Genomic DNA, 230,686 nt, shown 5'->3' with positions numbered 1-230,686 from the left:
AAAACACCACCATTAGCTTGGTGAACTAATCCCGCTTGTAATTTAATTGGACTGTTTTCTGGTTGGCGTACACAACCAAAAAGTTTTTCAATATCAACTACTGTTGCTGTTAAACAATTATCTTGAACAGCAAAATTATCTTGTTTACTTTTCGCTTGCGTTAATGTGATTTTATTTTCACTAAAATAATAACTATAACCTAGTGTTGTAGAAGTTAAACTTGCTTTAACCGATTGTTTAAGGAGATCAAAAAAAAGTTCGCTTTCAGAAGCTTTTAGTAGCATAAAACGCGAGCGATAATGTGTATTATTATTTTTACACAATAGTGACACGGCTGCGGCAACGCGAGGTTGCCATGATAGTACATTTGTTAATCCATCACTGAATAAATCTGTTTTAATATCGTTATTATTTAAAATGTAATTTATATCAGGTTGGACTTCTTGAGAGTTGAGTTGTTTGATTGCCAAAGTATTGTCTTTTCTATTAGCTATATTATTAAATTAAATTATAACAAGTATCGATTATAACGCCAACAAATAACCAATCTCTTTGTGCTAACAAATAAAAAAATTACAGAAAGATTTTTAAAAATCAGTTAAACTGTTGGGTAAATTTAGTTTAGTTTTTCTTGATTACTACCACTAACAACAATTAAATATGCTCAAACTCAAAAATAATCATATCAAAGACGATCAAACCTCGCAGATAGTCAGTTGGGGGCATTGGTTTACCCTATTTAATATTTTTGTTGTTATTGTACTTGGTAGTCAATATTTGTTAATTGCTGACTGGCCTCGAACTTTTATGGGGCGTTTTTATGCAATCATTAGTGCTATAGGACATTTTAGTTTTCTCACCTTTATAGCCTATCTGATTTTGTTGTTTCCATTAAGCTTTTTTATTCACTCTTCGCGTTGGCAACGAATTATTGCTACTGTAATCGCCACAATAGGTATTAGTTTACTTCTGATTGATATTGAAGTATTTTCTCATTTCAGAATGCACCTTAATCTATCTATATGGCAATTATTCACTTCGGACAAAACGTCTTTTTTAAATAGTGCTTTTATTCTTATTCCTTTTATTCTTTTAATTGAGATATTATTTGCCATATGGAGTTGGAAAAAGCTACGTAGCTTAAGTAAACGGAAACGTTATGCTAGACCTGTAGTTATTGGTTTTATTCTTTGTTTTGTTTCATCGCATTTAATTCATATTTGGGCCGATGCTAATTTTTATCGCCCAATTACTATGCAACGTTCAAGTTTACCGCTCTCTTATCCATTAACTGCTCGTCATTTTCTGGAACGTTATGGATTTATTGCCGAAAATGATTACCGAAATAGAACTATTCAGGAAGGTAATCCATTTGCAATTGCTATTGAATATCCACTCGCTCGAATTAGCTTTGATGAACAACAAAATAAGAAAAATGTTTTAATAATCAACATTGATGGTTGGAATAATCAATTATTGGCGAACAATATGCCTTGGCTTAAGGAATTTGCTAATCAGAATACTAATTTTACTAATCATTATGCTACTAGTAGTCAGGCTTATTTAAATAATTTCTCACTATTTTATGGATTAGATCCTAATTACTATAATAGTATCCTTGCCGGTCATAAGACATCGGTTTTATTCGATACAGTAACAAAACAGCATTATAACATCGGTTTATTCTCTGCTGACGGTTTTTCTGAACCACTTTACCGTTATGCGTTATTGTCTAATTTCTCAATTCCTAATGGTAAAAAACAAACTAATAAACTTACTACTGACTATTGGATGGCATGGCATGACGAACAAAATAAACTTGAGAATCATGCGCCTTTATTTTCTGTCATTCAATATTCTTTTGCGACTAAAAATAAAAAAATACCAATGGTTGAATTAGAAGCAGAAGCTAAAAAACTCGATCAATATTTAGAATCTTTGATTGCTTATTTAAAATTATCTAATGCATATGAGAACACGATAATAATCATTACTGGTTCAAATGATCTAAAAATAGATGAAGCCAAAAAATTAGTACAACGTAATACTGAAAATAGCTTTAATCGTGAGGTATTAAAAGTACCATTGATTATTTCATGGCCAGGAAGGGAAATAAAACAAATTAGTACTATTACCTCACAAACCGATATCTTAAGAACATTAATGCAAGATGCATTTAAAGTTACCACCCCAGCGCAGCAGTACAGTCAGGGGCGAAATTTATTTAATGAGTCTACTCGGGAATGGATTTTAGCAGGCAGTGAAAATCAAATTGCTGCGCTTTATGATTATAAAACAGTGGTAATTGATGCATATGGACGGTCTAAAATTTATGATTTAAATGGTAAGCAATTGAAAGACGAAAAAATTAGCTTACCAATCTTCTTACAAATTGTTACTGAAAATCGCCGTTTTATTGTTGTCGATAATTAAATACTAAATTAATAGGAGGTGATATTTATTTCACCTCTTTTCCCATTGCTTGTAAATCGGCATGATAAGAAGAACGGACAAACGGCCCACAAGCAGCGTGGGTGAATCCCATTGCTAAAGCAGTCCGTTTTAATTCTTCAAATTCTTGAGGTGATACATAACGTTCAACTGGTAAATGATATTTACTTGGTTGTAGATACTGACCTAAAGTTAACATAGTTACGCCATTACTGCGTAAATCTTTTAATACTTGAATGAGTTCTTCATTTGTTTCACCTAATCCAACCATTAAACCTGATTTAGTCGGAATTTTTGGATGTTTTTCTTTAAAAGAAGCAAGTAATTTTAATGATCCCTCATAATTAGCACCGGGGCGAATTTTTTTGTATAAGCGAGGAATGTTTTCTAAATTATGGTTAAACACATCTGGTGGATTTTCGCTTAAAACCTCTACTGCTTCATCAATACAACCTCGGAAATCAGGTGTTAATGTTTCAACTTTGATATTCGGGCTTAATGCGCGAATTTCTTGAGTACAAGCTGCAAAATGGCTAGCTCCTCCATCTTTTAAATCGTCTCGGTCAACAGATGTGATGACTACATAACGTAATTTCATCTCTTGAATAGTTAAGGCTAGTTTGCTCGGTTCTTCACGATCAGGTGGTAATGGACGGCCATGTGCAACATCACAGAAAGGACAACGGCGAGTACAAATATCGCCTAATATCATAAAAGTTGCTGTACCGTGATTAAAGCATTCAGCCAAATTTGGGCAAGATGCTTCTTCACACACAGAATGTAATCCATGCTTACGCATAGTGTTTTTAATATGGGCAATATTATCGTTATGAGCAGATAATTTAATTCTCATCCAATCAGGTTTTTTTAATGGAGCGATATCCTCAACTGTAATGGTTGGAATGAGACGCGTTTTATCAGCGTCACGATATTTGGAACTGCGGATTTGATTTTCAGTATTTTGCATATTTAATATCTTAGTTGTTTGGTAACTGATTAATAAAATTATCAGTTAATAACTGGTTAATCTCTTGACGATCAATTTGTGCAATATAATGCTTCATGTGAGTCATTTTTAAACCTGCATAGCCACACGGATTAATATAATTAAACGGTGTTAAATCCATATCAATATTAAGTGCTAAACCATGTAATGTACAACCATGCTTAATATGTAATCCTAGTGAGCAGATTTTTTGTTGATTGATATAGACGCCAGGTGCATCCGATTTTGAATAAGCGGTAATGTCATAGTGCTGTAAAGTTTGAATAACACTATTTTCTAAATAACTAACCACATCTCGTATACCTATTTTACGTCTTTTTAAATCAAACAAAATATACATAATTTGTTGGCCAGGGCCATGATAGGTAATTTGACCGCCACGATCAGTTTGCACCACTTGAATGTCAGTAGTGGTCAGTAAATGTTCAGGTTTACCTACTTTACCTTGAGTGAAAACCGGTAAATGCTCAACAAGCCAGATTTCATCTAAGGTTTGCGCATCACGCAGTTTAGTAAAATCGTGCATAGCTTGATAAGTTTTTAGATAAGGCAACATACCTAATTGTTTAATAACAACGTCTTTATTTGGCATATCCAACACTGGTTAAGTTGTAATTTATCAATAAATTTACATCTATATAGCAGATTTTGCTATAACTTGACAACCATCACTCATTCAATGTATAACTCATAACACAAGATTCTTACTATACCCACAAATTAAATTTGATTTTTATCAAATAATTATCATTTTTATCAAATTAATAATTGAAATAGTTGATTAATTTAATAGGAATTAACATTCTTTTATAACCGTCAGTTTACTTTACTTTTTTTAGGAAGATGGCAGACTTATAGCAATAAAGCATCCGTAATGCAAAGTTGGAGCTTATAGAGTTAGTTATGACGTCTGTTATAGCTAAGGATAGCAAAAACTGCATTTTTTAAAACAAAAAAGAGGTTTTTATATGTCGGACATGCAAGTGAATGATATTGATCCAGTAGAAACGCAAGATTGGCTTAAAAGTTTAGAGTCAATTATTCGTGAAGAAGGCGTAGAACGAGCGCAATATATTATTGAACAAATTGTAAATAAAGCCAGAGATGGCGGAGTTCCTTTACTATTTGGTTCATCAACTAGTAACTATATTAATACTATTCCTGTCGATGAACAACCTGCCTATCCAGGTGATTGGGAAATTGAAAGACGTATTCGTTCTATTGTTCGCTGGAATGCAATGATGATGGTTCTTCGCGCTTCTAAAAAAGATTTAGAACTGGGTGGTCACATGGCATCATTCCAATCTGCAACGACATTTTATGAAGTCTGTTTTAACCATTTTTTCCGTGCTCGTAATGAAAAAGATGGTGGTGACTTAATTTATTTCCAAGGTCATATCTCTCCGGGTGTTTATTCTCGCGCATTTATTGAAGGACGACTAACCGAGGAACAATTAGATAATTTCCGTCAAGAAGTACATGGAAAAGGATTATCATCTTATCCTCATCCAAAATTAATGCCTGAGTTTTGGCAATTCCCAACTGTTTCAATGGGATTAGGTCCAATTAGCGCTATTTACCAAGCTCGCTTTTTAAAATATCTGAATCATCGTGGATTGAAAGATACTACTGAACAAACAGTTTATGCATTTTTAGGTGATGGCGAGATGGATGAGCCAGAATCAAAAGGTGCAATCACAATTGCTACACGTGAAAAATTGGATAACTTAGTATTTGTAATTAATTGTAATTTACAACGCTTAGATGGGCCAGTTACCGGTAATGGCAAAATTGTTAATGAATTAGAAGGCGTATTTGCTGGAGCTGGTTGGAATGTAATTAAAGTGCTTTGGGGTGATCGCTGGGATAAATTATTACAAAAAGATAAATCAGGAAAATTAATTCGCTTAATGAATGAAACGCTTGATGGTGATTACCAAACCTTTAAATCTAAAGATGGTGCTTATGTTCGTGAGCATTTCTTTGGTAAATACCCAGAAACTGCAGAATTAGTAAAAGATATGTCTGATGAAGAAATTTTCAGACTTAATCGTGGTGGTCAAGATCCAGAAAAAATGTTTGCTGCATTTGCTAGAGCAAAAGAAACCAAAGATCGTCCAACAGTGATTTTAGCACATACTATTAAAGGTTATGGTATGGGTGCAGCAGCAGAAGCTAAGAATATTGCGCACCAAGTGAAAAAAATGAATATGGACGGTGTTCGTCATGTTCGTGATTTCTTCAATATCCCAGTTACAGATGATGCACTTGAAAAATTACCTTACATTAAATTTGAAGAACATACTCCTGAATACAAATATATTCATGAACGCCGTCAAGCCTTACACGGTTATGTGCCGTCAAGATTGACTAAATTCTCGGGAACTGTATCAATTCCTTCTTTAACTGAATTTGCACCATTACTTGAAGCGCAATCGAAAGAAATTTCAACCACAATTGCCTTTGTACGTGCACTTAACATTATGTTAAAAGATAAAGAATTAGCGCCTCGTTTAGTGCCGATTCTTGCTGACGAAGCTCGTACCTTTGGGATGGAAGGCTTATTCCGTCAGATAGGGATTTATAATCCACATGGTCAACAATATACTCCGCAAGATAAAGAACAAGTTGCTTACTATCGTGAAGATGAAAAAGGCCAAATCTTGCAAGAAGGTATTAATGAATGTGGTGCAACAGCATCGTGGTTAGCAGCTGCAACTTCTTATAGTACTAATGATTTACCAATGATTCCTTTCTACATTTATTACTCTATGTTTGGTTTCCAACGTATTGGTGATTTAATGTGGGCGGCAGGCGATCAACAAGCTCGCGGCTTTATGATCGGTGGTACTTCTGGTCGTACTACATTAAATGGTGAAGGATTACAACATCAAGATGGTCATAGTCATATTCAAGCGTTAACTATCCCTAACTGTGTATCTTATGATCCAGCTTATGCATATGAAGTTGCTGTTATTATGCAAGATGGTTTACGTCGCATGTATGGTGAACAAGAAAATGTTTACTATTATATTACTACACTTAATGAAAACTATGCTCAACCTGCAATGCCAGAAGGGGCTGAAGAGGGTATCCGTCGTGGTATTTATAAATTAGATACTGTTGAAGGACAACAAGGTAAACCTACTGTTCAATTATTAGGCTCTGGTTCAATATTACGCCATGTTCGTGAAGCGGCAGATATTCTAGCTAAAAATTACGGTATTAGCTCAGAAGTGTATAGTGTAACTTCGTTCACCGAATTAGCTAGAGATGGTCAAGATTGTGAACGTTACAATATGTTACATCCGAGTGAACCAGAGAAAGTTCCTTATGTTGCTCAAATAATGAATAATAATCCAGCAGTTGTTTCAACTGATTATATGAAAATTTATGCAGAACAAATTCGTGGATTTGTACCGGCAGAAAGCTACAGAGTATTAGGTACTGATGGATTCGGTCGCAGTGACAGTCGAGAAAATTTACGTCATCATTTTGAAGTCGATGCATCTTATGTTGTGATTGCAGCATTGGGAGAACTAGCTAAACGTGGTGATATTCAAACAAGTGTTGTTGAAGACGCGATTAAAAAGTTCGACATCAATGCTGATAAGCTCAATCCACGTAATGCATAAGAGGTAAAAAATAATGACTATTGAAATAAAATTACCCGATATCGGAAGTGATGAAGTTGAAGTAACAGAGATTTTAGTTAAAGTTGGCGACAAAGTTGAAGCTGATCAATCGTTATTAACGGTTGAGGGCGATAAAGCCTCAATGGAAATTCCTGCTCCACAAGCAGGAATTGTAAAATCAATCATTGTTAAAATCGGCGATAAAGTTACCACTGGTGTAAGTATTATGGAATTTGATGACAGCGGAACAGAGGCTGCAGCAGATAAACAAGAAACGACCGCATCAGTTGCTGCACCATCAGCCCCAAGTGCAAGCCAAGTGGTTGATGTTAACGTACCTGATATTGGTGGTGATGAAGTTGAGGTCACTGAAATTTTAGTTAAAGTTGGTGATTCAGTTTCCGTTGATGATTCACTTATAACAGTAGAAGGCGATAAAGCCTCAATGGAAGTGCCTGCTACTATTGCTGGTGTTGTGAAAAGCATTTCAGTAAAAATTGGTGATAAAGTTAAAACTGGCTCAAAAATTATGGAATTTGAGACAGTTGCTAGCAGTGCACCAGTAAAAACTGATGTTGCACCTGTGGCAGCAGAAAAACCAGCTATTGCAACTCCAGTTGCGAATACTAACAATAATTCTGCTGCGCCAGCCGCATCAGCAAATACCAATGAATTTGTAGAGAATGATGCTTATGCACATGCAACTCCTTCTGTTCGTCGTTTAGCTCGTGAGTTTGGTGTTAACCTTGCTAAGGTACAACCTACTGGCCCTAAACATCGCATTTTACGTGAAGATATTCAAGCTTACGTAAAAAATGCTGTAAAACAGATAGAAAATGGTGGTACCGGTGGTGCATTACCTGGTTTATTACCGTGGCCTAAAGTTGATTTTAGTAAATTTGGTGAAGTTGAATCATTACCATTAACTAAAATTCAAAAAGTATCTGGTGCAAACTTACATCGTAATTGGGTAATGATTCCACATGTTACTGAGTTTGATGAAACAGATATCACTGAATTAGAAGCTTTCCGTAAACAACAAAATGCCGAAGCTGAAAAGAAAAAACTGGATCTGAAAATTACGCCACTAGTGTTTATTATGAAAGCAGTAGCCAGCGCTTTAACAGCTTATCCTCGTTTTAATAGTTCATTGTCTGAAGATGCACAAACTCTTATCATCAAAAAATACATTAATATCGGTGTAGCCGTTGATACTCCTAATGGTTTAGTTGTGCCGGTATTTAAAGATGTGAATAAAAAAGGCATTATTGAACTTTCTCGTGAACTTGCAGAAATTTCCAAAAAAGCTCGCGATGGCAAACTTACCGGTAGTGATATGCAAGGTGGTTGTTTCACCATTTCTAGTCTAGGTGGTATCGGAACGACTTCATTTACACCAATTGTAAATGCACCTGAAGTAGGTATTTTAGGTGTATCTCGTTCAAGTATGAAACCAGTTTGGAATGGTAAAGAATTTACACCACGCCTAATGTTACCTTTATCATTATCATTCGATCACCGAGTAATTGATGGGGCTGATGGTGCACGCTTCTTAAGCCATATTGTTAATGTTTTATCCGACTTACGTCGATTAGTGATGTAGTGGGGGAAATTAATTATGAGTCAAGAAGTTAAAACACAAGTTGTTGTCTTAGGAGCTGGTCCAGCGGGTTATTCCGCTGCCTTCCGAGCTGCCGATCTTGGATTAGATGTTACCTTAGTAGAACGTTATTCAACTTTAGGTGGTGTTTGTTTAAATGTTGGTTGTATACCATCTAAAGCATTACTCCATGTTGCCAAAGTAATGGATGAAGCAAAATCATTGACTGAACATGGTATTCATTTTGGTACGCCTAAACTTGAATTAGATAAAGTTCGTGGTTGGAAAGAAAAAGTTATAAACCAACTAACTAATGGGCTTGCTGGTATGGCTAAAATGCGTAAAGTCAATGTTATTCAAGGTGAAGCACAATTCACTGGCAGTCATACTATGGATGTTACTTCATCCAAAGGTATAACTAAAATTACTTTTGATAATGCCATCATTGCCGCGGGTTCAAGACCAATAACTTTACCATTTATTCCACATGAAGATCCTCGTATTTGGGATTCGACAGATGCATTAGCATTAACTACTATTCCTAAAAAACTACTTTTAATGGGTGGTGGTATTATCGGTTTAGAAATGGGGACGGTTTATCATGCATTAGGCTCAGAAGTAGATGTGGTTGAAATGCTTGATCAGGTTATTCCAGCTGCTGATAAAGATGTGGTAAAAATCTTTACTAAACAAATTCAAAAGAAATTTACTTTGAGATTAGAAACTAAAGTAAGTACTGTTGAAGCTAAACATGATGCAATTTATGTCACCATGGAGAAAAAAGATGGAACCATTGAAACTCATACTTATGATGCGGTATTAGTTGCAATAGGCCGTACTCCAAATGGTAAACTAATCAATGCTGAAAAAGCAGGTGTAAATGTGACTGATCGTGGTTTTATCGAAGTAGATAAACAGATGAGAACGAATATGCCTCATATTTATGCTATTGGCGATATTGTTGGTCAACCGATGCTTGCGCATAAAGGTGTTCATGAAGGTCATGTGGCAGCAGAAGTTATTGCTGGTAAAAAACATTATTTTGATCCAAAAACTATACCATCAATTGCTTATACTGAACCTGAAGTTGCTTGGGTTGGCTTAACTGAAAAAGAAGCTAAAGCAAAAGGTTTAGATTATGAGGTTGCTATATTCCCATGGGCTGCATCAGGTCGTGCGATTGCTTCTGATTGTTCAGAAGGGATGACTAAATTAATCTTTAATAAAGCTGACAATCGTCTTCTTGGTGGTGCTGTCGTAGGGGCAAATGGTGGCGAATTACTTGGGGAAATTACATTGGCCGTTGAAATGGGTTGCGATGCTGAAGATATTGCATTAACTATTCATGCTCACCCAACGTTACATGAATCAATAGGTTTAGCGTCTGAGATTTATGAAGGATCGGTAACTGATTTGCCGAATGCGAAAGCAGTTAAAAAATAAAAACTATTTATTTTATTGTTATCATTGAAATAATGCCGTTAGTTTGCTAACGGCATTTTATTTTTCTAATCAAGATTTCCAATATTTCTAAGTTTACACGAAATAAGTGTATAACCGTAATAACTTTCAATTTCAATAATCATCTTGCTAAAGCGCTAACTTAATCTTTTAATTATTCATGAAATTATTGTTTATGATTGATTTAAAACTCATTTAATCTTAATAGAAAATTTTGAGGAAAGGGGTTTTTAATTAAAAATAACTGACTAATTATTAAAATAAATATTAAAAAACAACCTTATATTAACGATTATTCGTTTATTACGCTATCAAATCCAATAGATTGAATATATTGTCATACCAAATTTCCATAATTTTCTTGTGCTAAACATCTTTTGTCACGGTTTTGTAATTTGTTTTTTTGCATTTTGGCATGCCAATAAATGACATTTATCACATTTTTAGATATTAATGGAATTCCAATTTTGAATGTTGTGAGTAGGATCACAGATTACCTCCCTTATAAGTATTATTTTTTGATTGTCAAAGAATCTCACCTTTCCCCCTAATTGGAGATTGTAAATATGTCTAGAGTAAATGAAGTTATTGATAAACTAGGTAAATTTGCCAATAAATTTAATAGTTTAAGATATATAATGGCAATTAAAGCGGCATTTATTACTTTAATGCCAGTGATAATCGTTGGCGCTTTTGCGGTGCTAATGTCAAATATTGTTTTTGATAAACAAAATGGATTAGCTTATTTTGATTGTTTATCTTTTTTAGCAGTATTAAAGCCCATTGCTAGTAATTTAAATTATGCGACATTGAATTTTCTAACCATTGGCGCTGTGTTTTTAATCGCTATTGAATTAGGACGCATAAATGGTAATAAAACCTTATTTCCTGGATTGTTGGCTATTATATGTTTTATTTCCGTACAACCAACATTTACAGACGTTGTAGTTGAAGGCCAAAAATTTCAAGTAACTAATGTATTAGCACGGCAATTTACTGATACTAAAAGCCTTTTTCTAGGTATGTTTATCGCTATTATATCGGTAGAAATATACTCTAAATTATTAAAAGTAGATAAGCTAAGAGTAAAAATGCCAGATAGTGTTCCATCAAATGTCTCCGCTTCATTTTCAGCACTTATTCCAGCAATAATTACTACTTCAGCGGTAGCGGCTTTTGGTTTTATATTTTACAAATTAACTGGAATGTATTTGTATGATGCTATCTATATGGTAGTGCAACAGCCGCTTGAGTCTGTCATGCAAAGCCTGCCGGGATTATTGTTATTAATGTTTGTCGCACAAATATTTTGGGTTATAGGGATTCATGGTAATCAAATGATAAAACCAATTCGCGAACCCTTACTACTTGGTGCAATCATGGTTAATATGAGTGATTTCGAACAAGGTATTGAGCCAACCAATATTATTACTATGCCGTTTTGGGATGTTTACATGAGTATAGGTGGTTCAGGTTGTACGATTGGATTGTTGATTGCTATTTTTGTTGCAATAAAACGCAAAGAAATGAGAGAAATAGCAAAATTATCATTGGGTCCAGGTATTTTCAATATCAATGAACCTGTAATTTTTGGTTTACCAATAATGTTAAACCCAATTTTAGCTATTCCATTTATTATTACACCGTTAATTACTGGCACAATAGGTTATATCGCAACAAGTATTGGTTTTGCTGGTAAAGCCGTGGTTATGGTGCCGTGGACTACGCCTCCAATAATTAGTGCTTACTTATCAACAGCAGGATCCTTAGGTGCTGTTGTTACACAGATCTTCTGTATTATTGTTGCTATTTTCATTTATTTACCTTTCCTAAGAATAGCGGCTAAACGTTCTGAAATTCAATCCTAAATAGAATCAACATTCAAGGAGTCAATAATGAGTAAATTAACAATGGATATCCCTAAAAACTTTATTTTAGGCGCTTCAACATCGGCATGGCAAACTGAAGGTTGGTGTGGTAAGAAAGAGAATCAAGACTCATATTTAGATATTTGGTATAAAAACGATCGTGATGTATGGCATGAAGGTTATGGTCCTGCAATTGCTACTGATTTAATTAATCGCTATCAGGAAGAAGTAGATCTAATGAAAAAGGTAGGAATTACACACTATCGAACATCAATTAACTGGTCGCGTTTTTTAACTGACTACGAAAATGCAATTATTGATGAAGATTATGCTAAATATTATGACGATTTTCTAACAAAAATAGTCGAAAACGGTATAGTTCCAATGCTCTGTCTAGAACATTACGAAGTTCCTGCCGAACTATTCAATAAATATGGTGGTTGGAATTCGAAACATGTAGTTGAACTATTTGTTAAATTTGCTGAAAAAGTTTTTGAACGTTATCATAATACCGTTAAACGGTGGTTTGTCTTTAATGAACCAATTGTCATTCAAACACGAGTGTATCTTGATGCTGAACGTTGGCCTTATGAACAAAATACCAATAAATGGATGCAGTGGAATCACCATAAAAATTTAGCTACGGCCAAAGTTGTTCAGCTATTTCGTCACAAAAATTATCAAGGAAGCATTGGCACTATTTTAAATCCAGAGGTGACTTATCCTCGTTCTTCCTCTAAAGAAGATCAACAAGCTGCAAAAATGTATGATCTTTTTTATAATCGAGTTTTTCTTGATCCGGCTTTTAATGGTGAATATCCTCAAGAGCTTATTGATTTATTGGCTAAACATAAAGTTCAGTGGGATTATACCAATCAAGAACTTGAAATAATTAAAAAATTTCCAGTTGATGAAGTTGCTATTAATTTATATTTTCCTCATCGTGTTAAAGCACCTACAAAACAATGGCACAAAGATGCGCCATTTCATCCCGCGTTTTATTACGAATCCTTTACATTACCTGGAAGAAAAATGAATAAATCTAGAGGTTGGGAAATTTATCCTAAAATTGTTTATGATTTCGCAATGCGAGTTAAACAACAATATAACAATAAATCATGGTTTATTTGTGAAAATGGCATGGGTATTGAAGATGAGCAACGATTTAAAGATGATCAAGGCATGATTCAAGATGATTATCGAATTGATTTTATTTCGAAGCATCTTTATTGGACGTTAAAAGCTATCAATGATGGAGCTAATTGTGGTGGTTATATGCTGTGGGCATTTACAGACAATGTTTCACCAATGAATGCATTCAAAAATCGTTATGGACTAATCGAAATTGATCTTGAACAAAATAGAAACAGAAGGTTGAAGAAATCAGCGTTATGGTTCAAAGATTTATCTAAAACAAGACAACTAACTATAAATCTAGATGATGAAGATAAATAAGGAGTAAAAGATGAAACAAGTTATTTTTGCCTGTGCCGGTGGTATGTCAACCTCATTATTAGTCAACAAAATAAGAAAAGAAGCACTAGAACGATCGTTAGATTTTGATTTTATAGCAATAAGTGAGCAACTTTTATATCAACATCTTAATAGTGATAGTGATAAAATTATCGCGGTATTATTAGGACCACAAATGAGATTCGCCTTAGATGAGAGCAGAAAACAAACAGAAAAATATGGCATACCAATTGACATTATTGATCCAGTTGCTTATGGTACAATGAATGCTGGTAAAGTTTTAGATCAAATTTTGCAAATGATCGAAGTATAATCATAGGAATTAATACAAACATTAGAATATTCGATTTTAATGTTTGTATTTTTGTAGGAACAGGTGAATGTTAACGGACAATATATCGAATCAATATTCTAAAAAACAGTATCAAGAAATAGCAGAACTATTATTGGATAAAATTAGAATGGATGAATATCCATTAGGTTCTAAATTACCACCAGAAAGAACTATTGCCGATGCCTATGGCGTAAGTCGTACTATTGTTCGTGAAGCGTTAATCGCATTGGAAGTAAAAGGTTTTGTATCGATAAAGCAAAGTTCAGGTATTTATGTTATTAATAAACCTGATTCAAATTATTCTCGAGTACTCGGTCCTTTTGAACTACTACAAGCTAGCCAACTGATTGAGACTAATATTGCTTCTTTTGCTTCTCAGATGATAACCATTGCCAATATAGAAAGCTTAAAGAAAATATTAGAGAAAGAATTGCATGCGACTATGAATAATGAATTCAATAACAATAATGATTTCAATTTTCATCTCAATATCGCCGAAGCAACCCAAAATCAGATGTTAGTGAATTCAATTAAGAATTTATGGGAACACAAACAGAACTCATTTAATTGGCAGCAACTTACTGAACATACTAATACTAAAGGCTATCGACTAAAATGGTATGCTGATCATCAACAAATCTTAGCAGCACTATGTCGTCGTGACAGTGTTGGGGCTTATAAAGCCATGTGGCAACATATTGAAAACGAAAAAAATATTTTAATGAATTTATCTGATAAAACATCTATTGATTTTGATGGCTATATTTTTTCATCGATCAATTTATTTGAAAACTTTATCTAAAATATTAATTAGTTATTTAAAATTAATAATCCAATTAAATAAATCCCCATAGTATTACAAAATATTATGGGGATTATTAAATTGTTCAATAAAACAAATGTTGTTAATTAATTATTTTAAAATACACCGAGGACTACACCTACAGTGGTAATTGCGGTTAAAATTAAAATAACTTTGGTTGCTGACATCTGTTTTGCTGATACTAACCACCATGCTAATAACACCATGGATAATGGCAGTATTTTTGGAAAGATGCCATCAAGTACACTTTGTAATGATCGCATGCTTTCTCCCATCGGAATTTCCAATACTGAATTAAGTACAATATTACCGGCAGCTAAACCACCAACCACCATAATTCCAAGTATGTTAAATGCGTCGGTGATCCGTTTGACGTTATCACCAATAATATTATCAATTGCATTAACGCCTAATTTATAACCGTAATGGAAGCTAAGATAGGAAATTAAAGGGCCTAAAATACCATAAGATAAAATATAGAAAATAGGGCCTATAGCATTACCTCCTGCTGCCATTCCCATAGCAATTGATAACAAAATTGGCACAATAATACCTTGAATCAATGAATCTCCAATTCCAGCTAAAGGGCCCATTAGTGTCGCTTTAATATTTACAGGTAGTTCTTCTGGAACATTTTTGCCTAAAGCAATCTCTTCTTCCATTGACGCAACAATACCGTTAATAATTTGACCGGTTTGTGGTTCAGTATTATAAAACATAGAATGTCTAACTAATAAACGGCGTTTTGCTTCAGGATCATTCTTATAATATTTTTCGGCAAAAGGGATATAGGAAAAAGCCCAAGCATGTGCTTGTAATTTCTCATAGCTCATTGATGATAAATGAGTAAAGCCCCAACGATACCAAATTTGGCGTAATTCTCGTTTTGTTAAACGTTGTTCCTCAATTAATTTATCCATTTTAGTTCTCCTTTTTAGAACAAATCATCATCTTCAAAAACATCTGAATTTGGTGAATTTGTTTCTTTAATTGGTGTTGTTGCCGATTTATTGCTTGCAATAAAGTATAAGTAAGCAACTAAAGCGGAGATGAATACTAGTGCTATCATACTTAACCCTGCAAAAGCTAATAATACGAAACCAGCGAAGAAAAAGATCAGCTGAATTTTCGATTTAATCACGATATTCATAAGCATAGCGATACCTAATGCAGGGAGTACACCACCTAGCACTGAGATAATCTTGGTAATAACTTCAGGAACATTAGCTAATAACCATTCAACTAAACCAGAGCCAAAATAGATCGCTAAAAAGACTGGAACGGCACGCAATAAGAATGTTGTAACTTGAGGATAAAATAGATGATTAAGAACGATACCTCGGGTATTGTTAGTTTCAGCTGCATGTTGTGCTTTATTATTCCAGAACGAGTATAATGCCATTCGAGTATTGTAAAATATCAAACCGAAAGTCTGGCCCAATAAAACCGAAAGAGTTACCGCGACAGCAGGATCTTTAGTTGTGGCAAGCGCTAAACCAATTCCACCATAAGCTGCATAGGTTATTTCACTATTTGTTGCCCCTCCAGTTGATAAATTTGCAATAAAAACAGCTTGTACCGCTAAACCACATAATACACCGGCTTGTACATCACCAAAGGCTAAACCAACTAATAACCCAGCAACTAGTGGCCTACCAACTATATAAAAACCACCTGACATACCAAAAAGCCATGGTGATTCAATCGCGCCTAAGTAACAAAATATCCCTGTTAATAAAGCGGGAATAAAAAGAGTTGTTTCCATAATTTTTCCCTCTAAATATGAAAGTTATAAAGTGTCATATTTCTTTTTCATTACGTTCCAATTTTTAGCTTCATCATCTGGCAACAATTGAAATTCAATTTTAATTCCTTGACTTTCAATGTAATCAAATGCTTTATAATCATTCTCATCAATGGCAACAGTTCGTCCTAATACTTTTGCTCCTGCTCGAGTATTCATACAGCCAATATTTAAAGTTGATGGTAATTTAGCACCAGCTTTTAACAATTTTTCAAATGTTTGTGGTGAATCACTAATTAAAAAAAAGTTTTTATTTGACTCTGTACCTTGTTTTATTTTCTCTACACCTTGTTCTACTGTGTAAATACCAATTTTTAACGTTCCCGCAGCCGCTTTTAATACTCGTTTGCGTAACTCATCTGAAGCGATATTGTCACCCACTACAAGGATGCCATCGACAGGTCTGACTTTTGTCCAACGCGTCATGATTTGACCATGAATAACACGATCATCGACTCTGGTTAATGTAATTGCCATATTTATTCACTCCTATCGTCTCACTAATTAAAAATCTAAATCTTCACTACTATTTTCGGTTATTGGTGCAATGGATATTGAGGCTTGACCTGCTTCCAGAATTGAATTAATTGCTTCATCTATATTGGGCTCATTAATTATTGTTGCTGCTTGAATTAACATTGATAAATTTAATCCAGCCATAAGATAAACTTTATTTGGATTAGCCAGCATATAACGGAAAGTTTCGTTATAAGGTGTACCCCCCATGATGTCACTTAAAACAATGACAACTTCATTTTTCATAGTTTGTTCATCTAACACGGTTGTTAATCTTGAAGAAAAGTCGCTAATTCCCTTATCGTCAAGTTTGACAGAGATAAATTGAGATATATCACCCACAATCATTTGATAACTTGATAAGATCCCTTCGCATAATTCGCCGTGAGAAGTAACTACTATTTTCATTTGCAAGTCCCTCTTAAAATAATATTTAAATATATATTTACATATTTATTTTTTAAAACAAACATATTAAGAGTTATTTTTAATGAAATGAGATGTTTATCACATATTTGCTCTATTTTAATTGACGGCAAATAAATTTTATTTAAAATATGTTATTACATATAAAATTGAGGTAAAAAACATGAAAAATTATTCTTTACGAGATTTAAGTCGACTTATTGATCACACTAATTTAAAACCAGATGCAACAACGGCCATGATGAAAAAGCTATGTCAGGAGGCTAGTGACTACCATTTTAAAATGGTTGCAATCAATCAAGTTCAGTCAAAATTGTGTGCTGAACTACTAAAAGATACTGATGTAGATATTGGTGCAGCGATAGCATTTCCTTTAGGCCAAACAACGATAGAATCAAAATGCTTCGAAACGAAAAATGCAATTGAAATTGGGGCAACTGAAATTGATTACGTAATTAATATTTCTGAATTAAAGGCGGGAAATTTGAATTATATTGAACGGGAAATGTCAGAAATCGTTAAGATTTGTCGTCAATATAATGTTACATCAAAAGTCATTTTTGAAAATTGTTATTTAACCGATGAAGAAAAAATAGCACTTTGCCAAATTGCAGTTAAAGTTAAACCAGACTTTATAAAAACATCAACAGGATTTGGTCCTTCCGGTGCGACACTTGAAGATGTTAAATTAATGAAGCAACATGTAGGCGATGTTGTAAAAGTGAAAGCTGCTGGCGGTATTCGTAATGCCGATACATTTAAAAAGATGATTGCAGCGGGGGCGGAACGAATCGGAACAAGTGCCGGTATTGCAATTATTGAAGAGATAAAAAAAGATTTACAAACAACACAAGCGCAAACAATCAAAATTTAAACTTTAATATTTTTGTTGATTAATATACCCACTTATTAGTGGGTATATTTATTATATTAGCTGGAATGATTTAACTCAAAGATAAATGAATTAATATCACCACGATATTTAGATATTGAATATTCGATTGGAGTTCGATCGTGGCTATATCCAATAGAATGGAAATAGAAAATAGGATCTCCTTCTTCAATATCTAATAAATCACTAGTTGTTTCATCGGCTTTTAATACGTCTAATTTTCGACGTATTTGGAGAATTGGAAAATTCATTTTTTCTAAAACTGAATACAGTTTTTCTTGTTTAAAGTCATTATCTAAAAAATTAGGCAATGCTTTTACTGGCAAATAAGTTGTCACAAGTACTATTGGCTTGTTTTCGGCATAACGTAGACGCACTAATTTATACACAGCATCAAATTCATTGATGTCTAAATGTTTAGCAATATCAACGGTCGCTTTATCCAATTTAAAGGTTAAAACTTTTGTTTTAGGGTGAAGTCCCTTGCGATTCATTTCAGAATCATAACTTTCGATAATATGGGTAAATTCTTGATTAATTTTTTGTTGCTTAACTATTGTTCCTCGACGTTTGCGACGTTCAAGGTATCCATCGTTGACCAAAAACTGAATAGCTTGGCGAACAGTTGGCCGACTGACTTGATAAATATCTGTTAATTCAGATTCTTTAGGAATTAATTGCCCTTCAGCATATTCACCTGACTTGATTTTTTTTAATAAATCTTGCTGAATAAACAAATGGCGTGGAATTTTATTATTAGAATCCATGATGCTTATTTTTAATTATTATATTACTACATATTAATATATTAGTGTAAATATGTAAAACAACCATATTTAACCTATTAAAAAAACTTAATTTTTATTTTTATCCAAAAGCTAATCAAATGCTTTAGCTAATACGCCTAAACCTTGATAATGATATACATCAGTTTGGTAAGCGATTAAAGCCGATTCACCTTTGTGTAAAGTTAATGATTGTGATTCAGTTGATAAGGAGATTTTTCCATCAAGACATAACACAATTTGAGCACTATCTACTTTTTCACTACGCAAATTTTGGTCACTTTTTATGATCTCAAATTTAAAATCATTAACCGGTACGGGAAAATCAATTTTATTATCTTTGATAACTGGTTTAGTTAATAATTGATTTAACGCCATACTTTCAAAATTAGTATTATTAATTAGTTCTAAACTATCAATATATTTATGGGTGAGGCCAGCTCTTAATACATTGTCGGAATTAGCCATAATCTCTAGGCCGGTACCAGATAGGTAGGCATGCGGTGTTTTGGCTGATAGAAACATAGCTTGTCCTGGTTTCAGTTCAATTACATTTAATAATAATGGCATGAATAAACCAATATCATCAGGATAATCTTTAGCTAGAGTCTTAATGGTTAAATAGGGTTCGTCATTAAAAGTACTGATTTTCATCAAAAGCTGTTTAATTAACGCGGTCTTTGTTTGAGTTGGAAGAGTTAATAAGTATTCAAAAAAATGTTTTAATTGGTCAGGATGACGGTTGTTTTTTAATTGTGATATTGGGATAGTTAAATCGGATAAGGCAATTTTTTCAAACAACATGATAATTTCATCAATAGCACGGAATGAACGCATAGCTTTGAATGGAGTTAATGCATAAATAAGTTCAGGCTTATGATTGGGATCTTTATAATTTCGATTGGGTGCATCACTAGCAATATCTAGTTGGTTCTCTTTTGCAAAGCCAATTTTGGCATTTTCCAATGTTGGGTGAACTTGAATAGATAATGCTTTGTTTGCTGAAAGAATTTTGAATAAAAAGGGGAGTGAACCAAAATGCTGAAAGGTTTTATTACCTAAAATTTGCTGTGGATTGTCTTTTATTAACTTATCAAGCCTTATTTTACCTAGCTTTTCATCAATTGCTAAAGAGCAACCAAGTGGATGCATGCCCATCCAAATTTCAGCCATAGGTTCCGACGTCGGATTGGGAATAGCAAATAAATTGGTTATGCCATCGATACTCCCCCAATCATAGTGTTTGATAGTATTGTCTAGTTTCCATATAGTTTGGTTCATTTTCGCATCCTTTTAAAATTTTTTATCACAGTAATCTCCACCGGATATAATATAACTATACACTTGATATAATAACTTTCAATCAGTAATAAAAAACATTTCAGAATTCACTTATTAATCTGATTTTTAAGATATTAATTTAGATTAATCAATAAAAGTATTTTGATTTTATACCAATAACTTAATGCTTATCTTAGTAGTAAATGTCATTTATTTCTATCGGCTAAGAAAAAGGGGGCAGCTATTTCATTAGCAGTCAGTTTAATCATGATTGTAGATTCTGTTTTGGCAATTGGTTTTAATAATATTCGCCTTTGAAATATTACTATTTTGTTCAAATAAAAAAGGGTATAGATAGAGTTATTTTTCTTAATGACTTTATAATTATGATAAATCCCAATAGCTATTTAACTTTAAGCAATCATGCTATGGTGAATAGATCACAAAATTAAATTATGAAATGATTAGTCCGTTTAGCAAGATTTATCACTTTAAAAATCATTTTTCACTAACAAATGAAAGCTTTAATTAATATGGTTTTGGTTGATTTATTCTTGAATATCTAAAAATATTAAAAAATTTTGAAACTAACAAATAGAAAATTGCTGATACATGTAATCATTATTTAAAGAGACAATTAATTATTTAATACCAATATGTTGTTATTCATTGATTAATTTAGCTTCGTCATAAATAAGTAGGAACTGTATTTTACAGGCAATTAAGTATATAATGCCGAGCTAATTCATTTAATCATTAGCAAAAATACAGAGTTATGAAACCTTCAATTATCAGTAAGTTGGAAACGCTACAAGAGCGTTATGAAGAGGTTCAAGCATTACTATCTGATGCAGCGGTTATAGCCGATCAAAACCGATTTCGTACCCTTTCAAAAGAATATGCACAGTTAACCGATGTGGTTAAATGCTTTGCTAATTGGAAGCAAACACAAGAAGATATTGAAACTGCCAAAATGATGCTTTCTGATCCGGAAATGAGTGAAATGGCTCAAGAAGAATTAAACGAAGCATTAAGCCAAGTAGAGCAGCAAGAAAAACAATTACAAGTTCTATTGTTACCTAAAGATCCAAATGATGATTATAACTGTTTTGTTGAAGTGCGGGCTGGTACTGGTGGTGATGAAGCGGCTATTTTTGCTGGTGATTTAGCGAGAATGTATACTAGATATGCTGAATCTCGCAATTGGCGTGTCGAAATCATGAGTTCAAATGATGGAGAACATGGCGGATATAAAGAAGTTATCATGTTAGTAAGTGGTGATGGTGTATATGGACAGTTAAAATTCGAATCTGGTGGGCACCGAGTTCAACGTGTACCAGAGACTGAATCACAAGGACGAATTCACACTTCGGCATGTACTGTTGCTGTTTTACCAGAAATTCCAGAGGCTGAAATGCCAGAAATCAATCCTGCAGATTTGAAAATTGATACTTATCGATCATCGGGTGCTGGTGGTCAGCATGTTAATACTACCGATTCAGCAATTCGTATTACCCATATTCCAACTGGAATTGTAGTTGAATGTCAGGATGAACGTTCACAGCACAAAAATAAAGCTAAGGCGATGTCGGTATTAGCTGCCCGTATTCAAGATGCTGAAATGCGTAAACGACAACAAGAAGAAGCGTCAACCAGACGTAATTTACTCGGTTCAGGTGATCGTTCAGACCGTATTCGAACTTATAACTATCCTCAAGGCCGAGTTACCGATCATCGTATTAATCTTACTATTTATCGTCTAGATGAGGTCATGGAAGGTAAATTGGATATGTTGATTGAACCAATTGTACAAGAATATCAAGCAGATCAACTTGCAGCTTTATCGGAACAGGATGAATGACCTATTTACAATGGCTTAAATCTGCATCACAAACTTTAACCGACAGCGAAAGTCCAAAACGTGATGCTGAAATTTTATTAAGTTTCGTCACACATAAAACACGTACCTTTTTGATGGCTTTTAGTGAAACATTATTAACTGATGATGAACTAATTGCTTTAGATGGCTATTTAAAAAGACGTCAAGAAGGGGAGCCCATTGCCTATATCACTGGAGAAAAGGAGTTTTGGTCATTGAAATTTAATGTTTCAAATTCGACCTTAATTCCAAGACCTGATACAGAAAAAGTTGTTGAACTAGGTTTAGAATATTTGCCGAAAGTCCCTTGTGAAGTTTTAGATTTGGGAACAGGAACTGGTGCTATTGCTATTGCTATGGCAACTGAGCGACCAGATTGTTTATTTACTGCAATTGAGAAAAATAAAGATGCTTTGATTTTAGCCCAAAAAAATGCCAATCAAATAGGCGTAAACAATGTTTATTTTTTACAGGGTGATTGGTATAAACCAATTAAAAATCGTAAATTCTCAATGATCACTAGTAATCCACCCTATATCGAGCCAACTGATATTCACTTATCTCAAGGCGATGTTCGCTATGAACCTAGAAGCGCCTTAGTTTCTGAGGATGATGGCCTTGCTGATATTAAAGTCATTATTCAAGGGGCAACCAAGCATTTAAATCAATATGGTTGGTTGCTTATCGAACATGGTTGGAAGCAGGGTTTAGCGGTACAAACTATTTTTAAACAACACGGATTTCAATTAGTTGAAACCATCACCGACTATAGTGGCAATGACAGAGTCACCCTTGGTCGTTGGTTTAAACCTTAACTAGGAATAAATTTATGATTAAACAAAAAAGAGTAAAAGTCGGTAATATTACGGTAGCAAATGATTTACCCTTCGTGTTATTTGGCGGTATGAATGTGCTCGAGTCTCGCGATTTAGCGATGAGAATATGTGAGCACTACGTAACGGTAACCGATAAATTAAATATTCCTTACATTTTTAAGGCTTCTTTTGATAAAGCGAATCGTTCATCCATTCACTCTTATCGAGGACCTGGATTAGAAGAAGGAATGAAAATATTCCAAGAATTAAAACAGCAGTTAGGGGTTAAAATTATTACTGACGTTCATACTGAAGAACAGTGTCAACCTGTGGCTGATGTTGTTGATGTTATTCAATTACCGGCTTTTTTAGCAAGACAAACTGATTTGGTTGTTGCAATGGCTAAAACAGGTGCTGTAATTAATGTTAAAAAACCCCAATTTGTTAGCCCTGGCCAAATGGGTAATATTGTCGAAAAATTTGAAGAAGCAGGTAATGACCAAGTGATTCTCTGTGATCGTGGTAGTTGTTTTGGTTATGATAATCTAGTTGTTGATATGCTCGGTTTTAATGTCATGAAAAAAGCCAGCAATGGCTCGCCAGTAATTTTCGATGTTACCCATGCTCTACAATGTCGTGACCCAATGGGCGCAGCATCTGGTGGTCGTCGTGGTCAAGTTACTGAGCTTGCTCGTTCGGGAATGGCTGTTGGTATTGCAGGACTATTTTTAGAGTCTCACCCAGATCCGAGTAGTGCAAAATGCGATGGTCCTTCCGCATTACCATTAGCAAAACTTGAACCTTTCTTAAAACAGATGAAAGCAATTGATGAATTAGTGAAAAGTTTTGAAGAATTGGATACCGAAAATTAAAACAACTGTTTTCATTTTTATCTAAATCAATTATCAAGAGAAATGTTATACATTTCTCTTTTTTATTATTTGTTTATTATTGTTTTTATTCAGATATATATATTTTATAAGTTGGTTCCTTTTAAATTTTTTGGTTGAAGAATAATTAATTTTTTGTGTAAAAAAAGTGAGGGTAATTTTACTTTTAAAAGTTAAAAATTAATTTTTTTGGTGATTTAGATCACGGATTTAGATTAATTAATTTGCGAACTAAAATATGTTTATGCATTATAAAAATGCATATTTATCCTATTTCCACCTTAAGTATGTTTCATAAATGTTGTCTAGATAGCAATTCAAAGCAGTAATACATTCAGTTTGACTTATAAAAACCAATTAAATATTAGGGAATTTTGTGGTCAGTTACACAGTATAATTTTAGGGAAGCAACTATGAATCATAATAATTTACCGATTTTACCTTATCGTTTTAATCTTTTTACTAAGCTTTTATTATCTATTACCGTATTAACCTGTATATGTCCTGCACAAGCCGAATATACTAATAATTTTATTGATGATGCGTCATTAACTGGTAATGTATTTTTCTGGAATCGTGATCGCGAAAGAAAAAATCTTGTTGAACATAAATATGAAAAAAACCTCAGACATTCGTCATTTAATACTAATTTAGATTTTAGATCAGGTTATATCGCTGATCGACTCGCTATTGAGTTGGGCGGTTATGGTGCTTGGGAAGTCAGTAATGGCGGTAAAGGGCATCCAAATGAAATTGGTTTTAGTGGTGCGAATACTCGTTGGGAGGAAGATTGGAAAAAAGATGTCAGTGGCTTAAGTTTTTATAAAGCGCAACTTAACTTTAAGATTGATGAATTGTTTTGGATCAAAACTGGTTATATTCAACCGTCTGGGCAAACTTTACTAGCTCCACACTGGAGTTTATTACCCGGTACCTATCGTGGAGTAGAACTTGGTAGCGTTATTGATTTTGACGATGCGGGTGCTTTATCTATGTCCTATATGTGGGCGGATAAGTACAAAGCACCTTGGTATAAACGTGTTTATGAGTTCCGGCGCTGGGGAAAGGGTAAAAAAATCGATTTTTTACACTCAGCAGGTATGAAATATGATTTTAAGAATGATCTTGTACTTGAAAGTGCCTTTGGCCAAGCTCAGAATTATATGAATCAATTTTTTACTAAAGCTTCTTATAAAACTGATGTGTTAAATAATCCATTAACAATGAGTTATCAGTTTTATGGCGCTAAAGACCAATCTCATAAAGGTGCTAATGTTTATGATGGCTTAGCATGGTTACAAGCAGCTACTTTAGGTTACCAAGTTGGTCCAGTTGGTTTACGACTTGAAGGGGTGTCGGTAAAAGCAGAAGGTGAACAAGGGTTCTTTTTACAACGTATGACGCCAGATTATGCCTCATCTAATGGTCGGTTAGATATTTGGTGGAATTCGCGTTCTGATTTTAATGCCAATGGCGAAAAAGCCGCATTTTTTGAGGTGACATATGATTTAGGTCATCTAAATCATTATTTGACTGGTTGGAGAACCGGTGCATCTTACGCTTATGGTTGGAATGCCAAACCAAATTCAACAGTCAAAAAACAGAAGAATCGTTTAATTGAATCAGCTTATAATTTTGATTTGGGGTATACCGTCCAAGATAGTTGGGCTAAAGATACTTCATTCCAATTACACTATACCAAATATAATAATCATGAGAATCATATCAACAGCTGGGAAGGTGGTTATGGCAACATTTTCCAAGATGAACGTGATATTAAATTTATTGTCACTATTCCATTCACTGTATTTAACGCTAAACAAAAATAGGTAATCGTTATGAAAAAGTTTAAATCAGCTATGCTTGCTACTTCGATCGCATCATTATTAACTCTAGGAGCTATGCAATCGGTTAACGCATCACAAAAAATTGTTGACACGCTTAGTTCACAACTGCGTTTAAATTATCAAATAGTCGATAATAATGCCGTTAATGATGGGGTAGATTGTGCTGCATTAGGTGCAGATTGGGCTGCTTGTAACAAAGTTACTTTAACGCTTAAAAACACTGGCCCTGCAATAACAAGTAAAGATTGGGCAATCTATTTTCACAATATTCGAATGATTTTAGCAGTAAATAATGATCAGTATAGAATAACTCATGTAACTGGCGATTTACATAAATTAGAACCAACAGCGAAATTTACCAATATTCCTGCCAACTCAGTAGTAACAATCCCAATTATTGGTGAATATTGGCAGATCAGTGAGAGTGATGTCATGCCTCGCTGGTATGTAACTTCAACGGATGCTAAACCTAAAATAATTGCCAACACCAATACTGATTCTGATAATTTGTCGGCATTTGTGGCCCCACTAGGTGAACAATGGAAGATATCACCTAACGATCATAATATTTTAATGACCCCTGAAAGCCGTTACCAACGAAATAGTGACATTAAAAAAATTACAGCAGATTTATTGCAAGGCCAAATTTTACCAACACCAGTTAAATTAACGATTGGTAAAGAATCTATTACCCTAAATCAAAGTGGTGTTAATCTCATACTTAATGGCTTAGCAAAACCAAGCCAATTAGTATTAGAAAAGCATTTCAAACAATTAAATATTGCTGTGACAAAGCAAGGGTTTAAAGTCAATGCATCCATTGATAAAACTGCATTTGAAAAAGGTGTAAATGGCAGTTATAAGCTAGATATAACCCCACAAGGGGCAACTATCGTGGCATTTGATGAAAGTGGGATTTTTTATGCTGTAGAATCGATATTATCGTCAATAACAGTTAGTAAACCGCAAATTATTAACACACTTTCAGTTGAAGATGCTCCTCGTTTTGAGTATCGGGGTATGATGCTAGATATCGGTCGAAACTTTAAAAGCAAAAAAGCGGTATTACAGTTACTTGATATGATGTCAAAATATAAGATGAATAAATTCCACTTCCATTTAAGTGATGATGAAGGGTGGCGAATTGAGATTCCCGGCTTACCAGAACTCACTGATTTTGGTAGTAAACGTTGTCATGATTTAACTGAAAAACAGTGTCTATTACCGCAACTTGGATCTGGGCCAAACAGTGATAATAATGGCAGTGGCTACTTTACTCGCGCAGATTATATCGAAATTGTTAAATATGCCAATGCGCGATTTATTGAAGTTATTCCAGAAATCGACATGCCAGCACATGCCAGAGCAGCTATTTTGTCAATGGAAGTGAGATATCAACGCTTAATGAAGCAAGGAAAAACCGAAGCTGCGAATGAATATCGATTACTGGATCCTACAGATACTTCGAATACTACTACGGTGCAATTCTACAATCGCCAAAGTTATCTAAATCCATGTTTAGATTCTTCGAAAAAATTTGCTAATAAAGTTATTAGTGAAATTGCCAAAATGCACGTTGAAGCTGGACAACCGATTTCAACATGGCATTTTGGTGGTGATGAAGCGAAAAATATTCACTTTGGTAATGGTTATCAAGATATCCATGTAGCTAAAAAAGAGGCTGGTAAAGGCTTAATAGATCAAAGCGTTGAAGATCATCCATGGGCAAAATCACAAGCGTGCCAAACTTTTGTTAGTAATGGTGTTGTGGAAAATATCGAGCATTTGCCAAGTTATTTTGCTATCGAAGTAAGTAAAATCATCAAAAATAATGGTATTAATCGCATGCAAGCTTGGCAAGATGGCGTAAAATTTGCTACCAATGCAAAAGCTTTTGCCACTGATGATGTTGTTGTCAATTTCTGGGATAATTTATATTGGGGAGGATATGATTCAGTCAATGAGTTTGCCAATAAAGGCTACAAAGTGATAGTTTCAAATCCTGATTATGTCTATTTAGATATGCCTTATGAAGTTAATCCTAAAGAAAGTGGTTACTATTGGGCTGCGCGTTTCAATGATGAACGCAAGATTTTCAGTTTTGCACCGAATAATTTACCACAAAATGCTGAAACTTCGTTCGATCGCAATGGTGACGCTTTTGCAGCCAAAGGTACTATGGATTGGCCAGGAGCCTATGGATTATCAGCACAAATCTGGACTGAGAATATTCGTACAGAAGATAAAATGGCTTATATGATCTATCCAAGATTGCTTAGTGTTGCAGAGCGTGCATGGCATAAAGCTGATTGGGAAACCAATTATCAAAAAGATCGCGAATTTGAAAAAGGTAAAACAAAATATGTTGATCAGCAAAAACTGCTAAATGATTGGAATCAATTTGCTAATTTAATTGGCCAACGTGAGTTAACTAAATTAGATCTTGCAGCTATTGACTATCGTTTACCATTACCTGGTGCCAAAATTGAAAGCGGTAAATTAATTGCAAATGTTGTTTTTCCGGGCTTAACTATCGAATATTCGACAGATCAAGGTAAAAATTGGTATTCTTACAATGGCCCTGTAGCGATAAATAACAACGCTTCGGTTTCGCTTCGTACTGCAACGGCTGATCACAAACGAACTAGCCGTGTTGAACAACTAAATTAAATGTTAACACTATTCTTATCCGTCTGGTGGCGGATAAGAATAGTCATAATTAACAGTTGATTATTTATTAATGAATGGTCTCGCTAACGTCATCTTCATCGAATTGGTCATCACTACCATCTTCAAAATAGGTTCCCCAACCGTCATAATTAACACCAAATTGGTTTGCCAGAGTTATAATTTCGGCGATTTGAGCATTAATTAATTCCGCATTTAACGGACTTTCAGTAATAATATCAAAACCAATTACCACATTACCTGCATCGTCAACATCTTCATCAGGGTCGGTTGCTTCATAGCCTAATTTATAAGCTTCAACAGCGACTTTTTCTAGTTTATCAAAGTCTTGTGATGAAATATGATGTTCAATAATATACAGAGCATGTGGATCACTTCCATCTTCTAAAAGTTCTTGAATAATAGCTAGCGTATCTTGCTGAGCAAGCAGAATTTGATCTTTCATAATATACCTTTTAGTGGTCGTGCAAATTGTGTGGTATATTACACGTTTAAAAATAATTTTCGAGAAAAAAGTGATTGTTGACTTACATTCGCACACAACTGCATCAGATGGAATTTTAACGCCAAGTGAACTGGTCAAAAGAGCTGCTGATAATCAAATCAATATGCTAGCGATTACCGATCACGATACTATCAAGGGATTGCTAGAAGCGAAAGCGACCATAGCACGAGATAATTTGCCGGTTAAATTAATCTATGGGGTTGAAGTGTCAACAATGTGGAAGAATAATGAAATTCATATTGTTGGTTTGAATATCGATATTCAAAATTCTCACTTGCTTGAATTATTAACTGCACAAGAACAAAGTCGTATTGATAGAGCAATCAGTATTAGTGAAAAATTAGCTAAAGTAAGCATAGACAATGCTTATGAGCAAGCTCAACAATTTTCTAAAGGTGATATTGTATCTCGAGCTCATTTTGCGCGCTTTTTAGTCGCTAATAATTATGTTAAAGATATTAAACGAGCATTTAAAAAATATCTAGGTAAAAGTGGTTATGCTTATGTTCCTGCCAAATGGTGCAGTATTGCTGATGCGGTTAATGCGATACATGCGGCAGGTGGACAGGCGGTTTTAGCTCACCCGACACGCTATGATTTGACCTTAACTAAACTAAAATTATTAATTAGTGAATTTAAATCATATGGTGGTGATGGTATTGAAGTTTCTCAGAGTCGCCAAACTCAAGATGATTTACAACGATTAGCAAAACTGGCTAATGAATTTGAATTACTTGCGTCACAAGGTTCGGATTTCCATGATTTGCTTAATTATCTTGATCTTGGTAAAACTACACCATTGCCTGGTAGCGTTACACCTATTTGGCAGAACTGGATATAATAAATATATTGAACTAAAATAGTATCAATTAGCGCTATAAACCGTGATGAAAAAGCCCTTTCCTCACATTTTTTTAACCTGCTATCAATAAAGAAGAATATTATGAGCCAAACTTTTTATATTCATCCTGATAACCCTCAAACAAGGTTATTAGATCAAGTCGTCAAAATATTAAATGATGGTGGCGTCATTGCATTTCCTACTGATTCAGGTTATTCGCTAGGTTGTTTACTTGATAATAAATATGGTGTAGATCGTATTTGTCAAATCCGTAATCTGGATAAACACCATAACTTTACCTTAATGTGCCGTGATTTATCTGAGCTTTCTTCTTATGCTTTTGTTGATAACACTACCTTTCGATTATTAAAAAATAATACCCCAGGTAAATATGTTTTTATCTTACAAGCGAGCAAAGAAGTACCACGACGTTTGATGAATGAAAAACGTAAAACAATTGGATTGCGTATTCCTGATAATAAAATTGATTTAGCGCTTCTCGAATTATTAGGACAACCTTTAATGACAACTACGCTTATTTTACCTAATGAAAACGAAGCTCAATCTGATCCTGAAGAAATTGAAGACAAAATTGGTCACCAACTAGATGCTATTGTTCATGGTGGTTATATTAGTGAACAGCCAACAACCGTGATTGATTTAACTAACGATTATCCAGATATTATTCGTCAAGGTAGTGGTGATATCAAACCATTCGAGTAAACACATTAATAACATATCAATGAGTTATTGAGTTAACAAATGATACCTGAGAAGGTAACAGTGAGGATTATATGAAACAAAATAGATCTGCATTTTCCAAAAAACAACGTGGAGCAGATAAACTAATTGAGCAAGAAAGTGATATCGCTCGTAAAAAAAATACCAAATTATGCCAAACGTCGAATCGTAAAAGTTCACAATCAGATAATACTGAAAAATTACAAAAAGTATTAGCCAATTTAGGCAATGGTTCACGTCGTGAAATTGAAGCTATGATTGTGGCTGGAAAAATTAGTGTTGATGGCAAAATCGCGACTTTAGGTGATCGCGTAGATGTCAATGCTAGTCCAAAAATTCGTATCAATGGTCATTTAGTTCTGTTAAGAAGTAAAGAAAAAGAAGTTTGTCGTGTTCTAGCTTATTATAAACCTGAAGGTGAAATTTGTTCTCGAAATGATCCACAAGGGCGAGCAACAGTGTTTGAGCGATTACCTCGCTTAAAAAATGCACGCTGGATTAACATTGGTCGACTTGATATAAATACATCGGGCTTATTGCTATTCACAACGGATGGCGAATTGGCAAACCGCCTCATGCATCCAAGGCATGAAATTGAACGTGAGTATGCTGTTCGAGTATTTGGTAATATTACTGATCAACAACTTAATCAACTTCGCAAAGGCGTTCAGTTAGAAGATGGGCCTGCTGCATTTAACTCAATTAAACCTCAAGGTGGTGATGGATTGAATCAATGGTTTAATGTCGTTATTACCGAAGGTCGCAATCGAGAAGTCCGCCGTATGTGGGAAGCAATTGATGTTCAAGTTAGCCGTTTGTTACGCATTCGTTATGGTAATATTACTTTACCAAAAGGTTTATCTCGTGGCACATGGATCGAATTAGGTATTGATTCTGTTAATTACTTACGTGAGTTAGTTGGTTTACCTGCTGAAATAAAAAGCTTTACAACAAAATCTTCTGCAGACAAACGGATTGTTAGACCAAAACGTATTAAACTCAATCAGACCAGCAAAACTGCTCGTCAAAAGGTAAATAAAAAACCAACTCGAATTTAATATTTTTGCTGACCCTTACGTAAAATGGTTATTTTATTTAAGGGTTAAAATCATCCCATCCCATTTAAACTAATCATTTTATAAATCCTAATAAATCAGTTAATAGCATTAATTGTTAATAATTAACAAATAACAATTTGATATTAGCAAAAAAGGTTAATAAATACCTTCAAGTTTATAATAAACTCAGCTGACAGTTTTTCTTTAAACTAATAATAAATAGCCCTTTTTAATAAAAAGATGGAAATATAGAGTAATGAATGGAACGTTTTGAAAGGTAATTTATGCGCACGATTATTGCTATTTTTTGTATATTTTTATTAACGGCATGCCACACTCGAACAGCAGAAGATGCATTTAAGGAAGGCCGCTATATAGAAAGTATCAATCTTTTAACTGCCAGTTTGGATGAAAAAGGGCCTGCAAAGTTTGATCAAGAGGATGTTAAGCGCCTACAAACTATTGTTAGTAGTGTAATGCAGTTTTACGAAAAAGACCTAAATCATTTCCATAAATATGATTATCCACAAAAAATAGATGCATATAAGCATTTATTAACTATGAAAGAGATATTAAGTAATCGCTTTTACTCTGATCAGATCAGTTTTTTCAATGACAAGTATGACACTAGGCAATTAAAGCAAACTCTTGCTAAAGAATATTATGATTATGGTAATTACATCACAGGCACTGACAGTGAAAGTTATCGAACAAAAGCTGAATTATATAAAAATAGTTTGTCATACGACAATTATAAAAATGCCGCTACTTTATATAAAAATGCCAATACCAAATATATGCAGATGGCAGCCAAAAGTTACTATGAGCAAGGAAAACAATTCGAACAACAAGGAAACTATAAAGCTGCTGCTCAAGCTTTTAATCAGGCTTCATCAATACATAAACCATTAGGTAAATATAAAGACAGTGACAAACGCGCGATAGATAATGACAAAAAATATGCTACCCAGCAGGCAGAAGAGGCTTACCGAGAAGCCAAACAACTCGCAATGAATGCGACAAAGCGTTATGAATATCGGGAAGTTGCCAAGTATTATGCGCGAGCAGCATCTATTTATCGGCCATATGGACAATATTTTGATGCGAGTTCATTAGCTGAAACTTATGAGAGAAAAGGATTAATTAAAGTATATTGTTATTCTTCTTATTTCATCGATGAAATAAGAAACCGATTAAATGCGAATTATATTAAATTTGTTAACTACTCTCGGGATGCAGATATAGATATAAAAATTGATTATGACGACGATTTTGTCGCTAATGGGAAGTCGGTAGAAAACGAAACTAAAATTGAACAAATATTTGATAAATATGTTGAAGTTGAAGATAAAGATGGCAACAAAACTCAAGTAAAAACTTATAAAGACCAAAGATATGACTTGCAAACGGTAACGCATAGTAACAAATTAACCTTTACAACCAGCATCGAGGCTCATGGCATCTATAGTTATAGTAAATCCTTTAAGGTTGAAGAAACCTCATTTAAATATGACTATATTTATAGTGGTGATGTGCCAGCAAGATTTTATAATCATAGTAATGGTCGATTAAAATCGAAAGATGAATTATATACACAAGGCAAAAGAAATCTAATATCTCAAGTAAACTCAATATTAGATAATATAGCTAAAGATCTTTCATACCTATAATGGACAATTTTCAATAAGGAAAAACATGATGAGAATTATTATTGCCGGTTTATTAATGTTTTTATTAATGAGTTGTAGTCACGAACGAACATCTCAAGATGCTTATGCTGAAGGAAGCTATCTTGAAAGCATCAATCTATTAGCGGCAAAAATAGAGGAAAAAAGTGAAGTAAACTTCAAGCAAACTGATGCAGAAAAACTCAGCAATCTGGTTAATGATGTAATGAACAAATATGAGGATGAATTAGCCAGCACCAATAACACAGATTATAAAAAGCGCATTGAAATCTATCAAAAACTGTTAGAGATGAATAAGCGCTTAACTAACCGTTTTTACAGTACGGAATTAGTGAGCTTTTTAGATAAATATCCTGATGAAAGTTTGAGGCAAATTATTGCTAAAGATTTCTATGATTATGGTAATTCAATCACTGGTACTGATTCTGATAGCTATCATACAAAAGCTGAGTTATATAAAAGTGGTTTGTCATACTACAGTTATAAAAATATTGCTACTTTATATAAAAATGCTAATACCAAATATATGCAGATTGCCGCTAAAGATTTCTATGAGCAAGGTAAAGATTTCGAAAAACAGAAAGACTATAAAGCTGCGGCTGAGGCATTTAGTCAAGCATCATCAGTATATCAACCTCTAGGTAAATATAAAGACAGTGATAAACGCGCTTATGATAATGGTAAAAAATACGCTACTTTAATGGCCGAAGCGGCTTATCAAGAGGCAAAAATGCTGGCAAAAAGCGCTAGCAAACGTGTAGATTTTCGTACAGTTGGCGAATATTATAGGCAAGCCGCAAACGTATATAGTCGTTTTGGACGCTATAAAGATGCGGCTTCTTTAGCGAACACCTATAAAGACAAAGGGGTAATATCAGTTTATTGTGATGCCTACGAATATTGTCCTGATATAAGATCGGCTTTTTCAGCTGATTATATCACCTTTGTTGGTTCTCCAAATTATGCTGATATCAAAATTAGAGTAGCTAGTAATAGTTATTATTCTCACCCTCAAGTATCAGTTAGCAACGAAACAAAATTTGAAAAAGTATTTGATAAATATGTACAACAGACAGATGATCAAGGGCATACAACTCAGATCGAAACTTTCAAAGAACTAACTTACTATCAACAAACAGCGATCACTCGCAATAGCTTAACATTATCGACTGAAATAAGCGTTACAGGACTTCTTAACTCTAGTCGCTCATTTAATATAGAAAAATCTTCAGAGAAATATGAATATATTTATTCAGGAAATGTACCTTCACATATACATAACTATAACGAGGGTACATTAGATTCTCAATCTGATTTACAACAAAGAGCTAAAAGCGAACAAAGTGCTGAATTAAGATCAAAGCTAGAAAGTATTGTTCAAGAACTTTCATACCTATAAAGGACAATTTTTAATAAGGATAAATTTGATGAGAATAGTCATTAGCGCTTTATTTATTTCTTTATTAATAGGTTGTGCGCATCAACGCACATTTCAAGAAGCGTACGATGAAGGAAGTTATATTGAAAGTATCAATTTATTAGCGATAAAAATAGAAGAAAAAAGTGAGGCAAACTTTAAGCAAACTGATGCAGCCCAGCTGCGTCAGTTAGTTACCGAGGTGATGAACAAATATGAAAATGAATTAGCTAATACCACAAAGACCAATGATGAACAACGCCAAGAAACATATGAGAAATTATTAGAGCTTAATCAGCGGTTGAGTGATCACTTTTACAGTTCCGAATTAGCATTCTTTTTGGATAAATATCCTAGTGAACGTTTAAAACAAAATATTGCTAACTTTTATACTCAACAAGCAAATGCTATCCCAACTAATTCTGCTGGTGATTATGAAAAAAGAGCAGCGCTATATAAAAAATCTTTAGATAGATATTACGATAAAAATATCGAAAAAGCCTATATTCATGCGGATACTAAATATAGGCAGCTTGTGGCACAAACATTATACAATCTTGCTAAACAGGAAATACGTAGCGGTGATTATAATGCAGCGGTAGCTTGTTTTAGAACTATTATTGATATTTATAAGCCATTAGGTCATTACAAAGATACTGAAAAATTAGCTCATTACTATGAAAAAAAAGCGATCAGTCAAGAAGCGTTTAATTCTTATTCTCAAGGTGAAAAAATAGCTAAAAATGCGACTCGGAGTTATCAATATCGACAAGCAGCAACAAATTATCAACATGCCGCGAATACTTATGCAAAGTATGGTAATTATCGAGATTCGCAACAAAAAGCAAGAGACTATGCTAACAAGGGTAAAATAAGACTATATGTGACAGGAAATGCAAATTCATTTTCTAATTTTGTTGAAGATTATTTCAAAAATGATGATGCTATTATATTAGTTTACAACAGCAGTGATAGTAACATTACTATTAATCTTAGTGAAGATGAGCGATATTCTGAAGATGGCGGTTCAGTAACAAATGACACTAAAAAGAATGGTGAAAAAGAATATAACTTAAGAACTGAAACATTAGTAAATAATTATAGTTTAAACCTTAGCGTAAATGTTTCTGGATTAAGTGGTTATTATGACAGTTTTTTAGCTGAAAAAAGTTCAAGGCAAGTTAAGTATATTTATACAGGTGATAAACCTAGTTATGAATTTGATCGTACAGATGGTAATTATTATTCTCGAAGTGAATTAAGACAACAAGCTGAAGATGAAATAAAATCAAGACTTAGTAATTACTTTTCTCGGGTTTCTTCAGCAATTCATCAATTATAAACGATCGCCAATAAATAAAATCCCACTCAGTTATTCTCTAGGTGGGATTTTTATTATTAAGATGTTTAAATCTCAGCTAAATTTTTAATCAAACCATTATGCAAGACCTAAAACCATTCGTCCATTTCGTGTAGCAACATTAACTACATTATCTAAATCTGTATAACGACATCCAGTCACTAATAATTTAAGTTCTTCCCACATATTACCGGTTGAAAAAGGTAACATATAATCACTGACGTTATCAGTCCCAATAGCAACAGGTATCCCAGCTGCAGCAAGTTCATCGACTGGTGTTAATGAATTTCGGGTTGGGCCATGTTCTTCACGGCGCGGGCTATCGATCCAAGCAAATGGGCAAGCAATTACCATCATTTTAGCTTCTTTCATTTTTTGGTAGAGTTTTTGACGATATTCCAAACTATGTGCGGTAATTGAAATACTATGAATAGCCACCACACGACCATGCATACCATGCTCAATGGTTTTATCAGTAAGTTGCTCGGTTTCGATTTCATCTGATGAGTTAAATTGGTCAACATGGACATGTACCATTTTGCCTAATGTTTTACCGGTTTGCATTAACACATCTAAATGTTTTAATCCCATGCCTTCACCATGATCTCGCTCATCACGACGCGGCAAACCACCAATAATATCCACTAAATCAGCACCTTTATCAAACCAGTATCGGGCTTCTTTATCAATGACTCCTTTAAGAGTTTGATTGACTAATTTAATCGTAATATCGTTTTTATATGTTTCACGAGCGCGCAGAGCTCCTCTAATTGCTCGCTCTTCGGCAATCGGATCAATATCAACAAATGAACCCATGGCAGTAACACCTTGTTCAATCATGCGTTCAACCGCCATGCTAAAATGTCGATAATAATCATCTTCGGTCATTGCTGCTTTCACTTTATCAAGCGTGTCCCATTTTTCAATTAAAGTCTGTTTTTGGTAGACATCAAAACTATCTACAGAGATAGTAAAAGCACGATCAGCATGCATATGTGAATTAACCCAACCACCATTTTGTTTAATTTTGTTCATCAAATATGCTTTCAAACTCTGATCTCGACTAGTTGATAACATTTGTTTATTATCGGTCATAATGCGCCTCTAAAATTTGGTTACTATTAAGTTTTAATAAAAAATAGATAAAAAAAATCCCCCAAAAGGAGGATCAAAATAAACCAGTTAGGATATTTCTTATAGTAATGAAAATACAAGTTGTCATGGAAGTTTACACTTTATTATTATTCCTAAGTGGGAGAGATTTTAATGGATTCATTGTTAAGATCAAGTATTTTAATTTTGAAAATATTTAAATAAATGAAATGGTTAAAGTATTATTTTTTAGATTTTTCAAACTAAAAAAAAGTCTATTTATACTCTCAAAGAGTAAACTATTAAATTACATATGCCTAACTTACTATTTAATAATAAGTATAATGGTCGAAAAAATGAGATTAGCATGATTATTAAAAAGCTGTTTATTCTTAACAGTAGGATTTCAATCATTACAAAACAAATTTGCTTATAAGGGTAAAATATGTCACAACTAAACATTATTGCTACCATTACGATAAAACCAGAGTATCATGAAGCATTTAAACCTATATTTAAACGATTAGTTATCGGTAGTCGAGCTGAACACGGTTGTGTTCGGTATGAGCTGAATCAAAGTATTGAGAATCCAAATATTTATATAGTAGTAGAAACGTGGCAATCACAGCAGGCGATTGACTTGCATAATACAACGCCATATTTAGTTGAATTTGCTAATTTTGCTAAGGAGCGTGTTGATGGATTATCGATTTGTATAGCTAAACAGGTTGATGTCTAAGCGGATAAATAAACACCAATAAAACCACCGATATTTAATCATATCGGTGGCAAATAAGCTTACATTTTGTCAACGGTTTTAATGCCAAGCATATCTAAACCCGTTTTAAGCGTTTTGGCTGTTAATAAGGCCAGTTTCAATCTGCTAACTTTTAAACTTTCATTTTCTGCGGCCAAAATAGGGCAGTGTTCATAAAAACTTGAAAATAGGGTAGCGATATCATACAGATACGCACAAAGAACATGTGGCGTACCTTCGGCGGCAACAGTTGTGATTGTTTCATCAAATTGATTCAAACGAATTGCTAATACGCGTTCCTTTTCAGTACCTAAATCGATATGACCATCTAGATTGTCTTCATTGATATTTGATTTTTTAAATACTGAAAGTACACGGGTATAGGCATACTGTAAATAAGGCGCTGTATTGCCTTCAAATGACAGCATATTATCCCAATCAAATACATAATCAGTCGTTCTATTTTTGGATAGATCAGCATATTTAACCGCACCAATGGCAACTGCATCAACCACTTGAGCCAGCTCGGTATCAGAAAGATCAGGATTTTTGCTTTTAATTAATGTTGCTGCTCGCTCAGTTGCTTCATCGAGTAAATCATTTAGTTTAACGGTATCACCTGAACGCGTTTTAAATGGTTTACCATCTTTACCTAACATCATACCAAACATATGATGTTCAAGTTTTAAAGATTCTGGGACATATTTTGCTTTATGCACAATCGCCCAAACTTGTTCTAAATGTTGGTGTTGGCGTGAATCGGTATAATATAAAATACGATCCGCGTGTAGCGTTTCATAACGGTATTTTGCACAGGCAATATCGGTTGTTGCATAAAGATAACCACCATCTCGTTTTTGGATGATAACACCCATTGGTTCGCCTTCTTTATTTTTATACTCATCTAAAAACACAACGATAGCGCCTTCACTTTCAACGGCTAATTTTTTCTGTTTAAGATCGGCAACAATGCCCGGAAGCATACTGTTATAGATACTTTCACCCATGGTATCTTCTAGTGAAAGTGTGACATTGAGTCGTTTATATGTGGCAATATTTTGCGTCATGGTAATATCAACCAGTTTTCGCCACATTTCACGGCAATACTCATCACCACCTTGAAGCTTAACGACATAATTACGGGCTTTTTCAGCAAAGACTTCATCTTCGTCATAATGTTTTTTTGCTGCACGATAAAAAGATTCTAGATCCGATAGATCCATATCGTTGGCCTGTTCGTTTTGCATTTTTTCAAGGTAAGCGATTAACATACCAAATTGCGTTCCCCAATCACCAACGTGATTAGCTCGAATCACATTGTGGCCAAGAAAATTTAAGACTCTAACACTCGCATCACCAATAATCGTTGAGCGTAAATGACCAACATGCATCTCTTTTGCTACGTTTGGTGCTGAGTAATCAACCACAATAGTTTGTGGTTTAGCCGGTAAGGTGATATTCAATTTATCGCTACTTAATGCTACTTCGTTCTGCTCGGCAATCCAACTATTTTTTAAAAAGATATTAATAAAACCCGGTCCAGCAATTTCTACTTTATCGGCAATATCTTCAATATCCAGATGTTGTAATACTTTTTCTGCCAATGCGCGTGGTGGCATACCCAATTTTTTAGCGGTAGCCATGATACCATTTGCTTGATAGTCACCAAATTGAACTTTGGCTGATTGCTTGATTAAAGCATCACAGTTTTTATCTGCACCAGCCATAATCATTGCTTGCGAAACTCGTTGCGTTAATAGTTGTTGAATGTTCACATTGTACCTAATCAATAATCATAAAATGAGGCATATAATACCGACAAACACAACAATTGTCACTGATTGCCTGTAATCTTACCTTGTTTTAATTTGTCTAAATTTGTATTTATCAACACATCGCCTGTTTACAATTCTATTTGCTACCACTAAACTACTCATCGTTCTCAACGGGGTGCCCTGAAGGGCTGAGAGTGTCAGAAAAACTGACATAACTCGTCGAACCTGAACTGGATAATGCCAGCGGAGGGATTTGAGTTATTATATCTGCTCAAACCTTTTGTCTTTTACACATTACTTTGGAGGCAAAATGTTTCGTAAAAACTTTTTACTATCTGTTATATTTTCATTTTCACTATTTAGTCATCTAGCTAATGCACAACAACCAACTCTAACCGTTTATAGTTACAATTCATTTATGTCACAGTGGGGGCCGGGTGAAACAATTAAAAAAGGCTTCGAAGCGCAATGTCATTGCCAACTTGATGTTGTCACATTGGGAGATGGCGTATCTGTTTTAAATCGCATTCGCCTTGAAGGCGACAAAACAAATGCTGATGTTATTTTAGGATTAGATAACAATCTATTAGCACAAGCCAAGCAAGCGGATATTTTAATTCCGCATCAAATTAGTAAACCCGATAACCTCAATACCGATTGGTGGGATGATAGTTTTATTCCTTACGATTTTGGCTATTTCGCTTTTATCTATAATCAAGATAAGATTAAAAATCCTCCTCATTCATTACATGAATTGGTCGAAAACCAAGCTAATTGGAAAATCATTTATCAAGATCCTAGAACCAGCACTCCAGGACTAGGTTTATTGTTTTGGATGAAAAAGGTCTATGGTGACGAGGCGGCAAATGCATGGCAACAAGTGGCTAAACATACGGTCACAGTAACTAAAGGTTGGAGTGAAGCCTATGGTATGTTCTTAAAAGATGAGGCGGATTTGGTATTAAGTTATAGCACATCGCCGATAGCACATATTATTAATGAAAATAATCATAACTACGCCGCCGCGATTTTTGCTGAAGGTCACTATCGCCAAGTCGAAGTGGCTGGCATCATTAAATATAGCCAAGAAGCTGATTTAGCTCGACAATTTTTACGTTACTTGCTAACACCTGAGATACAACGTCAATTTGCTGAAAAAAATGTGATGTATCCAATTATTAAAACCGATCTACCCGATGCTTATAAGCAAATTAATACCATTGATAAATCGCTAGAATTTACACCGGAAGAGATTGAAAAACATCAAAAAGGTTGGATTCGTGAGTGGCAGTCAGCAATAAGTAAATAGTTAAGTATTATTAATGTTAAAATTCAGATCGTTATTACCAGGTATCAGTGCTGCTAGTTTAATTTTAATCATATTAAGTTCAGCACTTCTCGCTATCTGGAAATTTGCCTTGCAGTCAGGAAATTTAAGCATCTATTTTGATAGTTACATATTGCATATTATATGGATAACTTTTTACCAAGCTGTATTGTCGACATTATTATCACTAATCGCAGCCATATTAATGGCTAAGGCATTATCTTTAGTGGATTTTAAAGGTAAAAAGTTGTTATTGAAGATGATGCCTATTACCTTTATATTACCAACACTAGTTGTTGTGACTGGTTTACTATCGGTTTACGGGCGACAAGGTTTATTATCAAGTATCTGCCAAATATTACACATACCATTCTCATTTTCAATTTATGGTTTACACGGCATTTTATTGGCACATGTATTTCTGAATTTCCCTTATGCCTGCTGTCTATTTTATCAAACCTTACAAAGCGTACCTATTGAACAAAAACATTTAGCTGCGCAATTAAATTTTAGCAATGTAACTTTTTTTAAAATTATTGAATGGCCATTACTGCGTAGACAAATATTACCTATGGCGGCATTAATTTTTATGTTATGTTTTTCAAGTTTTGCCATTGTTTTAGCATTAGGTGGCGGGCCTAAATATACCACGCTTGAAGTTGCTATTTATCAAGCAATTCGTGATTTTGATCTGTTACAAGCAGCATTACTTGCCTGTTTACAACTAGTTTGTTGTATTGCCTTCATTGGATTAATGCAAAAGATAAACAGAATCGATAAAAAATTAACGGTAAACTTTACTCAAACAGACTATCGTTTACCTTTACCCAAAGGATTAAAAATTGTTAGTTCAGTGCTAATTTTGATCGGTGGATTATTTATATTGTTACCTATGCTGACTATCCTGTTTCAAGGTATCTATTTCTTTCAATTCTCATTGTTGACCTTTTCATTACAGCAAGCTTTACTTTTTTCAATCATTATTGCTTTTGGTTCATCAATTATTGCCATGATACTGGGGTTACTATTACTTTGGACCAATAGTCGATTACTGATAAATAGACAACCTCGATTGAGTAATGGACTATTATTAATTGCATCACTTATTCTAGCCATATCAAGTATGGTATTGGCATCAGGATTATTTTTATTACTATTTGACTATAGTAATAATGCCATTTTTATCTGCTTATTGATGATGGTTTGTAATGGATTGATGGCGTTACCATTTATTATAAAAAATCTTGCCGTACCAATGTATGATATTACCGCTCGATATTGGCGACTCACCCAATCACTGAATATCAATGGTTTAACTCACTTTTATTTAATTGATTTTAGAGGATTAAGAAGAATAATATTGATGAGTTTTGCATTTGCTGGCATATTGTCATTGGGCGATTTTGGTGTAATTGCCTTATTTGGTGGGCAGTCAGTCACCACTTTACCTTATTATTTATATCAACAGATATCGCATTATCATTACAAAGAAAGTATAGTAACAGCGGCAATTTTATTAATTTTATCATTTAGCTTATTGGTTGTTATGGATTATGATCGAACTTCAAAATACTGAGTATCAATATGATAACTTCAACATGCACTTTGTGCTTAATATTGCCGCTAAAGAAAGAGTGGTCATTGTTGGCCCAAGCGGTGCAGGCAAAAGTACATTACTCAGTTTAATAGCCGGATTCATTTTTCCCAATGGCGGACAAATCATTCTCAATCAGCAAAATGTTACTACCACTTTACCGGGTAAACGGCCGGTATCGATGCTATTCCAAAACAATAATTTATTCAGCCATCTTACCGTCGAACAAAATATAGCGTTAGGTATTAAACCATTATTAAAACTTAGCCGTGCAGAACAGACAATAATTGGTGACATATTAGTGCGTGTCGGATTGGAAGGCTTTAACCAACGTTATCCCGAACAACTTTCAGGAGGTCAACGGCAACGTGTTGCACTGGCACGCTGTTTAATACAACATCGTCCAATTTTACTCCTTGATGAACCATTTTCTGCGCTTGACCAAGCATTACGTTTTGAAATGCTAGCTCTTGTTAATCAAGTTTGTAGCGAATTCAACCTTACTTTAATGATGGTCTCGCATTATTTGGATGATTCTCTTCACCACTTCTCACGTTGCCTCGTTATTGATAATGGAAAAATTATTTTTAATGCAGCTCCAAATCAGCTTAATGAAAATCAAAAGATAGCGGAGTTATTAGGTATTGAAAGTTAGGATTTTAAGTTGAAAAAGTTGAGGAGAGTTTTTTAAATAATTAAAAACTGTGATTTAGCTGGTTATCTTACTAATAATATTTACAAAATTTAACAATTTAGCCTCAAAAAGTGGTTGCGAGTTTTTTTTATGTCTTTATAATTTTAAACAATTTTAAGTAGGATTATCGATCATTATTTAGTTAATCAAACTAACAATTGAAGATAAAATATCAAATTAAACATAAAGTTAATTGACAGGATGTCGAATATGCATTATAATTTTAAACACCAAACACCAAACACCAAACCTGCTCAACCTATAATTTAATTTCAGCTAATTACCTCAATTCAAGTTTACTTTTTCACGATAGTTTATCTTTTCACAGAAAATCCAAGTTAATATCTAGTCTTAGTCCATATCAATTTAGCCAAAGAACAAAAAAAACAAAACGCTGTTTAGTTCAGCCTTCACCTTGTAAAGGTTTCATAGCAAATACAATGCGTTGTATTTTTGCTTTAACAAATTCTTCATTATTATCCGTTTGTTTATCTCTGGTTAAACCGTTTATTTATATTTTATTTATTTTATGCTTTTTAGGCGTCAGTCAAAAAAGCCTAGCACTCACAGCACATAGTATAAATGTCATTATTGGTAATAAACCGAAAGTTGTCGATATTGAAGGGGCATCGAAAAAACATGGTTTTACTGTTAATGGTGTTTTATATAGTTCAAATACCAATAACTTAAGTGACACACAAATCAATCAGTTTGATGGTAATTTAACAATTAAGGACTTTATTATTAAGGATTATGCAATGAATGATTTAGATGTGACGGCTAATTATGATGATACCGATGGTGATGGCATTCGCAATAACACTCCGTTCACCGTAGAAAAAACAACCTATAGTTGGTTTGATAATAAAGGGATAAAAATCGAAAATAATGAAAAAATAATTGGTTGTGGTAGTGACATTTCCATGCCGTTAACTTTAACTATTACAACGAAAGTAAAAACCTATTCCGAATATGGTGTTCCTAATGAAAGCGAATATGTTGATATCACTCAAAAATATAAAATTATGGCTAAACCTGACATTTGTTATGCAAAACCAAATCAGATGATAACTTTTCCTACTATGACATGGGGAAGTGCCCGTCCAATTGAATACCAAGGTAGGATAGAATGTATTTTGACGGGTTATGCTGATAATGAATTTGAATTATCTTTGGATGAAGATTTTGTAGATCTTAGAGTGACAAGAGGTTGGAATTTTGATAATTCGAGAGTAAGAAATAGTTATTGCGGTGGTGGTTATAATGCGAATGTTTTTGATCCAATTAATGGTTTTAAAGTGTCAGCTTCTCCTCATTTCCCTACCACTGGTTTTCCAGGAGCGAAATTTCAATTAGTTATGACTGGTCATCAAGAGGATTTTGATTATAACGTTTCCGCAAATCCTAAAGATAGTGTGGTTGTTGATAAAGCGGGTAATGTTATGTTGAAAAAAAAACCAATAGGACTGGTGACTATAACCGCGAAGTTCAAGCATAGTGAACAAATACCCGAACAAGTCTATTCATTTAATTTATCAGGAGTTTGGGCTGTACCACATGGTCAAGGAGATAATCATTATACATATGAACAAATAGTACATTTGTGTGGAGGGGAACAAAATATACCTTCACGGGCAGAAATGTCAAATTCCCCGAATGCACCAGCTTCATGGACGAAATACCCACTGGCATGGGATGCATTTACTCGGACGATAGGTGAGGGATTGTTAAGTGAATGGGGAATGTCAACTAAGTATAGTTACCCGGATTCTGACTGGCCAAGAAGTGGATTACTTTGGTTTTATACAAGAGATCAATATGATGTATCATCAGATATAGCTAAAGGTTTGTCTGATCGGTTTGCTGCTGACGCATGGATTGGGCAAATAGGTGTTTGGGCCTACGCTCAACAACTAAGAGGCGTATGTATTCAATAAGAGAATAATATTAATAAAATACAATGTGGATGAATTTTAGTAATAATTTTCGTAGATGACTTTAATACATGGAATGAAATACGTTATTAAACAGTTGGTTAAGTGTCTAATAGTTAATGCATTTTCGAAAATATGGATTTTAGTTAAAAGTACTTATCATTTGAAACTTTTATTTATAAATTATTCCTCATAAAACCATCTTTTTCGGATGGAGGTCGTTATTGGCGTCATATTGGTGGAGGATTATTTAGTGAATTGGGGATGTCAATTAAATATAGCTATCCCGATTCTGACTGGCCGGACAGTGGATTACTTTGGTTTTATACAAGAGATCAATATGCAGTATCATCAGATATAGCTGCAGGCTTATCTGATCGGTTTGCTGCTGACGCATGGATAGGACAAATACAAGTTTGGGAAAAAATCAGTCTTTACGAGCGGTCTACAAAGAATAAATACATATTTAACTTAATATTACTATTAGAAAGTTTTAGTATAATTGTTACAAATAAAAAGGGTAGTAATGAATTTTATTCAAAAATTAGAAGAACAATCACAATTTGAAGGTGTTTTATGATTTAAAGAAGGGGTGTTTTTACGTGCATATAATCAAGGCGTGTATATATTAACTGAATTGCTAGGTTATCCATTTAAAGCTCGGGTGATAAAATTAAAAACACTTAAAAATAAATTGATAACGACCAGTACATTTCCACTCAATACACTAGCAAAACGGCTATCTAACGCTAATTTAACTGAATTTGGGGTAAGTTATCCGTATGCTTATAATCATGAAAGTTATAGTTTGTGGTTTCAGCGACATTGCCATGAAGAGAGCTTTGCAAACGAAACGGCAATAGCCCGCCGTGAGCCATTGAAAATGCGCGATCGGCGGGCGTCGGCGCTAGCGATTAAAAAATGCACTATAGAGAAAAATACTAACAGTATCTATCTAAAATTAAATCAAAAACAAATTAATTATCTTTCAAATTGGTAACAAGGCTGTTATTCGCTTGAAGTAGATTATGCATTTATCCGAAGTTTAAAAAATAAACTTAATTCTTGATCTAAAAATGATGATATTTATTATTAATATAAATCCAATCTATCCAAATTATTAGTATATTATTTAGCCGCTTTTCGTGGCTTTTATTTGCACTTAAGGTTTTGTTAATCTGATTTTGTTAGTTTAGTGACCATTATTAATTGTGAATAATGGTAACTATGCAAAAGTTAGATAATTCTGCAGGCTTTAATTGGCGTTCATTGATCTATGTAATTTTATTTTTTTGTTACTTTTCTTGTAGTTTGCAACTCTATATTGTTTTCTCTGGACATGCTAATTTTATTGGTTTACGCGATTCAATTATTTACAGCATGATTTGGTTGGTACCGGTATTATTTTTCCCTCGTTATACAAAAAAAATTGCTACTGTTTATGGCATTATAATTGGGGGATTATCATTAATTTCTATTGGTTATTTCACCATATATCGACAAGAGTTTTCACAGAGTGTTTTTTTTGTAATGGCCGAGTCCAATTATAATGAATCACATGAGTTTATCTCTCAATATTTAAGCATTAAGTTAGTTATAGTATTGCTGATCTATATTTTGCTTGGTTTTTTTCTATGGCTTAAAGTCAAACCTATTTATGTTAAAAATATGACTAAATGGTTAGTGTCTATATTCATTGTTGTTTATGCATTAATGCCGCTTTGTATTGGTGTTGTAATAAAAAAAATGTCATTTGCACAAGCCACTCAACATTTACAAGAACGTATGGAAACTACAGTGCCGTGGCAATTGATCAACAGTTATTTAGCATATCGTTCACAATTGTCGAATATGGAGAATATTTTAAATCATTTGCAAACATTGCCTAAGTTTGAAAACTTAACGGATGCTAATGGTGATACACCAAGAACATTAGTATTGGTGATTGGTGAATCGACTACACGTAATCGTATGGGGATTTATGGTTATGAACGCAATACTACACCGTTGATTGAACAATTTAAGCAAGATAATCCTGATTTTGTTGTGTTTAATGATGTGGTTTCATCAAGACCTTATACTATTGAAATATTACAGCAAGCCCTAACTTTGGCTGATGAACAAAATCCAGATTTATATCTTAGCAAACCATCTCTTATTCACCTTATGAAGCAGGCTGGTTATAAAACGTTTTGGATCACTAATCAACAGACGATGACAAAACGTAATACGATGTTGACTATGTTTTCTAAACAAGCTGATGAACAGTTTTATATGAATAACGATCGTAATCAAAGTTCACGACAATATGACTCATCGGTATTTGAACCATTTAAAAAAGTATTACATGATCCTGCTGAAAAGAAATTTATCGTCATTCACCTGCTTGGTACGCATATGAAATATGAATTGCGCTATCCTCAAAGTACTGATTATCAGCGTTTTAATAATAGATCAGATTTAGCATTTAAACTAGATGATGATAAGTTAAAGGTTTATAACAGTTATGATAATGCAATAACCTATAATGACTTTGTAACAACCAAACTATTTAATTTATTTAAAGATAGTCAGGAAAATGGTTTTATGTTGTATTTTTCTGATCATGGTGAAGATGTTTATCAGACCCCTCCGCATGATATTCTAGGTCGTAATGAAAAAGCGCCTACTAAGGTGATGTATACTGTACCATTCATGCTATGGCAGTCACCAAAATGGCTAGCTAGTCATCCTAATAACTATCAGTCCTATGTGAATAGAAAATTCAGTACTCAAGACTTGATTCATACTTGGTCTGATTTAGCTGGGCTTAGTTATAAATCCTATGCTCCAGAAAAAAGTATAGTAAATCCGAAATTTGAACAACCAATTCGTTGGATTGGCGATCCTCATGATAAAAAAGGCTTAACTGATTTTGATAAGTTAACTAAATAATAGTGAGTAATTTGCAGATAAAGTTAAGGTGTGATATTGTATATTTATACAGTTATTTTTTTAATGCTATTACACCTATTATGCGAAAAATTATTCATGTCGATATGGATTGTTTTTATGCCGCTGTCGAAATGAGAGACAATCCCCGTTATCGCAATATTCCTATTGCGGTAGGGGGTGATCCGCGTAAGCGAGGTGTGGTATCAACTGCAAATTACTTAGCTCGTCAATTTGGTGTCCATAGTGCTATGTCCATGGCACAGGCAATTAAGCTCTGTCCTAATCTTAAAGTTATCCCCGGTCGACATGCTGTTTATAAAGAAGTTTCTAATCAAATTCAGCAAATCTTTAAACGATATACTCAAGCTATTGAAACTCTCTCCCTTGATGAAGCTTATTTAGATGTGACTGATTGTAAGCTTTTTCACGGCTCAGCTACTTTAATTGCTCAAGATATCCGTCAAGCGATATATAAAGAACTCGAACTCACCGCTTCGGCAGGTGTTGCTCCACTTAAGTTCTTAGCCAAAATAGCTTCTGACATGAATAAGCCTAACGGACAGTATGTAATTACACCTGAACAAGTAGGGAGTTTTATTGAGCAGTTACCGCTAAAAAAAATTCCTGGTGTGGGTAAAGTAACTGAGAAAAAGCTAACTGAATTGGGATTATATACTTGTAAGGATGTGGTCAATTATGACCTAACAAAATTGCTTAATCAGTTTGGTAAGTTTGGTCGAATTTTATATGAACGTTGTCAAGGTATAGATGAACGTGAAGTTTGTAATGACAGACAACGTAAATCCGTAGGTGTAGAGCGTACTTTAGTTGATGATATTCATAGTTGGGATGAGTGTTTAGCTCAATTTGAACCGTTATTTGATGAACTCGAAAAAAGATTAAGCAAAGTTCGTGCTGATTTATCGATTGCAAGGCAAGGTGTCAAATTTAAATTTGATGATTTTCAACTGACAACCCAAGAGCATGTATGGTCAAAATTGGATAAGGATGATCTGATTGAACAGGCTTATAAAGTGTGGTCAGAAAGACGAAATAATCGAGGTGTAAGATTAATTGGTTTTCATGTCACTTTAATTGATCCTCAAGTTGAAAAACAGCTAATTTTTCAATTTTGATTGCTAACTGACGATTAAATAGTAATTTTTTACTGTTAGATCATGGTGAGATTTATTAATGATAAAGGATCTGATTTAATTTTGATAAATCAGATCCTTGATTGTTATTTTAAATATATAGCTAAATGATTATTTTAAATTTTGGCCATTAGTCTTAATTACATTTTTATACCATTCAAATGATTCTTTTTTATAGCGCTTCATGCTGCCGTTACCTTCATTGTCACGATCAACATAAATTACGCCATAACGTTTTTTCATTTCACCAGTAGTGAAAGATACTACGTCGATAATTCCCCAAGCTGTATAACCAATCACATCAACACCATCGTAATCCATCGCTTTTTGCATCGCTTTGATATGAGCGCCAAGGTATTCAATACGTGGTTTATCATGAATTTGGTTATCATGTTCTAGTTCATCTATCGCACCAAAACCATTTTCAACAATGAATAGGGGTAATTGATAACGATCATATAAACGGTTAAGAGTATAACGTAATCCTTCCGGATCGATTGGCCATCCCCAGTCACTGCTTTTAATATATGGATTTTCTACCGCATTTGGTAGCGCACCATTAACAATATTGTCACGATGTTCATTTTTAGCATCAGCTTTTACCACTGTTGACATGTAATAACTAAAGCCAATGTAGTCAACTGTTCCTTGTTTCAAACAGGCTAAATCATCTTCAGTGATATCAAGTTTGTAACCTTCTCGTTCAAACTCTTTTAATGCATAAGCAGGGTAATAACCACGTACATGTACATCAGGGAAGAAGAAGCGTTGATGCATAGCAATTTCTGATGCCATCATATCTTCAGGATTACAAGAATATGGATAGATTGGCACATGCGAAATCATACAACCAATTTCAAAATTAGGATTAATTTTCTTACCAGCAATCACTGCTTTAGCACTGGCTAACAATTCATAGTGAGCCACTTGATAAAGTACTTCTTGTGGATTTTCACCAGGTTCAACTTGCACACCTGAATTAGTCCAAAAGAAGATTGGATTACTGGTATCCATTTGATTATTAATCTCGTTGAACGTCATCCAATATTTGACTTTATTTTTATAGCGCTCAAAACAACTAATTGCGAAACGTTCGAAAAACTCAACCGTTTTGCGATTTCTAAATCCACCATAATGACGAGCAATATGTAATGGAATTTCAAAGTGTGAAAGGGTGATAACCGGTTCAATTCCATTAGCAATAAGTTCATCAAACACATCATCATAAAACTGTAGGCCAGCTTCATTTGGTTCTAACTCATCACCATTAGGAAAGATTCGTGTCCAAGCAATTGAAGTACGTAAACATTTCAAACCTAATTCAGCAAATAACTTAATATCCTCTTTATAATGATGATAAAAATCAATTGCGGTATGATTTGGATAAAATTTACCAGCTTCGATATCTTGAGTGATTTGTCTTGCAACGCCATGAGCACCAGCGGTCATGACATCAACCACGCTTGGTCCTTTTCCTCCTTCATTCCAACCGCCTTCAAATTGGTGAGCAGCTAATGCGCCACCCCATAAAAATGGTTTCTTAGTCATTTTTGGTTCCTTGTTATTGCTTAATTTCGAATATGATATTGTCAAGATTTACGCCTTTATTTTCAGTTAATGTGATCAATTGGTACTGATCAGTATTAACAATAATAATTGGTGTGATTAATGGGTAACCAGCTTGTTTAATTGCTTGTGGATCAAAGCTAATTAATAAATCACCCGTTTTAACTTGTTGTCCCATACTCACATGGTAACTAAATTCATTGTTAGTTAGATTAACAGTGTCAATACCAACGTGAATTAATAATTCTACGCCATTATCTAAACTTAAACCGATAGCATGTTTTGAACTTTCAAAAACGGCGGTCACTTTACCATTATAAGGTGCATAAACATGGTTTTCAGTTGGTTCTATTGCAATTCCTTCCCCCATCAATTTCTGAGCAAATGCTGGATCTGGTACTTCACTCAGAGGTAATGCTTTACCGATCATGGGACTAGTAATATTGATTTTATCAAGAACAATTTTGGGCGTATCATTTTCAATTTTTCCATTATTTTGGTTATTTTCATTGGTACCAAAAATTTGTATAAGAATAACTGGTCCAAATAACGCAATTAACGAACCAATGGATACACCGATTACTGAATTATAATGTTCTGGATTAATCGTATTAACAATAGTTAATGGACCAGCTAATGGGGCATAAGCGTAGAAGTAAGGTGTAAAGAAACCAGCGACAATACCACCAATTGATGCACACGCACAACCGTAAATAAATGGTTTTTTGAAGCGTAAGTTAACCCCATAAATTGCTGGTTCAGTAATACCAAATAGACCAGTTACAAATGCTGATATTGATACCCCTTTCATCTCGGAAGAACGTGTTTTGATATAGAATCCAAGTGCCGCACCAACTTGACCGATTACGGCAATAGTTTGATAAGCTTGGAATGAATCTTGACCATTTAGCTTCATGTTTTCTAAAACTATTGGAGTTATTCCCCAATGGACGCCGAATATAACAAGTACTTGCCAGAATGCCCCAATAATAGCACCAGCTAACCATGGAGCAAAATCAACTAAATAGTTGTATCCGATTGATATATAGCGTGCAGCCTCAGCAGTAAGAGGTCCAACTACTAGTAATGTTAGTGGTACCATGATAACTAAACAGATGAATGGCATGAACAATGGTTTAATAATGCTATGTAATCTAGGTTCTAAGAAACGTTCTAAATAAGACAGCAACCAAACTAAAAATAGTGGTGGTAATACGGTAGACATATAAGTGGTTTCAGACAGTGGTAAACCAAATAAATCAAATGTTCCACCTTCTTTAATAAATTTTGCTATCTCTGCCCAGGTCGGTGAAAGTAGTGCTGCACAACACGCTACCGCAATATAGATATTACAACGGAAATGTTGCGATGCGGTAATGGCAATAAATATAGGTAAAAAAGTGAATGGAGCCCAAGAGATAAAACTAAATACTTGACAAGTGCTCGTTTTATCAAAACCAGGGAAGGCCAGATTAATTAAAATCAAGATACCTTGTAATATCCCTGCACCAGCTAATACATAAACAAATGGAGCAAAAACGGCTGACATAGTGGCAATAACACGGTTTAAAATGCTACTTTTACTATTTACATCTACTTTATTATCACTTTTCAGTAATTGGGTAAAGGCATTATAGACTTTATCTACATTAGTACCGATAACAATTTGAATTTGTCCACCTTTTTCAACTACCGTGATAACACCCGAAAAACTGGCAATTTTTTCTTTGGCATTTTCGGGGGTAGATTGCGTCACGACACGTAAGCGAGTTGCACAACGTGCAACAGAAACAATATTATTTTCACCGCCTAACTCATTTAAAATATCAACGGCCAATTTATTATAATCTCTAATTTTGGATGACATTAACTAAGCTCCTTTTCATAGAATTGTGAGCTTATATTATCCTTAAATAAAAAATTGTTAATGACCAATTTTATTGTTTGTGATCTAGATCCCGTTTTCTCGCAATTTTGATTTAATAATTAATTTACAGGTATAAAATAAAAACTATTTATAACAATAATAAAGAATAACAAATGTTAAAATATCAAGATGTAGCGAAAAAAATCCAGCAAGCGATTTATCAGCAAAATTTGCCTAAAGGTACGCAGTTGCCTAATATCGAAGGTTTAATTCAGCAATATCAAGTCAGTCGAACCACTATTATTAAGGCACTAAATCGTCTTGAAAGACATGGCGTAATTTATCAAATCCAAGGTAGTGGTATTTTTGTTCGGCAACCCAAAAAACGAGGTTATCTAAATTTCTTAGAAAGTCATGGGTTTAGTGTCGATCTCAATGATTTACCTGGCTCATCGCAAGTATTTAATGTTGATGTTATGCAACCTAATGCCAAAGTTAAAGAATACCTCCAGTGCGAAGATGATGAGTATGTTTATTATATAAAACGGTTGCGTTTGGTTGAAGGTAAAGTATATGGCTTTGAACAATCTTATTATCGAAAAAAAATTGTTTCTTATTTAAATAAAGAAATTGCTGAAAACTCAATTTTTAGTTATGTAAAAGATATTTGCAACGTCAATATCGGTTTTTCAGACAAATATTTTAAAGCTATAAAATTAGATGAAGATATCGCCCCTTATTTAGGTTTAAATGCTGGCGATCCCGCTTTATGTGTTGAAGAGATCTTTTATACTTCTTCTGGTGAACCTTTCGATTTTTCACAAATTATCTATCATTACGATAATGCGAAATTCTTTGTTCAAAGTCATTCAAAATAGTCTGCAAGATTTCATTTAGTTAATAAATTATTAACCAAATGAAATCTAATCAATCTAAAGACTTTATATAAATTTACATCAAATTAGTTTTGCTCGACCTTTTTAAGAGTTTCGAATGAGCCTGATAAGGTTAGGGTGATTTCATATTCAGGTGGTGTATAAATATCAACATTACTATAGTTCTTCATTGAAACCATTTTGAACATCATTTGATCACTACTAGAGTTATTTCTTTCATAAATTGCTTCAGGATATCTTGATTGAATTTCAAGTGAAATAGGTGCACCAACGACATATTGTTTAGCCATTAAACGTTGAACTTTAGTAGTTAATTGGTTTAATAAAAGAGTTTCATGCTCTTTTACTGCAGTTTGAATGGCTTCTGGTGATACGCTATAAGAGATGTCATTATTGACTTTCATTTTTAACTCTTGTGCTTTGGCAATAATCTTACCGATAAGATCGAGTCTATTTATTTTTATTTTTAAAGTGTTATTAACAAAATAACGTTGCTCATTAATTTTGTCTGTATCAATTTGTCTGACAAACGAGCTCTTAATTGAAACATTTGTTAAACCAATATTTTTTAAATCATTCGCGATATTAGTATATTTTTGGTATAGATCTTCTTTTGCTTTACTTTCACTATTAGCGACTGCAGTAATTTGGAATAGATAATAGTTAGTTAACTTCTCTTCTTCAAGCTGAGAAATATCATTTATATTATATTTATCAAGGGCTTTATTTAGATTGATAAAACTGTCATTATCATCAATAGTTAATACAATATTAAGAAACGCTTGATAATGGTTATCTTCTTGATTGTTTTCTTTCGCAATTGTTTTAACTCTGTTTTTGTAGTCTATGGTGACTAAATTATCATCGGTGATATTAAGTGTGTTTAGGTAATTTTTTAATTTCTTCATTGTCTCAACGTTAAGATCTGAAGCTTCAGTAGGTGTTGCACCTTCTGTTTCTAAAGTAATAGAAAATTCAACTGTATCAGGTTTTAATTTAATGCTATCAATAATACTTGAATTAATTTGCCCCACAGGAATGAGATCTTTTCCATATTTTAATTGTTGCAGTTCTAAATAAGAGTTACTGACGTTTAACTCGTTATAGTTTGCCTGAGATGGAAATATGGTGCTTATATTGAGTAACAAAATTAATATAAATGTTTTTTTCATTTTATTTCCTTAATTCAGTCTAGAGAAATGGGCTTAAGTAAATTAATGTAGAAAGATAAGACAAATTATAATTAATTTAATTGAAAAGTTGTCAAATAATTGTAAAAACTTGCAAATATAAAAAAAGCGTCTTACGACGCTTGGTTATTTAATGCCATATTCAGAACGATATGCTTCGACTTGGACTACTTGGTCTTTACGTGATGGATCACGATAAAGATATTGGATCAAATCATCTAAAGTGATAATCGAAATTACGTCACAACTATAAGTTTGTTTGATTTCTTGAATAGCGGATAATTCACCTCTACCTTTTTCTTGACGATCAAGACAGATTAATACGCCAGCAAGTTTAGATTGATTATCTTCTAAAATTCGCATTGATTCACGAATTGCAGTACCAGCGGTAATTACATCATCAACTAACATGACGCGTTGTTGATAAATAGAACTACCAACTAAATTACCACCTTCACCATGATCTTTAGCTTCTTTTCGGTTAAAGCAATAAGGTACATCAACATTGTGGTGCTCGGATAAAGCCACAACTGTAGATGAGACAATTGGGATACCTTTGTAGGCAGGACCAAAGATGACATCATATTTTAAATTTGCATCCATTAATGCAGCGGCATAAAAACGACCTAATAACGCCAAATCCTTTCCGGTATTAAATAGTCCTGCATTAAAAAAATAGGGACTTTTCCGTCCTGATTTTAAGGTAAACTCACCAAATTTTAATGCTTGCCTATCTAAAGCAAATTCTATAAATTCACTCTTATATGATTTCATCGATCCTCTCCAATTAATCTTTTAAAGCTTGTTTTTGTGCTTCTATAATGGTTGTAATGCCATTTTTTGCCAGTTCTAATAAAGTTAATAATTCTTCATGACTAAATGGTTCACCTTCGGCAGTACCTTGAACTTCAATGATACGACCATCATCAGTCATTACCACATTCATATCGGTTTCGGCATTAGAATCTTCAATATATTCTAAGTCGCATACCGCTTCACTATTAACAATGCCTACCGATACGGCAGCCACTAAAGATTTAATTGGGTTTTGCTTGATTTTACCACTTTCTAACATCATGTTTATTGCGTCAACTAATGCCACACTAGCACCAGTTATTGATGCTGTTCTAGTGCCTCCATCAGCTTGGATAACATCACAATCTAATGTAATGGTATATTCCCCTAATAATTTTAGATCAATCATTGCGCGTAATGAACGGGCAATAAGGCGTTGAATTTCCATCGTACGGCCTGTTTGTTTTCCTTTTGCCGCTTCACGTTGAGTTCTTGAATTGGTTGCTCGAGGCAACATACCATATTCAGCGGTTACCCAACCTTGATTTTGACCTTTTAAAAAGCGAGGTACAGATTCTTCAATTGTTGCATTACAAAGTACTTTTGTTTCACCAAACTCGACTAATACAGAACCTTCTGCATGCTTAGTGTAATGACGGGTTATTTTGATTGGGCGGACTTGTTCCGCGGATCGACCAGACGGGCGCATGCAATTCTCCAGCAGTTTTATTTTAAAATTTATCTTTGAACTTATTAAATCATTTAGGAGGACATCAACAAGAAAGCGTTGATGTTTAGCCTAAGCTAAGAGCACATTATACAGAATTTGTGATACAATGCCCAGCAAGTTTTTTATAAATTTAGGACCTATTATGATTTCTAGTATGACCGCATATGCGCGAAAAGAGTTGAACCAATCATGGGGTAGTGCTTCTTGGGAGTTACGTTCGGTCAATCAACGCTACTTAGAAACCTATATTCGTTTACCCGAACAGTTTCGTTCTCTGGAGCCAATTATTCGTGAACGACTTCGTGCACGATTAACGCGCGGAAAAGTCGAATGTAATTTACGTTTCGAATTAGATCCAGCAGCACAACATCAAGAATTGTCATTAAACATTGAACTTGCTAAACAAATATTAGCTGCTGGTGACTGGATAAAACGTGAGTATCAAACAGGACAAATAAATCCGCTTGATGTTTTACGTTGGCCTGGTGTCATGTCAAGCAAAGAACAAAATTTGGATACTATTTCGCAAGAAATTTTGGCTTTACTTGAAACCGCTATTGATGAGTTTATCGCCGTTCGGGAGCGTGAAGGTAAAGCGCTTTGTGAATTAATTACTCAACGCTTACAAGCGATAACCGTGGAAGTTGATAAAATTCGTACTTGGATGCCGCAGATTTTAGAATGGCAAAAAGAACGATTAAAAGGTAAGCTTGAAGAAGCTAATATTGATCTTGATAATTCACGTTTAGAACAAGAAATTGTTATGGTTGCCCAAAAAATTGATGTCGCTGAAGAACTAGATCGGTTAATGACGCATGTTAACGAAACATATTCGATCTTAAAGAAAAATGAGGCAGTAGGTCGTCGACTCGATTTTATGATGCAAGAGTTCAACCGTGAATCTAATACTATTGCTTCAAAATCGATTAATGCTGATGTAACCGCTAGCGCGATTGAACTCAAAGTGTTGATTGAGCAAATCCGCGAGCAAGTACAAAATATCGAATAATTTACTTGTTGATGAATAAGTATCTCGGTATTTTTGCTGTTATTTTGGCATCGCTATTATGGGGCACAACTGGCACAGCAGCCACTTTTGCTCCTACTTTATCTCCTTTATTTATTGGTTCCTTCGCAATGGGCATTGGGGGGATATTGCAATGCGGATTAGCTATTTATAATATCAAGCAAAACCACTCATCATTAACAACTCATAGCCGTTTTTTAATTGTAGGTGCCTTAGCCGTGGCTATCTATCCTTTGGCATTTTATTCATCGATGCGTTTATCGGGTGTTACTATCGGTACGGTTGTTTCAATAGGATCAGCGCCAATCTTATCAGCTATAATTGAATATATTAGTCGTGATTTCCAAGTGACAAAACAATGGGTTATTGGTGCTTTATTGGGTATTATCGGCATGACTATGTTAGCATTTTCTGAAAATGCTTCGACCACAGTTGAATATAATCATGTTGGTTTGGGAATTTTATTAGGACTTATTGCTGGTTTTACTTATGCTCTTTACTCATGGTCAGCACGACAATTAATGTTAAAAGGTATAGATAGCAAAGCGGCCATGGGTGCTACATTTGGTTGTGGCGGTTTATTACTGATTCCAGTGATGCTAATAACGGGAACGACATTTTTTGCAGCATGGAATAATATTGCAGTTGGCTGTTATATGGCATTGATTCCAATGTTTTTAGGATATCTATGCTATGGATATGGATTATCGAAAATATCTGCCAGTTTAGCAACTACTATTAGTCTATTGGAACCGGTTATTGCTGCAATTCTCGCTATGATAATTGTTGGCGAATCGCTGTCATTAATAGCTTGGATTGGTATGTTATTTATCTTTGTCTGTTTGATTATAGTTACATTATCAAGCGTAATTAATAATTAAAAACGATATTATTAATTGAATTTAATTGAACGATTGAATTATTGAACTAAAGACAATAATTTCACTAATCTGATCATTGATTTGCTGGTAACTAAGAATAGATTAATTTTCTAATTTGACTGTCTTGTATTCCTATTTTAAACCTCTAAAATCTATTTTTTCTTCTACTTGAAAATCAATTAAATATTGCTAATATAATGATATTATTTTTGTTGTAAATATATAAAAATATTAAAGGATGAAAAGGAATAACTAATATGAAAAAAATGCTTACAAGTGGTTTATTAATTTTATTTTTTGCATGTTCGGTTAATGCAGCTAAATATGATAATGTACCATATGATGAAGTGCTAAAAATTGCCACCGAGCAAAATGATCCAGTTGCACTAAATGAGTTAGGCTATAGATACCTCAATGGGGTAGATGGTGTTGAAAAAGACTATGTTAAAGCGAGAGAATGGTTTGATAAAGCTATTGCACTAGGCAATGGAAGAGCCGAATCCAATGTAGGTACTATGTATGATAAGGGTAATGGCGTTGAACAAGACTATGCTAAAGCGAAAGAGTGGTATGAAAAAGGTGTGGCAAAAAATGATATGTATGCGCAATTAAATTTAGGTGGCATGTATAAAGAAGGACGAGGAGTTGAAAAAGATCTATTAAAAGCAAAAGAACTACTTGAAAAATCAGCAGAACAAGGTTTGTCTTATGCTCAATCTTTTTTAGGTGATATGTATTTTTTTGGTCAAGGTATTAAAAAAGATGCAATTAAAGCTCGATACTGGTATGAAAAAGCCGCTGAACAAGGTATACCTGAAGCTCAGTTTAATTTAGCTGTCATGTATGAAAATGGTATGGCTGGCTTAAAAAAAGATCACAATAAAGCGATGGATTTATTTGAAAAAGCTTGTGAAGGCGGTGTGGAGCATCCAATTTGTCAATAATTTTTGGTTAATTAGAATTTAGTTTTAGTGAGAATTAACTAAACTACAGTTAAATTCAAATGAAAAAGGCGGACTAAGTCCGCCTTTTTCATTTTTTAGAGTTATAAAATCAATCTTCATCAACTAATTGCTTAATATAAACCTGCTTAAGCTAATCGATGTCTTCTTTTTATCGATTTAAAATACCAATATAACGCAGCATAAGCGATACCCGTTGATAAAAGGTCTGCAGTTGGTGATGCTGCCCAAACGCCATCTAAATCGAAGAATAATGGTAGAATATAAAGTGTTGGTAGTAAAATTAGAAGTTGTCTTGAAAGGCTTAACAAAATAGAAATCTTTGCCATCCCGATACATTGGAAAAAACTAGTTGTTACCATCTGAAAACCGACTAATGCAAATGAAAACGTAGTATAACGTAATGCAATAGCCGATATCGCCACTAAATCGACATCAGAACTAAACGCTCTAACCAACACGTCAGGAATAAAGCAACCAAATATAAAGCCAACACTGGTGATAACTGTGGCAATTTTAACTGCATAGATAAACGTTTCTTTCACCCGAACATAATTTTTAGAGCCGTAATTATAACCAATAATCGGTTGCATACCTTGATTTACGCCGATGACAATCATGATAATCAGTGTAATTAATCGGTTAGCGTTAGAGTAACCAGCAATCGCATCATCACTTGAAACATGTGAAATCGGGGCATAACGGGTTAACTGCCAGTTTATAAAAACAACTACCATTGAGGCGGCAACTTGCATAGCAAATGGTGACATGCCAATCGACAAAATCGACTTAATGTAAGTAAAATCGAGCCTAAAGTTACGACGATATAGCTTTATATTACTGTTTTTGCTAATAAAGTGCTGCATCACAAATAAAAAGCTTATGAACATTGCGAGAGTGGTAGCAAAAGCTGCTCCTCTCATTCCCCAACCTAAAGCAATAATAAAAATTGGTGCAAGAATAATATTCGCAATCACACTAATAAACATAGTCACCATGGCTTTAAACGGATAGCCACTGGCGCGCATCATATTGTTGTAATTAAATGTTAATGTGATAAATATACTGCCCGGTAAAAACACCTCTAAAAACTCACGAGCATAAATATGGTTGGTTGGGCTTGAACCAATAAAGTGTAAAACAGGATCGATAAAATAGAGTAGTAAGGCTAAAGTGATGCCACTAAGTACGGCAGTTAACATAAAAGAAGTTCCTGCTACTTTTTCTGCTTTATCGATTTCTCCTCGGCCTAAAAAGATAGATATTCGGCTGGCAGAACCAATACCTACTAGCATGCCAATGCCCGCAGCAAGATTCATTACCGGTAAAATAATACCTGCGCCACTCAGTGCTTCACGACCAATCCAATGGCCAATAAAAATTCCATCAATAATGTTATACAGCGTATTCACTGTTGTGCCGATAATAGATGGAAGCGCATATTGCCAAAACAATAAGCTGATTTTTTTATGTTTAAAATCATCATAAATATCGTGTGAGTTTGTCATTTTGATTCACATTGATAAAAGGTTAAAAGTTATAAAGAAGTTTTAGAACAAGGATACGTAAAAGTATAAAATTGACAATAAGAATGTTGCTTAGTTTAGCAGAGTTATAAATTGATGATAGCACTTTTTTAGTGCTTTGTTAAAATATACCCCATTAAATTATCGATCCAAATAGGAATCTCCATGAGCGTACAAATTGAGAATATAGTTCTACATAAATTAATTAGAAAAAGTGATACTGAAATTGAACTACAACTTCGTGATTCACTTCTCGGTAATGAACAAGCTGTTGCTAACTTGATTGAAGATATTAATAGAATTTACAACAATAAAAGTAAAGCATATGGTTTATTTAGTAGTGAAAGTCTTTTTGAACAATCACTTAAAGAGTTACGTTTAGGTAATCAAGATTTTCTTAATTTTAGTCAAGAATCAACCAAACAGCTGCGTAATGAATTAGCAAAATATCCATTTGCAGAAGGTGGTACAGTTGTTTTTTGCCACTATCGATACCTTGCAGTTGAATATCTAATTATTGCTGTATTAAATAGTTGCTTAAGTATGTTAGTGAATGAGGAGCTTAATATCTCTGAAACCCAATATTTAGATATAGATCATGCTGATATTATTGCCCGTATTGATATTACTGAATGGGAAACCGCACCAGAGTCAAAACGTTATTTAACTTTTTTAAAAGGCCGAGTCGGGCGAAAAGTATCTGATTTTTTCATGGACTACTTAGGTGCCAGTGAAGGATTAGACGCAAAAGCGCAAAATAAAACCCTTGTTAAAGCGGTAGATGATTACTGTCAAGAGATGCAATTTGACAAACAAGATAAAACTAGTGCTCGTGAAAATGTCTATAACTATTGTCAAGCTCAATTACAAGCAGGGGAAGAGATCGAGCTGAAAAATCTGGCTAACGAATTACCAACAAGTGACGAAAATAACTTTATGGAATTTGTAAAAAATAGCGAATATGATTTAGAAGATACATTTCCAGTTGATCGTAGTGCCTTACGTCAATTGAAAAAATTCTCAGGCAGTGGTGGTGGATTAACCATAAGTTTTAACTCTGACCTATTAGGTGAACGTATAAAATGGGACCCACAAACTGATTCACTCGTTATTAAGGGCGTCCCACCTAATTTACGTGATCAACTTCAACGCAATAGTGGCTCAAACGAATAATTAGGGGAAAAATATGAAATACATTGGTGCACATGTGAGTGCAGCTGGCGGTGTGGATAATGCGCCAATAAATGCCTATCAAATTGGCGCAACCGCTTTTGCTTTATTCACCAAAAATCAGCGACAATGGCATGCAAAACCGCTTGAAACTGCAGTGATTGATAGTTTCAAAAAACGTTGTGAACGATATGGATTCACCAGTAAACAAATTCTACCACACGATAGTTATCTAATTAATTTAGGTAGCCCAGATAGTGAACAATTGGCAAAATCTCGTACTGCTTTTTTAGATGAGATGCAACGTTGTGAACAATTAGGTTTAACGTTACTCAATTTTCATCCAGGTAGTCATTTACAAAAAATTTCAGTTGATGAATGTTTATCCCGCATTTCGGAGTCAATCAATATTACCTTAGATAAAACTAAAGATGTCGTTGCGGTTATCGAAAACACTGCTGGACAAGGTTCTAACTTAGGCTGTAAATTTGAACATCTTGCGCAAATTATCGATAAAGTAGAAGACAAAAGCCGTGTTGGCGTTTGTATTGATACTTGTCACGCTTTTGCTGCCGGTTATGATTTGCGCAGCGAAAAAGCCTGCAAAGAAACTTTTGATGAATTTGAAAAAATTGTTGGTTTTAAATATTTACGTGGTATGCATTTAAATGACGCCAAAAGTGAACTCGCCAGCCATGTTGACCGTCATGACAGCTTAGGTAAAGGTACCATTGGTGAAATCGCATTTAAATTTATTATGCAAGACTCGCGAATTGATGAAATACCACTTATTCTTGAAACGATTAACCCAGATATTTGGGCACAAGAAATAGCATGGTTAAAAGAACAAGAAAACAGATAACTAACTAGTTTATATATTACAACCTAGTTTTAGCTTAATACAGTCATGTTGGTTTGAACTAATATTATTAAATATGCTGATAGACTTTTTGACTAGCGATAACTAAATGGATATCGGTATTAATAGTACATTAAATAATCTTCAAACAAAAAGAATGTTTTGCTAAAACTAGGTGCTTTGAACAAACATTTGTAATGAAAACCATAGAAGTTAAACCAATAAAAATAGTTTTCCATTTATCTATATAATAAATTACTCACTATTATCAAGCTAGCAATAAATTCAGCGAAATTAATTGTGATACTTATCTGATTACAGCTGTAGCTTTATTTTTACTTTCTAATTATTAAAACTCATTCGATAATCAAATCTACCTTCAATTTTTAGCTTACAAATCATATTTGGTCATGAAAATATGATGGATTTTCTACGTTACTAATAATGAATTATTTTAAATTATATATTGGTCAACTAATTCTAAATAAGATAAAATAAATCAAAATGATAAATTTCTTGCTAGTTTATGTTGAACACTAATTAGCATAAATTAAAGATAATATTGTTTGATGCGATATCACTATCATATAGGTAATTTTTTACCAACTAAAAAGATTGATTTTATCTTCTGATAAAGATATGGCTAATCAGGTAATTGGTGGTTAATTGTTCTCATTATTAAGTAATTAGAAAAGCGAATTTGATAATCATTATTTTTATAAGATGACAAAATTTTGCCAGAGGTCATCGGACAAGGAGAAAGGCTGAAAAATAGATTAACAAAACAACAAAGATTTTTGACTAAACATAACTAGCTTATTGATGATGAAGGAATGAATTATATTGATAATATTTATAATGATTTAAATGGCAAAATTGAATCGGAACAATTAGCGAATAAATATAATGCACAATACTGTTGCAAAGGTATGCCAAAGTTTTGATGTTTTATGTGAGAAAAAGGAATATGAAAAAAATAGAACAATTATCACCAGAACAATTAATTAAGACTATTTTTGAACCATTAAGCGTACAGGATCAAAGCTTACCATCCCGTATTAGCCAATATATTTTACAAGGTGATGAACTAGAGGTGTTGGGCGATTTTGATAAATTATGTCAAACTTCTAAAACAGCTTATAAAATCTATGAATATATGCGCAGGCCTTGCGAGCTTTATAGCGTTGCTACTTTTAGCAAAACTCATGAAGCAGAACAAGCTCGTCTTGAGTTTTATCGCCGTTGGACTGGAACTTTTTCGCCAGAACAAATAATTCGCTTTGCTCGCGTCTTTGCGACCTTATGTGACCATTTATCTTTCGTTAAAGTGTCTAGTGAGAAATTACCAACATGGTTCATCTATCTGTTATATGATGGACTGATTACCACGTTACCAACTTATTGTGAAAACGAAGAAAAAATTGATCAACGTGAAAGTTGGACAATTCAGCAATTACATCAATTACTTGAAATTGAACAAATAGGTTTAGGCGAAAACTTACTGTTTGCAATCTTTGATCGGCAAAATATTAGCGTTCTATCTCATAGCCACTTCAAATACTTTTTTATGATAAATGGTTTATTGCACTATATTCAGAAGTATATAACATTATTTAAGCAACTACCGACTCAAGGGTTAGCGATCTTAGGGCAAATAGATCAGTTAAAATATATTCAAAAGCATATGGAACTTCAATTGCCTTTGGCTGATTTTATTACCATGCAGGCATTAAATACTAATAAGCAGATCAATCAATTAGCTACTGAAATTCTGTTTAGCTTACCAAGTGATATTATTCAAATTCAGTTACAATCTTTTTTAACATCTGGTTCAGTTAAGCAACGTAGTAATGCGGCTGTCTTACTAACTAGAATTGTTGCTGATCCTATAATTTTAAAACAAGCATTGGCAGACGAAACCAATAAAACGGTAATTACTGCGATTGAAAGTGCTTTAACACGATTGGAAAGTGCCAATACGGTTAAACGACAATCTGATTTAGTTATTCCTGGTTTTGAACCTCTTATTGACACGCCATTGTCAATAAGTGCTCGTGATTTGTTACAGCAAAATTTTCAAGAATTTTTGATCGAGTGTGAAAAGGATGCACAAAAAGAGATTGAAAATAATCAAAAAAATGGTTTGCCGTGGGTTCATTTGCAAGAACGTTATCAATTATTGAAAAAAACTACCAGCAAAGATTTAGATAATATCTTTGAATATTTGAATGGTAAAATAGAACATTCAATATTAGTAAAAAAAATCAAAAAAAATATCGATTTTCGATTTTTGTTGAGAAAAAAAAGATTACAAAATTTACCTGAGTTTACTTTATTTCACTTACTTCGTGCGACTATATTAGTTGAAGGTCCTACTAATATGAATAGTGAATATTGTTTTCTAAATATATATAGAAAATATGATGTAATAAGAAATTTTGATCTTCGACAAATCGCCGATATCTTTGAAAAGTTAAACTACTATAAAGGTATTCAATCCATTAAACATATTCAACATATTATCGCAATACCATTTTTAACCAGTGATATTTTTCATGATGTTTATGAAACTGAACCATACAAATTATGGTCTTTTTTTGCTGAGAATGAATTTTTATTGGACGAAGCATTAGGATTTGCTCGCCAACAAAAATACTGGTTCGACTCTTATGTTGATAGAATCAATGCGATAAAAATATTAACCCTTTTTCCAATTATTCCAGTTAAATATGTAACTTACCTATTTGAATTAGCTTTAGATGAACCTAAACAAATTCGTCACGCTGCACAGGATGTGCTAAGCGCAATCCCAAATATACATAATCAAGTTGAACAAGCTTTATCATCGGCTAAACAAGAAGTTCGTCTTGCTGCTGCTGAATGGTTAGCAGAACTAGGCAATAAAAATTCCATTGAAGCCTTAATTGTAGCTTTGAAAAAAGAGAAGCGTGAAATAGTGCAAGCAGCAATATTAATCGCATTGGAAAAAATGGATGAAGACATTAGTCGATATTTAACCGCGAAACAATTATTGACTGCAGCTCAAAAAGGTTTGAAAGGCAAAAAGTCAGCTGATTTTGATTGGTTTGATTTTAACTTAATACCCACTTTGACTTGGCAAAATGGTGATAAAGTTGATCCTCAAATTATTGAGTGGTGGATCTGTTTAGCATTTAAATTAAAAGATCCTAGTCATCCGCTATTCATCACTTATACTCAATTATTAAGTAAACAAAGCCAACAACAATTAGGCGAATTTATTTTACAAAGCTTTATCCAACAAGATACCTTAATGCCAACGATCGAGGAAGCAGAAGCGCAAGCGAGTTCATTAGCTGATAAACGTCTACAACAATATATGAGAGCTTATCAACGTTATCCAAAGCACTATCCTCATTATAATAATATTACTTATGAACAAGTTTTTGACGAAATTAAAAATGAAATACTGGCCAATTATCTAGGTTCAGCCATTAAAGCCAAAGGGATACTATCTTTAACAAGCGGTATTAAAGGGCAGGTTGCTGTATCATTAATAACCCGTTTTATGAGAGAGCATTCTCAACGGCGAGCTCAGATCGAAGCGATACTAGAACCTATGGCGTACAGTAACGATCCTTTTATCATTCAACTGTTATTATCATTAGCGCGTCGCTATCGTACAGCTTCAATTCAAGACAAGGCCAGAAATTTAGTAGAACATATTGCTAAGCGTAGTGGTTGGAGTACTGATGAGCTAGCCGATCGTACCATATCGACCGCAGGTTTAGATGATAATGGCTTGTTAATTCTTGATTATGGTGAGCGTACTTTTATTGCTAGTTTGGATGATAAATTTAAATGGCAATTAAAAAATGCTGAAGGAGAAAAGCTTAAAGCATTACCTGAAGCACGTAACAGCGAAAATCCTGAACTTGTCAAAGAGGCAAAAAAACAGTTCAACAACAGTAAAAAAGAGCTTAGCCAATTGCTGACTATGCAAAGTAGCCGTTTTTACGAAGCCATGTGTGCCCAGCGGCAATGGCGAGTGGAAGATTGGCAAAAATATTTACAGCATCATCCAGTTGTAGGTCGATTAATTCAAGGTTTAGTTTGGTTACAATTAGATAAAAGTGGCCATATCGTTAATAGTTTTAGACCAACGGAAAATAGTCGTTTAGTGACTAATCAAAACGATGAAATCTTCGTTGATCAAAATCACTTTATTACACTAGCCCATTCAGCATTAATGTCCAGTACGGATATTGCACAATGGCAAGTGCATTTTAAACATCACAAACTCAATCAGTTATTTGATCAGTTTAACCATCCATTACCTGACATCAGTAAAATTGACGACGGTATTATTAATGATCGGCTAGGTTGGTTAACAGATAGTTTCACTATACGAGGTATTTTAACTAAATTAGGTTATAGACATGGTGATATCGAAGATGGAGGCAGTTTTTATGGTTATTATAAATATTTTGCCAATTATAAACTTTATATCAATATTGACTTTAGTGGTAGTATGCTGCCAGAGGAAAATATTCCTGTCGTGCTTTATAATCTTTATTTCAGCAAAACACCAGGTTTTATCGAAAGTGCAATTGCACTAGATAATCTACCAAAAGTGTTATTAGCCGAAGGTTACGCTAATTATATGGCGGTAGCTGACGCATCGAATGGTTTTGATCCTAATTGGCAGGATAAATTAATATGGTAAAAAATAACCGAGAACTGATGGAACAGGTCATTCTTGATTGTTTTACTGGTTTACATGATTTAGAACCATCAATGCCTGAACGGATTTGTCATTATATTTTATATGGCAAAGATCCCATGGTTCTTGATGATCTAAATAAATTAACAAAATCTAATACTTCTAATGAATATGATAAACAGGTTTATAGTTTACTAGATTGTCCTAGTTTTGTTCTTTTTGCTTATTTTGATGACAGTAATAAACCACAGCAAAATAAAATCATTCACAAATAATATTATGATGGTATAGACTCCTTAATATTTTTTACAAGCTTATGGATTAATTTTGGAGTTAATAATTACATTAAACATTACTATTAGCTTTATTAAATAACGAAAAAGAGACGCATAAATATTAACCATATTTTACGAGCTGATTGTCTTTGCTATTTGATCAATGAAATCCACTATCAATCGCCAATTGTAATAACAGAAAATGAGGAATAAACAAAAATCAACTAACGCCAACTAATAAAATAATTACAACCAAACAAAATAGCTTAGCTAATCATTTTGTTATTGAGTTTTTAATGAATAACATGGAAGGTAACTATCTAAAATCATTCACAAATACCATTATGGTGGTATAGACTTCTCAATATTTTTTACAAGATTTTTGGCTAATTTTTAAGTTAAAAATCATCTTGATTATCTGAATATTTTTATAAATAACTTTATGATGAAATAGACCCCTTAATATTTTTTGCCACTTATGGATTAATTTTAGAGTTAATAATTACATTAAATATTATTATTAGCTTTATTAAATAACGAAAAAGAGACGCATAAATATTAACCATATTTTACGAGCGGATTGTCTTTGCTATTTGATCAATGAAATCCACTATCAATTACCAATTGTAATAACAGAAAATGAGGAATAGACAAAAATCAACCAATGCTAACTAATAAAATAATACTAACTAAACAAAATAGTTTAGCTAATCATTTTGTTATTGAGTTTTTAATTAATAATATAGAGATAACTATCTAAAATCATTCATAAATACCATTATGATGGTATAGACTTCTCAATATTTTTTACAAGTTATCTAATTCAATCGTTATATTGAAAAAATTACCTTAATATAAGGTTGTTTATTTCATTGCAAAAGATAATAACCGTTTAAAACAATCCTATTAAGCAGTCTTATTATTCAATTCACAAATAAGAGAAATTATTTCAGGCAATATATCTAAGATTAAGGCTAATTGCTGCATAACAAGCAGATCATTATTGCTTTGGTCATCATTGGTTGATAGTGATTCAATATAATCAGCAACCACTTTTTTCAATGGTTGATATTCAGAATCGATTTTTTGGTCACTTAGCATAGTAATTATATAAACCGATATATCATCAAAAATTTCCAAAGTATGCGGTGAAATACTTTTATCGCGATGCGCTCCCAAAGTGGATAGATAACTGATTAAAGTGTGATTAAGGGTCAATAATCTAAAACCTTGGTCAATCACATCTTGTTTAACATGTGGCTCTTTAGTCATTAAGCTGATTAAGGAGGATAAATCTGCATTACTATCATGAGCCGCGCGTCGTGCAACACGGTATTTGGGATCATTAGTTTTACCGGAGACATATTGACTACCTATTACTGCTAAATAGTGGCTATCTTCGTGACAGACTCGATCAACTAATTTAGGTAAATTTCTAAACTTCCAATCAGGCCAGATAAAACTTACAGCAAACCAAGCAATAAAACAGCCAATTAAGGTAGCTATAATGCGTGAAATAGCAACAGAGATACTGCTTTCACCGATTAAACTAAAACTGAAAAATACTAATAAGGTAATAAAGGCGGTGGCATAAGCATATTGTGAGTTTTTGAATAGGAAAAATAACCAACCAGTTATAATGATCAATACTAATTGCGCTTCGATACTTGGAAACAAGTAAGTTAAAGGAATACCGGCAATTATTCCTAAAATAGTACCAAAAACGCGCAATTTTAAGCGATATTTCGTAGTTGAATAGTTTGGTTGGCAAACAAATAAGCTGGTTAAAATAATCCAATAACCATGTGAAAGGTTAGAGAAATAAATCACCATATATCCAACAAATAACACAATACTCATACGAATGGCATGTCGAAAGAGTGACGATTTGATGGTTAAGTTTTGCTTAATTTTGGCAAAAATATCATGAAAACGGGTGAGTTCTTCATCAATTAATTGGTTATCATCTTGGATTTTCGATAAATGTTGTTCTGTATCGATATGGGCTAATAATAAATCGATCGCTAGCAGATTTTGATATAAATTTTGTAATGATTTGATGAGTAATAAATTAGCCTTATTTTGTTGTTGATATTCATCTATTGCTTCTTCAAGATAGGCAAAGTAGCGAGCAAATAATGGATCATGTTGGTAGGTTTGATTTAACTTAATTGACACAGCCAATTTAGCACAGGCTTTAGCTTGTAAATTTAAGATTCTCGCAAAGCGAAATAAAAGATCACTGTGTTTAAAATGGTGACTTAACGCTTTATAATCGCCATGTGATGAACTTGCCCGTTCATGAATATCTTGAGCGACAAAATAGTAACTAAGCATCTTTCTAATATAGGCTTGTCCACGAAAACCTTTTAGTCGATTAAATAATGAACGTTTAGCATCATTAAATACATTAATAACCTGAGTATTACAGGTCGTTAGCTCAAGAGTTTGTCGCTTAAACCCATCAGTTTCATCAGGATCGAACATTGCGGCTTTTGCATCAAGATAAAAACTTAATTTTATAAAACAATTGGCTAAAGTTTGTTGTGTTGTGCGGATAGGTTGCACAATTGATTCAATTAGTGAAACAAGGTTATACCAAAGTGCACCTAATAATAAATAACAAGGAAGAGTGTAATTATCAGCAAATAAATTATGTCCGAGCATGGTATAAGCTGCAATTAACAAGGAGCCAAAGGCAATAACACCATAACGTTGCCCCAATGAACCGAGCATAATAAATAGAAACGTTGAGCTAACTAAGCCAATAATAAATAATAGTGGATCGTTGAACAGAAATTCGACCGAAAATGTCGCAATTGCAAAACAAATTAGTGTTAATAATATATTAATACAACGGCTTAATAAGCGTGTATCGATCTCTGTCAATCCTGCTGCAACTACTCCCAATGTGAGTGGGATCACTAATGGTACTGAATCAAAGTACCATGGTACTAATGTAGATCCAGTCAAACTAACCAACATACGAATACTAAACAGTAAATTACTGCTATAAAAAACTTTGCGTAAGGACAGGATAAATGAATGCACGTTGTTTAGTGTTTGAATTGAGTTGTCATAATAATCGTAAGGATACTATATTGTTATCTTTAGCGAAAGCAAATAAGTATGATGATAATAATTATTTAAATTAGTGGTTTACTGTTTTAACTATCTATCTTATTTAAAATAGAATTAACTTTATATTATCTATTAATTTAACTGCTGTAATTATAATCACGGCATAAGTAAATCAGATAGTCTGATAATTTTTTTTTATTATAAATTAATTTAAGAAAACGTTATATTATGCCTTCAAAAATTATTGTGGGATGAAAACATGAATAACTTATTTAAAGTGGTATCGGCGTTAGCATTGCTAAGTTGTGCTTGTCTGAGTGATGCTAAATTACCAAAATCAATCAAAGTTGGTTCGGATACATCTTATGCTCCATTTGATTTTATAGATAAAAATGGTGAAATTACAGGTTTTAATATTGAAATTACCAAAGCACTTTGTGAAAAAGCTAATATTAAGTGTGAATTTCAATCGACTGATTTCGATGCATTAATTCCTTCTTTATTGTCACGTAAAATAGATATGATTTCATCATCATTAATGATGACTGAAAAACGCAAAAAACAAATTGCTTTTTCAGATGAAATTTTTCTTACCAATTCTCGATTAATTACTAAACAAGGTGCTAATTTATTACCAAATGTTGAGTCATTAAAAGGCAAAAGAGTAGGCGTTGAACAAGGTACTTCCCAGGAACACTTTGTTAATGACAAATGGCGTCCAAATGGCGTTATCATTGTGCCATATCAAAATCAATTACAGGTATTCTCAGATTTAGTAGCAGGTCGTTTAGATGCCGCATTACAAGATGAGGTCACGGGAAGTTATGCATTTTTAAAACAACCACAAGGAAAAGATTTCGCTTTTGCCGGAGAAATTTTAAGCGATAAAGGTTATTTTGATGTTGGTGTCGGTTTAGGATTCCGTAAAAAAGATGATGAACTGCGTGAAGCTTTCAATAAAGCACTAGTTGAAATTTTAAATGACGGTACTTATCAAAAAATAAATGACAAATATTTTGACTTTAACGTTTATAGTAATAAAAAATAGTTCATGCAAGGTTATCGTTCTCTAATATTACAAGGTGCCTTGATCACTATTGAATTAGCGATTTTTTCGCTAATTCTTGCTATTATTATTGGCGTTATTTGTGCACTTGGTAAATTATCAAAAAGGTCAGTATTACGACTAGCTTGTCAGGCTTATACATCATTGATTCGCGGTGTGCCGGATTTGGTTTTAATGATGTTGATCTTTTTTGGCCTTCAATTTTTATTAAATAACATTACCGATTTTTTTGATGTAGATATGTTGGAAATTGATCCATTTGTGGCAGGTATTATTACGTTAGGTTTTATTTATGGTGCCTATTTTACTGAGACGTTTCGTGGTGCATTTCAAGCTGTTCCAAAAACATTAATTGACGCAGCAACTGCATTAGGTATGAATAAATGCCACACCTTTATATATGTCAGGTTCCCATTAATGATGCGTTTTGCTTTACCTGGCATTGCTAATAATTGGTTAGTGATTTTAAAAGCAACAGCATTAGTATCATTATTGGGATTGTTTGACCTTGTTAAAGCCACTAAAACAGCTGGTGAAGCAACATATCAACCGCTATTTTTTGCACTTATAGCTGGCGCTTTTTATCTATTTTTCACCTCTATTTCAAATATTATTCTATGGTGGCTTGAAAAGCATTATTCCACCGGTATCACTAAAGCTAAATTATAAACGAGCAATGTTATGTTAGAAATCCTTCAAGATTATTGGAAAGCTTTGTTATGGTCAGATGGCTATCATATTACTGGATTAGCAATGACCTTGTGGATCTTGATTTTATCCGTATCTTTAGGAGGATTATTTGCATTAGTGTTAGCGGTAGGCCGTAATTCAGAATATTTTTTTATAAAATCGCCTATTTGGCTATTTACTTATGTTTTTCGTGGAACGCCATTATATGTACAGTTATTAATTATCTACACGGGTATATATACATTAAGTTTTGTTAATCAACATCAATCTTTAAATGACTTTTTCCAAAGTGGATTAAATTGTACTATTTTAGCCTTTACTTTAAATACTTGTGCTTATACTACAGAGATATTTGCTGGTGCTATTCGCAACGTTCCTAATGGTGAAATTGAAGCTGCTACGGCACTTGGTTTTAATCGTTGCCAATTATATCGATACATTATTTTACCCAGAGCCTTCCGAATTGCATTACCAGCTTATAGTAATGAAGTCATTTTTATGTTGCATTCGACAGCTTTAGCTTTTACTGTGACAGTTCAAGATTTGATGAAAATCGCACGTGATATCTATGCCGAAACTTATCAACCTTTCCATGCTTTTGGTATTGCGGCGGTGATCTATTTATGTGTAAGTTTTGTTTTGATTTTTGGTTTTAGACAACTTGAAAAACATTACTTGCTTTATATGAATATTAGTGGGTCAAAGACTTGTTAAAATAGTAACAGGCAATATTCAATATTGCCTGAAGATATATGAATAAAATTAATTAATTAAATTATCAGCAGGAATTCCATTATCATTGCTATCATGATCTTTTGAACCTGGTAATGCGCGAGTACGATCAATAGGTAAATAACTACCATTTGTTGTTTCGATTTGACATTCACTCCAAAAGATTGAATATTTCGTATTTGCATGCATACTTTCGCCACGGAAATAACAACGGGCTGCATTATATAAATCGCCCCGGCAAAGTATAGCAATTAATAACCAAACGCCAACAACGCTCCATGCAACCCATTTCAAATTATGCCATAAGAAAGACCAAAAACCTTTTTTACTGAAATGGCAATAAGCAAAAATTAATAGTATAACGCCAACAAATCCCAAAAATTCATACAACCAAAATAGCCACATATGGTTAACTCCTAAGCAACAGTACTTAGTATTCTATACTATCTTTAAATTTACATCCACGAACCATTGCGAATAATACCAACAGCAATACCTTCAATAGCAAAACTTTGTTGTTCTAAGTCGACATCAATTGGCGCAAACTCCGCATTTTCAGCTAATAATTTAACGTGACGACCTTTTTGCGATAATCTTTTAACAGTTACTTCATCATCGATTCGCGCAACAACAACTTGGCCATTTTTAACGTGTTGAGTTTTGTGAACGGCAAGTAAATCACCATCTAAAATACCAATATCTTTCATTGACATACCCTCAACTCTTAATAAAAAATCGGCTTGAGGTTTAAATAAACTTGGCGATACTTGATAATGACTTTCGATATGTTCTTGCGCTAAAATTGGCGATCCGGCTGCGACCTTACCAATTAGCGGTAAACCTTCAAGTTCATTGGGATCATCAGGTTGTTCTAATAATAAACGAATTCCACGTGATGAACCGGCAATCATTTCAATAGCTCCTTTTTTAGCTAAAGCTTTAAGATGTTCTTCAGCTGCGTTAGCTGAACGAAATCCTAATTTTTGGGCAATTTCTGCTCGCGTTGGTGGCATTCCGGTAGTTTGAATGTTTTCTTTAATCAAATCATAAATTTGTTGTTGTCGTTCGGTTAATGGTCTCATGGCAAATTCCTGTTTTTATATACAGATACATGTGATTATATACAGCTAAAAAAACAAAACAACTGTTTTATCTATTTTTTTTTAGAATAATGGATAAAAATGGTAACTAAAGTGAGATTTTCGATCTAAATTACATAATAGTATGGAAAATTTTCATAAAACTATTTAAAAAAACAAATTTATGCTACAGATAATTTACTTTGCTAACAAAGTAATGCTTAGCGTAAATTTAATGGCTAATTTAGCAATTTATTGCCATGTATTCTGTTTAATAGTTGTATGATATAATTGTTATTAAGATGATTCTTTATTGGAAGTAGTGTATGTCTTATATTGTTGCACTTAGTGGTGGCATTGCCAGTGGTAAAAGTACCATTGCCAATCTATTTGCGCAATTAGGTGTACCAATTATTGACGCTGATGTGATTGCTCGTAAAGTTGTTGCTGCAGGCTCCTTTGCACTAACACAGATTGTAAAACATTTTAGTCATGAGATCTTGTTAGAAAATGGAGCGTTAGATCGAAGTCAATTAAGAGAAATTATTTTCAATAATGATCATGAACGGTTATGGTTGAACAATTTATTGCATCCGATTATTGCACAAGAAACCCAACAACAGATTGCAAAACAAACAGCTCCTTATATTATTTGGGTTGTACCATTATTAATTGAAAATAATCTACATCAATTAGCTGATCGGGTGTTAATAATTGATACCCCAGAGACGTTACAACTAGAGCGCTTAATCGATCGTGATAAAATAAGTGAGTCATTAGCCAAGAGAATGATTGATTCACAAGTTTCATTAAGTGATCGTTTAGCATTTGCAGATGATATTATTGTTAATGAAGGTAATTTGGCGTCATTAAAAATGCAAATAGATGATTTACATAAAAAATATTTGCATAACTCTAAAATTAAGAATAGCTATGAATAACATTGTTTTTGAACATCCATTAAATGAAAAAATGCGTACTTGGTTAAGACTTGAATTTTTACTTAATCAATTAAACACGCATCATCGTTTCGAGCAAAATAATGCTTTATTGTTTTTTCATGCTTTATCTGAATTACTCGAAATTATTGAACGAAATGATGTTAAAGGGGATTTGATTAAAGAGATTGAATCGCAAAAGCAAAAATTACTTTCTTGGATTGATATTGATGGTGTTGATAAAGAATTGCTTGGTGACATGATTAACCAATATGAACTGTTTTTAACTAAATTTAATTCAAGTTTACGTTTAGGACAGCCGCTAAAAGATGATCGATTTATCATGGCGATTCGTCAGCGTTTGATGATTCCAGGTGGATGTTGTAGTTTTGATTTACCATCTTTCCATTTGTGGTTAAATCAACCGCAAGAAAAACGTAATATGCAAGTTGATAACTGGTTGCAGCATATTACAATACTTGATGAAACGTTAAAAGCATGTTTACAATTTATTAGGCAACTAGGTGAATTTAAAACTTTTATTTGTACTAATAATTTTTTTCAAGAAACTAATGGTGATGTAAATTTGATTCGAATTCGTGTTGCTTTCGAGAAAAATGTTTACCCACAAGTTTCTGGTCATATGTCCCGTTATAGTATTCGTTTTTTACCCCTTTATGCTGGCGATAATAGTAATATTGATGCAATTGAATTTGAACTTGCTTGTTGTTAGCCCAATTAATTTAAGAGTGTTTAGATGAATAAAAATACTGTTACTATCGTAAAGTGTCCAACCTGTCAAAAAAATGTTGAATGGTCTGAAAAGAGTTTATATCGACCATTTTGTAGTAAACGCTGTCAATTAATTGATTTAGGTGATTGGGCTGCCGAAGAGCATCGCATTGCGGATAAGGAACTGAGTGAACAAGATCTTTGGAGTGAAGATGATCTTGCCGATTTAGTGAGTAAACATTGATGAAGATTTTAGGTATTGAAACATCGTGTGATGAAACAGGCGTTGCCATTTATGATGATAAGCATGGACTTATTGCCAATCAGCTCTATTCGCAAATTAAATTACACGCCGATTATGGTGGGGTTGTACCAGAGCTAGCCTCTCGAGATCATATTCGTAAAACTGTACCATTGATACAAGCTGCACTACAAGAAGCTAATTTGCGTGCAAGTGATATAGACGGTGTGGCGTATACTGCTGGCCCTGGTTTGATTGGTGCTTTAATGGTTGGCGCATCTATTGGACGTTCACTGGCTTATGCATGGGACGTACCCGCTATTGCTGTGCATCATATGGAAGGTCACTTGTTAGCTCCTATGCTAGAAGATAATCCTCCCGAGTTTCCATTTGTCGCTTTGTTAGTGTCAGGCGGACATACTCAGTTAATTAAAGTAACTGGTATTGGCCAATATCAATTACTGGGTGAGTCAATTGATGATGCTGCAGGGGAAGCATTTGATAAAACAGCTAAATTGTTAGGTCTTGATTATCCTGGTGGAGCCAAATTATCGAAATTAGCTGAACTTGGTGATGCAACACGGTTCCGTTTTCCTCGACCGATGACGGATAGACCTGGCTTAGATTTTAGCTTTTCAGGGCTTAAAACCGCTGCTGCAAATACCATTCATCAACAGAGTTGTGGTCAGGATCTTGATGATCAAACCAGAGCAGATATAGCTAAGGCTTTTGAAGATGCTTTAGTTGATACTTTATTAATAAAGTCACGTCGAGCATTAGATCAAACAGGCTTTAATCGATTGGTTATTGCTGGTGGAGTGAGTGCTAATAAAACTTTACGTCGCCAACTCGCCGAGCTTATGGCTCAACGTAGAGGACAAGTTTATTATCCACGTTTAGAATTTTGTACTGATAATGGTGCGATGATAGCTTATGCTGGAATGATTCATCTTAAAGCATCCCAATTTGTCGATCTAGCTATTGAGGTTAAACCTAGATGGCCACTAAGTGAATTAAACGCGAAAGAATAATATCAAATTAAAAATTAATATTATAGAATTTTATTGTGGGGTAAATTCCCCACAGGTTTTCTTAATATAATACTTATTGATTATCGTCAGTTGATTTATCTAAAGCTAGTTTTTCGATATTTCTGTTAATACTGAATAAAACGCAAATTAATTCATATCCAATACGGGTGAATATAGAACCACCAATGATGGTTACAAAACCACTTAGTATGCCTAGTAGTGCAGAGCCAAAACTATAACGCATTAGTAGAAAACTTGAGAAGATGAGAACTAGGCCTGAAAATACAATAAAAACTAAGCTAATCCAATAAATTACAGTAATAATTTTAGGAGTGAACATTTTATCAAAAAAGAAAAAGTCTTTAAAAGAAAGTCCACTGGTATCTACTATTTTTTTCATTTTATTTCCTTAATTAAGTTTTATTTATTTTATTGCTTTGACTTTGGTCAAAAAACCGATACATTTAATATCAAATAAATCAATAAAGCAACGTTATTTTTAAAAAGGTTTTTAAAATTTCAATATGAAAACATTCATTCCCGGTAAAGATGCAGCACTTGAAGATTCCATTAACTATTTTCAGCAACAATTAGATAAATATGATTTGACTGTTAAAGAGGCCTCTTGGCTTAATCCAGTACCTAATGTATGGTCGGTACATATTCAAAACACAAAATGTCCACTATGCTTTGCTAATGGCAAAGGAGCTAGTAAAAAAGCTGCGTTAGCTTCTGCTTTAGGTGAATATTTTGAGAGACTTTCAACTAACTACTTTTTTTCTGATTTTTATTTAGGAGATAAAGTCGCTAATGGTGAATTTGTTCACTACCCATCGGAAAAATGGTTTGCAATTCCTGATGATAATAGTTTACCTAACGGCTTATTGTCACAAAAGTTACTTAATTTTTATGATCCTGACCATGAATTAACGGCAACGGATCTCGTTGATTTACAGTCTAGCAATGCGGAACGAGGTATTTGTGCTTTGCCATTTGTTCAACAATCAGATGGCAAAACCATTTATGTACCAGTGAACTTAATTGCTAATCTATATGCATCAAATGGAATGTCAGCAGGAAATACACCAAATGAGGCACGAGTTCAAGCTTTATCTGAAATATTTGAACGTTATACCAAAAATAAAATTATTGCAGAAGCTATTAGCTTGCCACTTATATCCGAAACAGTAATTAATCGTTATCCTACTGTATTAGCGGCTATCGAAACGCTTGAAAAGGAAGGTTTTCCGATATACTGCTTTGATGCTTCTTTAGGTGGCGAATTTCCGGTGATTTGTGTTGTACTATTCAACCCTCAAAATGGTACATGCTATGCCTCATTTGGTGCTCATCCTAACTTTGGTGTAGCACTTGAACGAACAGTGACTGAATTATTACAAGGTCGAAGTCTTAACGATCTTGATGTGTTTTCACCGCCAAGTTTTGATAATGACGACGTTGCTGATCTAAGTAATTTAGAAACGCATTTTATTGATTCAAGCGGTTTGATTTCATGGGATCTTTTTAATCAAAAATCGGATTATGAGTTTGTTGATTGGGATTTTTCTGGTACAACCGAGCAAGAATTTGCCAACTTAATGGCGATATTTGATCGTCACCAAATTGAAGTATTAATAATGGATTACCAGCATCTTGGGGTTTATGCTTGTCGAATTTTAGCTGTTGGTATGTCAGAAATTTATCCGCCAGAGGATCTGTTAATTGCTAATAATAACATGGCGATCCATCTCCGTGAGTTGATTTTGTCTCTTCCACATCAAAAACGATCTGACAAACAATTACTCGACATTATTGAACTTTTTGATGATGAAGGTTTAGATGATTTTGCTCGAGTTCGCGAATTACTAGGTATTGCAACAGGTAGAGATAATGCATGGTTAACATTGAGAATTGGTGAATTAAAAGCTATGCTGGCGTTAGCTGCACAGGATTTACCGCAAGCTAAATTATGGATAGATTGGACGATTGAAATGAATGAGTCTATCTTTAGTTCTGAACGCAATCATGCCTATCGTTGTTTGCAAACTTTAGTTAATTTTATTATAGAGCGAGGTGCAAACCAATTTGATAATTATCAATCTGCTTTTAGTAAAATGTATGGCAATTCATGTGTAAGTGAAATGTGGTTGTATGCAACAGCAAAAAAACAATTTTTTGGGCTAACGGATTTAGATCACTCTGATGCAGATAGCGATAGTTTACTGAATCAATTTACCATGCATAAAAAGCTTTTAGAGGTATATCACAAATTAAATCAAATTATGTAGTAGTAATTATTATTAATCATCAGCAAAGGCTAACCAATAATAGTTATTGCTGATGGTTTCAATAGTTTATATTAAAAAAAATTCATTTAATACTTATCAAATTGAACTAAATAGCATATTATATAAGTGATCTTTAATTAGATCGGTTAGATGAGTAAGTTGTCAAAATTTAGATTTACATATCCAAAAGATCTTTGAGGCATTGTTGTATGATATTAAAGCAGTAAGTTTACTTCCCTTATTGCTTTCTTTTTCTCTCTCAATTAGTAGTAATCAATAGCACAATTACGTTCAACATCGCTAAGTTTATTTATTTTCAATATTTGTTTTTTTTAAATTATATAATTTATTAAGGATAAATGATGACAATATTTACCGTTGGTTTTGCTTGTTTAGATTTATTGTGTTTCACTTCATCTAGTTTGGAACAAAACGGTTCTATTACCTCCGATAATTTTGTCCATTGTGGTGGTGGGTCGTGTGCTAATACGGCATATCTATTAGCTCTATGGGGAGAAGATATTTATCATATTGGTCATCTCAACAATGATCATCATGGCAATCAAATTGAAACAGAACTTGCTAATGTTGGCGTTAATACTCGGCAATTTATTTTTTCGGAGAAAATGATCACACCATTAGAAGCCATCACCATTAATGAGCAAAGTAATACCTACAGCATTATATCGCATCGTTTGATGCAACCACCTAAATTGACAATAACAGAAAAAGATAAATTAGCTCACTTTATTCGGACCGTCAGTGAAAATAAACACGAGATAGTTATGTTAGCTGATAGCTATGAGGCAGAATTGAGTGAGTACCTAATTGAGCATTTACCCAAAGTCAAAGTGATTATGAGTGTCGATAATCTATCAGCTAATAGTCTGTACTTAGCTCAACAAGCTGATTATTTAATTGTAACAGAACAATTTGCTAGTGCTTTTGTTAAATTAAAAGCTTTTCATGATCGTCATCAGATCAAAAATGCTTTGAAAAAATTACGCAATTTAACTAACGGTAAAATTATTATTCGTATGTATAATAAAGATTGTGTATATCTGGATCATCAACAAGTTGTGATAATCTCTGGCTTTAATAAACAAACTGCTGATAACATTACTGAAAATGATATTTTTCAAGGGGCTTTTACTTATGGTATCAGCTATGGTTGGCCGTTAGCGAAAACAATATTGTTTGCCAATCTAGCAATAGCTGCAGCCAATAAACAGAAAAGAGGGCGTAGTGCAATGCCTAACTTGGTTGACATCAATCTAGCAGGTAAAGATCTTATTAAAGATTTTAAATACTTTTTTTGAGTTATCACTAAGATCATTGATCGCTCAAATTGTTCTATTTAAGCGATTGCTTGACCTCTTAAACGGCTTTTCCTAACCTATTATGAGGGATATTAAGTTTTTCTTTTTCTCTTATTTGAGGAAAATCTAAATTTTTTATGCTCATTTTATTAAGTTTATTTCTTTTGAGCAGAGCGTGTTTACACAAGGCCACTTTATCAATCACTGTTATCATTCTGGTATATTTTCTAAAACTTTTTTCTCTTATAGGCAACTTTTGCCAAAATATTTGTCAAAAATAGCTAATATAAAACGGTCGGCTTATGGCAGCCTTTTATCGTTTAGTTCTAACTGTCTGAAGGTTATTTTCAATATAAACGACAATTTTGTTAAACGTCCTTGTTTAACATGTTGACCAAACCTAGCTGTTAATTTTTTGCATCGTTATTAACTTAGACGTTCCAGTCAATTAAAATCCATTTCAGGACAATCCTATATTGTGATTAAGCTTGTCTGGCGAATTCGCCTGCTTGCTGGATCAATTCTTCGCTAGGGGTGACGCCGGTATATAAAATAAATTGCTCAACTGCTTGTAACACGGCAACGTCAGCACCGGAAATAATCTTTTTATTCAAGTTGTTAGCATACTTTATAAGTGGTGTTTCAACAGGTAAGGCAACAACATCGAACACAATATCAGCATGATTAATTATTGTTTCACTAAATGCCAGTTGGTTCGCTTCGCTACCGCCTTGCATACCAATTGGCGTCACATTGATAATCAATTTTGCTTGTTCCGGTGTAATAGTAGATTCATCTTTTTGCCATTGGTAATGATAACGCTCAGCTAAAGCTTCCCCTTTTTGCTGATTTCTGGCACAGACTATGCCATGTTTAAAACCGGCATCGTAAAACGCCCCAATTACAGCATTGGCCATACCACCACTACCTTTTAAAACAAATGGTGTCTTATTACTGATATTATTAGCCTTAATTAGTTTTTCCACAGCAATATAATCAGTGTTGTAGGCCTTCAAATAGTGATCGGTATTAACAATAGTATTAACCGCTTGAATTGATTGTACCGAAACATCTAATTCATCAATAAATTCAATGCACGCTTGTTTATAAGGCATTGAGATAGCACAACCACGAATTGATAATGCTTTAATTCCATTAATAGCATCTTTTAAATTATTGGTTGTAAAAGCTTTATATAGATAATTTAAATCTAATTTTTCATATAAAAAATTGTGAAAACGAGTACCAAAATTACTTGGTCTTGCTGAAAGTGACATACAAACAATAGTATCTTTATTGATAATTCTTGCCATTAACCAAAATCCTTGTGATCATAATAACTAGTTCTTTATTCTATCATCTTTTTAACTAGCATATACATATATTTGATTATGGTTGCAAACAATACTGGTCCGAAAATAACTCAAGAAAAAGTTACCGTAGAAGTGATGTTACACCTATATTGTCACCAAAAACACCATACTCCCAAAAAACAACTATGTGATGAATGTAGTGATCTCTTACAATACGCCATGCAACGCTTAACAATGTGCCGATTTGGTGAAAAGAAAACCACCTGCGAAAAATGTCCGAAACATTGTTATCGCAAAGATTATAAACAGAAAATTAAAGAAGTAATGCGTTATGCTGGGCCAAGAATGATACTCTATCATCCAATCATGGCGATTAAGCATTTGTATAAAAATTTAAAAACCATTTTGAAGGTATTTTAACAAAAGCATTTTTCACAATTAAAAAAAGTTGAGGAGATGGGGAGGCGTATTTTTCTCACTAATTTTATTTATTTCATCAACTCTTTATTCGTTTTTTCCTATCTATGCAATAATTTTCACTTATTTTAGATGTTTTTTGCAATTTACTCGCAGTTAATTGCTAAAAATGCGAATGATTATCTTTTAAAATATTGTCATTTTTAAAATACAACCTTACTTGATAGGAAGTATGATGTCTTCATTTACGCTTGATCACCTCTCTCAAGGACGTGAAGCTGTTATTAAACGTCTGTTACCTGACTCTTTGCCTTTTCGCAAGAAGCTTTTAGCTATGGGAATGACACCCGGATGTAAGTTGACTGTGATGCAAATCGCGCCATTAGGTGATCCAATTGAAATTAATTTGCGTGGTTTTCAACTGTGTTTACGCCGTCGTGAAGCGGCTGCAATTGAAGTTGAGGTTGTCGCATGAAAATTGCATTAGTTGGTAATCCCAATTGTGGCAAAACGACATTATTTAATTTATTAACTGGTTCAAAACAGCGTGTAGGTAATTGGCCTGGGGTAACCGTTGAGCACAAATCTGGTTCGTTTGCTTATCAAAATAACCATTATGATATTGTTGATTTACCGGGCACTTACTCTGTTGAGCCAGAACCAATCGGTATTGCTCAAGATGAATTTATTACTCGGCAGTTTCTATTAGCTGATAACAAAAGCTTGATAGTTAATGTTATTGATGCAACAAATTTACAACGCAGTTTATATTTGACATTTCAGTTAATTGATATGCAAGTACCTATGATAATTGTGCTTAATATGGTTGATGCACTTAAAGCTATGGGAGAAAGATTAAATATCGATAAATTAACCAAAGCATTAGGTTGTCCGATTATTGCGATTTCGTCTACGCGAAAAACTGGATTATCAAAATTTTATCAGCAAATTGAAGCTAGCACATTGAATTTAAAGATTGCAATGCCAACCATTGATACGCTAAGTAGTGATGCACAAGAGGTATTTAACCGATATTTAGGTGAATTGCCTGCAACCAGTCGGATACAACAATTTAATCGTTGGCAGTTAATTGAAGCTTTGCTTAATGAGGCAAATCAATCTTTAGATTTTTTAGAAAACGAAAAGTTAGCTGCTTGTCGTTGTTTATTATCGATCAATTTCGATAATCAGATTGACGTAGCACTTGCAAGTGCACGTTATGATACGGTTGATGCTCTTTGCAAGATGGTGATTGATAAGCCTAGAGAGGCCAATATTAATCTTACTGAAAAATTGGATAAATTAGCTTTAGGGCGTTTTACTGGTATTCCATTCTTTTTACTCGCAATGTATAGCATGTTCTTTATTGCGATTAATTTTGGTTCAGTTTTTGTCGATTTTTTTGAAGGGGTATTTAGTACCATTTTTGTTAATGGCTTTACTTATCTCTTAAATATGCTAGATACACCAACTTGGTTAACGGTTATTTTAGCTGATGGGGTTGGTAATGGCATCACCACGGTATCGACTTTTATACCGGTTATTGCGGCGATGTTTTTTGTGCTATCTTTTTTGGAAGATTCAGGTTATTTAGCGCGAGCAGCAATGATTGTTGATCGTTTTATGCGATGCATTGGTTTACCCGGTAAAGCGTTTGTACCCATGTTAATGGGGTTTGGTTGTGGAGTACCCGCAATTATGGCAACGAGGACACTTGATAGCCCTCGTGATCGTATTTTATCAATTTGTTTAATTCCGTTTATGTCTTGCAGTGCTCGATTACCCATTTATGCTTTGTTTGCTGTAATATTTTTTCCTAATCATGCATCGATTATTGTCTTTATGCTGTATTTGCTGGGTATTTTAGTAGCTATGCTAACGGGATTTATATTAAAAAATACTCTGTTACAAGGTGAATTAACGCCATTTATTATGGAAATGCCCGTTTATCGTCTTCCGACATTACGGAGTATGTTGAGAATAACTTTTCAACGTTTGAAAAGCTTTGTTTTACGAGCAGGAAAAGCTATTGTCGTTATGGTAACCGTGCTTAGCTTCTTTAATTCCTTAGGAACTGATGGTTCATTTGGGAATGAAAATTCAAATCACTCTGTGTTATCAGTTATGGGACAAAAAGTTACTCCTGTATTTACACCTATGGGAATTGACAAGCAAAATTGGCCTGCAACAGTAGGTATTTTTACCGGGATTTTTGCTAAAGAGTCCGTTGTGGCAACTTTAAATTCACTCTATTCAATGGATCATCAAACGGAACAACCAGCGCAATTTTGTTTTTATAATGGCATCAAGTCAGCGTTAGAAACCATTCCAGATCGTTTTATTGATTTAACTAACGCAATCGCTGATCCGCTAGGTCTATCAAGTATTAATCAAGATGAAAACAGTCTACAAAATGAATTGTTTGTCGACTCAACTACGGTATCGAAAATAAGTAATTCATTTGTTACATCATCTTCAGCTATTGCCTATCTTATTTTCGTGTTGCTTTATACACCTTGTGCAGCAGCATTAGGCACAATCTATCGTGAAACAGGGCTAAAATGGATGATATTTGTTGCTATTTGGACCTTTGTTATAGGTTGGTTGTCTGCAACGATTTATTACCAATTTAGTTTATTAGGCCAATCTTCATGTGCGCCTTATTGGTTGATAGCTATTGGAGGATTTATTACTTTCATTTTTATCATTATGCGTAAAATCGGTCGTTTACCTTGCTTTAATCAATATTACTTACCAAAACCACGATCTCACAAAAACCAATCAGGTTGTTGTGAATAAAATTAGTGGTTAATGTTAAATATTGAATAATATGTTAATTACTGCAATTCGTGATTATATTCAGTTACAAGGACGAGCTAATCTACAAGATGTGGCTCGTCACTTTCGTTTGTCTACCAGCGCTGTTGAACCTATGCTAAATTTTTGGGTTAAAAAAGGGTTAATAAAATTAATTAAACGTGATTTATTAACTTGTGCAGGTAAACAGTGTTCAACGTGTATAAGTTGTAATTTAGACGCTTATGCAAGCTATGTATGGATTGAGTAGAATATCTTATACAATCAATTGATGGCTAAAATTAATTTGATTGTATCAAAAGTATTAGTATCTAACCTTTGATAAATTCCAGCCAAATTATTTTAATTTTTTGCTTTTTTTAGAGTTAAATCCACTTTTTTATCCGCCATTAAAAATTAAATTATCTTTAATTTGCTATTTTTTTGCGACTTATGTCACAAAATTAAATTTATTTGTATCTCAAAATTACAAATGATATTAATATGAACTTATGTTCATTTTGGTGAAAAAAAAGAAAAATATAAAACCGATAAAAGTAATAAAAAGATATCCTTGGTTTGAATTTAATTAAAAAATTTACTAACTATTGAATTAGATAATTAGATAATTAGATAATTAGATAAATATTAAGAGTCAACTTGTTACATTAATTACTTGTTGATTTTGATGTGCTAAAAAGTTAGTTAATGTTTATGGAATAAAAATATTTTTCGTTTTTATCGATAGCTTATTCAGATCAAATTGTAGTTTTATCGTTCTTGTTCATTTTTAGCCAAAAAGACCTTAACCGAAACGACGAAACCTTGTCGTTTTATTACTTAATAAATGTTATTATAACCGTGTTTAAAAAACATGTAGTAGAGGAATTAGATGTATGAGTCAATTAGATGAATTCAAAAAATTAACTGTAGTTGTTGCTGATACTGGTGATATCGATTCGATTAAACAGTTTTCTCCTGAAGATGCAACAACTAATCCATCGCTTGTTTTAAAAGCTGCTCAACTTCCTCAATATCGTTATTTAATTGATTCTGCTATTGAAACAGCTAAAAAACTAGGTGGTAGTAAAGCTGAGCAATTGGTTAATGCCTGTGACCAAGTAGCGGTAAACATTGGCGCTGAAATTCTAAAATCTATTCCGGGGCGAATCTCGACTGAAGTTGATGCAAGGTTATCATTTGATACCCAAGCTTGTATTGAAAAAGCTCGTCGAATTGTTGAACTTTATAAACAAAAAGGCATTGATAAATCAAAAATTCTGATTAAAATCGCTTCTACATGGGAAGGTATTAAAGCTGCTGAAGTTTTAGAAAAAGAAGGGATTAACTGTAATTTAACTTTATTGTTTTCTTTCGCTCAAGCGCGTGCTTGTGCCGAGATTAATGCCTTTTTAATTTCACCATTTGTTGGTCGTATTTATGATTGGTATCAAGCTAAGAAACCTATTGATCCTTATATTGCTGACCAAGATCCTGGTGTAGTTTCAGTACGTAATATCTATAACTATTATAAACAACATGGTTATAAGACTATTGTCATGGGGGCTAGTTTTAGACAAGTTGATCAAATTTTAGCATTGGCGGGTTGTGATCGTTTAACTATTTCCCCTAATTTATTGTCTGAGATGCAAAAATCAAGTGCCCCAGTAGTGCGTAAATTAGATCCAAATCAAACCTTAGTTGAGCGTCCAGCATTAATGACTGAAGCTGAGTTTAGATGGCAGCATAATAGTGATGCTATGGCCGTTGAAAAATTAGCTGAAGGCATCCGTGCATTTGCTGTCGATCAGGGTAAACTAGAAGATATGATCGGAGCACTACTTTAATTAATAGAATAGGGGAATATATTCCCCTTTTTGTTTTGTTACGAAAGCGTTTTATTTGTCTACTATTTGTAGACAATCAATGAATATTTAAAATATATTTTGGAGAATATGAACATGAATGTAACCACACTATCCCACCGCGAACTAGCCAATGCGATAAGAGCATTAAGCATGGATGGCGTGCAAAAAGCGAAATCAGGCCATCCAGGTGCGCCGATGGGGATGGCAGACATGGCTGAAGTCCTTTGGCGAGGATTTTTAAAACACAATCCTACCAATCCTAATTGGGCTGATCGGGATAGATTTGTATTATCAAATGGTCATGCATCAATGTTAATTTATAGCTTATTACATTTGACTGGTTATAACGTAACCCTCGATGACATAAAAAACTTTCGTCAATTAAATGCTAAAACCGCAGGTCATCCTGAATTTGGACATCTTCCGGGCATTGAAACAACAACAGGTCCATTAGGTCAAGGTATTGCTAATGCTGTCGGTATGGCTATTGCTGAAAGAACATTAGCAGCTCAATTTAACAAACCTGCACATACCATAGTTGATCATCATACTTATGTATTTATGGGTGATGGTTGTATGATGGAAGGGATTTCTCATGAAGTATGTTCATTAGCAGGTACACTTAAATTAGGCAAATTAATTGCTTTTTATGATGATAATGGTATTTCAATTGATGGTGAAATTGAAGGTTGGTTTACCGACGATACCGCTAAACGATTTGAAGCATATGGCTGGCATGTTATTCGTGGTATTGATGGCCATGATGCTAAGGCATTAGCTGAGGCTATTGAGCAAGCACAAGCTGTAACTGATAAACCATCATTATTAATGTGTAAGACTGTTATTGGTTTTGGTTCTCCAAATAAAGCTGGAAGTCATGATTGCCATGGCGCACCACTTGGTGATGCTGAAATAGAAGCAACTCGTAAAGCTTTAGGTTGGTCATATCCTGCATTTGAAATTCCAAAAGATTATTATGATGCATGGGATGCAAAAGCTACTGGTAAACAACGTGAAGATGAGTGGAATGCTCGCTTTGATGCATATGCAAAAGCTTATCCAGAACTAGCAAAAGAATTCAAACGTCGTATGGATGGTGATTTACCAAGTAATTGGCAACAGGTTGCTAAAGATTTTGTTAATAAGCTACAAGCAAATCCAGCAACAATTGCTACCCGTAAAGCTTCGCAAAATGCCATTGAAGCTTTTGCGCCTGTGTTAACTGAATTTTTAGGTGGTTCAGCTGACTTAGCACCAAGTAATTTAACTATGTGGTCAGGCTCTAAAGAGATTTTAGCTAATCCAGATGGTAACTACATTCATTATGGTGTCCGCGAATTTGGTATGTCTGCAATCATGAATGGTATTGCTTTACATGGTGGCTTTATTCCTTATGGTGCAACTTTCTTGATGTTTATGGAGTATGCGCGTAACGCAGTCCGTATGGCCGCTTTAATGAAAATTCGTTCTTTATTTGTCTACACGCATGACTCAATTGGTTTAGGTGAAGATGGTCCAACTCACCAACCTGTTGAGCAGATGGCAAGCTTACGTGTTACTCCAAATGTTAGTACTTGGCGTCCTTGTGATCAAGTTGAATCAGCTATTGCTTGGCAATATGCTGTTGAACGTAAAGACGGTCCAACTGCGTTGATTTTCTCTAGACAAAATCTTAAACAACAAGAACGTACCGAACAACAATTAGCCAATGTTTATCGTGGTGGCTACATTTTAAATGATTGTAATGGCACTCCTGAACTTATTTTAATTGCCACTGGTTCTGAAGTCGAACTAGCAGTTGAGGCTTATCATAAACTTACTGAAGCAGGTAAAAAAGTACGTGTTGTTTCAATGCCATCAACCGATGCATTTGATAAACAAGATCAAGCTTATAAAGAATCAGTATTACCATCATCTGTAACGGCTCGCTTAGCTATTGAAGCAGGTATTAGTGACTTCTGGTATAAATATGTTGGCCTAAACGGTAAAATTATCGGTATGACAAGCTTCGGTGAATCTGGTCCAGCCGAACAATTATTTGCTAAATTCGGCTTTACAGTTGAAAACGTTCTAGAACAAGCAAATAGTTTATTAAAATAATAAAGTTATTTTAATAGTAAAAAGCCACCTTATCGGTGGCTTTTTTAATCTAATCAAATTAAAAGACTATAATTTGAATTATTTATTTACTTTGGTATATTAATTAAATTATCGCGAAGCTCGTTTTAATATTATTTCTTTTGGTTGCTTTTGTAGGTAAACCATTCTCGCAATTAACAGAAATGCAGCAACAGCAAGTCCTAATATAATCCCTATCCAAAATCCAGCAGCACCAATTGGCTGCATTATCAGATCTGTTAAGCCTAGAATATAACCAACTGGTAATCCAACAACCCAATAAGACAATAAAGTAATAAAAAAGATGCTTTTTGTATCTTTGTAACCACGTAATACATTACTTGCCACTACTTGTAAATAATCTGAAGCTTGGTAAATAGCTAATAGGATGATGAGTTGTAGACAAATAGCTATAACCGCAGCCTCTTTAGTAAATATCGTAACAATAGGTGTTCTAAATACCACTAAAATTAGTGCTACGATAACAGCAATGACTAACGATATGAGCAAACTGATGAAAGCTGTTTGTTTAGCTAAACTTGGTTTTCCTTTTCCTAACAGATAACCGACGCGAATACTGGTTGCCACACCAAGAGATAATGGAATTGCAAATGTTAAGCTACTAATGGTAAAAATAATTTGATGTGCTGCCACCGTTATCTGTCCGAGAGGGGCAATAAGTAAAGCAACGACAGCAAATAAGCTCATTTCAAAAAAGTAAGCAAGGGCTAGAGGCATTCCTAAAACCACTATTTTTTTGATAATGGAAAAGTCAACAAGCTTTGTTAATGGTGTTTTACGAATATCTCGTTGGCTAGCGGTAGTTAAAGTATATAAACGGATTAAACCAAACATTAACCAGAAAATTATTGCTGCGGTAATGCCACAACCAACACCACCAAACGCAGGTAAGCCTAATTTGCCATAAATCAAAATATAGTTAATTGGAATATTAGCTAGTAAAGCAATGAATATAATCACCATGGCAGGTTTTGTGTTAGATAAACCTTCACATTGATTGCGGTAAACTAAAAATAGTAGAAATGCAGGTACTCCCCACATAATTGCACGTAAAAAAGAGACGGCAACTTCGACCATTTCTGGATCAATCGGGTTATCATTAGAGCTTCTTAAACTAATTATTCTATCTGAATGATAGAGAATTAACATTATGATCACCGATAAAATTAATGCGATCACCACACCTTGCCGTGTATGATCGGCAACTTGCTCACGTTTAGCTGCACCATTTAAGTTTGATATAATGGGGGTTAATACAGTCAATAGCCCTTGACCAAATAAAACTGTAGGTAACCAAATGGATACCGCAATAGCAACACCTGATAAGGCTGTTTTACTGTAATTGCCAGCCATAATTGTATCAACAAACGTTATTGCTGTTTGTGATATTTGGGCAATCATGACAGGAATAGCTAAGGTGATTAAATTATTAATTTCACTTCGATAATGTAATTTCATTGATTGTATTTACTGTTGTACAGTTCCCCATAAATCGTATTCATCTGAATGTTCAATATTGACTTGAACAATATCACCAACTTTAACAGCTTTTTCTTCATTTAGATAGACAACGCCATCTATTTCTGGTGCATCAGCCATACTCCGTCCAATTGCACCTTCATCATCCACTTCATCGATAAGCACAGACAATGTTTTACCAATTTTGTTTTGTAGCTTACAGGTTGAAATTGTCTGTTGTAATTGCATAAAACGATCGAAGCGTTCTTGTTTTATATGTTCAGGTATTTGGTCGGCTAATTGATTAGCTGCAGCACCTTCAACTGGGCTATATGGGAAACAACCGACACGATCTAACTGTGCTTGAGAAAGAAAATCAAGCAGTAATTCAAAATCTTGTTCGGTTTCACCTGGATAACCGACGATAAAAGTTGAACGTAGGGTGATTTCTGGACAAATATCTCGCCATTTATGAATTCTTTCAAGTGTTCTTTCAATTGTACCAGGTCGCTTCATTGATCTTAATACAGTGGGGCTAGCGTGTTGTAATGGCACATCTAAGTAAGGTAAGATTTTGCCATCAGCCATTAATGGAATTAAATTATCCACACTAGGGTAAGGATACATATAATGTAGACGTACCCAAATACCAAGACTAGATAATTGTTCACAAAGGGTATGAATATCGGTTTTTAACGGCATACCATTCCAAAAATTGGTTCGGTTTTTTATATCAATACCATAAGCTGATGTATCTTGAGCTATAACTAATAGCTCTTTTACTCCTCCATCAACCAAACGTTTTGCTTCATCAAGCACATTACCAATCGGTCGACTGATCATTTCACCACGTAATGAAGGGATGATACAGAATGAACAACTATGGTTGCAGCCTTCTGATATTTTCAAATAAGCATAATGTTTTGGTGTTAGTTTTACGCCTTGTTCGGGCACTAAACTAGTAAATGGATTATAGGAAGGTTTTGGCGCGTATTTATTAACATGTTCTAGTACAGCTTCATAACTGTGTGGTCCTGATATTTCAAGTACTTTAGGATGCACATCACGGATTTGATCTTCTTTTGCGCCAAGACAACCAGTCACAATAACTTTTCCATTTTCATTTAGCGCTTCGCCAATGGCTTCTAATGATTCTTGTACCGCACTATCAATAAAACCACAGGTGTTAACAATTACTAAATCTGCATTATCGTAGCTAGGTACAACTTGATAACCCTGTGTACGTAATTCAGTTAAAATTCGCTCAGAGTCAACTAAATTTTTAGGACAACCAAGGCTCACAAATCCAATAGTAGGGGATGATGTATTCATAATATTTATAATAATTTAAAATTTATTGAGGTATTTATCGAGAATTTAAAAGTTTGCCAATTTAGATTATGACAACAGGCGGGCATTTTAACATATTTAATTTGAACCAAATAAAAAATTTTTAGCGAGTTATTATCTGAATTAATATAATTTCTTATGGCATGTATTATAACACGCCATCTATCGTAAATAAGTTGAAGTGTATCCGTAATAAAGGATGCTTCAATATCATCTGTAATTTAATCTTATTGGTTGATTATGTGTAACCGATAATATCGATAAACCGTATTTGTCGGTTTACTAATATTAATATCCTTTGCATCTATTCTTTCCTTTCAATATTCAATTATTACATTATTTTTATAAGCTCTATATTATTGAGCTACTTTATCTAACAAGATTTGACTTATTGTTTAATTATTTTTATTTTCATTATGTTAGATGAATATGATGTAACTTATTAACTTAGTTTTTAATTCTAATTAATATCAATTAAAAATATCCTCTCTAACCATATCAAATTAAGAGTTATTAAAACTGTTTTATTAAAGCCCTTCATAAATTTTTATTTCATTTTGCTGGTCTTCATCCCCATAATATTCGAAGAAAAGATCGGATTCATATATAATTTTTAGTTTACCTTCTGCGTGGCGATTTCCTTCTAGTAGTAGACTAATACCAGATTGTTTGAAGTTAGAAAAATAGACGCCACAACCTTGATATCCTAAACATTGATAAAATTCGTCACTTTCTCTATATACTTTTAGACCGATTTCTTCAAGAGATTCCGCTTTGCCATATTTTTTTGTTAATGCTTCTTTATATTTAAAATATGCATTTTTACCTTCAACTCCATACGGATCCCTTGTAATTTCCTCACTTAATACTACTTTTATCAAACCTAATTGCTTATGAGCTAATAACTTATATGAAGTAAAATTAGGTAACGTTATAGGAGGGTTAGGTAGTTCATATATGATCAAATCATTTTGTTCAATTATTTCTTTTGCTTTATATTTTGAAACAATGTCCGATATTGGTGCCCCCCATGTTAAACCTATTGGAGCATCCGCACGCGCGTGAACCATAAAAGGAAATAATACTGCAACTAACAATAGTTTTTTCATTAATGTTTACTCACCTTATATTAAATTGGCGTGTAATAATAAACAATAAAAAACATTTATCAATCATTTGATAGGGAGTATGTGAAATATTCTGAGGAAGGGCAAGGCAAAGCTATTAATTAAAAAACCCTTATAATGATAAGGGCTTTTGTGAAAGGAAGTTAATTTATCATAAAAAATCAAATTATTTTAATGCATTAATTACTTCATCAATTTGACGATCTAAACTTTCAGCTCCACCACCTGATAAATACCAAAGATCTGGTGTTAAATAAACAACTTCCGTTTTGCTTTTCGCTAATACTTTTGCATTGAAGAAATCGTCTTTCATCGCTGACTGACCAATTGCTTTACTACGGTCTACAACATAAATAACATCTGGTTTGACTTTACTGATGTAACTATTATCAATAAAGGTTGGTTTTGGTTTTCCAATACCATTGGTTGGTTGTGGCGCTAATGGCACTGCCCGTTTTACATGTAACACATCATGGATTAATGCTGCGCTAGAGCTTGCATTGATAAGGATCATTTTACCGTCATTGTGAATAGCTACAATTGCTTTTTTATCACTAGCTTGAGCAACAGATTGAGCTTTACTTAATTTGGCATCTAATGATTGAATTAGGTTGTTAGCTGTTTCTTCAGTACCAGTAATATTTGCTAATACATTGATATGGTTTTTGGTTGATTCAAGATAGTTTTTGGCATCAACGCTTAAATTAATGACTGGTGCAATTTTAGTGAATTCTTCCGTATGGCTTGCTTGTCGGCCATCAATGATAATTAATTGTGGTTTAGCTTGTTTGATTGCATCAATATTTGGTTCTTTCATATTACCTGTATCAATAACGTTTGCATTTTTATATTGTTGAAGATAAGTCGGAAGAACAGAAAGCGGTGTTGCTGTAACAATTGATCCTTTACCTAAAGCATCTAATGTATCTAAGGCTCCATAATTCATCACTACAATTTTATTTGGTGATTTAGGCACAACAACTGATTGTTTATTATCAGGATTTACTGTAATTGACGATTGACAACCAGTCAAACCTAACATTAACGCTGCTAAGCTACTTAATAATAGTTTTTTCTTAGTATTCATAATTAGTTCCTATATGTATGATGCAAATGATAACTATTATTGTTTAAGGTATGTTAATTGTCTAGTAATAAATAATTTTTCGTAAGGATATTGATAATTATTCTCATATAGTATATTGTTATCGGCAGATTTCTTTGCAAAATATCAATATAATTAATAGGGTTATAACAATGAATACGAAGTTTAAGTTGGCTACACATGTCTTAAATACAAGTATTTTATTATCATTATCAGGTTTAGCGATGGCGGCTGATGATAAAAATACTGATACTATGGTAGTGACAGCATCAGGATTTTCACAACAAATTAAAGAGGCTCCTGCAACAATTTCAGTGATCACACCAGAAGAAATTAGCAAAAAGCCTTATCGTGATGTCACCGATGCTCTGAAAGATATTCCCGGTGTCACAATTACTGGCGGCGGTGATTCAACTGATATTAGCATTCGTGGTATGGATGCCAAATATACCTTATTATTGATTGACGGTAAAAAAGTTAGTACTCGTGAAACTAGACCAAATAGTGATAATTCTGGTTTTGAACAAGGTTGGCTGCCTCCATTAACCATTATTGAGCGTATTGAGGTTGTACGTGGACCTATGTCTTCTTTATATGGCTCAGATGCTATGGGTGGTGTTGTTAATATTATTACTAAAAAAGTATCAAACAAATGGCATGGTGGTTTAAGGGTTGAATCAATTGTCCCTTATCGTTCTGATGAAAAAAATACTTACATTGGTAGTTTTTCGACTATGGGGCCAATTATTGATGATATTTTAGGTATTCAGTTATTTGGTCAATATAGCAAGCGTAGTGAAGATAAATTCTTAAATGGTCATTCAGGACAAAAATTACGCAGTCTGAATGGAAAACTATCGCTTAATGTTACTGATACCCAGACATTTGATCTCGACTTTGGCCGATCTTTACAAAATAGTAATGCTACAGGTGGAAAAACAAGACCTGTTAATCGCGGTGATTTCAATAGAGATAACCGTCGCAACTCTTTTGCTTTAACGCATAATGGTTTATTTGGCGATGTATCAACGACATCCTTTATTTCTCATGAAGGTAATAATAATCCCGAAAGAAAAATGAAAATTCGTAATACTAATGTTGATTCTCGTGTGACAATTCCTTTCTCGATTAATATGTTAACTGCTGGTGGAGCATATACTTACCAAGAACTTCATGATGGAGGTAACCAGTTAAACAAAGCTTTAACCAAAATTGATCGTTGGAGTTATGCATTATTTGCTGAAGATGAAATAAGTATTTTTGATAACTGGAGTATAACGGCTGGTTTACGTTATAACAAAGATGAAAACTATGGTAGTAATTGGAATCCACGAGTTTATAGTGTCTGGAATATTGATGATAATTTTACTTTAAAAGGTGGTTATTCAACTGGATTTGCAACACCACAACTACGCCAAGTTGTCTCAGATTGGGGACAGGTTACTGGTGGATCAGGAACAGGTAATAAAGGAATGATAATGGGTAATCCCGATCTAAAACCCGAAAAAACGGATTCATTTGAAATAGGCGTTGGTTATACCAATGATTATGGTATTGATGCATCTGCAACAGCTTTTTATACCAAATATAAAGATAAAATCCAGTCTTATTATATTTGTCGTGGTATTGCGGGATCAAGAAAATGCCAAATCAATGGTTATCGTGAAAAATTTGATTTTGTTCAAGGGCGAGAAAATGTGGATAAAGCTGATCTTAAAGGTTTAGAATTATCATTTAAAACACCTTTATTTACTGATTTCTTATTAAGTTCTAACTATTCGTGGACTAAAACAGAACAAAAAACTGGTCCAAATAAGGGGAAATCTTTAAATCGTACGCCTAAACAAAAGTTCAATGCGCAACTAGATTGGAATTTAACTCAAAAATTGGATTTATGGACTAAAGTTGCTTACTATGGAGTGGAATCAACCACGGATCGTAGCGGTAAAAAAATTGAATATCCAGGTTATACTTTCTGGGATGTGGGTACATCTTTCCGAATAAACCAAAATGCTAAGATTTATGGTGGTGTTTATAATTTATTTGATAGAGATGTTTCTAACGACGATTTCGGTAAAACCTTAGAAGGTCGTCGCTATTTTATTGGTACTGAAATTAATTTCTAATTAATATTCATCAATAAAACTGTTATTATAAATATTGAGTGGCTGTTAATTCAGCCATTTTTTATTAATAATATACTATACATAAATATTTTAGTTTATTCGTTATGATTTCGGATTATTTCAAAAAGGGATTTTAAATTAATTCATGTCCAAATTTGGCTGTAAAATTATATTTATTGTTATATTGTTTTTAATGTACTCACCTGTATATGCTAATAATATTGTATTAGTTAATCTATCTAGATCTAAATTTGTCTTTGACCCGTATGCAGCAATATTTGCGGTAGTTTTACTTTTTGTTTTATGGCAAGTGTTTAAAATATGGTCAACATGGAAGGTTAAGCAATGGGAAAAAGAAGAACAGCAACAAAAGCAGCAGAAGAAGGCTGAAAGAGATCGGTTATTTGCTGAGTCAAGAACAAGAATGCGCTTAAAAAAACAATTAACTAAACAAAAATCACGGAAGAAAAAAACACCAGAAAAGTAATATTAGCCCCTAGCCTGTATTTATTCAGCTCAGCTAATTTTTTCATTATAAAAATTTTGAGGAAAGGGGTTTTTAGGCTTTCAATTCATCAAGATTTCCTATCAATTATCATTAATAGATAACAAACTTATCAAGCTTAATTAAATATCCTATCTCATTGAATTATTTATTGGTCGTAATACATAGCAAGCTAAAGGATTTTGTAATATATTATCTGTTATGAATGCAAGAAGTTGCTAAAGTGTTGAAAGGCAAATTTAATGGTTATATTTGAAGATAAACAAGAGTCGGAATTACTTACTGAAATTGCAGTCGCATACTATGAGTATGAACAAACTCAAGAAGAAATTGCTCAGCGATTTGGTCTTTCACGCATTAAAGTTGGTCGTTTGCTAAAAAAAGCTAGAGCAGAAGGAATCGTTGAAATAAGTGTTAAATATCATCCGATATTTAGTTCTCGCATTGAACAGCAATTTGTTAACCATTTTGGTATTAAACGAGCTTTAATTGCTTTAGATCATCAAGACGAAGAGGAGCAACGTAGACAAGTTGCTGCACTGGTATCGAATTATCTGTCTAGTACTTTAAAAAATGGTATGACAGTGGCCGTGGGACAAGGGCGTAATGTTGCTGCTATTGCCAGCCATGTTGGTGTGTTTCCTGAAAAACAGTGTAAATTTATTTGTGGCATAGGTGGTACTCAGCGTGTTGGTGAAATTATTGATGCTGATCATATTAGTCGAAGTTTAGCCAGAAAATTTAGTGCAACTAGTGAGACTTTGTATGCACCAGCTTATGTAGAAAACAGTGAACTCAAAAGGGCATTTACCCAAAATCGGGTTATCAAAGATACATTGGAAAGAGCGGCTAAAGCCGATATTGCTTTAGTTGGTATTGGCGATATGAATGAAAACTGTTATATGGTGCAATTGGGTTGGTTTACTCCACAAGAAGTGACCTATGCAACATTAAATCAAGGTGTGATTGGTGATATTGCCGGATATGGATTTTTTGATATCAATGGCAACCCTATCGATACAACCATGAATGATCGAGTGATTGGTTTAAGTATTGAAGAATTACGTAATATTCCATGTGTTATTGCTATTGCTTCGGAAAATACCAAAGCAACAGCAATTTTAGGTGCACTACGTTCGGGCGTAATTGATATCATTGCGACAAGTGCTTCAAACGCTAGAACTATATTAAGTTTACAACAAAATAAAATCTAATTTAGCTAATAAGCTATTTGTATACACATTACAAATAGTCTTGATTAATCTAAATCGAATTTAATTATAATAATCGCTTAATAATTCTATCCACTCTAATCCGGCTTAAACGTTTAATTAATTTATGTACCTGTTTGGGATAGAATTGGCTTGCTTGAATTTGTTGGAAATGGGTGACGATTGTTGTCTTTTCACGAATAGTTGTGAGTTCTTGTTTCATCTGTTGCTGTAATTCATGTTTAGGATCATGAACAAGTATGGCATTTTCCAGATCTAAACGCCAAGCTCTTGGATTAAGGTTATTACCTGTAATCATCATCCACTCATCATCAACCCAAATACCTTTTAAATGATAAGTTTGATCTTCATCTTTCCATAATCTAATAGTTAACTGTTGTTTATCTATATAATTTTGTAAGCGTTCAACAAAATTTCTTAGGTTGATTTCGTATAAATAAGGTAAACCGCCGGAGATGTTGAATGGTTTATCTTCTGGAATATAAAAATCATTAGCTACTTTATCACCAATAATGATTTCAACTTGCTTACCTTTTCTTAATAAACGGATGATATCACGCACTAATATATTAGGTAAGTTAAAATAAGGTGTACAAAAAGTGACTTTCTGTTCAGTTGTGTTTATTAGATGGTGAATAATTTTATTCAGCTGATTATTTCGGCCAAGACCTACAATTGGTGCAACGGATAAAGTATCGTTATCACAATTTCCCGTGTATTGATAATTAGCATCCATAAGATGTTGGCGTAGTTGTTTAATTTCTGACTTAATTTGTTTACGTGTTTTATGTTCACTGACATCTAACCGTTGAACGCCATCAAGTGGCAGAAAATTATCATTAACATAATTTACCATTGTATCCGCTAAAACTTTATTAGTGATAAAGTGATATCGGTCATAACGGTATTTATCAAGTTTATATAAATAAACATTATTTATGCTAGCACCACTATAGGTTACAGTGTCGTCAATTATGAATCCTTTTAAATGTAATACACCTAGAACTTCTCGACGATTAACCGGCACCCCATAAACCGGAATATCAATAGATGGATGTTGTTGTTTCAAATCATAATAGTAACGCGCATTCGTTTTAGTTTTATCTTCACCAATTCGACCTCGTTGAGCACGATGCCAATCAACAAAAATTTTAATATCTAAGTTTGGTTGTTGAATTTTTGCTTGATAAAGCGCATCAAGAATTTCTCGGCCAGCTTCATCTTGTTCTAAATAAAGTGCAACAATATAGATACGATGTTGAGCTTTTTTAATCTGTTCAAGCAACGCAACTCTATAAGATTTAGGATCGTAAACAATTTGATATTGTTCGGCTTTTTGTTCAAGCTTGGCTAATTCATTTAAATGTTTTTGATGATTATATTTTATAAAGGGTATTCGCATGTTCTAAATATCATTAAAACTGACACAAAGTGTAGAATACCACAATTTGCGTCAGAACATAATACTCCTATTATTCAGGGGTTAATCTATAATTTAATAGATCGGTTTATTGACTCTTTTCTATACCTAATTATGTTTTTAAGCTTGTTCATTAACCCATTGTTGAATAATTTTATAGCTTAAGGCTAAGACTACAGGGCCGATGAATAAACCCATAATTCCGAAGGCTAGAATTCCGCCAATTACCCCAAATAAGATAAGTAGGAAGGGGAGATCGGCGCCTTTCTTTATCAAATATGCTCGCATTACACTATCTAGGGTGGTCAAAATGATAGCCACAACAATTAAAACTATGCCTGATATAATATGCCCATCCCAAAATTGCCAAATGATACAACCTAACATGACAATAACAGGTCCAATTTGAGCGACGCAGCAGATAAATAATATTAACGTTAAAATGCCTGGAAATGGCATTTTTGTAAAGATAAAACTCATTCCGCCAATTAATGCTAATGTAATAGCAGTGACAACTACGCCTAATGCCACCGCTCGTATTGATTGGCCTGCTAAGGTAACAGTAGTTGTGCCGTATTGTTTAGATAGACGATTAGCCAAAACATAAACATATTTAGTGATACTTTCGCCTTTAAGAAACAATAATAGACTAAAAATAATCATGACACCGGCATGGAAAATAAAAACTCCAATATTGGTTACTTGCTCTAAAAGCCAACCAATCATAATACCTATATAAGGTTGAATATCGGATATTAATTGTGAACCATCTGTTTTGATAAGTTCAAGCCATTTTTGGTGGACTTCTTCGCCAAACATAGGAATATTTACCAACCAGTCGAAGGTAGGTAATTCTCGATGTGATAAAGTTCTAACCCATTCGACCAGATAGTGACCATTTTGAGCAACACTACTAATGATTAAAATAAAAGGAATAACGCAGACAAATGCCAGAATTATTGCCATGACTAATAAAGATAACCAACGTTTATTAAAGAGTTTTTGTTGAATTTTGATCATTAATGGCCAAGTTGCAATAACCACCATTACTGCCCAAAAAAAGCCAAATAGGAATACTTCAATCACTCGATAAGTTAGAACAATAAGTAAGCCTATTAAGAGTAAATTCAGAATTAATTTTAATAAATCATCAGTTTTTTTTTCTGCTGGCATTTTTATCTCATATTCATTAATCTAGATAATGTTATTATACGCATTATGTTCTAAAAAGCATACGTTGACGTATTAAGTTAGACAATTTTATTGGAGAAATAAACATGAAAAAATTAATGTTATTAGCTTTGATGGGGGTGGCATTATCTGCTTGCGCAAATACGCAAAAAGCGCCGCAAGAGGTGCAAAAACTAAATGAAATTGCTCCCTATCCGGATGCAAAAGTAGGCTCTACTCGTTATGTTATTCATCTACCTAACTTAAAAGATGAAGTTAATGCTAAAGTAGAGATTTTAATTGGTAAAGAGATGAATGTTGATTGCAATACTCAAAGTTTAGGTGGAATTGTTAAAGAAGAAGAGCTTAAAGGTTGGGGGTATTCTTACTATGTCGTTGAAGAAACTAAAGGTAGCATTTCTACAATGATGGCTTGCCCTGAAGGCGCTAACGAGAATAAATTTGTTTCTATCAACCATAAGTTAGGTTTATTGAATTATAACAGCCGTTTACCATTAGTATTCTACGTTCCAAACGATTTGACGGTTAAATATCGTGTATGGCAACCAGAAGCAAAAATTTTGCAAGCTAGTGCCGAATAAAAAAAGTAAATTAATTGTTAATAGCTAGCTAAAAAAGGGTTGATTGATTAAAATATAGTCACTTAGCCCTTAATCTTAGAATATTTGATTTTTTAAGTAGACATCTGAAAAAAAAAAGGTATTTTATCCCTCGTAATGCAAGGTTAGCTCGACATGTTCATTAATTATATTAATAACTTGTGATTGCCTGATTACCTCGGTTTCACCATATTATTTAATGAGTAATAATGGTAAAATTTGGGGGTCCGTTGTATTAAACAATGGGCTTGTGTCTAACATGTAATATCCCTAACTAGAGGAGAAGTGGTGAGCATGTTTACTCAACGTAAAACAATTCTTTCAATCATCGCTGGTGTATCACTAGCATTATCTCAATCTGCTGTAGCTAAAGACCGTGTGGTGCATTTTTACAACTGGGCCGGTCAAATTGGTAATAGCACAATCACTGATTTTGAAAAATCAACTGGTATTAAACTGGTTTATGATGTGTATGATTCCAATGAAGCTCTTGAAGGTAAATTAATGGCCGGTCATTCTGGTTTTGATGTAGTTTCACCTTCAGATAGTTTTTTAGCTAGACAGATTAAAGCTGATATTTATCTACCGTTAGATAAAAGTAAATTGCCTAATTGGAAAAATCTTGATCCTAATTTAATGAAATTAATGGCTAACCATGATCCAGATAATAAGTATGCAATCCCTTATGTATGGATGACTACTGGTATTGGTTATAACATTGATAAAGTTAAAGAACGTCTTGGAGAGGATGCTCCTGTTGACAGTTGGGATTTAGTTTTCAAACCCGAAAATATGGAAAAACTTAAAGATTGTGGTGTGGCATTCTTAGATGCTCCAACTGAAATCTTAGCAAGTGCTCTTCAATATTTAGGTAAAGATCCAAATAGTACTGATGCAAAAGATTATACTGGTGCAGCTTACGAATTGTTGGAAAAAGTAAGACCAAATATCCGTTATTTCCATTCATCTCAATATATTACTGATTTAGCTAATGGTGATATTTGTGTGATTTTAGGTTGGTCAGGTGATATTTTACAATCCCGTGATAGAGCGAACGAAGCTAAAAATGGTGTGCATGTTGGATATCAAATTCCGAAAGAGGGCGCATTAGTGTTCTTTGATACTTTTGCTATTCCAAAAGATTCTGCAAATCCTGATGAGGCTCATGAGTTTTTGAACTTTGTTATGAAACCTGAAATTGCAGCTCAAGTTACTAATGATGTTAATTTCGCTAGCGCTAATAAAGTTGCAAATGATCAGTTTGTTAAGCCAGAAGTGAAAAATGATCCAGCGGTTTATCCAAAACCAGAAGTGATGGAAAAATTATTCACTTTAACGGTGAAAGAACCTAAACTTGAACGTGTGATTACTCGCACATGGACAAAATTGAAAACGGGTAAATAACCGTTTGAAAATGTCAACTAATTGACTTATATATTCTAGACGGGGAGATTTTAAATCTTTCCGTCTCGTTTTTTTTGGCTTGTTGTTATGAGGAAAAAAGCGTGAACGATAAAACAACAAATCAGGTACAGCCTAAAAAAAAGATGATAACTCCATTATTGGAGATCAAAAATTTAACTAAAGTTTTTAATGATGATTATTATGCCGTTGATGATGTCAATTTAACCATTTATACCGGAGAGATTTTTGCTTTATTGGGCGCTTCTGGTAGTGGTAAATCAACTTTATTGCGGATGCTTGCCGGTTTTGAACAACCGACTTCTGGACAAATTATTTTAGATGGTAAAGATTTATCACAAGTACCTCCTTATAATCGTCCTATTAATATGATGTTTCAATCGTATGCTCTTTTTCCTCACATGACGGTTGAGCAAAATATTGCCTTTGGGTTAAAACAAGATAAATTAGATAAACATGAAATTAAACATCGTGTTGAAGAAATGTTGGCGCTTGTGCATATGGAGCAGTTTGGCAAACGTAAACCTCATCAACTATCAGGTGGTCAAAGACAACGCGTTGCATTAGCTCGAAGTTTAGCTAAAAGACCTAAATTACTATTGTTAGATGAACCAATGGGGGCATTGGACAAACAACTTCGTGATCGAATGCAGCTTGAAGTAGTTAGCATTTTAGAACAAGTAGGCGCAACCTGTGTAATGGTTACCCATGATCAAGAGGAAGCTATGACCATGGCTGGTCGTATTGCGATTATGAATAAAGGCCAATTTGTGCAAATAGGTGAGCCTGAAGAAATCTATGAACATCCAAACAGCCGTTATAGTGCCGAGTTTATTGGTTCAGTAAATGTATTTGATGGCATCTTACAAGAAACCTTAGAAGATGGATTAATCATCAGTTGTCCTATGATTAAACATCCATTAAAAGTTGATTATGATTCACCTGCAGTAGAAGGTGTACCAATTCAAGTTGCATTACGGCCTGAAAAAATTAAACTTTGTGATGAAATCCCAGACAATGGTTACAATGTTGCAACTGGTGAAGTAGTTGAAATTGCCTATTTAGGTGATCTCTCTATTTATCACGTTAAATTACAAAGTGGACAAATTATTATTGCTCAACTACAAAATGAACATCGTTATCGTAAAGGAATGCCAACTTGGGGTGATATTGTTAATCTTAGTTGGGAAATTGATAGTTGCGTTGTGCTTACCGAATAAACACAAGAGGATATATTGATGCGATCCATTTTATGGGGTTTGTTGTTAAATGCCTTAGTGTTACTTGGTGTTTATTTACGTTTTGTAACAATAAATGCATTTGACAATCTGTTTTTAGATGCGTTATTCACGGCAATGGTATTAAGTCTATTATTATCCTGTCTAGGCACATATTTGGCACATTATAAGCCATCTAAATTTGCTTATCGGCTAATTATAGCGGGTAGTATTGTCTATATACCTGCAGGGTTAGGTTTAGTTGCGATCTATTATGCTTATCGAAAGATGCGATTACAACGTGATGAATCCGACCTGATGACACTATATGGCCGTCTATTGGTAATAGCTATTCCATATTTTTGGATGTTGTTATTATTCTTATTACCGTTTTTGATTGTATTTCGAATCAGCTTTTCTGAAGTAGCGATAGCCGTGCCACCTTATACCGAACTGTTTAGTTATGAAGATGGCCTAGTTAATATTGTTTTAAACGTTGGTAATTATTTTAATCTACTGGAAGATACAATTTATCTAGACTCGTATTTACAATCATTAAAAGTTGCTGCAATTTCAACTTTGTTATGTATTTTGATCGGTTATCCTTTAGCTTGGGCTATTTCGCAATGTAAACCGTCAACCAGAAATATTTTATTACTATTAATCATATTGCCATCATGGACTTCGTTTCTAATTCGGGTTTATGCATGGATTGGCATTTTAAATCCTAATGGTTTATTAAATAATTTCTTGATGTGGTTAGGGGTTATTGATCAGCCATTAATCATCATGAAAACTTACCTAGCTGTTTATATCGGTATTGTTTATTCTTACTTACCTTTTGTGGTATTACCAATTTATACCTCATTAAGTAAAGTCGATACAACGCTGATTGAAGCTGCGTTAGATCTTGGTTGTAAACCAATTAAAACTTTCTTTAAGATTATTGTACCGTTAACCAAAAATGGCGTTATTGCCGGTGGGATGTTGGTCTTTATTCCTGCGGTAGGTGAATATGTTATTCCTGAATTATTAGGTCCTTCTGATGGTCTAATGATTGGTACCCAATTATGGGCTGAATTCTTTAATAATCACGATTGGCCAGCCGCGTCAGCAGTGGCAACAGTGATGTTATTGATATTAATTGTGCCTATTTACTACTTTAATAAGTTTCAAAACCGACAAATGGGAGGTAAATAAATGAATAATTTACCATTAGTCATGCGCTCAGCATTGATTGTTTTTATCTCTGCATTATTAGGTTCAATAGTGCTATCGGTTTTGATTTCTGCATCAGGATTTGCGTTATTAAGTAGTGGTAGCTTATATGTAGGGTGTTTTCTATTTAGCCTTATCCTAACAATTATTGTCACAATTGCATTATTAGTGAGATGTTTAAAAGGGTTAATTCTATTAGTAGTTTTTTCTTTTTTATATATCCCTATGGTCATTTTAATTGTTTATTCGTTCAATAGCTCAAGGCTAGTGACGGTTTGGGCGGGATTTTCAACTAAATGGTATGTTGAATTAATACATAATGAAGCTTTACTTAAAGCGGTTGGATTGAGTTTGTCTATTGCCGCAGGCGCAGCTTCTTTGGCGATTATTCTTGGTACTTTAGCCGCTTTTGCCGTCATTCGATTTAGACGATTCCGTGGCTCTAATTTGTTCTCGTTTATGACTACAGCACCATTAGTTATGCCTGATGTCATTACTGGTTTAGCTTTGTTATTGCTATTCGTAGGTATGGGACAAGCGATTGGTTGGCCAAAAGAGCGCGGTGCAATGACTATTTGGATGGCTCATGCAACATTTTGTACCGCTTATGTAACAGTTGTTATTAGTGCAAGATTACGAGAGTTAGATAAGTCAATTGAGGAAGCAGCTTTAGATCTTGGTGCGAATCCATTGAAGGTATTTTTTATTATTACCTTACCGATGATTGCACCGGCACTGGTTTCTGGTTGGTTATTGGCATTTACTTTATCACTTGATGATGTGGTTATTGCTAATTTTGTTACAGGACCTGGTGCAATGACATTACCGAAACTAGTATTTTCTAAGGTTCGTTTAGGTGTCGATCCACAAGTTAATGCCTTAGCAACAATTATTTTATTAATAGTTGGTATTATTGGCTTTATTTCATGGCTTTGGATGCGTCGAGCCGAAAAAAGGCATTTGCGTGAAATTCGTATGCGATAATCTATCGATTAATTATTGCCGCTTAATGCGGCAATTTTTTTATCTCAATAAAATATCCGTGTTTTTTTTCCTATTTTATATTATAGTGTGCGCAGTCAGTTTACTGACAAAATTCTCAGGGCGGGGTGTAATTCCCCACCGGTGGTATAGCCCACGAGCGCTTAGTAAAAATCGATTTTATTAAGGACAGCAGATTTGGTGAGATTCCAAAGCCGACAGTAAAAGTCTGGATGAAAGAGAGTGGCTTATCTTTTCTATAATTAGCGTTATAGCTAAATCACTATGGTCAAGCACTTGCCCTGATTCTGGTATTTAACATATTTATAACTTAATAAATTTATAATAATTAAGGATAAATATAATTAGTTTAATAAAACAGGATAGGTTTCTACCATGAATCAGTTTAATTTAAATGAATTTGGCACATCAATCGAGCGAGTAAACAAAGCAATTGCTTCAATCAAAGCCGGATCTGGGGTGTTAGTTTTGGATGATGAAGATCGGGAAAACGAAGGTGACATTATCTGGGCAGCGCAAACTATTACCACACAGCAAATGGCATTAACGATTCGTCATGGCAGCGGTATAGTTTGTTTATGTATGCCGCAGTCTTATTGTGATAAATTAGAATTACCGATGATGGTGGCAAATAATACTAGTAAAAATCATACTGCTTTTACTATTTCTATCGAAGCTGCAAAAGGTGTTACAACAGGCGTATCTGCAGCAGATCGAGTAACGACTATCAAGGCAGCGGTAGCTGATGATGCTAAACCAACAGATTTAAATCATCCTGGTCATGTATTTCCGCTAGTTGCCAAAGAAGGTGGAGTACTAAGCCGTCGTGGACACACTGAAGCGTCGGTTGATTTAGTAACATTAGCTGGATTTAAACCGGCAGCAGTAATTTGTGAAATAACTAATGATGATGGCTCAATGGCAAGAGCTCCACAAGTTGTCGCGTTTGCTAAACAGCATCAACTACCAGTAGTAACCATTGAAGATATTGTCGCTTATCTTAAATCAAAATAATTCTAACTGACTATTAGCTGTCGGATTAATTGTTCGACAGTAATCTCAGTTTTATTTAGTTTATTATTGGTAAATTGCTCTTATTTAGCATATCTTATACTTCTTTGATAATTGAGATTCTGGCGTAATTTATGTCACGACTAAGTTTTTTGTATATTCTAATGATTTTTATTCTAACTGGTTGTCAGTCAAAATCTAATCTGTCAAAAAATGTGATTGTTCCAAACACTAAAACTGAAATATTTCATTCAAAATCAAATGGTGATTATAAAGTCACTATTTATACCCCTAATAAAGACACTCCCGAGGGGGGCTGGCCAATTATTTATTTACTTGATGGTGACAGCTACTTTTTAACAGCTAACGAGATAATTACCAGTCAGGCTTGTGAACGTTGTGTTATTCAAGAAGGTATAATTGTCGCCATTGATTATTTTAATCAAACCCGTCGTGATCTTGATTTTCTCCCCAAACCTGAGAATTATGTTTTTGAAGTTTTACCTAATAAGCAAATTAATTTATCAGGTAAATATGGTGGTGCTGATGCCTTTTATGATTTTTTAATTCAAGAACTTAAACCTGAAATAGAAAAGCGCTATGTTATTAATCCTAATCAGCAAGCCATTTTTGGTCATTCATATGGAGGATTATTTAATTTATACATTTTTTTAACTAAGCCTGCCATTTTTAATACCTATGTGATATCAAGCCCATCTTTATGGTTTAGTGATGGTTATATGTTTAGTGTATTATCAAAATATCTACTAAATCATCAACATTCTTTAAAACAACCTGTTAATTTGTTGATCTCTGTGGGTGGAGCTGAACAATCTTTATTGCCGGTTGATTATAATTTACCAGAACAAAAACGAAAACTTTTACTAAAACATCGTCAGAATCGGAAAATGGTTGATTATTCAAAACTATTATTTACTCAACTAAAACAGGCTAATATTCATAACTTAACAATAAGTTATAAAATTTATCCTGAACAATCTCATAAAACAGCAGCTATTATTGCTCTGCAAGATGGTATTCAATTAAATTTTAGAGTTAAATAAAAACTTATTTAGCCAAATATTCAGAATCAGCTTGAATATAGATAATTTTAATTTATATTACTCCGACCTAATTAATAATGATAACCATTATTAATAAAAATTGTCAGGGATAATATATGAATACAAAATATAAATCGACTTGTTTGTTAGCAGCACTTATCGGTTTTGCTTGTCACAATGCATATGCAGATAATGCTCATTCATCAGTTAATAACAACAGCGATTCAGATGATGTTATGATCGTAACTGCGGCTGAGCAAACCAAACAAGCTCTGGGTGTTTCAGTGATTACGCAAAAAGATTTAACTAAAATGCCACCCAAAAATGATATTTCAGAAATCATTCGAACCATGCCTGGTGTCAGTTTGACGGGTAACTCAACTAGTGGCCAACGGGGTAATAACCGACAAATTGATATTCGAGGTATGGGGCCAGAAAACACATTAATTTTAGTTGATGGTCGACCAGTAAAAAGTCGTATGTCAGTTCGCTATGGTTGGCGAGGTGAGCGGGATACTCGAGGGGATACCAATTGGGTACCTTCTGATATTATCGAAAGAATTGATGTCCTTCGTGGTCCAGCCGCTGCTCGTTATGGTGATGGTGCTGCCGGTGGTGTAGTGAATATTATCACTAAGCAGCCAACCAAAGAGTGGCATATTTCGTGGAATAGCTATTTAAATCTACCTTCACATAGTAAAGAAGGGGCAACCCAAAGAACAAATATCTTATTAACAGGTGGATTAACGGATAATCTAAGTATGCGTTTATATGGTAATCTCAACAAAACTGAGGCTGATGATTGGGATATCAATAAAAAACATCAAATTAATCCAAGTTCGGTTAGTGCAGGGCGTGAAGGTGTGCGTAATAAAGATATAAATGGCATACTTCGTTGGGATATCTCTGATAAACAATCACTTGAATTTGAGACAAGTGTAAGTCGTCAAGGTAATATTTACGCTGGAGACACTCAAAATAATAATCCTGATAAATTGGTTAGTCGATTTTATAACGCCGAAACTAATAGAATGAATCGTCAAAATTACTCAGTTACTCATCGTGGTTATTGGGACAATGGTGTGAATACCATGTCTTATATCCAACTTGAAAAAACACGTAATACTCGCTTGAATGAAGGTTTAGCTGGCGGTACTGAAGGTCGCTTTAAAGATGATAACTTTTCAACCATCAAATACAATAATTTTACCTTACATAATGAAACTAATTTTCCTTTAACCATCCTGTTACCACAAACCATGACTATTGGTGGTGAGTATAATCATCAAAAGATGAAAGATCCAACTTCAAATACGCAAACAGTTACAGAAGGTGGCAGTATACCTTGGATCAAAGATACAGCTCGTAGTGAAAATGCCTCAGCTAATCTTTGGGGTGTTTTTGTTGAGGATAATATCGAACTGACTCAAACTACTATGCTGACACCAACGATACGCTATAATCATCAAAGTCAATCAGGTAGTAACTGGAGTCCGGGTTTGAACTTATTTCAGGAAATAGGTGATTATTTTAGTTTAAAACTGGGTATTGCTAGAGCCTATAAAGCACCTAATTTATATCAAACTAACCCTAATTATCTGCTTTATAGTCGTGGACAAGGCTGTTATGGTGCGGGTGGTAGTTGCTACTTAATAGGTAACAAAAACTTAAAAGCGGAAACAAGTGTAAATAAAGAAATTGGTTTAGAGTTTCACAATAATGAAGGCTTAATTGTTGGCTTAACTTATTTCCGTAATGATTATCATAATAAAATAGATTCTGGTATGAGTCCCATTGGGCAAACTGAAGGTAATACAAATTCTAATATTTTTCAGTGGCAAAATGTACCTAAATCGGTGGTTGAAGGACTGGAAGGTAGTTTAACTATTCCTGTTACTTCAAAAATTAATTTTCGTAATAATCTAACTTGGATGTGGCAGTCAAAAAATAAAAAAACGGGTGATTATTTGTCAATCATTCCAAAATACACTATAAATTCTTCAATAGATTGGCAAGCAACTGACAAATTTTCATTGTTAACTGCTGTTACTTGGTATGGTAAACAACGACCGAGAAAATATGATTATTTTGGTGATAAACTGACTGATAGTTCAACTAATCAACTAAGCCCTTATGCTCTATTAAATTTAAGTGGGCAATATCAATTTAACAAGCATTTTACATTCACTGCTGGTGTTGATAATTTGTTTGATAAACGTTTATTTAGAGAAGGTAATTCTTCAACAGTAAGACAATCAAGAAATGGTAGAGTAACCGTTCGTGGGGCTGGTGCAGCAACTTATAATGAACCAGGTAGAACGCTATTTATTAATACTAACATCTCATTTTAAAGTATTATTTATAAGGAACCGCCGAAGTAATCGGCGGATTTATTCGCTTAACCTAAAACCTTCAAAGCACAAGTTTTAGTAATTTTTACACCATTTTCTAATGCTGATGTATCAAAAGTCATATCAGGATGATGTAAACCTGGTGTTAAATCGACACCTAAGCCCCAAAAACCAGATTTTACATCTCTTTCACGTGGATAATTGAAGAAATCTTCGCCGCCAGGTGTGAAAATAGGATCTTTTAATCCCTCTTTTCCGAGTACATCGATAATAGATTCAGCAATGATTTTAGTTACTTCATCGTCTATTTCGGCTGCTGGAATTTCTTTCGATACTTTGATATCAGCTTTAGCACTAATGGATGCCACACTTAATTCAATCGCTTTAAGTGTTTTGGCTTTCAATTCATCCATAGCTGGGTTGGTTGGTGCTCGTAAATCCCAACAAACATAAGCCTCTGATGGAATAGCATTTGTTACACCTGCATCACATATACAACGTGTTGCTTTAACGCTATATGTTAAACTAGGAGCAAGATGAATGGTATTTACTGCTTGAATGGCCATTGTTGCCGCATCTAAAGCGTTAACGCCTAAATGAGGTCTTGCCCCATGAGCAGGAATACCATGAATATTTACTTCAATTGTGGTTGAAGCGGAATAGAACATAGCAGCTGATGCAAAGCCTTTAGGGCATTCATCTTTAGGGCGAACATGTAAACCGATGATCATATCAACATCATCAATTGCACCGCCTTCAATCATAGCTAATGCACCAGAACCTAACTCTTCAGCTGGTTGAAAAATCAATTTTAGTTTACCTTTTTTGATATTTCCTTCTTTGATAAGCTCTTGAGCTGCGGTCAATAACATTGATGAATGGCCATCGTGGCCACAAGTGTGTCTGGCACAATGTTGGCCATCAATAATGTGTCCTAAGGCATCCATATCCGCACGTAATGCCAGTACAGGACCTGATTTACCAGTGTCATATTCTGCAACAATACCCGTAGTATTATTTATATTACGGGTTACTTTATAGCCAGCTTCTTCTAGTTTATTTGCTATATAGTTTGATGTTTTAACTTCTTCAAATCCTAGCTCAGGAATTTGGTGCAAGTAGTGATAGTGCTCGAGTACATTTGACATAGATATCTCCTTTATCACACAATGAATCGCATAATGATCATAGCAATTAACGCATTAACAATACTATTAATCATTAATAGTGGCCAATATTTTTTAGGCACATCAGCAACACCAAGTAGACGGCCCATATATTGTAATTGTGAGCCCATTAAGAAGATAGCAGGTGCTAAAATAGTGATATCCATACCGCTAAGAATGCCACCATTAATTAAATTTACTGCAACACCAGTCCCAGCGGAAGCTGATAACCAAGCTGTCAATAAAACGGTAATTGCTTCACCAGGTAATCCAAATAGTCCCATGACTGGGGCAAATACTTCACCAATTAATTGCATTAGACCGAGTCTTTTTAAGATTTCGGTAATAACAAATGCCATAATAATGTTAGGCATTAGATTGTTAATGGCAATATTAAACCCTTTACGAGCGCCAATTACAAAAATATCTAAAGGATTGTTGGTCTGCTTTTGATTGCTTGAATTACTCATTGATAAAATCCTTTTTATAAACTGAATTTAATACAAGGCGGACTAAAATTGCACCGACAAATTTCAATACAATCATAATGACCAGTGGCGTAAATATTGCAACAGACATCGACGCAAAAAGCGCTGAACCAATAGAAAAATAGTTATTTATTAACCCTGCACCAGAATATTGCCATGCACTAATAATGACGAGATCTTTTTTAGTGATCTGTTTTTCATCGTATAATTCTTTGGTTAACACCGCTCCAGCATCAGTACTTTGTAAATCCGTAATTAATGCCAAACCTGTTTTACCCGGAACACCTAATATAGGTTTAAGTAATGGTGTTAACAATTTGTGAGCCGCACGGATCGTACCATAGTGGGTAAAGATTTCTAAGACCCCTAATGCAAGCATTACAGTTGGAATTAATGAAAGAGCGAAAATAAAGCCGGCTCTGGCGCTATTACCACCTTCACCAACAAATGTATTTTTCTCCGGATGGAGCATTGTACCAAACTTACCACTTAAACTGGTAAAATCAAATGCGCCTAACCAAGCTTTTCCATCTACGTTATAAAATAGTCCGGAAAAGAACAGTATGGCCACAATAAGTGACACATAAGCCTTTATGCCGACTTTAAATTCATTGTCCGATTTTTTTGACATTGTCGATTCCTTTTGATTTATTTGATTTATTCTTTAATCGCAGTATTAAATAAGTTTATTCAATGGACCTTATTTGTTTTGATTCTCAGAGTTAAATAAAGTGCCAAGTTTTGTATTCTATATTGATTTTATTTTAAAAAAACCCCTTTCCTCAAAATATTTTATAAATTAATTTATTTTAATATTCCTAACTTGCCTTGATAATTGGGTTACAAGCAAACTATCTAAATTAAAATTGAAAAATGCAATTACAGCTTTTGATAGGTTTCTTAATAATAACAAGATTGGCTAAATGAAGGTTTCAAAATATCTTATTCTTAATAAGAAAGTTATTTAAAAGCATTGAATTATCAATAATTATAGACTTGCCATTTTTTATCCTTCGTTATAGAATTATTTATGCAGGATAAAAAATGATAATGAAATATTACAAAAATATTTCAATAATTATCTTGCAATTTATATAAGGTTGAATTGTTTTTCTGCATAAACATCATAATCTTTAGGTGGCAAACGTTCTTGTTTGCGAACCATCATTTGTTTCATTAAACACATTAATGAAAAGACAATACTAAGCAATAAAAATTGAAAATAATTAATCGATGAGGTCGTTATGAACAGCAGGAATAAAGAGTGGGCATTTGTTGTTCTCACCTGCTTTTTTGAATTGTGTTGGGTATTTGGTTTCACTACCGCAAGTCAGTGGTGGCATTGGGTTATTGTCATAATGGTAATCGTTGTTGATTTTACCTTTTTAACCAGTGCATGTAAGACTATTCCTACAGGTACAGTGTATGCGATTTTTTCTGGTGTAGGTGCGATTGGTTCATTAGTTATAGATATGGTCTTGTTTGGTAAAGAAATCAAACTTATTGAAATATTTTTTGTTGCATTAATTATTATTGGTGTTGTGCAACTTAAACGAGCTGATAGCTAATTAACTAAAATTTGGATATATCATATGGGATGGTTATTTATTTTAACTGCTGCAATATTTGAAGTTATTGGTGCTATAGGTCTTAAACTTTATTCACAACAAAAAAATTTATTCCGATTAACGCTATATTGGGGAGGTTTTTTTGTTTCGTTTTCATTATTTTATTTTTCATTAAAGTATCTGGATTTAAGTATTGTGTATCCAGTATGGGTAGGGCTAGGTACTTCAGGTGCAGTATTGGCTAATATGTTTATTTTTAAGGAACCGAAAAATTTTAGTCGAATATTCGGTCTTACTATAATTGTGGTTGGTATTGTAGGTTTGCATTTAACTATGTAATGCAAAATTAATTTATTTTTTTAAATTAGTTGGTAAGGCTGTTTTTATTTTAGAGTATTTGCATTAAAATCTAAACTTCTATACAATAGTTTTCATTCCTTTAGTGGGTTGTTAGCTCAGTCGGTAGAGCAGTTGACTCTTAATCAATTGGTCGCGGGTTCGATCCCCTCACAACCCACCATTAAAACCCTATAAAATCAATAACTTACCTATTGCTTTTCCTTCCGATAAAATCTTAAAAAATATTAAGTGGCGGTAACTATATTTTTAATATGGTTTATATTTTGCCTGTTTACCTAATCTTAAATAACCCCTGTCATAAAAATACTCTTTTGTTAAATTGGATTAATGCTAGCAAAATTTAACGTCGAGATTGACCTCTTGTTAGTTCAACGGTGTATAAACCACTTAAGTGGAATTTTTATGCGTAAAGCTTAGTCACGTCTATTTATGGTGGGCTGGTAAAGGGCTAGAAAGAGCGCCGTTTCATTGAGTGGTAAGACTAACCTTGTTCTGTTCTCAAAATAATATTAATTATAGTACGTTTATTCATCATAAGTATCTATTTCGCTAATCATTTGAACGAATAGAAAATGATTATTTAATCTTAGGAAATTGTTATTTAGGAAAACGCGCAAACATGATGAGGCAAATCGATGGGTTAAAAATAACGTTGGCAAAATATACCCGAGAGCCGTTGAATCAAGCCAATATTGGTACATATATCAAAATTTTGAGGATCACGAATTCAAAAAGGCCCGATATGGAATATGTTAGCGCCTGATATCAATCAAGACATTTATGAATTACCCAAATTTCTAGCTCCCATTAATTCGATTTGGCTGGATAACCTAGCGATAGTATTTAGGCAGCGTTATGTTAAAAATGATTCGCATGCCGAATTTATTTTATATTTATCAAATCAATTACGTAATGAAAAAGATATTGATGAACTAAAAAAGGCGATACAAACAGTCGCGGACTAGGTAACTTTCGTAATTTATTAATGTATGTTACCTAATGGTAAATAGGATGATTTAAAACTTATTCTAGTTGGTGGGGTTGCAGCTAAAGATAACTTTATCGATATTAAATCAGTCAGTCAAGATGATGTCTTAACAGCACACCGAGTACCACCATCACTGATGGGGATCACTCCTAAAAATACGAGTGAATTAGGCATCAAAAGTATTTGCCCGAAACGAAATTAAACCACTTTAGGTCAGATTTTTACAGCTCAATGATTGGATGGGAGAGGAGATTGTAATATTTGAACCTTATTCACTTGATTAATTAGCAATATTTATATATAAGAGATAATCGAAACAGATGTAATTAGCATCTGTTTTTTAATCTTAATTTAGGTATAGATAATATGATATGTTTTTGTTGTAAAAAAGAGATACCATTGGATTCAACATTTTGTTGCTATTGTGGAGAAAAACAAAAATCTCTTAATCAATCAATAATAAATCACAATAAAATAAACGGCGATAATAATATAAATAACAATATACTGGGAAATAATTATGGTCCAATAGTTATCAATAATCCTCAAGTTGCTAAAAATGATTGTTTTATGAGTCGAAATAGCATTAAGAAACTAAGTATTGTAGGGAAAACAGTAAAAAACAAAATGGATAAGTATTATTAGTGCTATAGGTTTATTAGCTGATATTATAACCATTTTTACAAATGCTTTTACAGATATTTTAAATATAAACTATTTTGTTATTTTTCTGTTTACACTGTTTTTGGGGATTTTGGCGGTAACTTTTGTAATTGGGTTATTACTAATTAGATGCCGCTTTCTTCTTTTACCATTAGGGTATAGCCTTGAATCAAATAGATATGGAGCGGTTTTTATTACAAAAATTACAGGGAAATGTAATGTACATAAATGTGATGGAAACTTATCACTTAGACAAATAAAAATAAATAAAAATTATAGTGAAAATATTGTGCAATGTAATAGAAATCCAAGTCACAAATGGAAATTCGATTATTCTATTTTTGATGATTCTGATTTGAAATAATGACCTATCTTTCTATAACGATACCTGTGAGATTTTTTTATATATATACAGTTTGTCAGAATTTAAAATATTGTTTGATCCTCCGTTGATCTTTCGTTTTCGTGCAGTGTAGTCATACAGTTCAAAATTACAACTTTATTTATACAAAAATGAAATTTATGATATAACTTTTATATTGATTTTTAGAAAGAATTAGTAAGGAGGTAATAAAATGGCATATACAAACAAAGAAAAAATAAAGTTTGAAAGATGTTTATTTAAAATTGCTGAACCAGAGTTAAAAAAAATTTATGGTGATTTCAATATTTTTGAAAATCAAACAGATACTTAACACAGCTATTATATTAAATAATATAGTAGAAGAATTAGCATTGAAATTGTAACAGCTGACTCTAAAGAATTAATAGAGAACTTAAATGGAATACGGATGGCTAATCAATTAGCAGTACAACGAGTTATAAATGGTAATCAGATTGCGACATTGATAACTAAAGTAAGAGATAGTTTTAATAGTAACTAGTTATTTCCTAAATACACGTCATCCGCATTTTATAAACTGCCATATTTTAACTACTATAATTATGCTTTTAGAAAAAATTTTCTTTACGATAAATTAATTTATGTTTAATATCAAAATAACTCTGAACTAGATGGAGCTATTTTGATTTTCGATAAAAATAAAGAGTATGCTCTTAATTATTTATCAACTTACTGTCAATTATGTAAAAGCTTGTTTTCAGAAGACGAAATGAAATTAATGGTCAAAGTAAATACGGAAGTAAATATAAATAACATTGCAGCAGGATCATCAATTCAAGAAAAGTTAATTGAACAGCGATTAGATCAAAAAAGAAAAAACTGAAATAAGTATTAATTCACTTTCTTAATTTTATTATTATTAACCGTAAATTAGTAATTCAGCTTAGTGAAATTGAGAATTTGCTTATATTGATATAAGTGTAATCACTACAATCACAATTTGGCAGTGAACTGAACAAGGTTGGTATACCGCTTTTACGAGAACACGGCGAGCGTTTCAGCTCTCAGGGATTAATCTCAAATGGCTATATACAGGTAAAGAAAGCCCTAACATCAATGACAACATATAGAAAAATCTATTGAATTTTCAAACGATGATTTGGAGAAATTAAAGCGTATTTCGAAATTAAAAAAAGAAGAAGCAATAGCAGATGATGAGTATATGCTATTAAAAAATAGTATTTTTAAGAACTAAAAATAAGGATAGGGAGATGAAAAAAATTATTGCATTAGCTTTACCTTTGGCTGCATGCGTTTTATTTACATCACCAAGTTTTGCTGATAAAAGCGATGTACTAAGAGAACTAGCTGAAATTGCAAAAAAAAATTATGAAAAAAAATTCGGTGATTTTCCAATAGAAGTTGACGATAAGATGTCATTAAGAAATATAATTTCATCCGATGAATCAATAATTCATGATTACCGTTATAAAGGTAGCATAGATGAATTTCTTCAAAAAGATGTTGATATATATGCAGATATATTTTTTGATAAAAAACTCTGTAAAAACGAAAAATTTGTATCATCTTTTGAAAACTATCTTGTTGATCTTGATCTTTTATATACATTTAACGATAAGACATCGGTATCAACGTTCAATATTAATGGGCTTTGTGAATATTTATATAGCGACGACTAACAATTATGTCTATCAGAAAACAAAAAAATGGCAAGTGGCTTTTTGAGAAATATCTGGAAGATGGGTGGTGCATTCGAAAAACGTTTGTCACAAAAGGCGAGGCCGCATACGAAAACTATATAAAGGAGCAAGCAATAACTAAGCATTAGATTGCTGAAAAAATGATAGGTGGTGCTTATTAGCTCTAATCGAAATTTGGCTCGACGCCCGTGGTAAGGCGTTAAGTGATGGTGAAAATGTGTAAACTAGTTTGCTATTTATTTCTAAAAGCATTAATAATCCACTAGCTAATAAATTTACATCGAAAATTTTTACAGACTACCGCACCAAGCGGCTGAATGGTGAAATATATCGCCCAGAACGAGTTAAAACCGTTGTACCTCGAACGTTAAACCTTGAGTTAGCCTATATAAAATCGATGTTTAATGAACTGATACTAATGGGATAATAGAAACATAAAAAACCGGTTGAGCGCATCAGACAATTTACAATTGATGAGCAAGAAATGTCGTACCTGCTCCCAGACCAAATAAAATTGTTACTAGCATCAGCGGAGTAGAGCAAAGCAAAAGATTTAACGGTCATTGTTAAAATTGGTTTAGCAACTGATGCCATATGGAGTGCAGTTGAAAGTTTAAAAAGCTCTCAAGTCAAAGACGGGAAAATTACCTATATTAATACTTAAGGCAAGCATAACCCCCGTCCCTATAAATGATGAACTTTTTAATTAAATTCCAAAAAAATGTTCAGCTTTTTACTCCGTATTACTTGGCTTTCCGTTCTGCCATTAAAAGAGCTGAAATAGAGTTACCAGATCAGCAATTATTGTATGTTTTGCGTTATACCTTTGTGACCTTTTTTATGATGAATGGTGATAATATATTACTATTGCAAAAAATACTTGGTCATACAGATATTAAAATGACAATGCGTTAGGCTCAATTTGCACCCAATCACTTTGAGGATGCCATTAGACAAAATCCATTTAATAACATCTAAGTGGTGGTAAAATGGCAGCCGTAATTGGTTTTATTCGGTTTTGGTCGGTTATTAATATTATTTTAATATGATTGTCTTCAAAACTTTTTTAATGACTGTTTCTGCGATCTATTTATAAGATAAACGATTTCGGTTGGCATAAATTTCGATTGATACGTCATCTAGAGTCATTCTTGAGATGTAGTGGAAAAATTAAAATCTTTCACAATTGTATATTTACTATGATTCTGGAGTCTATCAGATCAATCGAATTATCTCTAAACTCTGTGATTACAATTGATTGCGCGAACGATTAATCAATAATTATTTTATCTTTTTTTAATTTTTCATCTAATAGCTCTAACCCGGCAAAAATAGCTTTTTTTTGAGTCCCGCAGATTGTGGCTAATTTTTTGAGGAGTTCACTTTCTTGTTCTGTTAAATATGTACCTGGCAAACGAGGACGTCCAGCGTTCCTATCTCGGTAAGCTTGTTCATTTTTTCGTTGTCTTTCTCTATTCATAATTTAACTCTGTATCAGATGAAATATAACATTCATCGCTGGGCGATGATTGATAACGATAAACGTATAACTTCTTGCTATTGCAAGTCATTAATAATAGATGCTCATTATCATACTGCGTATTATACAATTGCCAAAAAGCAGCTTTTGCTAGCTCAAAGCTTGTTGTGTTTGTTCTCGTTTCTAGAAGTACTTGACTTCCGCCTTTTCTTTGTTTTAATACATAAATGCGGTAGTTTTTTAATCTTGAGGTGCAACCATTTTCATTCTCTTAAATCGTTGTAAATTTCTGTTATTGTGCTGAACTTGTACTTTAATGACACTGTATAATAATAAATTGGTCTAGGGTTATTCCTTCACGATCTACTATTAAACATCTTCCTTTTTAAGGATCTTCAAAAAATTAACAATCAAATTCAAAGATAACATATTTTCGTTTTTGAAATTTATATTATTAATTAAGATTTTTATTACAAAATGACGTTTATCTTGTTCATCTGTTGTTAAGTAAATTTTACCTAATGATATTGTGATAATGCTTTAACATTATCTAAATTATAAACCCAGCAATATAAACATAATTTCCTGCCTGATAATATTTTGCAGGTCAATTTGATGAGATTTTAATAAATTTATCGCAGTTTACATGTCTAGACTATAATTACATGATTCTAACAATATTATAAGAAAAGCATATTGGGTAAAACTTGCTAAAATGACATCAGTGGTTATGCCTTAATTTTCAAAAATAAAGGGTATTATAAAAAAGAGGGTTATCCCTCTTTTATTCTCTTATATATTAGAACTACACTTAACTACTATTAGAATTGCTAGGCAAAAAGCTAATGTCTTTAATAATTTATTAAATATTCCATATGTTTTTTTGATATGTATATTAGGTAATGAAAAAAAGAAATATCTGGGTTGGTCTTTTTGATAAATTGTATAGTTTACTTGGATGCATCCAGGGTATACGTTTTTCATAATTCCATAGACTGTTTTCTTTTGTTTTGGATTAATGATTCTATGTTCACCACAACAGAAACATTCTATTGGTTTATTTGTAGGATTATATAATTTTATTTTACATCTATAAGAGAAATCATAATCATAAGTATGAGATGAACTACCGTCACTATGATGAATGATATCTTTTATGCTTCGTTTTGTTACTGTTTGATAATAAATTTTAGCTTGTAGTTGGATACCACATTCTAGCTCTTCAAGCCAATCTCCTATACCTTCTTGTTTTGCTTTCGTTAGTTCATTTTTAACTTTTTGAATATCATTATTTTTAATACTTTCTTGAATAGCTGTATGATATTTGTTGTAGAGCTTCCATTTTTCGTTGTATTGGTAGGTTGTGCGAGCGTCTTCTATACATTTCTTGGATAAAAGTGAATCATTGATAACACCTTTTTCTAAATATTCTAATGCTTTTTTTTCATCAATATTTTTTAACTTATTATAGATATGATAATAAGCATCAGCGATGCCATTTTGCGCTGACTTTTCATAATATTCAATTGCTTTATTGATGTCTTTGACTGTTCCTTCTCCAGTGAAATAACAATACGCTATATTAAATAAAGCTTTGGGATCGCCTGTTTGGGCTATTTTTCCCCATAATATAAATCCTTCATACCAATCAGATGGTAATTTTTCGCCAATAAAGAAAATTTCTTTCTGCTTAATAGCTGAATCAATAGATTGCTGGAATGACATTTTTATTTCCTACTAATTATTTTATCGTGTATTGAGGTTATTTAAATTAATTAAGTAATATTATTCTTATAATTAAGAATTTTTTATTCTGTTAGAATTCTTTATATTTCAAATAGAATATGATTAATTCCTTGTTTTATTTTTAGGCTATCAATCACTAAATAAATACATTGGAATAAGTGGAAAAAAAATAATAATAACCATTACAAATTGTATAACTGCTGAATAAATGCCTATTTGAGCAAATATTAAGCCACTTTTCTCTTTGTTGTATCGAATATCATTTTTAGCTTTTATTCCTAAAACTATAGCTAAAATAAGAAATATTGTGTTTATATAGTTAATATAAAAGGGTATGAATGAGGCAATACCACATATCATAGCCGCCACAGCTATTAAACTTATTGGTTTTCTATCAAATTTTTTTGTTTCCATTCCTACTCCATAAATTTATTTAAAATTTTAAGTTAATAAAAAGTTATCAAATTATATTATGATCGGTTTTACAGATCAATATAATATATTATGATAGTTTAAATCTATTATATGTTGTGTAACTGATCGTTGAAATCTTTTTATTTTTCTAATAAGGAATACGTTAGAATGAAAAAATAAAAAACATAATTTCAATAGTAAACATTTTATTTTATTATGATTTTTTATCTTTTTAATGTCTGAAAGTCTAGGCGGATTATTAAATCGATACAATTATGGAGAGATTAATCATAAAATAATTAGGTAGATCTATTTTACGGATTCAATCTTGTTATAGTATAAATAAAAGCACTTTTAATGACAGATAGCTTGAAAAGAATAAATCATATCAAAAAAAGTTATTAACATTATTAGAATAAAAAACTTTAGATTTGTACAATCTAAAAAGGCACTGCTAAGTCACTAAATTTTAGGTATAATGAATAAGTCATATAGAAATAGCTGACTTTTTGTATTTATTTTTGTAAATAGTGGCAAATTGTTATTCATACTAATTGGTTATTAATAGTTATTGTAAAGCCACCATTTAACGCATGTAATATTTCATAAATTATTAACGATTTAGTTCGCTTAATTATCTCAATTGTTCACAAAATATATCATAACAAGTCTATATTCTATTTATTAAAATTTTAACCAATTTGAGAGTAAAACTATGAACGCATATCTGCTACTTTTCGCTGCAATTATCTGTGAAGTGATTGCAACATCTTCACTCAAATTATCTAATGGATTTACTAATCTGACTTTTTCAATAATTACCATAATTGGTTATAGTGCTTCTTTTTATATTTTATCATTAGCTTTAAAAACGATACCGGTTGGTATTGCTTATGCAATTTGGTCGGGAATAGGGATTATCATTATTAGTTTAATTGCTTGGATTTTTTTAAAACAGTCATTGGATCTTGCTGCATTGATTGGTATGGGATTTATTATTTTTGGAGTAGTAATTATTAATCTTTTTTCAAATATTTCAGGACATTGATATAGATTTAAACCCTAATAATAAAAATATTAATTAAGTTTTTTGCATTTTAAAAATAAAAAAACCGGAGTTAAACTCCGGTAAAAGTTAGAAGAAAGGTATGTAAAAATATCAACTTTGAATAAAATTAGATTTCACTTGCGTGTTGTTTTAAGTAGCTAGCAACACCATTTGGATTTGCTTGCATACCTTGTTTACCTTTAGTCCATTGTGCAGGACAAACTTCACCATGTTCTTCGTGGAATTGGAAAGCATCAACAATACGTAGCATTTCATCAACGTTACGTCCAATTGGAAGATCATTGATAGTTTCATGACGAACAACGCCTGATTTATCAATAAAGAATGAAGCACGAAGTGCAACACCTGCTTCAGGATGTTCAACACCGTAAGCTTGCATAATGCTATGTTTGATATCTGCAACGATAGGGAATTTTACTTCGCCAATACCACCTTTATCTTGTGGAGTATTGCGCCATGCATTATGGACATATTCAGAATCCATTGATACACCAATAACTTCTACACCACGTTTTTTGAATTCTTCAAGACGGTGATCAAAAGCAATGATTTCTGATGGACATACAAAAGTAAAATCCATAGGCCAAAAGAATACGACTGCATATTTGCCTTTGATATGTTCGGCTAAATTAAAATTATTTACTATTTCACCAGAACCAAGCACTGCAGATGAAGTAAAGTCTGGTGCCTTACGAGTTACTAATGTCATAAAATGTCTCCTTGTGTAACTAAATTTGTAATTTATTTGCGGTGAATTATAGCAGTATGTATCAATACGCCAAGCTGTTATCAGCGATTGATTTCATAAGTTTAAACTATGATAAATAAATTATTATTCGGTTTTAATTATCGTTTTCTTTGATTTACCTTTGTTTTTAGTATCTCGATGACGCTGTTTTACCTTTTTCTTTTTCGTATCTTCTTGCTTTTTAGCTACACTTTTTTGTTTAGCTTTTTGTGACGGTTTCTTTTTGGTCACAGGTTTAGGTGCTTTAGTTTTTGGTCGCAATTCATCAATGGTTCTTAATTTAATCGGTTCACGTATATAACGTTCAATTTTTAGTAATAACTCATTATCGTGAGCTTCAACTAACATTATTGCGGTACCTTTTTTTCCAGCACGAGCAGTACGACCAATGCGATGTAAGTAAACATCAGCGGTTTTAGGCGCATCGAAATTGATAACATGGCTTATATCGTCAATATCTATACCTCTAGCGGCAACATCTGTTGCAACCAACACATTTACGGTGTCATTACTAATTCTTTTGATTGCTTCATTACGTTTGGCTTGAACCATTTCGCCTTCTAGATAACAACTTTGAATACCTGCTTGATGAAGTAATGTTACTAATTCATGTACTCTTTCCCGTTTACGAACAAAGACAATCGTTTTTTTCACTTCTTCTTGTTTCAATAAATGCGTTAATAATGCAACTTTATGGGTAAAATCATCAGCGCGATAATAAAATTGCAAAATCTTTTTTCGTTCTTTTCGCGAAGGGTCGGCATTGATTTCGACGGGTTGTTCAAGAATACGATTAGCAAAGCTATGTAATCCATCACCTTCAAGTGTAGCTGAAAATAGTAACGTCTGTTTGCGCCAACGAGTTTCTGCAGAGATAGTTTCAACATCCTGAGCAAATCCCATATCTAACATGCGATCTGCTTCATCCAATATTAACATTTCAACCGCACGACAATCGAAGTTTTCTTCTTTAATATACTGTAATAATCGACCCGTAGTGGCTATGACAATATCTTGATTTTTACTAAACACTTCAGCATGGTTCATATAAGCAACTCCACCAGTAATGGTGGCGATACTTAGGTGAGTTGATTGCGTAAGCAATTTTGCTTGCTCAGCTATTTGGATTGCGAGTTCTCGAGTAGGGGTTAGTATCAAAATTCGTGGTGGTCCTGGTTTTCGACGAGGAAAATCAAGTAAATGTTGTACCGCTGGAATCAAAAAAGCTAAAGTTTTACCGGTTCCGGTTGGAGCCGATCCTAAAACATCCTTACCGTCTAATGCTACTGGTATAGTTTGTGCTTGGATTACCGTTGGTGTATTAATATTTTGTGTTTGTAGATTGTCAATTAGGATATCATCTAACTGTAAATCGGAAAAAGTTTGTGTAGTCATAGTGCTCTTTTATCTATCATTTTGTCCCACATTATAACGGCAATTGTTATAACTACAATGTTTATCCTTAACTAACATAATCTTTAAGTAACAGAGCCGAAAATAGGTAAGAATAAAAAACAATTTTTCATGATTACCATATTATTTATTGGCCAACTATGAATGGTTAAACTTATCATAATTTATGGTTTATGCTAAAATAATTAAAATAACAAGGTAGCAAACTTAATACTATTCTTTTTAGTTAAATTGATGATCGAATTATAAATATGACAGAATCTTTTTCTAACGACAAATATAACCAGCAGTTACAAAATAAAATAATCAACTTAAAAACATTATTATCTGATTTTTCATTACCCGATTTACAGGTTTTCTCTTCACCAATTAGTCACTATCGTATGCGAGCTGAATTTAGAATTTGGCATAACGGTGAGGAGCTTTATCATATTATGTATGATAAAAAAACTAAAAAAAGAGTAAGAATTGATAGCTTCCCAATTGCATCACAATTAATTAATCGTGCCATGCAAACAATTTTACCGTTACTTCAATATAACGATAAGTTGCGCCATCAACTTTTTCAGATTGATTATTTTTCCACATTGAGCGGCCAGTTATTAATAACACTCTTATATCATAAAAAATTAGATGACCAATGGATAATAGAAGCTGAGTGTTTAAAACAACAATTAGCGGAGCAGGGTATTTTTGCCAATTTGGTTGGTCGAGCTAGTAATCAAAAAATTGCTGTAAATGTTGATTATGTCGATGAGACTTTAGCCATATTTGATAATAACTTTAGTTATCGACAAGTGGAAAACAGTTTTACCCAACCTAATGCGGCTATCAACATTAAAATGTTGGAGTGGGCAATATCGGTTACTAAAGATTCTAAAGGTGATCTTCTCGAATTTTATTGTGGTAACGGTAATTTTTCGATTGCATTAGCACAAAATTTTAGGAAGGTGTTGGCAACTGAAATCGCAAAAGCATCGGTTTATTCTGCACAACATAATATTAAAGTAAATAATATTGATAACTTAATTATTGCCAGATTATCGGCCGAAGAATTTACTAGTGCAATTAAAAAAGAACGACAATTTAATCGATTGCAGGGTATTAATTTAGATGATTATCAATGTCAAACCGTATTAGTCGATCCTCCACGAGCAGGATTAGACGATAATACGCTTGAGATTATCCAAAGTTATCAACGGATTATTTATATTTCTTGTAATCCTAATACGTTGAAAAATAATTTAGAACAACTTACTAAAACGCATCAAATTGAACATTTTGCGATGTTCGATCAATTTCCTTATACCGATCATATTGAAACCGGTATTGTTCTTCGTAAAAACTAACATCAACCATATTCAATTACGGTTAAATTTGCTAAAATGAAATTTGTTTTATAGTGAATTAGCCGTAATCCATGGATAAATTTACGTCAGTAAGTATTAAAGTCAAAAAAAAACCCTAGATCAACTAGGGCTGCATTAAATTGCAAGGAATGGATGAAAGGAAATAAAACAATGAAACAATACTGTCTAGCCTCATGAATCATTGTGGCGATACTATAACAAATCTAACCCGACTATTTAATGACCATTAGATTACAAAATAGTCATTAAATTGTCATGATGCCATTTCCCTTTTTCATATATCCTATTACTGCATTATGCAATTTCGATAACCTGATAGAACATTAAGGAATATTCAATATGAAATTGTTAGTTGTTGAAGATGAACAAAAAACAGGTGAATATCTACGCCAAGGATTAGTTGAGTCAGGATTTATTGTTGATCTCACAGATAATGGCTTAGATGGCTATCATCGAGCAATGACTGAAGATTATGATTTAATTATTCTTGATGTCATGCTTCCCGATATTGTTGGTTGGAAGATAGTGCAGTCTTTACGTGAAGCTGGTAAAGATACGCAAATTATTCTGCTGACGGCAATGGGGAGTGTTGAAGATAAAGTTAAAGGTCTAAATTTAGGCGCTGATGATTATTTAGTAAAACCATTTTCTTTTGCTGAACTATTAGCAAGAGTTAAGTCATTATTAAGACGAAATGTACCACAGGTTAATAATTATCAATTAAGTATTGCTGATCTTGTTATGGACTTACCTAAACGAACAGTAACCAGAGGTGATAAAAGAATTGATTTAACCAATAAAGAGTTTTTATTACTGGAATATTTTTTACGTTATCCTGGTGAAGTGCTTCCTAGATCATTAATCGCATCCCAAGTATGGGATATGAATTTTGACAGTGACACCAATGTTATTGATGTGGCAATTAGGCGCTTGCGGAATAAGATTGATGCTGATTTTGAACCGAAATTAATTCATACAGTCCGAGGAATGGGATATAAATTAGATGTATTGGATGAAGAAAACTAATATCATATCATTTCGTATACCACTTATTGTATGCCTACTGACCTGTGGGCTACTTTATTGTTTTAGCTATCTTATTGAACATACTTTTGAAAAAATTTCGATTCAGCAAAATGTCACCGAACTCAATTCTGTCATTACCTCAATCGAGCGTGAGCTGACCTATTATTCACCCGATGAAAATCGTGATGAATTCTTTCAAAATCTTTTACTTATTTTAACTGGTCATCATCATTTATTTGTTTATATTATTGATGATTCAGGAAAAATTGTCTATCGCACACGAGGTCCAAATTTATCAATTGCTTTATCACAAGAAGATTTTGATCGTTTAATTACTGAAAATAGCACTGCAATTTGGAACATTGATAAATCATCTTATCGTATCGGAGCCTCTAGAGTATTGTTGGACGAAGGCCGCCAATATACGACAATAGTTGCAGTAGCCCGTGATTTACAGCTTGAATTTATTAAGCGACTAAGAAATGGTTTAGGTTTACTTATCGTTATTGCTTGTGTCTTAGCTTTAATTGGTTCATTAATTTCAATATATTTTACGCAAAAACCAATTAACCGTTTAATCAAAAAGATTGAAGGCATTAATATGAAAAGCTTAAATTATCGTATTTCAACCAAGTCAGTACCGGTGAAATATGTTAGTTTGGTTAAAGCTTTTAATAATATGCTTCATCGAATGGAAGATGTTTTTGATCGGCAACGTAATTTTACTGCTGATATTGCTCATGAAATGCGCACACCAATTACTAATTTAACCACACAAACGCAAATAGTATTAAATAATGCGCGATCAACTGATGAATATCGAGAAATTTTATATTCTAATTTAGAAGAGTATGAAAAAATGTCTCAAATGATTTCTGATATGCTGTTTTTAGCTCAAGCAGATAATCATCAATTAGTTCCTAATCTTATTGATATTGATCTTCATTCAATGATTAGTTTGATGTGTGAGTATTTTGAACCTTTAGCCGATGAAAAAAATATAACTTTTGAAATAGAAGGTAGTTGTTCTCATATAGAAGGGGATAAAATGATGTTAGGGCGAGCGATAAGTAATATATTATCCAATGCTATTCGATATACTCCTGCAAATCAGACAATTAAAATTAGCTTGAGTCAAGTAAATCAAAAACGAATCCAAATTATTATTGCTAATCCAGGTAAAAAGATTGAAAGTCGCCATTTACCACATCTTTTTGATCGCTTCTATCGAGTTGATGAATCACGGCACCGTAATGGTAAAGATAGCTCGGGAACAGGGATTGGTTTAGCAATCGTTAAATCTATTATCGACACGCATAAAGGTCATATTCATGTCGAATCTGATGATTTATCAACTCGATTTATTATTAAACTTCCTACAGTTATTTAACGTCAAAATCACTGATTAGTAGATTAGCTGCAGCATATGCGGCTTTTTCTCGTAATTCAGTTGGTACTTGTTGATTATCAACTATCTCATTGAGAACTGTCATTACTGCACCTAAAGCATCATCAATATAACCTAAATCATTACTACCAATTTGTGCATATTTTTCCCGAATTAGCTCACTATATTTGTTCATTTTTACTATCCTATAGATTAAAAAAATTTAAATATGATTTAAATAAACGTTATTAACTGTTGATAAACTTCGTCAGCTGTTATGGTTTGCATCATTTTATCTGCTGAAATGATGCTATGCTGGTTTTTTCCATATCCGCCAATAAGCTTCGGATCGGTATTACCAAATAAAGTAATATTAGGTCTATCTAATGCTGCTGTTAAGTGGCTTAATCCAGTATCGACGGATACTACAGCTTTGGCTCCGGCAATAACCGTTGCAATTTCATTGAGAGATAATTTAGGTAATACTTCAACGTGTTTGAATCCTTGGGCTAATCGCAATGCACGTTCTTGTTCATGCGGTGCTCCCCATGGAAGTTTAATTTTAAGGCCAGTAGGCTCAATTAATTCAATTAAATTACGCCATGCCGATTCTGTCCAATGTTTTTCATCCCGGGTAGTTGCATGTAGGAAAATCAAGTATTTTTGGTTATCAGGTGGTAATGATGTTAAAAAATGATCAGCAATAGCATAGTCACCAATCGAATCTGGTTGTGAGTAGTTAAGACTTTTTGCAAATAACATACGAACACGTTCAATGGCATGCATCTGTTTAGGAACATGATGTTTTACATCATAAAACCAACTAGCAATTGGTTCCTTTATGCTTTGGCGATCCAAACCATGTTTAATACCTTTCGCTTTACGAGTGATTAAAAACGCACTTTTAATTAGCCCTTGAGCATCAATAATGCAATCATACTGTTTACGCTGTAAGTGTTCTATAAATTGATGGCGTTCTTGGCGAATGGGCTTAGCGAACCAGTTTTTTCGCCAACGTCTGATAGCAACCGGAATGATGTCATTTACTGCAAAATGCCAACTGGGAATTTGACAAAAGTTTTCTTCAACCACCCAGTCAAATGTTATGTTAGGTATGCTATTAGCAGCATCAGTTAAAGCAGGTAAAGTATGCAATACATCACCCATAGATGAAGTTTTAACAATTAACACGCGCATAATTAACAGCTCTTTTCACAGCGAACGATAAGATTCATTAATGTTTCAAATACTAAATCTGGTTTTATATCAATAAGGCTTTGATGATAGCCTTGTTCAGCATCACCTTTACGAACGCGATGATAGCCAGTGATTAAACGGATTACTTCTGCTTTATTGGATAGTGGTGGGGTAAAATCAGGACTACTTGGCCCATAAAGTGCGACTAAAGGTTTATCCAGCGCTGCTGCTACATGCATTAGTCCTGAGTCGTTGGTGACGACAGCTTTACACGCAGCAATCAGATTTATTGCTTGTCCTAATTCCGTTTGTCCAGCAAGGTTAATACATTGTTTTCCATGATTCATTTTAGCAATGATTTGTTCGCCAACTATTTTATCTTTTGCTGAACCGAAAATAATAATTTTAGCGTGTTGTTTAACTATCTTATCGGCTAATGCTGCATAATGATAATCAGGCCAGCGTTTGGCTGGGCCAAATTCGGCTCCTGGGCAAAAACCAATTAATGGCTCATCATTTGTAATATTAAATGTAGATAATGTTTGTTCAACCTCATCGGTTAAAACATTAAGTTTTGGCCATAAAATTGGCTGAGGTATATCTTTTGCTGAATGGATATTCTGCTTAGAATAGGCGAGAGCGACATAGCGTTCTACCATTAATGGAAAGGCTTGTTTATCCAGCACTCGTAAATCATTTAATAAGCCATAACGCATCTCACCTTTCCAACCAGTACGTTTAGCAATTTTAGCAAAAAAAGGAATGAGTGCTGATTTAAAAGAGTTAGGTAAGATGATAGCTTGGTCGTATTGATTATTGCGTAATTCCTTTCCTAACTGATAACGTTTGCTTAAAGCAAACTCACCATGGCTTATAGGCATAGCGATTGACTGATTTACTTCAGGCATTTTATCTAATAAAGCTCGGCACCAAGCTGGTGCCATCACATCAATTTCAATAGATGGATCTAACTGTTTTAATGTGCGATATAAGCTTTGTGACATCATCATGTCTCCAACCCATGAAGGACCAATAATCAACGTTTTCATTGAGGTTCCTTTATTGTTGGTTTAACCATTGCATATATTCAGTTGTTCCTTGAGACACTGTTTTGAACTCAATAGGACAACCTGTTTTCCTGAATTTAGTCAGATCAGCTTGAGTAAAGCTTTGATAGCGTCCTTTTAAGTGTTCAGGGAATGGAATATAATCGATTTCGCCTTTTTTATGATAATCTAAAACTGCATCAGCAACTGATTGGAATGATTCTGCACGACCAGTTCCACAATTAAAAATGCCAGAAACTTTATTTTTCCAGAACCATAAGTTAACCTCAACCACATCGCCAACGTAAATAAAATCACGTCTAAAATTATCACTGCCAGCAAATAATTTTGGCTTTTCGCCTTTGGTTATTTGTTCATTCAAGTGATATGCAACGCTAGCCATGCTACCTTTATGATTTTCACGAGGTCCATAAACATTGAAATAACGGAAACCGCAAATTTGCGAATTTGCATTTGGTAAAATTTCTCGTACGTATTGATCGAATAAAAACTTTGAATAACCATATACATTTAAAGGTTTTTCATAAACTCTATCTTCAATAAAATTGTCACTGCGTCCTCCATAAGTTGCGGCGGAAGAAGCGTATAAAAAAGGAATATCAAAATCTAAACAATAATGCAGCAAATCTTTTGAATAGTTGTAATTATTTTCCATCATAAATTTGCCATCCCATTCAGTAGTAGATGAACATGCTCCTTGATGAAAAATAACTTCAATGTCCAGATTTTCACCGGAGACTATTGCTGAAATAAACTCATCTTTATCCATATAATCAGCAATATCTAAATCTGCTAAATTGGCAAATTTAGTTCCATCGGTTAAATCGTCTACTACTAAAATATCTTTTCGGCCTAAATCATTCAAACCTTTAACAATATTACTTCCAATAAAACCGGCACCACCAGTAACAACTATCATAATTACAACCTTTAGCTAATGAAATTAATGACACTATAATAACGATTTATTGGCAAATTTTCGAGTTCTCTTTTAGTTATCTTAATTTTGTCTGTTGTTTCTAGATGATCATAAAATTTGATTTAGTGATATATATCTGTGATATGTATCATGCCAATAAATTGTTTTTTATTATCAATCACAGGTAAAACGGTTATTGGCCTAGGTTTATGTTGTTCCATTTTATATAAAGCCTCTGATACATATTGGCTATGTTCAATGGTTATTGGTGTGGTTATCATTAACTCAGAAACTTGAATATCTAACAAATTAGGTTGGTATTGTAATTGTCTACGAATATCACCATCTGTAATTATACCAAGTAATACATTATTGTTATCAACTATCGCAACAGCGCCTATCCCCGAATTCGTCATAGCAAAAATAGCGTCAGAAATAGATTTTTCTGTGGTAATAGCAACCTTTCTATTATGTTTTTCAACTAACTGTTGCACTGTCATTAAACGTATTTGGCCTAGATTTCCGCCTGGATGATAAAAAGCAAAATCTTGTGAGCTGAATTTCTTTGCATGCATCACTGATATTGCCAATGCATCAGTTAAGGCTAATTCTACCGTTGTACTTGTTGTTGGTGCTAAATTGAGAGGGCATGCTTCATGGGATACATGGGCATCTAAATTGTAGGTTGCAAAGCGAGCTAAAGTTGATAATGGATTACCACAAATTGAGATTAACGGAATATTAATTTGTTTTATGGTCGGTAAAATATTAATAATTTCGGCTGTTTCTCCACTGTTTGAGAGGGCAATAATAGTGTCATCTTTGGTAATGCAACCTAAATCACCATGAATAGCTTCTGCTGGATGCAAATAAAAAGACGGAGTACCGGTGCTCATAAATGTAGCGGAAAGTTTACGAGCAATATAACCAGGTTTTCCCATTCCTGTCACGATAACTCTTCCTTTGGTATGAAAAATTAATTCTACTGCATGTAAAAAAGTTTCATTAATTGAGTTAACAATTTCTTCTATTGCAGCAGCTTCTTGTTTTAAAACTTGTTTGGCAAGTTGCAACGTTTCATTTTTGCTTACCAAAGAACTTTCTGATTTTGTTGTCATATCCAAATTATCCTTATTTATGAATTAAATTAATTCTGGTGAAGATTGAATAAATAGAAGCATAAATTGTATGCATAAAACCGAAAATAATTTTATTGATTCACAAAAAACTAACTAAGAAAAAGTGAAAGTTTGATTCAGATCACATTTGTTAAACTGGGTTGTGAAAGTGTTAAAAGATTAACATTTTGTTGATTATTTTATTACTACAATGACGCCAACTTAATTGGGAAACTCACTATGAAACAAGAATTACCAAGATATAAAAGAATTTTAGAGTACTTAGATGAATATGATGTTGCCAATATCAATTTACTATCTAATTTATTTTCCGTTTCACATATGAGTATCAGACGGGACTTAAAACTTTTACAAGAAAAAGGATTAATCAAAGTATCGTATGGAGGTGAAATAAAAAGAAGTTTTTTAAATGGCACCCCTCTATATAACATCAAACAGAATCGATTTTCTGAAGGTAAGAAAAGAGTAGGGAAAATAGCGGTAAGTTTATTACAACCAGGGATGGTAATTTTTATTGATGCAGGAACAACGATGCGTGAATTTGCCTTGAATATCAATGTTCCAATTACAGTGATTACTTTAGATTTACATGTGGCTTTGGAATTATCTTCCCGGCCAGAAGTGAACACGATTATTTGTCCTGGTGAAATACAAACAACAAATGCGTCAGCTTATAACACTCAAGCCATGAAGTATCTATCAGAGCAGGTTATTGATTTAGCCTTTATTGGTGCGGATGGTTTTAATCTAGAAGATGGTGCATTGACCACTACACAGATTAAAGCTGACTGTAAATGGATGGCATTATCTAGATCTATTCAATCGGTTCTATTGGTTGATAGCAGTAAATTGGGGCTTAGATGTCGTTTTAAAATCTGCGATTTAAATCGATTTAATTATCTTATAACTGAAAAGCAATTTCCTAGTAATTTTGAAAAACAATTAATAAAACAGGATATTAAATATATTTATTAAGTGATGTAACTAATAGTTAGTTAATTTTGGTAGATGTATAAAAAGTTCATTTATTGAGCTTAATTTTTGAGAGGAAGCAAAAATATGAAAGTTGCCGTTGTAGCTGATGATTTGACAGGTGCTAATGCTACCTGTGCTTTATTAAGCAAAAAAGGGTTTAATGCAATTACATGTTTAGAAAAATTTAATGAAGATCTTTCTAGATTTGATGTGATTTCATTTGCAACTGATTCACGTTCAATACCTTATAAAGAGGCGTATTCACGGGTTGTCGATTGCATAAGCCAGTTTAGCAAATATCAACCTTTAATTAGTAAACGTATAGACTCCACGCTGCGAGGTAATTTAGGGGCAGAAGTTGATGCAGTTATCGACAATGATCCTAATCTAATGGCTTTAGTTGTACCTGTGTATCCATCTAGTGATCGAATTTGTGTTGGCGGATCTTTATTAGTTAATGGTATCCCATTACAGAATACAGCAATGCGTAATGATCCTAAAAATCCGATGACGGAGTCTTCAATTTTAGAATTATTTCGTTGCCAGTCTCGATATCCAGTCTCACATATTGCTCTCAAGGATGTTTTAGAAGGTAAAGATAGAATTGAGCAGCGTTTAAAACAAATATATCAACAAGGTGGTCGAATTGTCATATTTGATGCGACTACGGATACTGACATTAGTGTGATAGCGCAAGCAGCGAATAATGTTAATTTGCCTGTTTTTTGTGTTGATCCGGGGCCATTTACTGCCCAATTTGCTGATCTACGTTATTCATCAGAACGAAAGATGGCCAACAAAGTGTTTGTCGCAATAGGCAGTGTGTCTGATCTTACTCAAAGACAAATAAGAAAATTGAAATATGACCGAAAAGTTTGGTTAGAAACGATATTGGTTGATGAATTGATAGAAATTTCTAAAGACATCAAGAAAGCTAAACCAATTGTAGATAAATTACTGGAAAAGGTTGATCACTTTGATGTGATCGGCATTGATACCGTTGAAATGCCAGAGCATGTTTGTGATTTAGCTAAGTTAGCTGCTAACAATAATATGAGTATGAGTGAAATTAGTAATACTTTGAATCAGGCTATTGCCGAAATAACTGCTCAAGTCTTATTCCACCCTGAATCTATTATTAGAGGTATTTATACCAGTGGTGGAGATGTCACGGTAAATGTTGTAAATCGATTAGGAAGTAGTGGTTTCTTACTTAAAGATGAAGTTGAGCCATTAACGGTTTATGGACACCTTGTTGGAGGGAAATGTGATGGTTATTCGATAGTAACAAAAGGTGGATTTGTCGGTAACGATAATACTTTAGTTCATTGTATCGACTATTTGAGTACCAAGATTTCATCACATGAAAGCATGAAGCATTAATACCTTATAACTAGTTCAACTTAGATAAAACAACATAAGTTGAGCAAATTTTGAGTAATTTTAAAGGAGTAATAAATGAAACGTCGTTGTTTAATCGGAGTTCCTATGGGCGATCCGGCTGGTATAGGCCCTGAAATTGTCGTGAAAAGTATTGCTGCACCAGAAACATATGAATATGGATGTGTACTGGTAACAGGCGATAAAAAGGTGTTAGCTGATGCGTGTAAGTTTTCAAAAGTAAACTTACAAATTAATGAAATTACCGATCTAACTCAAATACAAGATAAACCTAATGTATTGAATCTTATTCAGTGTGGCGAATTAAATTATGAAACGTTTAAAATTGGCCAAATTGAAGGACAATGTGGTCAAGCAGCATTCAATTATATTAAAGTTATCACTGAGCTTGCTATGGAAAAAAAACTTGATGCCATTGCAACAACACCTATCAATAAAGAATCCCTTAAAGCTGGTAATGTTAACTATATTGGTCATACCGAGATATTAGCAGATCTTACTGGCAGTCAAGACCCACTTACTATGTTTCAAGTTCGAGATTTAAGAGTATTTTTCTTAACTCGTCATTTAGCATTGGTTAAAGCTATTGAATCATTAACGCCAGAAAGAGTCTGTGATTATGCTATTCGTTGTAACGATGCATTGGTTAAATTGGGGATCAATAAACCGAGAATGACGGTTGCCGGTATTAATCCACATTGCGGAGAGCATGGTCTTTTTGGTCATGAGGATGATGATGTCTTATTACCAGGTATTGAAATGGCTCGTAAACAAGGGATTGATATTAATGGCCCTAAACCAGCTGATAGTGTTTTCCATTTTGCTATGGGGGGGGGCTATGATGCTGTTTTATCTCCATATCATGACCAAGGTCATATCGCAACGAAAATGGTTGATTTTCATCGTACCATTTCTATCACTAATGGAATGCCGATTCTTCGCACATCTGTTGACCATGGCACAGCAAATGATATTGCCGGAAAAGGAATCGCTAATCCAGTAAGTTTGATTGAGGCTATACGTTTAGCTGCGCTATACGCACCAAATTTCAAACGTTAATAAGTAGCTATTCTTACTTATAACAATTTATTTTTCGGTAATGATTATGTCATTATCGAAGGAGGGTTTGCATATGTCTAAAAAAGAAAATAATAATAAATCACTTTATCCTTATGTCTTATTAAATGGCATTATTTTAGTGGTTGTCGGATTAATTGTTTTTTATCTAGGAAGTTTACATAGTATTGAGAAGAGCAGCTGGCGAATGGTTGCCGGTCTACTTGTTGCAATTACTTTGTTACTATTTATGATTTTGAAAACAAGAATTCAGGCATTTCCTGCATTGATTATATCCGCTTTAATTACTGGCTCATTGGGTGGTATGCCTGGTGAATTTATGATCGCAACGATTAGTAAAGGCTTTGGTAATACGCTCGGTAACATAGGGATCGTTATTGGCTTTGGCGTTATGATGGGGTCAGTTTTGCAGATGAGTGGTGCAGCGCAAAAAATGGCTCAAGTTTTTATTAACCTTTTAGGAAAAGGCAGAGAAGAGTTAGCATTAGTCATTATCGGTTTATTAGTGAGTTTGGCTGTATTTTGTGATTCAGCATTTATTGTTTTATTACCGTTAGTGAAAGCTATTTCGCGTAGTACAGGTAAATCTGTAGTCGGACTTGGTTCAACATTGGCTATGGGACTTGTTATAAGCCACAGTATGATTCCACCAGCGGTAGGACCATTTGGTGTAGTTTCACAATTTGGTATTGGCCTTGGTGAATATATGCTATGGGCAATGGTTGTTGCTATACCTATTACTATTGCTGGATTTATTTATACTCGCCATGTTGGTCGTAGTATTTATCAAATTCCTACGGAGGATGGTGAGAATTTTACCCGTGAACGTCTAACAGTTACTTCGCAAAATTTAGAAGATGATCAACAATTACCAAGTGCATTAGCATCGTTTGCACCAATTGTCACTCCGATTATTTTGATATTAACCGCTACTTTAGTAAATGAAATGAAATGGGATAATTCTATTGCCATTATGTTAAAAACAATTGGACACCCAATTGTAGCTGTGGGCATTGGTTTATTAATTGCTATCATGGCATTAACTAACTCATTTCCTCGAAAAGATGTTGTGCATCAAATGGAAAATTCAATTCGTTCTGCTGGTATTATATTGCTTGTTATTGGCGGTGGTGGCGCATTAGGAATGGTGTTACGTGACTCAGGAACAGGTCAAATTATTGCTGAATATATTGTTAAAATTGGTGTGCCTGGTATTTTGTTACCATTGACAATTTCAACTTTGATTCGCTTAATTCAAGGTTCTGGTGTAGTTGCCATGATTACCGCAGCAAGTATTACTGCACCAATGATTGGAACATTGGGGGTAAATCCGATTATGGCTGGATTAGGCTGCTCTATTGGTTCATTTATGTTTTCTCATTTCAATGATGCTTATTTTTGGGTAGTGAATCGTTCACTAGGCGTTACTGAAGTTAAAGAACAAATTAAAGTTTGGAGTATGACAACTACCGTACTTTGGGCTGCAGGAACAGTGACATTATTAATTGTTAATGCCATTTTCTTCTAAGAAAATAGGGGAGTGTAAAGGAATATGCTTCCCCTAATCTTTTCTCTAAATTAGTTGTTATTAATTTTTGCGGTAACTAAAATATACCTTGCCAAACTGAGATAGGGTTCAGTTTGGCAAAACTGTTTTTCAATTTCTAATAATTGCTTAAAATGTGTTTCGGCTTTTGACTTATTGGTTAAATAGTCATGAAATAATCGAATACCTATTTTATTGATGATCTCAAAATTTTGTTGGTTCAACCATTGATATACTTGATTTGGATCTCGAGGATAATCGGGAGATAAGGTTTTCTTTTTACGTTTATTAAGACCGGCTTGAGTATATCCAAAATTACCTAAAGTCACTGTTTTAAATAATAGCCCGTGATAGTTATAGAACATTAATGACAAATAACCATCTTGTTTAAGATATTGTTTTAGCGACTGTATTATTTGGATTGGATCGGCTACCCATTCTAAAACGGCATGACAAATCACAATATCAAATTGTATTTTAATGAATTGCTTTAGATCTTGAATAGGGCAATGAATAAAATTTAAACTTAGATTTTCTTGTTCGGCTTGCTTTCTTGCTAATTCCAGCATTTGCTCGGAAATATCACAAACAGTAATGTTATGACCTAATTTTGCTAGTCGACAAGCAATCTGACCTTGTCCACCGCCTGCATCTAAAATAGTTAGTGGTTTATTCGATGGATAGCTAGCTAATATATTTTCTAGCTCTTGCCAAACGATAGCTTCTCGAATCTTGCCTTTGTTTGTGCCATAAATGTTTTTGGCAAATTTATGGCTGATGTCATCAAAATTACGATCAATTTTTGTCATAGTATAGAGTTATTATTTCAATTATTTGTTATTTAATTTAGTCACTTCTAAATTAATTTGGGCAATTTTTTCTGACATCAATTGATAGCACTGTTCCATTAATATTCTAGCATCTTCTTTACGTAGATTTTGGGTTTCGATTGGCGGAAGCATCTCAACGATCATATGGCCATTATTAAGACGGTTAAGTTTTATATTATTGGTATCTGATACGCAAATTGGCACAATAGGAACGCCAGCGGCTATAGCAGCTTTAAAGGCACCAGTTTTAAATGGTAATAATCCGCGTCCACGACTTCGAGTACCTTCGGGGAACATCCATATTGATATTCCTCGTTTTTTTATTTCGTTAACAACTAAGTTAATGGTGTCTCGAGCTTTTGATTTATTATTACGGTCAATCAAAATATTGCCTGTTAAGTAATAAAGTTGTCCAAAAAAGGGAATCAAAGCAAGGCTTTTCTTACCCACTGTAACGGTTTTGGGTTGTACAATGTCAGCAGCAACCACCATATCATAGTTGTTTTGGTGATTAGCAATAAATACGCAACTGCCTAAATTGTTAATATTTGCTTGTCTACGTGTATCAACCTTTACACCTAAAATTGGTTTGAAGAAAAAACTAAAAAGATGGGCAAATCTAGCCACATTTTTAGGGTTACGAGGATTGAATAAACAAAAAATAACGCCTAGCACACAAGTTATAATACCAATAAATAACACACTGATTAAGCGAAAAAGAAAAACCATAATTTACCTCATAAGTTAACTTAGCGTATTATATACGTAATCTATATGAATATACAGTTTGTTAAATATCGCTTTAAAGGATGTTTATGTTCGAATCAACTATCATTTGGGATGATAATGAAATTCCACTCTCTCGTTACTTTGATGATGTCTATTTTAATACTGACGGTGCAGTAGATGAAACTCGTTATGTTTTTATTGAAGGGAATTGTTTATATGAGCGATTTTTACAACACCAGCAAGAGACTTTTACTATTGGTGAAACCGGTTTTGGTTCAGGTTTAAGTTTTTTAGTTGCTTGGCAAACTTTTAAACAATTTAGACAGAAAAATCCAAATAGTAATCTGAAAAAATTAAATTTCTTTAGTGTTGAAAAATATCCTTTATCTGCCAGTGAAATATCAAAAATTCATGATAAAGTTATTAATTGTGAAGATTCTCTATCTCCATTAGCTAAGCAATTGCAAGATTTCTTAATAAAATCCGATGTTGGCAGTTTAGATGAAACGAATTTATTGATATGTTATGACGATATTAGCTGCTTTGCCGATTTCCTAGTTCAACAAAATAGTTTAATTGATGCATGGTTTTTTGATGGTTTTTCGCCAGCCAAAAATCCTGATATGTGGAATGAATCTCTATTTAAACGTTGTTATCAATTAACGAGAGAGAAAGGAACATTTGCAACTTTTACCGCAGCTGGTTTTGTCCGACGTAATTTAATTAATGCTGGATTTAATGTTGAAAAACGGAAAGGATTTGGTCTAAAACGTGAAATGCTAATCGGCCAAAAAATCTAAATTAGTTCGCCAATTTAACTTTTGGCGAACTAATACGAATTAATTAATATTAATTAAACTCGAATTGATAGATAAGATCTAGTGTTTGCGCAATACCAGAAGCTGCTTCTACATATAAATTTGGCAATAAACGATAACGTAAGGTAAATGTAGCTAGTGAGTCAAATATACCTACACCATATTTTAGCTGTAGATGAGGTAATATATAACCACTTACAACCACTTTTGAATTATTTCCTGCCCCTTGAGTGTCTAAAGAGAGATTCTTAATGCCAAATGCATTACCTATATCACCAATAAATTGTCCTGTTTTGGCGGTTCCAACACCAACTAAAAACGCTGTCATCATATCATTATCACTTTGGTCAGAACTATCAAGACCTTGACCTCGAATTAGATAAGAGAGAGCTTCTTGTTGTGACATAGCCGGATCGGAGAAAATCTCAATTTTAGGATCTGTTGATGATCCCTTAACTCGGATACCTGCTGTAATATTACTGTTATCCATTGCTTCAGGATTACGAATGGCTTCTATGTCTAACATAGCTTGGTCCGTTGGACCAGAAAAAGTGATAATGCCTTTATTAATGATTAAGTCTTGACCATAAGCATGAAATCGACCGTTAGGAATTAATATTTCACCGTGTAAGTCTAGTCCTTTATTTGTCTGTGTTGCAATGAGTTTACCTTTTAATGAGGCTTGCAAACCAAAAGCATCTACAGTGACTTTATCACCGATATTGATTTCAATATGGCTATTAATTTTCATGCCAAATTTTTGTGCTTGAATCTGTTTGTGGTTTCGATCCAACATGACTTCATCTGGTGACACATCAATACTTGACGGTGGAAGCGAATCAACAGTGATTTTACCTTTAGGAATTGAAACTTTACCAAGAATTGTCAGTTCATCTTGTGTTGCTTCTATTTTAATATCTGGAATGACTGACATGACAATCATTGGTGGTACAGTGACATCCATGGCCGCACCATTAACATTTAAGGTTGCTTGCCATTTTTCCAAATTATTCCAACTGGCTTGGCCATTAATATTAATATTACCTGATTTAGTGGCCAAAATTCCTTTCATTGTTGAAGTTTTACCATTGAATTTAATATCAAGCATAGCCGATTTGATATCGATTGGTAATTGGCTAGATTTTATGTCACTATGTTTTAAATTGATACCACCGGTTAAACTAGGATCGATTAAAGAACCAGAAAATTTAACCATACCATTGATGGCGCCATTAGCATATTCATCTTTACTCAATAGAGGATTAATAATTGCTAGGGCTAAATTATCGATATTGAGTTGGCCACTTAAATCTTTCTTCCCAGTTGGATCATTTATTGAAAGATCACCATTTATTTTACCTAATTTATTTAAACCAAAACGCCAATCTAATTTAGCTTGTTGTTCATTAAAATCTGCATTGATATTAAACACATCAAATGGAATTGGCAGAGCTTGATTATTGATCATCTGTTTAATATAAACTCTATTACTGGTTATATTGGCTTTGATACTTGGAATTTTGCTAGCATCATTGAATTTGATATCTGCTTTGCCATTAATAAAACCATCAATTTTTGTTTCACCATCAGTAGGTATAGGTAATTTAGCAAGATCAATATCTTTTAGTGTTATAGTTGTCTGGTTATTGTTAGTTATTGACAAAGATTTATCTAAACAAATACTAGAATTATTGCTACGCCAACAATGCGCACTTATAGTAGGAACGTGGTTAGTAATATCATAAGATAGAGAGATAGGTTTAGTTAATTGCCAACGATTATTATTAGTTAATGTAAGTAAACTATGCGGTATATTTGCGGTCCATTTGTTCTGTTGTTTATCTAATTGTCCACTCAATGATGTTACCATCGATAATGGGCTACCTTCAAAATTTATGTTTAAAGCGTGGCGAGCTTCATTACCTGATAGTTCAATATTAGCTTTTTTAATATTTTGGTTAGCGATATCGATATTTTGAGCAATTAGCTTCAATTGCCCGCTAAGTTGATCGTTGTATTTGATTTTGCCGGATAGATTTGCTTTAGCGATTGAAATATTTTCATAATTTAAATCATTAATATTTATATTGTTTTCGATAACAGGTGAGGCTTTACTACCTGTGATTCTAATATTTCCTATGATGGTGCCATTTAGATCATCAGCTAATAATGACAAAGACTTTAAATTAAGTTGGCTATTTAAATTACCTTTATCCGTAGAACCACTAATATTTAATTGGTTTTTGCCCCAAAGCATAGTTAGATTTTTGGATACTAAAGTACGATTAGAATCAATAAATAGATCGCCATTAGCTGAAAAATTAGCTTGTTTTATGTTACCTTTTAATTGTATATCAGGAATCTTTAATTGCCATAAATCACCTTCGAGCATACCCGAAGTTTTTAGTTGACCGGCTAAGCGAATAGGAAAGGTTGGTAACTCTTTAGTTATATCAACATTATTAAGTTTAACACTAGCATCCCATTTAAGAGCTTTTTGCCAATCTAATTGACCGGTAAGATTAATATCACCTTGTGGAAACTTAATATTGGCATGCTCAAAAGAGGCAGATTCATTGGTACCATCACCAATAATATCAATAGAGGTATCAGGTAAGTCATCTCCCTTAATCAAACCTTTAGCAAGCATATTATATTTTTGTGCATTGCCATTTAAGCTTATAGCAAAATTATCAAGCTGATATTGCGGAGTTCCCTCAATTGGCCATTGGATATGTTTACCTTCTAGTTTTGTAATTAATGGTAAATATTTTTCAATAAAATTTATCTGCCCTTCAATAGCAATTTGATTTAACCCAGCAATATGAGTATAAGTTGATAATTTACCTAATAAGTGTCCTGAAAACTGCCCATTAAGATGATTTTTCTCTGTATCGGCCTTAACATAAGCAAAAATAGGCCAATTATCACCTAAGGTTATTTCACCTGATACATAAGCATGACCACTCGCATAAGGTGTTATTGCATTGGTGTCGACATGTTTAACCATAATATGATTATTAATCATCTCTGTTTTGATATTCACTTGATTGAAATGATAATCTTGCCCTGAAATGTGTAATAACCAATTGTTCCCGGTTAAACTTGTAACATTAATATCGAGTGGAATACTAACTTGTGGCAGTGAGTTTATTAAAGGTTGATTAAATAGTTGTCTAATTTGTTGGTCAAGCGGTAGATTATCATCTATCTGGTTATTAGACTTTTTTGCAGGATAATCTGCAAATATTGCCTGTAAATCCATAGCAATAGCTGGATATACATAGATTTTTTCATTGACCCAGTTAGCTTTGCCTGTAAAGTCTGACATACCAAATTGCATATCGTTAACTTTTACTATGACATCTGAAATATGGGTTTGTTTTAATTCAATAGGTAATGGTGTTTTTATTATTTGTCGTTTTTCTGACGTTGATTCATCAGGTGAAAGTTCTATTTCGTCAGTATTAATTACAACATTAACCCCATCAGCATCAAATTGTTTAACACAAATTTTAGTCTGTATTAAACATAAACCAGACAGTTTGAATGTTGCATCTTTCACCTGTACATTAACACCAGGTAGTTCAAGTGACAGTCCTTCAATATGTAAATCATGGAATGTACCTTCAACTTGTGCTATTTTTAATTCAGGTAAAAATTTATTAAGAACATAGGTTGTTAGTTTTACACCTAAAGAGGTGTAAATCATTAAAATTATAAATGTGATAAGGAAAACAAAAATGGAAAGCACGACAATGCTACGTTTTTTCCATTTACGTATTCGTTTTATTTTTTCAGCCTTTTTCGCTCTTATTGGATTTTTTACCATTTTATAGTTCGCTTCCTAAACCAATATATAGGTGTATTGAGCCTTTATCTTTTTTATTTAGTGGTGTTGCTAAATCAAACTTAATTGGCCCAACAGGTGAAGCCCAGCGAATACCCAGGCCGGTACCGGTATAAAATTTAGTTGTATCGACTTTATCTATTGCTTCTCCAGTATCAACAAAAGCAGCACCCCACCAAGAACCGGTTAAGTTGTATTGGTATTCCGCTGATCCTGTGATCATTTTCGAAGCCCCTTTAAGTTTACCTTTTTTATCTTTAGGTGAGATAGATTGATAGCTGTATCCACGAATGCTGCGATCACCACCAGCAAAAAATCTAAAAGAAGGTGGCACTCTATCAAAGTTACTTGCTTGAATAATGCCGAAATTACCTCTAGCTATAAAACGATGTGATTGTTTAATTGAACGAATCCACGTTTGTTGGGCTTGAAAACGGACTAAATTAATATCAGATCCTAACGATTCGGCAGCGCCTTCAACCGAATAACGTTGAGAGTCGCCCCACATAGATAATAAATTACCGTCATTACGAATACGCGAAATACTAAGTGATGGATAGTATAAAAAGGTTTTAAAACTTGCATCCCCTTGAGTAAAGTCGTCATGTAACATATTAAAACCTAGAGCTGTTTGCCAACCATCAAAGTTATCCCAATTACGCAGAGCACCTAAGGTATAAGAGCGCGAGTAGGTATCATTATTATCAATTTTTTTATAACCACCTTGAATGGTATAGTATTGTTCAATAGGTGATTTTTTCAAAGGTATTTTATAACTCATCGTAATAATTTGCTCAGGTGATGATAGAGATAAATTACTTTGAAAACTATGTCCTCGGCTATTGATCCAAGGTTTATTCCAACCAATTTTACCATGCACGCCGTTATCTGTTGAAAAACCTAAACCCAGATCCATGGCATTTTTTTTACGTGGCGTGGTTACCACATCAATAGGTAACGCTTTGTCTGCTGTTAGATTAGGAAAATCCGGTGTAACAACCACTGAGTTAAACCAGTTTGTTGAACTAAGGCGTCGGTTTAATAATGATAGCTGTTCAGCCGAATATTCATCCCCCTCTTTAAAAGGTACGATGTTGGCAAGATAATCTTGGCGAATTTTTGCGTCTGGAAATTTAACCTCGCTAAACTTATAGCGTTTACCGGTATTAAAATCGATATTCCAAAAAGCTTGATGATCGTATTGAGATACAGCTAATTGATGGGTTGGCATTTCAGCATCAAAATAGCCTTTTTTTAATGATAAGCTTTCTAAGCCTTTTTTGAATGCTTCGTAAGTGCCATGATTTAAAATTTCACCGATTTTAGGCAGTTGTTTAGCTAATAATTCTTGAAAATCTTTATCTTGTTTACCTTCACCATTAATATTAATATTTAATTGTTTAATTCTAACCGGTTCGCCAAGTGATACTTTAACAACGAGGATTTTAGGATCACTTTCGTCGTAACTAAAAGTAGGGGAATAATACCCTAATGCTCGGAGGGCTTTTTGTGCTTCACTTTCAAAATATCGCTTAAAACTAGACGAATTATTGATTTTATCTGGTGTGATTAACGAAATGCGTGCATCAACGTTTTCCGCAAGTTCTCCCGACAATCCTTTAATTGATAACTTCATATCGGCATAACTTGATGTGGCTGTTACCATTAAAAGTACGCATAATGAGCGAGAAAATCGTGACACATACACCTCGATAAAGTTTAGGATTCAAGTAATTTTACATGCCCAATATATGGTAAATGGCGATAATGCTGCGCATAATCTATACCATAACCTACTACAAACTCGTCAGGAATTGAAAAACCGATATACTTTACAGGTACTACAACTTCACGGCGTGAAGGTTTATCTAATAATGTACAAATCTCGATACTACGAGGATGACGTAGTTTTAAAATAGCCATTACCTTGCTAAGCGTATTGCCAGTATCAATAATATCTTCAACAATCAGTACATCTTTGTCACGAATATCTTCATCTAAATCTTTTAAAATTTTGACATCTCTATTACTTACCACTGCATTGCCATAACTTGAGGCCGTCATAAAGTCGACTTCGTGACCAACGCTAATTGCTCGGCTTAGATCTGCCATAAAGATAAAAGAACCTCTTAACAAACCAACTAAAATAAGCTCATTTTGACTGCCTGCATAATCTTGACTTATCTGTTGACCTATTTCATTTACCCGCTTTTGGATATCTTCAGCAGATATCATGGTTTCTAATGTATGTTTTTTCATTAATAATGCTCAGTATATATCTTAAAAAATCAGAACAGATTTTAGCAATTTTCGCAGGTAAAAAGAATAACTAAGCCAATATTTTATCAAATAATTAACAAATGATTTATAGAATTCATTTTTTAATATTAAGTCAATGGTTAACTGTAATATGACAATATTATTTATTTTGTTTTTTTTCTAAACGACGTTTTTTGAAAAAGTTGCTTAACATTGAGCTACATTCACTAGCTAAAACACCACTAGTTATTTGGGCAAAATGATTAATGCCCGTTCTGGAAAGAATATTGATATAAGAACCAGCAGCACCAGTTTTATAATCACTAGCACCATACACTACACGTTTGATTCGACTATGTATAATAGCACCTGCACACATAATACAAGGTTCAAGAGTAACATACAATGTTGTATTGACTAAACGGTAGTTGTGTAAAAATCGACCTGCTTGTTCAATCGCCATGATTTCTGCATGAGCAGTTGGGTTATGCTTAATAATTGATTGATTAAATCCTTCACCAATAAGTTGTCCGTTTTCATCAACAATTACTGCGCCGACCGGAATTTCTCCTATAGATTCAGCGCATTTTGCTAATTCTAATGCATGACGCATCCAAATTTCATCTGTCATGCTTTAATATTATAAATTATTTAGATTAAGTACATCACGCATATCATAAAGTCCAACCGGCTGCTTAGCAAGCCATAATGCAGCACGTACTGCTCCATTAGCAAATGTCATTCGACTTGAAGCTTTATGACTAATTTCAACTCGTTCCCCAACATCAGCAAAGATAGCAGTATGTTCACCTACAATATCACCAGCTCGAATAGTAGCAAAACCAATTGCACCTTTTTGTCTTTCTCCGGTATGGCCTTCTCGGCAATAAACTGCACGTTCATTTAAGTTACAACCAAGTGCATCAGCAATAGCTTCGCCCATAGCAAGAGCGGTACCTGATGGGGCATCGACTTTATGACGATGATGGGCTTCGATAATTTCGATATCAGTATAATCACCCATAATTTGGGTGGCTTTTTCAAGTAATTTAAGTACTAAGTTAACACCAACGCTGAAGTTAGCAGCAAATACAATTGCAATTTGTTGTGCGGCATTAGCAATTGCTTGTTTACCTGCTTCATCAAAGCCAGTTGTGCCGATTATCATCATTTTCTTATGTTCGACGCAAAAAGTTAGATGTGCTAGAGTCCCTTCAGGACGAGTAAAATCAATTAATACATCAAACTGATCTTTGGCCTTTAGTAGATTATCAGTGACTTTTACACCACACAATCCAATTCCGGCAAGCTCACCTGCATCACTACCTATTAATGATGATCCTTCTCTTTCAAAAGCAGCACCTAAAGTCACACCTTCAATTTGGGATACGGCTTGAGTGAGTTGACGACCCATCTTACCTCCGGCGCCAGCAATAGCGATGCGAATCATACTTGTAGACATATAACTTTCCTTACATTATCACCTTATATACATAAACAAATATTATAGCGGAAAACTATTAAGTTATATACCAGCTAAAAGGCAAAATGTTATACTTTGTTCCTATTATTCTTATAATAAAAATAGGATACGTTATGTGTTGTAAATGGTATTTTGGGTGGAACATTGTTATTGCAGCAGCGTTGTTAACTCTACTTTCAAGTGGATTACGGATGAGTATGGGGGTATTCTTTTTACCTATTGCCAATGATCTACAATTTAGCCGTAGTACTTTATCAAGTATTATTGCCATTGGTATGCTGTTTTCAGGAATTGCGATGCCAATAGCCGGTTATTTAGTTAGCAAATATGGAACACGCTTTGTATTATTATTAGGTTCAATAATAATTATTATTTCATCTGTTTGGGCTGCTAATATAACTGATTATTGGAATTTTTTATTATCCTTTGGTATCGCGTTATCTTTTGGTACCTCGTTTGTCGGTTCGGTAAGTTTTACACCGATTGTTGTTCGCTGGTTTAGCAAACATCGCGGATTGGCCTTGTTTATTTTATCGAGTGGTAGTATGGCGGGCATTGCCGTTATGTTACCTGTATTTGCTTATTTTATTCCACATTATGGATGGCAAACTACATTGATAGCATTTTCACTATTTTTTATGCTTTTAGCTTTACCGATAGCGCTCTTTATTATGAAAGATAAAAAAAGTGATACTGAAACAACTGAAAGTAATCATGATTTAAAACCTGAAATGACGTTAGGTCAAGTCTTAAAAACGCGACCTTTTTGGTTACTTAGTTTTGGTTTGTTTACTTGTGGATTTAGCATGAATTTACTTGGGACTCACGGTGTTCCTATGTTAATGGATCATGGGTTTGATTCAATAACCAGTTCTTCTGGACTAGGTTTAATTGGTCTGGTGGCAATATTTAGCACATTACTGCTTGGCTATATTTCAGATATTGTGCCACGAAAATTTGTATTAGCTATGATCTATTTTGTTCGGGGTATAGGATTTATAGCGTTAGTTATTGCAGCAACGCAATGGCAACTTTATACCATAGCCTTATTAGGTGGGTTAGTTTGGGCTGGCGCTTTATCTTTATCAAGTGCCATATCCGCTGATATTTACGGTGTAAAAATTGTTGGTTTGCTTTCAGGTTTAACCTATTTAGGTCACCAAATTGGTGCGATGATTGGTTCATGGCTAGGTGGATGGGCCTATGATACATGGCATAACCACTTTATTGCCTTCGGTATAGCTAGTGCTTTATTATTGTTAGCTGCATTATGTACTTGCTACTTACCTAAAATACGTAATAGTTAAATATAACAATAATGGACGCTATCTGCGTCCATATTTATTAAAGAACCTTTAACAATTCAACATCAAAAATTAGAGTACTATATGGTGGAATCGACGCTCCTGCACCTTGAGAACCATAAGCTAATTCTTGAGGAATATATAACCGCCATTTTGATCCTTCAGACATTAATTGTAACGCTTCGACCCAACCACGAATAACACCATTAACAGGGAATTCAGCTGGTTGCCCCCGTTCAACAGAGCTATCAAATACCGTACCATCAATCAACTGCCCAGTATAATGAACTTGCACACGATCAGTTGCTTTCGGATATGCACCAGTGCCTTGTTTAACTATTTCGTATTGTAAACCTGATTCAGTTGATTTTATGCCGTCTTTTTTAAGATTTTCCGTTAAAAAGTCTTTTCCTGCTTGGGCAATTTTTTCAGCTTGCTTCGCTTTTTCTTTAGAAGCTTGTTCATGAACGTGACGAAGAGCATCATGCAATTCTTGTAAAGGTAAAGCCGGTTGGTTACCACTTAATACATCTTCCATAGCTAATTTTAGTGCATTAAGTTCTAAATTATTTAAGCCCGACTCTTTCAGTTGCTGGCCAATTTGTAGTCCAATTGCGTAACTTGCTTTTTGCTCAATAGTATCTAATTTCATTTTTTACCTGTCATATTGTTAATATTAAGTTAGTTATTATAGAGCATTACGATTAAAGATAAGAAGAAAAATATCTACTCCTATTAATTATCATCAATATAACAATGCTTTCTAATATAAATTTAGAGAAGAATTTACTATTTTATCTAGCGCTTAGTTAAAATATCAGCGATAATAAGTTTTATTGTATTTTTGAATGGATGATTTTAAATGCCGTTTCGTAAATCTATTTCGCTTGCTATTGTGACCAGTATGTTACTAACTGGTTGTTCACTTGTTGATCGTTGGGTTTATCGACCTGATATCAATCAAGGTAATTATGTAACAAAAGATGCAATAGAATTATTACAAGTAGGCCAAAGCAAAGAGCAGGTGGTATTTATTATGGGATCGCCAATGTTAACCTCATCTTTTGGGGATAATGTTTGGTATTATGTTTTTCGCCAACAGCCACGCCATGGTAATGTGAGCCAAATCACTTATGCCGTTTATTTTGATGGGATGGGGGTAGTGAGTGATATTAAAACTTCTACATTAGAAGGTTCTTTGTCATTAGAGGAAATGAATAAACAGGAAATTTCAGATCCTATTGACATTAAGTCTGAAGATGACAATGATAATCTAACTAATCAACAATCATCGGAAACTTCATCAGAACTCGAATCGGAATCAGAATAGAATCAAAAAAACCTCGTTATTATAACGAGGTTTTTTTATGTCTATGTTCAATCAATGTCAAATTCGATTAAATCGGTCTATTAGTAGTGACCACCAATAGAAGAAATAAGCGCTACTATAAGAATCATATAAATGATGAAAAATAAAATAGAACAAATAAAAGCAATTAATGTAAACTTCCAATAGCCATGTAAATTTTCAATAGCTTCAACAAGATTTCGTTCGTTATCAAAATTTGCAGCCATACCAAATGTGCTGCCTGATTTGAATAGTTTTACACCAGCTAAAATTACCGGAATACCGATGATAGCAGATATTATCCCTAAACAAGATAAGGCGCCGATAATTATCATTATAACTCCATAGATTTGTTGCATTATTGCTATAAATTTCATCTGTTTTTTTAACATTTCAGTTGAATTAATAGTAATACTTTTCGGTTGATTAAGATCCATATTTATTCCTTACATTATATATTGTTGTACTATCAAAAAATGCCGGATAGAATAACATTTTATTTTTTTATGTCGAGGCTAATTTGCAAAAAAAATCTATATTAAATCGTTTTTCAATAGCTCCCATGTTGGATTGGACGGATAAACATTGTCGTTATTTTCATCGTATTTTGACTAAACAGACGTTACTTTATAGTGAAATGGTAACTACAGGGGCAATTTTATTTGGTAAAGGCGATTATTTAGCTTTCAATAGCCAAGAACACCCTTTGAGTCTTCAACTAGGTGGAAGTGAGCCTATTGCATTGGCTAAATGTGCAAAATTAGCCGAAGAACGAGGATATGACGAAATCAATCTCAATGTCGGATGCCCTTCCGACCGCGTACAAAATGGTATGTTTGGTGCCTGTTTAATGGCGAAAGCTGATTTAGTCGCAAATTGTATTGATGCCATGCAAAATGCTGTTAGTATTCCCGTTACGGTAAAAACACGTATTGGTATTGATAATCAAGATAGTTATGAATTTTTATGTGAATTTATTGATAAAGTCATGCCTTATAGCGAAACATTTATTGTACATGCTCGTAAAGCTTGGCTTTCCGGACTTAGTCCAAAAGAAAATCGCGAAGTGCCACCTCTTGATTATGAGCGAGTATATCAATTGAAACGTGATTATCCTCATCTAACAATCGCCATAAATGGGGGAATTAAAACCATTGATGAAATCAAGCAGCATTTAACTTTTGTTGATGGTGTTATGGTTGGTCGTGAGGCTTATCAAAATCCTATTCTATTGACGCAAATTGATCAACAAATCTTTGGTTCTGATGCTCCAATTCCTGATCCTATAGCTGCAATACAAGAACTTTATCCTTATATTGAAACGCAGCTAACTCAAGGCGCTCAGCTCAATCATATTATGCGTCATACCTTAGGTATCTTTAATGGTAGAAAGGGGGCTAAACAGTGGCGACGCTATTTGAGTGAAAATGCCCATAAAAAAGGGGTAGGAATAGAAGTTGTTGAACAGGCATTAACTTTTATTCAATAGCGATAAATGTTATGAGATGTTTCGAAGTATGCTTGATTGCACATGCTCGACGGTTCAGTATATACTAGCGAACAATTTTACTTAGGGTTCTCTTCTGTGCGTTTAAATTCAAGTCAACAACAAGCTGTCGAATATGTTTCAGGGCCTTGTCTGGTACTAGCTGGTGCGGGTTCAGGTAAAACTCGAGTAATTATTAATAAAATTGCTTATTTAATTCGGGTAAAAGAATATTTGCCTCGACATATTGTTGCCGTGACTTTTACTAATAAAGCGGCTCGGGAAATGAAAGAACGCATAGCCCAATCGTTGAGTAAGCCTGAGGCAAGAGGGTTAAAAATTTCAACCTTCCATACCTTAGGACTAGATATTGTACGTCGAGAATATAAACATCTTGGTATTAAAGCTAATTTTTCACTATTTGATGATCATGATCAATTCGCTTTGCTCAAAGAGCTTACCCAGCAATGGTTAGATGGTGATAAAGATCTTATTAATCAGTTACGTTCAACTATTTCGAATTGGAAGAATGATATTGTTGATTCAACCATTGCAATGGCGAGAGCACAAACTAATAAAGAAAAGCTATTTGCTCATTGTTATCAACTTTATGAAAAGCAACTTAAAGCATGTAGCATATTAGATTTTGACGATCTTATTTTATTACCGACATTGCTATTAAAAACCAATGAAGAAGTTAGAGAAAAATGGCAAAACCGTATTCGTTATCTATTAATTGATGAGTATCAAGATACCAATACTAGTCAATATGAATTTATTAAATTATTGGTAGGTAGCCGAGCTAAATTTACGGTTGTCGGCGATGATGATCAATCAATTTATTCATGGCGTGGTGCTCGCCCTAAAAATCTAGTTTTACTCAAGCAGGACTTTCCTCAACTAGAAGTAATTAAGTTAGAACAAAATTACCGATCATCAGGAAGAATATTAAAAGTTGCCAATATTTTAATTGAAAATAACCCTCACATCTTTGAAAAGAAATTATTTTCCGAACTCGGTTATGGAGAACATCTAAAAGTTATATCAGCTGATAATGAAGAACATGAAGCAGAAAAAGTGGTTAATGACTTAATTGGACATCGATTTGCCAATAATAGCCAATATGGTCAATATGCCATTTTGTATCGAGGTAACCATCAATCTCGTTTAATTGAAAAAATGCTAATGCAATATCGAATTCCTTATCGAATTTCAGGCGGTACATCTTTTTTTGCTCGAATTGAAATCAAAGATTTAATGGCCTATCTTCGATTATTAACCAATCCTGACGATGATAATGCATTTATTCGGATTATTAATACCCCAAAACGTGAAATTGGACCTGCAACCATCCAAAAATTAGGGGAGTGGGCAAATCATCGTGGAGTTAGCTTATATCAAGCAAGCCATGATATGGGATTAACGGAATTACTTTCAGGTAAACGCATGGAGACATTGCATACCTTTATTCACTGGTTTGATTCTTTGATTGAAAAATCACATATAGAGCCGATGGCTGCCATTCATGAACTCTTACATGGTATTCATTATGAAAGTTGGATCTATGAAACCTCATCTTCGCCAACGGCTGGGCAAATGCGCATGCGTAATGTAGAACAGTTGGTGAGCTGGTTAAATGATATGTTACAGGGTGATGATATCGATGAAGGATTAACTTTAGAGCAGGCTGTAGCTAGATTTACCTTGCGTGATATGTTAGAGCGTAATGAAACAGAAGAAGAACTGGATCAAGTACAATTAATGACATTACATGCGTCTAAAGGGCTTGAGTTTCCTTATGTATACTTAATTGGCATGTCAGAAGGATTATTGCCACATCAAACCAGTATAGATGAAGATAATATTGAAGAAGAACGACGGCTTGCTTATGTTGGCATCACTCGAGCACAACGGGAATTGACCTTTTCATTTAGTCGACAGAGAAAACAATTTGGAGAAACAGTTTATGTAGAACCAAGCCGCTTTTTACTTGAACTTCCTCAAGACGATTTAGCATGGCAAGATCAGCGTCATGAATTATCACCTGAGAAAAAGATGCAACAAGGGCAAAGTCGTTTAGCTATGCTAAAAGCACAAATAGCCAATGCTAAATAAAAGACTAATATTTCAATTGAGATAAGACAGCCATCGAACTGCTATCATGATTTATAATTAAATCTGACTAAATTATCAATAATATAAAAAAATTGAGGAAAGGGGTTTTTTAGGCTTAATAATAAATAAATTTTTATTTATTTTTAGCGAAATACCCGATTTTTTATTAGAAAAATTTTCAATATAGCGATTATGCCATTAAATTGATGATATTTTGACTATATAACCTAATAATCGATTAAAAAGCATTGACGGATCAAAATAGCTTTATATAATACTCTGCGTTATATCAATTCTGCTACTCCATGTCTCCTTAGCTCAGCTGGATAGAGCAACGGCCTTCTAAGCCGTAGGTCACAGGTTCGAATCCTGTAGGGGACGCCATTTCAACAACGATTCAGCCCGATTGAAGACGATTAAACCCTTATCAAATAAAGATTATCAACAAGATTAGAACGATTAATTACGACCTAAAACGATTGACAACGCCAATCTTTTCACGGTATTTTTCAAGCCAAGCAACAAAAATACCGTAAATTATGTTAACAATAAAAGCAATTGAATCCGCAAAACCAAAAGATAAGCCGTATAAGCTACCAGATTTTGAAAGTTTATATTTATATATCACACCGTCAGGTACTTTTATACATAAATCTAGCTATATCCTTTCTATGGTGGGCTGGACAAGGGAGCCGAAAGGCTCGCCGTTTTCCTCGTGCAACGGTACTGAGAACCTTGTTCAGTTCATCACCAAATTTCGCAGGTTTGGTGGTGATTAAGTGTTCCCTATACACATAGGGATATACCGAATAGTGGTTTCTGAACAAAGTTTATTGTGTATAAGGTTCTAGTTTACTGCCGTGTAGGTAGCCAAAAATTTAGTTTAAAAATATCTATTGTTCAATGGAGAAACAAATCTGAAGAGATTATCCATCTTTGCGATGAAAATGGATTCGTTTTAGGTGAGCGAAAGATAAAAAATAAACTAAGAGTAAATCAAAAAAATATTTCGGTTTATGCGGCATCAGATTATTTTAAAGAATTATGTAGTTCAGGAACGTTGGAAACTGATTTAGATCCAGATTCGAATGAAATTTTAGAGATAATTGAAGATAAAATTAAAAAACATTTTGTTGATCAAGACTTAAAAAATAAATCTAAAATTATTGAAAATTGGATTAGTGAGGGTATCTATCCTTATAATCGTGAAGACATCAAGTGTTGTTTTAAAAAATGCAGAGAGGCAAATTTTTGATATCTTGGCTGTTAATGTTGCAAATCATCTTGATAAATTTGAAAGGCAAATAAAAAAAGTAAACAATTCACTTTTACCTTGTTAAAACAAGCGATTGAAAATAACCCTGAATCAGTTCAAAAAATAATAAGTGAAGTGTTGGGGCTAAAAAAAGAAGAGCAGGATGATTTAGCAAACTTATTAAAGCAAACAACTTTATCATCAGTAATTAAATCCTCATAAATTATAACTGACCGATTAAATTTTATTAAAGTGCTTGAACAGTTGCTTTTTGATAAAGAGACAAAAAAACTTTGCTGGAAAGAGATCCGCTTCATAAAATTTTGGAGCGAGAATCATGGATTTTTAGAGAAGATTTTGCTCTAGCTGGAAGTGAGGATACTTTAAATGAACTTCTTGAAAAGCATATTACGTCTCTTAAAAAAGATGATATTGATTTATCAAATAAAGTAATTCAAGCGAACGGGAAATTAGGACGTGTTGATTTGTTTTTTCTACATCTCTACAACTTAGAGAAGGGGAGTTTGAACATTTGGTTGTAGAGCTTAAGAGACCTTCAAAAAAAATAGATCAGGAGGTTCTTGGACAAATAAAGGGCTATGCTGGAGCTATATCGAAAGATGAACGGTTTGATCAAAGTAAAACTAAATGGATATTTATTGCTGTATCAAATGAGTTAGATGATTCTGTAGAAAATGCTGTTAATCAGTTAAATAGGCCTAGAGGGCTAGTACTTGCCCCCCTAATCATAGCGTTTGGATTTATACGTGGGGTGAAATAATTAATCAGGCTAGATCTAAATATACGTTTTTTAGTGATCAGCTAAAATATAAAGCAACAAGAGATTCAGCAACTGAATACTTAAAAAAAGTTCACGGACAATTCATTTCTAAACTTGCTGATAAACCTTAAAATTACATTAAATTCACACATACCACCTACGGGTGGTTTTTTATTGCTCCTAATTCTTAAATAAAATACCATTACCTAAAAAAGGAGATGGTATGAAAAGAATTGCATTGTTAGGTTTAGTTTGTTTCGGTTTGTATGGTTGTGGTGATGAAGGTGGTAAGAAAGTAACTGAGGAGATGCTTGTAGGGGATTGGGAGTGCACAGCTAGCACACAAGAAGCTGAATGGAAAAATGGTTTATTTCAGGATTACTCGACACCTGTTAATCAAGGAAAATCGTTAATTGTATATATAAAGGAAAACGATGCTCTATTTGTAAAATTGCCCGATAGTGATAGAAAAATAAAGCTGGATTTTAAAAAATTAAATGATGAATATAGCAATACTTTCGATGACACAAAAATAACTGGTTATAACAAACTCGAATATATATCAGATGATGAGTTTAAAATGACTACTGAGACATCACAGATGTTTACTGACTCGGAATATAATAAAAAGAACAAAACATTAATGCACTGTAAAAGAATGAATTAATTCTTTATTCAAAAATATAATTTCTAAATAAAACTCTCTAACGAGGGTTTTATAACATGTACCCTGTAGGTACAGAGATAAAATACAAAACTATTATAAACCGGCCTAGTGGCGGTTTTTTATTGCTCCGAATCCCTAAATAACTTACTATTGCCTAAAAATAATTTAATGTATTAGGATGAATGGTATGAAAAAAATTGTTTTTTTGGGGTTAATTGGTTTTACATTGATAGGGTGCTCATCGTCACCAGTGTCAAATGATGCGGCATTAAACGTTCCTGAGCAGCGGATATATAACCAGGATATTTTGTAAAAAAAGAAAATTCAGGAATGGTTATTATAAAAAGAGATAAAGGATTTGTAAGTAGCGCTTGCTCTGATTCTCTTTTTGTTGACGGAGTTAAAATTGCTGATTTAAACCCTGCGGAAAAAGTTGTTATTTATCCGCTCTTAGGGAAAAGAATTTTTAGCATGGTGGCAAATGGAATTTGCGGCGGAGGAATGGTTGAAGTTGAAGGGGATATTGAGAAAAGTCAAGTTTTAACATATAGGATTGCTCATTCCTTAAATGGTGGATATGGTATTTATAGAACTGCGTTCTAAATAGACTAATCATTTATAGAGTATTTTATTATCTGGAGAAAATATGTTGTCACAAATACAATCCGATAAATTATTTAATTTGCATTAAATTCATTATTGTATTTAAAAACAATTAATCAAAAACTTAATAAATAAGACCGCCTAATTGCGGTTTTTTTATGTTTGGAGAAAATAAATGGCAGAAGCAATCAATCTCTTACGCTTGAAATCAACACTCAGAGCGTAGACGAAGCAAGCAGAAAATTAGATGCATTCAGTAAAAAAACAGAAGAAGCAGCATCAGCTACTGATGAATTAACAGCAGCAAAAAAACGCTCATTAAATATAACTGATGAAGAGTTGCGTGAATTTGAGCGTGTTTATCAAAATGCAGTTAAAAACCCAAAAGCGACACGAATAGCTACAGAACAAGAACGAAGGCTTGTGGTGGCGAGAATACAACTTGCTGAGTCTGGTGACAAACTTTATGCTAGCTATAGAAAACAGATTGACGGATTAAAAAATGTTAGCACTGCATCAAAAGATTAAGAGAAAATCACTGAGCAGGTAAGGGCTTCATATAAAGCTAGTATGCTTGATATCAACAATTACAATCAATTGTTTGCAGATGTTGCGGTAAAGCAAAAAGAAGTAATATTTGCAGAGACATTAGCAAATAAAGCTAAAACTGACTTCATCAATAAACTAAAAGTTTAAACGCTTTTCTTGATTCAACAGATGCGCTGACCGCAGGAAGCACTGCTGACATAAAGATAAAAATAGAAAATTATGCTGAATATTTTGGTACAACTGAAAAACAAGCTCAAAGTATTCTAGTACAAATGGCTGATATATGCGTCGAGACAGATTCACTGCAAGCTATTAAAAAATTAACAATTTAATTGAAGAAATAAGCAAGTTATACACAACATCAAACAACGGTTCAGAAAAATTAAAATGATTTATTGATTCATTAGTTGAAATAGCAACAAAAGCTGGGGATGCAGCTTTCAGGGTTGAAATACTCAAAGCGTAGGAACAGAATTTCAACAAAGCAATCGACCCGAAAAAGAGTAAATTTTATTATTCTCAAATATCAATGACAAGAGATGAGAAAATAGAAGCTGAAATTAAAGAAATGAATCGGCTTGCAGATGAACCGAATAAAATCTTTAAACCGGCCGGTGAAGGATATGCAACAGATGATAAAAGAAAGACAGTCGCAGCAGCAATTAGGCGTAACAACAGCGATAGAGGCGGAAGAGGGACATCAACAACTGACATGCTTCAATCATCAAGACAGCAAGAAATTAGCTTGATGAATCAGTTTAAATCATTACGTGAACAATCGTTAACAGTCAACACTATCACATCTGAGAGCAAAAATACTTTGGCTTACAAGCACAAATCGAAGTGCTAGAGCAAAACTGATAAAAGCAAACTTACAGCACAAGAAAAGTATATTCTAGTCACAAAGCAGCATTATTAACTCAACAAGCGAAAAATGCGGCTTTAAGTGAAGAGATTGCACAATACGAAACAGCCACAAAAGCGCTTCGCAAAATGCAAGGGTACTCTACTAACTTGGTTGCTAAATCTCTAGCTGAACAGGCTACCTTCGGAATGACTTCTAAAAACGCAGGTCGATACAATGAATTGTCAGAGTCAAATTCTCAACGTGATATTGCATTGAAGGGGGCAAATAACCAGAATGAAATAGGTAAGGTTACTGAGGAATACAACAATGCAAAAGAGGTTCTATAACAAAGTTGGCAACTGGAAGACCAAAATCAAAGCGATTGGCTAACTGGTTTGACCGTGGGGATGTGTGAATTTGCAGAAGACGGCAAAATGTATTTAAAGGTTTTCGTGATGTTGCTAATAATGCTATGAACTCAATTAGTCATTCATTAACTGAATTAGTAACAACAGGGAAAATGGATTTTAAATCATTAACTAAATCCATTTTAACTAACATTATTGAAATTATTAATAAATTATTAGTTGCACTGGCTATTCAAACATCAATGAAGTGGATAGGCATGGGAGGGGCTTGAGCCGCCACAGGAGGGGATCAGCAAGCTTATACTGGTGGAGTAATTGATGGTTACGCCAATGGTTGGTACGTGAAGGGAAATGTTAATCTTTCACATCTTCGAAATTCCAGCTCCTCAACGAATGTTAATATGAGGACCAATGTGAAAGTCATTGCAGTGTCGAATGAACAACGAGAGTCGGAACAAGATAAGCAGCGATTAGTTAAGGCATATAAGGAAACCATTAACCAAGCTATGATAGAAGGCATTGATAAAGCACTAGCGCAAAACGGGGCGATTTACAAAGCGATGCAATCAAGGAATTAAATGTATTTTGTTCAAACTTATCTACAGGAGGGGAATCGATGGATATATTTACGTGGAAAACGCAATTACAAGACACAATAGAAATGTCATATGGTCAAAATGTAAGAGAGGTTAATTTTGGTGACGGATACACTCAAGTAGCTGGACTTGGAATTAATATTCATAATGAAAAATGGGCTCTGACTTTAATATAGGCATATTGAAATTCCATGCCTATGATGTTCCATACTCGGACGAGGAGATTGAACAATACGGTAAAGATAAAAATGATTTATCTGCAAAATCTATTTGGTGGAAAGGGAATGAATATAAAGCGTGGCCATATCAAATAACAGGGATTGAATCTTCAATCGACGGAACTGTAGCAACGCAAAAACTAAAAGTATCAAATATAGAAAATTCCATTACTCCTTTATTCTATGAAAACTTCAAGATACCACGTTACCAAGATTTACTTGCTAGTAAGTTTGACGAGGCTATTAAGTGGTTGGGTGGGGTTACAAAAACAAGAAAAGATAAGATTGAGGTAAGCAGAACCAACCTAATTTGTTTAGTTCATCACATGCTTTGGTTGAATGATTTCTAAATAGACAATCGCTTATACGATGTTTTTAAAATGCTGGGGTCTAATTTCGGTGTAAGAATGCACGATCATTTTGGCGGCGGTGCTTTTATTGACTTGATGTTTAAACAACAGCTAGAAAAGAAACAATTACGGCAAGTATAAAAATGGTATTTTTATCATAAAACTAATGTTAAATACTTGACTGTTTAAACGTTTAAAGGGATAATGTACCTAAGATGCTGTTTTAAGCGCATAGAATTTAAGCACACTAAAATAGTTGGGCTTTTTATTAACTCAATATTTCAGCTAATCTGTATTGCATTTTTGTGAATAATTCTATATTAGCTGAATTTAAAACTTTTCTTTTGTATTTGTCTGTTGTCATTAGATTTTCCAATAAAGCGTCAAGTGTTTTTGGACTAAATCCGTACATTATTAAATGTCGAAGACTCTGAAAACATTATTATTGAGTTTTATAACTGGTATGAAAATTGATAGTATTCTCAGCGTCATCCTTCTTTAAGAATCCGGTTTTATTCAAGTTAAAGCTATATATTGATAGAACAGATAAAACGGCATCAGGTAGTAGGAGTTTATTATCAAATAAATTTAAATTATCTATATTATTTATTTTATTTTTTACATCATTAATATATTGGCAAATTATATCGCTACCATGATAGTTTTTCTCAATAGCAAAAATCTGTAACCATTTTTCACCTTCCTTTTTTTCCCACTTTTGAAATGTACATGAGAAAATCAGGGTAATTAAAGCGGAACTTACAGCAGTGATAAGGGTTAAAATGATTTTTTGTTTAAAAGAGTTATTAAAATAATTATTCATAAAGTTTCCTTTAGATTAAATTTTGTAATATATTAAGGTTATTAGATAAGCCTCAATTAAGAGGCTTTTTTGTTATCAAGATAGAATTTAACAGCATCAATAATAAGTTGAGCTTGTGTTATATTTAGGTTTTTACGTGCCTGTTCAATTAATGCTATATCATCAACGTGTAGTTTGAAGTCTTTTACTTTAACTTCTCGTTTTTCTGTCGCTTTTTGTTTGAATCTCAGCTCTAGTTAATACCATATAATCACCTTGCTTTTTAAATAAGCAGTTGTTATATTTAAGCCCTCATCGAAAGCTGATGTTTTACTTTATCAACTCCCTGTGGATGTTTATGAATATAGGTTAACCTATGATAAAAGTTAATACTATTTATCTGAAAAATTTTAATTTTATATGGATTTTATGAAAAGTTATTTATTCTATTAATAGAAATAAATCATGGTAATGATAATAAGTTTGTTACTCAGCAGTGTAAATAATTAGATAGGATATATGACTGCCACATGATAATATATAAATTATATATATTTTTAAAGATAACATATTCAGTTTCAATTAAAATATGACTAAAAATAAATTTAAAAAAAAATAAAAAAAATTTAACTGTAAGCGAAAAAGTTAATATATGTTCAATTGTAGTTAATGTCTTCTTAACAATTTTTTTAGTATATTTCGCTATAAGACAGTATCAAATCGATAAAATCTCCAATGAGCCATTCTTTATAGTAAATGAAACTCTAATTAAAAAAGGAAATATATATACCGATCGAGTATTGCAACTTGAAAACATTGGCGGTCCACTGAGAATTTCAGAACATCCAACAGTGAAATCTTTTATTGTTTTGAATCAATATGGCAATAATAAAATTAAAATACCACTGAAACTTTATAATAACTCTATTCATAGAAATTCATCCACCGGAGTCGTGTATGAATTTTTCACACCTAATAATAATTCTTTAGTTTATGAATTAAACAAAAAATCAAACCATTGTATTTCAGGTAAAATAGAAAATTATATTGAAATATCGTATTCAACTTTTGAAAATGAATCAAAAGTTGAATGGTTTCATAATAATGAGTTATTATCATCTAAGCCGGATGAGTTAAAAAAAGAATTTATTACTCCTATAATTAATGTTGAAGATTCAGAAAGATTTTCAATAAATGGAATTAAAGACTATTTAAAGTCGGAAGGAATCAATTATGACTGTGATTTTTAATAATACAGAAAATTGACAATGTATTTTTTACCTAATTAATTCAATGTGATTTTATACTAAATAGCCTCAGCTAACTACTGGGGCTTTTTTATACCTAAATTTTGAGTAATTCACTCAACATCTAATCGACAGCAACGCTAGATACACACACTACTAATCATTAGCTAGTATGCTGTCATTTCTATTAACTAATATGAAGATTTAGTCATGCCAATAAAAGACCCAAACAACATCAATTGGACGGTTGTTGTATATTTACTTTTTATCACTTTATTAGGTTCATTAGCTAGCTATTACTATCACATTATGAATGGCGACACGTTCCGCATTGGCACTTTGCTGGGTGCTAGTTATTTCAATCTAGATTTCAAATTAGCTGGTGGCGTTGCTGGGCTGGCTGGTTGGTCAGGTGCAACGCTAATTAAAGCGCTGGAAGAGAGACTAATCAAAAAGGCTAGAGGGAATGATCAATGAAATTAACAGAGCATTTTACATTAGATAAATTTACTCGCTCAACAACAGCTCTCCGATTGAAAATAGATAATCGAGTACCAGATGAGTTAATGGCAAATATTCAACTGACAGCTATTAAACTTGAATTAGTCAGAAAAGCGCTAGGCAAATCTATCGTCATTACATCTGGATATCGTTGTCCAGTATTAAATGCAGGGGGCGGTGTATCAATTAGCTCTCACACCAAAGGGCTAGCTGTTGATTTCCATAGTTCGTTTGGAACACCTAAATAAATCTGTCAGCAACTCATTGATGATGGTGTTCAGTTTGATAAATTAATTCAGGAACACAATCAATGGATTCACATCGGGTTTCGTTCAAGTAACAACCGTCAAATCGTTCTAACAGAAGTTTAACAGGGTGGAAAAACAGTTAACTTAAATGGGTTAGTCTAATGGATAAATTAAAACAAATTTATCGATTGTCACCAATAGTTCTATTAGTTATTACAGTTTTTGCTAGCTGTTTTGCTTATCAATGTTTTGAGGATGAACAAACTGCAAAAAAACAACTAACAGAACTAACCTCTCAATTGGAAAAACTACAGCAAGTTATCGAAAAAAATAATCAAATCATAGCACAACGAGAGCAAGAAAAAGCCCGAGACGCTATATCAATTAAACGACTTCACGAGCAAATGAAAGATGCGCTTAAAAATAATCATTGTGCTAATGAAATTATGCCTAGCAATATTTCTGACTGGATACGGAATGGCAAAAACTGAGTATGTTTATCAATGTAATATTACTGCTTCGCTAACACAGCCAAATAATGAGCCTCATATTAATAAAAGAATAACTTGGACACAGTGTCCAATTTTTTACACTGAGTTGTTGAACGAACTCAGACAATGCAATGATGACAAAATGACTATTATGGAGATAATTAAATGAATTCATCACAAGAGTATGATAAAAAATCAAATATTGTTTCAGTTAAAGACTTCGGAGCCGTAGGGGATGGGCTACAGGATGACACCTTAGCTATTATTAAGGCAATTGATGAAACGTATAAAAATGGTGGAATTTTATTATTCCCGAGTGGCACTTATATTATTTCGTCAGATATTGAATTAAAAAGACAGTTTATTTCCACTGGCGTTGTTTCTTTTAAGGCTCCTGACAATGAAGATCTTTCCCCTAGTGTGGTTTTTTATATTGGACGTAGAATGAATGTTTCAAATGTAACATTTAATAATCTAGTAGTGAAAATTGCGCCAAAAGATAATGAACAAATCTATATTCCTGTTGAATTAAACGGTGTGAATTTTTTACATTCGAGCCTTCAAATTGGTCAATCGCGTACCATAACAAGTGGATATTCTATTCGTTGTTGTAAATTTACTTCGATTAAGAGCCGAGCATTCAATGGATTAACTGTTCTAAATGCTAATCACGTATTAATCGACAATTGTGAATTTCAAGAATTCCTAAATGGAATCTATATTGAACCTACAATGTCATTTGCCGCTAGTGAAATTCGTATTTTAAATACCCGTATAGCAAATTGTGTCGCTTCTAGTATATCTTTAATTGGTACGAGTACAGCAAGATTATCTAAAATAATTTTAGATAATTTGGTTATCACAGGTTCATTGCGTGATAGGGAGATGTTAAAGCATGGCGGGATTAGAGCATACTTTTGTAATGGACTTATGATTAATAATATTACAGCCAGTACAATAACAGACACTATAAAATTAGAGGCCTGTACTGATGTAAAAGTTCATAACTCAAATTTAACTTCTAACCAAAGAGCGAGTAATATTAGGGCAACGGGATGTGTTAATGTTGATTTATTCAATTGTGTATTTGATCGTGGTATTGAATCAGGTTATGCCGTTATTATTGGTGATGCCAATTTCAATGCACAAACAAAAGGAAATACTTATCCAAGTAAATTTTGGCGAATACATGATTGTAGATTTCATTGTATATCAGTAGCCGTAAAAATTGAATCCACTGATAGTGTTTTTATTTTTAATAATAAATTTCACACAGATATTGCAAAAACAAATACAGCATTATTATGGTTTAGTAAGGAAGTAACAAATGGTCAATACTATAACAATGAATTCTATGCCTCAGGAGAAATAAAAACCATTAGAAATGATTCTTCTGCTAACGTAACAAATACTTATAATGAGCAAAAATTAAATATAATTAAGCCGTCAAGAAATGATTATATTTCAGAACCAATTATAAAAGAGAGTGATTCAGATCTTAATGATGCAACCTCATACCTTATTGAGTTTCAAGTCAATGATTACCGAAAAATACAACAAGCAGCTAATAGCTTTGATTTTAAAACACTATCAGACTGGATGAAATCTATTGATAATGCAACCCTAGCATGGAATAGCAGTTCTTGGAATGTTCCAAGTAAAAAACTTGGTGATATCGTTGTAAATGGGACTGTATATGATACTTATGGAACAGAAAATTTTTGGTGGGCACGTAGCATGCTTGTCATTGATAGATACAATAGATTAACATGTCGCGATTTCTCTACACCTAACTATAGTTCCAATAACCCATTAATGATTGCCTCAGCTAGCATTGCTGAAAATGCATGGCAAACAGCTACATTCCAATCTCCACTTGTTGTAGATGGTGAGGTATATGACCCGCTTCCATATGAGTTGGTAACTCATTATGGTTGGTTTAAAAATTTATCCGCTAGAATGTGTTTAGGACAGAAAAATGATGGAAGTTATATATTGCTTGCGGTTGATGGCAAATCTGGAATTGCTGGTTGTACAATGGATCAAATAGCTAGAAAATTGAGAGCTCTTGGTTGCATGAATGCATTTAATCTTGATGGAGGTGGTAGTGCATCATTGTGGTACAAAGGGAAAATTATAAATAACCCTAGTTTAGGTGAAGGAGAAAGAAAAATACCTGCAATCATGTATATTTAAGTTAATTTAAGGAAATATTATGAAAAAGGGCGATAAGAAAAAAGTAGGTCGCCCAAGTGTAGCTGGTTTAGCTTGTTATTTAGGTAAACACAAAGCATCAATGTAGAACTATTCCGAGCAAAGCACAGAATTTTTCGACACTTTAGAAGCCAAAGGAGATAAATAGTGTCAGTCTCTAAGCAACAAACCAAAATTGAATATATAGCAGATGGTAGTACTGCTGTTTTCCCATTTTTATGCCAAATAGTCAATGCATCGGATCTTATTGTGAAGGTTAAAGGTATTCAGGTTAACAATTATCGCATTGCGGGTTTAAATAACCCATTAGGTGTCAAAATAGTATTTAATAATGCTCCAATTAAAGGTAGTCAGGTAATATTAGAACATGTTACTCAATCAAATTTAAGTAATATTAGTTATGATGTAATAGATGATACCAACATTATGGTAAAACATTCATTTCCTGACGCAATTGTTAGAACTCTACATGATAAAAATGCTGATAATATTTCCGTTAAAGATTTTGGCGCTATTGGTGATGGTCTAACAAATGAAGATAATGTATTCCGTAAGATTGAAGAAACTTTAAAAGATAAACTTATTGATTTATGTGGTTTGACGTATCTTGTCACTAAAGTTTATACAGGTAATAAATATTGTAATGGCTTCTTTCGTAGAAAAGATGGTACTTTAATCCCTGCTTTGTATCATTCGATGTCTATTCGGTCAGGAAGATATATACAAGCTATTGGACAGGATGCGTTGAGTAAAATAGAAGAAACACCAAATGGCGCAATAGGTACAAATCTAATTGCAATTGGGCCGAGAGCTATGTTTAATGCTATTAATGTTAAAAATAACTACGCAATCGGATATCAAGCACTCTATTCAATGGAGAATGGTGTTTATAATACCGCTTTTGGTTTTGAAAGTTTATTTAGTAATAACGGCACTGGAGATAATGTAACTGGTAGTCGCAATGCTGCTTTTGGCGATAATACCATGCGTTATAATACAACAGGGTATAACAATATTGCCATAGGCAGAAATGCAGGGCAAACTAATGTAACTGGAAATAGTAATATTCATATTGGTGTAGCATCAGGGGCTGGTGATTGCCCTGTCAATTTTGATAAAAAAATAATTAATACTTTCCCTACGGATAAAAATAACTGTGTAGCAGTGGGAGCGTCAACACTATTTTATACACATTCAGATGGACATACTGCATTAGGTGATAAATCTTTACAATACCTCAAAAGAGGATTGAATAATACTGCTGTAGGTTTTTGTGCTGGTAGATTATTAGAATCCAATGTCAGTCCGACAGGGAAAGAGTTAACAAATGAAAAGGCAAATGGTGAATATACTGTTTCAAATGGCATAATTTCTATTACACAACCAAATCATGGTTATACTTCTGGATTTACAGTTAAAATTTTATTTAAAACGGGAATATTAAATTCTATAACTGCAGATTATCTCTGGTTAGTTATAAACGTTATCGATGAAAATACATATATTTGTACAGCTCCTGAAAATATTGTTGGTGAAGGAACAACGTTAGTCGTTAATTATTTTTCAGAAATCGATTCAACTACTAATTGCAATTACAATACAATTGTTGGATATAACGCTTTAGCATCTGGTACTACAGCAAAAAATAGCACAGTTGTTGGAGCTGGGGCATTAACTAGTGGTGGTAAATCTGATAATACAGCTATAGGTTTTCGTGCTTTAAACTTTCTGGGTGAAAATGGTAATCAAATAAGAAATACAGCAATTGGGTCTAGAGCAATGGAGTTTATGATAGATGGTTCAGAATGTACTAATGTTTATAATTCAACAGCAATAGGATATAAATCATCAGTAAAAGGCAGTAATGAAATTCAACTAGGTAATTCATTCACAACACCTTATGCCTATCAATCTTTGCAATTACGTTCAGACATTAGGGATAAAACTGATATTAGAGATTGTGATTTAGGTCTAGATTTTATTTTAGGTTTACGTCCCGTTCGTGGAAAATGGAATATAAGAGATGATTATTTTGATGATCATAAAATTCAAGTTGGCTTAGATGAAAATAAACAACCAATCTATAAAACAAAACTAGAGTTTAATGAGGCTGATTATTTAGCAAAAACTAAAAAACGCACTCGTGAACACGAATGGTTTATAGCTCAAGAAGTAGAAGCTCTTTGTAAAAAAATGGGAGTTGATTTTTCAGGATTACACCATGCCTCAGTTAAAGGAGGAAGTGATGTTTATTCATTGAGCTACGATTCATTTATTCCTCCTATTGTAAAAGCGATACAGGAATTATCAAAAGAAATTGAATCGTTAAAAAAAACTAACAAACAATAAACAACCGCCGCCTAGGGCGGTTTTTTTGTGCCTAAAATTCAGCAAATTTAACTTCAATCGGTGCGAAAACGCACCACAATCAATTCTACAATCTACGTCAATCACACTGACGATTCAAAAAAAGGATCACTTCGGAATGAGTTTTAGAGGGCATTAGATGGTTTTTCATTGTGTGCCTTGCTTTGACTAATTCCCTGTGTGACTAAAACTCATTTCTAAAGAAGAACATGATGAATATTATTAAATTTGATTTTAACGAAATGGTTACTTTATAAGACAATCAGGTTATGACTACATCTTTTAAAGTTGCCTAGTTATTTCGGTAGGCGGCACGCTGATGTGTTAAAGGCTATAAAAAAGCTCGGATGCTCTGAAGAATTTACAAAACAAAATTTCTCGCTTTGTTTTTAAATCAATAACTTACAGAATAATAAGCCACAACCGTTTTATAAAATGACTAAAGATGGTTTCGTATTCTTGGTTATGGGATTTACGGGTAAAGCAGCTTCTCAAATAAAAGAGGCATATATTAATACCTTTAATTGGATGACAGAGCAGCTTTATAAAATGCAAAACAGCTACATGAAGCAACATAACGATCTAATGCTGGAATATATGAAAGAAAAAGATATAGCTAGTTTATCGGGTCGTTTACTTAGAAAATGGCAAGATAAGAAGCCTACATATCAATTAAGAATAAAAGAACTGGAAGAGCAAGGACAGATCAAATTATTGATTTAATACATTGCTCAATTCCCACCAAACGGTGGGAATTAATAAAACTTTCACGTCTCCAACTCTAAAAACTACATAATTAATTATCGTAATAAAAATTTACAAAATTAAGTTATTAGCATTTATTAAGCACAACGTATAATTTTCCTCGATTTTTTAAAGTTAAAAAGGAGTGAATATGCAAGAAGAAAAGAATTTTTTATTTAAGTTAGCCAACAATATAATTGAAATATTTAATAAATTATTTAATTTAAGTTTTATATTAGCTATATTTTTATTCTTATCAGAAATCCTGAATAATAAGATATTATATGGATTATCTGTATTATTTTATTCTTTTCTATTATTTTATACGGTTTACTCTAGTTATCGCTTCTACAAAAAGAAAGATAAACAGTCCAAAATTAGAGACCTTGTTGGTTTTGTTCTATGTATAATATTGAGTACATTGCTTTTAAGCTTAACATATTCTGCTACATTTTTACTCAATATGTTATCTAGTAATTTATAAAATTTTTATGTTATATATAAAGTTTATATAGCCGCTTAGTGCGGCTTTTTTATTATCTAAAAAATAAAGGTATAAATATGACAAAGCTCACAGACAAACAGGAGCTGTTTTGTCGTGACTATTTAGTAGCTCTCAGTGCGACATAAGCAGCAATCCGAGCAGGATATAGTCAAAAGACGTTTGCACAATTATCTTACCAATTACTTCAGAAAACTTCAGTTCAAAACTCTATTCAAGAACTTAGGCAACAGCGCAATGAACGTAACAAAATAGATGCCGACTATGTGCTAAAGCGATTAGTTGAAATAGACCAGATGGATATAGAGGATTCTCTCAATAGCTCGGTTGTCTTCCTCCCGATTAAAAAATGGCCGAGAACTTGGCGAACTATATTATCAGGATTGGATATCGCCATTATCAGAAGCGGTGACTCTGATGCGATTATGAAAAAAATTAAGTGGCCAAATAAAACAAAGAATCTTGAATTGTTAGGTAAACACGTAAGTGTGCAGGCATTTAAAGAGAAAACGCTAGGCAACGATATGAAGTGTGAATATCCATCTATACCAAGCGAAGCATTCCAACAATCAATAGAGTGCGCTTATTACGCAATCTTAGCCCAAATCGCATCACAACATTACCCGATTAGTCATTTGGATGTTTATACATACTGGGATTTAGGTGTGGGAGAATCAACAGCTATTTGGTTTGTGCGTAAGGTTGGTGATGAATTTCATATCATTGACTACTATGAAAATAGTGGTGAAGGATTGAGGCATTACATGAAAGTGCTTAAGAGCAAAGATGAAGAGTTTGGCTATAAGTATGCAGAGCATTGGGCTCCTCATGATATTTATAACCGTGAGTTGTCGGGTGATGGTAAAAGCCGAAAACAAATTGCTAAAGAAGGTTATGATATTGACGGGGAAAAATACAGCATTAACTTTAAAGTTGTCCCAAAAAACAACGTTGATGACGGCATCGAATCAGTTCGTTAGTTATTACCAATATGTGCATTTGATTCTGACAGATATGCGCAAGGTATTGCTAGTTTAGTAGCGTATCGTAAAGCGTGAGATGATAAAAATGGTTGTTGGCGAGATAAGCCACTCCATGACCATACATCACATGCCGCTGATGCATTCCGTTATTTTTCTGTCTCTAATCGTAATAGACGAAAACGAACCGCAGGTTTATTTATGAGGTAATAATGAATTATTAAAACCGACAGATGATCAGCTAATGGTTTCTAACAGCAGTCAAGACATTAGTAGACAAAGATTAGCATATGCATCATCGGGTTTGGTAAATAATACAAAGCGCGCATTTATCGACCGTGAATTTGGTTATCTTGAACATCTAACATTCGGTGATTTTTATAAGGTATACAAAAAAACAGGTGGCGCTCGTGGATTTGTGGATAGGATCTGCTGGTTAGATTACCCCAAATTTATTGACGGTCATATTCGAGAGCAAGACACAAAACTAACAACGTGAGAAAAAATTGTAACGGACCTATTTAATGATAAATTGTGGTCATCAATAGTCGAAGCCGACAAGCGAGGTATTGTTGGTCGATATTCTGCGTTAATTATTCAGTTACGAGGCGGTCAAACATGAGATAAGCCTGTTGATACCAAAGTTATAAACCGATTATCACCTCAATATGCTATTGTTAAGTTAATTCCTGCTTGGGAAGGTCAGTTAAAACCATGTGAATGGAATCAAGACGAGACTGACGAAAATTATGGCCAAGTGACGAAGTACCTGTTTGACGAGTAGTCAATCAATAATCAATCCAGCAAGCCACGAATATCACGCAAAATCTATCCAGACAGAGTATTTATACTAAATGAAACATCAGTAATTAACTCAATCGATGATGGAGAATCTCAATTAGAGGTTGGCTATAACGATTTACTGGATGTGATGAAATATTCAGGTGATAGCGCTGAAGGGTTTATCAAAAATGCCAGTGGGCAGGTTCATGTTAATTATGATGCTGATATGGAAGAGCTTGAGAGAGAATTACGCAAGCGTGGTTTTGAACAACCAGCTCTGACATAATAACCACATATTGAAATAAAATATTCTTCACCTAATATAATGAAAATTGATACAGGTAAATCAGTACTAGTCAAGTTGATATCTTTTAGGTCTGCTTTCTCCCCATTTTCGCCACAAGAAAAGATCCAAATTTTATGCTTTTTCAATATTTCATTCATTTCATTACTGTTCGTCAATTCACCACGTTTTAGTTATTCATTAGTTAGTTCAATGATAAAATTATAAATGTGATTTTTTTAACATTCATGCTGTTTTATATCTTAATTAAAAGCTCTAATATTTTGCACCTAACTGCTTATTATTTTTGCTTTAATTCTATAATGCAAATTGTGCTCAAATTTGAAAATTAGCTTAAGTGTTGTGTATTTTAAGAAGCTTTTTTTGTCATCTCCAACGTTTTATTGTTATTTAATCCATTTTGGCGAATTAATTGTGTCTAGTTTTCAGTTGCTTTGATACTCATATTGTAGTTTGGTTGTTATTAACACAATTATAGCTTTAGATTTGTTTTATAGTGACTTATTAATAATATCTATTTTTCACATGCTTTTAAATTTTTCAAATAATGATAGAATCTATGGCATTAGATATAAAACGATTTAAAAGGAATTGAATATGGTGTTAAATGGTTGGGGAGTGTTTTTACTTACTTTGATTATTTATTGGTGGGTTTATTTTGCTGTATTAGCGATTGGTATATGGCTTTTATTCTCATCTCATAAATTTTTAAGAATTACCGGGATATTTTTTATAATTGTTCCTATATGTTGTTATCTTTTCATGTTTCTCTTCTTAATTTTTGCACCTAGATTTTCAGTTGGATAAAAAAGAGCATAATATAACAAAGATTACAATAATCATGTGATTATTTGATTTAATTAAATGATTAAATAGTTTATTTTTGCTTGAAATTAAAGTATAGCTAAAAAGATTAAACTGATTTTGCTATATACTCTTATTATTCAAAAAATAAAGTTAATCAATAGTTATATCAGTTATGATAATCAAATAACCCGCAAAAGCGGGTTATTTGATTCTTGGGATAATTTGATTTTAGAAATCAATGTCTAAACCTAGTTGGAATGTACGGCCAGGTGCAGTAAACATATCTAGGTATTTATGATCTGATGTACTGTATAATTTATTATTACTTAGATAATCCCAATATTTTTGATCAGTAAGATTGTAGATCCCACCATTTAGTTTCACATTTTTGGTGATATTGATATAACCTGTTAAATCAACAATACCATGACCAGCAATTCTAAAGTAATCATCTTTAGATTTAGCAATTGGTTTACCATCATTACCATAACTTTCACGAGATGTTGCTTCAGTTTTTTTGCCTTTTTGGAAAGTTGCCGTAATCGCTACACCATAAAATTTGTTCGGATCGTCCCATGCTAAGCCGATAGTGCTTTTCATTGGGGCAATAGAATCCATTTCAATATATTTATCCCCTAAATAACTCGATTTTGATTTGCCTTGGTTATAACCAATTGCGAATCTGGCACTTAAACCATTAACCGGTTCAATCCATTTTCCGATATTGAATTCACTGCTTAGTTCAGCACCATAAATATAGGCTTTATCACGGTTCTCTGCTTGATAAACAATACGGTTACCAACGCCAACGAAGTTTTTATTATAGCGAGTATAAGCGATAAAGTTTTTATATTTATTATAAAAAGCTGATGATGAAAGTGTCACACCTGATACAGGTTGCCCTTTTAAACCTAATTCAAAGTTGTCACTAGTTTCAGTTTTTAGGTTTGAATCTCCCACTAATACATACTTAGTGCTATGTGCTAAATAAGAGCCATAAAGTTGGTTCTGATTTGGCATTTGTGCAGCTCGCTTATATTGTAAATAAGCAGTAAAATCAGGGGTAATATCATACATAAATGCCATGGATGGTAATACTTTAAAATCGCTATTGCTATTGTATTGTTTACCCAATTGACTACTATTTATTTTTGATAATGACATATTTTCAAGGTTGCGCGGTTTAGTATTTTGGTAAACAGCTCTGACACCGGGAACTAAATAAAAATTATTACTGTCATTAACATTAAAGTTTATCCGATCTTCGAAGAAGCCACCGAGTTGATAACTACGGCTATCGGCTTGAGGTTTACTATAATCTCCATCAGGAAAAAATGATGCATTTGGAGATTTAGCTGATGAGAAGAATGGCGATTCATCTTCGCTCCATTTACCATTTAAACCAGCACTAATGCGTTGATTATCATAACTTTTGATTAGAGTCGTAATAAAGTTATAAGATTTCGTGTTATAGTTAGTTTGGGTATTAAAATTGCCTTTAGTTTTATGACGGAGGTCGGTACTGTCATAAACATTAGTTCGTTGATAATTCAATTGTGTGGTTAAACTATCAATCCAACTGATATTTGTCGGTTTCCATTGATCTTTAATTGCAAGATTGAAACGATTGTTTTTGCTTCTTTGTTTATCAAATGATTCAACTTTTTTACCATATCTATCCCAAGTATCATAATGAGCGTTTTTGGTTTTATTATTGTAATCAACAGTGGTGTTGATTAAATGTTCATCGGTCATTTGCCAACCAAAACCAGCTAAGATTGAATTAGAATGCCAATTTTCCGGATAGCTACTGATTGAATCGCCATGATTACGCGTTTGTTGCCCATCGCGTCGACTTAATACCAAAATACCATTGAGATACTCATCACCACCAGCCATGGTTAAACCCTGATGATAACTTCGGTCGGCGCTATCATAGTTGTTTTGAAAACCGAAATAACTGGTTTTTCCTGGATAAAGATAATAACTGGCGGTTTTAGTTTGAAATGATACGGAGCCTCCTAAAGCATTGTTAGCGTTACTTACCGAGGTTGCGCCTGATTGGATATCAACTTTATTGTACATATAAGTATCGATATAATCTCGCCCGATACCATAAGATCCAAATCCAGCTCGACCTACTGAATTAACCCGACCTTGGGCAATAGGTAATGGCATACCATCAATATCGATTGAAACACGGTTAGCATCTAAACCACGGATGTTATAACCAGTAAATCCACCTCGGTCCCAACTGCTTTTGCCACTACCTGAGCCGGAAATACTACCAGATGCTGATATCAGCGGTTGATAACGCATAATGGTGCCAAAATTAGTCCCACCATCACGGCGAATATCTTGTTCCGAAATTTCGGTATTTGTTCCGGGTTTTTTCGTTGCTTCATGAGCGGTAACGGTAATAGTATCAATATCGTTTTGCTCATTAGGTTTATCAGCAGCAATAGCAGGTAACGCTAAGGTTAAACCTATTGCTAATGAACTGGTATTTTTTAAATATTTAAACTTTAACATGTTAGTCCTTTCAAATCTGATATACTAAATAATAAAGTGCACATCTATTGCTTCAATTATTAAAAATTTTATTAAATTCTTTAAAATAACTTATTGTGGATAAAAACTTTGGAAAAGTATTTTGGCTGCTTCATCAACTCGTGGGCCAATGCCGAACAAATAGCTATCATCAATAATGGTAATTCGATTATTTTTAAACGCTGCAGTTTCAATAATACCTGGAATAGTATTAACTTTATCTAGTCCGCCTAGTTGATCAATTGAATGTTTATTCAATATGATGACTTCCGGATTAAGAGTAATTAATGATTCGGCAGTATAACTTTTAAAGCTATTATGATTAGCAAGATTTTCACCACCAGCAATGGTAATTAATGCATCAATAGTTGTGTTTTTCCCTGCTACTGAGTTAGTTCCTCCCATGCTCATTAAAGCTAAAACCTTAGTTTTTTGTGGGTGTGTAGTAATTTTCGTTTCTAGGTCAGCAAGATTCGTCCTGATTTGATTGATGAGCACTTGACCTTCTTTTTGTTTATCTAATTTAACTGCAATTTTATTAATATTTTCGTAAAGTAATTCGATTGTCCCTGGTACACGTTTCAACGCTAGAACATCTACTTTTGACTGATTAACTTGATCAATAATATTTTCAGGTTCAACATCATTTAACGTGATAAACAGTGATGGTTTTAACGATAAAATGCCTTCAATGTTTAATAATTTCCAATAACCAATTTGTGGCAATTGTTTAACTTTTTCAGGAAAACTACTTGTTTTATCTACGCCGACAACCTGATCACCAGCACCCAGAGCAAACACAATTTCAGTAAGGGCGCCGCCGGCAATAACGATTCTTTGACTAGCTGAACAAACATTAATAAAGCTATTAATACTGAAAATTAGCAAAAATAGCACCAATTTTCCCATAAACTTCTTTTTCATGATTTATGTACCTACCATGGCTTAAAAATTAGACTGGATAATATAGTGAAAATGATAACCATTATCAACATAAAATCTATAGGGATTTGCTGTAGCAGGGCAAAAAAAAGCAAATTTAAGAATAAAAATAAACTTTTTTTTAAATAAATAATAAATTTATAATCAATAAATTATAAAAATAAAATTGAAAAATTTTTTTCAAATACTCCCAATTATTAGCTAAATAATCAACAATTACAGCTATAAATGCAGGTTAAGTCATCATTTGATGATAATTAATAATGAATTTTAGTTGTTATTTTTTCTCTGAAAAAACTATTTTTATCAACTCCACCAATTATCGGTGGAGTGATTATTTTTTAAGATTAAAAATCAATATTTAAACCTAATTGGAAAGTACGACTTGGTGCAGTAAACATATCTAGGTATTTATGATCTGATGTACTATATAATTTATTATTACTTAGATAATCCCAATATTTTTGATCAGTAAGATTGTAGATCCCACCATTTAGTTTCACATTTTTGGTAATATTGATATAACCTGTTAAATCGACAATACCATGACCAGCAATTCTAAAGTAATCATCTTTGGAATTAGGGATAGGTTTACCTTCATTGTTATAAGTTTCACGAGATGTAGCTTCCTTTTTTTTGCCTTTTTGGAAAGTTGCCGTAATTGCTATACCATAAAACTTATTTGGATCATCCCATGCTAAGCCGATAATGCTTTTTATTGGAGCAATAGAGTCCATTTCAATATATTTATCTCCTAAATAACTTGATTTTGATTTGCCTTGGTTATAACCAATTGCAAATCTGGCACTTAAACCATTAACCGGTTCAATCCATTTTCCAATATTGAATTCACTGCTTAGTTCAGCACCATAAATATAAGCTTTATCACGGTTCTCTGCTTGATAAACAATACGATTACCAATGCCTAAAAAATCTTTTTTATAGCGAGTATAAGCGATAAAGTTTTTATATTTATTATAAAAAGCTGATGATGAAAGTGTCACACCTGATACAGGTTGGCCTTTTAAACCTAATTCAAAGTTGTCACTAGTTTCGGTTTTAAGATTTGAATCACCAACTAATAAAGCAATACTACTATGGGCTAAATAAGAGCCATAAATTTGATTCTGATTTGGCATTTGTGCTGCACGTTGATACTGTAAATAGGCAGTAAAATCAGGGGTAATATCATACATAAATGACATCGAAGGCAATACTTTAAAATCGCTGTTACTATTGTATTGTTTACCTAACCGATTGCTATTAATATTCGTCACTGACATATTTTCAAGATTACGCGGTTTAGTATTTTGGTAAATGGCTCTGACACCAGGAACTAAATAAAAATTATTACTATCATTAACATTAAAGTTTATTCGATCTTCGAAGAAGCCACCGAGTTGATAACTACGACTATCGGCTTGTGGTTTACTATATGGACCATCGGGAAGAATAATGATATTTTCTGATTCAGCCGATGTAAAAAATGGTGATTCATCTTCACTCCATTTACCATTTAACCCAGCACTAATGCGTTGATTATCATAACTTTTGATTAAAGTGGTAATAAAGTTATAAGCTTTGGTATTGTAGTTCGTTTGGGTATTAAAATTACCTCTAGTTTTATGACGGAGGTCGGTACTGTCATAGACATGGGTTTGTTGATAATTCAACTGTGTGGTTAAACTATCAATCCAACTGATATTTGTCGGTTTCCATTGATCTTTAATTGCAAGATTGAAACGATTGTTTTTGCTTCTTTGTTTATCAAATGATTCAACTTTTTTACCATATCTATCCCAAGTATCATAATGAGCGTTTTTGGTTTTATTATTGTAATCAACAGTGGTGTTGATTAAATGTTCATCGGTCATTTGCCAACCAAAACCAGCTAAGATTGCATTAGAATGCCAATTTTCCGGATAGCTACTGATTGAATCGCCATGATTACGCGTTTGTTGCCCATCGCGTCGGCTTAATACTAAAATACCATTGAGATACTCATCACCACCAGCCATGGTTAAACCTTGGTGATAACTTCGGTCGGCACTGTCATAGTTGTTTTGAAAACCGAAATAGCTGGTTTTTCCTGGATAAAGATAATAACTGGCGGTTTTAGTTTGAAATGATACGGAGCCTCCTAAAGCATTGTTAGCGTTACTTACCGAGGTTGCGCCTGATTGGATATCAACTTTATTATACATATAAGTATCAATATAATCTCGTCCAATACCATAAGAACCAAATCCTGCCCGACCAACACCATTAACTCGACCTTGGGCAATAGGTAATGGCATACCATCAATATCGATTGAAACACGGTTAGCATCTAAACCGCGAATATTATAACCAGTAAATCCACCACGATCCCAACTGCTTTTACCACTACTTGAGCCGGAAATACTACCAGATGCTGATATCAGCGGTTGATAACGCATAATGGTGCCAAAATTAGTCCCACCATCACGGCGAATATCTTGCTCTGAAATTTCGGTATTTGTTCCGGGTTTTTTCGTTGCTTCATGAGCGGTAACGGTAATAGTATCAATATCGTTTTGCTCATTAGGTTTATCAGCAGCAATAGCAGGTAACGCTAAGGTTAAACCTATTGCTAATGAACTGGTATTTTTTAAAAATTTAAAATTTAACATTCTAGTCCTTTAATCGATAATGTAATAAATAACAAGAACGCTCATTTATTGCTTCAAATGATAAAAATATTAATAAAAAATATAAAAATAGTTATTCTAAAAATTTATTGAGGGTAAAAACCTTGAAAGAGTATTTTTACTGCATCATCTACTCTTGGGCCAATGCCGAACAAATAGCTATCATCAATAATGATAATTCGATTATTTTTAAATGCCTCTGTCTCTGAAATACCAGGAATAGTATTGATTTTATCTAAACCACCTAATTCATTGATTGAATGTGTGGTTAAAATAATAGCTTCTGGATTCATAGCAATTAAGGATTCAGTTGTATAAGTTTTAACACTGTTATGAGTAGCAAGATTTTCACCACCAGCAATAGTGATTAAAGCGTCTGTAGTCGTATTTTTTCCTGCAATCAAAATGCTTCCCCCCATATTCATGATACACAACACTTTTATTTTATGTGGTTGCGTCGCTATTTGAGTTTGGATATTAGAAAGATTCTTTTTGATTTGATTGATTAGTTCTTGGCCTTTTTCTTGTTTATCCAATTTTACGGCAATCTTATTAATATTTTCATAAAGTAAATCAATTGTGGCTGGTACACGTTTCAACGCTAGAACAGCAACTTTTGCTTGGGTTATTTGCTGAAGAATATTATCGGTTTCAGTATCATTGAAACTAATAACTAGTGAGGGATTAAGAGATAGTATTGACTCAATATTTAGTAATTTTAAATAACCAATTTGAGGAAGTTGTTTTACTGTTTGAGGAAAGTGACTGGTGCTATCAACACCGACAACCTGATCACCAGCACCCAGAGCAAACACAATTTCAGTCAGTGCGCCACCAGCGATAACAATTCTCTCATTTGCATAACTGAAATTAGTAAAGTTATGTACACTAAAAATGAATATGAATAATAAAATATTTGCCATAAATTTCTTTTTCATTCTGTATTTTCTCATTAAAAAGTTTACAAATAGACCAATCAATATATTGAAAATGATAATCATTATCAATATGTATTAATAATAATTTATAAGAAGTTTTAAAAAAATAGGAACTAAAACTAAAATAATTTTATTATTCAAATAAATAGTAAATTCATATTACATAACAAATAAATAAATAATGAAAAAAATATTGATAAATGAGAATAATTATTATTTAATTCTGCAAGATTATTTTTATGAATGGAAGTTATGAAATCATTTGATGTAAGTGCCTATTACGCTTTAAATTCAGCTTTACCCTTTAAAGATCGTTGGGCTGTAATGCCATTACAAGCCAGTTTACCTGTTCCGCCTCCAGAATTAGAGCAACAATGGAATAACCTACTAAATTCAAATTTAGCTGGCAAAAAAAGGTTAATTTATTTACATATTCCTTTTTGTGATATTCATTGCCAGTTTTGTGGTTTTTATCAAAATCCATTACGTAAGTTTGATACCAAAACTTATATAGACTATTTACTACAGGAAATATCTTTAGAAATCAATAGTAAAGCAATGCAGTCGGCCCCAATTCATGCTATTTATTTTGGTGGTGGAACACCTTCAGCATTGGCGACTGGACAATTAGCTCGAGTAATTAGTTATTTTAAACAACATGCCCCTTTAGCGCCTGATTGTGAGATTACCGTAGAAGGTCGAATTTCTGATTTTGATGATGAAAAAATTGATAGTTATATTGAGTCTGGAGCTAATCGTTTTTCGATAGGTGTACAAACATTTAATACTGAAATTAGACAAAAATTAGGGCGCCAATCATCGGAAAAGGAGATTATTCAACGTTTCGAAAACATTGCTTCACGAGATAGTGTGGCACTAGTTTGTGATTTAATGTTTGGTTTACCTAATCAAACAACGGCTACATGGCAAAGAGATTTAGCAATTGCCGATCAACTTCCGCTTGATGGCGTTGATCTTTATTCTTTAAATCTTTTGCCAACTACTCCTTTAGCGAAAGGGGTTGAAAATAGAAGAATTGAATTACCATCGGTTATTGATAAATGTAGTTTTTACCATCAAGGTGCCGAGTATTTAGCTAAACAAGGCTGGACACATTTAACTAATGCTCATTGGGCTAAAACCAGTCGTGAGCGCAATTTATATAATTTTCTCATAAAGCAAGGCTCACATTTTTTTGGATTTGGTTCTTGTGCTGGTGGTAAATTAAATGGTCAATCCTATATGATCCATCGTGATTTAAATCAGTATTATGCATTATTAGACCAAGGTAAGAAACCAATAATGATGTTAACAGATAAACCATTACTTGGCGATTGGTTACATAAGTTACAAGCTGGCATCGAGAAAGGCCGAATTGATTTAACTCAGTTAACCGATCGTGCAGAATTGTTTGATCCACTAATCAAACAATGGCATGAAGTAGGGCTATTACAAAATGAAGATCACTGTTTACGACTTACCTTATCGGGACGATTTTGGTCGAGTAATCTATTACAAGCCTTACAGCAACTGTTATTACAACTTAATAATCCTGAACATCTCGAATTACAAAAACAAATGGCACAAGCTAGACAAACCATGCAAAAAAGTAATGGTGTAGCTAAAGCTCATCCTCATATGCAAAATATCCATTTAAAAAACAAATGATTAAAGGAAATTACTATGGCAGATAAACCAACTGTTTTAAATAATCTTGCAACTTATATGCAATCAAATCCAGAAGAATTATTAGAAAAAATCGCGCAAGATTATAAAGTGACACTTACACAAGTAATCCAAGCAATACCTGATGTTAAAATTGTTGATGGTACCAATTTTGATATGATTTGGGAGGAGGTAACAACTTGGGGTGACGTATTATTTTTAATTCATACTGGGGATATTATTGCCGAGATTTCTGGAGAACTGCCCCCTGGAACGCATAGTCAAAAATATTTTAATTTACGTCATCAAAAAGGCTTAAGTGGTCATATCAAAGCGGAACATTGTCTACATATTGCGTTTATCGAACGAAAATTTATGAAAATGTCGACAGCATCGATAATTTTCCTTAATCATTTAGGTCAATCAATGTTTAAAATTTTTGTCGGTCGTGATGAAAAACACCAATTAAAAGCAGATCAACTTGAAAAATTCCGAGCATTAGCCGAAAAAATCAATTAATTTTAAGAATTATACAAATGAAAACATTAATTATTTTTGGTGTAAGCGCACATCTGGGTACTGGCTATCAAGTATCTCAATTAGTAAAACAATGCCATCCTCAGTGGCGTTGTATTGTATTAGTTCGAGATGCTGTATTTGCTAAACAATTAGCGGAACAAGGTATTGAAACTCATGTTGGTGATGCAACCGATAAAGAACTAGTTAAAAAGATCTGTCAGCAAGCAGGGCCTGAAGCTATTATTATTTCAACGCTTGGTGGTGAAACGGGGAATTATATTGCTCAACGTATTATTATCGATTGTGCTGAACAAGCTGGTGTTAAACAGATGCTTTTAGTCACTTCACTTGGTTGTGGCGACTCATGGATAACACTATCCCTACGTGCTAAACAAGCTTTTGGTTATGCTGTCCGGGAAAAATCACTAGCTGAAGTTTGGTTACAAACAAGTTTATTAAATTATGTGATTTTAAGACCTGGTGGTTTGCGTGATGGCGAGATAACCGGTAAAGGTCAGTGCTATACCGCTCAAGAAGTTCATGGCTTTGTATATCGAAAAGAATTAGCCAGAATAATCATTGATAAAATTGCTAATCAACAATTTGATAACTGTATATATAGTGTTGTCGACCCAAATCTAACAGTAAATTATTAGTATTAAATATATGAGGTTAATTGGTGCGCAAATCTAGCCAAGCAATATTATTATTGGGATTATTTATTTTGCTATTAATTTTAATGATCTATTCTGCAAACACAGGAGCATTAAAATTATCATTTACACAACTAATGAATTTGCCATTTGATGATCCTTTATGGAATATCTGGTGCAATATTCGCCTTCCAAGAATTATTTTAGCGATAATTGTTGGTATGGCATTAGCAAGCGCAGGAGCTGTGATGCAAGGGTTATTTAGAAATCCTTTAGCTGATCCTGGTTTGTTAGGTATTAGTAGTGGAGCAAGTTTAATGGTTGGTATGACAATTTTATTTCCTGCTGTTTTCCCGCCAATTATGATGCTTTACGGCAAAATGGTTGCAGCATTTGCTGGTAGCTTATTTATTTGTGCACTTATTTATCTTTATAGCCTTAATGAACAATGTAATCTAGCTAAAATGATTCTACTCGGTGTTGCTATTAATGCCATCATTGGGGCAGTAATGGGCGGCTTGAGTTATATCAGCGATGAATCTCAACTAAGACAAATTTCTTTATGGTCAATGGGTCATTTAGGTAAAGGTTCATGGGATCTGGTGATTGTGTCGCTATCGTTAATTTTTCCAGCATTATTGTGCTTAATTAAGCTAGCTCACCAGCTTAACATATTACAATTAGGTGATGAAGATGCCCATTATTTAGGCATTAATGTTGAACGCACTAAACGCTATCTTTTACTTCTTTGTGCTGTGTTAATTGGTACATCAGTTGCGGTAAGTGGCATCATTGCTTTTGTTGGTCTAGTTGTTCCGCATATGATTCGTTTGCAAATTGGAGCAAATCATAAATGGTTAATTCCTGGATCTGCATTAGGTGGAGCCTGTTTACTTTTGTTAGCAGATACCTTAGCTAGGACGCTAGTTGCCCCGACAGAAATTCCTGTTGGTCTCTTAACAAGCCTTATTGGTGGTCCATATTTTCTTTGGCTTATTTTAAGACATAAATAATTGGTGGAACTTTATAGTGTTAATTGCTAAAAATCTGACATTTGCTTATAGCAGCCGTATGATAATTGACGATGTTTCTTTATCGATAAAATCTGGTGAAATTGTTATTATTATTGGCCCTAATGGTGCTGGTAAATCAACCTTGTTACGCCTATTAACTGGTTATCAAAAACCATCTTCTGGTGAATGCTATTTACTTGACCGTCCCTTGTCCCAATGGTCTCAGAAACAATTGGCTAAAACAAGAACAGTGATGCTGCAACAAAGCCAACTTACTTTTCCATTCAAGGTAAAAGAAGTTATTGCTATGGGGCGAGCACCTTATGGTAAAGTCCATTTTAATGAAGCAATTGATGAAGTTATGTCACAAACGGATTGTTTGCAATTTGCTGAACGTGATTACCGAGGATTATCTGGCGGAGAACAACAAAGGGTACAATTAGCCAGAGTTTTAGCACAATTATGGCAACCGGAACCTAGTGAAAAATTATTGTTTTTAGATGAACCTACATCAGCTCTCGATCTCTATCATCAACAACATACATTACGATTATTAAAGCAATTAGCAGTTAAACAAAAATTAGCCGTTTGTTGTGTTTTACATGACCTTAATCTAGCAGCCTTATATGCGGATAAAATAATTTTGCTTAATAAAGGTAAAATTGTTGAACAAGGTGCCCCGTCACAAGTACTGACAGTGGAGAATATTCAACGTTGGTATGGGGTCGATTTAGGTATTTTGGTTCATCCTAGCCAATCATCAATACCGCAAATCTATTTGAATCCTTAATAGTAAAAAATATCGATTACTAATCATTCGCTGCATTTTAACGCAAAATCAGTATATAATTAAGCAAACTTAATAAATGGGGCTGATGATGACTAACGAAAATAGTGATAACTCTATTCTGGTTTCAGATCTACTTGCAGCACAACCTGTTTTTAGTTGCCAATTGGATGGTAAAGGAAAAGCAAATCCTTTAAACGATAAAACTAAAGCTTCTACTAAGCAACCATATTGGATTCATCTGGATTTTGCTAAAACTGAAACTATTAATTGGGTTAATCAAACAAATTTAATACCGGAACTTGTTAAACATGAGTTGATTAAAGCTAATCAATTTCCAAAGGAGATCCGTTGTGATTCAGGTATTTTAGTGGTCTTGAAAGGGGTAAACTTTACTCCAAATGAATTACCTGATCCTATTGTTACTTTTCGTTTTTATATCACCGATAATTTAATCATTTCAACCAGACATCAAAAAATAGATGCAATCATTAAATTAAAAGAAAATTTAGAAAAAGGTATTGGCCCTGTTGATGTTGCCGATTGGCTGATACAACTTTCAGAATTAATATGTGATCAAGTGAATTTATCTTTTGATGGTGTTCACAATAAAATAATAAAATTAGAAGATTTATTATTAAATCAGCGAATATTTTCCCATAAAGAAATCGGTAGGGTGCGCAAACAACTTTTCATACTGCGTCGTCTACTTTCGCCACAGCGTGATATTTTTGTAAAAATTTCCACCGAAAGAATATCTTGGATTGATGATAATGATCGTCAACGGCTTCATGATATTTCCAATCAACAAAATCATTATGTTTCTGAAATTGATAGTTGCCTAATCAGGATTGGTTCAGTTATGGAGCAAATAAATAGTATTTTGGCTGAATCGACCAATAAGCGTATCTATTTAATGTCACTATTTACCATTATTTTTACGCCAATTACATTTATAACAAGTTTACTTGGGGTTAATTTGGCTGGTATTCCTTTCAATGAAAAAGAGTGGTCTTTCATTGGCTTAATTCTACTATTAATTGTGATTAGCATAGTTTCTGTTTTATGGCTTAAGCTAAAAAAATGGTGGTAAAGGGACTGACTTTTAAAATAAATAAAAAATGGTAAATATTCATGAAATTAGGAATAAACAGAAAATAAAGTTGTTATTTGCAAGCGTACCACAAACACTTTTACCCGCTGATATGAAAAGAGATCTAAGCAATGCTTATATAGATAACAAATTACAAGCTAATTCTGTAGTAATCAATATTGGTTGCTTGTTTTGTAGATGTTAAACCGAAACCTTAACTGATTAGTTATATTTCACAAAGATATAATAAGGATGATACTAACATTGTTCCAATTAATAAATTATGGAAAATTTAATTGAAAGCACCTATAACTATAGTGATGAAAAAATAATTGGCTACAGCTTTCATATAAATCTGTTAATTACTATAAATAGATGAATCTTTATTCATGCAAAATTGCTGAAAAAATTATCAACTAAAACTAATTGCTAAATTATTTTCAGCAAATTCTTAGACTTGAATGGACTAAAAAGTTGTGTAACAATCTCAATTTCTATGCAAAATTGGTTAATGCTGGCGTAAGACTTCTCATTTTAACAAATGAAATTATAGTTGCAGATATATTATCTTATTTTGCTAATAATGAGATTATGAAAATAGACGTTGAATCTATAGAATAGGTGAAAGGCGAGGAGCGAGTGCTAATTAGTTCAGCAAAGCTGATCTTAGCTTGGTTACTAAATCATATATCATTTTATTGCAATGCAAGTAATCAGGCTGCTATTAAGCTTACTAGCAAATTAAGTTATAGTTTAAATAAACCAGATAATGGGTACGTCGTTTAAAATTTATGATTAATAATAATTATTATGCAATCTAATCAATCTTTTCGCTTATTTATTGCCGAAAAGCCCAGCTTAGCTAGGGCTATTGCTGATGTTTTGCCGAAACCTCATCAAAAAGGGAATGGATTTATAAAAGCCAGTAATGGTGATATTGTTAGTTGGTGTATTGGCCATTTACTAGAACAAGCCACACCTGAAGTATATGATGAACGATATAAAAAATGGGCACTTGATGATTTGCCTATAGTACCTGATAAATGGATATTGATGCCTAAAAGTAGTACTGAAAAGCAATTCAATATTTTAGTGGATTTGATTAAATCTGCAGATCAGATTGTTCATGCTGGTGACCCAGATCGAGAAGGGCAGTTATTGGTGGATGAAGTACTAAACTATTGTCAGCTAACACCGGAAAAACGTAAAACTATCCAGCGTTGTTTGATTAGTGATTTAAATGCCAGTGCTGTTGAAAAGTCACTTGAACAGTTACGTAGTAATCAAGACTTTATTCCTTTGTCCACCTCGGCATTAGCTCGAGCGAGGGCTGATTGGCTGTATGGCATGAATATGAGCCGAGTCTGTACTCTGGTTGGTCAACGTAATGGTTATCGAGGTGTTTTATCAATTGGCCGAGTACAAACTCCTATTTTAGGCTTAGTCGTTAGGCGTGATTTAGAGATAACTCAATTTGTTCCTAAACCATTCTATGAAGTATTTGCTATATTGCAAACCAAACATAACGAAATATTTAAAGCCAAATGGCAACCAAGTGAAGCTTGTGCGCCTTATCAGGATGAAGAAGGTCGTGTATTGGTTAAACGGTTGGCTGAAAATGTTTGCCAACGAATAAAAGATCAGTCGGGCATTATTGATAAAGTCAGTAACAAAAAGAAAGAATTAGCGCCACCAATGCCGTTTAATTTATCGGCCCTACAAATTGAAATGGCAAAAAGGAATGGTTTAAGTGCGCAAGAAGTACTTGATATCTGCCAATCTTTATATGAAAAACATAAGTTAATTACTTATCCTCGTTCAGATTGTCGTTTTTTACCAGAAGAGCATTTAAAACAGATTAATGGTGTAAAAGCCGCCATCGAGAATAATTGTTTAGAACTGCAAACTGCGGTTAATGATGCTGATTTCACTCTACGTTCTAAAGCATGGAATGATAAAAAAGTTGAAGCACACCATGCCATTATTCCAACTTTACGTAAAACCAAAATGGATAATTTATCTTCTAACGAGCAAGCAGTATATCAAGTGATAGCTACACAATATTTGGCACAATTTTATCCTGTTTATAAATATGCCGAATTACAAATAGATGTTGATATTGGTGGTGGTAAGTTTACTTCTAAAGCCAATCAAATGTTAGATGAAGGTTGGAAAGTTCTATTTAGAAGTAAAAATTATCAAGCCGAGAGTGATAAAGATAGTGACGAGAATAATGGTTTATTAACCAAATTAGTTAAAAAAGGCGAATTAGTACAATGTATTGATACAGAGTTACTCAGTAAAGAAACACAACCGCCACGACCTTTTACCGATGCAACTTTACTTTCAGCAATGACGGGTATAGCAAGATTTGTTAAAGATCCTGAGATAAAAAAAATCTTACGCGAAACCGATGGATTGGGCACTGAAGCGACACGAGCAGGAATAATTGAACTTTTATTCAAACGGCAATTTTTGACCAGACAAGGTAAATCAATACGTTCAACACCAATTGGTCAGAATTTAATTCTATCATTGCCCGAAAGTGTCTCAATGCCAGATATGACTGCACATTGGGAGTTACAACTAGAAGAAATTAGTAAAAAGGAGTTTAGCTATCAGCAGTTTATGTATCAATTAAATTCATCTTTGCTGAGTCTGGTTGAACAACTAAAACATTCACGATTGAAAATTCAATCTGCATCCCCAAATATGAAAAAAGGATAATCGATAATATCGCAATTATTGATTATCCTTTTAATTGATAAATCTAAACAATTTTAGTTACTCTGTTGATTCTTCATTTGCAACTTCTTGTGAAACGATAGACTCATTTAGTTCGTGATTTTCAGCAAGTATATTCGTAAATTCTTGATTTGCTCTGTTTAAAAAGTCACTATCCTTCAAAATTAATCGATAAGTATTTAATCTTTTTAATGGTCCTTTAGCAAATTGACTAACTATAAAAATCATAATAAAAATTGTTAATAGAGAAATAATCACATTAATAATCCAAGCTGATTTAAAGATAGTATGCAAATTGGTTATTAACATAATAAATGTAAACAGACAAACAGCGGCACTTAAAATTACCTCTTTAATTAAAAAAGGTTTTAGTAGCGTAATTCGATTTTGTTTGATAGCAAAATATTGAGTGAATTGATTTAATTGTAATAGTTCAATAATGTTATGTTTATCCGCATTAACCAATGAGATAGCAATTCTCTCTTTATTAATATTACCTGATTTATAGAAGCAGACTTTTTCCCAAATTAGTTTCTTCTTAATGTTATTTAAATAATCTTTTTGATAATTTGGTTGTGGTGCTTTTTCTAAAATATCTGCATATTTAATAATATTGTCAAAGTAGTTTTTTGGCGTGTTTTTTTTATAAATAAAGCCAACAAAAGAGAGTGTAAAAATAAGAAATAAATTAAACCAATTATCTTGTAATAGTTGTGTAAGATCCATTCAGATTAACCAATGTTGATGACAATTGGGCAATTGTAACTGATATTGTATAAAACAGGTATTAATTCTATACAATATTTTTTAATAACCGCATTATTAGTGCTGTTTTTAGGCAGTTATAAGTCTATTTTTACATATTATGTTGACTTCTTAAATTTAAAAGCGTATAAAGTGCTCGCCTTTGAGCTTTTCTTACTTTTTTAACTATAAGGTGGTTAAAAATGATGGTTAAGAAAAGTTGAAATACAAAGTGATGAGTTCAATTTACAGGAGAAATATGGACACTCAATCGGGTCACCCCAAAATGTGGGGAGATAAATTCAAACACATCATTATCGGTTAATGAACCTGTCTAAATAGTAATTTTTTCAGTTCACGAGCCGAAATTGATAAAAACGGTAACGGTGAACGATATGCAATTTTCTACACGCTATCACACAAACTCAAAACATCATTGTGCTCATAAAGTACTTTTACGAGTATTGTATCTTACTGATAAACATTTAGAGCCACCTAGTTGTATCTAATTCTTAATTAAATTTATTTTTCAATAATTTTATTTCGTGCCAAGCATTAGCTTTATTGGCTACTTATTGCTTTGCATTTAAATTTTGGTCAATTAAAACTTATTAATGCCTTGTTATGTTTAACTAAGGAATAGGTTTCTTTTGTCTAAAAAATATAGATAGGTACCAACTATGATTAAAAACAAATTTAAAGTAAAGACAGAAAATACTTTAACTATAAAAGCACTTGAGGAAGCTCAAAACAGTCTAGATAACATTTTATCTAAATTTCAATCAAGCCTTTCTGGTTTAACCCAAGAAAATGCAAAATCAAGATTGGAACAATATGGTAAAAATGAAGTAGCTCGGGAAAAAGTTCCTTCGGCTTTTGTTCAGTTGTTACTAGCATTCAAAAATCCATTTATTTTTGTCTTGTTGACATTAGCTATAGTTAGTTTTGTGACTGACTATTGGTTACCACTACAAAGTGGTGAAGAGACTGATCTAACAGGCATTATTATCATTTTAACCATGGTAACATTAAGTGGCTTACTCCGTTTTTGGCAGGAGTTTCGCTCAAATAGAGCTGCCGAGGCACTCAAATCGATGATTCGAACCACAGCTACAGTTCTACGTCGGCCAAATAAAAATATGCCAGCTGAACATATCGAAGTGCCTCTAAGTGATATTGTCCCGGGTGATATTGTATTGTTATCTGCCGGCGATATGATTCCAGCGGATATTCGTTTAATCGAATCAAGAGATCTATTTGTCAGCCAAGCAGTATTAACCGGTGAATCAATTCCAGTTGAAAAATACGATACCTTAGGTGCGGTATCACAAAAAACGTCAGAAGAGGTGAATCCATCTGAAATTAATAAAGATAATGTTCTTGATGTCAATAATATCTGTTTTATGGGTACCAATGTAGTCAGTGGCACTGCAAAAGCGATTGTTGTTGCTACCGGTGCAGATACGCATTTTGGCTCGTTAGCAAAATCTATTGTAGGTTCCAGAGCTGAAACATCCTTCGATCGGGGCGTAAATAGCGTAAGTTGGTTATTGATTCGCTTCATGTTAGTAATGGTTCCAATTGTATTATTGATAAATGGTTTTACTAAAGGTGATTGGGGAGAAGCTGTATTATTTGCCTTAGCAGTGGCGGTTGGTTTAACGCCTGAAATGTTACCTATGATTGTTAGCGCCAACCTAGCCAAAGGTGCGGTAGGAATGGCAAAACGCAAAGTGGTGGTTAAACGGTTAAACGCAATACAAAATTTTGGTGCAATGGACATTTTATGTACTGATAAAACTGGCACATTAACCCAAGATAAAATTATTTTAGAACACCATTTAGATATTAATGGCCAAGTTGATCCCGCTGTTTTACAACTTGCCTGGCTTAATAGTTACTACCAAAGCGGAATGAAAAACTTGATGGATAAAGCAATCATCCGTTTTGCTGAAGAAAAAACCAGTGTTAAAAAAGTCGGCGTTGGTCTTTATCGTAAGATTGATGAATTACCGTTTGATTTTGTTCGTCGTCGTTTATCTGTAGTTGTGCAAGGCAATGATGATAATCACTTAATGATCTGTAAAGGTGCAGTTGAAGAAATGCTATCTATTTCGGATTTCGTTTATGAAAATGGTGAATATTTACCGTTGGATGAAAATCGCAAACAAGCATTAATTGAACTGGCACATAACTATAATAAAGATGGTTTTAGAGTATTAGCTGTTGGCGTCAAAGATATTTCAGCTGAACAAACTAAAACACAATACAATGTCCAAGATGAGAAAGCATTGGCTATTCGTGGTTTCTTAACCTTCTTAGATCCACCTAAAGAGAGTGCTTATGAGGCTATTTCTGCATTAAATGAACATGGTGTTGCGGTTAAAGTTTTAACTGGTGACAACGAAATTATCACTATTAAAGTGTGTCGTGAAGTTGGCTTAGAGCCTGGTATTCCTTTATTAGGTACTGAAATTGAAACAATGGATGATGCAGAGCTAAAAGTAGAAATTGAACAACGTACTATTTTTGCTAAGTTAACTCCGTTACAAAAATCTCGCATAATTCGATTATTACAAGATAACGGTCATACAGTTGGTTTTTTAGGCGATGGTATTAATGATGCTCCAGCGTTACGCGATGCCGATGTTGGTATTTCGGTGGATACTGCAACGGATATTGCTAAAGAATCAGCCGATATTATTTTGCTGGAAAAAAGCTTAATGGTATTAGAAGAGGGGGTAATATGTGGTCGTGAAACCTTCGGTAATATCATGAAATACCTTAATATGACGGCAAGTTCTAATTTTGGTAATATTTTCTCGGTATTAGTTGCGAGTGCATTTTTACCATTCTTACCAATGTTGGCGATTCATTTACTTATCCAGAACTTGTTATATGATATTTCACAATTATCATTACCATGGGATAAGATGGATGAAGAGTTTTTACAAAAACCACGTAAATGGGATGCACCAAATATTGGACGCTTTATGATCTGGATCGGCCCAACATCTTCCATTTTTGATATTACAACTTATGCATTAATGTGGTTTGTCTTTGGTGCTAATAGTGTAGCAGCTGAATCGCTGTTCCATTCAGGTTGGTTTATCGAAGGATTGTTATCCCAAACCTTAGTAGTACATATGCTAAGAACACAAAAAATTCCATTTATTCAAAGCACAGCAGCATTCCCAGTGATTGTTATGACTATGCTAATTATGGCGGTGGGTATTTATATTCCATTTTCACCAATTGGCAGCTTAATTGGTCTTCAACCATTACCATGGTCCTATTTCCCATGGTTGGTTGCAACATTATTGAGTTACTGTGTTGTTGCCCAAATAATGAAAAAGATTTACATCAAACGCTTTGGACAATGGTTCTAAAATAATATCCTTGATGTAAGTTATGCTTACATCATTAACTAAAAAATGTATAAATATCGAACTATTATGTTATAGTAATGACATCATTGAAAAAGCGATTAAACATTATTATTAATAAACTAATATTTATACATTTAATCAGCATCTTTAAAATATTTTAAGGAGCATTCATTTAACAATAACAACAAGAGGAGTAAAAAATGAAAACCCCACACAAAAATTTAATTACACTAATTAAAAACCGTAAATTGAAAAAAGCACAAGAACAAGTCAATAAACAATAAACGGTAGATTAGAGGCAAAAGATAAATTGAGATAAACCCCATAATTTGGGGTTTTTTTATAGCTTAAAGTAGAATTAATCAAGATTATTGTTTTGAAATATCAGGCTGTTGCTTTTTTCAAAACTTCATAAATTTGGTCTTTTAATTTTAATTTCTGTTTTTTCAAACTTTCAATCGTTTCAGAAGTATCAACGGTAATACCCGTTTCAATATTCTTAATTTTTTGGTCGAGTTGATTGTGTTCTTCAAACAGTTTTTGAAAATGTAAATCAGTGTTTTTTAACTTAGAGATTAAATCACGATATTCTGGAAACATACTGCCCCCTTACAAGATGAGTTAAAATAATAACAATAGCAGTTATTACTATTTCAGCTTACAATATTCTTGATTGTTTTAATAGCAATTTTTGAACGGGAGATGTTTATGAGTGAAAAGATCGTTATTGCAAAAAGTGAAGGTAATGATTTATACATCCTTGCATCGTTGGCAAATCGCCATGGTTTAATAACTGGTGCGACAGGTACCGGTAAAACTGTAACCCTACAAAAGATAGCAGAAAATTTTTCGCAAATTGGTGTACCGGTTTTTCTTGCTGATGTTAAAGGTGACTTGACTGGCTTAGGAGAAAAAGGGGTACTATCTGACAAATTACAATCACGATTGGCAAATATAGGCGTAACTGATTGGCGCCCTGATTCATCACCTTTAGCGTTATGGGATGTATTTGCTGAAAAAGGGATCCCAGTTCGTAGTACGGTTTCCGATATTGGTCCTATTTTATTGGCTAGATTATTAAATTTGAATGATGTTCAATCAGGCGTTTTACAACTTGTATTTAAAATAGCGGATGATAATGGTCTGTTATTGCTTGATTTTAAAGATTTACGCACCTTAATACAGTTTATTGGTGATAATGCCAAAAAATTTACCACGCAATATGGCAATATTAGTGCTTCATCAATCGGTGCAATACAACGAGGATTATTATCTCTTGAACAGCAAGGTGCCGAATTCTTCTTAGGCGAACCTATGTTAGATATTAATGATTTACTACAAGTTAATGAACAAGGTCGTGGCATTATCAATATTTTATCAGCAGATAAACTCTATAATTCGCCCAAACTATATTCAGTATTTTTATTATGGTTGTTATCTGAATTGTTTGAGCATTTACCAGAAGTTGGCGATCTTGATAAGCCGAAACTGGTATTCTTTTTTGATGAAGCTCATTTATTATTTAATGATATTTCTCCAGCTTTATTAGAAAAAATCGAACAAGTTGTTCGTCTTATTCGCTCTAAAGGTGTTGGTATTTATTTTGCTACACAAAGTCCAACCGATATTCCAGAAACTATTCTTGGCCAACTAGGTAATCGCGTTCAACATGCATTACGAGCTTTTACACCTAAAGATCAAAAAGCGGTTAAAGTAGCAGCGCAAACCATGCGATCCAATCCAAACTTTGATACAGAAAAAGCGATAATGGAACTTGGGGTTGGTGAGGCATTAATATCATTTTTAGATGAAAAAGGGCGTCCTAATGTAGTACAAAGGGGAATGGTAATTGCTCCAGAATCGAAAATGGGAACCATGACTTTAGAAGATCAATTAGCAATAATCCATCAATCCCGCTTTTATTCTAAATATTCAAACACTATAGATCGTGAATCAGCTTATGAAAAACTTAAACAAGGTTTCACGATCAATAGCGAAAATAATCAACATCCTGCAGAGATAAATTCAGAGCAGAATCAATTAAATAACGACCAACATGGTGGAGTAATGGATTTTCTAGGATCACTTATTTTTGGTTGGAAAGGCTCTAAGGGCGGGCAATATGATGGTGTCGTGCAAAGCGTAGCTAAAAGTGCCACTAGGCAAGTCGCTAATCAAATAGGCAGGCAAATTACTCGAGGGATATTGGGTGGTTTTAAAAAGTAAGTTTAATTAACAACAAATAGACTAATAAAACAACAAGAAGGAGTTATAGATGTTAAAATTGTTTATTGAATGGTATAAAAAACGCTTTAGCGATCCTCATGTGGTATCGTTACTGATTGTTATCATTGTGTTATTTTTTATCATCTATTTCTTCAACAAAATTTTACTACCTATCTTAATTGCGATTGTTTTATCTTATCTACTCGATAGGCCGGTTAATTATTTGCAACGCAAAAAGGTTCCTCATACATTAGCCGTCGTGATCGTGCTGCTACTATTTATGTTTGTCGGATTAACCGGCATTATGATTTTGTTACCGCTAATTTGGCAACAAAGTGTTAGCTTAATCACTAATATTCCCAATATGTTGAATTTTGCAAATAAATTTATTACATCTTTACCAGAACACTATCCTGAATTAATTGATGTTGGTCTATTCGATTCAATAATTCAGAGTATAACCAGTAGAGTTGTGCAAACAGGCAATTCACTATTACAGTTTTCAATTAGTTCTTTATTTAGTTTAGTTTCAGTGGCCATTAATGCAGTTTTAGTACCAATTATTATGTTTTTCTTATTGAAAGATAAAGCGAAAATATGGGGTTACTGTTCTAAGGCATTGCCTAAGAATCGTACCATATTAAATAAAGTCGCCTCTGAAATGGATATGCAAATTTCCAACTATATAGTCGGCAATGTTTTACACATTGTTATATTAACTATCTGTGTTTATATCCCATTTTGGTATTTTGGTTTAGATTATGGCTTATTATTAGCTGTTTTAGTTGGCCTTTCCGTACTGATCCCTTATATTGGTATTATTATCTCTAGTATTCCGGTGGTATTAATCGCACTCTTTCAATGGGGCTTCACGGCACAATTTGGTTATTTAATTTTCTTCTATATTCTAATTCAAGCTCTTGATGGTAATTTATTGGTTCCCTATCTGTTTTCTGAAAAACTCAATCTTCATCCATTGGTTATTATTGTTGCTGTTATTATATTTGGCGGCTTATGGGGATTTTGGGGTGTATTTTTTGCCATACCGCTTGCGACATTAGTTAAAGCCATTATTAATGCATGGCCAAATCTTGAAGAGATAAATAATATAAAAAGCGAAAAAAAAGCCGATTAATTAAATAATCGGCTTTAGTTGAAAAATTAATAATGGTTTGATTGGCTTTGATTTAGACTAATTAGAGGATCTCTTTTTATTGCCTCTTATATATTGAAATTATTTAATAGGAATACTGTTTTTTGCTTTCTAGATTATTCAAAAAGCTGTATTGTCAGTTTTTAAATATTTTACAGATGTATAAACTCTTTGAAAATAAAAGGTTTTGCGAAAGTTAGTTTTTTTAAAAAAAATAATTTTTAAAATGTTATTGCTAAATATTACTATAAGAAAACTTTAATTCTTTTACATAGGTTGCCAGTTAGTCGAAATTAATTCCAATAATCCAGGAAACTTTTTTTCAATTTCCTCGCGTCTTAAAGTTGCTAGAGAACAATTTCCCCTGTCTACCTGTGATATCAGTCCTGCCTCTCTTAAGATTTTGAAATGATGTGAGCGAGTCGCCCTTGTTAATTGCAATCCAAATGATGTGCAATGTCGCTCAGCTCCAGGTTCATCTTCTATTAGACTTTTAATGATCAATAAGCGATTAGGATCGCTTAATGCTTTAAATATTTGAATTAAATTCATTTTATTCTTATAACTTCATTTTCTTATTTAATTAAAATTATACTTTCGTCAAAAAATAATCATTAATATCAAAAAAAATTGACATGAGCAAAAAGCAGATTAATAATATTCATGTTCGATAATTATCGAACCTATCATATTAATGGAACGTTATCTGCCGATAGTATTATAAGGTCATTAAAACAGAATTAAAATTTTAAGTATATTGCTTGAAATAGTAAAGGAATAAAGACTATGTTGAATAAAACTAGGTAAAAGTTTTAAATTGCAAAGTGTAATAATCAAGGAAATAGTCATTTTTAACGAATACAAAACCTAAAGTCCTAATTATTATCTATTGCTATGTTATTTTGGCAAGTCTACATTCCTAATGCATATGCTTTTTTGTATTAAAGAATCGTTTTTTGATGCTCTCTAATAGATTACCCATTCAGATTTAATTTTTAACCAGTTATAAAATATTTCTAGAGAATTGACATATGAACTTAAGGATTGAAAACTCTAAAACAACCATTGTTTTAACCTCCATATTACTAGCTGTATTTGTAGTGCCAACCTCCATTTCAGGAACGGCAATTGCTTTGCCTTTTATTGGTGCAAATCTTTCTGCTAACTCAACCTCACTACAATGGATTGTTAATAGTTTTAATTTAACTTTCGCTTGTTTTACTTTATTGTGGGGAGCATTTGCTGATAATTTTGGTCATAAAAGAGTCTTTATAATTGGCGCCATGGTTTACACAATTGCTTCTTTATTATCCTCTATCTCTATCAACCCTCTAATGCTGGATATAGCTAGAGGCTTCGCAGGTGTTGGTGGTGCAGCTATATTTTCATGTGGAAGTGCTATACTCATCAAAACATTTAGTGGTGAGAAGAGAACTAAAGCTTTTGCATTTTTTGGCACCACGGCAGGTTTAGGGATTACATTTGGACCAACAATTTCTGGGTTTTTATTGGATATATTTAGCTGGCGTGCTATTTTTATATTACATACTGTTGTCTTGACAATAGTTATATCTATGACGCCAGCTATTACTAAAGATAGTTTAAATAAATATAAAACTCCATTTGATAAAATTGGTTCAATAATTTTCACTATAGCTTTGTTTTTGTTGATGCTTCTTATTAGCAACAGCACTGAACAAGGTGGGGTAAATTTAAAAACCTTACTATTAATAGCTATGACGATTCTTTTGGTCTTTACCTTTGTAATTTATGAAAAATCTATTACCAATCCAGTCTTGAATCTCAATTTATTAAAAAATAAAAAATACATGGGGTTGATTCTTGTGCCTGTTGTTGCAAGTTTTAGCTTTGTTACTTTGCTTACCTATTACCCAAGCTATTTAACGGGGGTGATGCAATTTAGTCCCACTTATGCTGGTATAATTATGATCACATTGACGGTCCCTGTGTTATTTTGTCCTTTGCTTGCTGGAAAAATTGTTTCATGTGGTATATCTGCAATATCTATTATTATTGTTAGTTTAGCTTTAATGATTTTGGGCGCAATTTTATTATTTTTTGGTGGTGGTGTTGATGGGTTAATATATCTGATCTGTTTGGCCTTATTTATGATTGGAACAGGTATGGGGCTAACTGCAGGACTTGTTGATGGTCTAGCGTTAAGCTGTGTTAATCCTGACCAGACCGGTATGGCAGCTGGCTTATTAAACACCTTCCGATTAGGTAGTGAAGCTATCGCTGTTGCACTTTATGGCTCATTATTATCTGTTAAGCTTAATGATGTATTACCAAATCTATTAATAAAATATAGTTCATCAGTCGATGAAATCAATGACTGGATAACTTCTGTGGCTAGTGGGAATCTTGCCTTACCACTATCTAATATTCCGACAGATATGCAGTCAATTATGCTTAGTGATATTATTGGTAGTTATCATAAAGCCTTTAATGGTACTTTAATTATATTAACCATTATCAGTGTAATAATTAGTTTATTTTGTTTACTGCTTTTGAAAATAAAAGAGAATTTAGATTAAATAATGTATAATTTTTAGAATAAATATTCATAATGACAATGGCGATTTGTCGTTATGAGCTGATTATTGATGGTTGATCAAATTTTGCAAAGATAAATAATATGAAAAGCGAAAGAAAGCCGATTAATTGGATAATCGGCTTTAGTTGAAAAATTAATAATGGTTTTTAAGATAATCTAAAACCACAGTATGATGGTTGGCGGTTTTGAAGTCATCGAAAACTTTTTCGATCTTACCATCTTTACCAATCAAGAAACTTATGCGATGAATACCATCATAAGTTTTTCCCATAAATTCTTTTTCACCCCAAACGCCAAAAGCGTCACAAGTTTTATGATCTTCATCTGAAAGTAGGGTAAAATTTAATAATTCTTTATCAACAAAACGTGATAATTTTTCTGGTTTATCTGTACTAATACCAATAACAACTACATTATATTTTTTAAAATCGTCAGCACTATCACGTAAATTACACGCTTGTACTGTACAACCTGGTGTCATCGCTTTTGGGTAAAAATAGAGCAAAATTCGCTGACCTTCAAAATCATTGGAACTTACTAGTTCACCATCTTGGTCAGGTAGAGAAAATTGAGGTGCTTCTTCACCTTCTTTTATCGGATTAACCATAAATTTATTACCTATGTTTTAGTTTAAAATTTTAATCGCTATGGGTATAAATTACTTTATTTTATCAATTTAACTTAAATTCTTAAAAAAACGACTAGCTACATCAATCGTATGATTGATTTCTTTATCTGTGTGCCTAAGTGACATGAAACCTGCTTCGAAAGCTGATGGTGCAAAGTAAACGCCTTCAGCGAGCATATGATGATAGAATTTTTTGAATAATTCAATATCACAATTCATAACATCTTTATAACTGCTCACTTCTACAGCATTCGTAAAGAAAAAACCGAACATAGCTCCGGCATGATTGACAATAAAAGGAACATTAAAACGTTTTGCAGCCGATAATAGGCCATTAACTAAGTAAGAAGTTTTCTCTTCTAATTCCTGATAAATACCAACATCCATCAATTTCTTCAAAGTAGTATAACCGGCTGCCATTGCAACTGGGTTACCAGAAAGTGTACCTGCCTGATAAATTGGGCCAGTAGGTGCTAATTTTTTCATTATTTCCGAACGACCACCAAAAGCGCCTACAGGCATTCCACCACCAATGATCTTACCTAAACAAGTTAAATCAGGAACAATGCCATAATATTCTTGAGCACCGCCTAAAGCTACTCTGAAGCCTGTCATTACCTCATCAATAATCAGTAATGCACCATAATTGTCACATAAGCTTCTTAATCCTTGTAAAAAAGACTTTTTAGCTGGTACACAATTCATATTACCAGCAACTGGTTCAATAATTATTGCCGCTATTTCGTTGGGATACAGCTCAAATTGTTTTTTGACGGATTCTAAATCGTTATAATCACAAACTAAAGTGTTTTTAACAAAATCTTCAGGAACACCTGGTGAAGTAGGGTGACCAAAAGTTAGTGCTCCGGATCCTGCCTTAACTAATAAATAATCTGCATGGCCATGATAACACCCCTCAAATTTAATAATTTTGTCACGGCCGGTATAACCCCGAGCAAGGCGAATAGCACTCATAGTCGCTTCAGTTCCTGAATTCACCATACGCAGCATCTCAATAGATGGCATCAGCTCAGTCACTAGATTGGCCATTTTAGTTTCAATCTCAGTTGGCGCACCATAGCTTAATCCATTGCGTACCGCATTAATAACAGCATTGGCAACATCAGGGTCATTGTGTCCTAAAATCATCGGCCCCCACGATAAAACATAATCAACATAAGCTTTTTGATCTACATCATAAATATAAGCACCATCAGCTCTTTCTATAAATAATGGCGTACCACCAACCCCATTAAAGGCTCGTACAGGTGAGTTAACACCACCAGGCATAAAAGCTAATGCTTCACGGTAAAGTTTTTCAGATTTAAAGGTGTTATGCATAATCATGATTATCTCTATAATTAAGGTTGTGGTATTTATTCACAAAATTAAGCTAAATTCAAGCTAGCTAACGCAAATTTATCTAATCGACGTTTTCGTTTTGTATTTTCTTTTTTCAAAGGTATATAATATAACAGTAATAAAAGTAGGAGAATAAAATGAGCGATGCGTTACCAATTAACTTTACTGATGCGGCAGCAAATAAAGTTAAATCTCTAGTAACAGAAGAAGAAAATCCGAATCTAAAATTGAGAGTCTATATAACTGGTGGTGGTTGCAGTGGTTTTCAGTATGGTTTCACATTTGATGAAAAAGTAAATGAAGACGATCTCGCTATCGAAAAAAATGGTGTTTCTTTGGTTATCGATCCGATGAGTCTGCAATATTTAGTTGGTGGCACCATAGATTATGTTGAAGGTTTACAAGGTTCACGATTTGTCGTCGATAACCCGAATGCAACTACTACTTGTGGTTGTGGTTCTTCATTTAGCGTTTAATTTAAGTCAGATTATTAATCAAATTTTTGATTCTTAATCCTAGGAAAACTGAATTTTAAGGGAATTGATTAAAAATTCCCTTAAATGTGACAAACATTGAGCAATTAGACAATTATTTTAAATTTTCTATTGACGTAAAAATTAAGAACGGTAAAATGCACAGCATCCAAAACGCAGTTACCTTTCGGAACTCAGTTTTGAGCCCGGGTGGTGAAATCGGTAGACACAAGGGATTTAAAATCCCTCGGCCTTTTTGGCCGTGCGAGTTCAAGTCTCGCCCCGGGCACCATTTAAAACACTTCTCATGCGGGAATAGCTCAGTTGGTAGAGCGCAACCTTGCCAAGGTTGAGGTCGCGAGTTCGAACCTCGTTTCCCGCTCCAATTATTAATATACAGATGTCCAAAACGTCTGCAAGTTACAGATAATCAAGGCGTTACGTCTTTCATCTTTCCAAGCAAAGCCATTGAAGTACGCTCAAATATACTACGTTTAAGTACTTCGGTACTCATTATCTAATTTAGTCTGATTTTACTTCATTTTGTCGTAGGTCGACCTCTTGATGTTTTCTATTTTTTACTTTCTTTTTTCGTTTTTATCTTTTATCAAGAGGATATGAGTATGAGTCGTTTAACGAATTTAGGTATTCGCCTTGCCAAGGCGAAGTCGTCTGTATATACGCTGTTTGATGGGCGTGGTTTGGGATTACGGATTGAACCCAGTGGCGCTAAGCGCTGGCATTTTCGGTTTTATTGGCAATATAAGCAACAGCGTATTTCGTTTGGGTTTAACGGGTAAGATTTCACCCCATAGTATACGTTATGCCTTTACTTAAGAGCAAATAGATCACTACCTATAACAAGGCTATAGCGAACAAGAAACATTGGCTAAAGTGTCGATGGATTTGGGGCATGGCGATGGCAGGGGAAGGTATGTAAAACAAATTTATGGTCAAGATAACTACACAAACTAGAATAATATTATTAATATACTTTATATTGAAAAGATGCTTTATTCTAATTTATAGAAATTTACTAAATATTAAAAAAGTAATTTTTTGTAATGTAAATAAAACTATTTATATTAAATTAAGAGGATATAAATGAAATATGGACAGTACAAACTATTCTTCTGACTCACCTGTTATTGCAAAAGAGCAAGACAGATTTTCTCGTTGGGCATTTTCAGAGCGAGTTGCTCAAGTTATATCTAAAAGAACCGACCCGAGCAGTATAGTTATTGGACTTTATGGAATATGGGGAGATGGTAAAACATCTGTACTCAACTTTATTGAGAAATCTCTTGAAAAAAATGACAATGTTATTTGTATAAAATTTAACCCATGGAGATTTGGAACGGAAGAAGAGTTATTAACCGGATTCTTTTTTACTATTGCCGATGCATTAGATACTGAACTAGTTACAACAGGCGATAAATTTAAGGCTTTTGTAAAAAGAACAGCATCAGATGTTACTTCATTAGCTGGTGTTGAAGGTGTTGGCAACATTGTGAGTTCATTTATATCTACTATAGATATAAATGAACTTAGAAAAAGAGTTGAAAATGAACTTCAAAATGCAAAAAAAAGAATATTAGTTTTAATAGACGATGTAGATCGTCTTGAAAAAACAGAAATTCATACTCTTTTTAGAATCGTTAAATTGACTGCAGATTTTAAATACACTTCATATATTTTAGCTTTTGATAAAGACGTAGTGGCTACATCGTTGCAAGATAGATATTCCAGCACTATGCATAATGCAGGAGAAGCATTTTTAGAAAAAATTATTCAAATTCCGCTTCATTTACCAAGTATTGAAAAACAAGTATTACGTGAATTTTGCTTTCAAGGTATAGATGAAGCAGTAAGACTCGCAGAGATTGATCTCTCACAAGTACAAATACAAGATTTCGTAAATAGTTTTAGCTATGCTTTTGATGATTGTCTGACTACCCCAAGAAAAGCTAAACTTTATGGAAATATTTTATTATTTGCACTTCCGATTCTAAAAGATGAAGTTAATCCAGTTGATTTAATGTTAATAGAGGGTATTAGAGTATTTTGTCCATTACTATATGAGTTATTGAGAACAAATAAGAAACTTTTTACTGGAACATTCACGAGTAATATTTATAGTAATAATGAACAGGAAAAAGACCATATTAAAAAAATTATTGATAGGACACTTGATAAAGCACAAAATATAAATAAGGAAAGTTTTATATATTTACTAAAAAAACTATTTCCTAAATTAGAAGCTGTTTATGGAAATAGGAATTATGGTTCTGATTGGTACGAAAATTGGAATAATGCTCAACGGATTTGTTCAGAACACTATTTTTCTAGGTATTTTACTTATTCTATTCCTAGAAATGATGTTTCTGATAAGTTAATAGACAAATTGATATATAAATGTGAAAATTTTAATTTGTCTTTTGATGAAAGTGAAAACCCTTTCAATGATATTCTAAATACTGATAATGCTGAAACATTAATAAGAAAGTTGAGACAAAGAGATGTAGATTTAAATGAGGCTTCATCCTACTCACTAGCTATTGCTATAGCCCAGAAAAATCAGTTATTTCCTAATCCAGACACTTTATACAGATTTTTAAATCCTTTTGCTCAAGCAGCTATGCTTATTAGTAGTTTAATTCAAAATCAATCAATTAATAATCGAGAAAAATTAGCTTGTGATTGTATTGATAATTCACCGTCTCTTGATTTTAAACTTGAAATTTTCCGATGGCTAAAAAGAAAGGATGACGATAAACCAGAGCAAGAAGCGTTTTCAGATGAATCTATTAATATAATAGGAAAGCATTTAGGGAATAGCATTATAGAAGAACTTGGAGATACAGATATTACATTAGTTTATCCTAATTTAGTTTCTTATATATTTTATATTTTGAATAAGTATGTTAATCATAATTTTGCTAATGATTATATAACAAAACAAATTTTAAAAGATGACTTGGTGCTTGTTCGCATCCTTGAGTCTTACGTACCCACATCATGGGGAATGGAGTCAGGACTTCCCCATAAATCAAATTTTGAGAGAGAACAGTATAATCATTTAGCTGAGGTATTAGATACAAAAATTATCATAGAAAATCTGGAGAAATATTTTCCTTCTTTCTTCGAGTCAATTGAAGATGATTTTCCCCGAGATTATGATGATATTAAAGAAAAAAGTACTCTTTTTATTAAGCAATTTATATGGTTACATAAATATATTACAAAAGAGGCTGAAATAACAAGTGAATAAATTATTCACTTGTTGCAATAATGTATTTTGCCCGTTCGTATAGTTCATCAAAAGTTATTATTTCTGGTTGAAAAATATTTTGACGATATAACTCAAAACTTCGGATATGCTCTTGATTTATTCCGTATTCACCATTAAATTGCTCAAGGTTACCAATAACAATAAAAGCTCTAGGTCGAAAATTAAATACATCTTCTTTAGTAGGAAAACCATTTTGATCTGTTAAGGTCAGTTTTCCAAAAATAGATTCTTGTGCATAGGAAATCGTTCCTTGTATTTGTGCGATAGCTCCTGTTAATTCGTTTGATGGAGCCCAACAACCCGAACGATAAGGTATATTGTGAAGCAGTTGTGTTCTATGTGTTTTGATTTCAACAAAACATAAAGTAGAAATGAATGCCCTTGTTTTTAATAATGCATCAACCCTTTTCCCATGTTGTGAAACTTGATAGCCATGTACAACTTGTTCAAGGCGCTTATCATCTAAATTAGAGGTGTAAATATAATCTAAACCATATCCAAATATCCATGGGTTTTTTTCAAAAAACATTTGCCAAAGCGCTTCATCTTTACAATTTTTTCTAATTTTAAGGTTATTAAAGTACTCTTGATCTTCCAGTAGTTTTCTAAACGTTTCTAATTGTTTTTTCCTATATGCAATGGTAACGATATCTTTTTTAGTTATGGCATGGCGAATTACTTCTGCAAATAGTTCTTCATTGTCTGAAATTAAATTTTCTGCTTGACTAGAAGTTAACGTTAATTTTCTTAATTCTTCGTCTGAAATATTAATAGAATTATTTGTTTTAAGTTTTATTGATTGAATATGATGCAAGAACTCGCAAAATTTATCTATTTCATCTCCAACAAAAGAAAATCCTGAGCCATAAGGAGTACCTGTATCTTCATCATTAATTATAAATTTCTGTATTGTGAGTACAAATGTTTGCCTATTATCCTCTAAAAATTTTGCTTTAATACAAGTTGCAGCATCAGTTTTTTTACGTAATATGATTTCATCATGCTCTTTTGCATATTCCCAACCTCCTGTTGACAATAAGGCTTTAGTAGCAATTCTGATCTTTTTTTCTTTATTATGGAAGTCTGATAATGCAGGGCTAATATAAGTTTTACCTATCTTAGGATTTTGGTAACTATCCATTATTACTCCTATAAATTGAGTCAAAATTCTCCTGATTACAAGGAATCATTAATTAATATTTTCTTATTGCATATTAATAATTTTACTGACTTGCTTGGGAGTAACCTCTAATATTTTAGCAATATTTTCAATAGAAACTTGTTTTTCTAATAAAGCATTTATAAGTACTTTCTTTTCAGCATTAGCTTTATCTTTTACTGTTTTAGTTTTATCCTGAGCAAATTTTATCTTATCTCTAGCAATCCTCTGCTCTTCCTTCCTAATCTGCTCAATTACCTGATAAGTAGGAACATATTTAAGGCTTTTCTCTAGTTCATCCATCCAACCCTCAGCTTTAAAGCTAACATAGGTAATAGGTGTAATAATCAGGTGATTGACAAAGGTTATATTTAATATACGCCCCACTTGAATTAAACGGTCAGTAATATCTTTGTCGGCTTCAGAGGGGGGTAATCGTCCTGAAGGATGGTTATGGATAGCCACTACTCGGGTAGCATTTTTCATTACAGCAACACGGTAGATGTTCATAGGCTCAGCAGGCACGGTTTTAGCGGTACCTAAGGCAATTAATTCGATATAGAGGATATAGCCCGCTTCGTTCATACCAATAATCCAGAAATGTTCCTTTTCTTGGTCTATTTGGTTTTCACGTAATAATACTCGTTGCATGATGTTATAGACATCACTCGTACCATCTATATAACGTTTATCATTCTTGGCTAGTTTTATATCCATTGGCTATTCATAATGAGGTAGAAGTGAATAAAAATATAACACAGATCAGCGCGTATTGTAAGTGAGTGGTATCAGGTAATAGAATACTAAGTATCAAATATAATTAAATAAGATAAACTCAATATAGATGCCAGTTGCATTATCAAAAAAACAAGTACATAATTAAGCACAGGAAGCACCAAGCATACAACAAAGTATTGTTTTATTTCAACTAGTTACACTAAGCATTTAAGTTACGTTTCCCGCTCCAATTTCAAATATCAAAAAATTCAATAATAAAGAAATATTTCAGTTATTTTATCCAACATTTTCCTCTAAAAGATTATCGAAATATTGTTGATTCTATAATTTTGGTGTCAATAACTTCGATTCTACAATAATATTGGACTAGTAATTCTCAATTTTTGCTTATATTTAAACATAAAAAGTTCTCTAACAAAGCGATTCTATTATTTTAATATCGTCTATGAACGTTAGTTATTCTGTCATTATTCGGCATTTAATCTTCTCTTAGTTGTAGATGATCGATCAATATCAAGCACAATCCAGACAAATTTAAATGACTTTATGTTTTGTCTGTAACAATAAAATTCTTAATCAGAATCTCCGGTTATCTGTTTTTTATTTTTACGAGTCACATTTTGTTTTTTATTTGTTTTTTCTCAACAAAAAGTAATCCCAATAATCATTGTCTAATATCAAGGCCTTCGTATAATCAAATTGAAATGGATTTTGTAAAAGGAGAAAACCTTTGTTAACTAAACTTATCAAAGCTTCTTATATTCAACTTGATATTGAAGCTAGTAGCTTTGAGGAAGCAATAGAATTAGCGATGTCACCATTAGTCAGTGATGAAGCTGTTACGACAGATTACGTCGATAAAGTTATCGCTATATTAAGAGAAATTGGTCCTTATATTGTCATTACCAAAAATATTGCCATTCCTCATGCGCCATCGGATTCTGGCGCTAAAAAACTTGCTATAGGATTTACAAGACTGAAGAACGCTATCGTTTCAGGGAACTCAGCCAATGACCCAGTCAAGTTTTTGTTCAGCTTAAGTTCACCAACCGGAGATGAACATTTATCCGCATTATCAGAATTAGCATCTTTGTTTAGTGATGAGAAATTTTTAGCTTTTATACAAGATGTAAAAGAGCCGCACGATTTTATAGATTTTTTAGAAAACTTTGAAAGGAGTATAGAAAATGATTAAAGCATTAGTTGCCTGCCGTGCAGGAGTTGGGTCAAGTTTAATGTTAAAAATTAAATTGAATGAAGTCATCAAAGAAAATGCCTTTCCAATTGCCCTTGAGCACTCTTCATTAGATGGTGTTCCTGGATTTAATGGTAAATATATCATTACGTTACCTGATGTTGCCGAAGATTTAGAAAAGAAAAATCTTCCACAACGTATTATCGGAATCAAAAATATTATGGATAAAAATGAAATAAAAGAAAAATTAGAGCTTGCTCTTAAAGAAGATGGATTAATTTAATTGATAAGAGGTCTAAAATGGATTTTATAATTAGTTTTCTTAGCACTCCAGCTGTTTTACTCGGCGTAGTTGCCTTTGTTGGCTTGTTAGCCCAAAAGAAACAGTTGGTAGAAGTTTTTACTGGCACATTTAAAACAACCATTGGTTTTTTAATTTTTAGTGCTGGTGGCGCTCTTATGACAGGTGCTCTACAAAATTTTAATAAATTATTTCAAGAAGGTTTTCATATTGTTGGTATCGTTGCATCACCAGAAGCAGCTGCTGGTATGGCGCAAACAGAATATGCTTTAGTTACATCTGTTACGCTAATATTAGGTTTTGCAATGAATTTAGTTTTTGCCAGAATCACACCATTTAAAAATATTTTCTTTACCACTGGCCATAGTCTATTCTTTGCTTGTGTATTATCACTAATCCTAAAATCTTATGGTTTATCTAATACTGCAGCCATTTTAATCGGTGGAACGATTTTAGGTTTCGCTTCAAGTGCATTGCCACAATTATGTCAACCATTCATGCGAAGAATTACTGGCAGCGATGTGCAAGCAATCGGTCATTTTAATATGTTTGGATATGCACTTTCTGGCTTATTAGGTAAAGTATTTAGCAAATATAGCGACAAAACAACTGAAGATATTCATTTCCCTAAATGGTTATCTTTCTTCCGCGATTTTTTAATGGGCGTTGCAGTTGTTATGCTCGTCTTGTTCTATATTTCGGCATTTAAAGCAGGTGAGACCTTTACTCAAGGATTAGCTGGTAAAGTACATTGGTTAGTATTTCCTTTCATTCAAGCATTTACTTTTACTGCAGGAATGTCAATTTTAATGACTGGTGTAAGAATGTTTTTAGCAGAAATCACCTCAGCATTCGTCTCTATTTCTGAAAAATTCATTCCAAACTCACGTCCTGCGTTGGATGTTCCAACTGTATTTCCTTTTGCGCCAACGGCTGTAATTATCGGTTTCCTTTGTTCTTATGCTGCTGGTTTAGTTGGTGTAACCATAATGGTTGCATTGGATTTTCCTGTTGTCATTATTCCTGCTGCTCATATCTGTTTCTTCTCTGGTGGTACCGCAGGTGTATTTGGTAATTCAACAGGTGGCTGGCGTGGCGCTATGTTAGGTTCTTTTGTGGTTGGACTCTTGTTAGCTTTTTTACCTACCGTTTTATATCCGATATTTGGCAATATGGGAATAGAAGGGTCAACCTTCCCAAATATTGACTACAACGTTGTTGGTATTTTATTGGAAAAAATACTTCATTTCACCATGTAATGTATGAGGGTTTGATTAAAGATGATTTGAAAAGTAATCATCTTTTTCAAACCATTGAGTAAGTAGAGGAATTGTATGTTAGAAAAATATATTGATTGTATCAAATCGGAATTGTCAGAATATATTAAATATATTGGTGAAGAAAATTTAAATAAAGCAAAGTATTTAATTATCAGCAAAAAAAATGAAGGCAGTCGGGTACATGTTACAGGAATCGGTAAACCTTCTTATGTTGCTCATTATATTGCTTCGTTATTCTCATCAATAGGAATACCTGCTTATTTTTTAGATGGAACTGAAACTATTCATGGTTCGGCAGGGCAAGTTTTACCTGGTGATATCGTGATTGCGATTTCCAATAGTGGTGAAACTGAAGAGTTAAAAAAAGCAATTTGTACTTTGCAAAAACTAGGTACAAAAATTATTGGTGTTGCGGGAAATAACAATTCTTGGTTAGCTCAACACTGTGACATATTTTTATTTGCTGGAGTAAAACAAGAAGGGGACAACTTAAATAAACCTCCGCGAATATCAATACTTGCTGAAGTCATTATTTTACAGTGTTTATCAATAAAACTTCAAGAATCCGTAGGTTTAACCGAAAATATGTATTATCAGTGGCATCCAGGTGGCAGTTTAGGTGCTTCTATAAGAGGAGAAAAAGTATGTTAAATGGAATTATAACTGCAATGGTTACACCATTCGAATCCTCTGGAAATATTGATATTAAAACAACAGAAATTTTAATTGAAAAATTAATTGCAAATGGTGTTCAAGGTATTTTTGTATTAGGAACCAATGGCGAATTTCATGTTTTAGAAAATGATATGAAAATTAAATTTGCTAAAAAAGTTGTAGAAATAGTGGCTAAAAGAGTTCCGGTTTATGCTGGCGCTGGTGGTAACTCCACTGACGAAGTCATTAAACTGGGTAAGCATATGATAGCTGTCGGGGTGGATGCGTTATCGGTAATTACGCCGTACTTTGTTTTATTGAAAGAAAATGAATTATATAATCATTATAAAATGATTGCCGAAAACCTTGCTATTCCAATAGTACTTTATAATATACCTAAAAATACCGGAATTAATTTATCCTTTGAGCTAGTTTCTAAACTGTCTAAAATCAGTAATATCATTGGTATAAAAGATAGTAGTGGTGATATTAATAATATTGCTGGCTATATAGATAACACATCTCGAGATGAGTTTTCAGTTCTTTCTGGTTCTGACTCCCTCATCCTAAAAGCATTGAAAATAGGTGCTACTGGTGCTATTTCAGCTACATCTAATTTACTAACCACCAACAATGTTGAAATATATAAGCAATTTATTGCCGGTAATTTAGATAAAGCTGAACAATGGCAACAATCTCTTGAAGAATTTCGCCGGATTTTAAAATATGCTTCCATTCCTTCTGTTCTTAAACAAAGTTTATCTTTATCTGGTATTGAAGTTGGCGTACCTCGATTACCTGTCTTACCTGTCACGAATCCAAATGATAACCAAGACATAGTCAATACGATAAAAAACTATTATCACTTATAAATAGAGTGGGGAATTATCATGTTTAAAACCAATATACTTACTCGGTTAGAACAAAGTAAATTTTTAGTGATAGCTAGAGTTGAAACATTCAAAAGAGCTCAAGAAATCATTGAGGGTATTTTAGCCGGTGGTATTGATTGTGTAGAAATTAGTTACACAAACAATAACGCTGGGCAAATAATTCAGCAACTTAACCAAGAATATGGTGACAAAATTTTAGTCGGTGCAGGGACAGTACTGGATAGTGAAACCGCCCGATTAGCAATTCTTGCTGGCGCCAAATTTATCATAGCACCTAATTATAGTGAAGCAGTATGCAAAATATGCAATCGTTATCAAATACCCTATATGCCTGGTTGTACCACCATGACAGAAATTGTCACGGCTTTAGAGAATGGTGCTGCTATGATCAAAGCTTTTCCTATTTCAAATTATTATGGCAAATCTTTAGTTAATATCATTAAAACACCGATGCCTTATGTGCCTATTATGTCTTCGGGTGGCGTTACGTTAGAAAATGTTGATGATTGGCTAAATACGGATATTGAATGTATTGGTATTGGTTCCTTATTAACTAAAGGATCGGTTGAGGAAATAAGTAAAAATGCAATTAGCCTTGCAAATGCATTAAAAAAATATAAGGAAAAACATCCGTGATATTACTAATAAATTATGTAATTCATTGATATTTTTAGTAAGGAAGAAGGTATGATTGACTTAAATTCAAAGAAAATTATCCTAACTTTGATTGAAAAATCTTGTGATCAGGAGTATTTATTGAATTTATTGAATATAACTAAACGACAATTACATTATTCAATTTTAAAAATTAATGCATACCTCTCTTCAAATGAACAAAGTGTGGTTGTTCAAAATGCCCTGTATTACTCTTTGCCTGATAAAAGTAAAGCGTTTCTAATTAAGAATTTAATTAACGGAAAAATTGGCAAAAATTATATTTTTTCAACAGAGGAAAGACAAAAATATATTTTTTTAATGTTGCTCTATCACGTAAATACTTATCTTTCTTCATTACATTTTTTATCAGCATTAAATATTAGTAAAACAACTTTAAACAATGATATCAAACAGCTAGAACTTTTATTAAGTTCCGAAGATATTTTAATCACTTATACTAGAGAAAAAGGTTATTCGTTAGTTGGAGATGAATTATCGATCCGTAATTTTTTTCTAAAAAATTTACTCAAAGATTTATCCAATAATTTAGATGATACATTCCTATATGATCTTTTCTTAAACCAAGAGAAGGTTGACTACCTTGATATCAAAAACGATATCAATGAAATTATGCTAAAAAATGAAATTTTATTAGGTGAAAAGAGGAAAAAAGAATTTATCTATACAGTGATATTCCTATTGCCTAGAATGGCTAAAAAACTGGAATATATTCCTGTTATTTCAATGCCAAATAAAATCATAATAAAGTTGAAAGAGTATCATATATCATCAGAATTGCTGAAATTATATAAAATAGATGATAACACTTATGAAGTACAATACCTAACTTCTCTACTACTGGGCAATTCAGTTGGCAATCGTGATATAAAGACGGTAGATCAGGAGCTGATTTTAAATATTGTACAAATTATTCTATCGAGATTTGAGCAGCTTTTAGGCATAAAATTTGATAACAATGATGATATTTCGAAAAAACTCTATAGCCATTTTAGACCCGCGTATTACCGAATACTTTTTCGTTTGCCAATCATTAATCCAATTTTAGATAAAGTAAAAGAAGAGTTTAATAAACTATTTTTGATTGTAAAAGAAACCTTAAAAGTTATCTATCCGATCATTAATAATGATATTCCAGATGATGAAATATCTTTTTTAACCATCTATTTTGCGGCAATTCTAGACGAAAATAAAATATCAACTAATCAGCAAATCGTTGCCGTAATTATTTGTCAAAATGGTATTGGCAGTTCTTCAATTGTCTATAATAGATTAAAGTTTCTTTTCCCTGATTTTCTATTTTTAGGGCCAATGGAAACTGCAGAAGCCTTAGAGCTGACCAATTTTTTCGATATAATCTTTAGTACTGTAAATAATTTGGTTTTTTATAACCAAAATAAACCGTTTTTTATCGTATCGCCAATCATGTCCGATGAAGAAGAGTATTTATTGCTGGAGCGCGTTTATTCGCAAATTAACTCTTATTTGACCTATCCGAAGATAACTGACTTGATCGATATTTTTAAAAAATACGGTACAATTTCCAATGAAAATGGTATTAAAAAAGAGCTTTATCAGTATTTTTATAAAACAGATAAAAATACCACGATAGAAAATCAAAGTTTAGGCATTCGCCATTTGATCCAAGAAGATTTGATTCAAATAAATGTCTCTGCTAACGATTGGCAAAGTGCCTTATTTACAGCTGCATTGCCATTATTACAAAAGAACTATATCAACCGAAGTTACATAGAGAAAATTATTGAAAATGTTAATTCAAATAGAACAAGTTTTTTGATAACCAAAAATGTCTCTCTTGCTCATGCTAAACCAGAAGATGGTGTTAACTCTCTGTCGTTAAGTATAACGGTATTGAAAAAACCAATTATTTTTAAGAATGATAAAATTCCCACGCAATATATTTTTACTTTAGCAGCAGTTAATAAAACCAGCCATATTAACGCAATGTCAGAGCTGGTTGCTTTGCTTGAGATGCCCGATTTTTATGAAATATTAAACACTGCAACTCAAGCAAACGATATTCTGACATTTATAAGATCTCGATTTCCTTAAGTAATTCGATAAAAGTATGCTCCTCAACATTTTTTATAACTATTTAAGGGCGCTTTACTCTACAATAACTAAAAATATGCCCTAAATCATTTTTATATAGTGGGTAATATTGGATCAATGAACGATCGATATTTGTATTTAAAAGTTTAAAGTTAAGTTATTAAAGGATTCCGTTGCTATTCAAATTCTGTATTTTTTCTACGCCTCTCTCTGTTAAGTAATTATCAAAATTCTATTAGCAATTATATGATTAATTTAGAGTATGCTATAAAAGTAGTTAAATAAGGACACATCAAGATGATATTGGATAATTAGGATTTATTTATGAGAATATTAGGTTATAGTTTTTCTCTTTTAGCAACAGTAATATTATTATCTGGTTGTATTTATGGTGATATAGATAAGAGCATTCGATATTTTGTAACTACTGGGGCGACGAGATATTGTGAAGCTAATCATTATCCATATTGTGAAATTTATGCACAATGTTATAGAGATTTTTTAGAGCAAATGCCAGCAAAAAGAGATTCTTTATCAGCGCTTTCGGCTATGTCAACAAATATTGATTATAAAGAAGAACCCAAAAAAGCAATGGATAATATTTACGCTAAAATAAAAGATAATGAAAAAAAGGTAGAGAAGATTTAAGTTTAAATGATAGTTATCTATTATTTCCGCATAATAGATGTTCATCGATTATTAATGCTAAACAGTATGATATTAGCAATTATCAAGAAGCGATCGATAAATGGATAAAAAGCTATAAACTCTATAATGAATAAAATGTTTTAGGATTCTCTCAATACTGCTTTGAAAATAATAGATATAAATTAAATTGTAAAATTTTGCATATTTGTTGGCTAATAAAAATTAGGGAAATAACTGTTTTTATCCTTTGAATAAGATTCGTTTTCTTTAATCAATAATTATTCGATATTATTTAGCTCAATTATTGATAATATTTTCAGTAGATTCTAATTTATTATTCACATTCATCATTACTTGAATAGCTATAAAATTGAGTATGTTTACCTATTAGTTACAAAGAAGATTGGTAATTAAAGCAAAACTATCATTAATCATCGCATCATAAAGTGTTTTATCATCTTTGTAGACAATACTAATATTAAGTAATCCTTCTAGTATTACCATTCGATAACTAGAGTCCTGTGGATGTAATTAAATTTAAGGTCTGATTAGTGAGCACGGCCAAAATATTGGACATTGCTCACATCTATAATATTATTATTTAATTAATACAGTTTTTATTCTTCTGCATCAGATAAATTGTTTAATTTGGCCGGTTTTGAAAAAAGAATGATGATCAACTGAATTAAAAAACCGATTAAAACTGCAGAAATACAAGCATTAACACCTAAATTTGCACTTATGTACACACCTAAAGCAGCTCCCAAAGGCCGAGCTCCAAATGTAACTGTCATGATCACCGATGATACTTTAGCTATCATATTACTAGGTGTGACTAGTTGCCTTAGTGATACTGTTGATATAGTCCATATAATAGGCCCAAACCCAAAAAGGAAAAAAGCAATAAAAACTAGTGATTTGGAATGATATATAATGGTTAAGAACATCAAAATGGAGGCAATAAAAGCAGATATAGGTCCTAAAGTCAGTTGAAAACCAAAATTTATTTTTTTCGATATAATTTTGTATAAAAATGAGCCTATTAACATTCCTAAACCGATTAGACTTAATGAAGCTCCAACTTCAAAAGAAGTAAAGGATAGATTATTGATAACATAATAAGCAAAAATTGATAATAACAAGTATTGCGATAAATTAAATACAAAAGCCGTGATAGTTATTGGCATAAGATATTTATTTTTAACTAAAAAAATCAAACCATCACAAAGTTCTTGAAGTATATTTCTTCCAGATTTTTTTAAAAGTGGTTCCTTAGGTAAACATATCAGAAAAATAGCACTTACTATAGAGAGTAAAAAAGCTAAGATGAATGCTAACCCGCCAGATAAATAACTAGCAAGAATACCACCTAAAGCTGGCCCGGCAGTAAAAGCCACGCTTTTGGCAATTTCTATTGATCTATTGGCATTAATCAGTTGTTCTTTTATGATGAAAGATGCCACTAAAGCCGGACTTGCCACACTGTAAATAACTGTACCCATGGCTATAAAAAAACCGAATAATGCAATTTTATTGATTGATAGACTTCCAGAGAACGTCAAATAAAATAATAGAAATATAGCCGTTGCTCGAACTATTTCTATTAGGATCATTAGTTTTTTTCTTGATACTCTATCTCCAATTACTCCCATAGGAATAGAGAGTAATAGAAAAGGCAAAGTATTTATCATTTGTATAAAAGCTGTTTCAGCTGCTGAAGCATTCATAGATAACACAGCTATAATCGGCAGTACTGCTATTATTATTTGTTCGGAGAACTGCGCACATAAATTTGAATAAGAAATCTTATGAATTAGTAATTTATTCATCTTCTCTTCCCATTATTTTTTTATTTTTAACATTTTCCATTTGTCCTATTCCTTATTTGTACTCTATTGTTTATTTTTAGGTTATTGTAAAATTTGTTCAGCCTAAAAAATTTTATTTTCAGTTTTCATGTGCATTTCTGAATTGCAGTTTAGCTTTTCGTAGATATTTTATTTTTAATAACAATCAAACTTTATTGGTTCTGTCTTAATTCTTTTTGTTACTTTTGTATGAAGCTCACTTTGATTTTTACTTAGCTTATAGATGTTGAACCATCTGTTTTAGCTCCTTCCCAACCAATCATTGCGGCTTTGCGATCACATCCCCAATGATATTGTCCTAGTAATCCTGTTGATTTTATAACTCTATGGCAGGGAATTAAGAATGCTACCGGATTATCACCAATAGCCGAGCCAACCGCACGGCTAGCCTTTGGATTATTTATTTTGTCTGCTATGTTGCTATAGGTTGAGAGTTTTCCCATAGGGATAGTCAATAAAGCCTGCCATACCTTCAGTTGAAAATCGGTACCTTTGATATGTAACTTAATTTTATCTAGTCTTGACCAATCTTGTGTAAATACCAGGATTGCATTTTGTTGAATCTGATCTCTATGTTTTTGAAATTGAGCATTAGGATATTGGTCCTTTAATAATTTAAGTGATGACACTTCATCATTAACAAAAGCAATATAACAAATCCCCTTTGTTGTTGATGCAACGATGGTTTTTCCAAAAGGGCTTTCAACAAAACTATAGTTAATTGCTAAGTTTTCACCGCCATTTTTATACTCTCCTGGAGTCATACCTTCAATATCAATAAACAAATCATGTAACCGGCTTGTACTCGACAATCCCAACTCATAGGTGGTATCCAATAATGAGGCTTTTTCTTCTATTAGAAGTTTTTTAGCGTGAGTTATACTGATGTATCTTAGGAATTGTTTAGGACTAACACCTGCCCAGCTAGAAAACATGCGTTGAAAATGATAAGGACTTAAATGTACATGCTCTGCGGCTTGTTCAAGTGTTGGTTGAGATTTATAGTTTTCATTCAAATATCCGATAGCTTTTCTTATTCGAGCAAAATCGATTTGTTCTTGTTTTTGCATCATGAATACTCCATTTCACCGAACTAAGGTTGTTACATAGAAAGTTATTATTTATTTGAATATTGACCGACTTGTTCTTACTCACGGAATAACAAACTTTATTCACAAAAAAACATGTGCGTCAAAACCTCAATTCGTAGTAGCTCCAAACTTTCTTCTTAAGTTTTTTCAATGTAAGTTACTTGAATTTCTTTATTAACATTTGACTTTTAACACTACTATCAACCAGTCTTAAATAAACACTTTTAGATAACTTTTTCATGCTTTCTTTATTTTAATTAATGATACATCTCATAATATTTAAAGTTTCAAAAATTAAAAATCCGAATCTTGCTATTAAAATAATTCATTTTGTAAAGAAAATAACGATCGCATTGGCTTATCTTTGATTATGTCTGTTTCAAGTAGATCCCCCACTAATTTCGGTGAACATTGATTATATAGACGCTTATTTGCTTGTACTTTTCTCTTTGAAGTGGTTGCATAACAATATAAACATCCAAAAGGACAGGTATCATATGTTCCAATATCAATACTTTCTAAACATTGGCAGTTGTTTCGCTGATTTTTATCTTTCTTAGCCAATAATAAGCGGCCGGTTATTTTTTCAATACGTGTTTTATCGATACAAGCACCATGAGAAATATTGCAATTCAACAACTCAATTTCCTCAGCACATGTTTGTAAAGTTAGTTGATTATCACTAGCAATTTCAGATAATGAACTGCAAAGATTTAATATGTCAACTACCTGTAATCGATTGATATCTTCTTTGATTAGTGATTGTTGTATGTGCGGATAATCATCAATAAAACTAATGATACAACTATCCGTGTAGCCGCGAAGAGAAGAAGCAATTTGATTAAAAAAATCGATGTGATAATCAATGGTATAATGTTTATTAATTAATATAGGATCATATCGCCAAATAACACGATCTTGTCCAACTTGCTCAGCTAATTGCTTGAATATAGCTATTCGTTTTTGCAAAGCAGGAAGATGTTTTTCAATGTCTGCTTCATAAGCTGTTAATGTAAACTGAAAATAAAAAGGATACTCAGAAAGCTTTACCAGTTTATGTAACATAGAAGATGGGTTTTTAGTCCAAAATACAATACAATCAACTATATCGGGTGATAGAAAAATGCGACTTAACTGCTTTGAATTCCTCGGATTAGGAACCAGTACAAAACCATCTTTTAGACGGTTAAAAAACCACGAAGAGTAAAAAGCAGGAATATCTGTTCGGCGGCTAGCACTAATAATCATAATTTATTTTTCTTTCTTTTCATGGTTCGAATGATGATTTTTGTATTAAAATCCACTTTCAAAGATTCAGTTATTTTTTGTAATGCTTTATTATAAGTCCAATCATCTAGTTGATTTATCTGTAAGTATGCCATCGTTAACTTAGGTAACTCTCGGAAGTAGATAGAAATAGCCCATGCAACAGCCATCTTAACATAGTAATCATCGTTTTTGATTTGGTTGAACAAAGTAAATACTTTCTGCAAATATTCATCATTCACAAAATGAAAAAGCAACATGACGACAGCAAAGCGAATATCATATGGGGCATCTGATGCAAAATAGGGTTGTAGAAACTGCCATACAATCTCTTTTTCTGAGGCTTTAAACTTCAATCCACAACAAAAACTATCACAGATTGACCAATTATTAATTTTAGAAGTAAATTGTTTCACATAACGAGAACGTTCATTCCATGGTAATTTTATTTCACCTATAATCATACCTTGTAACATCACTTCCTCGAAGTATAAGGGCTCATCCATCGCAAGGTAGTATTCATAGTCGAGCTGTGCTATTTTTTTTGCTATTTTACGGAGTCTAGGTAATTTCACACCTAATAAATTATCAACATTGGGAATCAGCTTTGTAGCAAAGATTCGATAATTTTCTTCTGCTATTTTTTCAAGCTCTATGCGTATTTTTTCTCTCATAATAGGATTTTATAAATTCTATTATGTATTACAATCTGAATCTTGCTATTTGATAATTATATTCTTTATATTGTAAAAAATGTCTGCGTTTCGCTCAAAACTGACTAACCGTGGGGGTTGCAATGCAATATTTTCGAGCGGTGCATCCGCCTGCAGGTGCTAATCCATTAGTTATTTTACTAACTGCAGATAAAATAGATTATGATTTTACTTTTCTTTTATTTCCGGTGTTGTCTGGTGCAGTAATATTAGTTGCTATTGCTTATATAATTAATAATCTTTTCAATAAAAAACATTGGCCTATTTACTGGTTGGCACTATTTAATAATAACAAGGAATCATAGTTTATTGATATAACTGCTATTAGCAAAAAAACAGCATACTATTCAATTTTAAACAATTTGGTTTGTTGATCTAAATAGGTAAGTAAATCTGGCATGCGATGTTTGCCTGCCATAGATTTAATATGATCTGCAGTTTTAGTTAACTCTATTCCTAATGTCGTGATGTATAAAGGTTTATTACTTTTGCTGCGTGTCACTTCTATCACATATTGGCTATTATCAGCAAAGAACTTTTTAGCAACACCAATAATAGGTATCTTTTATCAAGAGTTTGATATAGATGACCACCTGAACCAAGTTCACCTTCATTTAAATGGGCATAACCATCCACAATAATCGTCTCAATCGCAATGAAATCGACTTGATAAAATAGAGCTAATAACATGGTAAATCAAGTTGATAGAATTGCCTGATTGATATGGTGCAACTTTCGATTGGTAATCAGTGATAACGGATTTTATCACCTTGATTCTGTCAGCAAACTGTTCAAATAAAATACCGACCGTTTTCGCTTTATCATCTAAATAGTAAACATCTATGACAAGTATCATATTTTTTTTAAATCCTTTTTAGAGTAAAATAGCAATGCTTTCATTTTATTGTCAAATCACCATTAGAAAATAATCTGTCTTTTGTTTCAAATAAATAAAAATTTAGCTAGTCCTTAATACATCTTGTTTAACTGTTACTTATTCGATTACACCATATTTAATTAATGTTGGTCATTGTGGTTGGATAGACACTAGGAGGTTAGAAATGTATTTACTCGAAATGGCTCCAAAATTTTTAGTTGCTCTTATTATTTTACTTATTTATGTCAAATTATCTGGTAAAAGCCAAATCGCGCCTATGTCGCAATTAGATCAAGTAGGGAGTATGGTTATTGGTGCATTAGTAGGAGGAACGTTACTTAATGCTAATGTCTCCGCGTGGGAGTCAGCTGGAGCTGTAGCGATTTGGGCGGGACTGCTTATTTTAGTTCGATTCATCAAATCTAAAAACTCAAAATTACGCGATGCTATCGACGGTGAACCGATACAATTAGTTAAAAATGGTCATCTGCTATCTGACAATTTTATTAAAGCGAATTTACCAGTTAGAGATTTCGAAACGTTAATTAATATTCAAGGTATTTGCGCATTTAGTGAATTAAAACAAGTTTGGTACGAATTAAATGGCTCTTTAACTATTATCAAAAAAGGCGATAAAGATATCGCGGTATTGGTGATTGAAAATGGGGCGATTAGTCAGGATAATCTTGAACAATTACATAAAAATGAAACTTGGCTTAAGCATGAAATTAAAAAACAAGGATATAAAGATATCAAAGATATTTTTTGTGCTGAATGGTTTGATGATAAATTATTAGTTTATCCCTATGATGAAGTGCGTAAAGCTGAACATGATAATAAAAAATAATTAATAACAGTAAACAATAATAAAGGGAGGGACCATTCTCTCCCTCCCATCAACAGATAGATTATCGAAGTTGACTATCTTTACTGCCACGACGGTTATATAAGATTGCCGACTTAGCCAATTGCTTATCCATTTCTTGTTGACAATTAAAACAGTATTGTACGCCAGGCAAAGCAAGTTGTCTTGCTTTAGCAATTGCATCACCACATTCAACACAAAAATCAGTACTTGGTTTATCGTGTTTTAGTTGGCGTCTGGCAAGTTCAATAGCATCAATAATTGTGCTTTCAATTTGTTGGTTAACAGCATCATCAGATGCCCAGCCACTAGCCATTATTTCACCTCCTAAACAATTACATTAGATTAATAATATGGTGATTATTTGACCAGTTTCAAGTAATATAACCGCAAAGCTATCAAGCAAAAGTAAGTGTTGTGTTTTAAAATAAAGATCATTTCTATTAATATCATTTAATTGGAGGTTTTTATGCAACAATATGAACAAGCAACATTTGCCGGTGGTTGTTTTTGGTGTATGGTAAAACCTTTCGACAAATATGAAGGTGTGATTAGTGTGATTTCTGGGTATACGGGAGGCCACACAGTAAATCCAACTTATCAACAAGTTTGCCAAGGCAATACTGGCCATACTGAAGCTGTACAGATAACGTTTGACCCAACTATGATCAGCTATAAAAAATTACTGGAAATTTTTTGGCAACAAATTGATCCAACTGATTCACAAGGACAATTTGCTGATCGGGGAGATTCTTATCGACCGGTGATTTTTTATCATAATAAATTTCAACAGCAGCAAGCAATCGCATCTAAACAAACATTAGAAGAAAGTAAACGATTTAATCATCCCATTAATGTTGCTATAGAGCCAGCAACAATATTTTATCCGGCAGAAGATTATCATCAAGATTACTATAAAAAACAACCAGAACATTATAACCGTTATTATCGCTTATCTGGACGAGCCAATTTTATTGCTGACAATTGGCAAGATAAGCCTGCAACAAAAAGTGAGTAAGCAATGCAAAGTTATCCACAGTATAGCAATAAACAAAAATGGATCCATTGGTCATCAGCCTTGTTAATCGTGATTGTTACTTTATTGCTTTTAGCTAAAGTGACAATGTCGAATATTTTAGGTGGTATGCCAATTGTTTATTTATTGCATAAATCTTTGGGTGTTGTTGTTTTGCTATTAATGATATGGCGAATAATAGTAATTCGAGACCAAGGTGTACCTGATGTTTTACTTAAAGAACAAAAACTACAACGGATATTGTCTAAATCTACTCAAGGATTCATCTATATTTTACTGCTTATTGTACCGCTATCTGGTTATTTGATGAGTGGCCGAGATTTAAATGTCTTTGGTCTAATATCTGTTCCGGCCATTGCTATGCCAAATTCGACACATCAAATGTTTCATTCAATGCATCTAATCAATGCTTACATTTTAGCTATATTGGTTATTATTCATATATTAGGTGCGTTGTATCATTATTTTTGGCTTAAAGATAAAGTATTGCAATCGATGTTGAACCGTAACGACTAATATCAACTTAAAATTGGTAATATTAATAGCATCTATAACGTAACGTGAGGCAGATAAATCATGAATAAATCAGTGAAAGATAAGGCTATAGCAGCATTAACACCTATGCAATATCATATTACTCAACAAAATGGCACTGAGCCCCCATTTGACAACCAATACAATGCCAACTATCGGGAAGGTATCTATGTCGATATCGTCTCAGGGGAACCACTATTTACGTCATTAGATAAATTTGATTCTGGCTGTGGTTGGCCCAGTTTCTCCAAACCGATTAATCAGCAACAAATTATAGAAAAAGAAGATAACAGCCACGGTATGAACCGGATAGAAGTGCGTTCATCAGAGGCTGACTCCCATCTTGGTCATGTATTCACTGATGGCCCTGCAGCGTTAGGTGGATTACGTTATTGTATTAATTCTGCTGCATTGAAATTTATTCCAAAAGAAGAACTTGAAACGCAAGGTTATGGTGAATATTTAAGGCTATTTAAATAAATTAATTTAATCGATCTTTTATCAAATTAATAGATGCTGAAAAATCAAATTACCTGAATGAATTTCTACTTAAAATAAACAAATAAACAAATAAATAAGTAAATCTATTTATATTTTCTGTGAATGTTTTACTTGATTGATATGAAAGATAATATTGGCATATATTAGTTCATTGTATATGCCAATACCATTTTTAATGAGTAATGATAATTATCATAAATATGCTAATTTTTGCGCTTAAATAAAATATAACTAATTAATAAAAACACTAAGCTGGTTAGCATTGAACCTACAATAGGATAAATTCCCATTACAATACTGACTTGAGCAAAAAGATTATCGGCAATATAGAAAATAAATCCAAAACTAATACCAATAATGACTCTAACCCCCATCGAAACACTACGTAACGGGCCAAAAATGAAAGATAAGGCCAATAGTAACATCACTGCTACTGACACAGGTTTAATCAGTTTTTTCCAAAACAATAGATCATAATATTTGGTATCTTGTCCAGAATCCTTCAAATATTGCGAATATTGATATAAACCAGATGCGGATAGAGATTCTGGATCAAAGGCGACAATACTTAATTTATCTGGAGTAATATTGGTTTTCCATTGCATTGTCAACATATTGATGCCAGTTACTTGGTCGGAATTGCTTAAATCGTTTTTTTCAATTTCTGACAGAGTCCAAACTCCATTTTCAAATACACCATTATTAGCATGGGTGATCGAAAGAAGTTTATTTTTATCTACGCTATAAATATCAATATTCGATATTGAGCTGTCATTGTTAACATGGCCAATAAAGACATAGTCATTACCATCTTTAGCCCACAAACTCCCTTGCTGCGCTAATAAGGAATCACCATAAAGTTTTTCTGAACGCATATTGCGAGCGGTTTGCTCACTAATTGGCGCAACCCATTCGCCAATAGCCATAGTTAAAATTACTAAAGGTAAGGCTGTTTTCATTACAGCTAAAGCAATTTTAAATCGGCTAAATCCAGATGTTTCCATGACAATGAGCTCACTGCGTGAAGCTAATATACCTAAACCGATTAAGCCACCCAGAAGTGCCGCCATGGGGAAGAATATTTCTAAATCTTTTGGTACCATGAGTAATGAATAAAAACCAACAGAAAACGCATCATAATCCACTTTTATTCTTCTAAGTTGATCAATAAAACGAATAATTCCTGACAGACTAATTAATAAAAATAAACAAATCCCAATGGTATTTAAGATAGTTTTTCCTATATAACGATCTAAAATCGAAAACATCGTTCTCCCCTTATAATGCACTATATTTTAAACGAAGTTTACGCATAAATAAGTTATCCCAACAATTTAAGATCAAAGCTAGAATAAAATAACCTATATTAATGAGATAAAACCACAAAGCAGGATCTAGTCGGCCTTTGCCAGCATTAGCTCTAATCGAACTGGAAATTAAAAAATAGACTAGATAAAGTAATAAAGCTGGTAGAATCTGTGCTAATCTACCTTGTCTTGGGTTTGAAACACTTAATGGTATGACTAAAAAAGCCATTAAAGGAACAGAAATAATCAGCGTTAAGCGCCAATACAATTCAGCTTGGGCCTTAGCGGTAGGATTTTGCTGTAGTTCAAGTAACCCTAATTGTTGCACATCAGCTTTATCATCATAAACACTTGTATCTAATTCTTTAGGTTTTATGATCCCCAAATAGTTATGAAAATTCGATATACGAAAATCTTTTAGCTGGGCAGTGCCTTCATAACGATTTGCATCTTCAAGGGTGATGATTTGATTACCATCGGCGTCTTCTTCAGTTTTTCCTTTATTGGCAATAATGATAGACGGGCGCTGATTATTTCTAGGATTGATCTGGGCAATAAATACGTTGTCTAACTTATTGTTATCGACATTGCCAATATAAATAACTGAATTGCCATCCGGTGTTTGTTGAAATTGTCCTGCAAGTAGGCCTGCTAAACTTGGATTAATTTTTGCATTCTCAACTAATTGATCCTGTTTTACGCTAGACCAAGGACCAAACCAAAGACTATTAAGAGCTGTCAGTGTACATGTCATTACACAAAGTAAAAATACGACTTGATAGTTAAGTCTCTTTTTTACACCACAAGCATGCATCGCGACCATTTCACTATCAGAATAAAGTCGACCAAAGGTAACAAGCACACCTAAAAAAAGGCTTAACGGCAAGATAAGATCAGCCATATTTGAAACACCTAACACCAATAATGGCATAATCAAATCTCGAGGAATGCTGCCATCGATTGCGCTGGATAAAATTCTGATTAATTTTTGAGAAAAGAAAATCAGCAATAATATAAATAATATTGCCCCTTGAGTTTTCATTGTCTCTTTAATTAAATATCGGCGAATTATCACATTATTACCTATCTATTCGTCTTATAAAATCTAACTATTATAATCCGATTTGTACTATTTCGTTATCTTTTTGTTGCTATCGTTTAATGAACCGATAAAATGTTATTATTCACATTCGATACTTTTTAAGAGAAGCCTATGCAATACGCAATCAAAAACAACCTTGCTATAACTAAACAAAAAGAAGAATGTTTAGTTATTACTGTCCAATTAGGTAAATCACAATCTAATTTAATCAAAGAGATAGATGAAGAAAATAATGGTTTGATTAGTCAATTGATAAAATCAGGTGATATTAATTGTCAGTTAGGTAAAACTACATTTTTATATACATTGGCAAATTCAACCAAACAAAAAATATTAGTAGTGGGGTGTGGTGACGCAAAAAGTTTTGATTTAAATGCCGCCAAAAAAGTGATTCAAGCTACAATTAAAGAGCTTGCTAGCAAAAAAATTAACCACATATGTTGGGATATTTTGACCTTAAACTCAGCAATAAGTGGTGAAATTGCTAAGCAACTACCGCAAATTGTTAGCGAATTAACTTATTGTTTTGATGAGTTCAAATCAACAAAATCAGAACAACCGTGCTTACAAAAATTGACACTGCTTTATGGCGACAAAAAGACTGTCAACCAAGTTGAAGGTCAATTATCGCAAGGGCAAATTATTGCTCAAGCTATTGCTAGCACGAAAAATATAGCTAACATGCCATCGAATGTCTGTAATGCTAAATACTTAGCTGAACAAGGTAAAAGTTTAGGTCAACAATATACTAATTTAAAAGTCACCTGTTTTGGCGAAAAAGAATTAGCAAAATTCAACATGAATGCTTATTTAGCCGTTGGACGAGGATCTGCTAATGAATCAATTATGACGGTGATTGAATACCATGGCGCTAAAGACAAAAAAGCCCAACCTTATGTATTAGTCGGTAAAGGATTAACTTTCGATTCAGGCGGTATATCTATTAAACCTTCTGCTGGTATGGACGAAATGAAGTATGATATGTGTGGTGCGGCAACCGTGTTTGGCGTAATGCAAGCAGTAGCCGAACTGAAATTACCAATCAATGTCATCGGTGTAATGGCTGGTTGTGAAAATATGCCTGATGGTAACGCTTATCGCCCGGGTGATATTTTAACGACCATGTCAGGTATTACTGTTGAAGTGATTAATACCGATGCTGAAGGCCGTTTAGTCTTATGTGATACCTTAACTTATGTTGAACGTTTTAACCCCAAAACAGTCATTGATATTGCGACATTAACTGGTGCTTGTATTGTGGCTCTTGGTCACCATTACACTGGTGTAATGGGTAACAATCCACAATTGGTGGAACAACTTGTTACCTCATCAAATAAAGCTGGTGATAAGGCATGGTCTTTACCGATTGATAGTGATTTCCAAGATCAAATCAAATCGACTTGCGCTGATATTGTCAACGCTGGTGGCCGAGATGGCGGTACAATTACTGCTGCTTGTTTCTTATCGCGCTTTACTGAAAAATATCAATGGGCACATCTTGATATCGCTGGCACAGCTTGGAGATCAGGTGCCAACAAAGGTGCAACTGGCCGACCAGTTGCTATGTTAATTCAATACTTACTTGATCAAAATAAGTAGATAAACATCATGAAAAAAGTGATTTTCTATTTACTAGAAAACCCAACCCCAGCTAATGATGCTGGGGTATTCTTTCAAGAAAAATTAGCCTGCGAAAAAATTGTCGAAGCATGGCATAGTAAACAACGAGTGCTCGTTGCTTGCCAAGATCAAGCGCAAGCTGAGCGAATTGATGAATATTTATGGCAACTTAATACCGATGATTTTGTTCCTCATAACTTAGCTGGTGAAGGCTTAAAAGGCGGATCGCCAGTTGAAATCTGCTGGCCACAAAAGCGCAGTAGTGGTGCACGACATTTATTAATAAACCTACAACAACAATTTCCAGAATTTGCCGGTGTTTATCGTGATATTATCGATTTCGTTCCTGTCGACGAACAACAAAAATCATTAGCTAGAGAAAGATATAAAGTTTATAAAGAAGCAGGTTTTAATCTCAAAACTATTCCAATTACATGTCGATGATTAAAAGTATTAAAAATTGACTTCAGCCAAACTAATTTATAGAAATATGATAAATAAAATATAAAAAAAACCAATGAAATACTTTTTATTTACTCCGACATAATCACCATATAGAACTAATCATCAAACAAAAAAACGTCCGAAAAGCAAAGAACCAAAAAATTCGAGGAACGGGTTTTTTAACGCTACTAATTGATGCTTTAAAAATCTAATGTATTAATAATATTTACAAAATTTAACAATTTAGCCTCAAAAAGTGGTTGCGAGTTTTTTTTATGTCTTTATAATTTTAAACAATTTTAAGTAGGCTTATCGATCTTTATTTAGTTAATCAAACTAACAATGGAAGATAAAATATCAAATTAAACATAAAGTTAATTGACAGGATGTCGAATATGCATTATAATTTAAAACACCAAACACCAAACACCAAACCTGCTCAACCTATAATTTAATTTCAGCTAATTACCTCAATTCAAGTTTACTTTTTCACGATAGTTTATCTGTTCACAGAAAATCCAAGTTAATATCTAGTCTTAGTCCATATCAATTTAGCCAAAGAACAAAAAAAACAAAACGCCGTTTAGTTCAGCTTTCCCCTTGTAGAGATTTCATAGCAAATACAATGTGTTGTATTTTTTCTTTAACAAATTTTTCATTATTATCCGTTTGTTTATCTCTGGTTAAACCGTTTATTTATATTTTATTTATTTTATGCTTTTTAGGCGTCAGTCAAAAAAGCCTAGCACTTACAGCACATAGTATAAATGTCATTATTGGTAATAAACCGAAAGTTGTTGATATTGACGGTGCATCAAAGAAGCATGGTTTTACTGTTAATGGTGTTTTATATAGTTCAAATACCAATAACCTAAGTGACACACAAATCAATCAGTTTGATGGTAATTTAACAATTAATGACTTTATTATTAAAGATTATGCAATGAATGATTTAGATGTGATGGCTAATTATGATGATACCGATGGTGATGGCATTCGCAATAATACTCCGTTCACCGTAGAAGAAACAAATTATAGCTGGTTTGATAATAAAGGGATAAAAATCGAAAATAATGAAAAAATAATTGGTTGTGGTAGTGGTATTTCCATGCCGTTAACTTTAACTATTACAACAAAAGTAAAAACCTATTCCGAATATGGTATTCCTAATGAAAGCGAGTATGTTGATATCACTCAAAAATACAAAATTATGGCTAAACCTGAAATCTGTTATGCTAAACCTTATGGAATGATACTGTATCCACAATATGTTTGGGGAAGTGTTAGACCAGTAACATATCAAGGAAGTCTTGATTGTCTTTTATCTGGTTATGCTGAGCATGAGTTTGAATCATCGCTTTTTGATGACAGTAAACACTGGGTTAATGGTTGGAATTATGATAATAGCCGAGAAAGGGATAGCTATTGCGGTGGTGGTTATAATGCGAATGTTTTTGATCCAGTTAATGGTTTTAAAGTGTCAGCTTCTCCTCATTTCCCTACCACTGGCTTTCCAGGGGCAAAATTTCAATTAGTCATGACAGGTCATCAAGATGATTTTGAATATACGTATTCGGCAACGCCAAATGATAGTATTACGGTTGATAAACAAGGTTATGTTATGTTGATTAAAAAGCCGATAGGTCCTGTCACAATAACTGCAAAATTTAAACATGATGAACAAATTCCTGAACAAAATTATACTTTCAATTTAACCGGTATATGGGCGGTACCATATGGAAATGACTATTATACCTATCAGCAAACCGTTAATTTGTGTGGTGGAGAGTCGAATATTCCCTCAAGGACTGAAATGTCAAATTCTCCAAATGCACCAATGTCATGGACAGAATGGCCACTTGAATGGGATGCCTTTACTCGTACTATAGGACAAGGACTTTTGAGCGAATGGGGTATGACAATTAAGAATACTTACCCTGATTCAAATTGGTTTAGTGGATTTTTGTGGTTTTATTCTCGAGATCAATATATTGATCCTGTGAGTGATTCAGACTATTTTATGGATAGATTTGCTATTGATGCTTGGATTGGGCAGATTAAAGTTTACAAAAAATCAAACGATTTACATGCAGTTTGTAAACAATAAAAAGTTTATTGAAAAATATTATTAATTAAATGAAAACATGCAAGTACTCTACCATTTACTCTTCTTTATTTTTGAATTTGAGAATAAAGAAGAGGATTATTAAGTTGCTAAATGCACAACAAAAATGTTTTACGCAAGCGTAAGCTTTATTCAGAAAAAGCTAACATCTAAATAAACCCCAAATACAACAAACGCTTTTTATAAAAAACTGAAAAATTTTGTGTAAAGGGTATATTTTTCTTAAAAAAAATGGCATTATTTAAACCGACATAGCTTGATTTATCAATCAAGTTTTAGAACTACCAAGCTACTCGTATTATTTATGTGAAAATAAGTAATAAACCGATCCACAAATATTAATGCAATTCTTAATTTCAAAGTACTATAAGAGCGTTTAATTCGTCATAAAGATATCAATAATTGTATTGTCAAACATAAAATAAGTTTTTGGTTATTCTGTATTTGTCTGCTTAATTAATATTTATTATTGGTATTGTTATATCTTGATTACTGAATTTTTTAACAATTTAAAATTTCTGTTCGTGCTTTATTTTTTATAAAAACATAAGGTGGAGCCTTACAAATGTTAAAATACAGTCGGTTAATGACATATCTATACGCTACTAGAAAATTAGCGACTAATTTCGGGATTAAATCTGCAAGATATACCACAAGATTTCATATTCGATATTACTCATTATTTCATTTACTTAATCAATATTCCAAAAGGCTACTATTAACGCAAAAATTATATGATTTTAGTCGTTTAATCTTTATTGTTAATATTATTCTGGCGACTAATGCTTATGGTTTAAATGTAATTAATATAACGACATCCAACGCCATTCAGGGCCACGAACCCTATTTTACTATTGATAATGGTGCCAGCAAACTAGATAAGTTTGATGATTTTTTTTGGATCACTTTATCAGATGGTACAACTATCCAAGCTTCACAAGATACTTCTAGCTTCAATAACCCGATAGAATTACCATTAGACATGGAAACCTTTGCTAGTATCAAAACTTTTGTTCCTTTATATAGTGCCGGTAATGCTAGTTATCCCAAATTAGATATGGCGGAGTTGTTAAAAACACCTTATAGTTATTTTGGTGATGATGATGGTGACGGTTACGATACTACTGGAGAAATTACCGCCACAGCAACAGGTAATCTCAGTTTAAAGTGGGAATCGCCGTATCCTGGTCAATCCACCTTTTATGACATTACGCCAATAGTTCAACAAAATATCAATGCATTAATGAATAACTGTAATGGCCCGTATAAATTAACCATCACTGCCAGTGATACCACATTAATCACACCTTATGGTGATCCCCAACAAAACACTATTCCCTCTAGTAGCCATTCTTATTACATCAAACCGAATAAATTATTAGCAACGACTTGTTATGCTCAACCTAGTTTGGTTTATCATAATCAAATTCTTCCATCAGGAGGTTATGACGTATCGGGTAAATTATGGGACGAAGGGTATTCCTCTAATGATGGAGGAATAACACGCATACCAGGTAGAGGATATAAAGTTATAAATGCCTCAAATAGCGGTGATTATAATGGTGCAAATCAGGTATTTAAGAACAACTTTCCCAGCACTGGCTCTCATGGGTTATATTTTTATTTAATATTTGGTGGCGTTGATCCTCAAACTGTCTTAAATGCT

At 33.3% G+C, this 230,686-nt stretch carries 206 protein-coding genes, 4 tRNA genes, 4 pseudogenes and 2 riboswitches (2 of these 216 only partly in view); of the genes and pseudogenes, 141 read left to right on the top strand and 73 right to left on the bottom strand.

Going from position 1 to position 230,686, the window contains the following annotated elements; genetic code table 11:
* Nucleotides 1-470, bottom strand: partial view of a Lon protease family protein gene (locus H3T80_RS04685; RefSeq protein ID WP_198200335.1) — the start only. Its footprint begins 1,306 nt before the window's first position; the window shows 470 of its 1,776 coding nt (coding positions 1-470); its start codon is at nucleotides 468-470; its stop codon lies off the left edge, out of view.
* A 190-nt stretch (nucleotides 471-660) separates the two neighbouring features.
* Between H3T80_RS04685 and H3T80_RS04680 the strand changes: the two genes are divergently transcribed.
* The gene (locus H3T80_RS04680) at nucleotides 661-2,433 is read left to right on the top strand and encodes a DUF3413 domain-containing protein (RefSeq protein WP_110447559.1); all 1,773 of its coding nucleotides are present in this window, start codon (nucleotides 661-663) and stop codon (nucleotides 2,431-2,433) included.
* A gap of 25 nt (nucleotides 2,434-2,458) precedes the next feature.
* Here the strand turns inward: H3T80_RS04680 and lipA are convergent, their stop codons facing one another.
* Both lipA and lipB read right to left on the bottom strand, forming a co-directional pair.
* Nucleotides 2,459-3,418, bottom strand: coding sequence for a lipoyl synthase (gene lipA, locus H3T80_RS04675; protein ID WP_198200334.1), 960 nt, complete (start codon nucleotides 3,416-3,418; stop codon nucleotides 2,459-2,461).
* A 10-nt stretch (nucleotides 3,419-3,428) separates the two neighbouring features.
* Entirely contained in the window at nucleotides 3,429-4,049 is a 621-nt protein-coding gene (gene lipB / locus H3T80_RS04670) for a lipoyl(octanoyl) transferase LipB (protein ID WP_110447561.1), read from the bottom strand.
* Between the two features lie 376 nt (nucleotides 4,050-4,425).
* On the opposite strand from lipB, the gene aceE reads away from it, so the two are divergent.
* From aceE to H3T80_RS04635, 7 genes are all read left to right on the top strand, one after another.
* Entirely contained in the window at nucleotides 4,426-7,092 is a 2,667-nt protein-coding gene (aceE, locus tag H3T80_RS04665; protein WP_198200332.1) for a pyruvate dehydrogenase (acetyl-transferring), homodimeric type, read from the top strand.
* A gap of 13 nt (nucleotides 7,093-7,105) precedes the next feature.
* Entirely contained in the window at nucleotides 7,106-8,695 is a 1,590-nt protein-coding gene (gene aceF / locus H3T80_RS04660) for a pyruvate dehydrogenase complex dihydrolipoyllysine-residue acetyltransferase (RefSeq protein ID WP_198200331.1), read from the top strand.
* Nucleotides 8,696-8,710: 15 nt separating this feature from the next.
* Nucleotides 8,711-10,135: a dihydrolipoyl dehydrogenase gene (lpdA, locus tag H3T80_RS04655; RefSeq protein WP_198200329.1), complete on the top strand. Its 1,425-nt coding sequence runs from the start codon at nucleotides 8,711-8,713 to the stop codon at nucleotides 10,133-10,135.
* Between the two features lie 584 nt (nucleotides 10,136-10,719).
* Entirely contained in the window at nucleotides 10,720-12,021 is a 1,302-nt protein-coding gene (locus H3T80_RS04650; protein WP_198200327.1) for a PTS sugar transporter subunit IIC, read from the top strand.
* Between the two features lie 27 nt (nucleotides 12,022-12,048).
* A complete protein-coding gene (locus H3T80_RS04645; protein ID WP_198200325.1) occupies nucleotides 12,049-13,476 on the top strand; it encodes a glycoside hydrolase family 1 protein in 1,428 nt (475 codons plus the stop codon).
* 10 nt (nucleotides 13,477-13,486) lie between these two features.
* Nucleotides 13,487-13,807 (top strand): PTS sugar transporter subunit IIB, encoded by a 321-nt coding sequence (locus tag H3T80_RS04640; RefSeq protein ID WP_198200323.1) that lies wholly within the window; start codon nucleotides 13,487-13,489, stop codon nucleotides 13,805-13,807.
* Between the two features lie 67 nt (nucleotides 13,808-13,874).
* Entirely contained in the window at nucleotides 13,875-14,630 is a 756-nt protein-coding gene (locus H3T80_RS04635; protein WP_198200321.1) for a GntR family transcriptional regulator, read from the top strand.
* A 116-nt stretch (nucleotides 14,631-14,746) separates the two neighbouring features.
* On the opposite strand, the gene H3T80_RS04630 is transcribed toward H3T80_RS04635, so the two are convergent.
* The 4 genes from H3T80_RS04630 to H3T80_RS04615 are packed head-to-tail and all read right to left on the bottom strand — an operon-like array spanning nucleotide 14,747 to nucleotide 17,379.
* Nucleotides 14,747-15,571, bottom strand: coding sequence for a PTS system mannose/fructose/sorbose family transporter subunit IID (locus tag H3T80_RS04630; RefSeq protein ID WP_198200319.1), 825 nt, complete (start codon nucleotides 15,569-15,571; stop codon nucleotides 14,747-14,749).
* Nucleotides 15,572-15,585: 14 nt separating this feature from the next.
* The gene (locus H3T80_RS04625; RefSeq protein ID WP_110447569.1) at nucleotides 15,586-16,416 is read right to left on the bottom strand and encodes a PTS sugar transporter subunit IIC; all 831 of its coding nucleotides are present in this window, start codon (nucleotides 16,414-16,416) and stop codon (nucleotides 15,586-15,588) included.
* Nucleotides 16,417-16,440: 24 nt separating this feature from the next.
* Complete coding sequence (locus tag H3T80_RS04620) at nucleotides 16,441-16,932, bottom strand: PTS sugar transporter subunit IIB (RefSeq protein WP_110447570.1); 492 nt, start codon at nucleotides 16,930-16,932, stop codon at nucleotides 16,441-16,443.
* A gap of 27 nt (nucleotides 16,933-16,959) precedes the next feature.
* Nucleotides 16,960-17,379, bottom strand: a complete 420-nt coding sequence (locus tag H3T80_RS04615; protein WP_198200318.1) for a PTS sugar transporter subunit IIA — start codon at nucleotides 17,377-17,379, stop codon at nucleotides 16,960-16,962.
* A gap of 181 nt (nucleotides 17,380-17,560) precedes the next feature.
* Between H3T80_RS04615 and deoC the strand changes: the two genes are divergently transcribed.
* Nucleotides 17,561-18,271 (top strand): deoxyribose-phosphate aldolase, encoded by a 711-nt coding sequence (gene deoC, locus H3T80_RS04610; RefSeq protein WP_198200317.1) that lies wholly within the window; start codon nucleotides 17,561-17,563, stop codon nucleotides 18,269-18,271.
* Nucleotides 18,272-18,327: 56 nt separating this feature from the next.
* On the opposite strand, the gene H3T80_RS04605 is transcribed toward deoC, so the two are convergent.
* Both H3T80_RS04605 and manA read right to left on the bottom strand, forming a co-directional pair.
* A complete protein-coding gene (locus tag H3T80_RS04605; RefSeq protein WP_198200316.1) occupies nucleotides 18,328-19,056 on the bottom strand; it encodes a GntR family transcriptional regulator in 729 nt (242 codons plus the stop codon).
* Nucleotides 19,057-19,167: 111 nt separating this feature from the next.
* On the bottom strand, nucleotides 19,168-20,355 hold the full coding sequence (gene manA / locus H3T80_RS04600; protein WP_198200315.1) for a mannose-6-phosphate isomerase, class I: 1,188 nt from the start codon (nucleotides 20,353-20,355) through the stop codon (nucleotides 19,168-19,170).
* A 775-nt stretch (nucleotides 20,356-21,130) separates the two neighbouring features.
* Here manA and prfA point away from each other — a divergent pair.
* The 5 genes from prfA (at nucleotide 21,131) to H3T80_RS04575 (ending at nucleotide 28,456) form a co-directional block, all read left to right on the top strand.
* Entirely contained in the window at nucleotides 21,131-22,216 is a 1,086-nt protein-coding gene (gene prfA, locus H3T80_RS04595; protein ID WP_086359489.1) for a peptide chain release factor 1, read from the top strand.
* Nucleotides 22,213-23,049: a peptide chain release factor N(5)-glutamine methyltransferase gene (prmC, locus tag H3T80_RS04590; protein WP_065579243.1), complete on the top strand. Its 837-nt coding sequence runs from the start codon at nucleotides 22,213-22,215 to the stop codon at nucleotides 23,047-23,049. Before prfA ends, prmC begins: the two co-directional genes overlap by 4 nt.
* Nucleotides 23,050-23,066: 17 nt before the next feature.
* Entirely contained in the window at nucleotides 23,067-23,921 is an 855-nt protein-coding gene (kdsA, locus tag H3T80_RS04585; protein ID WP_110448040.1) for a 3-deoxy-8-phosphooctulonate synthase, read from the top strand.
* A gap of 431 nt (nucleotides 23,922-24,352) precedes the next feature.
* On the top strand, nucleotides 24,353-25,768 hold the full coding sequence (locus H3T80_RS04580; RefSeq protein WP_198200314.1) for an OprD family outer membrane porin: 1,416 nt from the start codon (nucleotides 24,353-24,355) through the stop codon (nucleotides 25,766-25,768).
* A gap of 9 nt (nucleotides 25,769-25,777) precedes the next feature.
* The gene (locus tag H3T80_RS04575; RefSeq protein WP_198200313.1) at nucleotides 25,778-28,456 is read left to right on the top strand and encodes a beta-N-acetylhexosaminidase; all 2,679 of its coding nucleotides are present in this window, start codon (nucleotides 25,778-25,780) and stop codon (nucleotides 28,454-28,456) included.
* A gap of 67 nt (nucleotides 28,457-28,523) precedes the next feature.
* Here H3T80_RS04575 and rraB read toward each other — a convergent pair whose 3' ends face one another.
* Complete coding sequence (rraB, locus tag H3T80_RS04570; protein ID WP_110447577.1) at nucleotides 28,524-28,919, bottom strand: ribonuclease E inhibitor RraB; 396 nt, start codon at nucleotides 28,917-28,919, stop codon at nucleotides 28,524-28,526.
* Nucleotides 28,920-28,947: 28 nt separating this feature from the next.
* On the opposite strand from rraB, the gene H3T80_RS04565 reads away from it, so the two are divergent.
* The 6 genes from H3T80_RS04565 (at nucleotide 28,948) to H3T80_RS04540 (ending at nucleotide 36,066) form a co-directional block, all read left to right on the top strand.
* Nucleotides 28,948-29,820: a PHP domain-containing protein gene (locus H3T80_RS04565; protein WP_198200311.1), complete on the top strand. Its 873-nt coding sequence runs from the start codon at nucleotides 28,948-28,950 to the stop codon at nucleotides 29,818-29,820.
* Between the two features lie 102 nt (nucleotides 29,821-29,922).
* Nucleotides 29,923-30,543, top strand: a complete 621-nt coding sequence (locus H3T80_RS04560; protein WP_086320192.1) for an L-threonylcarbamoyladenylate synthase — start codon at nucleotides 29,923-29,925, stop codon at nucleotides 30,541-30,543.
* A 71-nt stretch (nucleotides 30,544-30,614) separates the two neighbouring features.
* Nucleotides 30,615-31,619: a 23S rRNA pseudouridine(2605) synthase RluB gene (gene rluB, locus H3T80_RS04555; RefSeq protein ID WP_198200310.1), complete on the top strand. Its 1,005-nt coding sequence runs from the start codon at nucleotides 30,615-30,617 to the stop codon at nucleotides 31,617-31,619.
* Between the two features lie 284 nt (nucleotides 31,620-31,903).
* Complete coding sequence (locus H3T80_RS04550; RefSeq protein WP_198200309.1) at nucleotides 31,904-33,289, top strand: hypothetical protein; 1,386 nt, start codon at nucleotides 31,904-31,906, stop codon at nucleotides 33,287-33,289.
* 25 nt (nucleotides 33,290-33,314) lie between these two features.
* Nucleotides 33,315-34,706, top strand: a complete 1,392-nt coding sequence (locus tag H3T80_RS04545) for a hypothetical protein (RefSeq protein ID WP_198200308.1) — start codon at nucleotides 33,315-33,317, stop codon at nucleotides 34,704-34,706.
* A gap of 28 nt (nucleotides 34,707-34,734) precedes the next feature.
* Nucleotides 34,735-36,066 carry a hypothetical protein gene (locus H3T80_RS04540; RefSeq protein WP_198200307.1) on the top strand — a complete coding sequence of 444 codons (1,332 nt, stop codon included), beginning with the start codon at nucleotides 34,735-34,737 and terminating at the stop codon, nucleotides 36,064-36,066.
* 96 nt (nucleotides 36,067-36,162) lie between these two features.
* Here the strand turns inward: H3T80_RS04540 and H3T80_RS04535 are convergent, their stop codons facing one another.
* Nucleotides 36,163-37,179, bottom strand: coding sequence for an amidohydrolase family protein (locus H3T80_RS04535; protein ID WP_198200306.1), 1,017 nt, complete (start codon nucleotides 37,177-37,179; stop codon nucleotides 36,163-36,165).
* 442 nt (nucleotides 37,180-37,621) lie between these two features.
* Between H3T80_RS04535 and H3T80_RS04530 the strand changes: the two genes are divergently transcribed.
* The gene (locus H3T80_RS04530; protein ID WP_198200300.1) at nucleotides 37,622-37,915 is read left to right on the top strand and encodes a putative quinol monooxygenase; all 294 of its coding nucleotides are present in this window, start codon (nucleotides 37,622-37,624) and stop codon (nucleotides 37,913-37,915) included.
* Between the two features lie 59 nt (nucleotides 37,916-37,974).
* Here H3T80_RS04530 and argS read toward each other — a convergent pair whose 3' ends face one another.
* On the bottom strand, nucleotides 37,975-39,708 hold the full coding sequence (argS, locus tag H3T80_RS04525; RefSeq protein WP_198200298.1) for an arginine--tRNA ligase: 1,734 nt from the start codon (nucleotides 39,706-39,708) through the stop codon (nucleotides 37,975-37,977).
* Nucleotides 39,709-39,869: 161 nt separating this feature from the next.
* Nucleotides 39,870-39,978: riboswitch (TPP riboswitch) on the top strand.
* Between the two features lie 40 nt (nucleotides 39,979-40,018).
* Here argS and thiB point away from each other — a divergent pair.
* The 8 genes from thiB (at nucleotide 40,019) to dinB (ending at nucleotide 49,327) form a co-directional block, all read left to right on the top strand.
* Nucleotides 40,019-41,017 carry a thiamine ABC transporter substrate binding subunit gene (gene thiB, locus H3T80_RS04520; RefSeq protein WP_198200296.1) on the top strand — a complete coding sequence of 333 codons (999 nt, stop codon included), beginning with the start codon at nucleotides 40,019-40,021 and terminating at the stop codon, nucleotides 41,015-41,017.
* 13 nt (nucleotides 41,018-41,030) lie between these two features.
* Nucleotides 41,031-42,611 (top strand): thiamine/thiamine pyrophosphate ABC transporter permease, encoded by a 1,581-nt coding sequence (thiP, locus tag H3T80_RS04515; RefSeq protein WP_198200294.1) that lies wholly within the window; start codon nucleotides 41,031-41,033, stop codon nucleotides 42,609-42,611.
* Nucleotides 42,589-43,284, top strand: coding sequence for a thiamine ABC transporter ATP-binding protein ThiQ (gene thiQ, locus H3T80_RS04510; RefSeq protein WP_198200292.1), 696 nt, complete (start codon nucleotides 42,589-42,591; stop codon nucleotides 43,282-43,284). Before thiP ends, thiQ begins: the two co-directional genes overlap by 23 nt.
* Before the next feature lie 479 nt (nucleotides 43,285-43,763).
* The gene (locus H3T80_RS04505) at nucleotides 43,764-45,260 is read left to right on the top strand and encodes a hypothetical protein (RefSeq protein WP_198200291.1); all 1,497 of its coding nucleotides are present in this window, start codon (nucleotides 43,764-43,766) and stop codon (nucleotides 45,258-45,260) included.
* Between the two features lie 261 nt (nucleotides 45,261-45,521).
* Nucleotides 45,522-45,824, top strand: a complete 303-nt coding sequence (locus H3T80_RS04500) for a hypothetical protein (RefSeq protein WP_198200290.1) — start codon at nucleotides 45,522-45,524, stop codon at nucleotides 45,822-45,824.
* 25 nt (nucleotides 45,825-45,849) lie between these two features.
* The gene (locus H3T80_RS04495) at nucleotides 45,850-46,257 is read left to right on the top strand and encodes a hypothetical protein (protein ID WP_198200289.1); all 408 of its coding nucleotides are present in this window, start codon (nucleotides 45,850-45,852) and stop codon (nucleotides 46,255-46,257) included.
* Between the two features lie 227 nt (nucleotides 46,258-46,484).
* A complete protein-coding gene (gene cptA / locus H3T80_RS04490; RefSeq protein ID WP_198200288.1) occupies nucleotides 46,485-48,191 on the top strand; it encodes a phosphoethanolamine transferase CptA in 1,707 nt (568 codons plus the stop codon).
* 80 nt (nucleotides 48,192-48,271) lie between these two features.
* Nucleotides 48,272-49,327: a DNA polymerase IV gene (gene dinB / locus H3T80_RS04485; RefSeq protein WP_198200287.1), complete on the top strand. Its 1,056-nt coding sequence runs from the start codon at nucleotides 48,272-48,274 to the stop codon at nucleotides 49,325-49,327.
* Between the two features lie 129 nt (nucleotides 49,328-49,456).
* Here the strand turns inward: dinB and H3T80_RS04480 are convergent, their stop codons facing one another.
* Nucleotides 49,457-50,893, bottom strand: coding sequence for a 6-phospho-beta-glucosidase (locus H3T80_RS04480; protein ID WP_110447589.1), 1,437 nt, complete (start codon nucleotides 50,891-50,893; stop codon nucleotides 49,457-49,459).
* Nucleotides 50,894-50,906: 13 nt separating this feature from the next.
* Nucleotides 50,907-52,778 carry a glucose PTS transporter subunit IIA gene (locus H3T80_RS04475; RefSeq protein WP_198200278.1) on the bottom strand — a complete coding sequence of 624 codons (1,872 nt, stop codon included), beginning with the start codon at nucleotides 52,776-52,778 and terminating at the stop codon, nucleotides 50,907-50,909.
* Nucleotides 52,779-52,951: 173 nt separating this feature from the next.
* On the opposite strand from H3T80_RS04475, the gene H3T80_RS04470 reads away from it, so the two are divergent.
* Entirely contained in the window at nucleotides 52,952-53,656 is a 705-nt protein-coding gene (locus H3T80_RS04470) for a GntR family transcriptional regulator (RefSeq protein ID WP_198200276.1), read from the top strand.
* 83 nt (nucleotides 53,657-53,739) lie between these two features.
* Here H3T80_RS04470 and H3T80_RS04465 read toward each other — a convergent pair whose 3' ends face one another.
* From H3T80_RS04465 to rph, 3 genes are all read right to left on the bottom strand, one after another.
* On the bottom strand, nucleotides 53,740-54,846 hold the full coding sequence (locus H3T80_RS04465) for an SIMPL domain-containing protein (protein ID WP_110447592.1): 1,107 nt from the start codon (nucleotides 54,844-54,846) through the stop codon (nucleotides 53,740-53,742).
* Nucleotides 54,847-54,990: 144 nt separating this feature from the next.
* A complete protein-coding gene (gene pyrE / locus H3T80_RS04460) occupies nucleotides 54,991-55,638 on the bottom strand; it encodes an orotate phosphoribosyltransferase (protein WP_086354000.1) in 648 nt (215 codons plus the stop codon).
* 13 nt (nucleotides 55,639-55,651) lie between these two features.
* A complete protein-coding gene (gene rph / locus H3T80_RS04455; protein ID WP_086363570.1) occupies nucleotides 55,652-56,368 on the bottom strand; it encodes a ribonuclease PH in 717 nt (238 codons plus the stop codon).
* Nucleotides 56,369-56,531: 163 nt separating this feature from the next.
* On the opposite strand from rph, the gene H3T80_RS04450 reads away from it, so the two are divergent.
* The 3 genes from H3T80_RS04450 (at nucleotide 56,532) to H3T80_RS04440 (ending at nucleotide 59,241) form a co-directional block, all read left to right on the top strand.
* Nucleotides 56,532-57,398, top strand: coding sequence for a YicC/YloC family endoribonuclease (locus H3T80_RS04450; protein ID WP_198200273.1), 867 nt, complete (start codon nucleotides 56,532-56,534; stop codon nucleotides 57,396-57,398).
* Nucleotides 57,399-57,409: 11 nt separating this feature from the next.
* Complete coding sequence (locus H3T80_RS04445) at nucleotides 57,410-58,297, top strand: DMT family transporter (protein WP_198200271.1); 888 nt, start codon at nucleotides 57,410-57,412, stop codon at nucleotides 58,295-58,297.
* Nucleotides 58,298-58,554: 257 nt separating this feature from the next.
* Entirely contained in the window at nucleotides 58,555-59,241 is a 687-nt protein-coding gene (locus H3T80_RS04440) for a tetratricopeptide repeat protein (protein WP_110447595.1), read from the top strand.
* 146 nt (nucleotides 59,242-59,387) lie between these two features.
* Here H3T80_RS04440 and H3T80_RS04435 read toward each other — a convergent pair whose 3' ends face one another.
* Nucleotides 59,388-60,767 carry an MATE family efflux transporter gene (locus tag H3T80_RS04435; protein ID WP_198200269.1) on the bottom strand — a complete coding sequence of 460 codons (1,380 nt, stop codon included), beginning with the start codon at nucleotides 60,765-60,767 and terminating at the stop codon, nucleotides 59,388-59,390.
* A gap of 183 nt (nucleotides 60,768-60,950) precedes the next feature.
* On the opposite strand from H3T80_RS04435, the gene yejK reads away from it, so the two are divergent.
* The 4 genes from yejK (at nucleotide 60,951) to H3T80_RS04415 (ending at nucleotide 67,791) form a co-directional block, all read left to right on the top strand.
* A complete protein-coding gene (gene yejK, locus H3T80_RS04430) occupies nucleotides 60,951-61,958 on the top strand; it encodes a nucleoid-associated protein YejK (protein WP_198200267.1) in 1,008 nt (335 codons plus the stop codon).
* Nucleotides 61,959-61,971: 13 nt separating this feature from the next.
* Nucleotides 61,972-62,817: a deoxyribonuclease IV gene (gene nfo / locus H3T80_RS04425; protein ID WP_198200264.1), complete on the top strand. Its 846-nt coding sequence runs from the start codon at nucleotides 61,972-61,974 to the stop codon at nucleotides 62,815-62,817.
* Nucleotides 62,818-63,781: 964 nt separating this feature from the next.
* Nucleotides 63,782-67,519 carry a DUF4132 domain-containing protein gene (locus H3T80_RS04420; protein ID WP_198200262.1) on the top strand — a complete coding sequence of 1,246 codons (3,738 nt, stop codon included), beginning with the start codon at nucleotides 63,782-63,784 and terminating at the stop codon, nucleotides 67,517-67,519.
* Nucleotides 67,513-67,791 carry a hypothetical protein gene (locus H3T80_RS04415; RefSeq protein ID WP_198200261.1) on the top strand — a complete coding sequence of 93 codons (279 nt, stop codon included), beginning with the start codon at nucleotides 67,513-67,515 and terminating at the stop codon, nucleotides 67,789-67,791. The genes H3T80_RS04420 and H3T80_RS04415 overlap by 7 nt, the downstream gene beginning before the upstream one ends.
* Nucleotides 67,792-68,697: 906 nt before the next feature.
* Here the strand turns inward: H3T80_RS04415 and yccS are convergent.
* Nucleotides 68,698-70,842 (bottom strand): YccS family putative transporter, encoded by a 2,145-nt coding sequence (gene yccS / locus H3T80_RS04410; protein ID WP_294912258.1) that lies wholly within the window; start codon nucleotides 70,840-70,842, stop codon nucleotides 68,698-68,700.
* 289 nt (nucleotides 70,843-71,131) lie between these two features.
* Between yccS and H3T80_RS04405 the strand changes: the two genes are divergently transcribed.
* Genes H3T80_RS04405 through hisM form a run of 3 tightly spaced genes read left to right on the top strand, consistent with a single transcriptional unit; the run spans nucleotide 71,132 to nucleotide 73,342 of the window.
* Complete coding sequence (locus H3T80_RS04405) at nucleotides 71,132-71,920, top strand: lysine/arginine/ornithine ABC transporter substrate-binding protein (RefSeq protein WP_198200257.1); 789 nt, start codon at nucleotides 71,132-71,134, stop codon at nucleotides 71,918-71,920.
* Nucleotides 71,921-71,923: 3 nt separating this feature from the next.
* Nucleotides 71,924-72,607 (top strand): ABC transporter permease, encoded by a 684-nt coding sequence (locus tag H3T80_RS04400; RefSeq protein WP_110447604.1) that lies wholly within the window; start codon nucleotides 71,924-71,926, stop codon nucleotides 72,605-72,607.
* Between the two features lie 12 nt (nucleotides 72,608-72,619).
* Nucleotides 72,620-73,342, top strand: coding sequence for a histidine ABC transporter permease HisM (gene hisM / locus H3T80_RS04395; protein ID WP_198200255.1), 723 nt, complete (start codon nucleotides 72,620-72,622; stop codon nucleotides 73,340-73,342).
* Nucleotides 73,343-73,390: 48 nt separating this feature from the next.
* Here the strand turns inward: hisM and H3T80_RS04390 are convergent, their stop codons facing one another.
* Complete coding sequence (locus tag H3T80_RS04390; protein ID WP_110447606.1) at nucleotides 73,391-73,765, bottom strand: hypothetical protein; 375 nt, start codon at nucleotides 73,763-73,765, stop codon at nucleotides 73,391-73,393.
* Between the two features lie 50 nt (nucleotides 73,766-73,815).
* Nucleotides 73,816-74,442 carry a transcriptional repressor LexA gene (lexA, locus tag H3T80_RS04385; RefSeq protein ID WP_110447607.1) on the bottom strand — a complete coding sequence of 209 codons (627 nt, stop codon included), beginning with the start codon at nucleotides 74,440-74,442 and terminating at the stop codon, nucleotides 73,816-73,818.
* 323 nt (nucleotides 74,443-74,765) lie between these two features.
* On the opposite strand from lexA, the gene coaE reads away from it, so the two are divergent.
* The 4 genes from coaE to tsaD are packed head-to-tail and all read left to right on the top strand — an operon-like array spanning nucleotide 74,766 to nucleotide 77,381.
* Nucleotides 74,766-75,380 carry a dephospho-CoA kinase gene (gene coaE, locus H3T80_RS04380; protein WP_198200253.1) on the top strand — a complete coding sequence of 205 codons (615 nt, stop codon included), beginning with the start codon at nucleotides 74,766-74,768 and terminating at the stop codon, nucleotides 75,378-75,380.
* On the top strand, nucleotides 75,373-76,110 hold the full coding sequence (gene zapD / locus H3T80_RS04375; protein WP_198200251.1) for a cell division protein ZapD: 738 nt from the start codon (nucleotides 75,373-75,375) through the stop codon (nucleotides 76,108-76,110). The genes coaE and zapD overlap by 8 nt, the downstream gene beginning before the upstream one ends.
* Before the next feature lie 24 nt (nucleotides 76,111-76,134).
* Nucleotides 76,135-76,353, top strand: coding sequence for a DNA gyrase inhibitor YacG (gene yacG / locus H3T80_RS04370; RefSeq protein ID WP_086358539.1), 219 nt, complete (start codon nucleotides 76,135-76,137; stop codon nucleotides 76,351-76,353).
* Nucleotides 76,353-77,381, top strand: coding sequence for a tRNA (adenosine(37)-N6)-threonylcarbamoyltransferase complex transferase subunit TsaD (tsaD, locus tag H3T80_RS04365; RefSeq protein ID WP_198200249.1), 1,029 nt, complete (start codon nucleotides 76,353-76,355; stop codon nucleotides 77,379-77,381). Before yacG ends, tsaD begins: the two co-directional genes overlap by 1 nt.
* A 73-nt stretch (nucleotides 77,382-77,454) precedes the next feature.
* On the opposite strand, the gene H3T80_RS04360 is transcribed toward tsaD, so the two are convergent.
* Nucleotides 77,455-77,781 carry a DUF4282 domain-containing protein gene (locus H3T80_RS04360; protein ID WP_198200247.1) on the bottom strand — a complete coding sequence of 109 codons (327 nt, stop codon included), beginning with the start codon at nucleotides 77,779-77,781 and terminating at the stop codon, nucleotides 77,455-77,457.
* Nucleotides 77,782-77,905: 124 nt separating this feature from the next.
* Here H3T80_RS04360 and ycaO point away from each other — a divergent pair, with 124 nt between their 5' ends.
* Nucleotides 77,906-79,669: a 30S ribosomal protein S12 methylthiotransferase accessory factor YcaO gene (ycaO, locus tag H3T80_RS04355; RefSeq protein ID WP_198200245.1), complete on the top strand. Its 1,764-nt coding sequence runs from the start codon at nucleotides 77,906-77,908 to the stop codon at nucleotides 79,667-79,669.
* 362 nt (nucleotides 79,670-80,031) lie between these two features.
* On the top strand, nucleotides 80,032-80,988 hold the full coding sequence (locus tag H3T80_RS04350; protein ID WP_198200243.1) for a carbohydrate kinase family protein: 957 nt from the start codon (nucleotides 80,032-80,034) through the stop codon (nucleotides 80,986-80,988).
* 482 nt (nucleotides 80,989-81,470) lie between these two features.
* On the opposite strand, the gene H3T80_RS04345 is transcribed toward H3T80_RS04350, so the two are convergent.
* Nucleotides 81,471-82,301 (bottom strand): shikimate 5-dehydrogenase, encoded by an 831-nt coding sequence (locus H3T80_RS04345; protein WP_110447615.1) that lies wholly within the window; start codon nucleotides 82,299-82,301, stop codon nucleotides 81,471-81,473.
* A gap of 78 nt (nucleotides 82,302-82,379) precedes the next feature.
* Here H3T80_RS04345 and H3T80_RS04340 point away from each other — a divergent pair, with 78 nt between their 5' ends.
* From H3T80_RS04340 to tkt, 6 genes are all read left to right on the top strand, one after another.
* Entirely contained in the window at nucleotides 82,380-82,721 is a 342-nt protein-coding gene (locus H3T80_RS04340) for a nitrous oxide-stimulated promoter family protein (RefSeq protein WP_198200242.1), read from the top strand.
* A 232-nt stretch (nucleotides 82,722-82,953) separates the two neighbouring features.
* Nucleotides 82,954-83,193: a FeoA family protein gene (locus tag H3T80_RS04335; RefSeq protein ID WP_198200241.1), complete on the top strand. Its 240-nt coding sequence runs from the start codon at nucleotides 82,954-82,956 to the stop codon at nucleotides 83,191-83,193.
* Nucleotides 83,190-85,517: a Fe(2+) transporter permease subunit FeoB gene (gene feoB / locus H3T80_RS04330; RefSeq protein WP_198200240.1), complete on the top strand. Its 2,328-nt coding sequence runs from the start codon at nucleotides 83,190-83,192 to the stop codon at nucleotides 85,515-85,517. Before H3T80_RS04335 ends, feoB begins: the two co-directional genes overlap by 4 nt.
* A gap of 31 nt (nucleotides 85,518-85,548) precedes the next feature.
* Nucleotides 85,549-85,785, top strand: a complete 237-nt coding sequence (locus H3T80_RS04325; RefSeq protein WP_110447618.1) for a FeoC-like transcriptional regulator — start codon at nucleotides 85,549-85,551, stop codon at nucleotides 85,783-85,785.
* 625 nt (nucleotides 85,786-86,410) lie between these two features.
* Entirely contained in the window at nucleotides 86,411-87,361 is a 951-nt protein-coding gene (tal, locus tag H3T80_RS04320) for a transaldolase (protein ID WP_065613207.1), read from the top strand.
* A gap of 114 nt (nucleotides 87,362-87,475) precedes the next feature.
* Nucleotides 87,476-89,482 carry a transketolase gene (tkt, locus tag H3T80_RS04315; RefSeq protein WP_198201152.1) on the top strand — a complete coding sequence of 669 codons (2,007 nt, stop codon included), beginning with the start codon at nucleotides 87,476-87,478 and terminating at the stop codon, nucleotides 89,480-89,482.
* A 108-nt stretch (nucleotides 89,483-89,590) separates the two neighbouring features.
* Here the strand turns inward: tkt and H3T80_RS04310 are convergent, their stop codons facing one another.
* The 4 genes from H3T80_RS04310 to H3T80_RS04295 all read right to left on the bottom strand — a co-directional run bounded on the left by H3T80_RS04310 (nucleotide 89,591) and on the right by H3T80_RS04295 (nucleotide 94,543).
* Nucleotides 89,591-90,979 carry an MATE family efflux transporter gene (locus H3T80_RS04310; protein WP_198200237.1) on the bottom strand — a complete coding sequence of 463 codons (1,389 nt, stop codon included), beginning with the start codon at nucleotides 90,977-90,979 and terminating at the stop codon, nucleotides 89,591-89,593.
* A 9-nt stretch (nucleotides 90,980-90,988) separates the two neighbouring features.
* Nucleotides 90,989-92,311 (bottom strand): 30S ribosomal protein S12 methylthiotransferase RimO, encoded by a 1,323-nt coding sequence (gene rimO, locus H3T80_RS04305; RefSeq protein WP_198200235.1) that lies wholly within the window; start codon nucleotides 92,309-92,311, stop codon nucleotides 90,989-90,991.
* A 545-nt stretch (nucleotides 92,312-92,856) separates the two neighbouring features.
* Entirely contained in the window at nucleotides 92,857-93,438 is a 582-nt protein-coding gene (locus H3T80_RS04300) for a hypothetical protein (protein ID WP_198200233.1), read from the bottom strand.
* A 184-nt stretch (nucleotides 93,439-93,622) separates the two neighbouring features.
* The gene (locus tag H3T80_RS04295) at nucleotides 93,623-94,543 is read right to left on the bottom strand and encodes an ABC transporter substrate-binding protein (protein ID WP_198200232.1); all 921 of its coding nucleotides are present in this window, start codon (nucleotides 94,541-94,543) and stop codon (nucleotides 93,623-93,625) included.
* Nucleotides 94,544-94,713: 170 nt separating this feature from the next.
* On the opposite strand from H3T80_RS04295, the gene H3T80_RS04290 reads away from it, so the two are divergent.
* The 3 genes from H3T80_RS04290 (at nucleotide 94,714) to H3T80_RS04280 (ending at nucleotide 98,406) form a co-directional block, all read left to right on the top strand.
* Complete coding sequence (locus H3T80_RS04290) at nucleotides 94,714-96,687, top strand: TonB-dependent receptor domain-containing protein (protein WP_198200231.1); 1,974 nt, start codon at nucleotides 94,714-94,716, stop codon at nucleotides 96,685-96,687.
* Between the two features lie 193 nt (nucleotides 96,688-96,880).
* Nucleotides 96,881-97,174 carry a hypothetical protein gene (locus tag H3T80_RS04285; protein ID WP_198200230.1) on the top strand — a complete coding sequence of 98 codons (294 nt, stop codon included), beginning with the start codon at nucleotides 96,881-96,883 and terminating at the stop codon, nucleotides 97,172-97,174.
* Between the two features lie 260 nt (nucleotides 97,175-97,434).
* Nucleotides 97,435-98,406, top strand: coding sequence for a sugar-binding transcriptional regulator (locus H3T80_RS04280; protein WP_110447627.1), 972 nt, complete (start codon nucleotides 97,435-97,437; stop codon nucleotides 98,404-98,406).
* 64 nt (nucleotides 98,407-98,470) lie between these two features.
* Here H3T80_RS04280 and pssA read toward each other — a convergent pair whose 3' ends face one another.
* The gene (gene pssA, locus H3T80_RS04275) at nucleotides 98,471-99,826 is read right to left on the bottom strand and encodes a CDP-diacylglycerol--serine O-phosphatidyltransferase (protein WP_198200229.1); all 1,356 of its coding nucleotides are present in this window, start codon (nucleotides 99,824-99,826) and stop codon (nucleotides 98,471-98,473) included.
* 138 nt (nucleotides 99,827-99,964) lie between these two features.
* Nucleotides 99,965-101,017 carry an AI-2E family transporter YdiK gene (gene ydiK, locus H3T80_RS04270; protein WP_198200224.1) on the bottom strand — a complete coding sequence of 351 codons (1,053 nt, stop codon included), beginning with the start codon at nucleotides 101,015-101,017 and terminating at the stop codon, nucleotides 99,965-99,967.
* A gap of 104 nt (nucleotides 101,018-101,121) precedes the next feature.
* On the opposite strand from ydiK, the gene eco reads away from it, so the two are divergent.
* The 8 genes and pseudogenes from eco to H3T80_RS04230 all read left to right on the top strand — a co-directional run bounded on the left by eco (nucleotide 101,122) and on the right by H3T80_RS04230 (nucleotide 110,919).
* On the top strand, nucleotides 101,122-101,616 hold the full coding sequence (gene eco, locus H3T80_RS04265) for a serine protease inhibitor ecotin (protein ID WP_232350096.1): 495 nt from the start codon (nucleotides 101,122-101,124) through the stop codon (nucleotides 101,614-101,616).
* 312 nt (nucleotides 101,617-101,928) lie between these two features.
* Entirely contained in the window at nucleotides 101,929-103,038 is a 1,110-nt protein-coding gene (locus tag H3T80_RS04260) for an extracellular solute-binding protein (RefSeq protein ID WP_198201144.1), read from the top strand.
* Between the two features lie 101 nt (nucleotides 103,039-103,139).
* Complete coding sequence (gene potG / locus H3T80_RS04255) at nucleotides 103,140-104,276, top strand: putrescine ABC transporter ATP-binding subunit PotG (protein WP_294912274.1); 1,137 nt, start codon at nucleotides 103,140-103,142, stop codon at nucleotides 104,274-104,276.
* Nucleotides 104,277-104,588: 312 nt separating this feature from the next.
* A pseudogene (potH, locus tag H3T80_RS04250) lies at nucleotides 104,589-105,473 on the top strand (putrescine ABC transporter permease PotH); the annotation flags it as partial.
* Between the two features lie 243 nt (nucleotides 105,474-105,716).
* On the top strand, nucleotides 105,717-106,475 hold the full coding sequence (locus H3T80_RS04245) for an ABC transporter permease subunit (protein ID WP_110448047.1): 759 nt from the start codon (nucleotides 105,717-105,719) through the stop codon (nucleotides 106,473-106,475).
* Between the two features lie 107 nt (nucleotides 106,476-106,582).
* A riboswitch (FMN riboswitch) is annotated at nucleotides 106,583-106,721 on the top strand.
* A 147-nt stretch (nucleotides 106,722-106,868) separates the two neighbouring features.
* Nucleotides 106,869-107,507: a 3,4-dihydroxy-2-butanone-4-phosphate synthase gene (ribB, locus tag H3T80_RS04240; RefSeq protein WP_198200221.1), complete on the top strand. Its 639-nt coding sequence runs from the start codon at nucleotides 106,869-106,871 to the stop codon at nucleotides 107,505-107,507.
* A gap of 131 nt (nucleotides 107,508-107,638) precedes the next feature.
* Complete coding sequence (locus H3T80_RS04235; RefSeq protein ID WP_198200219.1) at nucleotides 107,639-108,568, top strand: alpha/beta hydrolase; 930 nt, start codon at nucleotides 107,639-107,641, stop codon at nucleotides 108,566-108,568.
* A 116-nt stretch (nucleotides 108,569-108,684) separates the two neighbouring features.
* A complete protein-coding gene (locus H3T80_RS04230; RefSeq protein ID WP_198200217.1) occupies nucleotides 108,685-110,919 on the top strand; it encodes a TonB-dependent siderophore receptor in 2,235 nt (744 codons plus the stop codon).
* 47 nt (nucleotides 110,920-110,966) lie between these two features.
* Here the strand turns inward: H3T80_RS04230 and H3T80_RS04225 are convergent, their stop codons facing one another.
* Genes H3T80_RS04225 through H3T80_RS04215 form a run of 3 tightly spaced genes read right to left on the bottom strand, consistent with a single transcriptional unit; the run spans nucleotide 110,967 to nucleotide 113,204 of the window.
* Nucleotides 110,967-112,067, bottom strand: a complete 1,101-nt coding sequence (locus H3T80_RS04225) for a M20 peptidase aminoacylase family protein (RefSeq protein WP_198200215.1) — start codon at nucleotides 112,065-112,067, stop codon at nucleotides 110,967-110,969.
* A gap of 14 nt (nucleotides 112,068-112,081) precedes the next feature.
* Nucleotides 112,082-112,555 (bottom strand): YjiG family protein, encoded by a 474-nt coding sequence (locus H3T80_RS04220; protein WP_198200213.1) that lies wholly within the window; start codon nucleotides 112,553-112,555, stop codon nucleotides 112,082-112,084.
* Entirely contained in the window at nucleotides 112,548-113,204 is a 657-nt protein-coding gene (locus H3T80_RS04215; RefSeq protein WP_198200211.1) for a nucleoside recognition domain-containing protein, read from the bottom strand. The genes H3T80_RS04220 and H3T80_RS04215 overlap by 8 nt, the downstream gene beginning before the upstream one ends.
* 613 nt (nucleotides 113,205-113,817) lie before the next feature.
* Here H3T80_RS04215 and H3T80_RS04210 point away from each other — a divergent pair.
* From H3T80_RS04210 to H3T80_RS04185, 6 genes are all read left to right on the top strand, one after another.
* Nucleotides 113,818-114,141: a multidrug efflux SMR transporter gene (locus H3T80_RS04210; RefSeq protein ID WP_110447637.1), complete on the top strand. Its 324-nt coding sequence runs from the start codon at nucleotides 113,818-113,820 to the stop codon at nucleotides 114,139-114,141.
* A gap of 24 nt (nucleotides 114,142-114,165) precedes the next feature.
* Nucleotides 114,166-114,480, top strand: coding sequence for a multidrug efflux SMR transporter (locus H3T80_RS04205; protein ID WP_198200209.1), 315 nt, complete (start codon nucleotides 114,166-114,168; stop codon nucleotides 114,478-114,480).
* 105 nt (nucleotides 114,481-114,585) lie between these two features.
* A tRNA-Lys gene (locus tag H3T80_RS04200) sits at nucleotides 114,586-114,661 on the top strand.
* A 589-nt stretch (nucleotides 114,662-115,250) separates the two neighbouring features.
* Entirely contained in the window at nucleotides 115,251-115,466 is a 216-nt protein-coding gene (locus tag H3T80_RS04195) for a hypothetical protein (RefSeq protein WP_198200208.1), read from the top strand.
* Between the two features lie 1,711 nt (nucleotides 115,467-117,177).
* Nucleotides 117,178-117,378 carry a hypothetical protein gene (locus tag H3T80_RS04190; RefSeq protein ID WP_086364385.1) on the top strand — a complete coding sequence of 67 codons (201 nt, stop codon included), beginning with the start codon at nucleotides 117,178-117,180 and terminating at the stop codon, nucleotides 117,376-117,378.
* 388 nt (nucleotides 117,379-117,766) lie between these two features.
* Complete coding sequence (locus H3T80_RS04185) at nucleotides 117,767-118,195, top strand: hypothetical protein (RefSeq protein ID WP_198200206.1); 429 nt, start codon at nucleotides 117,767-117,769, stop codon at nucleotides 118,193-118,195.
* A 1,291-nt stretch (nucleotides 118,196-119,486) separates the two neighbouring features.
* Here the strand turns inward: H3T80_RS04185 and H3T80_RS04180 are convergent.
* From H3T80_RS04180 to H3T80_RS04170, 3 genes are all read right to left on the bottom strand, one after another.
* A complete protein-coding gene (locus H3T80_RS04180; protein WP_086364383.1) occupies nucleotides 119,487-119,696 on the bottom strand; it encodes a hypothetical protein in 210 nt (69 codons plus the stop codon).
* A gap of 792 nt (nucleotides 119,697-120,488) precedes the next feature.
* A complete protein-coding gene (locus H3T80_RS04175) occupies nucleotides 120,489-121,421 on the bottom strand; it encodes a tetratricopeptide repeat protein (protein WP_198200204.1) in 933 nt (310 codons plus the stop codon).
* A gap of 150 nt (nucleotides 121,422-121,571) precedes the next feature.
* Nucleotides 121,572-121,856 (bottom strand): DUF4190 domain-containing protein, encoded by a 285-nt coding sequence (locus H3T80_RS04170; protein WP_198200202.1) that lies wholly within the window; start codon nucleotides 121,854-121,856, stop codon nucleotides 121,572-121,574.
* 706 nt (nucleotides 121,857-122,562) lie between these two features.
* On the opposite strand from H3T80_RS04170, the pseudogene H3T80_RS04165 reads away from it, so the two are divergent.
* Nucleotides 122,563-122,904: pseudogene (locus H3T80_RS04165) on the top strand (multidrug efflux SMR transporter); the annotation flags it as partial.
* A 127-nt stretch (nucleotides 122,905-123,031) separates the two neighbouring features.
* Here H3T80_RS04165 and H3T80_RS04160 read toward each other — a convergent pair.
* Entirely contained in the window at nucleotides 123,032-123,634 is a 603-nt protein-coding gene (locus H3T80_RS04160; protein WP_034902551.1) for a peroxiredoxin C, read from the bottom strand.
* Between the two features lie 123 nt (nucleotides 123,635-123,757).
* On the bottom strand, nucleotides 123,758-125,068 hold the full coding sequence (gene srmB / locus H3T80_RS04155) for an ATP-dependent RNA helicase SrmB (protein ID WP_198200200.1): 1,311 nt from the start codon (nucleotides 125,066-125,068) through the stop codon (nucleotides 123,758-123,760).
* Between the two features lie 269 nt (nucleotides 125,069-125,337).
* On the opposite strand from srmB, the gene trmA reads away from it, so the two are divergent.
* The 3 genes from trmA (at nucleotide 125,338) to H3T80_RS04140 (ending at nucleotide 128,872) form a co-directional block, all read left to right on the top strand.
* Nucleotides 125,338-126,435, top strand: a complete 1,098-nt coding sequence (trmA, locus tag H3T80_RS04150) for a tRNA (uridine(54)-C5)-methyltransferase TrmA (protein ID WP_198200198.1) — start codon at nucleotides 125,338-125,340, stop codon at nucleotides 126,433-126,435.
* A gap of 360 nt (nucleotides 126,436-126,795) precedes the next feature.
* A complete protein-coding gene (locus H3T80_RS04145; RefSeq protein ID WP_034902561.1) occupies nucleotides 126,796-127,482 on the top strand; it encodes a heavy metal response regulator transcription factor in 687 nt (228 codons plus the stop codon).
* Nucleotides 127,469-128,872 carry a heavy metal sensor histidine kinase gene (locus H3T80_RS04140; protein WP_198200196.1) on the top strand — a complete coding sequence of 468 codons (1,404 nt, stop codon included), beginning with the start codon at nucleotides 127,469-127,471 and terminating at the stop codon, nucleotides 128,870-128,872. The genes H3T80_RS04145 and H3T80_RS04140 overlap by 14 nt, the downstream gene beginning before the upstream one ends.
* On the opposite strand, the gene H3T80_RS04135 is transcribed toward H3T80_RS04140, so the two are convergent.
* The 5 genes from H3T80_RS04135 to H3T80_RS04115 form a co-directional block, all read right to left on the bottom strand.
* Complete coding sequence (locus tag H3T80_RS04135) at nucleotides 128,865-129,065, bottom strand: YaeP family protein (RefSeq protein ID WP_198200194.1); 201 nt, start codon at nucleotides 129,063-129,065, stop codon at nucleotides 128,865-128,867. The two genes, H3T80_RS04140 and H3T80_RS04135, sit on opposite strands and share 8 nt — an antisense overlap.
* A gap of 38 nt (nucleotides 129,066-129,103) precedes the next feature.
* On the bottom strand, nucleotides 129,104-130,066 hold the full coding sequence (gene rfaC, locus H3T80_RS04130) for a lipopolysaccharide heptosyltransferase RfaC (RefSeq protein ID WP_198200193.1): 963 nt from the start codon (nucleotides 130,064-130,066) through the stop codon (nucleotides 129,104-129,106).
* A 2-nt stretch (nucleotides 130,067-130,068) separates the two neighbouring features.
* Nucleotides 130,069-131,115 (bottom strand): ADP-heptose--LPS heptosyltransferase RfaF, encoded by a 1,047-nt coding sequence (rfaF, locus tag H3T80_RS04125; RefSeq protein ID WP_198200191.1) that lies wholly within the window; start codon nucleotides 131,113-131,115, stop codon nucleotides 130,069-130,071.
* A 10-nt stretch (nucleotides 131,116-131,125) separates the two neighbouring features.
* Entirely contained in the window at nucleotides 131,126-132,052 is a 927-nt protein-coding gene (gene rfaD / locus H3T80_RS04120; protein ID WP_086358085.1) for an ADP-glyceromanno-heptose 6-epimerase, read from the bottom strand.
* Between the two features lie 122 nt (nucleotides 132,053-132,174).
* On the bottom strand, nucleotides 132,175-133,170 hold the full coding sequence (locus H3T80_RS04115; protein ID WP_198200189.1) for an SIS domain-containing protein: 996 nt from the start codon (nucleotides 133,168-133,170) through the stop codon (nucleotides 132,175-132,177).
* Nucleotides 133,171-133,410: 240 nt separating this feature from the next.
* Between H3T80_RS04115 and H3T80_RS04110 the strand changes: the two genes are divergently transcribed.
* From H3T80_RS04110 to H3T80_RS04095, 4 genes are all read left to right on the top strand, one after another.
* The gene (locus H3T80_RS04110; protein ID WP_086360826.1) at nucleotides 133,411-134,166 is read left to right on the top strand and encodes a DeoR/GlpR family DNA-binding transcription regulator; all 756 of its coding nucleotides are present in this window, start codon (nucleotides 133,411-133,413) and stop codon (nucleotides 134,164-134,166) included.
* Between the two features lie 84 nt (nucleotides 134,167-134,250).
* The gene (locus H3T80_RS04105; protein ID WP_198200187.1) at nucleotides 134,251-135,549 is read left to right on the top strand and encodes a four-carbon acid sugar kinase family protein; all 1,299 of its coding nucleotides are present in this window, start codon (nucleotides 134,251-134,253) and stop codon (nucleotides 135,547-135,549) included.
* 75 nt (nucleotides 135,550-135,624) lie between these two features.
* Nucleotides 135,625-136,626: a 4-hydroxythreonine-4-phosphate dehydrogenase PdxA gene (gene pdxA / locus H3T80_RS04100; RefSeq protein WP_065651908.1), complete on the top strand. Its 1,002-nt coding sequence runs from the start codon at nucleotides 135,625-135,627 to the stop codon at nucleotides 136,624-136,626.
* A gap of 205 nt (nucleotides 136,627-136,831) precedes the next feature.
* A complete protein-coding gene (locus H3T80_RS04095; protein WP_363317448.1) occupies nucleotides 136,832-138,172 on the top strand; it encodes a gluconate:H+ symporter in 1,341 nt (446 codons plus the stop codon).
* A gap of 50 nt (nucleotides 138,173-138,222) precedes the next feature.
* Here the strand turns inward: H3T80_RS04095 and cmoM are convergent, their stop codons facing one another.
* Both cmoM and H3T80_RS04085 read right to left on the bottom strand, forming a co-directional pair.
* Nucleotides 138,223-138,999: a tRNA uridine 5-oxyacetic acid(34) methyltransferase CmoM gene (cmoM, locus tag H3T80_RS04090; RefSeq protein WP_198200185.1), complete on the bottom strand. Its 777-nt coding sequence runs from the start codon at nucleotides 138,997-138,999 to the stop codon at nucleotides 138,223-138,225.
* A gap of 21 nt (nucleotides 139,000-139,020) precedes the next feature.
* Nucleotides 139,021-139,749, bottom strand: coding sequence for a 1-acylglycerol-3-phosphate O-acyltransferase (locus tag H3T80_RS04085; RefSeq protein WP_198200183.1), 729 nt, complete (start codon nucleotides 139,747-139,749; stop codon nucleotides 139,021-139,023).
* An 86-nt stretch (nucleotides 139,750-139,835) separates the two neighbouring features.
* Here H3T80_RS04085 and mnmD point away from each other — a divergent pair, with 86 nt between their 5' ends.
* Nucleotides 139,836-140,549: a tRNA (5-methylaminomethyl-2-thiouridine)(34)-methyltransferase MnmD gene (mnmD, locus tag H3T80_RS04080; RefSeq protein ID WP_198200181.1), complete on the top strand. Its 714-nt coding sequence runs from the start codon at nucleotides 139,836-139,838 to the stop codon at nucleotides 140,547-140,549.
* Between the two features lie 49 nt (nucleotides 140,550-140,598).
* Here mnmD and H3T80_RS04075 read toward each other — a convergent pair whose 3' ends face one another.
* From H3T80_RS04075 to dapB, 5 genes are all read right to left on the bottom strand, one after another.
* Nucleotides 140,599-144,399 carry a translocation/assembly module TamB domain-containing protein gene (locus tag H3T80_RS04075; protein ID WP_198200179.1) on the bottom strand — a complete coding sequence of 1,267 codons (3,801 nt, stop codon included), beginning with the start codon at nucleotides 144,397-144,399 and terminating at the stop codon, nucleotides 140,599-140,601.
* 1 nt (nucleotide 144,400) lies between these two features.
* Nucleotides 144,401-146,083, bottom strand: a complete 1,683-nt coding sequence (locus H3T80_RS04070; RefSeq protein ID WP_198201140.1) for an autotransporter assembly complex family protein — start codon at nucleotides 146,081-146,083, stop codon at nucleotides 144,401-144,403.
* 53 nt (nucleotides 146,084-146,136) lie between these two features.
* Nucleotides 146,137-146,676, bottom strand: coding sequence for a hypoxanthine phosphoribosyltransferase (hpt, locus tag H3T80_RS04065; RefSeq protein WP_110447667.1), 540 nt, complete (start codon nucleotides 146,674-146,676; stop codon nucleotides 146,137-146,139).
* 160 nt (nucleotides 146,677-146,836) lie between these two features.
* Nucleotides 146,837-147,307, bottom strand: coding sequence for a tRNA adenosine(34) deaminase TadA (gene tadA / locus H3T80_RS04060; protein ID WP_110447668.1), 471 nt, complete (start codon nucleotides 147,305-147,307; stop codon nucleotides 146,837-146,839).
* Nucleotides 147,308-147,316: 9 nt separating this feature from the next.
* Nucleotides 147,317-148,138, bottom strand: coding sequence for a 4-hydroxy-tetrahydrodipicolinate reductase (dapB, locus tag H3T80_RS04055; protein ID WP_198200177.1), 822 nt, complete (start codon nucleotides 148,136-148,138; stop codon nucleotides 147,317-147,319).
* 134 nt (nucleotides 148,139-148,272) lie between these two features.
* Between dapB and H3T80_RS04050 the strand changes: the two genes are divergently transcribed.
* The gene (locus H3T80_RS04050; RefSeq protein WP_198200175.1) at nucleotides 148,273-149,466 is read left to right on the top strand and encodes an MFS transporter; all 1,194 of its coding nucleotides are present in this window, start codon (nucleotides 148,273-148,275) and stop codon (nucleotides 149,464-149,466) included.
* A 37-nt stretch (nucleotides 149,467-149,503) separates the two neighbouring features.
* On the opposite strand, the gene H3T80_RS04045 is transcribed toward H3T80_RS04050, so the two are convergent.
* Nucleotides 149,504-150,115 carry an FKBP-type peptidyl-prolyl cis-trans isomerase gene (locus tag H3T80_RS04045; protein WP_198200170.1) on the bottom strand — a complete coding sequence of 204 codons (612 nt, stop codon included), beginning with the start codon at nucleotides 150,113-150,115 and terminating at the stop codon, nucleotides 149,504-149,506.
* A gap of 210 nt (nucleotides 150,116-150,325) precedes the next feature.
* On the opposite strand from H3T80_RS04045, the gene bamE reads away from it, so the two are divergent.
* The gene (gene bamE / locus H3T80_RS04040; RefSeq protein WP_110447672.1) at nucleotides 150,326-150,793 is read left to right on the top strand and encodes an outer membrane protein assembly factor BamE; all 468 of its coding nucleotides are present in this window, start codon (nucleotides 150,326-150,328) and stop codon (nucleotides 150,791-150,793) included.
* Nucleotides 150,794-150,873: 80 nt separating this feature from the next.
* Here the strand turns inward: bamE and H3T80_RS04035 are convergent, their stop codons facing one another.
* On the bottom strand, nucleotides 150,874-151,248 hold the full coding sequence (locus H3T80_RS04035; protein WP_110447673.1) for a DUF5362 family protein: 375 nt from the start codon (nucleotides 151,246-151,248) through the stop codon (nucleotides 150,874-150,876).
* Between the two features lie 125 nt (nucleotides 151,249-151,373).
* On the opposite strand from H3T80_RS04035, the gene dusA reads away from it, so the two are divergent.
* The 3 genes from dusA to H3T80_RS04020 all read left to right on the top strand — a co-directional run bounded on the left by dusA (nucleotide 151,374) and on the right by H3T80_RS04020 (nucleotide 154,796).
* Nucleotides 151,374-152,300, top strand: a complete 927-nt coding sequence (gene dusA, locus H3T80_RS04030; protein ID WP_198201138.1) for a tRNA dihydrouridine(20/20a) synthase DusA — start codon at nucleotides 151,374-151,376, stop codon at nucleotides 152,298-152,300.
* Nucleotides 152,301-152,396: 96 nt separating this feature from the next.
* Nucleotides 152,397-154,412, top strand: a complete 2,016-nt coding sequence (rep, locus tag H3T80_RS04025; protein ID WP_198201135.1) for a DNA helicase Rep — start codon at nucleotides 152,397-152,399, stop codon at nucleotides 154,410-154,412.
* Nucleotides 154,413-154,719: 307 nt separating this feature from the next.
* A tRNA-Arg gene (locus tag H3T80_RS04020) sits at nucleotides 154,720-154,796 on the top strand.
* A 79-nt stretch (nucleotides 154,797-154,875) separates the two neighbouring features.
* Here H3T80_RS04020 and H3T80_RS12280 read toward each other — a convergent pair.
* On the bottom strand, nucleotides 154,876-155,040 hold the full coding sequence (locus tag H3T80_RS12280) for a hypothetical protein (RefSeq protein WP_198200169.1): 165 nt from the start codon (nucleotides 155,038-155,040) through the stop codon (nucleotides 154,876-154,878).
* Between the two features lie 207 nt (nucleotides 155,041-155,247).
* Between H3T80_RS12280 and H3T80_RS04010 the strand changes: the two genes are divergently transcribed.
* The 12 genes from H3T80_RS04010 to H3T80_RS03955 all read left to right on the top strand — a co-directional run bounded on the left by H3T80_RS04010 (nucleotide 155,248) and on the right by H3T80_RS03955 (nucleotide 160,646).
* Nucleotides 155,248-155,667, top strand: coding sequence for a hypothetical protein (locus tag H3T80_RS04010; protein ID WP_110447675.1), 420 nt, complete (start codon nucleotides 155,248-155,250; stop codon nucleotides 155,665-155,667).
* Nucleotides 155,668-155,960: 293 nt separating this feature from the next.
* Nucleotides 155,961-156,209 carry a hypothetical protein gene (locus tag H3T80_RS04005; RefSeq protein ID WP_110447676.1) on the top strand — a complete coding sequence of 83 codons (249 nt, stop codon included), beginning with the start codon at nucleotides 155,961-155,963 and terminating at the stop codon, nucleotides 156,207-156,209.
* Complete coding sequence (locus tag H3T80_RS04000) at nucleotides 156,200-156,448, top strand: hypothetical protein (protein ID WP_110447677.1); 249 nt, start codon at nucleotides 156,200-156,202, stop codon at nucleotides 156,446-156,448. The genes H3T80_RS04005 and H3T80_RS04000 overlap by 10 nt, the downstream gene beginning before the upstream one ends.
* Before the next feature lie 223 nt (nucleotides 156,449-156,671).
* Nucleotides 156,672-157,115: a hypothetical protein gene (locus tag H3T80_RS03995; protein WP_110447678.1), complete on the top strand. Its 444-nt coding sequence runs from the start codon at nucleotides 156,672-156,674 to the stop codon at nucleotides 157,113-157,115.
* A gap of 330 nt (nucleotides 157,116-157,445) precedes the next feature.
* Nucleotides 157,446-157,718: a hypothetical protein gene (locus H3T80_RS03990; protein ID WP_198200168.1), complete on the top strand. Its 273-nt coding sequence runs from the start codon at nucleotides 157,446-157,448 to the stop codon at nucleotides 157,716-157,718.
* Between the two features lie 162 nt (nucleotides 157,719-157,880).
* A complete protein-coding gene (locus H3T80_RS03985; RefSeq protein ID WP_110447680.1) occupies nucleotides 157,881-158,246 on the top strand; it encodes a hypothetical protein in 366 nt (121 codons plus the stop codon).
* A 550-nt stretch (nucleotides 158,247-158,796) separates the two neighbouring features.
* A complete protein-coding gene (locus tag H3T80_RS03980) occupies nucleotides 158,797-159,117 on the top strand; it encodes a hypothetical protein (protein ID WP_198200167.1) in 321 nt (106 codons plus the stop codon).
* A 143-nt stretch (nucleotides 159,118-159,260) separates the two neighbouring features.
* A complete protein-coding gene (locus H3T80_RS03975; RefSeq protein ID WP_198200166.1) occupies nucleotides 159,261-159,461 on the top strand; it encodes a hypothetical protein in 201 nt (66 codons plus the stop codon).
* A gap of 68 nt (nucleotides 159,462-159,529) precedes the next feature.
* Nucleotides 159,530-159,754 carry a phage tail tape measure C-terminal domain-containing protein gene (locus H3T80_RS03970; protein ID WP_258334365.1) on the top strand — a complete coding sequence of 75 codons (225 nt, stop codon included), beginning with the start codon at nucleotides 159,530-159,532 and terminating at the stop codon, nucleotides 159,752-159,754.
* A gap of 129 nt (nucleotides 159,755-159,883) precedes the next feature.
* On the top strand, nucleotides 159,884-160,060 hold the full coding sequence (locus tag H3T80_RS03965; protein ID WP_198200164.1) for a hypothetical protein: 177 nt from the start codon (nucleotides 159,884-159,886) through the stop codon (nucleotides 160,058-160,060).
* A gap of 38 nt (nucleotides 160,061-160,098) precedes the next feature.
* The gene (locus H3T80_RS03960) at nucleotides 160,099-160,254 is read left to right on the top strand and encodes a phage tail protein (RefSeq protein ID WP_110447684.1); all 156 of its coding nucleotides are present in this window, start codon (nucleotides 160,099-160,101) and stop codon (nucleotides 160,252-160,254) included.
* On the top strand, nucleotides 160,233-160,646 hold the full coding sequence (locus H3T80_RS03955; RefSeq protein WP_198200162.1) for a hypothetical protein: 414 nt from the start codon (nucleotides 160,233-160,235) through the stop codon (nucleotides 160,644-160,646). The genes H3T80_RS03960 and H3T80_RS03955 overlap by 22 nt, the downstream gene beginning before the upstream one ends.
* Before the next feature lie 442 nt (nucleotides 160,647-161,088).
* On the opposite strand, the gene H3T80_RS03950 is transcribed toward H3T80_RS03955, so the two are convergent.
* Entirely contained in the window at nucleotides 161,089-161,469 is a 381-nt protein-coding gene (locus tag H3T80_RS03950) for a hypothetical protein (protein WP_198200160.1), read from the bottom strand.
* Nucleotides 161,470-162,248: 779 nt separating this feature from the next.
* Between H3T80_RS03950 and H3T80_RS03945 the strand changes: the two genes are divergently transcribed.
* From H3T80_RS03945 to H3T80_RS03895, 11 genes and pseudogenes are all read left to right on the top strand, one after another.
* A complete protein-coding gene (locus tag H3T80_RS03945; protein ID WP_110447687.1) occupies nucleotides 162,249-162,698 on the top strand; it encodes a hypothetical protein in 450 nt (149 codons plus the stop codon).
* Nucleotides 162,699-162,905: 207 nt separating this feature from the next.
* A complete protein-coding gene (locus H3T80_RS03940) occupies nucleotides 162,906-163,172 on the top strand; it encodes a holin (protein ID WP_110447688.1) in 267 nt (88 codons plus the stop codon).
* Complete coding sequence (locus tag H3T80_RS03935) at nucleotides 163,169-163,444, top strand: D-Ala-D-Ala carboxypeptidase family metallohydrolase (RefSeq protein ID WP_110447689.1); 276 nt, start codon at nucleotides 163,169-163,171, stop codon at nucleotides 163,442-163,444. Before H3T80_RS03940 ends, H3T80_RS03935 begins: the two co-directional genes overlap by 4 nt.
* A gap of 161 nt (nucleotides 163,445-163,605) precedes the next feature.
* Nucleotides 163,606-163,935, top strand: coding sequence for a hypothetical protein (locus tag H3T80_RS03930; RefSeq protein WP_110447690.1), 330 nt, complete (start codon nucleotides 163,606-163,608; stop codon nucleotides 163,933-163,935).
* Nucleotides 163,936-164,100: 165 nt separating this feature from the next.
* On the top strand, nucleotides 164,101-166,131 hold the full coding sequence (locus tag H3T80_RS03925; protein WP_110447692.1) for a phosphodiester glycosidase family protein: 2,031 nt from the start codon (nucleotides 164,101-164,103) through the stop codon (nucleotides 166,129-166,131).
* A gap of 165 nt (nucleotides 166,132-166,296) precedes the next feature.
* A complete protein-coding gene (locus tag H3T80_RS12380) occupies nucleotides 166,297-168,498 on the top strand; it encodes a tail fiber domain-containing protein (RefSeq protein ID WP_198200158.1) in 2,202 nt (733 codons plus the stop codon).
* 453 nt (nucleotides 168,499-168,951) lie between these two features.
* Complete coding sequence (locus H3T80_RS12375) at nucleotides 168,952-169,239, top strand: Rha family transcriptional regulator (protein WP_198201133.1); 288 nt, start codon at nucleotides 168,952-168,954, stop codon at nucleotides 169,237-169,239.
* A 172-nt stretch (nucleotides 169,240-169,411) separates the two neighbouring features.
* Nucleotides 169,412-169,744: a hypothetical protein gene (locus H3T80_RS03910; RefSeq protein WP_198200156.1), complete on the top strand. Its 333-nt coding sequence runs from the start codon at nucleotides 169,412-169,414 to the stop codon at nucleotides 169,742-169,744.
* A 152-nt stretch (nucleotides 169,745-169,896) separates the two neighbouring features.
* Nucleotides 169,897-170,952, top strand: a pseudogene (locus H3T80_RS12370) (terminase small subunit).
* A gap of 34 nt (nucleotides 170,953-170,986) precedes the next feature.
* Entirely contained in the window at nucleotides 170,987-171,241 is a 255-nt protein-coding gene (locus tag H3T80_RS03900; RefSeq protein ID WP_198200154.1) for a hypothetical protein, read from the top strand.
* A gap of 432 nt (nucleotides 171,242-171,673) precedes the next feature.
* Nucleotides 171,674-171,811, top strand: coding sequence for a hypothetical protein (locus tag H3T80_RS03895; RefSeq protein WP_198200152.1), 138 nt, complete (start codon nucleotides 171,674-171,676; stop codon nucleotides 171,809-171,811).
* A gap of 1,053 nt (nucleotides 171,812-172,864) precedes the next feature.
* Here the strand turns inward: H3T80_RS03895 and H3T80_RS03890 are convergent.
* The 4 genes from H3T80_RS03890 to H3T80_RS03875 all read right to left on the bottom strand — a co-directional run bounded on the left by H3T80_RS03890 (nucleotide 172,865) and on the right by H3T80_RS03875 (nucleotide 179,735).
* Complete coding sequence (locus H3T80_RS03890) at nucleotides 172,865-175,168, bottom strand: TonB-dependent receptor domain-containing protein (RefSeq protein WP_198200150.1); 2,304 nt, start codon at nucleotides 175,166-175,168, stop codon at nucleotides 172,865-172,867.
* A gap of 90 nt (nucleotides 175,169-175,258) precedes the next feature.
* Nucleotides 175,259-176,110, bottom strand: a complete 852-nt coding sequence (locus H3T80_RS03885) for a hemin ABC transporter substrate-binding protein (protein WP_110447700.1) — start codon at nucleotides 176,108-176,110, stop codon at nucleotides 175,259-175,261.
* Nucleotides 176,111-176,475: 365 nt separating this feature from the next.
* Nucleotides 176,476-178,779 (bottom strand): TonB-dependent receptor domain-containing protein, encoded by a 2,304-nt coding sequence (locus tag H3T80_RS03880; protein ID WP_198200147.1) that lies wholly within the window; start codon nucleotides 178,777-178,779, stop codon nucleotides 176,476-176,478.
* Nucleotides 178,780-178,883: 104 nt separating this feature from the next.
* Nucleotides 178,884-179,735, bottom strand: coding sequence for a hemin ABC transporter substrate-binding protein (locus H3T80_RS03875; RefSeq protein ID WP_198200145.1), 852 nt, complete (start codon nucleotides 179,733-179,735; stop codon nucleotides 178,884-178,886).
* Between the two features lie 252 nt (nucleotides 179,736-179,987).
* Between H3T80_RS03875 and hutW the strand changes: the two genes are divergently transcribed.
* From hutW to H3T80_RS03835, 8 genes are all read left to right on the top strand, one after another.
* A complete protein-coding gene (hutW, locus tag H3T80_RS03870) occupies nucleotides 179,988-181,403 on the top strand; it encodes a heme anaerobic degradation radical SAM methyltransferase ChuW/HutW (protein WP_198200144.1) in 1,416 nt (471 codons plus the stop codon).
* Between the two features lie 15 nt (nucleotides 181,404-181,418).
* Nucleotides 181,419-181,919 (top strand): heme utilization cystosolic carrier protein HutX, encoded by a 501-nt coding sequence (hutX, locus tag H3T80_RS03865; RefSeq protein ID WP_198200143.1) that lies wholly within the window; start codon nucleotides 181,419-181,421, stop codon nucleotides 181,917-181,919.
* A gap of 17 nt (nucleotides 181,920-181,936) precedes the next feature.
* Nucleotides 181,937-182,575: an NAD(P)H-binding protein gene (locus H3T80_RS03860; RefSeq protein ID WP_198200141.1), complete on the top strand. Its 639-nt coding sequence runs from the start codon at nucleotides 181,937-181,939 to the stop codon at nucleotides 182,573-182,575.
* A gap of 23 nt (nucleotides 182,576-182,598) precedes the next feature.
* Complete coding sequence (locus tag H3T80_RS03855) at nucleotides 182,599-183,585, top strand: iron ABC transporter permease (protein ID WP_294883886.1); 987 nt, start codon at nucleotides 182,599-182,601, stop codon at nucleotides 183,583-183,585.
* A gap of 13 nt (nucleotides 183,586-183,598) precedes the next feature.
* Complete coding sequence (locus H3T80_RS03850; RefSeq protein WP_370527339.1) at nucleotides 183,599-184,375, top strand: heme ABC transporter ATP-binding protein; 777 nt, start codon at nucleotides 183,599-183,601, stop codon at nucleotides 184,373-184,375.
* An 88-nt stretch (nucleotides 184,376-184,463) separates the two neighbouring features.
* Nucleotides 184,464-185,465, top strand: coding sequence for a zinc transporter ZntB (zntB, locus tag H3T80_RS03845; protein WP_181414658.1), 1,002 nt, complete (start codon nucleotides 184,464-184,466; stop codon nucleotides 185,463-185,465).
* Between the two features lie 426 nt (nucleotides 185,466-185,891).
* Nucleotides 185,892-186,086, top strand: a complete 195-nt coding sequence (locus H3T80_RS12365; RefSeq protein ID WP_110447707.1) for a GNAT family N-acetyltransferase — start codon at nucleotides 185,892-185,894, stop codon at nucleotides 186,084-186,086.
* A gap of 189 nt (nucleotides 186,087-186,275) precedes the next feature.
* Nucleotides 186,276-188,192 (top strand): DNA topoisomerase III, encoded by a 1,917-nt coding sequence (locus H3T80_RS03835; RefSeq protein ID WP_198200138.1) that lies wholly within the window; start codon nucleotides 186,276-186,278, stop codon nucleotides 188,190-188,192.
* A 57-nt stretch (nucleotides 188,193-188,249) separates the two neighbouring features.
* Here the strand turns inward: H3T80_RS03835 and H3T80_RS03830 are convergent, their stop codons facing one another.
* A complete protein-coding gene (locus tag H3T80_RS03830; RefSeq protein ID WP_198200137.1) occupies nucleotides 188,250-188,936 on the bottom strand; it encodes a hypothetical protein in 687 nt (228 codons plus the stop codon).
* A 698-nt stretch (nucleotides 188,937-189,634) separates the two neighbouring features.
* On the opposite strand from H3T80_RS03830, the gene mgtA reads away from it, so the two are divergent.
* Nucleotides 189,635-192,343, top strand: a complete 2,709-nt coding sequence (mgtA, locus tag H3T80_RS03825; protein WP_198200136.1) for a magnesium-translocating P-type ATPase — start codon at nucleotides 189,635-189,637, stop codon at nucleotides 192,341-192,343.
* A 384-nt stretch (nucleotides 192,344-192,727) separates the two neighbouring features.
* Here mgtA and H3T80_RS03820 read toward each other — a convergent pair whose 3' ends face one another.
* Entirely contained in the window at nucleotides 192,728-192,943 is a 216-nt protein-coding gene (locus H3T80_RS03820) for a YdcH family protein (protein ID WP_110447711.1), read from the bottom strand.
* A gap of 108 nt (nucleotides 192,944-193,051) precedes the next feature.
* Between H3T80_RS03820 and H3T80_RS03815 the strand changes: the two genes are divergently transcribed.
* Nucleotides 193,052-194,569 (top strand): helicase HerA-like C-terminal domain-containing protein, encoded by a 1,518-nt coding sequence (locus H3T80_RS03815; RefSeq protein WP_198200135.1) that lies wholly within the window; start codon nucleotides 193,052-193,054, stop codon nucleotides 194,567-194,569.
* A 49-nt stretch (nucleotides 194,570-194,618) separates the two neighbouring features.
* Nucleotides 194,619-195,704, top strand: coding sequence for an AI-2E family transporter (locus H3T80_RS03810; RefSeq protein ID WP_110447713.1), 1,086 nt, complete (start codon nucleotides 194,619-194,621; stop codon nucleotides 195,702-195,704).
* Nucleotides 195,705-195,989: 285 nt separating this feature from the next.
* Here the strand turns inward: H3T80_RS03810 and H3T80_RS03805 are convergent, their stop codons facing one another.
* Entirely contained in the window at nucleotides 195,990-196,274 is a 285-nt protein-coding gene (locus H3T80_RS03805) for a helix-turn-helix transcriptional regulator (RefSeq protein WP_198200134.1), read from the bottom strand.
* A gap of 479 nt (nucleotides 196,275-196,753) precedes the next feature.
* Here H3T80_RS03805 and H3T80_RS03800 point away from each other — a divergent pair, with 479 nt between their 5' ends.
* On the top strand, nucleotides 196,754-198,280 hold the full coding sequence (locus tag H3T80_RS03800) for an MFS transporter (RefSeq protein ID WP_198200132.1): 1,527 nt from the start codon (nucleotides 196,754-196,756) through the stop codon (nucleotides 198,278-198,280).
* A 153-nt stretch (nucleotides 198,281-198,433) separates the two neighbouring features.
* Here the strand turns inward: H3T80_RS03800 and bcp are convergent, their stop codons facing one another.
* Both bcp and hemL read right to left on the bottom strand, forming a co-directional pair.
* The gene (gene bcp / locus H3T80_RS03795) at nucleotides 198,434-198,907 is read right to left on the bottom strand and encodes a thioredoxin-dependent thiol peroxidase (protein WP_198200130.1); all 474 of its coding nucleotides are present in this window, start codon (nucleotides 198,905-198,907) and stop codon (nucleotides 198,434-198,436) included.
* 69 nt (nucleotides 198,908-198,976) lie between these two features.
* Nucleotides 198,977-200,269: a glutamate-1-semialdehyde 2,1-aminomutase gene (hemL, locus tag H3T80_RS03790; protein WP_198201127.1), complete on the bottom strand. Its 1,293-nt coding sequence runs from the start codon at nucleotides 200,267-200,269 to the stop codon at nucleotides 198,977-198,979.
* A gap of 158 nt (nucleotides 200,270-200,427) precedes the next feature.
* Here hemL and erpA point away from each other — a divergent pair, with 158 nt between their 5' ends.
* The 6 genes and pseudogenes from erpA to H3T80_RS03765 all read left to right on the top strand — a co-directional run bounded on the left by erpA (nucleotide 200,428) and on the right by H3T80_RS03765 (nucleotide 204,034).
* The gene (gene erpA / locus H3T80_RS03785) at nucleotides 200,428-200,766 is read left to right on the top strand and encodes an iron-sulfur cluster insertion protein ErpA (protein WP_034914816.1); all 339 of its coding nucleotides are present in this window, start codon (nucleotides 200,428-200,430) and stop codon (nucleotides 200,764-200,766) included.
* A 201-nt stretch (nucleotides 200,767-200,967) separates the two neighbouring features.
* Nucleotides 200,968-201,055, top strand: a tRNA-Leu gene (locus tag H3T80_RS03780).
* A 17-nt stretch (nucleotides 201,056-201,072) separates the two neighbouring features.
* Nucleotides 201,073-201,148: transfer RNA gene (locus H3T80_RS03775), tRNA-Gly, on the top strand.
* Nucleotides 201,149-201,380: 232 nt separating this feature from the next.
* The gene (locus H3T80_RS03770) at nucleotides 201,381-201,563 is read left to right on the top strand and encodes an Arm DNA-binding domain-containing protein (RefSeq protein ID WP_370548108.1); all 183 of its coding nucleotides are present in this window, start codon (nucleotides 201,381-201,383) and stop codon (nucleotides 201,561-201,563) included.
* A pseudogene (locus H3T80_RS12360) lies at nucleotides 201,550-201,738 on the top strand (DNA-binding protein); the annotation flags it as partial. The gene H3T80_RS03770 and the pseudogene H3T80_RS12360, both read left to right, overlap by 14 nt.
* A gap of 136 nt (nucleotides 201,739-201,874) precedes the next feature.
* Nucleotides 201,875-204,034 (top strand): P-loop NTPase fold protein, encoded by a 2,160-nt coding sequence (locus H3T80_RS03765; protein ID WP_198200126.1) that lies wholly within the window; start codon nucleotides 201,875-201,877, stop codon nucleotides 204,032-204,034.
* 1 nt (nucleotide 204,035) lies between these two features.
* Here the strand turns inward: H3T80_RS03765 and H3T80_RS03760 are convergent, their stop codons facing one another.
* Entirely contained in the window at nucleotides 204,036-205,196 is a 1,161-nt protein-coding gene (locus H3T80_RS03760; RefSeq protein ID WP_198200124.1) for a Shedu immune nuclease family protein, read from the bottom strand.
* Nucleotides 205,197-205,259: 63 nt separating this feature from the next.
* Nucleotides 205,260-205,931 carry a JAB domain-containing protein gene (locus tag H3T80_RS03755; protein WP_198200122.1) on the bottom strand — a complete coding sequence of 224 codons (672 nt, stop codon included), beginning with the start codon at nucleotides 205,929-205,931 and terminating at the stop codon, nucleotides 205,260-205,262.
* A gap of 751 nt (nucleotides 205,932-206,682) precedes the next feature.
* Here H3T80_RS03755 and H3T80_RS03750 point away from each other — a divergent pair.
* The 8 genes from H3T80_RS03750 to H3T80_RS03715 all read left to right on the top strand — a co-directional run bounded on the left by H3T80_RS03750 (nucleotide 206,683) and on the right by H3T80_RS03715 (nucleotide 213,671).
* Complete coding sequence (locus H3T80_RS03750; RefSeq protein ID WP_198200120.1) at nucleotides 206,683-207,147, top strand: PTS sugar transporter subunit IIA; 465 nt, start codon at nucleotides 206,683-206,685, stop codon at nucleotides 207,145-207,147.
* Nucleotides 207,140-207,430: a PTS sugar transporter subunit IIB gene (locus tag H3T80_RS03745; protein WP_065578057.1), complete on the top strand. Its 291-nt coding sequence runs from the start codon at nucleotides 207,140-207,142 to the stop codon at nucleotides 207,428-207,430. The genes H3T80_RS03750 and H3T80_RS03745 overlap by 8 nt, the downstream gene beginning before the upstream one ends.
* Nucleotides 207,431-207,447: 17 nt before the next feature.
* A complete protein-coding gene (locus tag H3T80_RS03740; protein ID WP_065578058.1) occupies nucleotides 207,448-208,707 on the top strand; it encodes a PTS ascorbate transporter subunit IIC in 1,260 nt (419 codons plus the stop codon).
* A 75-nt stretch (nucleotides 208,708-208,782) separates the two neighbouring features.
* Entirely contained in the window at nucleotides 208,783-209,379 is a 597-nt protein-coding gene (locus H3T80_RS03735) for an SIS domain-containing protein (protein ID WP_198200118.1), read from the top strand.
* A complete protein-coding gene (dapA, locus tag H3T80_RS03730; RefSeq protein ID WP_198200116.1) occupies nucleotides 209,373-210,254 on the top strand; it encodes a 4-hydroxy-tetrahydrodipicolinate synthase in 882 nt (293 codons plus the stop codon). The genes H3T80_RS03735 and dapA overlap by 7 nt, the downstream gene beginning before the upstream one ends.
* Before the next feature lie 18 nt (nucleotides 210,255-210,272).
* Nucleotides 210,273-210,911, top strand: a complete 639-nt coding sequence (locus tag H3T80_RS03725) for a ketohydroxyglutarate aldolase (RefSeq protein ID WP_065651934.1) — start codon at nucleotides 210,273-210,275, stop codon at nucleotides 210,909-210,911.
* 51 nt (nucleotides 210,912-210,962) lie between these two features.
* Nucleotides 210,963-213,023 carry a BglG family transcription antiterminator gene (locus H3T80_RS03720; RefSeq protein WP_198200114.1) on the top strand — a complete coding sequence of 687 codons (2,061 nt, stop codon included), beginning with the start codon at nucleotides 210,963-210,965 and terminating at the stop codon, nucleotides 213,021-213,023.
* A gap of 324 nt (nucleotides 213,024-213,347) precedes the next feature.
* Nucleotides 213,348-213,671, top strand: coding sequence for a hypothetical protein (locus H3T80_RS03715; protein WP_198200111.1), 324 nt, complete (start codon nucleotides 213,348-213,350; stop codon nucleotides 213,669-213,671).
* Between the two features lie 617 nt (nucleotides 213,672-214,288).
* Here the strand turns inward: H3T80_RS03715 and H3T80_RS03710 are convergent.
* The 4 genes from H3T80_RS03710 to H3T80_RS03695 all read right to left on the bottom strand — a co-directional run bounded on the left by H3T80_RS03710 (nucleotide 214,289) and on the right by H3T80_RS03695 (nucleotide 218,570).
* Nucleotides 214,289-215,500, bottom strand: a complete 1,212-nt coding sequence (locus H3T80_RS03710; protein WP_198200109.1) for an MFS transporter — start codon at nucleotides 215,498-215,500, stop codon at nucleotides 214,289-214,291.
* A gap of 251 nt (nucleotides 215,501-215,751) precedes the next feature.
* Entirely contained in the window at nucleotides 215,752-216,609 is an 858-nt protein-coding gene (locus H3T80_RS12275) for a methylated-DNA--[protein]-cysteine S-methyltransferase (RefSeq protein WP_367274794.1), read from the bottom strand.
* 336 nt (nucleotides 216,610-216,945) lie between these two features.
* The gene (locus tag H3T80_RS03700) at nucleotides 216,946-217,878 is read right to left on the bottom strand and encodes a DUF1848 domain-containing protein (RefSeq protein ID WP_198200105.1); all 933 of its coding nucleotides are present in this window, start codon (nucleotides 217,876-217,878) and stop codon (nucleotides 216,946-216,948) included.
* Nucleotides 217,875-218,570, bottom strand: coding sequence for a DNA alkylation repair protein (locus H3T80_RS03695; protein ID WP_198200103.1), 696 nt, complete (start codon nucleotides 218,568-218,570; stop codon nucleotides 217,875-217,877). The genes H3T80_RS03700 and H3T80_RS03695 overlap by 4 nt, the downstream gene beginning before the upstream one ends.
* A gap of 122 nt (nucleotides 218,571-218,692) precedes the next feature.
* Here H3T80_RS03695 and H3T80_RS03690 point away from each other — a divergent pair, with 122 nt between their 5' ends.
* Complete coding sequence (locus H3T80_RS03690; RefSeq protein WP_198200101.1) at nucleotides 218,693-218,914, top strand: HPP family protein; 222 nt, start codon at nucleotides 218,693-218,695, stop codon at nucleotides 218,912-218,914.
* A gap of 38 nt (nucleotides 218,915-218,952) precedes the next feature.
* Here H3T80_RS03690 and H3T80_RS03685 read toward each other — a convergent pair whose 3' ends face one another.
* Nucleotides 218,953-219,111, bottom strand: coding sequence for a hypothetical protein (locus H3T80_RS03685; RefSeq protein ID WP_158092547.1), 159 nt, complete (start codon nucleotides 219,109-219,111; stop codon nucleotides 218,953-218,955).
* A 144-nt stretch (nucleotides 219,112-219,255) separates the two neighbouring features.
* A complete protein-coding gene (locus H3T80_RS03680) occupies nucleotides 219,256-219,465 on the bottom strand; it encodes a hypothetical protein (RefSeq protein WP_198200100.1) in 210 nt (69 codons plus the stop codon).
* Nucleotides 219,466-219,670: 205 nt separating this feature from the next.
* Between H3T80_RS03680 and H3T80_RS03675 the strand changes: the two genes are divergently transcribed.
* Nucleotides 219,671-220,333 carry a DUF421 domain-containing protein gene (locus tag H3T80_RS03675; RefSeq protein WP_144188008.1) on the top strand — a complete coding sequence of 221 codons (663 nt, stop codon included), beginning with the start codon at nucleotides 219,671-219,673 and terminating at the stop codon, nucleotides 220,331-220,333.
* 61 nt (nucleotides 220,334-220,394) lie between these two features.
* Here the strand turns inward: H3T80_RS03675 and H3T80_RS03670 are convergent, their stop codons facing one another.
* Nucleotides 220,395-220,667 carry a DksA/TraR family C4-type zinc finger protein gene (locus H3T80_RS03670; protein WP_198200099.1) on the bottom strand — a complete coding sequence of 91 codons (273 nt, stop codon included), beginning with the start codon at nucleotides 220,665-220,667 and terminating at the stop codon, nucleotides 220,395-220,397.
* A gap of 153 nt (nucleotides 220,668-220,820) precedes the next feature.
* Here H3T80_RS03670 and msrA point away from each other — a divergent pair, with 153 nt between their 5' ends.
* From msrA to msrB, 3 genes are read left to right on the top strand one after another with little or no spacing between them, the layout of a single operon-like run.
* A complete protein-coding gene (msrA, locus tag H3T80_RS03665; RefSeq protein WP_198200098.1) occupies nucleotides 220,821-221,369 on the top strand; it encodes a peptide-methionine (S)-S-oxide reductase MsrA in 549 nt (182 codons plus the stop codon).
* A gap of 3 nt (nucleotides 221,370-221,372) precedes the next feature.
* Nucleotides 221,373-221,903 (top strand): cytochrome b, encoded by a 531-nt coding sequence (locus H3T80_RS03660; RefSeq protein ID WP_198200097.1) that lies wholly within the window; start codon nucleotides 221,373-221,375, stop codon nucleotides 221,901-221,903.
* A gap of 60 nt (nucleotides 221,904-221,963) precedes the next feature.
* Nucleotides 221,964-222,401: a peptide-methionine (R)-S-oxide reductase MsrB gene (gene msrB, locus H3T80_RS03655; RefSeq protein ID WP_198200096.1), complete on the top strand. Its 438-nt coding sequence runs from the start codon at nucleotides 221,964-221,966 to the stop codon at nucleotides 222,399-222,401.
* A gap of 224 nt (nucleotides 222,402-222,625) precedes the next feature.
* Here msrB and lptG read toward each other — a convergent pair whose 3' ends face one another.
* Together lptG and lptF are read right to left on the bottom strand one after the other, a co-directional pair.
* Nucleotides 222,626-223,690 (bottom strand): LPS export ABC transporter permease LptG, encoded by a 1,065-nt coding sequence (gene lptG, locus H3T80_RS03650; RefSeq protein ID WP_198200089.1) that lies wholly within the window; start codon nucleotides 223,688-223,690, stop codon nucleotides 222,626-222,628.
* 10 nt (nucleotides 223,691-223,700) lie between these two features.
* Nucleotides 223,701-224,804, bottom strand: a complete 1,104-nt coding sequence (gene lptF / locus H3T80_RS03645) for an LPS export ABC transporter permease LptF (RefSeq protein WP_198200087.1) — start codon at nucleotides 224,802-224,804, stop codon at nucleotides 223,701-223,703.
* A 138-nt stretch (nucleotides 224,805-224,942) separates the two neighbouring features.
* On the opposite strand from lptF, the gene H3T80_RS03640 reads away from it, so the two are divergent.
* From H3T80_RS03640 to H3T80_RS03625, 4 genes are all read left to right on the top strand, one after another.
* Entirely contained in the window at nucleotides 224,943-226,430 is a 1,488-nt protein-coding gene (locus tag H3T80_RS03640; protein ID WP_198200085.1) for a leucyl aminopeptidase, read from the top strand.
* Nucleotides 226,431-226,439: 9 nt separating this feature from the next.
* The gene (locus H3T80_RS03635; RefSeq protein ID WP_198200077.1) at nucleotides 226,440-226,895 is read left to right on the top strand and encodes a DNA polymerase III subunit chi; all 456 of its coding nucleotides are present in this window, start codon (nucleotides 226,440-226,442) and stop codon (nucleotides 226,893-226,895) included.
* A 625-nt stretch (nucleotides 226,896-227,520) separates the two neighbouring features.
* Nucleotides 227,521-229,002 carry a hypothetical protein gene (locus H3T80_RS03630; RefSeq protein WP_198200075.1) on the top strand — a complete coding sequence of 494 codons (1,482 nt, stop codon included), beginning with the start codon at nucleotides 227,521-227,523 and terminating at the stop codon, nucleotides 229,000-229,002.
* Nucleotides 229,003-229,585: 583 nt separating this feature from the next.
* A protein-coding gene (locus H3T80_RS03625; RefSeq protein WP_198200073.1) for a hypothetical protein crosses the window boundary here: on the top strand, nucleotides 229,586-230,686 show its 5' portion. The gene runs 735 nt beyond the window's last position; the window shows 1,101 of its 1,836 coding nt (coding positions 1-1,101); it begins with the start codon at nucleotides 229,586-229,588; the stop codon falls past the right edge of the window.

It is taken from the genome of Gilliamella sp. W8145, from assembly GCF_016101145.1.
GTDB classification, from domain to species: Bacteria; Pseudomonadota; Gammaproteobacteria; order Enterobacterales; family Orbaceae; genus Gilliamella; species Gilliamella apis_A.
This window is presented reverse-complemented; position numbering and strand designations above follow the sequence as displayed.

Bases quoted from the DNA above. Each gene is read 5' to 3' on its own strand.
- H3T80_RS04680 (WP_110447559.1), top strand. From the start codon at position 661: ATGCTCAAACTCAAAAATAATCATATCAAAGACGATCAAACCTCGCAG.
- lipA (WP_198200334.1), bottom strand. From the start codon at position 3,418: ATGCAAAATACTGAAAATCAAATCCGCAGTTCCAAATATCGTGACGCT.
- lipB (WP_110447561.1), bottom strand. From the start codon at position 4,049: ATGCCAAATAAAGACGTTGTTATTAAACAATTAGGTATGTTGCCTTAT.
- aceE (WP_198200332.1), top strand. From the start codon at position 4,426: ATGTCGGACATGCAAGTGAATGATATTGATCCAGTAGAAACGCAAGAT.
- aceF (WP_198200331.1), top strand. From the start codon at position 7,106: ATGACTATTGAAATAAAATTACCCGATATCGGAAGTGATGAAGTTGAA.
- lpdA (WP_198200329.1), top strand. From the start codon at position 8,711: ATGAGTCAAGAAGTTAAAACACAAGTTGTTGTCTTAGGAGCTGGTCCA.
- H3T80_RS04650 (WP_198200327.1), top strand. From the start codon at position 10,720: ATGTCTAGAGTAAATGAAGTTATTGATAAACTAGGTAAATTTGCCAAT.
- H3T80_RS04645 (WP_198200325.1), top strand. From the start codon at position 12,049: ATGAGTAAATTAACAATGGATATCCCTAAAAACTTTATTTTAGGCGCT.
- H3T80_RS04640 (WP_198200323.1), top strand. From the start codon at position 13,487: ATGAAACAAGTTATTTTTGCCTGTGCCGGTGGTATGTCAACCTCATTA.
- H3T80_RS04635 (WP_198200321.1), top strand. From the start codon at position 13,875: ATGTTAACGGACAATATATCGAATCAATATTCTAAAAAACAGTATCAA.
- H3T80_RS04630 (WP_198200319.1), bottom strand. From the start codon at position 15,571: ATGGATAAATTAATTGAGGAACAACGTTTAACAAAACGAGAATTACGC.
- H3T80_RS04625 (WP_110447569.1), bottom strand. From the start codon at position 16,416: ATGGAAACAACTCTTTTTATTCCCGCTTTATTAACAGGGATATTTTGT.
- H3T80_RS04620 (WP_110447570.1), bottom strand. From the start codon at position 16,932: ATGGCAATTACATTAACCAGAGTCGATGATCGTGTTATTCATGGTCAA.
- H3T80_RS04615 (WP_198200318.1), bottom strand. From the start codon at position 17,379: ATGAAAATAGTAGTTACTTCTCACGGCGAATTATGCGAAGGGATCTTA.
- deoC (WP_198200317.1), top strand. From the start codon at position 17,561: ATGAAAAATTATTCTTTACGAGATTTAAGTCGACTTATTGATCACACT.
- H3T80_RS04605 (WP_198200316.1), bottom strand. From the start codon at position 19,056: ATGGATTCTAATAATAAAATTCCACGCCATTTGTTTATTCAGCAAGAT.
- manA (WP_198200315.1), bottom strand. From the start codon at position 20,355: ATGAACCAAACTATATGGAAACTAGACAATACTATCAAACACTATGAT.
- prfA (WP_086359489.1), top strand. From the start codon at position 21,131: ATGAAACCTTCAATTATCAGTAAGTTGGAAACGCTACAAGAGCGTTAT.
- prmC (WP_065579243.1), top strand. From the start codon at position 22,213: ATGACCTATTTACAATGGCTTAAATCTGCATCACAAACTTTAACCGAC.
- H3T80_RS04580 (WP_198200314.1), top strand. From the start codon at position 24,353: ATGAATCATAATAATTTACCGATTTTACCTTATCGTTTTAATCTTTTT.
- H3T80_RS04575 (WP_198200313.1), top strand. From the start codon at position 25,778: ATGAAAAAGTTTAAATCAGCTATGCTTGCTACTTCGATCGCATCATTA.
- rraB (WP_110447577.1), bottom strand. From the start codon at position 28,919: ATGAAAGATCAAATTCTGCTTGCTCAGCAAGATACGCTAGCTATTATT.
- H3T80_RS04560 (WP_086320192.1), top strand. From the start codon at position 29,923: ATGAGCCAAACTTTTTATATTCATCCTGATAACCCTCAAACAAGGTTA.
- rluB (WP_198200310.1), top strand. From the start codon at position 30,615: ATGAAACAAAATAGATCTGCATTTTCCAAAAAACAACGTGGAGCAGAT.
- H3T80_RS04550 (WP_198200309.1), top strand. From the start codon at position 31,904: ATGCGCACGATTATTGCTATTTTTTGTATATTTTTATTAACGGCATGC.
- H3T80_RS04545 (WP_198200308.1), top strand. From the start codon at position 33,315: ATGATGAGAATTATTATTGCCGGTTTATTAATGTTTTTATTAATGAGT.
- H3T80_RS04540 (WP_198200307.1), top strand. From the start codon at position 34,735: ATGAGAATAGTCATTAGCGCTTTATTTATTTCTTTATTAATAGGTTGT.
- H3T80_RS04535 (WP_198200306.1), bottom strand. From the start codon at position 37,179: ATGACCGATAATAAACAAATGTTATCAACTAGTCGAGATCAGAGTTTG.
- H3T80_RS04530 (WP_198200300.1), top strand. From the start codon at position 37,622: ATGTCACAACTAAACATTATTGCTACCATTACGATAAAACCAGAGTAT.
- thiB (WP_198200296.1), top strand. From the start codon at position 40,019: ATGTTTCGTAAAAACTTTTTACTATCTGTTATATTTTCATTTTCACTA.
- thiP (WP_198200294.1), top strand. From the start codon at position 41,031: ATGTTAAAATTCAGATCGTTATTACCAGGTATCAGTGCTGCTAGTTTA.
- thiQ (WP_198200292.1), top strand. From the start codon at position 42,589: ATGATCGAACTTCAAAATACTGAGTATCAATATGATAACTTCAACATG.
- H3T80_RS04505 (WP_198200291.1), top strand. From the start codon at position 43,764: ATGCGTTGTATTTTTGCTTTAACAAATTCTTCATTATTATCCGTTTGT.
- H3T80_RS04500 (WP_198200290.1), top strand. From the start codon at position 45,522: ATGTCAATTAAATATAGCTATCCCGATTCTGACTGGCCGGACAGTGGA.
- cptA (WP_198200288.1), top strand. From the start codon at position 46,485: ATGCAAAAGTTAGATAATTCTGCAGGCTTTAATTGGCGTTCATTGATC.
- dinB (WP_198200287.1), top strand. From the start codon at position 48,272: ATGCGAAAAATTATTCATGTCGATATGGATTGTTTTTATGCCGCTGTC.
- H3T80_RS04480 (WP_110447589.1), bottom strand. From the start codon at position 50,893: ATGACTAAGAAACCATTTTTATGGGGTGGCGCATTAGCTGCTCACCAA.
- H3T80_RS04475 (WP_198200278.1), bottom strand. From the start codon at position 52,778: ATGTCATCCAAAATTAGAGATTATAATAAATTGGCCGTTGATATTTTA.
- H3T80_RS04470 (WP_198200276.1), top strand. From the start codon at position 52,952: ATGTTAAAATATCAAGATGTAGCGAAAAAAATCCAGCAAGCGATTTAT.
- H3T80_RS04465 (WP_110447592.1), bottom strand. From the start codon at position 54,846: ATGAAAAAAACATTTATATTAATTTTGTTACTCAATATAAGCACCATA.
- pyrE (WP_086354000.1), bottom strand. From the start codon at position 55,638: ATGAAATCATATAAGAGTGAATTTATAGAATTTGCTTTAGATAGGCAA.
- rph (WP_086363570.1), bottom strand. From the start codon at position 56,368: ATGCGCCCGTCTGGTCGATCCGCGGAACAAGTCCGCCCAATCAAAATA.
- H3T80_RS04450 (WP_198200273.1), top strand. From the start codon at position 56,532: ATGATTTCTAGTATGACCGCATATGCGCGAAAAGAGTTGAACCAATCA.
- H3T80_RS04445 (WP_198200271.1), top strand. From the start codon at position 57,410: ATGAATAAGTATCTCGGTATTTTTGCTGTTATTTTGGCATCGCTATTA.
- H3T80_RS04440 (WP_110447595.1), top strand. From the start codon at position 58,555: ATGAAAAAAATGCTTACAAGTGGTTTATTAATTTTATTTTTTGCATGT.
- H3T80_RS04435 (WP_198200269.1), bottom strand. From the start codon at position 60,767: ATGACAAACTCACACGATATTTATGATGATTTTAAACATAAAAAAATC.
- yejK (WP_198200267.1), top strand. From the start codon at position 60,951: ATGAGCGTACAAATTGAGAATATAGTTCTACATAAATTAATTAGAAAA.
- nfo (WP_198200264.1), top strand. From the start codon at position 61,972: ATGAAATACATTGGTGCACATGTGAGTGCAGCTGGCGGTGTGGATAAT.
- H3T80_RS04420 (WP_198200262.1), top strand. From the start codon at position 63,782: ATGAAAAAAATAGAACAATTATCACCAGAACAATTAATTAAGACTATT.
- H3T80_RS04415 (WP_198200261.1), top strand. From the start codon at position 67,513: ATGGTAAAAAATAACCGAGAACTGATGGAACAGGTCATTCTTGATTGT.
- H3T80_RS04405 (WP_198200257.1), top strand. From the start codon at position 71,132: ATGAATAACTTATTTAAAGTGGTATCGGCGTTAGCATTGCTAAGTTGT.
- H3T80_RS04400 (WP_110447604.1), top strand. From the start codon at position 71,924: ATGCAAGGTTATCGTTCTCTAATATTACAAGGTGCCTTGATCACTATT.
- hisM (WP_198200255.1), top strand. From the start codon at position 72,620: ATGTTAGAAATCCTTCAAGATTATTGGAAAGCTTTGTTATGGTCAGAT.
- H3T80_RS04390 (WP_110447606.1), bottom strand. From the start codon at position 73,765: ATGTGGCTATTTTGGTTGTATGAATTTTTGGGATTTGTTGGCGTTATA.
- lexA (WP_110447607.1), bottom strand. From the start codon at position 74,442: ATGAGACCATTAACCGAACGACAACAACAAATTTATGATTTGATTAAA.
- coaE (WP_198200253.1), top strand. From the start codon at position 74,766: ATGTCTTATATTGTTGCACTTAGTGGTGGCATTGCCAGTGGTAAAAGT.
- zapD (WP_198200251.1), top strand. From the start codon at position 75,373: ATGAATAACATTGTTTTTGAACATCCATTAAATGAAAAAATGCGTACT.
- yacG (WP_086358539.1), top strand. From the start codon at position 76,135: ATGAATAAAAATACTGTTACTATCGTAAAGTGTCCAACCTGTCAAAAA.
- tsaD (WP_198200249.1), top strand. From the start codon at position 76,353: ATGAAGATTTTAGGTATTGAAACATCGTGTGATGAAACAGGCGTTGCC.
- H3T80_RS04360 (WP_198200247.1), bottom strand. From the start codon at position 77,781: ATGAAAAAAATAGTAGATACCAGTGGACTTTCTTTTAAAGACTTTTTC.
- ycaO (WP_198200245.1), top strand. From the start codon at position 77,906: ATGAAAACATTCATTCCCGGTAAAGATGCAGCACTTGAAGATTCCATT.
- H3T80_RS04350 (WP_198200243.1), top strand. From the start codon at position 80,032: ATGACAATATTTACCGTTGGTTTTGCTTGTTTAGATTTATTGTGTTTC.
- H3T80_RS04345 (WP_110447615.1), bottom strand. From the start codon at position 82,301: ATGGCAAGAATTATCAATAAAGATACTATTGTTTGTATGTCACTTTCA.
- H3T80_RS04340 (WP_198200242.1), top strand. From the start codon at position 82,380: ATGGTTGCAAACAATACTGGTCCGAAAATAACTCAAGAAAAAGTTACC.
- H3T80_RS04335 (WP_198200241.1), top strand. From the start codon at position 82,954: ATGTCTTCATTTACGCTTGATCACCTCTCTCAAGGACGTGAAGCTGTT.
- feoB (WP_198200240.1), top strand. From the start codon at position 83,190: ATGAAAATTGCATTAGTTGGTAATCCCAATTGTGGCAAAACGACATTA.
- H3T80_RS04325 (WP_110447618.1), top strand. From the start codon at position 85,549: ATGTTAATTACTGCAATTCGTGATTATATTCAGTTACAAGGACGAGCT.
- tal (WP_065613207.1), top strand. From the start codon at position 86,411: ATGAGTCAATTAGATGAATTCAAAAAATTAACTGTAGTTGTTGCTGAT.
- tkt (WP_198201152.1), top strand. From the start codon at position 87,476: ATGAATGTAACCACACTATCCCACCGCGAACTAGCCAATGCGATAAGA.
- H3T80_RS04310 (WP_198200237.1), bottom strand. From the start codon at position 90,979: ATGAAATTACATTATCGAAGTGAAATTAATAATTTAATCACCTTAGCT.
- rimO (WP_198200235.1), bottom strand. From the start codon at position 92,311: ATGAATACATCATCCCCTACTATTGGATTTGTGAGCCTTGGTTGTCCT.
- H3T80_RS04300 (WP_198200233.1), bottom strand. From the start codon at position 93,438: ATGAAAAAACTATTGTTAGTTGCAGTATTATTTCCTTTTATGGTTCAC.
- H3T80_RS04295 (WP_198200232.1), bottom strand. From the start codon at position 94,543: ATGAATACTAAGAAAAAACTATTATTAAGTAGCTTAGCAGCGTTAATG.
- H3T80_RS04290 (WP_198200231.1), top strand. From the start codon at position 94,714: ATGAATACGAAGTTTAAGTTGGCTACACATGTCTTAAATACAAGTATT.
- H3T80_RS04285 (WP_198200230.1), top strand. From the start codon at position 96,881: ATGTACTCACCTGTATATGCTAATAATATTGTATTAGTTAATCTATCT.
- H3T80_RS04280 (WP_110447627.1), top strand. From the start codon at position 97,435: ATGGTTATATTTGAAGATAAACAAGAGTCGGAATTACTTACTGAAATT.
- pssA (WP_198200229.1), bottom strand. From the start codon at position 99,826: ATGCGAATACCCTTTATAAAATATAATCATCAAAAACATTTAAATGAA.
- ydiK (WP_198200224.1), bottom strand. From the start codon at position 101,017: ATGCCAGCAGAAAAAAAAACTGATGATTTATTAAAATTAATTCTGAAT.
- eco (WP_232350096.1), top strand. From the start codon at position 101,122: ATGAAAAAATTAATGTTATTAGCTTTGATGGGGGTGGCATTATCTGCT.
- H3T80_RS04260 (WP_198201144.1), top strand. From the start codon at position 101,929: ATGTTTACTCAACGTAAAACAATTCTTTCAATCATCGCTGGTGTATCA.
- H3T80_RS04245 (WP_110448047.1), top strand. From the start codon at position 105,717: ATGGTCATTTTAATTGTTTATTCGTTCAATAGCTCAAGGCTAGTGACG.
- ribB (WP_198200221.1), top strand. From the start codon at position 106,869: ATGAATCAGTTTAATTTAAATGAATTTGGCACATCAATCGAGCGAGTA.
- H3T80_RS04235 (WP_198200219.1), top strand. From the start codon at position 107,639: ATGTCACGACTAAGTTTTTTGTATATTCTAATGATTTTTATTCTAACT.
- H3T80_RS04230 (WP_198200217.1), top strand. From the start codon at position 108,685: ATGAATACAAAATATAAATCGACTTGTTTGTTAGCAGCACTTATCGGT.
- H3T80_RS04225 (WP_198200215.1), bottom strand. From the start codon at position 112,067: ATGTCAAATGTACTCGAGCACTATCACTACTTGCACCAAATTCCTGAG.
- H3T80_RS04220 (WP_198200213.1), bottom strand. From the start codon at position 112,555: ATGAGTAATTCAAGCAATCAAAAGCAGACCAACAATCCTTTAGATATT.
- H3T80_RS04215 (WP_198200211.1), bottom strand. From the start codon at position 113,204: ATGTCAAAAAAATCGGACAATGAATTTAAAGTCGGCATAAAGGCTTAT.
- H3T80_RS04210 (WP_110447637.1), top strand. From the start codon at position 113,818: ATGAACAGCAGGAATAAAGAGTGGGCATTTGTTGTTCTCACCTGCTTT.
- H3T80_RS04205 (WP_198200209.1), top strand. From the start codon at position 114,166: ATGGGATGGTTATTTATTTTAACTGCTGCAATATTTGAAGTTATTGGT.
- H3T80_RS04195 (WP_198200208.1), top strand. From the start codon at position 115,251: ATGTTAGCGCCTGATATCAATCAAGACATTTATGAATTACCCAAATTT.
- H3T80_RS04185 (WP_198200206.1), top strand. From the start codon at position 117,767: ATGAAAAAAATTATTGCATTAGCTTTACCTTTGGCTGCATGCGTTTTA.
- H3T80_RS04180 (WP_086364383.1), bottom strand. From the start codon at position 119,696: ATGAATAGAGAAAGACAACGAAAAAATGAACAAGCTTACCGAGATAGG.
- H3T80_RS04175 (WP_198200204.1), bottom strand. From the start codon at position 121,421: ATGTCATTCCAGCAATCTATTGATTCAGCTATTAAGCAGAAAGAAATT.
- H3T80_RS04170 (WP_198200202.1), bottom strand. From the start codon at position 121,856: ATGGAAACAAAAAAATTTGATAGAAAACCAATAAGTTTAATAGCTGTG.
- H3T80_RS04160 (WP_034902551.1), bottom strand. From the start codon at position 123,634: ATGACATTAGTAACTCGTAAGGCACCAGACTTTACTTCATCTGCAGTG.
- srmB (WP_198200200.1), bottom strand. From the start codon at position 125,068: ATGACTACACAAACTTTTTCCGATTTACAGTTAGATGATATCCTAATT.
- trmA (WP_198200198.1), top strand. From the start codon at position 125,338: ATGACAGAATCTTTTTCTAACGACAAATATAACCAGCAGTTACAAAAT.
- H3T80_RS04145 (WP_034902561.1), top strand. From the start codon at position 126,796: ATGAAATTGTTAGTTGTTGAAGATGAACAAAAAACAGGTGAATATCTA.
- H3T80_RS04140 (WP_198200196.1), top strand. From the start codon at position 127,469: ATGAAGAAAACTAATATCATATCATTTCGTATACCACTTATTGTATGC.
- H3T80_RS04135 (WP_198200194.1), bottom strand. From the start codon at position 129,065: ATGAACAAATATAGTGAGCTAATTCGGGAAAAATATGCACAAATTGGT.
- rfaC (WP_198200193.1), bottom strand. From the start codon at position 130,066: ATGCGCGTGTTAATTGTTAAAACTTCATCTATGGGTGATGTATTGCAT.
- rfaF (WP_198200191.1), bottom strand. From the start codon at position 131,115: ATGAAAACGTTGATTATTGGTCCTTCATGGGTTGGAGACATGATGATG.
- rfaD (WP_086358085.1), bottom strand. From the start codon at position 132,052: ATGATAGTTGTTACTGGTGGTGCCGGTTTTATTGGAAGTAATATTGTT.
- H3T80_RS04115 (WP_198200189.1), bottom strand. From the start codon at position 133,170: ATGACAACAAAATCAGAAAGTTCTTTGGTAAGCAAAAATGAAACGTTG.
- H3T80_RS04110 (WP_086360826.1), top strand. From the start codon at position 133,411: ATGAAACAAGAATTACCAAGATATAAAAGAATTTTAGAGTACTTAGAT.
- H3T80_RS04105 (WP_198200187.1), top strand. From the start codon at position 134,251: ATGAAAGTTGCCGTTGTAGCTGATGATTTGACAGGTGCTAATGCTACC.
- pdxA (WP_065651908.1), top strand. From the start codon at position 135,625: ATGAAACGTCGTTGTTTAATCGGAGTTCCTATGGGCGATCCGGCTGGT.
- H3T80_RS04095 (WP_363317448.1), top strand. From the start codon at position 136,832: ATGGTTGCCGGTCTACTTGTTGCAATTACTTTGTTACTATTTATGATT.
- cmoM (WP_198200185.1), bottom strand. From the start codon at position 138,999: ATGACAAAAATTGATCGTAATTTTGATGACATCAGCCATAAATTTGCC.
- H3T80_RS04085 (WP_198200183.1), bottom strand. From the start codon at position 139,749: ATGGTTTTTCTTTTTCGCTTAATCAGTGTGTTATTTATTGGTATTATA.
- mnmD (WP_198200181.1), top strand. From the start codon at position 139,836: ATGTTCGAATCAACTATCATTTGGGATGATAATGAAATTCCACTCTCT.
- H3T80_RS04075 (WP_198200179.1), bottom strand. From the start codon at position 144,399: ATGGTAAAAAATCCAATAAGAGCGAAAAAGGCTGAAAAAATAAAACGA.
- H3T80_RS04070 (WP_198201140.1), bottom strand. From the start codon at position 146,083: ATGGTAACAGCCACATCAAGTTATGCCGATATGAAGTTATCAATTAAA.
- hpt (WP_110447667.1), bottom strand. From the start codon at position 146,676: ATGAAAAAACATACATTAGAAACCATGATATCTGCTGAAGATATCCAA.
- tadA (WP_110447668.1), bottom strand. From the start codon at position 147,307: ATGACAGATGAAATTTGGATGCGTCATGCATTAGAATTAGCAAAATGC.
- dapB (WP_198200177.1), bottom strand. From the start codon at position 148,138: ATGTCTACAAGTATGATTCGCATCGCTATTGCTGGCGCCGGAGGTAAG.
- H3T80_RS04050 (WP_198200175.1), top strand. From the start codon at position 148,273: ATGTGTTGTAAATGGTATTTTGGGTGGAACATTGTTATTGCAGCAGCG.
- H3T80_RS04045 (WP_198200170.1), bottom strand. From the start codon at position 150,115: ATGAAATTAGATACTATTGAGCAAAAAGCAAGTTACGCAATTGGACTA.
- bamE (WP_110447672.1), top strand. From the start codon at position 150,326: ATGCCGTTTCGTAAATCTATTTCGCTTGCTATTGTGACCAGTATGTTA.
- H3T80_RS04035 (WP_110447673.1), bottom strand. From the start codon at position 151,248: ATGGATCTTAATCAACCGAAAAGTATTACTATTAATTCAACTGAAATG.
- dusA (WP_198201138.1), top strand. From the start codon at position 151,374: ATGTTGGATTGGACGGATAAACATTGTCGTTATTTTCATCGTATTTTG.
- H3T80_RS03995 (WP_110447678.1), top strand. From the start codon at position 156,672: ATGAAAAGAATTGCATTGTTAGGTTTAGTTTGTTTCGGTTTGTATGGT.
- H3T80_RS03990 (WP_198200168.1), top strand. From the start codon at position 157,446: ATGGTTATTATAAAAAGAGATAAAGGATTTGTAAGTAGCGCTTGCTCT.
- H3T80_RS03980 (WP_198200167.1), top strand. From the start codon at position 158,797: ATGACAAGAGATGAGAAAATAGAAGCTGAAATTAAAGAAATGAATCGG.
- H3T80_RS03975 (WP_198200166.1), top strand. From the start codon at position 159,261: ATGCAAGGGTACTCTACTAACTTGGTTGCTAAATCTCTAGCTGAACAG.
- H3T80_RS03965 (WP_198200164.1), top strand. From the start codon at position 159,884: ATGAGGACCAATGTGAAAGTCATTGCAGTGTCGAATGAACAACGAGAG.
- H3T80_RS03960 (WP_110447684.1), top strand. From the start codon at position 160,099: ATGGATATATTTACGTGGAAAACGCAATTACAAGACACAATAGAAATG.
- H3T80_RS03955 (WP_198200162.1), top strand. From the start codon at position 160,233: ATGGGCTCTGACTTTAATATAGGCATATTGAAATTCCATGCCTATGAT.
- H3T80_RS03950 (WP_198200160.1), bottom strand. From the start codon at position 161,469: ATGAATAATTATTTTAATAACTCTTTTAAACAAAAAATCATTTTAACC.
- H3T80_RS03940 (WP_110447688.1), top strand. From the start codon at position 162,906: ATGCCAATAAAAGACCCAAACAACATCAATTGGACGGTTGTTGTATAT.
- H3T80_RS03935 (WP_110447689.1), top strand. From the start codon at position 163,169: ATGAAATTAACAGAGCATTTTACATTAGATAAATTTACTCGCTCAACA.
- H3T80_RS03930 (WP_110447690.1), top strand. From the start codon at position 163,606: ATGGATAAATTAAAACAAATTTATCGATTGTCACCAATAGTTCTATTA.
- H3T80_RS03925 (WP_110447692.1), top strand. From the start codon at position 164,101: ATGAATTCATCACAAGAGTATGATAAAAAATCAAATATTGTTTCAGTT.
- H3T80_RS12375 (WP_198201133.1), top strand. From the start codon at position 168,952: ATGACTAAAGATGGTTTCGTATTCTTGGTTATGGGATTTACGGGTAAA.
- H3T80_RS03910 (WP_198200156.1), top strand. From the start codon at position 169,412: ATGCAAGAAGAAAAGAATTTTTTATTTAAGTTAGCCAACAATATAATT.
- H3T80_RS03900 (WP_198200154.1), top strand. From the start codon at position 170,987: ATGGTTTCTAACAGCAGTCAAGACATTAGTAGACAAAGATTAGCATAT.
- H3T80_RS03895 (WP_198200152.1), top strand. From the start codon at position 171,674: ATGAAATATTCAGGTGATAGCGCTGAAGGGTTTATCAAAAATGCCAGT.
- H3T80_RS03890 (WP_198200150.1), bottom strand. From the start codon at position 175,168: ATGTTAAAGTTTAAATATTTAAAAAATACCAGTTCATTAGCAATAGGT.
- H3T80_RS03885 (WP_110447700.1), bottom strand. From the start codon at position 176,110: ATGAAAAAGAAGTTTATGGGAAAATTGGTGCTATTTTTGCTAATTTTC.
- H3T80_RS03880 (WP_198200147.1), bottom strand. From the start codon at position 178,779: ATGTTAAATTTTAAATTTTTAAAAAATACCAGTTCATTAGCAATAGGT.
- H3T80_RS03875 (WP_198200145.1), bottom strand. From the start codon at position 179,735: ATGAAAAAGAAATTTATGGCAAATATTTTATTATTCATATTCATTTTT.
- hutW (WP_198200144.1), top strand. From the start codon at position 179,988: ATGAAATCATTTGATGTAAGTGCCTATTACGCTTTAAATTCAGCTTTA.
- hutX (WP_198200143.1), top strand. From the start codon at position 181,419: ATGGCAGATAAACCAACTGTTTTAAATAATCTTGCAACTTATATGCAA.
- H3T80_RS03860 (WP_198200141.1), top strand. From the start codon at position 181,937: ATGAAAACATTAATTATTTTTGGTGTAAGCGCACATCTGGGTACTGGC.
- zntB (WP_181414658.1), top strand. From the start codon at position 184,464: ATGACTAACGAAAATAGTGATAACTCTATTCTGGTTTCAGATCTACTT.
- H3T80_RS03835 (WP_198200138.1), top strand. From the start codon at position 186,276: ATGCAATCTAATCAATCTTTTCGCTTATTTATTGCCGAAAAGCCCAGC.
- H3T80_RS03830 (WP_198200137.1), bottom strand. From the start codon at position 188,936: ATGGATCTTACACAACTATTACAAGATAATTGGTTTAATTTATTTCTT.
- mgtA (WP_198200136.1), top strand. From the start codon at position 189,635: ATGATTAAAAACAAATTTAAAGTAAAGACAGAAAATACTTTAACTATA.
- H3T80_RS03820 (WP_110447711.1), bottom strand. From the start codon at position 192,943: ATGTTTCCAGAATATCGTGATTTAATCTCTAAGTTAAAAAACACTGAT.
- H3T80_RS03815 (WP_198200135.1), top strand. From the start codon at position 193,052: ATGAGTGAAAAGATCGTTATTGCAAAAAGTGAAGGTAATGATTTATAC.
- H3T80_RS03810 (WP_110447713.1), top strand. From the start codon at position 194,619: ATGTTAAAATTGTTTATTGAATGGTATAAAAAACGCTTTAGCGATCCT.
- H3T80_RS03805 (WP_198200134.1), bottom strand. From the start codon at position 196,274: ATGAATTTAATTCAAATATTTAAAGCATTAAGCGATCCTAATCGCTTA.
- H3T80_RS03800 (WP_198200132.1), top strand. From the start codon at position 196,754: ATGAACTTAAGGATTGAAAACTCTAAAACAACCATTGTTTTAACCTCC.
- bcp (WP_198200130.1), bottom strand. From the start codon at position 198,907: ATGGTTAATCCGATAAAAGAAGGTGAAGAAGCACCTCAATTTTCTCTA.
- hemL (WP_198201127.1), bottom strand. From the start codon at position 200,269: ATGCATAACACCTTTAAATCTGAAAAACTTTACCGTGAAGCATTAGCT.
- erpA (WP_034914816.1), top strand. From the start codon at position 200,428: ATGAGCGATGCGTTACCAATTAACTTTACTGATGCGGCAGCAAATAAA.
- H3T80_RS03770 (WP_370548108.1), top strand. From the start codon at position 201,381: ATGAGTATGAGTCGTTTAACGAATTTAGGTATTCGCCTTGCCAAGGCG.
- H3T80_RS03765 (WP_198200126.1), top strand. From the start codon at position 201,875: ATGGACAGTACAAACTATTCTTCTGACTCACCTGTTATTGCAAAAGAG.
- H3T80_RS03760 (WP_198200124.1), bottom strand. From the start codon at position 205,196: ATGGATAGTTACCAAAATCCTAAGATAGGTAAAACTTATATTAGCCCT.
- H3T80_RS03755 (WP_198200122.1), bottom strand. From the start codon at position 205,931: ATGGATATAAAACTAGCCAAGAATGATAAACGTTATATAGATGGTACG.
- H3T80_RS03745 (WP_065578057.1), top strand. From the start codon at position 207,140: ATGATTAAAGCATTAGTTGCCTGCCGTGCAGGAGTTGGGTCAAGTTTA.
- H3T80_RS03740 (WP_065578058.1), top strand. From the start codon at position 207,448: ATGGATTTTATAATTAGTTTTCTTAGCACTCCAGCTGTTTTACTCGGC.
- H3T80_RS03735 (WP_198200118.1), top strand. From the start codon at position 208,783: ATGTTAGAAAAATATATTGATTGTATCAAATCGGAATTGTCAGAATAT.
- dapA (WP_198200116.1), top strand. From the start codon at position 209,373: ATGTTAAATGGAATTATAACTGCAATGGTTACACCATTCGAATCCTCT.
- H3T80_RS03725 (WP_065651934.1), top strand. From the start codon at position 210,273: ATGTTTAAAACCAATATACTTACTCGGTTAGAACAAAGTAAATTTTTA.
- H3T80_RS03720 (WP_198200114.1), top strand. From the start codon at position 210,963: ATGATTGACTTAAATTCAAAGAAAATTATCCTAACTTTGATTGAAAAA.
- H3T80_RS03715 (WP_198200111.1), top strand. From the start codon at position 213,348: ATGAGAATATTAGGTTATAGTTTTTCTCTTTTAGCAACAGTAATATTA.
- H3T80_RS03710 (WP_198200109.1), bottom strand. From the start codon at position 215,500: ATGAATAAATTACTAATTCATAAGATTTCTTATTCAAATTTATGTGCG.
- H3T80_RS12275 (WP_367274794.1), bottom strand. From the start codon at position 216,609: ATGCAAAAACAAGAACAAATCGATTTTGCTCGAATAAGAAAAGCTATC.
- H3T80_RS03700 (WP_198200105.1), bottom strand. From the start codon at position 217,878: ATGATTATTAGTGCTAGCCGCCGAACAGATATTCCTGCTTTTTACTCT.
- H3T80_RS03695 (WP_198200103.1), bottom strand. From the start codon at position 218,570: ATGAGAGAAAAAATACGCATAGAGCTTGAAAAAATAGCAGAAGAAAAT.
- H3T80_RS03690 (WP_198200101.1), top strand. From the start codon at position 218,693: ATGCAATATTTTCGAGCGGTGCATCCGCCTGCAGGTGCTAATCCATTA.
- H3T80_RS03680 (WP_198200100.1), bottom strand. From the start codon at position 219,465: ATGATACTTGTCATAGATGTTTACTATTTAGATGATAAAGCGAAAACG.
- H3T80_RS03675 (WP_144188008.1), top strand. From the start codon at position 219,671: ATGTATTTACTCGAAATGGCTCCAAAATTTTTAGTTGCTCTTATTATT.
- H3T80_RS03670 (WP_198200099.1), bottom strand. From the start codon at position 220,667: ATGGCTAGTGGCTGGGCATCTGATGATGCTGTTAACCAACAAATTGAA.
- msrA (WP_198200098.1), top strand. From the start codon at position 220,821: ATGCAACAATATGAACAAGCAACATTTGCCGGTGGTTGTTTTTGGTGT.
- H3T80_RS03660 (WP_198200097.1), top strand. From the start codon at position 221,373: ATGCAAAGTTATCCACAGTATAGCAATAAACAAAAATGGATCCATTGG.
- msrB (WP_198200096.1), top strand. From the start codon at position 221,964: ATGAATAAATCAGTGAAAGATAAGGCTATAGCAGCATTAACACCTATG.
- lptG (WP_198200089.1), bottom strand. From the start codon at position 223,690: ATGTTTTCGATTTTAGATCGTTATATAGGAAAAACTATCTTAAATACC.
- H3T80_RS03640 (WP_198200085.1), top strand. From the start codon at position 224,943: ATGCAATACGCAATCAAAAACAACCTTGCTATAACTAAACAAAAAGAA.
- H3T80_RS03635 (WP_198200077.1), top strand. From the start codon at position 226,440: ATGAAAAAAGTGATTTTCTATTTACTAGAAAACCCAACCCCAGCTAAT.
- H3T80_RS03630 (WP_198200075.1), top strand. From the start codon at position 227,521: ATGTGTTGTATTTTTTCTTTAACAAATTTTTCATTATTATCCGTTTGT.